At 34.4% G+C, this 230,686-nt stretch carries 200 protein-coding genes, 5 tRNA genes and 3 pseudogenes (2 of these 208 only partly in view); 69 read left to right on the top strand and 139 right to left on the bottom strand.

Features of this window, described 5'->3' with window-relative positions:
* On the bottom strand, window positions 1-268 hold the beginning of the coding sequence (locus A9G13_RS05565) for an iron ABC transporter permease (RefSeq protein ID WP_141670897.1). It extends 686 nt beyond the left edge of the window; only the first 268 of its 954 coding nucleotides appear in the window; it begins with the start codon at window positions 266-268; its stop codon lies beyond the left edge, outside the window.
* Window positions 269-297: 29 nt separating this feature from the next.
* A complete protein-coding gene (locus A9G13_RS05560) occupies window positions 298-1,353 on the bottom strand; it encodes an ABC transporter substrate-binding protein (protein WP_176701951.1) in 1,056 nt (351 codons plus the stop codon).
* Between the two features lie 201 nt (window positions 1,354-1,554).
* Here A9G13_RS05560 and A9G13_RS05555 point away from each other — a divergent pair, with 201 nt between their 5' ends.
* Window positions 1,555-2,205: an MOSC domain-containing protein gene (locus tag A9G13_RS05555; RefSeq protein ID WP_065556610.1), complete on the top strand. Its 651-nt coding sequence runs from the start codon at window positions 1,555-1,557 to the stop codon at window positions 2,203-2,205.
* 58 nt (window positions 2,206-2,263) lie between these two features.
* Here the strand turns inward: A9G13_RS05555 and A9G13_RS11210 are convergent, their stop codons facing one another.
* Entirely contained in the window at window positions 2,264-3,022 is a 759-nt protein-coding gene (locus tag A9G13_RS11210; RefSeq protein WP_081301174.1) for a DapH/DapD/GlmU-related protein, read from the bottom strand.
* 214 nt (window positions 3,023-3,236) lie between these two features.
* Complete coding sequence (locus tag A9G13_RS05545) at window positions 3,237-3,752, bottom strand: DUF2867 domain-containing protein (RefSeq protein WP_065556609.1); 516 nt, start codon at window positions 3,750-3,752, stop codon at window positions 3,237-3,239.
* 239 nt (window positions 3,753-3,991) lie between these two features.
* On the opposite strand from A9G13_RS05545, the gene A9G13_RS05540 reads away from it, so the two are divergent.
* The gene (locus A9G13_RS05540; protein ID WP_081301173.1) at window positions 3,992-4,600 is read left to right on the top strand and encodes a sugar O-acetyltransferase; all 609 of its coding nucleotides are present in this window, start codon (window positions 3,992-3,994) and stop codon (window positions 4,598-4,600) included.
* 362 nt (window positions 4,601-4,962) lie between these two features.
* On the opposite strand, the gene A9G13_RS05535 is transcribed toward A9G13_RS05540, so the two are convergent.
* From A9G13_RS05535 to A9G13_RS05520, 4 genes are all read right to left on the bottom strand, one after another.
* On the bottom strand, window positions 4,963-6,150 hold the full coding sequence (locus A9G13_RS05535) for an MFS transporter (RefSeq protein ID WP_065556608.1): 1,188 nt from the start codon (window positions 6,148-6,150) through the stop codon (window positions 4,963-4,965).
* A gap of 186 nt (window positions 6,151-6,336) precedes the next feature.
* Entirely contained in the window at window positions 6,337-7,719 is a 1,383-nt protein-coding gene (locus tag A9G13_RS05530; RefSeq protein WP_065556607.1) for a hypothetical protein, read from the bottom strand.
* 266 nt (window positions 7,720-7,985) lie between these two features.
* Window positions 7,986-9,143, bottom strand: coding sequence for a glycerate kinase family protein (locus tag A9G13_RS05525; protein WP_218059165.1), 1,158 nt, complete (start codon window positions 9,141-9,143; stop codon window positions 7,986-7,988).
* 72 nt (window positions 9,144-9,215) lie between these two features.
* On the bottom strand, window positions 9,216-10,184 hold the full coding sequence (locus A9G13_RS05520; protein ID WP_081301172.1) for a DUF4424 family protein: 969 nt from the start codon (window positions 10,182-10,184) through the stop codon (window positions 9,216-9,218).
* 326 nt (window positions 10,185-10,510) lie between these two features.
* Between A9G13_RS05520 and A9G13_RS05515 the strand changes: the two are divergent.
* A pseudogene (locus A9G13_RS05515) lies at window positions 10,511-10,702 on the top strand (alpha/beta hydrolase); the annotation flags it as partial.
* Between the two features lie 165 nt (window positions 10,703-10,867).
* On the opposite strand, the gene A9G13_RS05505 reads toward A9G13_RS05515, so the two are convergent.
* The 5 genes from A9G13_RS05505 to sohB form a co-directional block, all read right to left on the bottom strand.
* On the bottom strand, window positions 10,868-11,293 hold the full coding sequence (locus tag A9G13_RS05505; protein ID WP_065556604.1) for a DUF2628 domain-containing protein: 426 nt from the start codon (window positions 11,291-11,293) through the stop codon (window positions 10,868-10,870).
* 140 nt (window positions 11,294-11,433) lie between these two features.
* Window positions 11,434-12,609 (bottom strand): serine hydrolase domain-containing protein, encoded by a 1,176-nt coding sequence (locus A9G13_RS05500; protein ID WP_065556603.1) that lies wholly within the window; start codon window positions 12,607-12,609, stop codon window positions 11,434-11,436.
* Window positions 12,610-12,884: 275 nt separating this feature from the next.
* Window positions 12,885-14,480 carry a bifunctional aspartate transaminase/aspartate 4-decarboxylase gene (locus A9G13_RS05495; RefSeq protein WP_065556602.1) on the bottom strand — a complete coding sequence of 532 codons (1,596 nt, stop codon included), beginning with the start codon at window positions 14,478-14,480 and terminating at the stop codon, window positions 12,885-12,887.
* Between the two features lie 28 nt (window positions 14,481-14,508).
* Entirely contained in the window at window positions 14,509-16,209 is a 1,701-nt protein-coding gene (gene aspT, locus A9G13_RS05490) for an aspartate-alanine antiporter (RefSeq protein WP_065556601.1), read from the bottom strand.
* 279 nt (window positions 16,210-16,488) lie between these two features.
* Complete coding sequence (gene sohB / locus A9G13_RS05485; RefSeq protein ID WP_065556600.1) at window positions 16,489-17,598, bottom strand: protease SohB; 1,110 nt, start codon at window positions 17,596-17,598, stop codon at window positions 16,489-16,491.
* A gap of 151 nt (window positions 17,599-17,749) precedes the next feature.
* Between sohB and A9G13_RS05480 the strand changes: the two genes are divergently transcribed.
* Window positions 17,750-19,450: a formate--tetrahydrofolate ligase gene (locus tag A9G13_RS05480; protein ID WP_065556599.1), complete on the top strand. Its 1,701-nt coding sequence runs from the start codon at window positions 17,750-17,752 to the stop codon at window positions 19,448-19,450.
* On the top strand, window positions 19,450-19,980 hold the full coding sequence (locus A9G13_RS05475; RefSeq protein ID WP_065556598.1) for an RnfABCDGE type electron transport complex subunit B: 531 nt from the start codon (window positions 19,450-19,452) through the stop codon (window positions 19,978-19,980). The genes A9G13_RS05480 and A9G13_RS05475 overlap by 1 nt, the downstream gene beginning before the upstream one ends.
* 50 nt (window positions 19,981-20,030) lie before the next feature.
* Here A9G13_RS05475 and typA read toward each other — a convergent pair whose 3' ends face one another.
* Both typA and hemG read right to left on the bottom strand, forming a co-directional pair.
* A complete protein-coding gene (gene typA, locus A9G13_RS05470; protein ID WP_065556597.1) occupies window positions 20,031-21,857 on the bottom strand; it encodes a translational GTPase TypA in 1,827 nt (608 codons plus the stop codon).
* Between the two features lie 124 nt (window positions 21,858-21,981).
* Window positions 21,982-22,545: a menaquinone-dependent protoporphyrinogen IX dehydrogenase gene (hemG, locus tag A9G13_RS05465; protein WP_065557093.1), complete on the bottom strand. Its 564-nt coding sequence runs from the start codon at window positions 22,543-22,545 to the stop codon at window positions 21,982-21,984.
* 158 nt (window positions 22,546-22,703) lie between these two features.
* Between hemG and glmU the strand changes: the two genes are divergently transcribed.
* Together glmU and glmS are read left to right on the top strand one after the other, a co-directional pair.
* A complete protein-coding gene (glmU, locus tag A9G13_RS05460) occupies window positions 22,704-24,074 on the top strand; it encodes a bifunctional UDP-N-acetylglucosamine diphosphorylase/glucosamine-1-phosphate N-acetyltransferase GlmU (RefSeq protein WP_065557092.1) in 1,371 nt (456 codons plus the stop codon).
* Between the two features lie 13 nt (window positions 24,075-24,087).
* Window positions 24,088-25,920: a glutamine--fructose-6-phosphate transaminase (isomerizing) gene (gene glmS, locus A9G13_RS05455; RefSeq protein ID WP_065556596.1), complete on the top strand. Its 1,833-nt coding sequence runs from the start codon at window positions 24,088-24,090 to the stop codon at window positions 25,918-25,920.
* Between the two features lie 135 nt (window positions 25,921-26,055).
* Here glmS and A9G13_RS05450 read toward each other — a convergent pair whose 3' ends face one another.
* Window positions 26,056-26,769 carry a hypothetical protein gene (locus A9G13_RS05450; RefSeq protein ID WP_065556595.1) on the bottom strand — a complete coding sequence of 238 codons (714 nt, stop codon included), beginning with the start codon at window positions 26,767-26,769 and terminating at the stop codon, window positions 26,056-26,058.
* 536 nt (window positions 26,770-27,305) lie between these two features.
* On the opposite strand from A9G13_RS05450, the gene rlmKL reads away from it, so the two are divergent.
* On the top strand, window positions 27,306-29,429 hold the full coding sequence (rlmKL, locus tag A9G13_RS05445) for a bifunctional 23S rRNA (guanine(2069)-N(7))-methyltransferase RlmK/23S rRNA (guanine(2445)-N(2))-methyltransferase RlmL (RefSeq protein ID WP_065556594.1): 2,124 nt from the start codon (window positions 27,306-27,308) through the stop codon (window positions 29,427-29,429).
* A 328-nt stretch (window positions 29,430-29,757) separates the two neighbouring features.
* Here the strand turns inward: rlmKL and A9G13_RS05440 are convergent, their stop codons facing one another.
* Window positions 29,758-30,186 (bottom strand): universal stress protein, encoded by a 429-nt coding sequence (locus A9G13_RS05440; protein WP_065556593.1) that lies wholly within the window; start codon window positions 30,184-30,186, stop codon window positions 29,758-29,760.
* Between the two features lie 246 nt (window positions 30,187-30,432).
* Between A9G13_RS05440 and A9G13_RS05435 the strand changes: the two genes are divergently transcribed.
* Window positions 30,433-30,843 carry a GNAT family N-acetyltransferase gene (locus tag A9G13_RS05435; protein WP_065556592.1) on the top strand — a complete coding sequence of 137 codons (411 nt, stop codon included), beginning with the start codon at window positions 30,433-30,435 and terminating at the stop codon, window positions 30,841-30,843.
* Complete coding sequence (locus A9G13_RS05430; protein WP_065556591.1) at window positions 30,840-31,421, top strand: Maf family protein; 582 nt, start codon at window positions 30,840-30,842, stop codon at window positions 31,419-31,421. Before A9G13_RS05435 ends, A9G13_RS05430 begins: the two co-directional genes overlap by 4 nt.
* A gap of 16 nt (window positions 31,422-31,437) precedes the next feature.
* Here A9G13_RS05430 and A9G13_RS05425 read toward each other — a convergent pair whose 3' ends face one another.
* The 10 genes from A9G13_RS05425 to A9G13_RS05380 all read right to left on the bottom strand — a co-directional run bounded on the left by A9G13_RS05425 (window position 31,438) and on the right by A9G13_RS05380 (window position 40,853).
* On the bottom strand, window positions 31,438-32,103 hold the full coding sequence (locus A9G13_RS05425) for an ABC transporter ATP-binding protein (protein WP_065556590.1): 666 nt from the start codon (window positions 32,101-32,103) through the stop codon (window positions 31,438-31,440).
* Entirely contained in the window at window positions 32,103-33,314 is a 1,212-nt protein-coding gene (locus A9G13_RS05420) for an ABC transporter permease (RefSeq protein WP_065556589.1), read from the bottom strand. Before A9G13_RS05420 ends, A9G13_RS05425 begins: the two co-directional genes overlap by 1 nt.
* A 16-nt stretch (window positions 33,315-33,330) precedes the next feature.
* Entirely contained in the window at window positions 33,331-33,813 is a 483-nt protein-coding gene (locus tag A9G13_RS05415; protein WP_065556588.1) for a DUF4418 family protein, read from the bottom strand.
* A gap of 22 nt (window positions 33,814-33,835) precedes the next feature.
* Window positions 33,836-34,495, bottom strand: a complete 660-nt coding sequence (locus A9G13_RS05410; RefSeq protein ID WP_065556587.1) for an ABC transporter ATP-binding protein — start codon at window positions 34,493-34,495, stop codon at window positions 33,836-33,838.
* A gap of 10 nt (window positions 34,496-34,505) precedes the next feature.
* A complete protein-coding gene (locus tag A9G13_RS05405) occupies window positions 34,506-35,651 on the bottom strand; it encodes an ABC transporter permease (RefSeq protein ID WP_065556586.1) in 1,146 nt (381 codons plus the stop codon).
* Window positions 35,652-35,665: 14 nt separating this feature from the next.
* Window positions 35,666-36,952, bottom strand: a complete 1,287-nt coding sequence (locus A9G13_RS05400) for an ABC transporter permease (protein WP_065556585.1) — start codon at window positions 36,950-36,952, stop codon at window positions 35,666-35,668.
* A gap of 23 nt (window positions 36,953-36,975) precedes the next feature.
* Window positions 36,976-38,226, bottom strand: coding sequence for a Fe-S-containing protein (locus A9G13_RS05395; RefSeq protein ID WP_065556584.1), 1,251 nt, complete (start codon window positions 38,224-38,226; stop codon window positions 36,976-36,978).
* A gap of 81 nt (window positions 38,227-38,307) precedes the next feature.
* Entirely contained in the window at window positions 38,308-38,874 is a 567-nt protein-coding gene (locus tag A9G13_RS05390) for an iron transporter (protein ID WP_065556583.1), read from the bottom strand.
* A gap of 132 nt (window positions 38,875-39,006) precedes the next feature.
* Window positions 39,007-40,203 carry an FTR1 family iron permease gene (locus A9G13_RS05385; RefSeq protein ID WP_218059163.1) on the bottom strand — a complete coding sequence of 399 codons (1,197 nt, stop codon included), beginning with the start codon at window positions 40,201-40,203 and terminating at the stop codon, window positions 39,007-39,009.
* Window positions 40,204-40,214: 11 nt separating this feature from the next.
* Window positions 40,215-40,853: a nitroreductase family protein gene (locus A9G13_RS05380; RefSeq protein WP_065556581.1), complete on the bottom strand. Its 639-nt coding sequence runs from the start codon at window positions 40,851-40,853 to the stop codon at window positions 40,215-40,217.
* A gap of 249 nt (window positions 40,854-41,102) precedes the next feature.
* Here A9G13_RS05380 and A9G13_RS05375 point away from each other — a divergent pair, with 249 nt between their 5' ends.
* The 7 genes from A9G13_RS05375 to A9G13_RS05345 all read left to right on the top strand — a co-directional run bounded on the left by A9G13_RS05375 (window position 41,103) and on the right by A9G13_RS05345 (window position 47,485).
* Window positions 41,103-41,510, top strand: a complete 408-nt coding sequence (locus tag A9G13_RS05375; protein WP_065556580.1) for a hypothetical protein — start codon at window positions 41,103-41,105, stop codon at window positions 41,508-41,510.
* A gap of 77 nt (window positions 41,511-41,587) precedes the next feature.
* On the top strand, window positions 41,588-42,514 hold the full coding sequence (locus A9G13_RS05370; protein ID WP_065557091.1) for a TIGR01212 family radical SAM protein: 927 nt from the start codon (window positions 41,588-41,590) through the stop codon (window positions 42,512-42,514).
* Window positions 42,515-42,523: 9 nt separating this feature from the next.
* Entirely contained in the window at window positions 42,524-42,913 is a 390-nt protein-coding gene (locus tag A9G13_RS05365) for a nuclear transport factor 2 family protein (RefSeq protein WP_065556579.1), read from the top strand.
* Between the two features lie 247 nt (window positions 42,914-43,160).
* A complete protein-coding gene (locus A9G13_RS05360; RefSeq protein ID WP_065556578.1) occupies window positions 43,161-44,285 on the top strand; it encodes a glycosyltransferase family 4 protein in 1,125 nt (374 codons plus the stop codon).
* A complete protein-coding gene (gene rfaP / locus A9G13_RS05355) occupies window positions 44,278-45,081 on the top strand; it encodes a lipopolysaccharide core heptose(I) kinase RfaP (protein WP_065556577.1) in 804 nt (267 codons plus the stop codon). The genes A9G13_RS05360 and rfaP overlap by 8 nt, the downstream gene beginning before the upstream one ends.
* A gap of 15 nt (window positions 45,082-45,096) precedes the next feature.
* Entirely contained in the window at window positions 45,097-46,725 is a 1,629-nt protein-coding gene (locus A9G13_RS05350) for a DUF2813 domain-containing protein (protein WP_065556576.1), read from the top strand.
* A gap of 274 nt (window positions 46,726-46,999) precedes the next feature.
* A complete protein-coding gene (locus A9G13_RS05345; RefSeq protein ID WP_065556575.1) occupies window positions 47,000-47,485 on the top strand; it encodes a hypothetical protein in 486 nt (161 codons plus the stop codon).
* A 59-nt stretch (window positions 47,486-47,544) separates the two neighbouring features.
* Here A9G13_RS05345 and ettA read toward each other — a convergent pair whose 3' ends face one another.
* Window positions 47,545-49,212: an energy-dependent translational throttle protein EttA gene (gene ettA, locus A9G13_RS05340; RefSeq protein ID WP_065556574.1), complete on the bottom strand. Its 1,668-nt coding sequence runs from the start codon at window positions 49,210-49,212 to the stop codon at window positions 47,545-47,547.
* Between the two features lie 337 nt (window positions 49,213-49,549).
* Complete coding sequence (gene nfsB / locus A9G13_RS05335) at window positions 49,550-50,194, bottom strand: oxygen-insensitive NAD(P)H nitroreductase (RefSeq protein ID WP_065556573.1); 645 nt, start codon at window positions 50,192-50,194, stop codon at window positions 49,550-49,552.
* Between the two features lie 455 nt (window positions 50,195-50,649).
* Here nfsB and leuA point away from each other — a divergent pair, with 455 nt between their 5' ends.
* The 5 genes from leuA to A9G13_RS05310 all read left to right on the top strand — a co-directional run bounded on the left by leuA (window position 50,650) and on the right by A9G13_RS05310 (window position 56,213).
* A complete protein-coding gene (gene leuA, locus A9G13_RS05330) occupies window positions 50,650-52,197 on the top strand; it encodes a 2-isopropylmalate synthase (RefSeq protein ID WP_065556572.1) in 1,548 nt (515 codons plus the stop codon).
* Window positions 52,198-52,258: 61 nt separating this feature from the next.
* Window positions 52,259-53,338: a 3-isopropylmalate dehydrogenase gene (gene leuB, locus A9G13_RS05325; RefSeq protein ID WP_065556571.1), complete on the top strand. Its 1,080-nt coding sequence runs from the start codon at window positions 52,259-52,261 to the stop codon at window positions 53,336-53,338.
* Between the two features lie 50 nt (window positions 53,339-53,388).
* A complete protein-coding gene (gene leuC, locus A9G13_RS05320; RefSeq protein WP_065556570.1) occupies window positions 53,389-54,789 on the top strand; it encodes a 3-isopropylmalate dehydratase large subunit in 1,401 nt (466 codons plus the stop codon).
* 11 nt (window positions 54,790-54,800) lie between these two features.
* Window positions 54,801-55,403, top strand: coding sequence for a 3-isopropylmalate dehydratase small subunit (gene leuD / locus A9G13_RS05315; RefSeq protein WP_065556569.1), 603 nt, complete (start codon window positions 54,801-54,803; stop codon window positions 55,401-55,403).
* A 45-nt stretch (window positions 55,404-55,448) separates the two neighbouring features.
* Window positions 55,449-56,213: a class I SAM-dependent methyltransferase gene (locus A9G13_RS05310; RefSeq protein ID WP_065556568.1), complete on the top strand. Its 765-nt coding sequence runs from the start codon at window positions 55,449-55,451 to the stop codon at window positions 56,211-56,213.
* 36 nt (window positions 56,214-56,249) lie between these two features.
* Here the strand turns inward: A9G13_RS05310 and A9G13_RS05305 are convergent, their stop codons facing one another.
* The 5 genes from A9G13_RS05305 to yccX all read right to left on the bottom strand — a co-directional run bounded on the left by A9G13_RS05305 (window position 56,250) and on the right by yccX (window position 59,883).
* On the bottom strand, window positions 56,250-57,665 hold the full coding sequence (locus A9G13_RS05305) for an RNA polymerase factor sigma-54 (RefSeq protein ID WP_065557090.1): 1,416 nt from the start codon (window positions 57,663-57,665) through the stop codon (window positions 56,250-56,252).
* On the bottom strand, window positions 57,665-58,390 hold the full coding sequence (gene lptB / locus A9G13_RS05300) for an LPS export ABC transporter ATP-binding protein (RefSeq protein ID WP_065556567.1): 726 nt from the start codon (window positions 58,388-58,390) through the stop codon (window positions 57,665-57,667). The genes A9G13_RS05305 and lptB overlap by 1 nt, the downstream gene beginning before the upstream one ends.
* A 1-nt stretch (window position 58,391) precedes the next feature.
* Window positions 58,392-58,949 (bottom strand): lipopolysaccharide transport periplasmic protein LptA, encoded by a 558-nt coding sequence (gene lptA, locus A9G13_RS05295; protein WP_065556566.1) that lies wholly within the window; start codon window positions 58,947-58,949, stop codon window positions 58,392-58,394.
* Between the two features lie 3 nt (window positions 58,950-58,952).
* Window positions 58,953-59,519, bottom strand: a complete 567-nt coding sequence (gene lptC, locus A9G13_RS05290; RefSeq protein WP_065556565.1) for an LPS export ABC transporter periplasmic protein LptC — start codon at window positions 59,517-59,519, stop codon at window positions 58,953-58,955.
* Between the two features lie 85 nt (window positions 59,520-59,604).
* Complete coding sequence (gene yccX, locus A9G13_RS05285; RefSeq protein WP_065556564.1) at window positions 59,605-59,883, bottom strand: acylphosphatase; 279 nt, start codon at window positions 59,881-59,883, stop codon at window positions 59,605-59,607.
* Between the two features lie 142 nt (window positions 59,884-60,025).
* On the opposite strand from yccX, the gene A9G13_RS05280 reads away from it, so the two are divergent.
* The gene (locus tag A9G13_RS05280; protein WP_065556563.1) at window positions 60,026-60,619 is read left to right on the top strand and encodes a CHAP domain-containing protein; all 594 of its coding nucleotides are present in this window, start codon (window positions 60,026-60,028) and stop codon (window positions 60,617-60,619) included.
* Between the two features lie 32 nt (window positions 60,620-60,651).
* On the opposite strand, the gene A9G13_RS05275 is transcribed toward A9G13_RS05280, so the two are convergent.
* The 7 genes from A9G13_RS05275 to A9G13_RS05245 all read right to left on the bottom strand — a co-directional run bounded on the left by A9G13_RS05275 (window position 60,652) and on the right by A9G13_RS05245 (window position 69,592).
* Entirely contained in the window at window positions 60,652-61,335 is a 684-nt protein-coding gene (locus A9G13_RS05275) for a GntR family transcriptional regulator (RefSeq protein ID WP_065556562.1), read from the bottom strand.
* A gap of 186 nt (window positions 61,336-61,521) precedes the next feature.
* Entirely contained in the window at window positions 61,522-63,003 is a 1,482-nt protein-coding gene (locus tag A9G13_RS05270; RefSeq protein WP_065556561.1) for a mannitol dehydrogenase family protein, read from the bottom strand.
* A 48-nt stretch (window positions 63,004-63,051) separates the two neighbouring features.
* The gene (locus A9G13_RS05265) at window positions 63,052-64,386 is read right to left on the bottom strand and encodes an MFS transporter (protein WP_065556560.1); all 1,335 of its coding nucleotides are present in this window, start codon (window positions 64,384-64,386) and stop codon (window positions 63,052-63,054) included.
* Window positions 64,387-64,422: 36 nt separating this feature from the next.
* Window positions 64,423-65,637 (bottom strand): D-mannonate dehydratase ManD, encoded by a 1,215-nt coding sequence (gene manD, locus A9G13_RS05260; protein WP_065556559.1) that lies wholly within the window; start codon window positions 65,635-65,637, stop codon window positions 64,423-64,425.
* Window positions 65,638-66,103: 466 nt separating this feature from the next.
* Window positions 66,104-66,655, bottom strand: coding sequence for a PqiC family protein (locus A9G13_RS05255; protein WP_176701950.1), 552 nt, complete (start codon window positions 66,653-66,655; stop codon window positions 66,104-66,106).
* Between the two features lie 42 nt (window positions 66,656-66,697).
* Window positions 66,698-68,332 carry an intermembrane transport protein PqiB gene (gene pqiB / locus A9G13_RS05250; RefSeq protein ID WP_065556557.1) on the bottom strand — a complete coding sequence of 545 codons (1,635 nt, stop codon included), beginning with the start codon at window positions 68,330-68,332 and terminating at the stop codon, window positions 66,698-66,700.
* A 15-nt stretch (window positions 68,333-68,347) separates the two neighbouring features.
* Entirely contained in the window at window positions 68,348-69,592 is a 1,245-nt protein-coding gene (locus tag A9G13_RS05245) for a PqiA/YebS family transporter subunit (protein WP_065556556.1), read from the bottom strand.
* 497 nt (window positions 69,593-70,089) lie between these two features.
* Between A9G13_RS05245 and recA the strand changes: the two genes are divergently transcribed.
* From recA to rarD, 10 genes are all read left to right on the top strand, one after another.
* Window positions 70,090-71,142, top strand: a complete 1,053-nt coding sequence (recA, locus tag A9G13_RS05240) for a recombinase RecA (RefSeq protein WP_065556555.1) — start codon at window positions 70,090-70,092, stop codon at window positions 71,140-71,142.
* Between the two features lie 2 nt (window positions 71,143-71,144).
* The gene (locus tag A9G13_RS05235) at window positions 71,145-71,645 is read left to right on the top strand and encodes a regulatory protein RecX (protein WP_065556554.1); all 501 of its coding nucleotides are present in this window, start codon (window positions 71,145-71,147) and stop codon (window positions 71,643-71,645) included.
* Window positions 71,646-71,855: 210 nt separating this feature from the next.
* Window positions 71,856-74,489, top strand: coding sequence for an alanine--tRNA ligase (gene alaS, locus A9G13_RS05230; protein WP_065556553.1), 2,634 nt, complete (start codon window positions 71,856-71,858; stop codon window positions 74,487-74,489).
* 129 nt (window positions 74,490-74,618) lie between these two features.
* Complete coding sequence (gene csrA / locus A9G13_RS05225; protein ID WP_065556552.1) at window positions 74,619-74,819, top strand: carbon storage regulator CsrA; 201 nt, start codon at window positions 74,619-74,621, stop codon at window positions 74,817-74,819.
* 124 nt (window positions 74,820-74,943) lie between these two features.
* Window positions 74,944-75,036 (top strand) — tRNA-Ser (locus A9G13_RS05220).
* A gap of 16 nt (window positions 75,037-75,052) precedes the next feature.
* Window positions 75,053-75,129: transfer RNA gene (locus tag A9G13_RS05215), tRNA-Arg, on the top strand.
* Window positions 75,130-75,149: 20 nt separating this feature from the next.
* Window positions 75,150-75,226, top strand: a tRNA-Arg gene (locus tag A9G13_RS05210).
* 21 nt (window positions 75,227-75,247) lie between these two features.
* A tRNA-Arg gene (locus tag A9G13_RS05205) sits at window positions 75,248-75,324 on the top strand.
* 145 nt (window positions 75,325-75,469) lie between these two features.
* Window positions 75,470-76,762, top strand: a complete 1,293-nt coding sequence (serS, locus tag A9G13_RS05200) for a serine--tRNA ligase (RefSeq protein ID WP_065556551.1) — start codon at window positions 75,470-75,472, stop codon at window positions 76,760-76,762.
* Window positions 76,763-76,834: 72 nt separating this feature from the next.
* Window positions 76,835-77,731, top strand: a complete 897-nt coding sequence (gene rarD, locus A9G13_RS05195) for an EamA family transporter RarD (RefSeq protein ID WP_065556550.1) — start codon at window positions 76,835-76,837, stop codon at window positions 77,729-77,731.
* Between the two features lie 49 nt (window positions 77,732-77,780).
* On the opposite strand, the gene pflA is transcribed toward rarD, so the two are convergent.
* The 5 genes from pflA to A9G13_RS05170 form a co-directional block, all read right to left on the bottom strand.
* Entirely contained in the window at window positions 77,781-78,575 is a 795-nt protein-coding gene (gene pflA / locus A9G13_RS05190) for a pyruvate formate lyase 1-activating protein (protein ID WP_081301207.1), read from the bottom strand.
* Window positions 78,576-78,850: 275 nt separating this feature from the next.
* The gene (gene pflB, locus A9G13_RS05185; RefSeq protein ID WP_065556549.1) at window positions 78,851-81,133 is read right to left on the bottom strand and encodes a formate C-acetyltransferase; all 2,283 of its coding nucleotides are present in this window, start codon (window positions 81,131-81,133) and stop codon (window positions 78,851-78,853) included.
* A gap of 67 nt (window positions 81,134-81,200) precedes the next feature.
* Complete coding sequence (focA, locus tag A9G13_RS05180) at window positions 81,201-82,049, bottom strand: formate transporter FocA (protein ID WP_065556548.1); 849 nt, start codon at window positions 82,047-82,049, stop codon at window positions 81,201-81,203.
* Window positions 82,050-82,253: 204 nt separating this feature from the next.
* A complete protein-coding gene (gene mltC / locus A9G13_RS05175; protein ID WP_065556547.1) occupies window positions 82,254-83,324 on the bottom strand; it encodes a membrane-bound lytic murein transglycosylase MltC in 1,071 nt (356 codons plus the stop codon).
* Window positions 83,325-83,333: 9 nt separating this feature from the next.
* Complete coding sequence (locus A9G13_RS05170; RefSeq protein WP_065556546.1) at window positions 83,334-83,603, bottom strand: oxidative damage protection protein; 270 nt, start codon at window positions 83,601-83,603, stop codon at window positions 83,334-83,336.
* 186 nt (window positions 83,604-83,789) lie between these two features.
* On the opposite strand from A9G13_RS05170, the gene argD reads away from it, so the two are divergent.
* The 3 genes from argD (at window position 83,790) to A9G13_RS05155 (ending at window position 86,783) form a co-directional block, all read left to right on the top strand.
* Window positions 83,790-85,001, top strand: coding sequence for a bifunctional acetylornithine/succinyldiaminopimelate transaminase (argD, locus tag A9G13_RS05165; RefSeq protein WP_065556545.1), 1,212 nt, complete (start codon window positions 83,790-83,792; stop codon window positions 84,999-85,001).
* A 68-nt stretch (window positions 85,002-85,069) separates the two neighbouring features.
* Complete coding sequence (yihA, locus tag A9G13_RS05160; RefSeq protein ID WP_065556544.1) at window positions 85,070-85,681, top strand: ribosome biogenesis GTP-binding protein YihA/YsxC; 612 nt, start codon at window positions 85,070-85,072, stop codon at window positions 85,679-85,681.
* 115 nt (window positions 85,682-85,796) lie between these two features.
* Window positions 85,797-86,783 (top strand): serine/threonine protein kinase, encoded by a 987-nt coding sequence (locus A9G13_RS05155; protein ID WP_065556543.1) that lies wholly within the window; start codon window positions 85,797-85,799, stop codon window positions 86,781-86,783.
* Window positions 86,784-86,849: 66 nt separating this feature from the next.
* Here the strand turns inward: A9G13_RS05155 and A9G13_RS05150 are convergent, their stop codons facing one another.
* Window positions 86,850-87,143, bottom strand: a complete 294-nt coding sequence (locus tag A9G13_RS05150) for a GIY-YIG nuclease family protein (RefSeq protein WP_065556542.1) — start codon at window positions 87,141-87,143, stop codon at window positions 86,850-86,852.
* A gap of 195 nt (window positions 87,144-87,338) precedes the next feature.
* Between A9G13_RS05150 and A9G13_RS05145 the strand changes: the two genes are divergently transcribed.
* Both A9G13_RS05145 and A9G13_RS05140 read left to right on the top strand, forming a co-directional pair.
* On the top strand, window positions 87,339-88,043 hold the full coding sequence (locus A9G13_RS05145) for a lipopolysaccharide core heptose(II) kinase RfaY (RefSeq protein ID WP_065556541.1): 705 nt from the start codon (window positions 87,339-87,341) through the stop codon (window positions 88,041-88,043).
* 192 nt (window positions 88,044-88,235) lie between these two features.
* Window positions 88,236-88,820, top strand: a complete 585-nt coding sequence (locus A9G13_RS05140; protein WP_065556540.1) for a hypothetical protein — start codon at window positions 88,236-88,238, stop codon at window positions 88,818-88,820.
* 181 nt (window positions 88,821-89,001) lie between these two features.
* Here the strand turns inward: A9G13_RS05140 and A9G13_RS05135 are convergent, their stop codons facing one another.
* Complete coding sequence (locus A9G13_RS05135) at window positions 89,002-89,661, bottom strand: alpha/beta fold hydrolase (protein WP_065556539.1); 660 nt, start codon at window positions 89,659-89,661, stop codon at window positions 89,002-89,004.
* A 226-nt stretch (window positions 89,662-89,887) separates the two neighbouring features.
* Between A9G13_RS05135 and A9G13_RS05130 the strand changes: the two genes are divergently transcribed.
* From A9G13_RS05130 to A9G13_RS05090, 9 genes are all read left to right on the top strand, one after another.
* Complete coding sequence (locus A9G13_RS05130) at window positions 89,888-90,940, top strand: ABC transporter substrate-binding protein (RefSeq protein ID WP_065556538.1); 1,053 nt, start codon at window positions 89,888-89,890, stop codon at window positions 90,938-90,940.
* Window positions 90,941-90,950: 10 nt separating this feature from the next.
* The gene (locus A9G13_RS05125) at window positions 90,951-91,964 is read left to right on the top strand and encodes a FecCD family ABC transporter permease (protein ID WP_065557088.1); all 1,014 of its coding nucleotides are present in this window, start codon (window positions 90,951-90,953) and stop codon (window positions 91,962-91,964) included.
* 1 nt (window position 91,965) lies between these two features.
* The gene (locus A9G13_RS05120; RefSeq protein ID WP_065556537.1) at window positions 91,966-92,706 is read left to right on the top strand and encodes a metal ABC transporter ATP-binding protein; all 741 of its coding nucleotides are present in this window, start codon (window positions 91,966-91,968) and stop codon (window positions 92,704-92,706) included.
* 13 nt (window positions 92,707-92,719) lie between these two features.
* Complete coding sequence (locus tag A9G13_RS05115; protein WP_065556536.1) at window positions 92,720-93,460, top strand: substrate-binding domain-containing protein; 741 nt, start codon at window positions 92,720-92,722, stop codon at window positions 93,458-93,460.
* A 212-nt stretch (window positions 93,461-93,672) separates the two neighbouring features.
* Window positions 93,673-94,968: a 2-hydroxycarboxylate transporter family protein gene (locus A9G13_RS05110; protein ID WP_218059160.1), complete on the top strand. Its 1,296-nt coding sequence runs from the start codon at window positions 93,673-93,675 to the stop codon at window positions 94,966-94,968.
* A gap of 133 nt (window positions 94,969-95,101) precedes the next feature.
* On the top strand, window positions 95,102-96,259 hold the full coding sequence (locus A9G13_RS05105; RefSeq protein ID WP_065556535.1) for an NAD(P)-dependent malic enzyme: 1,158 nt from the start codon (window positions 95,102-95,104) through the stop codon (window positions 96,257-96,259).
* Window positions 96,260-96,373: 114 nt separating this feature from the next.
* The gene (dcuS, locus tag A9G13_RS05100; protein ID WP_065556534.1) at window positions 96,374-98,002 is read left to right on the top strand and encodes a DcuS/MalK family sensor histidine kinase; all 1,629 of its coding nucleotides are present in this window, start codon (window positions 96,374-96,376) and stop codon (window positions 98,000-98,002) included.
* Window positions 97,995-98,678: a response regulator gene (locus A9G13_RS05095; RefSeq protein ID WP_065556533.1), complete on the top strand. Its 684-nt coding sequence runs from the start codon at window positions 97,995-97,997 to the stop codon at window positions 98,676-98,678. Before dcuS ends, A9G13_RS05095 begins: the two co-directional genes overlap by 8 nt.
* Window positions 98,679-98,869: 191 nt before the next feature.
* Window positions 98,870-101,323, top strand: a complete 2,454-nt coding sequence (locus tag A9G13_RS05090) for an autotransporter family protein (protein ID WP_065556532.1) — start codon at window positions 98,870-98,872, stop codon at window positions 101,321-101,323.
* Window positions 101,324-101,424: 101 nt separating this feature from the next.
* Here A9G13_RS05090 and yfbR read toward each other — a convergent pair whose 3' ends face one another.
* From yfbR to A9G13_RS04985, 21 genes are all read right to left on the bottom strand, one after another.
* Complete coding sequence (yfbR, locus tag A9G13_RS05085) at window positions 101,425-102,018, bottom strand: 5'-deoxynucleotidase (protein ID WP_065556531.1); 594 nt, start codon at window positions 102,016-102,018, stop codon at window positions 101,425-101,427.
* An 84-nt stretch (window positions 102,019-102,102) separates the two neighbouring features.
* A complete protein-coding gene (lpxC, locus tag A9G13_RS05080) occupies window positions 102,103-103,017 on the bottom strand; it encodes a UDP-3-O-acyl-N-acetylglucosamine deacetylase (RefSeq protein WP_065556530.1) in 915 nt (304 codons plus the stop codon).
* 65 nt (window positions 103,018-103,082) lie between these two features.
* On the bottom strand, window positions 103,083-104,222 hold the full coding sequence (gene ftsZ, locus A9G13_RS05075; RefSeq protein ID WP_065556529.1) for a cell division protein FtsZ: 1,140 nt from the start codon (window positions 104,220-104,222) through the stop codon (window positions 103,083-103,085).
* 81 nt (window positions 104,223-104,303) lie between these two features.
* Window positions 104,304-105,557, bottom strand: a complete 1,254-nt coding sequence (gene ftsA, locus A9G13_RS05070; RefSeq protein ID WP_065556528.1) for a cell division protein FtsA — start codon at window positions 105,555-105,557, stop codon at window positions 104,304-104,306.
* Between the two features lie 21 nt (window positions 105,558-105,578).
* Window positions 105,579-106,412, bottom strand: a complete 834-nt coding sequence (locus A9G13_RS05065; protein ID WP_081301168.1) for an FtsQ-type POTRA domain-containing protein — start codon at window positions 106,410-106,412, stop codon at window positions 105,579-105,581.
* Between the two features lie 14 nt (window positions 106,413-106,426).
* Window positions 106,427-107,335, bottom strand: a complete 909-nt coding sequence (locus A9G13_RS05060; protein ID WP_065556527.1) for a D-alanine--D-alanine ligase — start codon at window positions 107,333-107,335, stop codon at window positions 106,427-106,429.
* A complete protein-coding gene (murC, locus tag A9G13_RS05055; protein WP_065556526.1) occupies window positions 107,335-108,783 on the bottom strand; it encodes a UDP-N-acetylmuramate--L-alanine ligase in 1,449 nt (482 codons plus the stop codon). Before murC ends, A9G13_RS05060 begins: the two co-directional genes overlap by 1 nt.
* A 164-nt stretch (window positions 108,784-108,947) precedes the next feature.
* Window positions 108,948-110,000: an undecaprenyldiphospho-muramoylpentapeptide beta-N-acetylglucosaminyltransferase gene (gene murG / locus A9G13_RS05050; RefSeq protein ID WP_065556525.1), complete on the bottom strand. Its 1,053-nt coding sequence runs from the start codon at window positions 109,998-110,000 to the stop codon at window positions 108,948-108,950.
* Window positions 110,000-111,151: a cell division protein FtsW gene (gene ftsW, locus A9G13_RS05045; RefSeq protein ID WP_065556524.1), complete on the bottom strand. Its 1,152-nt coding sequence runs from the start codon at window positions 111,149-111,151 to the stop codon at window positions 110,000-110,002. The genes murG and ftsW overlap by 1 nt, the downstream gene beginning before the upstream one ends.
* The gene (gene murD / locus A9G13_RS05040; protein WP_065556523.1) at window positions 111,148-112,482 is read right to left on the bottom strand and encodes a UDP-N-acetylmuramoyl-L-alanine--D-glutamate ligase; all 1,335 of its coding nucleotides are present in this window, start codon (window positions 112,480-112,482) and stop codon (window positions 111,148-111,150) included. Before murD ends, ftsW begins: the two co-directional genes overlap by 4 nt.
* A gap of 24 nt (window positions 112,483-112,506) precedes the next feature.
* A complete protein-coding gene (mraY, locus tag A9G13_RS05035; protein ID WP_065556522.1) occupies window positions 112,507-113,589 on the bottom strand; it encodes a phospho-N-acetylmuramoyl-pentapeptide-transferase in 1,083 nt (360 codons plus the stop codon).
* A gap of 4 nt (window positions 113,590-113,593) precedes the next feature.
* Window positions 113,594-114,967, bottom strand: coding sequence for a UDP-N-acetylmuramoyl-tripeptide--D-alanyl-D-alanine ligase (murF, locus tag A9G13_RS05030; protein WP_065556521.1), 1,374 nt, complete (start codon window positions 114,965-114,967; stop codon window positions 113,594-113,596).
* Window positions 114,964-116,514 carry a UDP-N-acetylmuramoyl-L-alanyl-D-glutamate--2,6-diaminopimelate ligase gene (gene murE, locus A9G13_RS05025; RefSeq protein WP_218059159.1) on the bottom strand — a complete coding sequence of 517 codons (1,551 nt, stop codon included), beginning with the start codon at window positions 116,512-116,514 and terminating at the stop codon, window positions 114,964-114,966. The genes murF and murE overlap by 4 nt, the downstream gene beginning before the upstream one ends.
* A 10-nt stretch (window positions 116,515-116,524) precedes the next feature.
* Complete coding sequence (gene ftsI, locus A9G13_RS05020; protein WP_065556520.1) at window positions 116,525-118,297, bottom strand: peptidoglycan glycosyltransferase FtsI; 1,773 nt, start codon at window positions 118,295-118,297, stop codon at window positions 116,525-116,527.
* Window positions 118,297-118,668: a cell division protein FtsL gene (ftsL, locus tag A9G13_RS05015; RefSeq protein WP_065556519.1), complete on the bottom strand. Its 372-nt coding sequence runs from the start codon at window positions 118,666-118,668 to the stop codon at window positions 118,297-118,299. Before ftsL ends, ftsI begins: the two co-directional genes overlap by 1 nt.
* The gene (rsmH, locus tag A9G13_RS05010; RefSeq protein ID WP_065556518.1) at window positions 118,658-119,599 is read right to left on the bottom strand and encodes a 16S rRNA (cytosine(1402)-N(4))-methyltransferase RsmH; all 942 of its coding nucleotides are present in this window, start codon (window positions 119,597-119,599) and stop codon (window positions 118,658-118,660) included. Before rsmH ends, ftsL begins: the two co-directional genes overlap by 11 nt.
* A 13-nt stretch (window positions 119,600-119,612) precedes the next feature.
* Window positions 119,613-120,059, bottom strand: a complete 447-nt coding sequence (mraZ, locus tag A9G13_RS05005) for a division/cell wall cluster transcriptional repressor MraZ (RefSeq protein WP_065556517.1) — start codon at window positions 120,057-120,059, stop codon at window positions 119,613-119,615.
* A 375-nt stretch (window positions 120,060-120,434) separates the two neighbouring features.
* Window positions 120,435-121,136 carry a 6-phosphogluconolactonase gene (gene pgl / locus A9G13_RS05000; RefSeq protein WP_065556516.1) on the bottom strand — a complete coding sequence of 234 codons (702 nt, stop codon included), beginning with the start codon at window positions 121,134-121,136 and terminating at the stop codon, window positions 120,435-120,437.
* 14 nt (window positions 121,137-121,150) lie between these two features.
* Window positions 121,151-122,611: a glucose-6-phosphate dehydrogenase gene (zwf, locus tag A9G13_RS04995; RefSeq protein ID WP_065556515.1), complete on the bottom strand. Its 1,461-nt coding sequence runs from the start codon at window positions 122,609-122,611 to the stop codon at window positions 121,151-121,153.
* A 197-nt stretch (window positions 122,612-122,808) separates the two neighbouring features.
* Window positions 122,809-123,093 (bottom strand): 50S ribosomal protein L25, encoded by a 285-nt coding sequence (gene rplY, locus A9G13_RS04990; RefSeq protein WP_065556514.1) that lies wholly within the window; start codon window positions 123,091-123,093, stop codon window positions 122,809-122,811.
* 184 nt (window positions 123,094-123,277) lie between these two features.
* Window positions 123,278-124,150: a D-hexose-6-phosphate mutarotase gene (locus A9G13_RS04985; RefSeq protein WP_065556513.1), complete on the bottom strand. Its 873-nt coding sequence runs from the start codon at window positions 124,148-124,150 to the stop codon at window positions 123,278-123,280.
* Between the two features lie 191 nt (window positions 124,151-124,341).
* On the opposite strand from A9G13_RS04985, the gene hemW reads away from it, so the two are divergent.
* Window positions 124,342-125,475 (top strand): radical SAM family heme chaperone HemW, encoded by a 1,134-nt coding sequence (gene hemW, locus A9G13_RS04980; protein WP_065556512.1) that lies wholly within the window; start codon window positions 124,342-124,344, stop codon window positions 125,473-125,475.
* Window positions 125,476-125,696: 221 nt separating this feature from the next.
* Here the strand turns inward: hemW and A9G13_RS04975 are convergent, their stop codons facing one another.
* Together A9G13_RS04975 and A9G13_RS04970 are read right to left on the bottom strand one after the other, a co-directional pair.
* A complete protein-coding gene (locus A9G13_RS04975) occupies window positions 125,697-126,668 on the bottom strand; it encodes a sugar kinase (protein ID WP_065556511.1) in 972 nt (323 codons plus the stop codon).
* A 1-nt stretch (window position 126,669) separates the two neighbouring features.
* Entirely contained in the window at window positions 126,670-127,500 is an 831-nt protein-coding gene (locus A9G13_RS04970) for a DeoR/GlpR family DNA-binding transcription regulator (protein WP_065556510.1), read from the bottom strand.
* A gap of 596 nt (window positions 127,501-128,096) precedes the next feature.
* Between A9G13_RS04970 and A9G13_RS04965 the strand changes: the two genes are divergently transcribed.
* Window positions 128,097-128,636, top strand: a complete 540-nt coding sequence (locus A9G13_RS04965; protein ID WP_065556509.1) for a hypothetical protein — start codon at window positions 128,097-128,099, stop codon at window positions 128,634-128,636.
* Between the two features lie 21 nt (window positions 128,637-128,657).
* Complete coding sequence (locus tag A9G13_RS04960; RefSeq protein ID WP_065556508.1) at window positions 128,658-129,398, top strand: tetratricopeptide repeat protein; 741 nt, start codon at window positions 128,658-128,660, stop codon at window positions 129,396-129,398.
* A gap of 297 nt (window positions 129,399-129,695) precedes the next feature.
* On the opposite strand, the gene ribD is transcribed toward A9G13_RS04960, so the two are convergent.
* Window positions 129,696-130,802 carry a bifunctional diaminohydroxyphosphoribosylaminopyrimidine deaminase/5-amino-6-(5-phosphoribosylamino)uracil reductase RibD gene (ribD, locus tag A9G13_RS04955; RefSeq protein ID WP_065556507.1) on the bottom strand — a complete coding sequence of 369 codons (1,107 nt, stop codon included), beginning with the start codon at window positions 130,800-130,802 and terminating at the stop codon, window positions 129,696-129,698.
* Window positions 130,803-130,816: 14 nt separating this feature from the next.
* The gene (gene nrdR / locus A9G13_RS04950) at window positions 130,817-131,269 is read right to left on the bottom strand and encodes a transcriptional regulator NrdR (protein WP_065556506.1); all 453 of its coding nucleotides are present in this window, start codon (window positions 131,267-131,269) and stop codon (window positions 130,817-130,819) included.
* Between the two features lie 52 nt (window positions 131,270-131,321).
* On the opposite strand from nrdR, the gene A9G13_RS11085 reads away from it, so the two are divergent.
* Window positions 131,322-131,591, top strand: coding sequence for a hypothetical protein (locus A9G13_RS11085; protein WP_141670868.1), 270 nt, complete (start codon window positions 131,322-131,324; stop codon window positions 131,589-131,591).
* 42 nt (window positions 131,592-131,633) lie between these two features.
* Here A9G13_RS11085 and thrC read toward each other — a convergent pair whose 3' ends face one another.
* The 11 genes from thrC to rpsU all read right to left on the bottom strand — a co-directional run bounded on the left by thrC (window position 131,634) and on the right by rpsU (window position 145,334).
* A complete protein-coding gene (gene thrC / locus A9G13_RS04945; RefSeq protein WP_065556505.1) occupies window positions 131,634-132,923 on the bottom strand; it encodes a threonine synthase in 1,290 nt (429 codons plus the stop codon).
* A 118-nt stretch (window positions 132,924-133,041) separates the two neighbouring features.
* On the bottom strand, window positions 133,042-133,980 hold the full coding sequence (gene thrB, locus A9G13_RS04940) for a homoserine kinase (RefSeq protein ID WP_065556504.1): 939 nt from the start codon (window positions 133,978-133,980) through the stop codon (window positions 133,042-133,044).
* Entirely contained in the window at window positions 133,981-136,437 is a 2,457-nt protein-coding gene (thrA, locus tag A9G13_RS04935) for a bifunctional aspartate kinase/homoserine dehydrogenase I (protein ID WP_065556503.1), read from the bottom strand. It lies immediately after the preceding gene.
* A gap of 349 nt (window positions 136,438-136,786) precedes the next feature.
* Window positions 136,787-137,116, bottom strand: a complete 330-nt coding sequence (locus A9G13_RS04930; RefSeq protein ID WP_065556502.1) for a hypothetical protein — start codon at window positions 137,114-137,116, stop codon at window positions 136,787-136,789.
* Window positions 137,117-137,267: 151 nt separating this feature from the next.
* The gene (locus tag A9G13_RS04925) at window positions 137,268-138,026 is read right to left on the bottom strand and encodes an SDR family oxidoreductase (RefSeq protein ID WP_141670867.1); all 759 of its coding nucleotides are present in this window, start codon (window positions 138,024-138,026) and stop codon (window positions 137,268-137,270) included.
* Between the two features lie 100 nt (window positions 138,027-138,126).
* Entirely contained in the window at window positions 138,127-138,579 is a 453-nt protein-coding gene (uspA, locus tag A9G13_RS04920) for a universal stress protein UspA (protein ID WP_065556500.1), read from the bottom strand.
* A 65-nt stretch (window positions 138,580-138,644) separates the two neighbouring features.
* Window positions 138,645-140,159 (bottom strand): inorganic phosphate transporter PitA, encoded by a 1,515-nt coding sequence (pitA, locus tag A9G13_RS04915; protein ID WP_065557084.1) that lies wholly within the window; start codon window positions 140,157-140,159, stop codon window positions 138,645-138,647.
* A gap of 69 nt (window positions 140,160-140,228) precedes the next feature.
* Window positions 140,229-141,200 carry a bile acid:sodium symporter family protein gene (locus tag A9G13_RS04910; RefSeq protein WP_065556499.1) on the bottom strand — a complete coding sequence of 324 codons (972 nt, stop codon included), beginning with the start codon at window positions 141,198-141,200 and terminating at the stop codon, window positions 140,229-140,231.
* A 66-nt stretch (window positions 141,201-141,266) separates the two neighbouring features.
* Complete coding sequence (gene rpoD, locus A9G13_RS04905; RefSeq protein WP_065556498.1) at window positions 141,267-143,108, bottom strand: RNA polymerase sigma factor RpoD; 1,842 nt, start codon at window positions 143,106-143,108, stop codon at window positions 141,267-141,269.
* Window positions 143,109-143,192: 84 nt separating this feature from the next.
* Window positions 143,193-144,974 carry a DNA primase gene (gene dnaG, locus A9G13_RS04900; RefSeq protein WP_065556497.1) on the bottom strand — a complete coding sequence of 594 codons (1,782 nt, stop codon included), beginning with the start codon at window positions 144,972-144,974 and terminating at the stop codon, window positions 143,193-143,195.
* 144 nt (window positions 144,975-145,118) lie between these two features.
* On the bottom strand, window positions 145,119-145,334 hold the full coding sequence (gene rpsU, locus A9G13_RS04895) for a 30S ribosomal protein S21 (protein WP_034882800.1): 216 nt from the start codon (window positions 145,332-145,334) through the stop codon (window positions 145,119-145,121).
* A 183-nt stretch (window positions 145,335-145,517) separates the two neighbouring features.
* Between rpsU and hemB the strand changes: the two genes are divergently transcribed.
* The 3 genes from hemB to A9G13_RS04880 all read left to right on the top strand — a co-directional run bounded on the left by hemB (window position 145,518) and on the right by A9G13_RS04880 (window position 148,602).
* The gene (gene hemB, locus A9G13_RS04890) at window positions 145,518-146,528 is read left to right on the top strand and encodes a porphobilinogen synthase (RefSeq protein ID WP_065556496.1); all 1,011 of its coding nucleotides are present in this window, start codon (window positions 145,518-145,520) and stop codon (window positions 146,526-146,528) included.
* Window positions 146,529-146,865: 337 nt separating this feature from the next.
* On the top strand, window positions 146,866-147,639 hold the full coding sequence (locus A9G13_RS04885) for a hypothetical protein (RefSeq protein ID WP_065556495.1): 774 nt from the start codon (window positions 146,866-146,868) through the stop codon (window positions 147,637-147,639).
* Window positions 147,640-147,723: 84 nt separating this feature from the next.
* On the top strand, window positions 147,724-148,602 hold the full coding sequence (locus A9G13_RS04880; protein WP_065556494.1) for a hypothetical protein: 879 nt from the start codon (window positions 147,724-147,726) through the stop codon (window positions 148,600-148,602).
* A gap of 35 nt (window positions 148,603-148,637) precedes the next feature.
* Here the strand turns inward: A9G13_RS04880 and nudC are convergent, their stop codons facing one another.
* The 6 genes from nudC to epmB form a co-directional block, all read right to left on the bottom strand.
* The gene (gene nudC / locus A9G13_RS04875; protein ID WP_065556493.1) at window positions 148,638-149,441 is read right to left on the bottom strand and encodes an NAD(+) diphosphatase; all 804 of its coding nucleotides are present in this window, start codon (window positions 149,439-149,441) and stop codon (window positions 148,638-148,640) included.
* 53 nt (window positions 149,442-149,494) lie between these two features.
* The gene (gene yidC / locus A9G13_RS04870) at window positions 149,495-151,123 is read right to left on the bottom strand and encodes a membrane protein insertase YidC (RefSeq protein WP_065556492.1); all 1,629 of its coding nucleotides are present in this window, start codon (window positions 151,121-151,123) and stop codon (window positions 149,495-149,497) included.
* Window positions 151,123-151,446 (bottom strand): membrane protein insertion efficiency factor YidD, encoded by a 324-nt coding sequence (gene yidD, locus A9G13_RS04865; RefSeq protein WP_081301166.1) that lies wholly within the window; start codon window positions 151,444-151,446, stop codon window positions 151,123-151,125. Before yidD ends, yidC begins: the two co-directional genes overlap by 1 nt.
* Window positions 151,413-151,769, bottom strand: a complete 357-nt coding sequence (rnpA, locus tag A9G13_RS04860; RefSeq protein WP_065556491.1) for a ribonuclease P protein component — start codon at window positions 151,767-151,769, stop codon at window positions 151,413-151,415. Before rnpA ends, yidD begins: the two co-directional genes overlap by 34 nt.
* A gap of 11 nt (window positions 151,770-151,780) precedes the next feature.
* Window positions 151,781-151,921 (bottom strand): 50S ribosomal protein L34, encoded by a 141-nt coding sequence (rpmH, locus tag A9G13_RS04855; RefSeq protein ID WP_034944344.1) that lies wholly within the window; start codon window positions 151,919-151,921, stop codon window positions 151,781-151,783.
* A 175-nt stretch (window positions 151,922-152,096) separates the two neighbouring features.
* Window positions 152,097-153,125, bottom strand: a complete 1,029-nt coding sequence (gene epmB, locus A9G13_RS04850; RefSeq protein ID WP_065556490.1) for an EF-P beta-lysylation protein EpmB — start codon at window positions 153,123-153,125, stop codon at window positions 152,097-152,099.
* 34 nt (window positions 153,126-153,159) lie between these two features.
* On the opposite strand from epmB, the gene efp reads away from it, so the two are divergent.
* Window positions 153,160-153,726, top strand: coding sequence for an elongation factor P (efp, locus tag A9G13_RS04845; protein WP_065556489.1), 567 nt, complete (start codon window positions 153,160-153,162; stop codon window positions 153,724-153,726).
* A 149-nt stretch (window positions 153,727-153,875) separates the two neighbouring features.
* Here the strand turns inward: efp and trmL are convergent, their stop codons facing one another.
* The 4 genes from trmL to thiI all read right to left on the bottom strand — a co-directional run bounded on the left by trmL (window position 153,876) and on the right by thiI (window position 158,089).
* The gene (gene trmL / locus A9G13_RS04840; RefSeq protein ID WP_065556488.1) at window positions 153,876-154,361 is read right to left on the bottom strand and encodes a tRNA (uridine(34)/cytosine(34)/5-carboxymethylaminomethyluridine(34)-2'-O)-methyltransferase TrmL; all 486 of its coding nucleotides are present in this window, start codon (window positions 154,359-154,361) and stop codon (window positions 153,876-153,878) included.
* A 20-nt stretch (window positions 154,362-154,381) separates the two neighbouring features.
* Window positions 154,382-155,755: an envelope stress sensor histidine kinase CpxA gene (gene cpxA / locus A9G13_RS04835; RefSeq protein ID WP_141670895.1), complete on the bottom strand. Its 1,374-nt coding sequence runs from the start codon at window positions 155,753-155,755 to the stop codon at window positions 154,382-154,384.
* A 34-nt stretch (window positions 155,756-155,789) separates the two neighbouring features.
* Window positions 155,790-156,509 (bottom strand): response regulator, encoded by a 720-nt coding sequence (locus tag A9G13_RS04830; RefSeq protein WP_065556486.1) that lies wholly within the window; start codon window positions 156,507-156,509, stop codon window positions 155,790-155,792.
* A 131-nt stretch (window positions 156,510-156,640) separates the two neighbouring features.
* On the bottom strand, window positions 156,641-158,089 hold the full coding sequence (gene thiI, locus A9G13_RS04825) for a tRNA uracil 4-sulfurtransferase ThiI (protein ID WP_065556485.1): 1,449 nt from the start codon (window positions 158,087-158,089) through the stop codon (window positions 156,641-156,643).
* A 178-nt stretch (window positions 158,090-158,267) separates the two neighbouring features.
* Between thiI and secG the strand changes: the two genes are divergently transcribed.
* From secG to A9G13_RS04810, 3 genes are all read left to right on the top strand, one after another.
* The gene (gene secG / locus A9G13_RS04820; RefSeq protein ID WP_065556484.1) at window positions 158,268-158,642 is read left to right on the top strand and encodes a preprotein translocase subunit SecG; all 375 of its coding nucleotides are present in this window, start codon (window positions 158,268-158,270) and stop codon (window positions 158,640-158,642) included.
* 7 nt (window positions 158,643-158,649) lie between these two features.
* Window positions 158,650-158,734: transfer RNA gene (locus A9G13_RS04815), tRNA-Leu, on the top strand.
* Window positions 158,735-158,921: 187 nt separating this feature from the next.
* A complete protein-coding gene (locus A9G13_RS04810) occupies window positions 158,922-159,704 on the top strand; it encodes an integrase arm-type DNA-binding domain-containing protein (RefSeq protein ID WP_065556483.1) in 783 nt (260 codons plus the stop codon).
* A gap of 13 nt (window positions 159,705-159,717) precedes the next feature.
* Here A9G13_RS04810 and A9G13_RS04805 read toward each other — a convergent pair whose 3' ends face one another.
* From A9G13_RS04805 to mukF, 7 genes are all read right to left on the bottom strand, one after another.
* Window positions 159,718-161,640, bottom strand: a complete 1,923-nt coding sequence (locus A9G13_RS04805; protein ID WP_065556482.1) for a sigma 54-interacting transcriptional regulator — start codon at window positions 161,638-161,640, stop codon at window positions 159,718-159,720.
* Between the two features lie 567 nt (window positions 161,641-162,207).
* The gene (otnI, locus tag A9G13_RS04800; protein ID WP_065556481.1) at window positions 162,208-162,990 is read right to left on the bottom strand and encodes a 2-oxo-tetronate isomerase; all 783 of its coding nucleotides are present in this window, start codon (window positions 162,988-162,990) and stop codon (window positions 162,208-162,210) included.
* Between the two features lie 43 nt (window positions 162,991-163,033).
* Window positions 163,034-165,031, bottom strand: coding sequence for a transketolase (gene tkt, locus A9G13_RS04795; protein WP_065556480.1), 1,998 nt, complete (start codon window positions 165,029-165,031; stop codon window positions 163,034-163,036).
* Window positions 165,032-165,054: 23 nt separating this feature from the next.
* Window positions 165,055-166,341, bottom strand: a complete 1,287-nt coding sequence (locus A9G13_RS04790) for an MFS transporter (RefSeq protein ID WP_065556479.1) — start codon at window positions 166,339-166,341, stop codon at window positions 165,055-165,057.
* A gap of 347 nt (window positions 166,342-166,688) precedes the next feature.
* The gene (gene mukB / locus A9G13_RS04785) at window positions 166,689-171,107 is read right to left on the bottom strand and encodes a chromosome partition protein MukB (RefSeq protein WP_065556478.1); all 4,419 of its coding nucleotides are present in this window, start codon (window positions 171,105-171,107) and stop codon (window positions 166,689-166,691) included.
* 2 nt (window positions 171,108-171,109) lie between these two features.
* Window positions 171,110-171,847 carry a chromosome partition protein MukE gene (mukE, locus tag A9G13_RS04780; protein ID WP_065557082.1) on the bottom strand — a complete coding sequence of 246 codons (738 nt, stop codon included), beginning with the start codon at window positions 171,845-171,847 and terminating at the stop codon, window positions 171,110-171,112.
* A 43-nt stretch (window positions 171,848-171,890) separates the two neighbouring features.
* The gene (gene mukF / locus A9G13_RS04775; protein WP_065556477.1) at window positions 171,891-173,213 is read right to left on the bottom strand and encodes a chromosome partition protein MukF; all 1,323 of its coding nucleotides are present in this window, start codon (window positions 173,211-173,213) and stop codon (window positions 171,891-171,893) included.
* A 317-nt stretch (window positions 173,214-173,530) separates the two neighbouring features.
* On the opposite strand from mukF, the gene A9G13_RS04770 reads away from it, so the two are divergent.
* Window positions 173,531-174,256, top strand: a complete 726-nt coding sequence (locus A9G13_RS04770) for a DUF4198 domain-containing protein (RefSeq protein WP_065556476.1) — start codon at window positions 173,531-173,533, stop codon at window positions 174,254-174,256.
* Between the two features lie 126 nt (window positions 174,257-174,382).
* Here A9G13_RS04770 and uriH read toward each other — a convergent pair whose 3' ends face one another.
* Entirely contained in the window at window positions 174,383-175,339 is a 957-nt protein-coding gene (uriH, locus tag A9G13_RS04765) for a uridine-preferring nucleoside hydrolase UriH (protein ID WP_065556475.1), read from the bottom strand.
* A gap of 275 nt (window positions 175,340-175,614) precedes the next feature.
* Between uriH and pntA the strand changes: the two genes are divergently transcribed.
* Both pntA and pntB read left to right on the top strand, forming a co-directional pair.
* Window positions 175,615-177,147, top strand: coding sequence for a Re/Si-specific NAD(P)(+) transhydrogenase subunit alpha (gene pntA, locus A9G13_RS04760; RefSeq protein WP_065556474.1), 1,533 nt, complete (start codon window positions 175,615-175,617; stop codon window positions 177,145-177,147).
* 17 nt (window positions 177,148-177,164) lie between these two features.
* On the top strand, window positions 177,165-178,559 hold the full coding sequence (pntB, locus tag A9G13_RS04755; RefSeq protein WP_065556473.1) for a Re/Si-specific NAD(P)(+) transhydrogenase subunit beta: 1,395 nt from the start codon (window positions 177,165-177,167) through the stop codon (window positions 178,557-178,559).
* Window positions 178,560-178,624: 65 nt separating this feature from the next.
* Here pntB and A9G13_RS04750 read toward each other — a convergent pair whose 3' ends face one another.
* The 3 genes from A9G13_RS04750 to oxyR all read right to left on the bottom strand — a co-directional run bounded on the left by A9G13_RS04750 (window position 178,625) and on the right by oxyR (window position 181,446).
* Complete coding sequence (locus A9G13_RS04750) at window positions 178,625-179,662, bottom strand: alpha/beta hydrolase family protein (RefSeq protein ID WP_081301165.1); 1,038 nt, start codon at window positions 179,660-179,662, stop codon at window positions 178,625-178,627.
* A gap of 194 nt (window positions 179,663-179,856) precedes the next feature.
* A complete protein-coding gene (gene fabR, locus A9G13_RS04745; protein WP_065556472.1) occupies window positions 179,857-180,501 on the bottom strand; it encodes an HTH-type transcriptional repressor FabR in 645 nt (214 codons plus the stop codon).
* 18 nt (window positions 180,502-180,519) lie between these two features.
* The gene (gene oxyR / locus A9G13_RS04740) at window positions 180,520-181,446 is read right to left on the bottom strand and encodes a DNA-binding transcriptional regulator OxyR (protein ID WP_065556471.1); all 927 of its coding nucleotides are present in this window, start codon (window positions 181,444-181,446) and stop codon (window positions 180,520-180,522) included.
* 456 nt (window positions 181,447-181,902) lie between these two features.
* On the opposite strand from oxyR, the gene pcnB reads away from it, so the two are divergent.
* The 6 genes from pcnB (at window position 181,903) to sppA (ending at window position 190,523) form a co-directional block, all read left to right on the top strand.
* Window positions 181,903-183,237 (top strand): polynucleotide adenylyltransferase PcnB, encoded by a 1,335-nt coding sequence (gene pcnB / locus A9G13_RS04735; protein WP_081301164.1) that lies wholly within the window; start codon window positions 181,903-181,905, stop codon window positions 183,235-183,237.
* A gap of 75 nt (window positions 183,238-183,312) precedes the next feature.
* Window positions 183,313-185,685, top strand: a complete 2,373-nt coding sequence (gene lptD / locus A9G13_RS04730; protein WP_065556469.1) for an LPS assembly protein LptD — start codon at window positions 183,313-183,315, stop codon at window positions 185,683-185,685.
* 57 nt (window positions 185,686-185,742) lie between these two features.
* Window positions 185,743-187,053, top strand: coding sequence for a peptidylprolyl isomerase SurA (gene surA / locus A9G13_RS04725; RefSeq protein WP_065556468.1), 1,311 nt, complete (start codon window positions 185,743-185,745; stop codon window positions 187,051-187,053).
* Window positions 187,050-187,847, top strand: coding sequence for a 16S rRNA (adenine(1518)-N(6)/adenine(1519)-N(6))-dimethyltransferase RsmA (rsmA, locus tag A9G13_RS04720; RefSeq protein WP_065556467.1), 798 nt, complete (start codon window positions 187,050-187,052; stop codon window positions 187,845-187,847). The genes surA and rsmA overlap by 4 nt, the downstream gene beginning before the upstream one ends.
* Window positions 187,848-187,851: 4 nt before the next feature.
* Entirely contained in the window at window positions 187,852-188,685 is an 834-nt protein-coding gene (gene apaH, locus A9G13_RS04715; protein WP_065556466.1) for a bis(5'-nucleosyl)-tetraphosphatase (symmetrical) ApaH, read from the top strand.
* Between the two features lie 14 nt (window positions 188,686-188,699).
* On the top strand, window positions 188,700-190,523 hold the full coding sequence (gene sppA, locus A9G13_RS04710) for a signal peptide peptidase SppA (protein ID WP_065556465.1): 1,824 nt from the start codon (window positions 188,700-188,702) through the stop codon (window positions 190,521-190,523).
* Window positions 190,524-190,559: 36 nt separating this feature from the next.
* Here the strand turns inward: sppA and A9G13_RS04705 are convergent, their stop codons facing one another.
* The 5 genes from A9G13_RS04705 to moaC all read right to left on the bottom strand — a co-directional run bounded on the left by A9G13_RS04705 (window position 190,560) and on the right by moaC (window position 194,558).
* A complete protein-coding gene (locus tag A9G13_RS04705) occupies window positions 190,560-192,389 on the bottom strand; it encodes a sulfatase-like hydrolase/transferase (RefSeq protein WP_065556464.1) in 1,830 nt (609 codons plus the stop codon).
* A 185-nt stretch (window positions 192,390-192,574) separates the two neighbouring features.
* The gene (locus A9G13_RS04700; RefSeq protein ID WP_065556463.1) at window positions 192,575-193,306 is read right to left on the bottom strand and encodes a Bax inhibitor-1/YccA family protein; all 732 of its coding nucleotides are present in this window, start codon (window positions 193,304-193,306) and stop codon (window positions 192,575-192,577) included.
* Between the two features lie 60 nt (window positions 193,307-193,366).
* Window positions 193,367-193,810 (bottom strand): molybdopterin synthase catalytic subunit MoaE, encoded by a 444-nt coding sequence (gene moaE, locus A9G13_RS04695; protein ID WP_065556462.1) that lies wholly within the window; start codon window positions 193,808-193,810, stop codon window positions 193,367-193,369.
* A 6-nt stretch (window positions 193,811-193,816) separates the two neighbouring features.
* A complete protein-coding gene (gene moaD / locus A9G13_RS04690; RefSeq protein ID WP_065556461.1) occupies window positions 193,817-194,062 on the bottom strand; it encodes a molybdopterin synthase sulfur carrier subunit in 246 nt (81 codons plus the stop codon).
* A gap of 16 nt (window positions 194,063-194,078) precedes the next feature.
* Complete coding sequence (gene moaC, locus A9G13_RS04685) at window positions 194,079-194,558, bottom strand: cyclic pyranopterin monophosphate synthase MoaC (protein WP_065556460.1); 480 nt, start codon at window positions 194,556-194,558, stop codon at window positions 194,079-194,081.
* 257 nt (window positions 194,559-194,815) lie between these two features.
* Here moaC and priA point away from each other — a divergent pair, with 257 nt between their 5' ends.
* Window positions 194,816-196,984 (top strand): primosomal protein N', encoded by a 2,169-nt coding sequence (priA, locus tag A9G13_RS04680; RefSeq protein ID WP_065556459.1) that lies wholly within the window; start codon window positions 194,816-194,818, stop codon window positions 196,982-196,984.
* A gap of 43 nt (window positions 196,985-197,027) precedes the next feature.
* Here the strand turns inward: priA and A9G13_RS04675 are convergent, their stop codons facing one another.
* The 21 genes and pseudogenes from A9G13_RS04675 to accD form a co-directional block, all read right to left on the bottom strand.
* Complete coding sequence (locus A9G13_RS04675) at window positions 197,028-197,339, bottom strand: ComEA family DNA-binding protein (protein ID WP_065556458.1); 312 nt, start codon at window positions 197,337-197,339, stop codon at window positions 197,028-197,030.
* A 154-nt stretch (window positions 197,340-197,493) separates the two neighbouring features.
* Complete coding sequence (locus tag A9G13_RS04670; RefSeq protein ID WP_065556457.1) at window positions 197,494-199,353, bottom strand: SurA N-terminal domain-containing protein; 1,860 nt, start codon at window positions 199,351-199,353, stop codon at window positions 197,494-197,496.
* A gap of 213 nt (window positions 199,354-199,566) precedes the next feature.
* Window positions 199,567-201,924 (bottom strand): annotated as a pseudogene (gene lon, locus A9G13_RS04665) (endopeptidase La); the annotation flags it as partial.
* A 194-nt stretch (window positions 201,925-202,118) separates the two neighbouring features.
* On the bottom strand, window positions 202,119-203,393 hold the full coding sequence (gene clpX / locus A9G13_RS04660) for an ATP-dependent protease ATP-binding subunit ClpX (protein WP_065556456.1): 1,275 nt from the start codon (window positions 203,391-203,393) through the stop codon (window positions 202,119-202,121).
* A gap of 12 nt (window positions 203,394-203,405) precedes the next feature.
* Window positions 203,406-204,008 (bottom strand): ATP-dependent Clp endopeptidase proteolytic subunit ClpP, encoded by a 603-nt coding sequence (gene clpP / locus A9G13_RS04655; protein ID WP_065556455.1) that lies wholly within the window; start codon window positions 204,006-204,008, stop codon window positions 203,406-203,408.
* A gap of 90 nt (window positions 204,009-204,098) precedes the next feature.
* On the bottom strand, window positions 204,099-205,400 hold the full coding sequence (gene tig, locus A9G13_RS04650; RefSeq protein WP_065556454.1) for a trigger factor: 1,302 nt from the start codon (window positions 205,398-205,400) through the stop codon (window positions 204,099-204,101).
* A gap of 122 nt (window positions 205,401-205,522) precedes the next feature.
* Window positions 205,523-206,536: a UDP-3-O-(3-hydroxymyristoyl)glucosamine N-acyltransferase gene (lpxD, locus tag A9G13_RS04645; RefSeq protein ID WP_065556453.1), complete on the bottom strand. Its 1,014-nt coding sequence runs from the start codon at window positions 206,534-206,536 to the stop codon at window positions 205,523-205,525.
* Window positions 206,536-207,024: an OmpH family outer membrane protein gene (locus A9G13_RS04640; protein ID WP_065556452.1), complete on the bottom strand. Its 489-nt coding sequence runs from the start codon at window positions 207,022-207,024 to the stop codon at window positions 206,536-206,538. Before A9G13_RS04640 ends, lpxD begins: the two co-directional genes overlap by 1 nt.
* A gap of 40 nt (window positions 207,025-207,064) precedes the next feature.
* Window positions 207,065-209,488 (bottom strand): outer membrane protein assembly factor BamA, encoded by a 2,424-nt coding sequence (gene bamA, locus A9G13_RS04635; RefSeq protein ID WP_065556451.1) that lies wholly within the window; start codon window positions 209,486-209,488, stop codon window positions 207,065-207,067.
* A 25-nt stretch (window positions 209,489-209,513) separates the two neighbouring features.
* The gene (gene rseP / locus A9G13_RS04630; RefSeq protein ID WP_176701948.1) at window positions 209,514-210,833 is read right to left on the bottom strand and encodes an RIP metalloprotease RseP; all 1,320 of its coding nucleotides are present in this window, start codon (window positions 210,831-210,833) and stop codon (window positions 209,514-209,516) included.
* Between the two features lie 13 nt (window positions 210,834-210,846).
* Window positions 210,847-211,689, bottom strand: a complete 843-nt coding sequence (locus A9G13_RS04625) for a phosphatidate cytidylyltransferase (RefSeq protein ID WP_065556449.1) — start codon at window positions 211,687-211,689, stop codon at window positions 210,847-210,849.
* Window positions 211,683-212,414, bottom strand: a complete 732-nt coding sequence (locus tag A9G13_RS04620; protein WP_065556448.1) for an isoprenyl transferase — start codon at window positions 212,412-212,414, stop codon at window positions 211,683-211,685. The genes A9G13_RS04625 and A9G13_RS04620 overlap by 7 nt, the downstream gene beginning before the upstream one ends.
* 68 nt (window positions 212,415-212,482) lie before the next feature.
* Entirely contained in the window at window positions 212,483-213,115 is a 633-nt protein-coding gene (gene crp, locus A9G13_RS04615) for a cAMP-activated global transcriptional regulator CRP (RefSeq protein WP_065557080.1), read from the bottom strand.
* Window positions 213,116-213,201: 86 nt separating this feature from the next.
* Window positions 213,202-213,408: a YheU family protein gene (locus tag A9G13_RS04610; RefSeq protein ID WP_065556447.1), complete on the bottom strand. Its 207-nt coding sequence runs from the start codon at window positions 213,406-213,408 to the stop codon at window positions 213,202-213,204.
* Between the two features lie 306 nt (window positions 213,409-213,714).
* On the bottom strand, window positions 213,715-214,794 hold the full coding sequence (locus A9G13_RS04605) for a hypothetical protein (protein ID WP_065556446.1): 1,080 nt from the start codon (window positions 214,792-214,794) through the stop codon (window positions 213,715-213,717).
* 133 nt (window positions 214,795-214,927) lie between these two features.
* Window positions 214,928-217,630 carry an inverse autotransporter beta domain-containing protein gene (locus tag A9G13_RS04600; protein ID WP_065556445.1) on the bottom strand — a complete coding sequence of 901 codons (2,703 nt, stop codon included), beginning with the start codon at window positions 217,628-217,630 and terminating at the stop codon, window positions 214,928-214,930.
* 572 nt (window positions 217,631-218,202) lie between these two features.
* Window positions 218,203-219,610: pseudogene (gene purF, locus A9G13_RS04595) on the bottom strand (amidophosphoribosyltransferase); the annotation flags it as partial.
* A gap of 18 nt (window positions 219,611-219,628) precedes the next feature.
* The gene (locus tag A9G13_RS04590) at window positions 219,629-220,114 is read right to left on the bottom strand and encodes a CvpA family protein (protein WP_065557079.1); all 486 of its coding nucleotides are present in this window, start codon (window positions 220,112-220,114) and stop codon (window positions 219,629-219,631) included.
* 125 nt (window positions 220,115-220,239) lie between these two features.
* Entirely contained in the window at window positions 220,240-220,836 is a 597-nt protein-coding gene (locus tag A9G13_RS04585) for an SPOR domain-containing protein (RefSeq protein WP_065556443.1), read from the bottom strand.
* Window positions 220,837-220,844: 8 nt separating this feature from the next.
* Window positions 220,845-222,122: a bifunctional tetrahydrofolate synthase/dihydrofolate synthase gene (gene folC / locus A9G13_RS04580; protein WP_141670894.1), complete on the bottom strand. Its 1,278-nt coding sequence runs from the start codon at window positions 222,120-222,122 to the stop codon at window positions 220,845-220,847.
* Window positions 222,123-222,125: 3 nt separating this feature from the next.
* Window positions 222,126-223,016 carry an acetyl-CoA carboxylase, carboxyltransferase subunit beta gene (accD, locus tag A9G13_RS04575; protein ID WP_065556441.1) on the bottom strand — a complete coding sequence of 297 codons (891 nt, stop codon included), beginning with the start codon at window positions 223,014-223,016 and terminating at the stop codon, window positions 222,126-222,128.
* A gap of 292 nt (window positions 223,017-223,308) precedes the next feature.
* On the opposite strand from accD, the gene tmaR reads away from it, so the two are divergent.
* Entirely contained in the window at window positions 223,309-223,629 is a 321-nt protein-coding gene (gene tmaR, locus A9G13_RS04570; protein ID WP_065556440.1) for a PTS system regulator TmaR, read from the top strand.
* Window positions 223,630-223,681: 52 nt separating this feature from the next.
* Here tmaR and yciH read toward each other — a convergent pair whose 3' ends face one another.
* The 8 genes from yciH to A9G13_RS04530 form a co-directional block, all read right to left on the bottom strand.
* Window positions 223,682-224,002, bottom strand: coding sequence for a stress response translation initiation inhibitor YciH (yciH, locus tag A9G13_RS04565; protein WP_065556439.1), 321 nt, complete (start codon window positions 224,000-224,002; stop codon window positions 223,682-223,684).
* A gap of 5 nt (window positions 224,003-224,007) precedes the next feature.
* Window positions 224,008-224,712, bottom strand: coding sequence for an orotidine-5'-phosphate decarboxylase (pyrF, locus tag A9G13_RS04560; protein ID WP_065556438.1), 705 nt, complete (start codon window positions 224,710-224,712; stop codon window positions 224,008-224,010).
* Between the two features lie 31 nt (window positions 224,713-224,743).
* Entirely contained in the window at window positions 224,744-225,922 is a 1,179-nt protein-coding gene (locus A9G13_RS04555) for a GDSL-type esterase/lipase family protein (RefSeq protein WP_176701947.1), read from the bottom strand.
* A 13-nt stretch (window positions 225,923-225,935) separates the two neighbouring features.
* Entirely contained in the window at window positions 225,936-227,225 is a 1,290-nt protein-coding gene (locus tag A9G13_RS04550; RefSeq protein ID WP_065556437.1) for an SGNH/GDSL hydrolase family protein, read from the bottom strand.
* Between the two features lie 12 nt (window positions 227,226-227,237).
* Entirely contained in the window at window positions 227,238-228,638 is a 1,401-nt protein-coding gene (locus tag A9G13_RS04545) for an MBOAT family O-acyltransferase (protein ID WP_065556436.1), read from the bottom strand.
* A gap of 71 nt (window positions 228,639-228,709) precedes the next feature.
* Entirely contained in the window at window positions 228,710-229,693 is a 984-nt protein-coding gene (gene holB / locus A9G13_RS04540) for a DNA polymerase III subunit delta' (protein WP_065556435.1), read from the bottom strand.
* Complete coding sequence (gene tmk / locus A9G13_RS04535; protein WP_065556434.1) at window positions 229,690-230,331, bottom strand: dTMP kinase; 642 nt, start codon at window positions 230,329-230,331, stop codon at window positions 229,690-229,692. Before tmk ends, holB begins: the two co-directional genes overlap by 4 nt.
* Before the next feature lie 110 nt (window positions 230,332-230,441).
* Window positions 230,442-230,686, bottom strand: the 3' portion of a protein-coding gene (locus A9G13_RS04530) for a KUP/HAK/KT family potassium transporter (protein WP_065556433.1). 1,774 nt of this gene lie beyond the right edge of the window; the window shows 245 of its 2,019 coding nt (coding positions 1,775-2,019); the start codon falls outside the window, past its right edge; the stop codon is at window positions 230,442-230,444.

Here is a 230,686-nt window from a genome sequence, read left to right as displayed (position 1 = left end):
CCGCACCAAGGCTAGCCCCCACCGACACACCTAAAATATCCGGAGATACTAACGGGTTTTTAAACATCCCTTGATAAGTACTGCCTGCTACAGATAAAGAAGCACCAACTAATAATGCAGTTAAAATTCTAGGCAACCGTATTTGCCAGAGAATAATATCTAGATCGGTATATTTTTGACCAGTTATCACTCGTTGGATTGATGAACAAAACTCACTAACCGAGAACAACTGCTTGCCACTAAAGAAGGCTATAATCAATAAAATCATTAAGATTAAAAATGGGGTTATTTTTTTGATCACAATGGTTCCGGTGTTAAAATTTGTTTTAATTCATCTGTCGATAGTTGATAGTTATAAAATAACTTGAAATACTCAACAATATTAGCTGTAAATTGCTCTTTTGACATATTTTGTGGATAAAGAATGTGACTTAACCAGCTTAATCCCATCAAACGATTAATACTTGGTGGCCCATCAATCCAACCAAACGGCAGAGAAGGCGCTAAATAAACGCGCCCTTCTTTTACAGCGTTAATACGCTGCCATAATGGATCTTTCGAAACTTTAGCATAAAAATTACGATCTGAAATAATGATTACATCTGGTTGCCAAAGCATTAGCTGTTCAATGGATACCCGAGTTATGATATTTTGGCCTGCTTGTTCGGCAACATTTTTAGCACCAATCCAATCTAAGACTTCCGTGTGAATCGATCCGCGTAATCCCGTTTCTAATCCATCTGGTCCTCTTGCTGAGTACACTTTAATTGCTTGATTATTGCTAGTTAGATTACCGATATCTTTTGTCTGTTTTAATACTTTTTCTGCATATTGAGCTAACGCACTGCCTTGTTCATCGTTATTTAGAATATGGCTTAATTGTCTTATTTGCTGAGGTGAACTAGATAACTTCCCATTAATCAATAAATAAGGAATACGCGTTTGCTTTTCAACTTGCTTAGCAAGATCGACATAAGTTGGAGTAATATTTCCAATATCAACAATTAAATTAGGGGTTAATTGGATAATTTTCTCGTAAGAGGCTGTCGTGCCCCTACCGGCTAAACGGCCTGTCATTGTAAGATTTTGAATTGCTGGCGAAAAAAACTTCTTTTGTTGGGGAGACAATGAAAGAGAAGATAATCCCACTAATTTATTGGGTGCTACCGACAATAAGAGAACATCAGCTACAGGCCCCGAACTCAATACGCGGTTTATTTCATTAGGCGGCGGAATATCACCAAATTTTTGCACAATTTCAGATTGATCATTTGGGTTTGCTGTAACTGAAAAAATACTAAAAAAAAGAATAGCAACAATAATTATTACTTTTGAATAATAGCGATTTACCACAATAATGCCTCACTAGATCGTCGTTTGTTTAATATTATTATAAAAACGAGACTGTATTGCCGAATCAAGATATTTTCCAGTCATCAATAATATATCGTTTCTCATCAAAATTAACAATTTTATTACTATGAAAAAGGAATAAAATGATAAAATAATCCAGTTAATGTATTGTCTGGCATCTAACGAAAAGGAAGCAATAAAATGAATTTCGAAAATAGATTATCGTCAAATATAAATACTATTTTTTGTTATTGTTCACATGCTGATAACACTAGAACAAAAGATCCTGTATTAAATGCTCAAATTGTTTATAACGGTTTAATTACCGATAATGGAGGCGAAGAACGCTATCCAGATGCTGACAAAGCTCTGCTTCATTATGCACTTGAACATTATAGCTTCTGGCAACATCTTCACCCTGAATACAAGCCACAACTCGATCAAATTGGTATTTTTGGTGAAAACATTTCATCAATTGGTTTAACTGAGGACAACCTATGCATTGGTGATATTTTGGCTTTAGGAACCAGTAAAGTGCAAGTTACACATGGACGAGATGCGTGCCAAACGATGGACAATTTATTTAATTCTAGTTCGATGAGTAAAGAAATGCATGATAATCATAAAACGGGCTGGTTTTATCGTGTCTTAGAAGAGGGTTACATTAAACAAGGTGATCCAATCGTTTTACTTGAACGCCCCAACCCTAAATGGACGATTGCTTTGGTTCAATCTTATCGTTATCAACAACGAGAAAATACCAAGGCGATATTGACACAATTAATTGCACTACCTTACTTATCTGATGATTGGAAATCGATTTTCATTGAGCGTTTAAATCAAATGGAATGACACCAACATGATCACAGGCTCATTAGATTACTAATAAGTCTGTGAGTTAGAGCTAATGTTAATTACTCCTTTTATTAGCTTTTATTAATTTAATTTGTTTAATTGCAGAATCGATATCATCAAAATCAACATTTTCAAGTTCTTCAATAGATAAATCCCACCATTTTAAAGCTAGTAATTCCTTAATAATTAAATCATTAAATCTATAACGTATTATTTTTGCAGGCACACCAACAGCAATTGCATAAGGTGGTATATCCCTGGTAACCACTGCACCTGAACCAATAATCGCCCCATCACCAATATTTACACCTGGTTGTATAATAACGTTTAATCCAATCCAAACATCGTTGCCTATAACAACATCTACCTGTTTATTGGTTGAAAAGTTTTTCTTTTTATTGGGGTCAAAAAATCCTAATTCAGGATAATTATATTGAAAAGTATTAATAGATAACCAATCTGTTGGATGTTGAGAAGGAGCAATCCAAGTTCTAGCGGCAATTGCGCAATATTTACCTATATGAGTGTTTTGCCTTATAAAGGCGTGTTCTTGAATATAGGAATTATCACCAATAGTAACGTTTGTTTGTACATCTGTAGTTGGGTGAATCCTAACATTTTTACCTACAGTAATATTCCTACTCTTAACGTATTCTTCAAAATTATCAAAGTAGTTTATATTAGCCCTGTATCGCTCTAAATAAGATATTTTGTCGTGCAAAATATCAAGTTGTTTTTGTAATTCATTGTTTTTTTCATTTAGTTTGTTCAGCTTGTTTAGAGTTCCCTTACATAACCAACTTCGCAATCCCATTTATCACTCCGAATATTTATTTATAACTTTTTATCTAAAATATTATTAATTAAAATTAATAATATAATAATAGTGTTAGTTTTTATCAATCAAATTTGTTTAATTACAGAATCATCATCCACAACAATTCTGACAAAAATTATAACATTTACACTAGTTCAACCCGCTAACCTGTGCGAATCGGCTAGCTATTTTCTATTATTTATTATTTCCTTCATCTAACCTTCAGATTTTTGAATAAATTCCTCACGATAAACGGATGCATAATAGAAACAGGCAGCATATATAACTTGCCAATAACATTATGATTTTTGACTGAGGTTATTAAATATAATTTATTTTGATAATCGTTAGCACGAAGCAGACGAATATGTACACAAACATCAAGGTGTGAATCCCTGACAACCAATGTCAGTGTTTGTTTGTCTTTCTCGGTTATGGTAAAAAAATGGACTGTGCTGCCTATACTTGGTTCATCTTCACCCAATTTATCGAAGCCTTTAATCGGCTCAATAGCAACTATTTTACCTAAAAAATCCCTAATGCTAAATAATAGCCCCAACCATTTAGGTTGATGGTTAGTCATCATCTTATAAGCCTCATATGGTGAAATGTTGTTGGCAATATTCATACTTTGATAGCTTAAATAATCAACGTCATCCGCTACCAGAGTTATGTGGTTTAATAAAACTCTGAGTGTGTTAAGCGTATCCTTTTGTTTGCTATTCATAGGCTAATTTGATTAATTTTTCATATTGCATATTGTATTGGTCAACAAACATGCGGAATAATAAGTGGATAGATTATCCATAATAACACTATTATCTCCAAACTTAGATGAGTTGTTGTTTGCATTCATGGTACTAGGATTACTTCTGATATTTAATATCTTTTTATAATCCATAATGCAATACAAATAATTAGAAAGTTGACCGAAATTAATGTTATTTTATAAAAATCGAGGTGTTAATGACTTTTGATGAGATGCTAAATATTATGCGCTCAGGACAAATGTATAATGACCTTTCCCCAACATTAATTGAGGCAAGAAGGCAGGCGGTTTTACTGACTAACCAATATAACTCACTTTATGCGCAAGACGATAATAAACGCTATGCAATCTTAGAAAAACTATTTAAATCTGTTGGTGAAAATGTACTGTTAGAGCCTAATTTTCGTTGTGAATTTGGTTTTAATATTGCAATCGGGGATAATTTTTACGCCAACTTTGATTGTATTATTTTAGATGCTGCAAATGTTGAAATTGGTAATAATGTTCTGTTTGCCCCAAAGGTAGGAATATACACCGCTAACCATGCGATTAATGCTGAGGAGCGTGCAGCTGGTGGTTGCTATGCAAAACCAGTCAAAATTGGGGATAGGGTTTGGGTTGGAGCTGGGGTACATATCAATCAAGGTGTGAGCATTGGTGATAACACCATTATCGGTTCAGGGAGCGTGGTGACTAAAGATATTCCTGCTAATGTGATTGCCGCAGGGGTTCCTTGTAAAGTGTTACGGCAAATTACGGATGCTGATAAAACGGCCTACCTTGCTGATATAAAAAATACCTATTAGTTAATTATTGATGTTTTCAACAAAGGGAAAGATAGAATAAGCGCCGAGATACTTTCCTTAACTATACTGCCGGTATTAATAGTTACTGCCAGTTTCATCGGCAAATGATTATGGGGTAACTCATGGTCCCATGAAAATGGCATATATATGATTAAAAGAGAATAATCAACCAGTAATAAGTTATTTCATCATTAAAAATCCATTAATAATAGAAACACATAATAACTTAAATACTATTTTACAGATTAGATGAATTAATAACGAATTGAGGACTATTTAATTAAGTAAATTGCTTTATGTTGTTGGTTAGTAGTTATATTTTACTCACCCTAATACCTATAGGATTATTCATTGCATTATTTTTAGTTTAACACATCGTGTTTTACTATAGGTTGAACAAAATACCATAAGATTAATGCCATTAATGCAATACCACTCAAAGCAAGAAAGGAAGTTTCATAAGAAAAATAACGTGCCACCACTCCACCAATGCTTGTACTAAACGATGCTCCTATACCTTGTATAGTAATAAGAGCGGCTAACCCCGCATTAAAATGTCCTGTACCACGCAGAATCTTTTCAACTAAGCCAGGAATAGCAACACCAAGCAGACCGGCTCCAACACCATCAAGAATCTGAACGGGGAATACAACCCATGGAGAATGAAAACTTGCCGCAACAATTCCCCTTACTGGTAAAGCCACTAATGCTAATATTAAGATTAAATTATAACTATGCGTTTGTGACCATTTTGCAGCAAATAATGCCATCGGAATCATAGCAATTTGAGCAACGATAATTGTCATGGCAGTATAAGCCCCCGCACTATCAATCATATCTTCTGCCACCATTGATTGCCCTAGTAACGGTAACATTGCAGCGTTAGCCATATGAAATAAGGCTACAGTAATAGCTAGCAACAAAAGTGTTTTGTTACCTAGCACCTGAGTGAAACGAACTTTTTGCGTACTTTCACTATTATTACCACGAGCCTTTTTATAATCAATATGATTAGGGTTAATACCAATAACACACACCACAGAACAGATCGCTAATATACCCATTAATAAAAAAACTGCACTTAATCCATAAAAATAGCTGAAGATACCAGCAAGCAATGCCGATGAAGCATTACCTGCATGATTAAAAGCTTCATTTTGACCTAACTGATGAGCAAATCCGGAAGAGCCTACTATTCCAAGAGTAATGCCCCATATTGCAGGTGGTACAGCAGCACCGGCAATAGCTATTAACATTTGGGCAATAGCAGTAGTAACAAAATAGGGGTAAAAATAATTCACCGAACATGCAGCAATAATCAAAATTGAAGCTATTAGAATTAATGCGCGCTTGGCATGTATGGCATCAGCCAAGATCCCCATTGGAGTTGTTGCAATCATTCCCGCAAGACCACCAAGAGTCATCACATAACCAATATGATCGGGTGCCCAATTGTGTTGTTGCAAGAAAACCCCAAGAAAAGGTCCTAAGCCATCACGGACATCTGCTATGAAAAAATTCAACCAGTTCAACATAATAGTCGGATTCATTGTTAGCCCCAGTGCTTAAAATAAACCAGAAATCATATATGCTTATTATTTATGTATTAATTATATAAAATCATATTTATTTATCATAATGCAATATGTTCGTTAACGCATAGCATAAACATTTAGCTTCAGGTAATTTTTAATATATTAGTCATAACTCTAAGTGACTTGTTTTTAAAAATGACATTACGGCGTAATAAGCATGTTCATTAATTTTTGTAACGTGTCATAATCGTCGGCCTTAAGGCCTTGAGGTGAAACGTTATCCAACACTTGTGGAGTTTTCTTTATCGAAGGATTGACGTAAGCGTATACCTTATTACCATCGGTAAAAAAGTAATAGTAATCCACAACTACGGAAGATCCCATGCGACTATCACAGGGTTTGATAACATCGACAATTGATCCTAAAAAAATGGGCGTATCTTGGAATATATCACTACTAAGTTCGTCGGCACCAATAAAAATCCTATTTTTTTGAATTTCAATATAATCTTTAGTAGCTTTAAGATTAATCTTTTTTTCTTGAGGTTGCAGCTGATGTTCATGAAAAAGGTATTCCAATACATTATCAGAAAATACCACCGTGATAGGTCGATGCAGCTCCTCAGGATTTTTAACCACCGCTAAATCAAGTGGCTGGCGTTCTTGAATAAGATCCCAATTATCAGCATAAACTTTATCGTGATAGACATACACATCTTTGTACTTATTCAGGTAGGTTGCTTGTACGGGCGTGAAAAAAGCATCCTCCCCTTGTGGCAAAGTACGGTGTGCATAAAGCCAGAGCAGTCCATCTTTGGTATCAATGGAATCCCCTGAGTAACTAAGGTGAATTTCAGCTTTAGTAAAGCCATCATGCTTGCCTTGCAGATTAAACTGTTTGGTAATGTCTTGGTATATAAATCGTATATTAATCAGGTAAAAGGTATCATCATCATATAAGTAGTGATGTTGCTTATAAAAATCCAGTGACTGAACGAAATGTGTTTGTGAAGGTGACAGATGCGGTATTTCTTTAAGTCTATTTTCCCCTTCATAATAAATATACACTGCATGATCATCTTTTAATAATATTTCACCACGGTTAAAGTTGGCGATGATTGCCAGATTGCCTTTAAGTTCAGGTATTTTGTGTTTAATGCTTTGCCCATTATTTGCTAAAACAACATAATACCAGTCACCGGAAACCAGATAAAACTGGTTAGAAACAATTTTGCTAACTTCGTCCTCACGAAACAATGGGTTAACACCATTCTCTTTAACTGTATATAAAGATTTAGGTACAAGATAGTACATAGCATCTGTCAGGAAAAGTATATATTTACCATCATCAGAAATAACCCGAAAATCTTGACCTTTCACACCCTTTAAGAGCTCTTTATTCTGAGATACATAACTGACTTTATTGCTATCTTTAATCTTTTCTTGCAAAAACATGCTGCCATTTTCAACCAATAAGTTGTAATAACCTTCGACGGTATAGCTATAGCAGTGGCTTGCTTGTACAAGGCCAGCGAATACCAAACAGGTGATAGCTAATAGGATCGGTTGTACAAGATGTTTCATTATTGATGAACTTTTGAAAATGTTAACACTTGGCTAGTTTAACAAAGTAATTTACAAAAATTTAGGATTTTTTATCGCTTTTTCAAACAGGACTAAAGTATCTTGCGACTTGTTTAGCAAATTGCTTTGAATAAACTTATCCAAGTAGTTTAAACTCAAGCGCATTGAAAACTATGATTATAGTTATTTGCACTAACCGATTTTATACTGAAACATACCCTTCTCAGGAAACATCTTGACAAGCATTTTAATTGCTTTGCTTGTAATTAAATCTGTTTACCTATATTTATTGTTCTGATTAATGATTCGGCGGTGGCGGTTAGATATTGTTTGGCGTTTTTCATGGCATCGTCTAAATCTATCGGACCCGGGCAAATTGACCACATTGCTTGAATATTGTGCTGATATAACTCATGTGCCCCATTGCCTATTGATCCGGCTATGGCAACGGTTGGTTTGCCATATTGAGCGGCTAAATTGGCGACACCGACTGGTGCTTTACCAAAACTACTTTGGCGATCTAAACGCCCTTCGCCGGTGATCACTAAATCTGAATCACTGATATATTTACTGGCTTCTACTAATGTTAACACTAATTTAATTCCAGGTTTTAGTTTGGCTTGTGCATACCATAATAGCGCGGCACCCATGCCACCGGCAGCGCCGGTGCCCGGGAGTAAAGGAGTAGTGTCCCCTAATTTATTACTTACTACAGTGCTATATTGTGCCATGCCTTGTTCTAGTTGTTCTAATGTTGCTGCGGTTGCACCTTTTTGCGGACCATAAACATAAGTTGCCCCATTCTCCCCTAACAGGGGATTACTCACATCACATGAGGCTTCGAAATGGGTTTGACTGATAGCCGGATGAATACCGGTTATATCCATAGCGGCTACTCGGGCTAAATCTTTGCCAGTTGCTGGCGATGAGATGATTTGTTGATTATTATCGTAAAATTTGACGCCAAGCGCCTGAGCAAACCCCATGCCACCATCGTTAGTGGCACTGCCACCTAAACCAATGATTATATGGCGATAACCTTTATCTAATACTGCATTAACTAACTCACCTAAACCGTACGATGTGGCATGCAATACATTGCGATCTGACTTGGGCGTGAGTTCTAAACCACAGGCTTGTGCCATTTCGATGATGACGGTTTGTTGGTTTAACACTAAATACCCGGCTTGCACCGGTTTATTATAAGGGCCACAAACGGTTAACTGGTGATAGCAACTATTGTTACTTAATTCGGGATTGTCTAATAGAATGTCAATCAAGCCTTCCCCACCATCGGCAATTGGGAGTTTAGTTACATTAAAAGTCGAATCATAATTTAAGATACCCGCTGCAATCGCATCACAAGCTTCTTTGGCACTACAGCTCCCTTTAAACGAATCAATTGCTATCACTATTTTCATCATTGTTATTCCTTATTGTGGTATAGAATTGGTGTTCGCAAAAAATAATATAATTTTTAATAACCTAATTTCACCTTAAAGAAACAAAAGATGAATATCGTGTTGTGGTATAAAATCGGTTTTAATTGCTCTAAATTGGGTGGCGTTGATTTTTTGTAATGAGTCATCCCAACACAGTGATACTATTTCGTCAGGAGCCCTTTCAATGGTTAAGGTAAATGTCCCGATCGGTTTGGCCCAATTGGCGCCAGTGGTTAAGATGTAACTAAGTTCTTGTGACGACATAGTTGGTCGTTCAGGTTCTAATTTTGATTGTTTGAGTTTACGGATAAAATTATTATCTACACAAAAATTTTTATATTCATCTGTAGTTAAATCACTAAAGACGATAATACCACCCCCGACTAATGGGCTGTAATGATGTTCAACCTTAGTAATGGCATTAGCTTTGAACGTCTGTTGCCAGCTATAAATTACTTGCACCCCCCAACTATGGGTATCGGTAAGTTGCTGCAGTTTTGGGTTTGCGCAAGCCTCTATTATGTTATCAATTTCTTCTGAGGATTCGTTTCGAGTCCAAGTATTTAAGAGCATTGATTCGGTAACCCCACATTGCATGATTTCAGTTGTTACATCAATAGCATCACTGTGGTTAAAATCAAGGCTCAGCACTCCGTATTCATCTTTAATATCAGGATAAAAAGCGATTCTAACATGACGGTTAGGAGTGATCGCTTCACCATCAACCAAAACTTGGAAACTATTGAGCATGCGTTCAGTATCGGCATAATCACCTTCACCTAAGCCACTCATTACCGGCAATGGAAATACAATCGTTTCGGTAATATCATGATCGGTTAAATTTTTAAATTGATAAGCGACATCTATTTTATCCTTACTGATAAACAGATCCTCCGTTGCCATAGCAATATTGTTATTTTTAATATAATTGATCCCACCAGTACCCACATAACCGGTGCTGTCGTTGGCTAAGGTAGCAAACGATACTACTGCCAACCCCAATAAAAGCAATTTGTTAATCATGTTTTCACCACTAAAACTGTTATTAAATATTATGTTAACTTAAAATAATCAATATTAATAATAAAATAATTTATTTTAGATCATTGAGTTAATATTTGTTATTGGTGTTGCCAGCTAAATAGTTAATCTCTAACCTCCAACAGTCATAAATAAGCCCATTACGATTTACCTAATATCGATATAGCAAGAATTAGGCACACATTTGCACGGATCGCATATTTAAGCAATTAAATTGACGACTATAATTTTATGAGTATTGCAATTAATGCGGTTGAGTTTAGTCGAGTTAACAGTTTATTTTCTACTTACTTTGAGGGATTGAAAAAATGATAAAAAAAATGGTTGTAGCCGCAGTGGTAACTGCATCATTAGCTGGTTCTGCCGTCGCCGATGATTATCGCAAAAATCCGTTTACATTAACTTATGGTAATGCTATTACCGAAAATGTAGCCGGTAAAGTTAATATTCACCCTGTTACTTACCAACTTCATGGTATCCAAATTGCCGCCAATGTTTACAACTGATGCCAGCTCTTTTGCTTCAACACCTAAACAACAAAGTATAGTTTTGATTGCAGCTCTAACTGCACAAGGTGATCTTGAATCATTAGCACCAGCATTAGATATATTGTTTAAATTAACCAGCAAATATGATTTATTTAAATCAATTCAGAATTGTTATAACTATATATTGATACTTGCATCACTTTTATGAGTAGTTTTAGCTTCAGCAATCGCCTTATCAGGATTTTCTGCATCAACAGTATGAATAAGTTGATAACCCTTTTTGGTTAGATTGAGTTCTCTTAGCTTATTCCCTTGTCGACCCAAGACAATAGAAACAACTATGGCGAGTATATTCAAAAATGAGTCTAAAGCTGCGGCTGATTGGAGTTGGCTTTGTGAGTAATAGCCTGAGCTTGAAATAGGATCAAATGCCAAAGAAATAAAAAATAGCAGCACCGCGAGTCCGCAAAGGATACCAACAAGACCCCACAATCTTTTTATAATTGCCCATATAATACCAAAAAAGAAAGCCGGCCAAGACCAACCTTGTTTAACTGCTTCGATTCTACCATCCGGATGTTGGAAAACTTTATAACTTTTCATATCATTTAATAATTATATCGAAAAAAATTTATCGGTATTATATATGAATATTTTAACGATTTGTATCTTATTATAAAATTTTTTATCAAAATTTAGTTATTTAAGTTTAAATCCATATTCTTGAATCAAATTTAGCATATTCAAATTAAAGACAATGAACGGTAAACGGCATCTTTAATTTGCGTTGGGTAAAGGCCTGACATGCCTTCTATCGCTGTGTTAGTAAAAATGACAACCGCTAAATCTTGCTGGGGATCGTAAAACCAATTATGACCATATATTCCACCCCACTCTATTGTGCCTTTACCTTGTGGAGTTTGAGCTAGAGTTGGATTATCAAGTACCGCACCACCATAACCGAATCCCCAACCTGGGCCTTGAGTTGCATAATTACTACTTACATAGCATTGAGCCATTTTATCCATAAATTTTTGTTGGCTTATTGGATTATTTGTTGCGGTTAATGCTAATAAAAATTGCATAAATTCAGGCGCATTGCCAACCATTCCGGCACCACCAGATTGGTAAGCATGTTTATTGAATATGCGTTTAGGATCATAAGATAAAATGCCATTATTCCATGAGTCACCTAAATGCATAAAATATGGGCTTGGCATTGGCAACGGTTCAGGAGAGGCATCATAATAATGGGTCACTAACTGACTACTTTCAGAAACAGCAAAACCTGTTTGTGACATGTTTAATGGTTCAGTGATTAGTGTTTTAATGACCGTTGCTAATAATTGTTTGGTGGCAGCTGCCAATACCGCACCTAACACATCGAGGGCTAATGAATAGCACCAATTAGTACCCGGTGGGTAAATAAGTGTGGCTTGGGATAAGCGCTTAAGATTCTCGTCGATGCTTATAGCAATTTGGTCAAAGCCATCAGAAATCTGCAAAGAATTATAATTACCTTTACCATTAGGTTCGTCACACCGATACTTCAATCCTGCACTATGCGTCAGTAAATGATGTAAAGTTATAACCGGTTGCTCGCCACTAGCAAGTTTTGGTGTAAAATTAGGAAGATAATCGGTAACTGGCGATTGTAGATCCAGTACCCCTTGTTCAACTAACCGTAAAGCCGCCGCTGTCACTATTGGTTTAGTTACCGATGATAATAAAAATAGCAAGTCAGTATGCATGGGTATTTGCTGTTCGCGATTCGCATAACCACTCGCTTGTTGATAAATGATTTCACCATTTTTAGCCACTATAACGACAGAACCAACAATGCGTTTATTTTCTACAGCATCATGATTAACTTGATTAATAGTTGTCGCCATCGCAGTAGCTAAATGGTGAGAATTCATAATATATCCTTATATTGTATTGTTGCTTAAAAATTGTTATTACTTTTTATAAATAATATTACTCAATAATAACCTAATTTGATTAATCAATAAAATTAGCCTTTATCTAAAAATAATTAAGGAGAAATTCTTTAAGGCTTTATCACTTTACGGGCATAACACATTATTAAAAAATAAATTTTTAATAACATAATAAACACAAAAAAACCCTAGCTGAACTAGGGTTTGGTTTTAAATACCTTTTCAAAGATATTAGTTTTTATATTTAAGCTAGGTTATTTATTTTTAGCTTTATACTCATCATAGTATTCTTGAGCAAGTTTACGTAATGATAAACCGATAGCTGCATATTGGTATTCATTTAAATTAGCTAATGATGCCCGTGCAGAAGGATGTTGCACAGCAAAGCCTTTACCTGGTAATAATACCACACCAGTTTCATCGGCAATTCTAAATAGCAATTCAGTTGGATTTTTATTTTTTAAGATCCATTTAGCAAATTTATCGTCATACAATTCACGGCAAATGCTTTCAAGGTCGATCAAGGTGTAATAATCAACACTATTTTCATCCGATTTATGTTGTAAACCTAAATGTTGATAGAGTGATGCCGCTCGGCGACGGATTAGATTCTTCAATGTTGCTTTATAGCTTTGATCGCTATCCATCATTTCGCATAAGGCAAATAACACCATTTGTACTTGTTGTGGAGTAGAAAGACCAGAAGTATGATTTAATGCCACAGCTCGGCTATCAGCTACCAAACGATCAATAAATTTCAAATTTTGAGGATCGGTAACAATCGAACTATAACGTTTGTTTAAAACATCTTTGGCTTTCTTCGGTAAGGCTTTAATGGTTTTATCCACAATGTTATCGCGGGTCATGGCAATTACACCTAAACGCCAGCCTGTTGCGCCAAAATATTTAGAGAATGAGTACACTAAAATTGTATTTTTTGGACAGATGGCAAATAGTGATTGGAAATCATCAGCGAAAGTACCATATACATCATCTGTTAAAATGATTAAATCTGGGCGTTTTTTAACGATATCGGCAATAATTTGTAAACTTTTATTATCTATTTTTACTGAAGGTGGATTAGATGGATTGACCAAATAAAACGCTTTTATTGATGGATCTTCTAATTTACGTAATTCTGATTCCGGATATTGCCAATTAAGTTTAGGATCGGAATTAACTAATACTTCCACCAATTGATAATCATTTAATTCAGGGATTTCAAGATAAGGAGTAAAAATTGGCGCACCAATGGCAATTTTGTCGCCTTTTTCGATTAAACCATTTTCTTTCATGGAATTAAATATATAAGCCATTGCCGCAGTACCGCCTTCAACGGCGAAAAGATCAATTTCGTCGCGATGAAGATATTGAGCACCCATTTGTTCTAGAACATAGGCTTTAACGACTTCTTCACTAAAACGTAACATTCTATCCGGCACTGGATAATTACAACCTAAAATACCTTCTACCATTTCTTGTAGAAAAGCGTTTTCGTCTAATCCCAGTTGATCGCGAATATAAGAGAAGGCTTTACCCAAAAAGGCAACCCCTGGAGTTTCATAATTAAGACGAACAAAATGTTCAAAGCGACCAGTTAAACCAGCCTTAATCGGCATGCCACCTACACCTTCATTTAAGTAAGAATAAGACATTTCTGATTCTTGAAGTGCAAATACCCCAAGTTGGAAAAAGGCTTGACGCGGCCAAGTTGCTAGAAAATTAGGGTTACCACGACCAGCATTTAGCATAACCCGATCTGTGTGGCTTTGTGCTAGTTTAATTAAGTTATCTTTTAATTCAAAAGGACTTAAATTAGCATATTGAGCATAATCTGTTTTATTTTTCATAATCTGGATCCTTAATTTGACATATCAATTAAACAAAAGCCACAACCAATGGACCTAATAAAGTTAGGAATACATTAGCTAGAGCATAAGTAATAGCAAAAGAGTTGGTAGGAGTAGAATTACCCGCTTTATTAAGTACTTCACCAAATGCCGGATTGGCACTGCGTGCACCTGAAAGCGCACCCGCAAACACCGCCGCATTTTTATAACCAAGGACATATTTACCAAAATAGATAGCTAAAATCATTGGTAATAGAGTTACTACAATCCCAATAAGGAAAAGGGATAAACCTTGTTCACGAATAGTATTAATCGCCTGTAATCCAGAACTTAGACCAACAACCGCAACAAAACCTGCCAGACCAAAATCTTTTAATAATTGCAGTGCACCTGTTGGAATATTACCCATAGTTTGATGTAGGGAACGGTACCAACCAAATATTAAACCGGAAAGCAATGCACCACCACCAGCACCAAGAGTGATTGGAATACCACTAACCCGAATGACAATCAAACCAATAATCAGTCCAACAACTAATCCTAAACCATGGAAGATCCAATCAGTTTTTTCACTCTTAGTAATTGGTGCACCAATCCTATCAATGACACGTTTTAAATCACTATCAGCGCCATAAACAGTAATAATATCGCCCAATTGTAAATGAATATCGTCATTGAGATTAAGTGGTTGACCATCGCGATGAATAGCAATGAGATAAATACCATGTTTTAATTTCATTACCTCATCAGATGCCAATACTTGTTTTAAACTCTCACCGACATAACGAGTATTACGCATCTCTACATCTTGAGTATTCATAATAATATCCATGCCAGAAGCCGAGTTAACTTCAGAACCAAATAACTCATGCGCTTTAATCATGGCATTACGATGCCCTACCACTAAAATAATATCTTTGGCTTTTAAGGCAGTATCCGGAGCTGCTTCAATGATTTTATTACCACGTTTAATACGTTCAACACTGATACCATTTAATTTTTGTTCAATCTGAGCAACAGTTTGCGCAATATTATTTGTTATACGATAAAGGCGCCCACTAATATCAGACAAGGCTAAATTTTGATTGTTACCTAATAATAGCGATCCATTAAGTTGTTCGGCTTCAGCTTTCATAGCATCATCGCGAATATCCCGACCCATTATTTTTGGTAGAATATTCACACACACAATAATCGCACCTAAAGAACCGAATATATAAGTAACCGCATAGCCTATAGTAACATTACTTTGTAATTTACTAAGCTCATCCGCACTTAAACCAAGTTGTGATAAAGCATCGGATGCTGTCCCCATAATAGCTGATTGCGTTAAACCACCGGCGGCTAAACCTGCTGCTAACCCTTTATCTAAATTAAATATTTTAGCTAATACAACTACTGTAATTAACCCGGCAACAGCAATAAACAATGCTAAAAAGATTTCCCGCAAAGTTTTAACACCAAGGGAACGGAAAAACTGCGGGCCACTTTCAAAACCAACAGCATAAATGAATAATGCGAATAACACGGCTTTAACACCGGCATCAACGGTGACGCCAAACACACTTAATGCTACCGCGACTAACAATGAACCAGCAACGCCACCAAGTTGGAATTTACCGATTCGAATACCACCAATTAAATACCCTAAACTTAACGATAAAAACAAAAGAATTTCAGGTGAATGTTTAAGTCCATCTAAAATCCAATTCAAAAGCCATTGAAGCATGATAATTGTCCTCAAGCATAAAAAAAAGAAGTAAGAAAGAAATGTAGGGAATTGGAGCCGTATTCAGCAAATTTTGAATACAGTTATATATTAAACTGCTTATTAAATAATAGATAGTTAGTTTTAACGATTAATTATATCGTTAGAAGATCTTTTATTACTACTTTTTTATTGTAAGGAAAGATGATATGCAATGATTTGGTTAACGGCTAAACATTATAGAATAAAAATTATTGTTTCCATTAATATACTCATAAAATGAAGGTTATAAAAGGGCTTTTACAGCCCTTTTTCATGTCTAAGAAAAAGTCGTTCCAGACCTTTAACTACGTTTTTAGATAGCTTTTCTGATAGTTTTTGTTTGCGCTGGTATTTTACCGATATGATTTTATGTGACTCTAAATGAGATAGAATAAAATCATCACTGGTGCTAATTTCGTCGACTAAACCTTTGTCTTTAGCTTGGCTAGCAAACCAATGTTCACCGGTTGCCACTTGTTCTATATCCACATTTGGTCGGTATTCTTTAACAAAGTCTTTAAATAATAAATGGGTTTCTTCAAGTTCTTGTTTGAATTTCTGCCGACCTTCATCAGTGTTTTCACCAAACATAGTCAGTGTACGTTTGTAGGCACCGGCAGTTTGTAACTCAATATCCACATCATGTTTTTTAAGTAACCGATTAAAGTTAGGAATTTGCGCTACTACCCCAATAGAACCCACAATGGCAAAGGGGGCAGCCACAATTTTATTTGCAGTACAAGCCATCATATAGCCACCACTGGCAGCCACTTTATCCACCACTGCCGTAAAAGGAATTTCGCGAGTTCGAAAACGTAATAATTGTGAAGCGGCCAACCCATAACCATGAACCACACCACCCGGGCTTTCTAATTTAACCACTACTTCATCTTCGGGTTTAATAATAGCCAGCACCGCAGTAATTTCTTGACGTAATTCTTCAACTTCATGCGCATCCATACTGCCGTTAAAAGACAATACAAATAATTTAGCTTTTGCTTTATCAGATGTATCCTTTGTTGTTGGTGTTACAGGATCTGTTACAGTTGATTGGTTAGCAGATTGCTCATTATTTTTCGCGGCTTTCTTTTTCTGCTTAGCCGCAATTTTTGCTTGTTTCTTTTCCAGTTTTTTTTGTTTTTTAAGATCTTTAGTAAACAACTTTGCTTCAAGCTCATCCATACTTGACATCAGCATATCATCTTTGATTTGCTCATATTCTTTACTCACATCTTTGACGGATAAATGCCCGGCAGCAGTAGCTAGTTTCCGTCGTTGACTTAAAATAAAAACAAGTACAGCCAAAATAGCAATTACTACGGTGGCGGTTTCTGCTAAAAACAGCGAATATTCTGAAAACCAATGCATTTAATTATGATCCTTTTGATTGAATGATGGTTCTATTATAGCAATATAATCAATGATTGTGCCTAAATTTAATAAACACGCATTTGCTGCTTTATTCGGCTATTTAAATTATTTATACTGAGAGCCTGATTATTATTAGACGAGAACTAAAATGCCTTTACGCCCAATTACCGAAATTGCTGCCCAATGTAATATTCCTGAAGCCTATGTTTTACCTTATGGTAAACATGTTGCCAAAATTGATTTAGCCATTATCCAAGCAAATAAAAACCAACCTCAAGGTAAGCTGGTATTAGTTACTGCAATCACACCTACCCCGCTAGGCGAAGGCAAAACAGTTAATACTATCGGACTTAGTGAAGGATTAAATTACCTTGGTAAAAAGGCAATTGCCTGTATTCGGCAACCAAGTTTAGGGCCTGTTTTTGGGGTGAAAGGTGGTGCCGCAGGCGGTGGTCAAGCCGAAGTAATCCCAATGGAGACTTTAAATTTACATTTAACTGGTGATATTCATGCCATTACCGCCGCCCATGATTTAGCTTCAGCAGCATTAGATGCCAGGCTTTATCATGAAGATCGCCTAGGTGATGAATTTACCGCACAAACTGGTCTACCGCGTTTAAATATCGACCAAAATCGCATTGTTTGGAAGCGAGTTATCGATCATAACGATCGGGCTTTACGCCATATTACTGTTGGAGTGGGTGGTGGTGTTAATGGTATTGAGCGCCGTGATGGCTTTGAAATTACTGCGGCCTCTGAATTAATGGCAATTTTAGCTTTAGCTTCCGATTTACACGATATGCGGGCACGTATTGGTCGCATTATTTTAGCGTATAATACCCAAGGTGAAGCTATTACTGCCGAACAACTTGAAGTTGCTGGCGCGATGACGGTACTATTGAAAAATGCCATTAATCCCAACTTGATGCAAACTGTTGAAAATACCCCAGTATTAATTCATGCCGGACCATTTGCCAATATAGCGCATGGTAATTCGTCAGTGATTGCCGATCGCATTGCTTTGCAAGTTGCCGATTATGTGATCACAGAAGCTGGTTTTGGTTCGGACATGGGCATGGAAAAATTCTTTAATATCAAATATCGTCAAGCTGGTATTAAAGCTGCGTGTATAGTATTAGTCGCGACGGTACGTAGTTTAAAATCCAATAGTGGCAAATACAACATCAAACCAGGACAAGCTATACCTAAAGAAGTTTCAGAGTCTAATGTGGAACTACTGGAACTGGGTGCCGCTAACTTAGCTTGGCACATCAATAATGCCAAAAGTTATGGCCTACAAGTGATTGTTGCTATTAACCGCTTTCCACATGATAGTGAAGAAGAGTTGGCCTTTTTACAACAATATGCCATTGAACATGGTGCCTTTGCTTGTGAAGTGAGTGAAGCCTTTACTCAAGGTGGCAAAGGTACTGCAAAATTGGCTCAACATGTGATTAAAGCATGCGACATGCCAAGTGAGATTAAATTACCTTATCCGGATAATATGCCTTTAATTGATAAAATCCAAACTATGGTAAAAAAATATGGTGCCAATAAAGCCAATCTATCCGATCAAGCTTTAAAGAATATTCAGGAGATTGAAGCACTGAAGCTCGATCACTTACCACTTTGTATTGCCAAAACACCGATGTCGATTAGTGCTGATGCCAATTTAAAAAATGTACCTACTGACTTTGATGTTGATATTAGTCACCTAGCTATTTCGGCTGGTGCTGGTTTTATTCGGGTTTATGCCGGTAATGTTATGACCATGCCTGGGCTAGGTACTAACCCAGCTTATCGCCACATCGATATTGACAAAGATGGTAATATTGTAGGTTTAAGTTAATGCAAGAAGTTATCATGCAAAACCAACAAGTCTATAAAGCTTTTATTGATGAAGAAAATTGTATTGGCTGCGGCAAATGCATTCGCGTTTGCCCCACTGATGCGATCGTTGGGAGCAAACAAGTATTACACACTATTTTGCCCCAATTTTGTACCTCATGTAGTAACTGTATTAATACCTGCCCAACCGATTGTATTACTTTAAGTACACTAGGTACCGCATTAACAGTACAAGAAGAATTACAATTAACTGAGCAAAAACAGCTACGCTTAACTCAAAATCAACTAGTGCCGCCAACTATCTTATTCCAGCGGACAATGCCGGTTAACACCAATACTAACAAGCCAAAAGATCGTAAACAGTCAGTTGCTGATGCTATTGCCAGAGTAAGAGCTAAGAAAAACCTTACTGTTGCTTCACTAGCACCCAATGATATGGTAAATAGCCATGCTAACACCCCAACAGATCGCAAACAATTTGTTGCCGATGCTATTGCTAGAGTAAAAGCCCAAAAAAACCTCGCTAATTAGCGAGGCTTTTCATTTTAAAGTAGCTGTTATCGTTAATAAACCACCATAAACTAGTCTTTATTATTACTTCTAAAGGCACGCTTACGATCATTCTCAGTTAAATGACGTTTACGTAAACGGATAGACAATGGTGTTACTTCTACTAATTCATCATCATCAATAAACTCTAATGCTTGTTCTAATGACATCTTAACTGGTGGTGACAACGTAGTTGCTTCATCTGTACCTGACGCTCGCATGTTAGTTAATTTTTTACCAGTTAAACAGTTAACGGTTAAATCATTGGAACGCGTATGAATACCAATAATTTGACCTTCATAAACCTCTGCACCATGACCAATGAACAACTTACCACGATCTTGCAAGCTATATAAAGCATACGCCAGTGCTTTACCGGTACCGTTTGAAATCATTACCCCATTATTACGTTGGCCAATTTCACCCGGACGCACATCATCATAATGACTAAAGGTTGAATAAAGTAAACCAGTACCCGAAGTCATAGTCATAAACTCAGTTCTAAAACCAATCAGTCCTCGGCTTGGAATAACATAATCTAAACGCACTCGGCCTTTGCCATCAGGTAACATATTGGTTAAATCACCTTTACGTAAACCTAGTGCTTCCATCACCGAACCTTGATGTTGTTCTTCAATATCGAGGGTGACTTGTTCGAATGGTTCTTGTTTTTTACCATCAATTTCACGATAAATAACTTTAGGACGGGAAACACCTAACTCATAGCCTTCACGGCGCATGTTTTCGATTAACACTGATAAATGTAGTTCACCACGACCAGACACTTTAAAGGCATCAGGATCCGGAGTTTCTTCAACTCGCAGCGCCACGTTATGCACTAACTCTTTATTTAAACGTTCCAAAATTTGGCGCGAAGTCACAAATTTACCTTCTTTACCAGCAAAAGGCGAGTTGTTAACATTAAAGAACATAGTCACTGTTGGTTCGTCCACACTTAATGCCGGTAAGGCTTCCACCGCATTATTATCACAAATAGTGTCCGAAATACCGAGTTCACCAAGACCAGTTAAAGCAATAATGTCACCCGCTTCAGCAACTTCGGCTTCATAGCGCTGTAAACCTAAATGACCTAATACTTGCCCTACTTTACCGGTACGTTTGTTACCTTCACTATCGACAATCGTGACTTGCTGATTTGGTTTAACACGACCACGTTTAATGCGACCAATACCAATTACGCCAACATAATTATTATAATCAAGTTGTGATATTTGCATTTGGAATGGACCATCTAAATCCACTTTTGGTGGCTCAACGTATTTGACAATCGCTTCGAATAATGGGGTCATGTCTGGAGCCATAACTTCATGATCCAGCCCCGCAATACCCATTAGCGCAGAAGCATAAACTATTGGAAAGTCTAATTGTTCATCGGTAGCACCTAAATTAACAAATAGATCGAATACCTGATCAACTACCCAATCCGGACGTGCACCCGGGCGGTCAACTTTATTAATAACTACAATTGGTTTTAAGCCATAAGCAAAAGCTTTTTGAGTCACAAAGCGCGTTTGAGGCATTGGTCCATCCATGGCATCTACCAGCAATAACACTGAATCAACCATTGACATTACACGTTCAACTTCACCACCAAAGTCAGCATGCCCCGGAGTATCCACAATATTAATTCGATAACCATTCCAGTTTATAGCTGTATTTTTAGCTAAAATAGTAATACCGCGTTCTTTTTCAAGCGCGTTTGAGTCCATTATTCGTTCATTTTCCTCACCACGCAAATTATCAAGCGTGCCGGATTGTTTCAATAACTTATCAACCAAGGTGGTTTTACCATGGTCAACGTGTGCAATAATGGCTATATTTCTTAAATTTTCAATCACAATTAAAATCCCAATTAGGAGACAGATTCTTTAGGCGCGATATTGTACACCTTTTTAGTTGAAATGTTGATCTATATCACAAAGTTTCTTTAAAAGAACTTTAATGCCTTGCTAAAGGCAAAAATTATAGATCTTTTTGTGAAGATGTTTCCTGAGAAGTATACGTTTCAGTATAAAATTTAGCGGCAAATTCATCAACTTTAGACCAATCAGTATACTCAATCACAGGTTTAGTCACATCAGTATCACCTTTGCCTAGCCACATAATAAAGCGAATCATATTACGATCAAACCAATTATATTGTGGGTAATAAAGTGCACCAGCAAAAACCGCTTTTAATTTAGGGTGCCAAGCTATTTTCGCCAGGAATTTCTTAGTATATAAGTTGGTTTCAGGAGTATTTTTATTTGGCTTCCTTGCCACCACATTCACGCCAAAAAAGGCAGATGGCATACTATTTAATTTTTGATAATTATTATCAATAAATTTTTTCATCACTTTACTATAAAAGCCATAACGAATCGAACAACCAAGCAATGCGGCGTGATATTTTGACAAATCAATATGGGAATTTGGCAGCAATTCAATTAAATCACAATCTAATTTACCAGCTAAATGTTGTTTTATACGTTGCATGATCTTAAGCGTCTGCTTTTCATGTGTGGTATACAGTAATAAAATTTTCATATCAGTACTCATGGTATTGATTCCTTATTAGTAATAATACTCAGTCTTGACCAAGATTACTTTTTTTATGAGAAAAATTAATAAATTGGGGGTGATTTAACCAGTAACTTTTATTATAGTAGTAGACTAATTAAATTAGCATGGAACTGATTATGGCAATTTCACCCCCAAAACTTAGTGCAATTATTTTGGCGGCAGGAAAAGGCACCCGGATGTATTCCAACCTCCCTAAAGTTTTACACAAAATCGGCGCTAAACCGATGTTACAACATGTTATTGATACAGTTCAACAAATTAATACCAATCACATCAATATAATTTACGGACATGGTAAACAACAATTAGAACAAGCTTTAAAAGATCAACCTGTACAACTGGTTTATCAGGCTGAGCAACTCGGTACCGGGCATGCGGTGCAGCAAGCAATTCCTTATATTGAAGATGATGAGGATATCTTGATCTTATATGCTGACACCCCACTTATTTCGGTGCAAACCTTACAAAATCTGATTGCCAATAAACCCAAACAAGGCATTGCTTTATTGACGGTATTACTTGACGATCCGGCTGGATACGGTCGCATAGAGCGTAAAAATGGCAAAGTTGTGGCTATTGTTGAACAAAAAGATGCTACACCTGAGCAACAAAAAATTAAAGAAATCAACACCGGTATTATGTTGGTCACTGGCAAATTACTTAAAAATTGGTTAGAACGGTTAACCAATAATAATGCTCAACAAGAATTCTATTTAACCGATATTATCGCTTTCGCCCATCAAGATGGTTACGAGATTTTAACTTCGCACCCTGTGCAATCCTTTGAAGTGGAAGGCGTGAATAATCGCGTGCAATTAGCAACTGTAGAACGCCAATATCAACAACAGCAAGCGCATAAATTGTTGTTAGCCGGCGTTACTCTGCTCGATCCGAATCGTTTTGATTTACGCGGTACCCTCACCCATGGTCAAGATGTAACTATAGATTGCAATGTGATTATCGAAGGGGATGTCAAACTCGGGAATAACGTGTTTATTGGTGCCGGGTGCATGCTTAAAAATTGTCGTATTGATGATAACTCAGTAATTAGTCCTTATAGCATTATTGAAGATTCAATATTAGCTAACCATTGTACCGTCGGTCCTTTTGCTAGATTACGTCCAGGTAACCAACTTGATGAACAAGCTCATGTAGGTAACTTTGTTGAACTCAAAAAGGCGCATTTAGGTAAAGGCACCAAAGCTGGGCATTTAACTTATCTTGGTGATAGTGAAATTGGTAGTAATGTTAATATTGGTGCCGGCACGATTACCTGTAATTATGATGGTGCCAATAAATTTAAAACTATTATTGAAGATGATGTATTTGTCGGTTCAGATACGCAGTTAATTGCACCTGTCACCATTGGTAAAGGTGCCACTATTGCTGCCGGTACCACAGTAACAAGTAATGTTAATGACAATGAATTAGTCTTAAGTCGAGTTAGACAACAACAGCTACCCGGTTGGAAACGCCCAACAAAAACTAAATAACGAGGAATAAACTATGTGTGGAATTGTTGGCGCTATCGCCAAACGTGACGTTGCAGAAATTCTTTTAGAAGGGTTAAAACGTTTAGAATACCGAGGTTACGATTCTGCCGGATTAGCTATTATTTCACCGCAAGGCGAACTACAACGCATCCGCCGAGTAGGTAAAGTACAGGCTCTCAAAGATGCGGTAGAACAGCACCCGCTCAAAGGATCAACAGGGATCGCTCACACCCGCTGGGCAACCCACGGTGAACCATCCGAACATAATGCCCACCCACATGTTTCCGATTTTATAGCCGTTGTGCATAATGGTATTATTGAAAATTTTGAACCATTACGTGAAAGCCTGATTGCCAAAGGTTATCAATTCCGATCAGAAACCGATACCGAAGTGATTGCCCATTTAGTGCATGACATCATAGCCACCGACGACTGTAATTTATTTGAGGCGGTACAAAAAGCCGTTCCGCAATTACGCGGTGCTTACGGTACGGTGATTATGGATACGCGCAACCCCGATATTTTGGTTGCCGCTCGCTCAGGTAGCCCATTAGTTATTGGTTGTGGCGTTGGCGAAAATTTTATTGCCTCCGATCAACTAGCCTTATTACCCGTAACCCGCCAGTTTATCTTTTTGGAGGAAGGTGATATTGCATTAATCAGTCATCGCACCATCTCTATCATTGATAAGAACTTTACTGAAGTGACACGCCCACGCGTAGAATCCGACGCCAAATATGATGCCGGCAGTAAAGGGGGCTATAGCCATTACATGCAAAAAGAAATTTATGAACAACCCAATGCAATAAAAAATACCCTTGAAGGCCGAATGGCACATGGTAAAGTTGATTTAACGGAACTTGGCGATCAAGCGGAAGCTATTCTTAAACAAGTTGAACATGTACAAATTGTTGCTTGTGGCACTGCTTATAATGCCGGGATGGTAGCACGCTATTGGTTTGAAGCATTAGCCGGAATCCCGTGCGATGTCGAAATTGCCTCCGAATTCCGTTACCGCAAACCCGCTCGCCGTAAAAATAGCTTATTTATTACCTTATCGCAATCGGGGGAAACAGCTGACACACTTGCAGCTTTACGTTTAGCCAAAGAAAACCATTACTTAAGCACTTTGGCAGTTTGTAATGTAGCAGCCTCAACCTTGGTGCGCGAAGCGGATTTAGTATTATTAACCAAAGCTGGTGTTGAAATTGGTGTGGCCTCAACCAAAGCCTTTACCACTCAATTAACCGTATTATTATTGTTAGTCGCCAAATTAGGTCGCTTAAATAATATGGCTGAAAGTACCGAACAAGCGATTGTCCACGCCTTGCAAACTCTGCCTAATCGTATTGAACAAGTGTTAATGGCTGACCCTCAAATTAAACAACTAGCAGGTCAATTCGTTGATAAACATCATGCTTTATTCTTAGGCCGTGGCGACGAATACCCAATTGCTATGGAAGCGTCATTAAAGTTGAAAGAAATTTCTTATATTCATGCCGAAGCTTATGCTGCAGGGGAATTAAAACATGGACCATTAGCTTTAATTGATGCCGATATGCCAGTAATTATCATGGCGCCAACCAACGATTTGTTAGAAAAATTAAAATCTAATATCGAAGAAGTGCGTGCGCGTGGTGGTCAACTGTATGTATTTGCGCAGCAAGATGCCGGTTTTGTTAGTGACGACACCATGCAGGTGATTAACTTGCCGCATATTGAAGAACTGACTGCACCTATTTATTACACTGTCCCAACTCAGTTATTAGCCTACCATGTAGCGTTAATTAAAGGTACCGACGTCGATCAGCCACGCAACTTGGCAAAATCTGTTACAGTGGAGTAAATTTCGCTGTATTAAATTTGAAGATTTGATGTTGGTTTGATTAAACCAATCTAACCAACATCTCTGGAAAAAATCAGAATAGTTTACTTAGCCATAAGTCTGACTTTTAACAAATAACCTATTGGCTGAATGCTATTAATACTCTAACTGCCGATAAAATTTCAATTTAGTTATGCCCTCGCCTGAAACACAATAACCACTTGTCCAATCACCATATTGGTTATGTTCTGAATAGAAGCATTTAACACCAATGGGGCAAGCATCTGCCGCGTTATAAGGAGATGTCATGTCACTTTCGAACAACCAACCAGATTCATTATAAAAAAACTGTGCTAACCACAAACAGGGACCTTCATTTGCTGCACTACGGGAACTTAACTTATTATTAACATAATTAAACGACGTGATTGTTGATTCTAAAGTGGTATTATCAGTTTTATTAATCAGTTGACCAAATTTGTCATAATCAAATTCTACAATATTTTGTTTATTGTTATCGATCATTGCCATGATGTTGTTATGCTTATCCAAATTTAAAGAGAAATGTTGATTTTGGTAATCTATTGATTTAGATGAATAATCTACATTCACATTATCTATTTCATCTGCAGCAATAACTTTTGTAATTAAACCTTGTTGATTAGCCTCAATGACAGTTTTTATTGATTCATTACTAGTTAAAATATCAGATATGATAACTTGTTTTACAATCACTTTATCATTTGGACTAAATTCATGATAAGACAATGCATTATAACTATTGCAAACTGGTGTATGATTATTTGCTTGGGTATCACAACCCAAAAGTAGCCAGATACAGTTGCAACAAATGAATACCAGTTTTTTCATCTTTATTCCATTTCCTTGTAACTAACACCTAATTGTAGGTATTTAATCATACAATTTATTCTCTTTTTAGTATCCATTAATCATTTCAATTTTAATTTATTATATTGAATTAAATAACTCATTTATTTAGCAAATAATCCAAAAATTTCACTAAATTAGTTTTTTTAATTTCGGCTGTTTTAGATTACGATTTTTCATTTGATTTATCACTCCATCCTACTAAAGAAATTTATAGAAATTCCTTTGGAAATTCGTTGCAACCTCAAAGTCATAGTACTCCAATGGTGATTCGTTATCGACATAGTTTCAGCTCATTAAATGTTCTTTAAATATGAGTTAAATTATCTTAATCATTAACACCTTTATTTTTGCTATAAAAACAATATTTTTACTTTATTTTTATACTTAAACGTATACCTCTCAGGAAACATCTTTACAATTATTTAAGCAATATAGCTTATAAAGTTTGCCTTAATTTCCCACTATTGGATTTAGTCGCTATAATGCAGGCAATTTTATTGTAAAGTGGATTATTCATGAAAACGTTATTTGCCAGTACCTCGCGAGGGCTTGAGGAATTACTTAAGAAAGAGTTAGAGGAGATAGGCTCAACCAATAGTAAAATTGTTCAAGGCGGTGTCTATTTTGATGCTGATGAAACCACATTATATCAATCACTATTATGGTCTCGTTTAGCATCACGCATTTTATTACCAATAGTTGAATTTGACATCTATAGTGATTTGGATCTTTATTCATGTGCTTTTAACGTCAAATGGTCTGATATTTTTGCTGTCGATAATTCCTTTGTGATTAACTTTGTTGGCGTCAATGACTTTATTCGCAATAGCCAATATGGCGCACTTAAAATTAAAGATGCCATTGTCGATCACTTTTCACGTACAGTTAATCAACGCCCGAATGTAGCTAAACAAGATCCTGATATCCGTATTCATGCTTATTTGCATAAAAATCATGTAACACTTTCATTAGATTTAAGTGGTGATAGTCTGCACCAACGTGGTTATCGTCAACAAACTGGGCTAGCGCCATTAAAAGAGAATCTAGCGTCGGCAATTATTATGCGTTCTGGTTGGCAAGTTACTGAGCCTCTGCTTGATCCTATGTGTGGTTCTGGTACCTTGCTGATTGAAGCCGCGATGATTGCTTGCAAAATCCCACCCGGATTACAGCGCAAACAATGGGGATTTTTTGCTTGGAAAGGCTTTAACCCTTCCCTATGGAACGAATTATTGTTTGCAGCCAAACATAATGTAGTTAAAGCTGATACGCCATTTATCGGTTATGATAATAATGCACAAGTGCTTGAGCGCGCCAAACAAAACGCTACTCAAGCAGGCGTAGGTGATTTAATCACTTTTAAATTGCAAGATGTGAGCCAATTAACTAATCCATTACCCACTGAAACGTCAGGAATGATTATCAGTAATCCACCCTATGGTGAACGATTAGAAAGTGAACCGGCACTTATTGCACTACATACAGCACTTGGTCAACAAATCAAACACAACTTTGCCGGTTGGCGCTTATCGCTGTTTAGCGGTGCGCCACAATTGTTAGATTGTTTACAAATGCGTGCCGAGCGGCAATTTAAGGCCAAAAATGGACCTTTAGATTGTGTGCAAAAAAATTATGTGATTGCCAAGCGTGAGACTAATCAGCAAACAATAACGCCAAGCCTACCGGCGGCTGATTTTGCTAACCGACTACGCAAAAATATGCAAAAATATGAAAAATGGGCCAACCAAGAACAGTTAGAATGTTACCGGCTTTATGATGCTGATCTACCCGAATACAATGTAGCAATCGATCGTTATAAAGATAAAGTGGTGGTGCAAGAGTACGCAGCACCTAAAAATATCGATCCCCAAAAAACCCGTCAACGATTATTCGATATAATCAATGCCACTATGTCAGTGTTAGCGCTCACAGCCGATCAGTTAATTCTAAAAACCCGAGAGAAGCAGAAAGGTAGACAGCAATATCAAAAACTGGCACAAAAACAGGATTACTTTTTAGTCCATGAATACGCCATTAACCAACGTAAAACCCAGTTTTGGGTTAATGTGACTGACTACCTCGATACTGGCTTATTTTTAGATCATCGTCTGGCGCGTAAAATGATTGGTGAAATGAGTGCCGGAAAAGACTTTTTAAATCTGTTTGCCTATACTGGTAGTGCGACTGTTTATGCTGGCCTTGGCGGAGCAAAATCAACCACGACCGTCGATATGTCACGAACATACTTAGAATGGGCCGATCGCAATTTAAAACAAAATGGTTTAACTGGCAACAAACACCGTTTGATTCAAGCTGATTGCTTACTCTATCTGGCTCAAAGTGATGCACAATTCGATTTAATCTTTATCGATCCACCGACATTTTCCAATTCCAAACGGATGCAAGACACCTTTGACGTACAGCGCGATCATTTAAAATTAATGGCGGATTTAAAACGGTTATTAAGACCGAATGGCGTTATTGTGTTTTCCAACAATAAACGTGGTTTTAAAATGGATGACACTGGCATGCACAATCTTGGGTTGTCATATCAAGATATCACCAGCAAAACCCTGTCCCTTGATTTTAAACGTAACAAGCAAATTCACTGCTGTTTTATTGTCAAACATTTAAAATAGAAATACCGCCTATACGGCGGTGAACCTTTATCCATTTTAGAGGATGAACTTTTAAATTTTCTAAACCGCCTATACGGCGGTGAACAATTCGACAATAAATTTATTGGGTTTGCAACTTTTCTAAACCGCCTATACGGCGGTGAACTAGATTCGTATATACTATAAACGTTGTTTAACAAAAGGCAAACAAGGATTTTTGATTAGCAAACCCTTTTTTTATCTATATTGGAAATTAATTGATTTTATACTTAATTTTAAAATTAAGTATAAAAAAGGGTTACGGTGACCGTGTTTGGTTTACAACAAATCACGGTCTTGGTAATGGAACCTAGCGTACGACTAAAACTGAGGTTTTAGCGCCACGCACTACTCCGGCAGCGTTTGAGCCTAAAAGATGGGTTGAAATATTGGGGCGGCGCGAACCGATAATAATGAGGTCTGGTTCAATCTCGTTGGCTATAGCAAGAATTTCATCGCGTGGGTTGCCGAAGGCGATGGAAAAAGATAGTTTTTCACGCGGTAAGTTAACTGAATCAATCAGTTTATGCAGCCATTGTTCAGTTTGTACCGTAGCTTGATCTTTAAATTCATCAAATCCAAATGAATAAGCATTAACAATGGCAGAAGCAACTGGTAAAGTATGGAAAAAAATCACTTCTGCATTCGACAATTTGGCCAGACATTCTAAGTGGGGAATAACTTTTTTAGTTAACTCTTCTTCTAAAATATCGACAGGAACTAAAATCTTCTTATACATAATGACCCCCTAGTTAAATTGAAACCCTACCTTTTGGATAAACCAAAAGCAATAACTATTACTATCATACGGATTTTTGTGCAATTATCTAATGCTTTTTCTATATAAATAAATTAAACCACTGCTTTTGCTGATAACAGTTACAATATAGGAATTATTGCAACATAAGATCCTTTTGATTATCATTGGATTATCAATCCTTATCGTTTTCTGAGCTAGAATTGCAAGTTAGCATGGAGCCAAAAGATGCAAAAAATCGTTTATCGTAGTGATCATAAACCTAGTTTAAGCCAAGCCATCAGTTTGTATAGCAACTGTAGTTTAGGCGCACGCCGTCCGATTACTGACGGCAAACGTTTTCAAGCTATGTTAGATAATGCTAACTTAATGATTACCGCTTGGGATGATCAGCAACTTATTGGCATCGCCCGTTGTTTGACTGACTTTGTGTATATCACTTATTTAGCTGATTTGGCTGTGGATGAGCGTTACCAACATCAAGGTATTGGTAAACAGTTAATTAGAGAGGTGCAAAAACACACCGCAAGCAATTGTAAAATAACCTTATTAGCTGCACCGCAAGCGGTCGATTATTATCCACATCTTGGTTTTCAAGCACATCCTTCTGCTTGGACTTTAAATGAGTTATTACAATGAAAATTATTTTAGCTTCAACATCACTATCACGTAAAAAAATACTGCACAAATTAGCCATTCCATTCGAATGCGTTGCTCCCGTTTGTGATGAAACCCCATTAGCGGGTGAAAGTGCCGAACAATTGGTGCTACGTCTATCTAAAATAAAAGCACAATCATTAGTTGAATGTTACCCAAATAGTTTGATTATTGGCTCAGATCAAGTGGGCGTGTTAGACGATAAAATTGTAGGTAAACCGCATACTGTTGCCAATGCTCGCAAACAGTTACAAAACAGCAGTGGTAAGGCCTTTTATTTCTATACCGGCATGACGGTAATTAATACCAATACATCACAATCCGTTACTCTGTGTGAACCATTTAAAGTTACTTTTCGGCAGTTAACTGATGCTGAAATTGACGCTTATATCGCGAAAGAACAGCCCTTTCAATGTGCAGGTAGTTTTAAATGTGATGAGTTAGGCATCACTTTATTTGACAAACTGGAAGGCGATGATATTAACTCGCTGGTCGGTTTGCCACTGTTAAAACTAAATAAGATTATGATACAAATGGGTTGTAATCCTTTACTGATGTAGATGTGGCACTTTCTGCTTAAGTTAATAGTTTGCCTGCTGACATTTTCAGCACTTTTTGGCTATAACTGGCAACATCGTTATCATGAGTGACAATTAGTAAGGCCGTGCCTTGCTGGTTGATCTCGGTTAATAGTTGCATAATTTCTGCTGAACTTTCATCATCGAGATCGCTAGTTGGCTCATCGGCAATAATGAGTTGCGGTTTACAAATAAGTGCACGTAAAATGGCGATACGGCGCATTTCACCACCTGACATATTAGCAGGGAAAGCCTCTTGCAAATAACTTATATTCGCTTTTTCTAGCAAGCTTTGAGCATAACTCAAGCAAGTTTGCGGTTCGCGTTTGGTTAAATAAAAAGGTAAGCGAATATTATCAATAGCATTTAAGTTAGGTAATAAACTGCTGCCTTGCGGAATATAACCAATATGCTGATTCCGAAATGCCGAAACTTGCTGATCATTAAGTTCAAATAGATTGGTATCATTAATAATAATTTTACCTTGAGTTGGTGTTAGCAAGCCGGCAATCATATTTAGTAAGGTAGTTTTACCACTGCCTGACTTACCCATTATGCAGACAAAATCATCACTTGCCATGGAAAAACTAACATTATTGACCGCAGCAAAAGTTTGTTGGCCTCGGGTATAGTCTTTGCGTAAATTTTTGATGTCCAGTAACATTATTCACCCTCTCTAAGTGTGCTATAAGTATCAAATTTGGTCATCGATAGCGCCGAATAGATACTTGAAAGTGGGCCAATAATTAGAGTAAGTATAAAGACCACAACCGCATAAAATATAGCATCAAATAATGAAATATTGACACACGGCAGACCAATTGATTGGCAAATTAGCAAACTAAAGGCATACAGCAAGATTGCCGCAACTAAAATCCCGGCTATGCCGCCTAAGGCACTAATAATCAGTGATTCACGCAATAGCATTTTAACTAATGTTAGTCGAGAGGCACCAAGTATGCGTAATAAGCTAATTTCGCGTTTGCGTTCATTAAGCATGGAAGAGAAAATGATAAAGATCACAATAATGGCCAGCACCCAAAAAATGGCTGATAAACTATAAACAATGGTAGAAAAACTATTTAACCATTTGGAGATATTGCTTATCATGCCTTTGGTCATAACAAAATCTATATTATAGTCTATGGCATATTTGGGCATTATTTGATTGACGATATCTTTAGGCTGATAGTCAGGATTCACTTTAATAAACACCGAGGAAACATAATTAGCAAAATGATCAACATCACCTTCAACTAATTTAGCCTCTTGCATTAACGTTCTTGCTGCTTGTAAGGTCATGAAAACAGAGGTATCAAAACCCATTCCGGTACTATCCATTTTAGCGGCAATTTTAAATGGATGATTAAAGAACTTAATTTCATCACCTACTTGCGATGAGATTTTAGAACCGACTACTACTTCATTATCAGTTAGTGGCGTTGACAGTTGCGATTGTAACCATGGCTTAATCACAAAATCGCTGTGCTGATCAAAGCCAATTAGTTGAACTTTACTGCTACAACAGCCGGCATTTAGTGACGCAATAAATAGTTGCGGAGAAATAGCATCGATGCCTTGAATATCTTTGATTTTATCGATTAAATCAACTTTAAGGTAAAAACTACTTGGCTCACCACGCAATAATGCAACTTCTAGATTTTTTTCATAGCCGTGGGGAACAATAAGGATATCAGCACCTAAACGATCGGCCATGCCGGAAATTCCTAAACTCAAGTTCTTCATCAATACGCTGCCACCAAATAATGTGGCCGAAAACAGCATAATGATAATAATCAAACAACAGCTACGAAATGGACGGCGTTGCACATTTCGCCAAGCTAAGTTTGCGATGGTGATAGTTTTTTCCTGCATGTTTAAACCTTGCTGTCTATAATCTAAAATTAAGTTTTCTAGACACTTTATTCAAATAAAGGGCATTGATAATCGCCACTACTAATAATAGTATCGATAACAAAATTAGAGCGGGCTTGGTGCCCATATTACATAGCATCATAGCGCCCGGGCAAACACCGATTAAAATAGTCGGAATGGCTGCGGTAAAAAATGAAATACAAGCAAGCGCCATGCTTAAACCCATGCGTACAAACACCGTACGCGAAAATAACATCAATAGTCCAATAGCTATCACCACAATACCAATACCAACTTCGGCTCTGGCAGTCCAAAAACATTTCATTATGGTACCCGTGGTACTATGTGCCATTTCATGATTCATCATATTGTTGGTCATGTCAGTCGGCATCGTGGCGACTTCTGGCGGTGGGCAGACTGGCACGATATACAAAGGCACTAAAATTAGTAAAGCCCCTATAATAATAAAAATTAATGATGAAATTAGACGATTTTTCATAAAATTAAAGCCCTTGTATTGGTTAATTGGTTATAAATCGAGCCACTTTACCATGCTCTAAAACAACGGTATTTTGGGCATGTCTAGAAACTTCAGGTGAGTGAGTCACGACAATAATAGTACTGCCCTCTTCATGAAGTTGATGCAATAAATTCATGACCATTTCTTCATTAGTTTCATCTAAATTACCGGTTGGCTCATCGGCTAAAATGAGTTTTGGGTAATTAATGAGTGCTCTGGCAATACACACACGTTGTTGCTCACCACCGGAAAGCTGGCGCGGTAAATGCTTAGCTCGCGCAGCTAAACCGACTCGTTCCAATGCTTGCATCGCTTCTTTTTCGTCCACCATGCTATGATAATATTGCGCGACCATTACGTTTTCTAAAGCCGTTAAGTAAGAAATCAGATGGAACTGTTGGAAGATCAAACCAATTTTATCACGACGGATTTCGGTTAGTTCTGATAACGATAACTGGGTAATGTCCTGCCCATCAAGAATAACTGACCCTAACGTTGGTTTATCCATACAACCAATGATATTCATTAAGGTACTTTTACCACTCCCCGATGGCCCCATAATGGATAACCATTTACCTTCTTCAACGGTTAAATTCACCTCAGAAAGCGCATGCAGAGAACCATAAATTTTAGAGACATTTTTTACTTCAAGTATATTCATTTGTCATATCCTATTCGCCACGCAAGACTAACGCTGGTTCTACTTCAACCGCCCGTTTGACTGGAATTAAACAAGCAATAACTGTTACTATAGCTGACACAGCAATCGTAATTGGGATTAAATAAAATTCAATGCTAATTGAACGGCCAAAAACATTGGTACTGATCACTTGCGCAAACACTATTCCACAAAAAGCACCAATAGTCCCACCAATCACACCTAATACCAAGCCTTCAGCTAAAAACTCTTTAGCAATACTCTTATTATGTGCACCTATGGCTTTTTTAAGGCCGATCTCTTTACGGCGCTCCATAACCACCGTCATCATGGTAGTCGCGACACAAATCATAGTTAGTACTAACACCACTAGTGTAACTAAGTAGAGCAGCGATGACAGCTTACCAAGTACTGAGGTTTCAGATTGGGTAACCCATTTAATCAAATGCGGCTCGATAGTAGTAGATTGACTAGTGATAGTGTCAATATATTGTTTTAATTCTGCTTCGGATGCGGTGATGCTTACTTCCACCACTTCAGCTTGATCCTTTTCTTCCAGCAATTGTTCTAAATCATGCAGATTAATAAAAATAAAGTTATCTTCTGCACGACCAGTTTTGACAATTCCGGTGATGGTCATCTCTTCTTCAAAGCGTGAATCTTGTTTAGATTTACCTGAAATAGTCACTTTGCTACCAATAGTTAACATCGCAAAACTTGCAATATCAGTACCGACCATAATTTCATGGGGATTTTGTGGTAATGCACCATCAATTTGCCAGAATGGACTGGTTTTAGTCACCTGATTAAAATCAGTACCCACAATGGTATATGGGTGTTGATTACTACGAATAGTATCATAACGAAATGGCGTTACCCCTAACACTTTATCGCGCGGTAATAAACTAACCGCTTTTTGTACTTCTGCCATATCCATAGTCGGTTGATTATTAGTTGGCATTAATAACAGATTAGCACCATAAGAACGGAATTCCTGCCCCATCTGCCTAGGGATGTCATAACAAAGTGTTACCATGCCAAGTAGTACTGTGGCACCAATTGCCACACCCAGTAAAGCCACTGCAATACGTGAACGCCGTCTGATCAGTGAACTAAGCACTGTTTTAATAATAAATCTTTGATTTTTATTTATGATCATATTAGCCTTCCCTGTTAGCGACCATGCAACACTTCAGTAGGGCGTAAAAACATCATCATACGCAATGCTGGTAAACTACCTAACAGCGTAATTGTAAATACCATAATAATTACCAATGGAATAATTACCATTTTTGGCTGGATAAACGAACCAAAAACTGTATGCCCAATAATCTGGGCAAAACCTAAACCAAGGAAGTAACCAAAAATCCCTCCGACAAAAGCTACTACTAATATTTCAGTTAATATTAATAATGCCACTGAGGTATTGGTTGCCCCTAACGCTTTTAATAAACCAATTTCGGTGCTACGTTCAATAACATTAGCGGTAACTAAATTAGAAATTGCCAACGCTGAACAGATTAGTGAAAGAATTGTTAATAGTAGCATTAATAATTGGGTTTTTTGTAAGATCGAACCCTCAGACTCGGCCACTTGCATAATTGCTTTTACATGTACATCTGGCATGAGTTCTTCTAACTGATAAGCAATCGAACTAATGTAAGCAGTACAATACCATGTGTCCCACTCGGTTCTGGATAAACTATTTGGATCTTGAGCAGCTTTACGCGCTAAATCATTTTCAGGCGTAGTCAAGGCACTGACTTCAACCCTTTCCACCAACCCTGGTTTATCCGCCAGTTGTTGGGCTACAGGTAAAGCCACAAATAATTGTGAGTCTTCAGCGCCACCACTATGGAAAATATTATTAACCTTTAAGGTGATGGGACTTTGAGTTTGTGGTGAAGTTAAAGTAATGCTATCGCCCAACTGTAAATGCCACTGTTTAGCAACTGTCTCACCGACCATTACACCTTGTAAATTGTCATCGGTCATGGTGTTGCCCTCAATGGTCCACCAAGACTTCATCGCCAACATGCCGGTATCCACTTCATCACCAGTTGGAATATTTAAATGTTTATTAAACCAAGTACCCACCACTGTGATTGGTTTATCATTAAAGGTGGCTTGAGTAGTTAGATAAGGCGCAAAATCCACAATATTGTATGCCCAGAAGATCATCTTAATTTTGACCAGATCATCTTCTTTAATAAACTGCATCGCTTGTTGTTTATCATTATTATCCAGCTGATACATTTCGTTTACCAAAGCGGTACCTTTGGGCACAATGTTTAAATTAGCCCCATAGGCTTTTAACTCTTGGTTAACCTTGTCACCCACATCAAACATGACATTTAACATGGCTGTAGCTAATGACACCCCTAATGCGACCGTAACAGCAATTAAAAATAGCTTCTTTTTTTGCCGCATTAACACGCTTAGTAACATTCTACGAAACATAATATCTCACTTTGTTTACATTATTATTTGAAACGATTTTTTTCAGCTTCAAGATGAGCAGGCCTAATCACCATGTTGCCGTCAATAATTTCAAATTTAAGCGGTACCGGATTGCAACCACCAGGGAAGCCGATAGTAGCAATATTCATCACGACATCACACAAAATACAAACGACTTGATTACCTCGTTGATAATAACCTGTGGCTCCACAGATATCACAAGCATCAAGACCAACACCGTAAGCATTTTCGCTCTTTTTAATAATAATAAACCTAACTACCGTGCCATCCGATGCTTCAAAGCCATAACGGTGTAAATTACCATCATTAATCTTTTCAAGCGGGATCACAATTAAGCCATCGGCATTAGGAGTAATAGGTTCTGCTGGAGTAAGTTCCACTCCTTTTTCAAAAATATAGCGCGCCCGCGTAACCGTATAAGCAGTGATGGCAACACCCGCTATAACTAATAAGGATGTTCTTCTATCACTACGTAATTGGGCTTTCATTTTACGAATTTTGGCAGGATTACTACCGACTAATGAGGTGGTTTTAGATTTAACATATAAGACTATTGCTAAAAACAGAACAATCACCATAAAAATAAAGATGAAGAAGTTAACATGCCCAAGCACAAAAATAACTAAATCCATCATCCACGCTTGTGGTGAAATAAACCGCCTAACAATTAAAATCTGCAGAATATTAATGGCATTTTCAATAGTGAAAATAGCCAATGCAAGCGCAGCAATACAACAAACAAACTTATCGGATAAGCGCGCACAGATCCAATAAATAAACAGACCGATCAATAAAATGACCACTAATGCAAATAAATAACCCACCCATTTAAACAGGAAGTCATTATTAAAAATTGAGTCCATACCCACCGCAAATTCGAATGGATACAACATTAAATTTGGTAAACACTGAGCAACTACCAAGCCAAAACTGACGGTAGCCAATAAAATAAACACTGCCTTCCAAAAAGTATTCGGGAAAGTTTTTAGCATCCAAATGCTAATCAATAAAGGAATGGCAATAATTGTCCACGGGATAATCACCCCAAGATCATAAAATTCACGCACCGCAAAACCGGTATTGCGTTTTAAAATTGCATAAACTAGTGCTGCTATAAAGCCTAATATCAAACCCGTTAGCGCGATTTTCTTGCTATTCGATGCATTTAACTTGCTAATTACTGCACCTAATAACGCAACAATGATAATAGGTATAAAAGTATTGTCAGTAATCTTGATAAGATATTGAAGCATAATGATTGACCAGTTGTTGCAATATATTATTGGCGAGTTGATCCTCGCCAATATTTATAATTTAAGATTTAAAACTTACGATTACCACGCACGTGGAACATAGTTAAAGTCCCAAGAAACAGTAATTGGTTTAGTCCAGAAACGACCTTCTACACCAGTTTCTTTATCTACATGCAATAAATAACCTTGTTTTTCTGGGTTTTCAATCGTAAAGGTAACTTTGTATTTACCTGCGCCATCAAGCTTAATATTATTACCATAGTGAGGGCCATCAGATGCATTCATTGGCATGAAGTTACCTTCAATTGGTTTTTTGCTACCTTCTTTTAAGATTTGATATTTAACAGTTAAATAAGGTACAAATTCACCAACACCATAACCTAAATTATTGCCGTCAGCCGCAGAAATATCTGCTTCAATATGCATATCAGCTTTTGATGCTGCTAGACCTCCCATGCCAGCAGGTTCCATGTCAACTGGTTGGAAGTACACCGCACCAATGTGTAATGGACCTACAGTGATTTCATCCCCAATTGGGAATTCTTCAAAACCTTTTTGTTCCCCTGGTGCCGGTGCAGGAGCAGCATAAGCAAATGAAGATAATGCTAATATTGATGAAATCCCTGCTGTTAATACTAATTTTTTCATTGAAAACTCCTCTACTTTTTAGTTAACTACTTAAGACTTTTTTTATAATTACTACTTTTTTACTAGTAAATTAGTTTTTAGATGTTAACTGCAAAAAATCAGGCAACATCTTAACTAAATTTAAACTATTTTTTAACTGCTTTTTTTACCATGTTTTACTTTTAAATACACCACAGAAATGACCACAACTAACACCATAAACAATTGTGGAAGTAAGGTTTCAACTGTTGGGTAAATACCTAAAATATCAATTGAATGTACAAAATCTACTGGAGTAACTGGAATAATATCTGCTTCTTGTAGCTCTTTAACACCACCACCAGCAAAGGCAATCGCCATTATATACATTAATACACTAGTACCAATAAAGAATGGTTTGATTGGTAATTTCATAGTACCAAAACGGATCAAGATGAAGATTATCGCTAGCACCACAGAGCCTATACCTAAACCATACCACACCATATCCATATGCTCTTTAGCTTCAGCCAGCATCGCCTGATAGAATAAGATAGTTTCAGCACCTTCACGGAACACGGCTAAAAAGGCAGCAAAACCTAAAGCAAAGCCACTACCTGATGACACTGCACTTTGCACTTTGCCTTCAACATAGTTTTTCCATGCCTCGGCCTCGGCTTTGGAAAACATCCAGTTACTAACAAAAAACAATACCACAGTGGCAAGCAACATTGCCCCACCTTCCAGCATCTCTTGATTGGCACCACTGATATCGAAAAGAGTATGCAGTGCGATCGCCATTAAAATACTGGCAAATACCGCTACTAAGGAACTCAAATAAACCATTTTCACCATCGGCATATTACCAGAACGCACTAAGTAAGCCGAAATTGCCGCAATAACTAAAATAGCTTCTAAACCTTCTCGGAAAATAATAATGAAGGAAGCTAATAACACACTCCAACCACTTTCCTTTTTACCATCTAATTCGTTAGCGTCTTCATGCAGCATTTTTATAATAGTATCAATCTCAGCACGCACTACTTTGTTAGGTGCCCCTTCTGTCATTAAGCGTTTAATTTTGGCAAACTGGTATTCAGTATCCGTACCACGTTTACCCGAAATATAAGACATTACCGCTCGTTCAACACCATGTTTTTCATAAAAACCAAAATAAGCATAATTTACTTTTTCTTTAGCTTTATCAGTATCTTTCATGAAATAGATATCATAGGATTCATTCAAGATCGCATCCATTTCATCAATTACTGAATTCCAGCTGTCGTATTTTTTGGTTTCTGCATAGCTAGATGAGGTAAATGCCATTAAACTGGCTATTAACAAAAATGCTATAGTTAAAAATCGTTTCACAATTTTACCTCTCATTTACCTAGTAAAATTAAGCCAATCGGCTGACTGTTTTCTGGTAATTTCAGCTCTTGGGCAATTATGTCTGGTTTAATCGAATGGATATACCTAGCACTTAATTTTGAAGCTGCGGCAACCAGATAAATATTTTGACTCATAGCACCGACTGCTATTTGGCTAAAATTATTCGCTTGATCTGGAGGAAGATCGGCTAATGCTTTAGTGTCGGGAACAAAGATTAATGAATAAGCAGCGCGTTTAGTAAACGCCTGCATGGCAATATCCCCACGAATATCTTTATCGCTGATTTCACGTAAATAATGGCCTTCCCATTCATAAATATAGACACCCTTTTCACCAGCCACATAAATACGGACATAAGGTGACCTGCCATTAGCCATTGGAATAGTCCAACCCGTTTTACCGCGGTTTAGCCCACTAGCAGCCCATAGTACATTGGAAAGCTCATCATCAGAAATTTTACCCACAGGAAAGCCACCACCAGGTGTGGATGCGCGTTTTTTCAAACTTTCGAATAAACTCATACCATCTTTAGTTTGTGGTGTCGGTAACGAAATATCGGCATAACAAAAGGACATTGCAAAAAGTGAAGTGAAGCAAATAACAACTAATTTCCGCATAATGTACGGCATAGTTTACCTCTGACAATTTTGTAACAATAACCCTATCTTATTGCTAATGATCACAATTATCAATATCAAATAATAATAATTATCATTTGTTGCATAATTTGAAAGCAGAACTATGCCTGATTCTTAGCAATTTAGTTAATATAAAGAGTTTGTTAGCTAATAAATCGACGTCAACTTTTTTTGATAATGGACATAATTAATTTTTAATGGTTATAATCTATCCAATTTTACCCGAAACAATATTTTCACATGATGAATATTATTCAACTGGCTGTTTTATTAATTATTTTTCCTTTTTCACTCTTTGCTTCTGCATCTTATGTGGATAGTTGTCTATTAACAGGAACGTTATTAGAGGATCCAGTTATCATGATTAAATCAATGAATCGTGTCGATAATAATGGGGAGATTATGGCTAATTCAGCATATGAAGTGAGTGATTTTGAATTGAAGCTTTGGATTACTGACACCAAAATAGCAGGACGAGCAGACAGTGGTTGTCAATTGCCCGACAATAAACCATATGAGCTATTAATTACCTTAGCCAACGCTTATGACTTAACTGCAGCGAAAAAAGGTGACCAGATTAAATTATTACATATTATTAAAAATACTAGCCATACGCCAACCACTGAAAAATATATTTTACAAAAATAGGCTTCCTGTAAAATGCGTTGCTTGAAGCAAATCAACACCCTGGCGTACAATACCCTAAATTCATTTACTGGTTTATTATGCAACTTCATTTAGTCGTCAATACTTTTGGTGCAGATCTACAACGCCGTTATGGCGAAAAAATTTATAAACTGACCTTACATGGTGGCTTTAGTTGCCCCAATCGTGACGGCACCATTGGTGTGGGTGGTTGCACATTTTGTAATGTTGCGTCTATTATTGATGAGTCCATACAAGTTAAATCGATTGCAGATCAGCTGACTTCGCAAGCCCAGCAAATGAAAAAATCTAAACGTTATCTGGCCTACTTTCAAGCTTATACCAGTACCTATGCCGAAGTTGAAATCCTTAAAAATATGTATGAAGAGGCATTAAACAGTGCCGATATAGTGGGACTATGTGTTGGCACGCGTCCGGATTGTGTACCCAATGAAGCCCTTGATCTATTAGCGTCTTATCAAGAAAAAGGGTATGAAGTGTGGCTAGAACTCGGTTTACAAACTGCACTTGATAAAACGTTGCATGCGATTAACCGCGGACACACCTTTATTGATTATCAGCAAACGGTACAAAAAGCTCGTCAGCTAGGGATTAAAGTTTGCACACATTTAATTATTGGTCTGCCGAAAGAATCCAAGCAAGATAATTTGTTTACATTAGAACAAGTATTAAATTGTGGTGTGGATGGTTTAAAACTGCATCCGTTGCATATTGTCGAAGGTAGCATTATGGCCAAAGCGTGGCGTGCTGGGCGTCTTAATGTATTGTCATTAGATGAGTATGTGGATATTGCGGGTGATATTATTCGCCAAACCCCAGCGCATATTTTATATCATCGCATTTCGGCCAATGCCAGAAAGCCTACCCTATTAGCACCGGATTGGTGTGAAAACCATTGGCAATCCATGAATGCAGTCGATCACAACTTACGCCAATTTGGTGTACAAGGTAGCGCCATCGGCGATAATTATTGTTTTAAAGCATAGGAGAATTTAATGGACAATATTCAAATAGTTAAACACGCATTAAGTGATTTGCTGACATCAGATCTTGATATTCATGAATTAATCGTAAAATATTTTTCCACTGATTATCAACAAACCGTAGATGGTAAAACCCTAGGCTTTAATGAGTTTGTGGCTCATATGCAATTATTACGTAGTGTGGTCAAACAATTTGCTGTCACCATAGATGCGATAAGTCAATCAGGGGATAAAGTTCACAGCCATCATTTTGTTAAAGTCACGAAAACAGACAATAGTGTCAGCGAGTTTGAAGTTTTTGCTTTATTTAAAATCGCTAATCAAAAAATCGTCACTTGCAATGAGTTAACGCGCCAATTACAGGGTAATAGTGAAGACAAAGATCTTGGCGCCAGACATTGATTATGGCCAAATATAATTAAGGTTATAAACAATTATCTTAATAATTATAGACAATTTATTAATTACCAATAATTAAAACAGCATTATAACGGCATAGACTCCGCAACAGTTTTTACACCATTGCTGTTATCTGATCTACAAACATTTATTGATGATGAGCGTTCACTTGGTTCACCCCTAAAATCAAACTTTGCGCAACAATAACGACTAAGTATATAATATCCCTTTATTACTTGAGGCAATCTGCATGCAACTGGCTTTTTGTATTTATAAATATTTTCCTTTTGGTGGTTTGCAACGCGATTTTTTGCAAATTGCTAATGCTTGCCATGCTCATGGTCATAAGATTCGCGTTTATGTGATGAATTGGCAAGGCACCAAGCCTTCGCAAATGGATATTATTTTAGTGCCGAAAAAAGGACTATCTAATCATAGTCGTAATGAATTCTATTACCATTGGGTTAAAGCTCACTTACAAGCTAATCCGGTTGACTGCGTAGTGGGTTTTAACAAAATGCCAGAATTGGATGTGTATTTTGCTGGTGATACTTGTTTTGCCGAAAAAGTCTCACATAAGAGTTTTTTATATAAATTAACCAAACGTTGCAAGCACTATTTAGCCTTTGAAGATGCGGTATTTAATCCACAACATCACACGCAAATTATGGTATTAACTAAGCAACAAATTTCTGATTTTGAACACTTTTATCACACTCCAAAAAATCGATTTAATCTATTGCCACCAGGTATTGCAATGGATCGCAAATTTAATCCGGAATCATTAATTAAACGCCAACAATTCAGGCAAGCGAATCAAATCAAAGCGGACGCTTTTGTTATGCTGCAAATCGGTTCCGACTTTAAACGTAAAGGGGTTGATCGCTCATTAACTGCCATTGCCGCTTTACCAAGCGAATTAAAGCAGAAAGTCATTTATCTGGTCGTGGGGCAAGATAAACCCGAAGCTTATCAAAAACTAGCTAAACAGCTCGGCATTGCTCATCAAGTGCGTTTTTATTCTGGTCGCAATGATATCCCTGATTTTTTATTTGCTGCCGATTTATTATTGCACCCAGCTCGGCAAGAAGCTGCCGGCATGGTATTAATTGAAGGATTAGCGGCGGGAGTACCGGTGATTGTGTCTGGGATTTCCGGCTATGCCTATCATATTAATGACGCCAAAGCGGGGGTGGTATTAACCGAACCTTATTCACAATTAGAGCTAAATCAAGTGCTACAACATGCTATGACCAATAACGAGCAGTATCAAATTTGGCATGAAAACGCCATTCACTATGGCAACAATGCCGATTTATACCATTTGGCTGATCGCGCCGCTGACATTATTTTAGGTTGTCGCCCTTATGAATGAAATAGAACTTAAATCACCTTTTGACCAACTATGGCAAAATAAAGATCCTTTTTCTGAGGTTGAACTAATATCCGGTGACGTCTATCGTGAGGTAAAACAGCGCAAAACCTTAAATTTTCACCTTGAAGGTGAATCTTATTTTATTAAGATCCATCGCGGTACTACCATTAAAGAGATCGTTAAGAACCTGATTTCATTGCGCCTACCGGTGTTAGATGCTAAACAAGAGTGGCAAGCAATTCATCGCCTAGAACAAGCTGGTGTGAATACTATGGATGGGCGCGCATTTGGTCGTAAAGGGTTAAATCCACTGACTCGGCATTCCTTTATCATTACCAAAGATCTTAATCCGACGATTAGTTTAGAGGATTTTACTAAGCCGTGGTTAACTAATCCCCCTAGTTATCACCTGAAACGTTCACTGATTGTCTATCTAGCTAAAATGACCGCTAACATGCACGCCGCTGGGGTAAACCATCGTGATTGTTATTTGTGTCATTTTTTATTAGATATTCCTCTGTTTGAAAACAAGCAGCAGATAAAATTATCGGTCATTGATTTACATCGCGCGCAAACGCGTGCTAAAGTGCCAACACGTTGGCGTGATAAGGATCTAATTGGTCTGTATTTTTCATCAACTAAAATAGGATTAACTAATCGCGATATTTGGTTATTCTTAAAAAACTATTTCAATAAGCCATTAAAAGATATTGTGCGTGACGAACATAAATTAATCAGCAGCACGCAGCAAAAAGCGGAGCGAATTGCGCAACGGACTCAAAAGTATCAGCTTTAACCATAAGGAAATGCCATGTTTATTGAACGAATAGAGATTATAGGCTTTAGAGGTATCAACCAATTATCATTACAACTTAATGCTAAAGCTAGTGTACTTATTGGTGAAAATCGTTGGGGGCGTTCAAGTTTAATCAGTGCCTTAAAACTGTTATCGCTGGATAATAAATTTTATCAATTTGTTGAAACCGATTTTTATCATGACCAGTTCCAAAATTATGGCAATAAAATCAGCATTAAAATCACTTATTGTGAAGCTAACCCCAATGAGCTCAGTAACCAAGCGTATCAACCATTATTAGCCGTAGCGTATCCGCTTGGGGCTGATAAATTACGCCGAATTAGTTATCAAATTACAGCTGCAAACCAGAACGGGAAGATTATTACTGAACATCAGTTAGTCGATGATATTGGTAACGCTTGTGCCATTGAAAATCATAAATTGTTAATTGCCAATTTAATCAACCTTAATCCGGTAATGACGCTTAAAAATTCGATAAATCCTGAAAATATACCCAATACCAATCAACCCTTATCCGAATACTATATTGAACAACTTTCCAATCAATTAAAAGAAGGTTCGGCTCAGTTAAGCCAAGATGAATTACATCGGGGTTTACAAGCCGCGCGTGCATTATTGGAATACTATTTTGTTGATCATGAACATCGCTTTCACTACAAACAAATTGCCAAAAAAAATAGTCCTCGCAGTGAGGACTGGGATTCCTTAGAAAGGATTAATAATGTCCTCGATAAACTCGATAATGATTATTTACGCACAGCTTTGTTAGGCATTTTTGGCTCGATTGTTAGTGCCAAAGGTGATAATCCATTATCACATAGTTCAGTACCAATTTTAATTTTAGAAGAACCTGAAAGCCAGTTGCACCCGATTATCTTATCGGTCGGTTTTCGTTTGCTTAAGCATTTCCCAACCCAAAAAATTATTACTTCCAATTCGAGTGATCTCGTCTCCCTATTCCCATTAGACAGTATTTATCGTTTAATTCGATTGCAGGATCAAATCGTGGCCAAATATATTGCCCCACACTCACTCAGTACTGGTGATAGCCGACGTATTTTGTTCCATGTACTTTATCGTCGACCACTAGCGCTGTTTGCTCGTTGTTGGCTATTGGTTGAAGGCGAAACAGAAGTATGGCTACTGCGCGAGCTGGCCGAGCAAAGTGGTTACCACTTAAGTTCTGAAGGTGTGCAACTACTCGAGTTTGCCCAATGTGGTTTAAAACCGCTGATAAAATACGCTAATAAGATGGGTATTCATTGGTATGTGATCACCGATGGTGATATGGCTGGCAAAAAATATGCCGAAACCGTGCAAGCACTTTGCCCAGAAAATGATAATCCTGATAATTACTTAACCGTATTACCTGCTCGTGACATTGAAAACTTTTTATTTAAACATGGATTTAGTCATGTATATAAATTAGTGGCCTATAATACTGTGCAGCATATTGATATGTCAGTACCTAAAATTATTCAAAAAGCTATTCACAAAAGTTCAAAACCAGATTTGGCGATTGCGGTATGTGACGATGCTAAATCACGAGGCATAAACGCGATTCCGCGTTTACTGACCGACACTTTTGCTAAAATTGTTAAAATCTCCAAAGATTTGTATTAATGAAAGCGTGTCTATGAGTGATAGTAAAGCAATTAAATTAATAAAAAATTCAACAATGCTAATAAACTTATCATTACAATCGGATCTGAATCGAAAAGAGATAGTAACTTTCCTATAACAGGACACAAAAAAGCTTACGCAAGGTTAGAAAAAGAATGCTCCAATTAAAGAATAATTGACTTAAATTTATTACGCAATTTGTCTTGGTGGTTTTTTTATTGTTCTGTTTTAATAAATTTTATACCATTAATCTAAATTACTTATAAGGGAATGTATGAGGAAGATTATTTTAATTTGCTTATTTAGCCTTGCTTTATATGGTTGCGGCGAGAAAAAAAATACAGAAGAAATGCTGGTTGGGAATTGGAAATGTGATTTGACTCAACAAGTTGCTAACTGGAAAAACGGCGCTTTTCAGGATTACGGTGAACCTGAAAGCAAGAAACTAATTGTCGTTTACAAAATATATGATGGCGTAATTATTAAAAGTAGATTAAATAATACTCCGAGGCCATCAGCAGTTATAGAACTGTGGGAATCAGAACCAACATACCGAGCAATTCATAATCTTAAAAATATTGTTGTAGATAATAACTTCGTAACTTCAATCGAAAGTAAACTAGATTATATTTCCGAAAATGAATACAAGTTAACAGAAGTTATTTCAAAAATCTACGGTGATTTTACAGAATTAGAGCAAGAAAGAAGTAATAATAAAGTTAAATTTGAGGAATATTGTACAAAGATTAAAACTGATTAAAAAATAAAAGCACAAAATGGTATCCGCCGAATGATATCGGCGGTAATTGTTCAATAGAACTATTTGGTAATTCTTTTATATTTAGCGCGTTTTGGCTCTAAGGCTTCGGCACCAAGCGTACGTTTTTTCCATTCTTCATATTCGGTGAAATTACCTTCAAAGAATTCAACATGCCCTTCATCTTGGTAATCTAAAATATGAGTCGCTATACGGTCAAGGAACCAGCGGTCATGTGAAATCACTAACGCACAGCCCGGGAACTCTAACAAGGCGTTTTCCAGTGCCCGTAGGGTTTCAACATCTAAATCATTGGTCGGTTCGTCGAGTAACAATACGTTGCCACCAACTTGTAATAATTTAGCTAAATGCACCCGCCCACGTTCACCGCCAGACAGTTCACCCACACGTTTTTGTTGATCGACACCTTTAAAGTTAAAGCGTCCAACATAAGCTCGGCTAGGGATTTCAAAATTACCGATACGCATAATATCTTGACCATTGGAGATTTCGTCCCAAACAGTCTTGCTATCATCCATACTGTCACGGAACTGGTCAACTGACGCTAATTGAACGGTGTCACCTAATGTAATCGTGCCTGAATCGGGTTGCTCTTTACCGGATAACATTCTAAATAAGGTCGATTTACCGGCACCATTGGGACCAATAATCCCAACAATCGCGCCTTTGGGAATACTAAACGAAAGATCGTCAATTAGTACCCGATCACCATAGGATTTAGTGAGGTTACTCACTTCAATCACTTTATCACCCAAACGTTGCCCAGGTGGAATAAACAATTCGTTAGTTTCATTACGTTTTTGGTAATCGTTGCTATTTAACTCTTCAAAACGCGCTAAACGAGCTTTGCTTTTTGCTTGGCGACCTTTTGGATTTTGACGTACCCATTCGAGTTCTTTCTCGATCGATTTACGCCGAGCAGATTCGGTTGCTGCTTCTTGTGCTAAACGCTGATCTTTTTGCTCTAACCAAGATGAATAGTTACCTTCCCAAGGAATACCTTCACCACGATCGAGTTCTAAAATCCAACCCGCAACATTATCTAAAAAGTAGCGGTCATGGGTTACGGCGACAACGGTACCTTCATAATCATGTAAAAAACGTTCCAACCATGCTACCGATTCGGCATCTAAATGGTTGGTCGGTTCGTCGATTAATAACATATCCGGTTTTTCAAGCAATAATTGACAAATTGCCACACGGCGGCGTTCACCACCAGAGAGTGTTTCAATTTTGGCATCCCAATCTGGTAACCGTAATGCATCCGCGGCCCGTTCCAGTTGATTGTCTAAGTTATGAGCATCTTGCGCTTGAATAATGGCTTCAAGTTCAGCTTGCTCTTTGGCTAACTTATCAAAATCAGCATCAGGATCGGCATAAGCAGCATAAACCTCATCTAAACGCGCAAGTGCTTGTTTGGCATCACCTACCGCTTGTTCAACCGCTTCCCGCACAGTCTGTTTAGGATCAAGTTTTGGTTCTTGAGGTAAATAACCAATTTTAATATCAGGCTGAGGTCGAGCTTCACCCTCAATCTCAGTATCTACGCCAGCCATTATGCGTAGTAATGTGGATTTACCTGCACCATTTAAACCCAGCACCCCAATTTTGGCACCGGGGAAAAAACTCAAAGAAATATCTTTTAAAATATAGCGTTTAGGAGGAACAATCTTCCCAACTCTATTCATGGTATAAACATATTGCGCCATAAAAACCTTACTCGTTTTTTTGTTAACCAATAGCAAAGCAGTAATGATTTGCTATATTTATTGATGGGCTATATTGTAACGATTCTGAGAGATGGGTCTAGGGTTATTTGTAAGAATATTACCGTAAAAAATAAGTAAGCATTGTGCTATAAAATAAATAAGCTAATCATTTTAATGGCATACAATAAAATTATTTATACATAAAACAATTAACTTATTTATTTACAACAATATGACATGTAAAACTAAATAAAACAGTTAGCAATTAGATATTTATGGGTAACCTATATTGTTATTTCCAGTTACATAGTTAATTGCTAACCAAAGTTAAGTCATATTATAAAAAGGTAAAAATCTGTTCTTTAGGAAGACGTGATTTTGGTCGGTGAGCATTACCATCATTTTCAGCTCGATAACCTAATGTCGCTACCACAATACTTTTTAGCCCTTTTTGTTTAAGGCCTAAAATCTCATCCATTTTAGCTGAGTCATATCCTTCAACCGCAGTAGAATCAACACCGATTGCCTCGGCGGCAAACAATAATTGCCCTAATGCAATGTAGGCTTGCTTACTTTCCCAACAAAGTTGCGCTTCAGGCGTTGAACTATTGAGCTTGACAAAATGACGTCTACCTTCATCTTGGGCTTTTTTAAGATCTGCCGAAGGTAAGCGACCATCTTTATCTTCCTGATTAAGGAGATTAACTAAATGGGCATCATCTAAAGGGGTTTTAACACAAAAGACGATTGTATGCGATGAATCTGTAACACGAGGGTGATTAAAATCAAGAATAGCAGGTAAAATTTTATTTTTGGCGGTATCATTATCAATCACATAAAAATGCCAAGGCTGTGAATTAACAGATGAGGGACTATTTCTTAATACCGTTAACAGTTGTTCGATTTTATCGGCTGGAATTTTTTTGGTTTTATCATAATGCTTGGTGGTATAACGTTTTTGTGAAATTTCAACAATATTCATGATTATGCCTCCGTTAATAGTGGAACTTTATTATAATTCGAAAAATGCATGACTCAACTTATTATTGCAATATATATTCCTTGAATAATAAACCACAATCAAATTAAGTTTATTGTAAATAAAACATACAATAAATTACATTTCCTTTTATAGTGTTATAATTTTCAATATATTATTACTATTAATAAATAATCATTGACACAACTAATATCATTTGGTAAAAATATCATCAAATTGTTTTAAAATTATTCGAATCCGAGAATTTCATGTTGATTAAATTATTTACTCTCCGCCTCAGCCTCCTCCTCGCATCGTTTTGCGCGGATAGCTTGTATGTGGAGTAAAGTGATAGTTTATAAAACAACTCGACAAATTAACAAGAACCCGCGCTAAAGTGCGGGTTTTTTGTTTTTATAGCATGAAATACCGCGGCGCCAATATAAAAAGGAATAACAATGAGCGATCAAGTCATAATTTTTGATACCACATTACGTGATGGTGAACAGGCATTACAGGCAAGTTTGAGTGTCAAAGAAAAGTTACAAATAGCTTTAGCGTTAGAAAGAATGCGCGTTGATGTTATGGAAGTCGGTTTTCCAATTTCTTCTCCCGGTGATTTTGAGTCAGTGCAAACCATTGCCAAAACTATAAAAGCTAGTCGTGTGTGTGCACTATCCCGTTGCATCGATAAAGATATCGATGTTGCCGCTGAAGCATTAAAGGTTGCCGATCAATTCCGTATCCATACTTTTATGGCCACGTCTAACTTACATGTTAAAGATAAATTAAAAATGACATTTGAGGATGTAGTTGAAAGAGCGATTCATTGTGTTAAACGGGCGCGTAATTATACGGATGATGTTGAATTCTCTTGCGAGGATGCCGGTCGAACCCCAATCGATCATTTATGCCAAATAGTAGAAGCCGCAATCAAAGCAGGTGCTACCACAATCAATATTCCTGATACTGTCGGCTATACCGTTCCTTATCAATTTGGTGGCATTATCCGTACTTTATTTGAACGAGTGCCAAATATTGATAAAGCCATTATTTCGGTACATTGCCATGATGATTTAGGGATGTCGGTAGCAAATTCAATTAGTGCCATCCAAGAAGGCGCAAGGCAAGTTGAAGGCGCAATGAACGGATTAGGTGAACGCGCAGGTAATACCGCTTTAGAAGAAGTGATCATGGCCATCAAAGTCCGCCAAAATATTTTAAATGTCCACACCAATATTAATCATCAAGAAATTTATCGTACCAGCCAAATTGTTAGCCAAATTACCAATATGCCCATTCCAGCTAATAAAGCGGTTATTGGTAGTAATGCCTTTGCTCACTCATCGGGTATTCACCAAGATGGAGTATTAAAAAACCGCGAAACATACGAAATCATGACGCCAGAATCAATTGGCTTAAATCAAATTCAATTAAATTTAACTTCACGTTCCGGGCGAGCGGCGGTTAAACACCGTTTAGAAGAGTTAGGTTATCACGACAATGATTATAATTTAGATCAATTGTATGAAGCTTTTCTAGAATTAGCTGATAAAAAAGGACAAATCTTTGATTATGATTTAGAAGCGTTAATTTTTATCAATCAATTAAAAGATGAAAAAGATCACTATGTTTTAGATTATTTCAATGTGCAATCAGGATCAACTGTGGTATCAACCGCCTCAGTGAGCTTGTTAATTGGCGATAAAAAATTTTCCGATGCCGCAACCGGCAACGGACCAGTTGATGCCGTTTATCAAGCTATAAATCGCATTACTGGAGAACCGATCGCCATTATAAAATATCAATTAGCGGCTAAAGGGCAAGGTGAAAATGCTTTAGGGCAAGTGGATATTGTTGCTGAATATAAAGGCCGGAAATTCCATGGCGTTGGCTTAGCCACGGATATTGTCCACTCATCGGCTCTGGCTTTGATTAATGTCTTAAATAATGTGTATAGAGCGAATTTGGTCTCTCAAGAAAAGCAAAAATTACATCATGAATAATAGCATTGCATTAATTTAATAATACAATACTCAAAATAGTTTAAATTGTTAAGGAATGAATATGTCACAAAATTACCATATTGCAGTACTTCCCGGTGATGGCATCGGTCCTGAGGTGATGAAACAAGCCTATAAAGTACTGGAAGTTATCCGCCAAAAATATAATCTTGCTATCACCACCAGTGAATATGATGTTGGCGGCGCGGCTATTGATATTCATGGTTGCCCGTTACCAAAAGAAACATTGGAAGGTTGCGAGAAAGCCGATGCTATTTTATTTGGCTCGGTCGGTGGTCCTAAATGGACCAATTTACCGCCCGATCAACAACCCGAACGTGGCGCATTGTTACCATTACGCAAACACTTTAAATTGTTTGCTAATCTGCGCCCTGCTCGCTTATATCAAGGTTTAGAAGAGCTGTGCCCATTACGGGCCGATATTGCCATACGCGGGTTTGACATTTTGTGTATGCGAGAATTAACCGGTGGCATTTATTTTGGTTTACCTAAAGGCCGTGAAGGTAGTGGAGCTCAAGAACGTGCTTTTGATACTGAAGTGTATTACCGTTTTGAAATCGAACGTATTGCTAAAATGGGATTTGAAGCCGCGCGGTTGCGTCGCAAAAAAGTCACTTCAGTTGATAAGGCTAACGTGTTACAAACTTCAATATTATGGCGCGAAGTAGTCACTGAAATCGCTAAAAGCTATCCAGATGTTACTCTTGAGCACATGTATATCGATAACGCCACCATGCAACTCGTGAAAGATCCTTCGCAATTCGATGTCGTTTTATGTTCCAACTTATTTGGTGATATTCTATCTGATGAATGTGCCATGATTACTGGTTCAATGGGTATGCTGCCATCGGCTAGTTTAAATGAACAAGGATTTGGTTTATATGAGCCTGCTGGTGGTAGTGCACCTGATATTGCCGGTAAAAATATAGCTAACCCTGCCGCACAGATTTTGTCATTAGCTTTATTAGTACGTTATAGTCTAAAACGCGATGATATTGCCTCTTCAATTGAAACAGCTGTAAATAAAGCGTTAGAAAAAGGTTATCGTACTATCGATCTTGCCCAAAATGGGAAATCAATTTCCACTAATGAAATGGGCGATATTATTTGTAAATTAATTTAGTAATGTTGATAGTCTTGGTCATTTAGTAAAAAAATAGAAAGGAACCTGCAATGTCAAAAACACTGTATCAAAAATTATATGATGCGCATGTCGTTTATGAAGCACCTAACGAAACGCCCATTTTATATATTGATCGCCATTTAGTTCATGAAGTCACTTCGCCACAAGCGTTTGATGGCTTGCGGGCGATGAACCGCAAAGTGCGTCAACCGCATAAAACATTTGCAACGATGGATCATAATACGTCAACTAAAAGTAATGAATTGAGCGCTTGTAGCGAAATGGCACGTATTCAATTAACCGAACTTGCTAAAAATGCGAAAGAATTTGGAGTGTCATTATATGGTTTACAAAGCCCTTTACGGGGGATTGTCCATGTAGTTGGTCCGGAACAAGGTATGACTTTACCCGGTATGACTATTGTCTGCGGTGATTCACATACCGCCACCCATGGTGCTTTTGGTGCTTTAGCGTTCGGTATTGGTACTTCTGAAGTTGAACATGTACTTGCAACCCAAACTTTGAAACAAGGCCGAGCCAAAACCATGAAAATTGAAGTCATAGGACAAGTAGCTGACGGCATTACTGCTAAAGATATTATTTTGGCCATTATCGGCAAAACGACCAGTGCTGGTGGTACTGGATATGTGGTTGAATTTTGTGGTGAGGCAATTCGTTCATTATCAATGGAAGGTCGAATGACCCTATGCAATATGGCAATCGAAATGGGAGCTAAAGCGGGTATCATTGCACCTGACGAAGTCACCTTCGAATATTTAAAAGATCGTCAATTTTCACCAAAAGGTAAAGATTTTGAAGATGCAGTAGCCTACTGGAAGACTTTGAAAACTGATGAAGGAGCGCATTTTGATGCAGTAGTTACTTTGCAAGGTAAAGATATTGCCCCACAAGTAACTTGGGGTACCAATCCAGGGCAAGTAACTGCAATTGATTCTGCTGTACCAAATCCTAATGATTTTACTGATATAATTCAACAACATTCTGCCGAACGTGCATTAACTTATATGGGGTTGAGTGCTGGTACCAAAATGACTGATATTAAAATCAATAAGGTATTTATAGGTTCTTGTACTAACTCAAGGATTGAAGATTTACGCGCTGCGGCTAGAGTAGCTAAAGGGCGTAAAGTAGCCGAAGGTGTACAAGCATTAGTGGTTCCGGGTTCAGGACCCGTAAGATTACAAGCTGAAGCGGAAGGTTTAGATAAAATTTTTACTGATGCAGGTTTTGAATGGCGATTGCCGGGCTGCTCTATGTGTTTGGCTATGAATGATGATAAATTGGCACCAGGCGATCGCTGTGCATCAACCAGTAACCGAAATTTTGAAGGCCGACAAGGTCGTGATGCCAGAACCCATTTAGTAAGTCCAGCCATGGCTGCCGCGGCTGCTATTACTGGTCATTTTACTGATATTCGCAAACCATTTTAAGGAGGCAAGTCATGGCTAAATTTACAAAACACACCGGATTAGTTGTTCCTTTAGATGCGGCTAATGTTGATACCGATGCCATTATTCCTAAGCAATTTTTGCAAAAAGTCACACGTACTGGTTTTGGTAAGCATGCGTTTCATGAATGGCGTTTTCTGGATGATGCAGGTGAAAAACCGAATCCTGAATTTGTTTTAAATAAACCACGCTATAAAGGTGCCAGCATTTTATTAGCGCGTGAAAATTTTGGTTGTGGTTCATCACGTGAACATGCACCTTGGGCTTTAACTGATTATGGTTTTAAAACCATTATTGGTTCCAGCTTCGCCGATATTTTTTATAATAATTCTTTCAATAATCAATTGCTATTAGTTAACTTATCTGAAGAAGATGTGGATGAACTTTTTAAAATTGTTGAAGCGAATGAAGGTATCGAATTTACTATCGATCTAGAGAATGAAGTCGTTATTGCTGGAGATAAGCAATATTCATTTAAAATTGATTCGTTCAAACGTCATTGTTTATTGAATGGTTTAGATAATATTGGGTTAACCTTACAGCATGAAGATGCCATTAGTGCTTTTGAACAGAAAATTCCCAAGTTTTTAGCCTAATCTTAACTTAGGGTGCTTAACTGCACCCAACCACAGGATATATTAATGACCACACATCACGATAATGTTAAACAGCAATTTGGTGAACAAGCTAATGCTTATTTAACCAGTAAAGTCCACGCACAAGGCCCCGATCTGGAATACTTATCCAAATTACTCACGCATTATCCTAATGCTGAGTTATTGGATATGGGGTGTGGTGCTGGACACGTTAGTTTTATTGCTGCTAACCATGTTAAAAGTGTCACCGCCTATGATCTTGCTGATGAAATGTTGTCAGTCGTTGCCAAAACAGCCCAAGAACGCGGGTTACTAAATATTAACACTCGGCAGGGTTATGCTGAACAGCAGCCTTTTGCTGATAATCAATTTGATATTATTGCTAGCCGTTATTCTGCTCATCATTGGCATGATGTTGGCAAAAGTCTACGGGAACTGCATCGAGTCTGCAAAACAAACGGTAAATTGATTATTATGGATGTGGTTTCGCCAGGGTATCCCGTTTTAGATATTTGGTTACAAACTGTTGAAGCATTAAGAGATACTTCACATGTGTGTGATTATACTCCAGGAGAATGGTTGACATTTTTAAGCGAAGCAGGTTTTACTATCGATAATCTTGAACGTCATCGGTTAACCCTCTCTTTTGATACTTGGGTTAAACGCATGCGAACACCTGATGTTTTAATCGAAGCGATTAAGGCGTATCAACTAACAGCCGCAAAAGATACTAAAACCTATTTTGAATTACAGCCAGATGGTTCTTTTACTACTGATATGATGATTATTGAAACCCGAAAAGTCGTTTGATCATATTTATTACAACTTAACAATTACATTAGCCAATTATAACTGTTTGCGTTGATTAGACGGTGGTATGGCTAATGCTTCCCGATATTTAGCAACGGTTCGACGGGCAATTATAATGCCTTGATCTTCAAGCATCGATACAAGTTTACTATCGCTTAATGGTTTTTTGCTATCTTCGGCTGCAATGTATTTTTTAATTAAAGCCCGAATAGCAGTAGATGAGGCTTCGCCACCAGAATCAGTATTAACATGGCTAGAAAAGAAGAATTTTAGTTCAAATATGCCACTAGGGCATTGTAAATATTTTTGCGTAGTTACTCTGGAAATGGTTGATTCATGCATTTCAATTGCACTAGCCACATCAGACAGGATCATGGGTTTCATCTGTTCAGTGCCATATTCAAAAAAGTCTTGCTGATGTTCAACAATAAATTGGCTCACCTTAAGTAAGGTTTCATTGCGATTTTCAATACTCTTAATAAACCAATTCGCATCCTGTAAATGTGAACGAATATATTGACCATCACTTTCATTGGCTAACTTTTCCATAGCAGCATATTGCTGATTAATACGTAAATTGGGCACGGTATCACTATTTAATTCAACCACCCATTTACCCTCTTTCTTTTTCACTAATACATCGGGAATAACATAATCAGGAGGCGTGGTATTGACTGAATCACCCGGATAAGGTTGCAAATTTTGGATAAAATCAATCGATTCCTTAAGCTGTTCGTCATTGGTATTTAATAATTTTTTTAATGTTCTGTAATCACGATTAGCTAATAAATCTAAGTAGTTATCAATAATTTGTTTAACTAATGCGGGGGGATTTAAATGCTGAATCTGAATAGATAAACACTCTTGTAAGGTTCTGGCACCAACACCAATTGGATCAAAATGCCAAATCCGTTTTAAAACGGTTTCAACTTCCTCTAATTCAATTTCGTCATTACCCTGTTCTTCAAGTATTTCTTCAGTAGAAACCGTTAAATAACCCCGCTCATCAATTGCTTGGATAATCGAAATTGCAATAGCTCTATCCGTATCACTAAATGGCGTTAAATCAAGTTGCCATTTTAAATAATCAAATAAAGTTTCATGAGTTTCGCCTTGATAAATAGGTAATTCATCATTGCGATAATCCGAATTAGTTCCGGATGGTGTGCCGGCGGTATAAATATCATCTAAAGAGGCATCTAATGGGATATCATCCGGGATTTCTTGACTATCTAAGGCTTCACGCGTATCCACAGTTTCATTAACTTCATTTTGCTCAACATTAATTTCATCATATTGTTCAGCAACTTCAAGTAATGGGTTATCTTCGAGCGCAGTTTGAATTTCTTGTTGCAATTCCATCGTTGACAACTGTAACAATCGAATCGCCTGCTGTAATTGTGGCGTCATCGATAGTTGTTGAGAAACATTCAGTTGTAAACTTGGTTTTATCATAGTCTGAATTCATTTCCTAGGTATACGCGTTTTACATACTCGTTACTTAAGATACTATTTGGTGTGCCTTCTGCAATCAAGTGACCTTTATTAACAATATAAGCTCGTTCACAAACATCTAATGTTTCCCGCACATTATGGTCAGTAATTAATACACCTAATCCACGATCTCGCAGATGTTTAATAATATTTTTAATATCAATAACTGAAATCGGGTCAACACCTGCAAACGGTTCATCCAGTAAAATAAATTTAGGGTTAGCCGCTAATGCGCGAGCAATTTCAACTCTACGCCTTTCACCACCAGATAAAGATTGACCAATATTGTCACGGATGTGGGTAATGTGGAACTCTTCAAGTAACTCTTCAGCCCGATCGAGCTTTTCATTTTTATCAATATCATTGCGTGTTTCAAGGATGGCCATAATATTATCAATGACTGAGAGTTTCCTGAAAATAGAGGCTTCTTGGGGTAAATACCCAATACCTTTTTTAGCCCGCTCATGTAATGGTAAAATACTAATATCATGATCATCCAGATATATTTTCCCGGCATTTAGGGTAACAATACCCACCACCATATAAAAAGTTGTAGTTTTACCGGCACCATTAGGACCTAATAAACCAACAATTTCACCGGAATTGACAGTCAAACTAACATCTTCAACCACTCGGCGTTTTTTATATACTTTGGCTAAATTTTCCGCTTTTAATATTGACATATTATTTGTTCATCTCTTTAACTTGACTTGGGATGATAGTACTTTTTACACGTCCATTTTTGCCTGGTTGTGCCACAATTTGTTGTTTATTTACATCATAGGTTATTTGTTCACTACTAATGTGGTTATCTTGCTGAAATAACTCTGCTTTCCCAAGTAAAATAACATTATTTTGTTTCACATTATAAATAACTTGTAATGAATGACCGGTAACCACTTTGTTTTTTTCTGGTAATATTTGCTTAAAATTAACTGGTTGCCCATAGGCGGTGATTTTTTGCTTAGCCGAATCTTGAATTTCGGTAATCACTACTTTATCCGCATTAATGGTTAAGCCTTCTTGTACAATATGCACATTGCCAGTAAAAGTAATAATATTTTTATCAATATCAATTTGTTGATTATCTGCATCGACTGTAATAGGTTTATCATTAACTAATGTATTTGACGATTTTATTTGTTGGGTTACTGGTTCAGCGATGGTTTCATCTGCAGCACAAGCAAACGATATAGATAATAATAAAATTAATGGGGGAAAAACCTGCTTTAGTAAATTCATGTTTTATTTAGCCTCTGTATTATAATATGTTTTGATATTTTCAAGTATATTCGCAGTTTTTGCCCGCATATCACTCGCTAAACCCACTCCGGTTGAATAAAATCCGGTACCTTTAATTATAACTGGATCTTTCGATGTGACATATTGGGTAGTTAAGTCAACCACCGCATTATCTGTTTTAACTTGTTGTAATTGGGCATTAGGTGTCAAATTATCTAATTGCACATCTTGGTAAAGGTAGATAATTTTATTATCAGTTAATGTTGCTCTTTTTGCTTGAATATGCCATGTTGCTGAATTTTCTTTATCATAAAAGGTAAAGTTAGGTAAATCAAACTCTGTATTATTAGAGTCATCAAAATGTCTAACATTATTGGATTCAATCTTGTATAAAATTTCACCTGACAAATCATAGACATTAGTTATCATATCATCGCTTTGATAAACTGGACTATCAGATAAATTTGCAGTGGGTTGCATTGTAAGATCATTATCAGCTTGTCGATAGCTATAATAAACTCCAATAGCAACAACAAGCAGCAAGATACAGATTAAATTTTTTTTATTCATAGCATAAGTTAATCACACCAGTATGGTAAAACCTTAATATAGACAGACCAGTAGCACATAATATTTTACTGTATTTTTTATAAAATTAATATCTGACATTGAAAGAAGTTAAATCCATTTGTACAGATGACTGATCAATATTGATATTGCTTATACGTGCCGAAACAGGTCCTCCTTGCTCAAGCCATTGGATCAACTTGGATATTTGTACACTATCACCTTGAGCAACAATTTCGACATCACCATTATCTAAATTCTTAACATAGCCTACTAAATTCAATTTTTGGGCTTGTTGATGAGTAAAAAAACGAAATCCTACACCTTGAACTCGTCCACTAACACGAATTTTAATTTGTTTTATCATATTATACCAACCTAACATTTATACATTTTTAATTAGCTTTTATAACGTTATATTGCTATTTACTTTTAAACTATTAATAATACTATTTAATCTATGTTAGCTTAATTTATTTAAATGAGTACATTTAAATCATGGGGAAAAAATGTTATTTAAATATAAAAAGAGTTTATTATTATTTTTAGTGCTGTCTCTTTGTGGTTGTTATGCCTTTTATCAATATATCTACCCTGATTGGCTAGTTGATAAAGATAAAATTGGTAAAGTTATTGATCAATTCAATGGCGTTAATGTGTACTATAATGGCAGTACGGGTAATGTCAGTGGTCGCAATGTCACCCCAGAAGGCTATAATTTAGGTCAAAAATATCAATGTGTTGAATTTATTAAACGTTATTATTATGAGCGTTTTAATCATAAAATGCCTGATAGTTACGGTCATGCCAAAGATTATTTTGATTCATCAATTGCCGATGGGCAAATCAATCCTAAACGAAATTTGCTGCAATTTACCAATGGTTCGCCAACTAAACCTCAAGTAGAAGATATTATTGTGCTTGGTTGGTCTAGATATGGTCATGTAGCCATTATCAGCAAGGTGAGTGACAACGAAATTGAAATTGTGCAACAAAATCCTGGTCCTAATGTAAGTAGTCGTGCCACCTACACGCTGAGTTTCAACAACGGCTTATGGAAGATTGACAGTTTTCGTATTTTAGGTTACTTACGCAAAAGTTGATTCTATAGAATCTTACGTAAGATATAAACCATCTAATCAACAAACCATTCGGTTTTTTGTTGTGCAACAATCTTTATCGTGTCCAATATCGTCGATAAATGTTCATGTTGTGCTTGTACTGCTTGTTCCGGATCATGATTTTGAAGTGCTATAAAAATATTTTCATGTTGTTTTACCAGATCTTCTGGCGGGGAAATTTCTTCTAGAGAAAGAAATCTTACCCTATCCATCATCGCTTTAATATTTTCAACTGTTTCCCATGCCATTTGACAATCTATCACATTCATTAAAATTTGGTGGAATTCGTCATCTTTTTCAAGAAAATAACGAATATCTTTTCTTTCATTTGCTTCTTTCTGTTCGGCAAGGTTTTTCTGTAATAAAAGAATATCTGAATCATTGATTTCAACCGCAACACGTTTAATAATCGCACATTCTACAGCTTCACGAATAAATTGCCCATCTATAACTTTTTTTACCGAGATTTTAGTTATAAATGTACCTCGTTGCGGCAGAATTTGCACCAATCCAGCTTCTGCTAGCTTAATAAATGCCTCTCGCACTGGTTGTCTGGATACGCTAAATTGTTCTGAAATTTCTTTTTCAGACAACACTATACCAGGCAATATTTGACAAGTGATAATTGCTTTTCTTAGTGTTCGATAGATTTGTTGATTAACGGGTTCGGAAATATTTAAGTCAATAGATTTAAACATAGAACATTCTTTTGTAACAAATTAAATTTATGAGAATAGTAGGTGATTTTTAAAGATAAGAAAAGGTATTTTAGTAAATAATCATAAATTTAAAAATAACCTTTATACTAAATAAAATAACTTTAATAAAAGTGTAATAGCGGGTTATGCTATTACACTTTATTTTTATTAATTATGTTAGTTGTGTTAGAAATTTTTTGCTAATTGTTGCACTGTTTGTTTTGCACCTAAATCCCTCAAAGAGAGGTAGGCTTTGGTAACTTTATCAATAAAAAATTGATTCTTAGGTAAGTCTTCACCAAAAACATGCGTTAATGACAGTAAAGCTGTAACCCGATCTTCATTATCTTTACTCGTTGCAACTAATTGTTTTATCTTATCAGCTGATGGATCACTTACCTCAATGGCTTTGCATGCATCATCAGTTCCACTGACATATCGCATCCAACCGGCCACACCTAATGCTAAACAATCAAATGGAGTGTTATTAGCTAGATGAAAACGAATAGAATCTAACATCCGTTGCGGTAATTTTAAGGTACCATCCATAGCAATTTGCCAAGTTCGGTGTTTTAAACCAGTATTACGATAGCGCTCTATTAATGAATCTGCATATGCTTGTAAGTCAACACCTTGTACTCGTAAAGTTGTTGCTTGTTCTTGTAGCATTAAATGTCTTGCAGCTTTAACATAATTAGGATCTTGCATACATTCATCAATATGCAAATAACCAGCCAAATAGCCTAGATAAGCCAAAAATGAATGACTACCATTAAGCATGCGTAGTTTCATTTCTTCATAAGGTAATACATCGTCAACCAGTTCAGCTCCAGCTTTTTGCCATTCTGGGCGACCATTAACAAATTTATCTTCTATTACCCATTGTTTAAATGGTTCTCCAGCCACACCTGCTGGGTCTTCTATTCCACCCAACTGTTTTTGAATCTTGTCCATGGTTTCTGGGGTTACCGCTGGTACAATTCTATCTACCATGGTTGATGGGAAAGTTACATTTTGATCTATCCAATTTGCTAAATTAGCATCACGCAGTTTAGCTAATGCTAACACAACGTTGCGAGTAACATGACCATTTTCTGGCATATTATCACATGACATAACAGTAAATGGTTTTAAACCTTTTTCCTTTCGTAGTCGCAATGCTTCAACAATCACGCCTGGTAATGTTTTTGGTTTTGTGGGGTTTTCAATATCATGTTTGATTAATTTATTATCTGTGTCTATTGATGCAGTTGCAGGTAAATAACAATAGCCTTTTTCTGTTACTGTCATAGAAACAATCGCAATTTCTGGGCGAGTCATTACGGCTAATATTTTATCAATACCATCAATATCCGCATGCAAAGCTTCTTTAGCAACTCCAACAACTCGAGTACTCCAATCATCATAAGACATTTCACAAACACTAAATAAAAAATCTTGCTGTTTCAGATCCTCAATTTGCTTTTCACCACCGATTAAGTTAACCTCACAGTAGCCCCAATCACTCTTATGTTCACTAGCTAAAATATCAGCAAATACAGCTTGATGAGCCCGATGAAAAGCCCCAAAACCAAGATGGACAATTTTGATTTTAAGATGGCTTCTATCATAGGTGGGTACAACTACCCCTTTAGGTAGTTGTGATAAGGTTTTATTTGATAATTTCATTTTAAATCTCAATTTAATATACTTTAAAAGTAATAATTTACAGTATTTTTACTTACTAATCCACTGTTGATATTCTTTCTTAATTTTATTTGGTGCTGTTTCAGGTAACAATGCAATACCAATAACAGACAAAATACCTAGAACTCCAACATAAAGGGCTAAACCAGTATAGTGTCCATTATACATTTGTAATATTTTTACCGCACAGAGTCCTAAAATACCACTACCTATCAAAGACCCAACCTGCCAAATTAATGCAATACCACTACAACGAATTGCTGTTGGGAATAACTCAGGGAAAAATGAAGCTTGGGGTGCATAACACATTGCATGTCCAAAAGGCAACACCACAATCATGGCAATTTGAATTAATAGATAATTTTGGGTATTTATCATAAGGAAGAACGGAACAATAAAAATCACTTGAATAAGCGCTCCGATAATATAAACCTTTTTTCTTCCCCATTTATCTGATAATGCCCCCATAAGAGGAATTGCAAAAATCTCAAGGACTACTGCAACGATTATTGCATCGAGAACATAGTTTTTATTTAAATTATTAACATTGACATAAGCTAGCACTATAACGGTGAACATTGCAAATGAGCAAGCTTCAATAAGTTTTGCCCCAACGCCTTTGAGCACAATACCTGGATAATTTTTCATGACATCTTTCAAAGGCATTGAAGATTCAACCGCTTTGGTCTGTCTAATTTCTTCAAATACTGGTGATTCATCAATGCGCAAACGAATAAAAAGACCTATTATGACTAAAAGCAAACTTAATAAAAATGGTATTCTCCAACCAAAACTCAGCATTTGTTCGCTAGAAAGTATTGAAGATAATAAAGCAAATAGAGCCGAAGGTAACAAGAAGCCTAATGGTGCGCCAATTTGAACCCAACTTGAAAAAAATCCACGTTTTTTAGGTGGTGAATATTCGGCTGTCATAAGTACAGCTCCAGCTTGCTCTCCACCGACACCAAAACCTTGTAATACACGAATTAAAATAAGAATAAATGGTGCCCACCATCCAATAGAATCATACGTCGGTAATAAACCTATTGCGAATGTGCCTAATCCAACAATTAAAATTGTAATGACCAGTGCTTTTTTACGTCCTACTTTATCCCCCATATGACCAAAGACAATACCACCAATTGGTCTTGCAAAAAATCCAACTGCGTAAGTGGCAAAAGCGGCAAGGGTACTAATAAATGGATCATCACTAGGAAAGAACAATTGACCAAAAAATAATACTGCTGCAGTACCATACGCAAAAAAATCATAATATTCTGCGGCAGTACCAATTGATGAAGCAACAGCTACGCGTTTTATTACCTGACGCTTTTCTTTTTCTTGAATAACTTCTGACGTTAACATATACATTCCTTTAATTAATCTAATTTATACAAAAAGTTACCAATTCCATAAAGTACCATCTTCTAAACGGGCTATAGGTAAGTAAGCTGGATTGTATGGATATTTTTCGGCTAGTTTTTCGTCGAAATCAATGCCTAATCCTGGTTTATCACTTGGATGCATATAACCATCTTCAAATGTCCAATTTGGCGAAAAGACCTCAAGCATTTGCTCTGAATAACCCATAAATTCCTGAACACCAAAGTTTGGTACCCACATGTCAAAATGTAGAGCTGCCGCATGACATATTGGCGATAAATCGGACGGTCCATGTGAACCTGTTCTTACTTGATAAAGTGCCGCAAAATCGGCAATACGGCGCATATGTGTAATACCACCCGCATGTGTAATAGTAGTTCTGATGTAGTCAATAAGTTGTTCTTCGATGAGTTGTTTACAGTCCCAAATGCTATTGAACACTTCACCAACAGCTATTGGAGTAACCGTATGTTGACGAATCAAGCGAAAACACTCTTGATTTTCAGCTGGAGTTGGATCTTCCATCCAGAATAGTCGATAATCTTCAATACTTTTTCCAAACCGAGCTGCTTCTATTGGGGTTAAACGGTGATGCATGTCATGGAGTAGATGTTCATTAAAACCAAATTTATTCCGTACTGCTTCAAACAATTTCGGTGTGAAATCGAGATATTTATCCGTAGCCCAAAATTGTTCTTCAGGATAATTACCTCGCGTTGCTGGTTCATAAGCCAAATTTTTCCCTTTACTTTGACCATAAGTTGTCTTCATTCCCGGGACACCACATTGCACGCGAATAGCTTTAAACCCCATTTCCTTATGTTTGGCGTAATCGTCTAAAGCTTCATCAATGCTTGCACCTGTGGTATGACAATACACCATAACACCAGTTCGTGATGCACCACCTAGTAATTGATATAGTGGCATATTGGCAAGTTTGCCTTTAATATCCCAAAGAGCCATATCAATTGCTGAAATTGCCGACATGGTAACCGGACCTCGACGCCAATAAGCACCTTTATAAAAATATTGAAAAATATCTTCGATTTGATGAGGATCGCGCCCAACGAGTTGTGGACACAGATGATCTTTAAGATAAGATGCCACGGATAATTCGCGACCATTAAGAGTAGCATCCCCCACTCCATAAACACCTTCATCAGTGGTAATTTTTAATGTAACAAAGTTCCTCCCCGGACTACATACAAAAACTTCTGCTTTTACAATTTTCATTTAATACCTCTTGTCAATATTGCATTGTATACTAAACATAAGATATAAAATACTACCATACAAGTAGAGCTGTATGTTTTTGTGACAATTATCACAAAACTATTTTGTGATAATGTTTCAGTTGTACATTGCTTTTAGGTAGAAGATAGTCTAGGCATCACATTGATTGAATCAAATTTCTTTTTTTAACCAACTAATTCGTATAATTAAGAATAAGGCTCTTTTTGTGATTGAAATTGAAGTTGCGGTTAATTACTTACCAAAAAACAAGTGAGGATAATGGGTTAATATTAGCAACTAAATAATAAAATAATTTTACTTTTAAAATTGACTACTATTTATAGTGAAGAGGAAAAGCAAAACGATTATCTTTGTAAAAAATAACAGTTAACAAAGTAAAAATAAATAACTCTAGTTTTTTAAAATTATTCCGCCTATAGCATTATAGACGGAATACTTATAATAATTAATATCTGATTGAATTGGCAAAATCTTGTTCTTCGTCTTGCCAACCTTTTGATAAGGCTTTAACTAATGCATCGTATCCATTATTGTTTAGTGGGACCTGCCGTGCAAAGGTTTTAGTTTTAATATTGTTTTTACTATCAGTTACTACCCAACGCCCAATTATAATAGCATCACCAGTATAACTGCCATGGAAGCCATCAATAAATAGTTTGACTGTCAAATTTGGGGTTGTAATTTGATTACTTGATACTAAATAATTAGGTAACAGTGCGGTTAAATCTTGTTCCACTCGATCCCTAAGTTGCTGAGAAAGCGATGCAACCCATAGATTATTAGTTGCCGTCGCATATTTAATATTATCAGTTTGTAAAACAATACCTGGTTTATTTAAAAAACTCGCCACATCAATCGACTCTATCCACATAAACTGATTTGTGCTTTTCATGGTTTGCAATACTTGATTCTGATTTGTTAGATTATTGGCTAACTGATAATAACTTTTATTTACTTTATTTGACGAACAACCTATTAATAAAGTAATTAATGTCATATATAACACTATTTGAAATTTTGGTATTATCTTAATCATTATTTATTTACCTTTTACTTTAGGTTCAAGATCTTTTGTTGCCGGAGCGGAGAATATCAGAGCATTACTTTTATCATTTAGAGTATTAAGTAATGGTGTCAGTTCATCCATCATTTGTTGAACTTTCTGTAAACTTTCTTTCATTTGATTATTTAATTCAGAGCCTGGTTGGAACCCCTTCATGGTTTCATTTAAAGAACGCAGTGCTTTTTGTAAATCTACTGGCAGATTCTGCATTTCTTTACTTGCCATAATTTGATTCAATGAATTCATTAATTTTTCACTCGATGCTAGCGATTTATTAAATTGCGACATAGTGTTATTTAGCGGTAAATTATTAAAATTATCAAGTAATTGAAGGATTTTAGCCTGAATTTGTGCAAATCCTGTCGATGCTGTTTCTATAGTGTTGTAACCATATTGTTTAGCGTGTGACTGATCATATTTACCTTTAAGCTCTGGATAAAAATCTAAATCAACATAAAGTGCTCCGGTAAACATATTAGAGGTTTTTAATGAAGCTCTTAAACCATTCTTTTGTTCTTGCATAATCAAAGTTGCGATATCAACTTTTTCATCAACAAGTTCAGATAACCGGTCAGGTTCAATCCTAATTAAAACTGGAACTTTTTGATTCAAAATAGAAGTTTTTTCTAACATTTCCGCAGTATAAAATGGCACTTTACTTACGGTTCCAAGCCTTATGCCATGGTATTCAACGGGAGTCCCTTCCGCCAATCCGGATATAGAATCAGATAAAAAAATCAAAAATTCTTTATAATCGGTATATTGTGAATCTTGAATAGACTTTTTATCTTCATACAGTTTATATACTGCATATTGCTCAGCTGGGGCACCTAATTTCGAGCCTTCGGGTAAATCAAAACTAATACCTCCGGATAGTAATACATCTAAAGAAGGTACATCTAGGCTCGCTCCACGTGAAGATAAAGTTAAATTAATACCGCCTTCTTTCCAAAAACGAACATTTTGAGTTACTAAAGCGTCAAATGGTTGAGTAATAAAAATTTGGTATTTCATTTTGCGTGAATCAACATCAAATTCAGATGTTTCGACATTACCTACTCGATAACCATGATACATGACGGTTGCCCCCCTTGGAACAACGCCACTTTGATCACTTTCTAAATTTAAACGGATACCTTTAATACTTGGATCAGATATGGGTGGCGTATCTGACAATATAAAGGGATTATTTTTGAAACTATGGCTATCACTTCCAGCGGCTAATTCAATGTAAACACCTGATAAAATAGTACCTAATCCAGTCACACCATCACGACCTATTTCTGGCTTTACCACCCAAAAAATTGAATCGTTACGAAGTAATGGCTCCATATCATTATAAATGCGACCCTTGATTACAACTTGTTTGTAATCACTAGATAGAGTAACTTCATCTACAATACCAACATCAACACTACGATTTTTTATTACTGTTTTACCAGCAACAATACCGTTAGCATCCTTAGCCAATAATGTAAATGGCATTCCTCTGTCAGCAAAATGTGAATAAATAATCCAAAGTCCAACTATTGCCGTTACGATTGGAATAATCCAAATTGCTGAAATAGCCCTTATTTTAATCATTTTTGCGATTTTACTTGATGTTACCATACTATCCCTATTAGCCTATTTTCTAATTCTAGGTCTATCCCAAATTAAGCGCGGATCAAATTTTTGTGATGCGATCATAGTAACAATGACAACAGTGGCGAAAAATCCTACCCCAATATCAGGGTAAACGCCCATCATTTGTTGATTTCTTACTAAAGAACAAACAACCGAAACCACAAAAATATCAATCATTGACCATTTTCCAATGAATTCAACTATAATATATAATTTTTTCATTTTTAGACAATTATGTATATTTTTTCGTTTTACTGCTAGCGCAAAGTAACAAAGCCAACTTAAGGAAATTATTTTTAATATTGGAATAACAACACTTGCCGAAAAAATTACCAAAGCAACGGGTATATCCCCAGATTGCCACATATAAATAACACCATCCATAATTGTTGAAGTTGATGGCGAACCAAATACAACGGTTATCATTATGCCAAATACATTAGCAGGGATATAGATAATTAACGATGTTACTAGTAAAGCAATAGTCCATTGTATTTTACTTCTCCGCCTAATTTCACTTTTTTGTTTACACCTAGGACACTTTACATAATCAACTGGTAAAATTGCATGACAACATTCACATAGTTTCAAATTTTGATATATACCGGTTCTACCTGCCAGTAAGCTATTTTCAGAAAAATTATTTCTATGGATTTCATTCCAAATAGCTTCAGGCGAAAAAACAATTATGGCTTTAATATAAAAAAATACAAATAAGCAAAATGCCCAAAAGGTACTGGTAATACCAATATTGCCATAGCTCATTAATTTCACAAAACTAACCAAGATACCAGTCAAAAATATTTCTGGCATACACCAGTGTTGAAATCTTTCATAAACAATTAGCAGATCGCGTTTACGATACTTAGATAAAGATAATTTAGAACAAAGAATAACTATTATTGATAAATTAAATATTGGGAAAAGTAATACAAATAAAATAAATAAGGCAGAAATGTAACTATATTTATCGTAGAACAAAATTTCTGGAATATCTAATATACTTACTCCATTAAAATTACCGACTAACCTAATATCAATAAAAATAAATTTACAAGCTACAATAATCATTATTAGGGAACAAATTGCATAAATAACTGCTTTGGGTTTCATATTGATGTTATTTTTTGCAAGTGTGGTATTACAACGTGGACAAACAGCTTTATGCCCTAAGTCAATATTAGTTAACTCTACGACTAAATCACATTGCGGGCATAATACATAATGGGATTTATCAATACTCATTATTTTCCTTAATACAAAAACTAATTTAAATTATAAAAATATTTTTGGTTAATCTAAAGTTTCAATATACTATTTTGATTAAAATAATGCTGTTGCTCATCATAGCAAATGGTATTTTTTTAGGAAAGCATTACCTAATTATCAACATGGTATTTTATTGTTTCATAACAAAATGAAACTTTACCATCATAGCTATGCTAATATAGGTAAGCTAACCATATATACTTATAAATACAGTCGCAATTAATCAATTATTTAATATTAATTAAGACATTATAAAAATTATACTAGTTTAACCTTGAATTTTAATTTTGAATCAATATTTAACAGTTCGATGTATTATGCTAATCAATGAAATAGATGATATAAATAAAGAAAAATTGCGTATCATCTTCCATAATTCTCAGAATTATCAACCAATATAAAAAAAACTTGATACTGTATAACAATACAGTATAATGTATAGCTATTATCCTAACACATTGGAATTTTATTATATGAATGAAAACAAACAACGTGCACTTTCAGCCGCATTAAGCCAGATCGAAAAACAATTTGGTAAAGGTTCAATTATGCGATTAGGTGATACCCAAACTCTTGATGTTGATGCCGTTTCTACAGGTTCTTTGGGGTTAGATATTGCATTGGGTATCGGTGGCTTACCAATGGGTCGAATTGTTGAAATTTTCGGGCCGGAATCATCCGGTAAAACAACACTAACACTATCAGTTATTGCCCAAGCACAAAAAGAAGGGAAAACTTGTGCATTTATTGATGCTGAACATGCTTTAGATCCAATTTATGCGGCTAAGTTAGGTGTAAAAGTTGATGACTTATTGGTTTCGCAACCAGATACAGGCGAACAAGCACTTGAAATTTGTGATGCTTTAGTTCGCTCTGGGGCTGTTGATGTCATTATTGTGGACTCGGTAGCAGCATTGACACCAAAAGCTGAGATTGAAGGCGAAATGGGTGATTCTCATATGGGACTGCAAGCCCGACTAATGTCACAAGCTTTACGTAAACTTACTGCTAATATTAAAAATGCTAACTGTTTAGTTGTCTTTATCAATCAAATTCGTATGAAGATAGGGGTAATGTTTGGTAATCCGGAAACTACAACTGGTGGTAATGCTCTTAAATTCTATGCCTCAGTACGTTTAGATATTCGTCGAACCGGTGCAGTAAAAGAAGGTGAAGATGTTATTGGTAGTGATACCCGAGTTAAAGTAGTTAAAAATAAAGTTGCAGCACCATTCAGACAAGCTGAATTCCAAATTCTTTATGGTTGTGGTATTTCTAAAGAAGGTGAATTGATTGATTTAGGTGTTAAACACAAATTAGTCGATAAAGCTGGAGCTTGGTATAGCTATAATGGCGAAAAAGTTGGTCAAGGCAAAGCCAACGCGATTAAATATTTGCAAGAACACCCTGAAGTCGCTAAAGAACTTGAAACAAAATTACGTGATTTACTATTAAATAGTCCAACTGTTTTTACTGCTGATGATGAAGATACATCATCAGAATCAGATGAGAATGATAGCTTCTAAGCATGGACCAAAAACTTAACCAAGTTATTCTAAATAAAGCTGTGCAACTACTTGCACAGCGTGATCATTCATCGTACGAATTAACCCAAAAAATAACTTTATTTTTCAATAAAAAAATAAAATGTTCCGAAGATGAATATGATGATCAATTAAATCAGCTTAAACTTAAAATACATCAAGTCATTGAGTATTGTATAAGTAAAAATTGGGTAAATGATGCCGAATTTATTGAAAAATATATTATTATGCGTGCCAATAAAGGCTACGGAAAATATAAAATCTCGGCAGAATTAAGTCAGCGCGGTTTACCAACCAATTTGATTCATGAACTATTACGCGGTGCGAAAATAAATTGGTCAAATATGGCTGCTAAGCAATTAACAAAAAAATTTAAACAATTAAACCCTAAAAATAAACAACAACAGTTAAAAGGAATGCAATTTTTGATTAACAGAGGTTATACACAAGATGATATAAAAACTGTCTACGATTTATTGACTTAACTTTATATACTATATTAAAATATAAGCAATCAAAATTAAAACAATATCCTTTTACAATTAAAAACTCACTAGGTCATTTTATTTTTCCTTTTATTTACTTGTAATACTAGCTTGATTCACTGTCGTATAAGATAATATTTACTTTTCAACTTAAGTTGTAACGGGTATATTACTATGTTTAAAAATTTATCATTTTATTTGGAAGCATAAATGAAAAGCACTGCCGAAATTCGTCAAAACTTTCTTGACTTTTTCCATAGCAAAGGACACGAAATTGTAGCAAGTAGTTCCCTTGTTCCACATAATGATCCAACATTATTATTTACTAATGCGGGAATGAACCAATTTAAAGATGTATTTCTTGGTATTGATAAACGCTCATATACCAGAGCTACAACTTCGCAACGTTGTGTCCGCGCAGGCGGTAAACATAATGACCTAGATAATGTAGGCTATACAGCTCGCCATCATACTTTTTTTGAAATGCTAGGTAATTTTAGTTTTGGCGACTACTTTAAACATGACGCAATTCATTTTGCTTGGGAATTACTTACAAGTAAGCAATGGTTTAATCTCCCAAAAGAAAAACTTACTGTAACAGTATATGAATCTGATGATGAGGCATATGCCATTTGGGAAAAAGAAATTGGTATTCCTAAAGAACGTATTGTACGTATTGGCGATAATAAAGGAGCACCATACGCATCGGATAATTTCTGGCAAATGGGTGATACCGGACCGTGTGGGCCTTGTACAGAAATTTTCTATGATCATGGTGATCATATTTGGGGTGGACCTCCTGGTAGTGCTGAGGAAGATGGCGATCGCTTTATCGAAATCTGGAACATCGTTTTTATGCAATTTAATCGCCACCCTGATGGCACAATGGAACCATTACCTAAACCATCAGTTGATACTGGCATGGGATTAGAACGTATTGCAGCTGTATTACAGCATGTTAATTCTAATTATGAAATTGATCTATTCAAAAAATTAATAAAAGATGCAGCACAAATTATTAATACTAACGATTTAGAAAGTAAATCTTTGCGAGTGATTGCTGATCATATTCGTTCTTGTGCATTTTTAATTTCTGATGGTGTATTACCTTCCAATGAAGGGCGGGGTTACGTATTACGTCGTATCATCAGAAGAGCCGTACGTCACGGTCATATGCTTGGCGCTAAAGGTATCTTTTTTTACAAACTGGTTAAACCATTAATTGACGTAATGGATAGCGCAGCGATTGAATTAAATAATAATCGTAAGTTAGTTGAAGATACTCTTAAAATTGAAGAAGAACAATTTTTAAAAACGTTAGAACGTGGACTATCTTTATTAGATCAAGAACTGACTAAACTTACCGGGAGAATTTTGCCAGGTGATGTAGCATTTAAACTATATGATACTTATGGTTTTCCATTAGATTTAACTGCTGATGTATGCCGTGAAAAAAACATTATTATTGACGAGGCGGGTTTTGACAAATGTATGGAAGAGCAACGCAAACGTGCGCGTGAATCCAGCTCATTTAACGTCGATTATAGTAGTGTTATCAAATTAGATGATAAAACTGAATTCTTAGGTTATCAAACAACAGAATCATCAGGTAAGGTAATAGCAATATTCAAAAATGGTCAAAAAGTTGACACTATTCATGCCGGTGATGAAGCTATTATTATTTTAGATAAAACCCCATTTTATGGTGAATCTGGAGGACAAGTCGGAGATAAAGGTTTATTAACAACAGCGAATATCGAATTTAATGTGGTTGATAGCCAAAAATATGGTAAAAGCATTGGCCATTTAGGTCAAATAATTAAAGGGTCTTTAAAAGTTGGTGATAATGTAACCGCTGCAATTAATGTAGAGTTACGCGAACGCATTCGCCGTAATCATTCGGCAACGCACTTATTACAAGCTGCTTTACAGCAAATTTTGGGTAATCATGTTCATCAAAAGGGGTCATTGGTAAATGAAAGTTATCTTCGTTTTGACTTTTCACATACTCAAGCCATTACACCAGAGCAGATTGTAGAAATTGAAGATCTTGTTAATCAACAAATACGTCGTAATTTACCTGTTCACATTGAGCTTATGCCAATTGAACAAGCCAAAAATAAAGGTGCCATGGCACTATTTGGCGAAAAATATGAAGATATTGTACGTGTACTAACCATGGGAGATTTTTCAATTGAACTTTGTGGTGGTACTCATGTAGATAGAACCGGTGATATCGGTTTATTTAAAATCACTTCCGAATCAAGTATTGCTTCAGGAATACGTCGTATTGAGGCTACATCCGGGCAAAATGCCATGGAATATATACATAATGAGTCCAGTTTATTAAATCAGGTTGAATTATTAGTTAAAAGTGATAAAACAACTCTATTAGCTCGTATTGAGCAACTACTTGAACAAACTAAATTGTTAGAAAAAACAATCGAGCAATTAAAGGCACAAAAAGCTAGCCAACAAAGTGCACAATTGCTTAACCAATGCGAAAAAATTAATAATAATAATATCCTAATTGCTAAACTTGATAATGTCGAGGCTAAACTATTACGAACCATGATCGATGACCTTAAAAATCAATTAAAATCAGGAGTAATAATTTTAGCTGCCGTCAACGATAATAAAATCAATTTAGCAGCTGGCGTAACCAATGATTTAATTCATCTTGTTAAAGCTGGCGAATTAGTTTCTCAATTAGCATTAAAAATAGGTGGTAAAGGCGGTGGGCGGCCTGACTTTGCTCAAGCAGGTGGAATGGATCTTTCGGCGTTACCAGAAGCGTTATCTTCTGTGAAAAAGGAAATCAGTAATAAATTACAAGCAAGTTAGCCAGATATGCTTATTTATCTTATAAGCGTACTCTGTAAAATTCCGTCTTTCTGTCTTGTTGATGGGGGGCTGACGAAGCTATATCTTAAAATTGTTTGGATATATAAATAACTGAGAGTAGGAGATCTAATGTTAATTTTAACTAGGAGAGTAGGTGAAACACTTATTATTGGTGACGATGTTGTTATTACCATTTTAGGCGTGAAAGGTAATCAAGTCAGAATTGGTATTAATGCACCTAAGGAAGTTTCTATTCATAGGGAAGAGATTTACAACAGAATTCATCAAACACAAGATAAAATTGATGATATGTCTGAGCCTAAAGAGTGATATTGGGCATGAAATAAACAACTAGCACACGTAAGCAAAAAAATGTTTGACTTATTTTTTGTAAAACGTAATATGTGCGCCACACATTATGATTTTGTTGTTCCAATAGGGTCATAATGGTTTTGGTGAGATGGCCGAGAGGCTGAAGGCGCTCCCCTGCTAAGGGAGTATGCGGTCAAAAGCTGCATCGAGGGTTCGAATCCCTCTCTCACCGCCATTTTATTAATTATCTTGCATCCGTAGCTCAGCTGGATAGAGTACCCGGCTACGAACCGGGCGGTCAGGGGTTCGAATCCCTTCGGATGCACCACTTTTTAATAATATCAGTACGCATCCGTAGCTCAGCTGGATAGAGTACCCGGCTACGAACCGGGCGGTCAGGGGTTCGAATCCCTTCGGATGCACCATTTTTGATAATATCAATACTCGCATCCGTAGCTCAGCTGGATAGAGCACTCGGCTTCGAACCGAGCGGTCAGGGGTTCGAATCCCTTCGGGTGCGCCATTTTGGTTGAATCCCCATATAATTCTAGTATACTAAGACAACTCATTTATATATTATCGTTCTATTTTCATTTGTGCACTTTGTTGCTAGTGGTAACAAGTCAAAATAAAGTAGATAGATATTTCTTTAATTAATGGACTTTTTTATGTTAGACCCTAATTTACTTAGAAATGAACTAGATCTTGTTGCTAAAAAATTGGCTCGCCGCGGATTTAAATTAGATGTTGACACTATTCGTCAATTGGAAGAAAAACGTAAAGTATTACAAGTTGAGACTGAAAATTTACAAGCTGAACGTAATGCTCGTTCTAAAGCTATTGGTGAAGCCAAAGCTCGTGGTGAAGATATTTCCATTGTTCGTGATGAAGTTAATAAACTTGGTGAAAAACTTAATAATGCTAAAACAGAACTTGATACCTTATTAAATCAAATTAAAGACATTGTATCTAACATCCCAAATATTCCAGATGATTCTGTACCCGATGGTAAAGATGAACATGATAATGTTGAAATATCACGCTTCGGTACACCAAGAACTTTTGATTTTCCAATTCAAGATCATGTAGCATTGGGTGAGCATCTTGATGGCCTTGATTTTGCTGCTGGAGTAAAATTAGCTGGCGCCAGATTTGTAGTAATGAAATCTCAAATAGCTCGCTTACATCGTGCCATTACCCAATTTATGTTAGATTTACACACCGAACAACATGGTTATGCTGAAATATATGTCCCTTATTTAGTTAACCATGCCACTCTTTTTGGGACTGGTCAATTACCAAAATTTGCAGGTGACCTATTTCATACAAAACCACTAGATGAAGAAGCTGAAACCAGTAATTATGCACTTATCCCAACAGCTGAAGTACCTGTTACTAATTTAGTAAGAGATGAAATTCTTGATGAAAGTGTATTACCTTTAAAAATGACAGCTCATACCCCATGTTTCCGTTCTGAGGCTGGTGCTTATGGCAAGGATACTCGTGGCTTAATTCGTATGCATCAGTTTGATAAAGTTGAGCTAGTGCAAATTGTTAAACCTGAAGAATCTATGCAAGCATTAGAAGAGTTAACTGCTCATGCCGAAAAAGTATTACAATTATTAGAATTACCGTACCGTAAAATCGTTTTATGTACTGGTGATATGGGCTTCGGTTCTCGCAAAACTTATGATCTTGAAGTTTGGGTACCGGCACAAAATACCTATCGAGAAATTTCGTCTTGCTCAAATATGTGGGACTTTCAAGCGCGTAGAATGCAAGCACGTTACCGAAGCAAAGCAGATAATAAAACTTATTTAGTACATACATTAAATGGCTCTGGCTTAGCTGTTGGGCGTACCTTAGTTGCAATAATGGAAAATTACCAACAAGCAGATGGAAGAATCAAAGTACCATCAGTTTTAATACCTTATATGAATGGTCTTGAATTTATTGGATAAGAATAAAATATCAGCCAAATGATAGCGCTATATATTAGCGCTATTTTTTTATTATTGAGCAAGGTGGAACTTATGATTAAAGGGGTGATACTTTCGATATTAGCATCATGCCTTTTTGGCCTATTATATTATTACCCTGTTTTATTGCAGCCACTATCAGTGGTAGACATCTTTTGTTGGCGATTATTAACTTCTTTTCCTGCCATAGTAATACTAATTTTAATTGAAAAACAATGGTCTGCTATCCACTCATTATTCATTCGTATTAAACTACAACCTTTATTATTACTGGGCCTTTTATTTTCTTCAGTATTACTAACAATTCAAATGATGATTTTTATTTGGGCACCATTAAATGGTCATGGTTTATCAGCCTCACTAGGGTATTTTTTGTTACCCTTATCTATGGTGATTTTTGGGCAGTTATTCTATAAGGAAAAATTGAGCTTTTTACAAAAAATTGCTGTCGGGATTGCGGTTCTAGGTGTATCAATAGAAATCTACACCACAGGCGCATTTTCATGGGAAACAGCTGTTATAGCTCTAGGTTATCCTATTTATTTTATAACACGACGTAAATTACAAATAGAAGGCATAGCCGGTACATTTTCAGATTTCTTTTTTATTTTTTTAGGCTGTTTTATTTATTTCACATTTCATTATGATTTGCATAAAACAATCAATGATCTTAATCTTTACCATATTTATATCCCGATGCTTGGTGTAATCACCGCTATTGCTTTTGCAATGTATTTTGTAGCTAGACGATTACTACCAATGGGATTATTTGGTTTGTTAGGATATGTGGAGCCCGTATTACTGACCATTGTTTCGGTATTATTCCTACACGAATCGGTTTCATCAGAACATATCATTTCTTATAGTCTTATTTGGTTAGCTGTATGTGTGCTTACTTTAGAAGGTGGTATTTTTATTTTACGTGCACTAAAACGTAAAAGGATAAGATAAATACAAAATAAAAAAGCACGGATAAACGTGCCTTTTTTATGAATTTATTCTATTTACTGAAGGTCACATATTGACCATAACTTTCAATAATAGCTTGTATTCTATCTAATGTTTCTCTAGGTGGAGCTTCTACTCCTTCTAACTTATATTTATCACCTAAAGTTTCCCATTTATAGGCACCTAATTTATGGTAAGGTAATAACTCTACTCTTTCTATATTATTCATCCCTTGAATAAACTTACCAAGTAGATGAGCTGAGTTATCATCGTCTGTCCAACCCGGAACTACTACATAACGTATCCAAGTTCTTTTATTAATTCTTTGTAAATATTTCGCAAATTCAAGTACTCGCTTATTAGGAACACCAACTAGTTTTTGATGAATCTCATCATTAACTTGTTTCAAATCCAACATGACTAGATCCGTTACCTCCATGAGATCATCAACAGTATGATCAAGCTGCCTAGCATAACCATTAGTATCTAAACACGTGCTAATACCTTCTTGGTGACAAGCTTTAAACCACTCTGTAACAAACTCTGTTTGCAAAGTTGCTTCCCCTCCTGAGGCTGTTACCCCTCCGCCATTAGGCATAATAAAACTTTTATATGAAACAATTTCTTGCATAAGTTCATCAACGGTTACTTCTTTCCCTGCTTTTAAGTCCCAAGTATCACGATTATGACAATATAAACAACGCATTAAGCAACCTTGAAAAAAAACAATAAAGCGAATTCCTGGACCATCTACAGTACCAAATGATTCAAAAGAATGAATACGCCCTTTAATCGGTTGCTTTGTATTTGCTGCTGTTGCAGCTCCTTGAACTTGAGCAGTAGTCATAATAATATTCTGTTGATCCATACACATTCTCTAATAATTACTCACAACATTTATGTGAGTATTTTAACTCAGATGATATTTAGCTTACACCAATTGCTTTAATAAGAAATGAGCTTGATTTTAGTTTAATTATACCGAATAAATACCAACAATATTAGATGAATATCATAAAAAATATTTAAATCATAGCTAATATTAATCAAATTTTACTTGTTAAAAAAATAGCGCCCTTTAAGGACGCTATTTTATATTTTTCAATAAACTAAATTTTCAATTTACATTGATTGAGTGAAAGTACGTGTAATTACGTCTTTTTGTTGCTCTTTAGTTAATGAGTTAAAACGTACTGCATATCCAGAAACACGAATTGTTAATTGTGGATATTTTTCAGGATGATCCATTGCATCTAATAATGTTTCACGGTTTAACACGTTAACATTTAAATGTTGACCACCTTCTACAGTTGCTTCATGGTGGAAGTAGCCATCCATTAAACCAGCAAGATTACGTTTACGAGCACCATCATCTTTACCTAACGCATTTGGTACGATTGAGAAAGTATATGAAATACCGTCTTTAGCATAAGCAAATGGTAGTTTAGCAACAGATGTTAATGAAGCAACGGCACCTTTTTGGTCACGACCATGCATTGGGTTAGCACCTGGTCCGAATGGTGCACCAGCACGACGGCCATCAGGAGTATTACCAGTTTTCTTACCATATACAACATTTGAAGTAATAGTTAATACTGACTGAGTAGGAATTGCATTACGATAAGTTTTAAGTTTTTGAATTTTCTTCATGAAACGTTCAACTAAATCAACAGCAATGTCATCTACACGAGGATCATTATTACCAAATTGTGGATATTCACCTTCAATAGCAAAGTCAACAGCTAAACCATTTTCATCACGAATTGTTTTTACTTTTGCATATTTAATAGCAGATAGTGAGTCAGCTGCAACAGATAAACCTGCAATACCACATGCCATAGTACGAATAATATCACGGTCATGTAGAGCCATTAATGAAGCTTCATAACTATATTTGTCATGCATATAGTGAATAGCATTTAATGCAGTCACATATTGTTTTGCTAACCAATCCATAAAGTGATCAAGACGAGCAAATACTTTATCAAATTCTAAATATTCGTCTGTAATTGGATCTTCTTTAGGACCTACCTGCATTTTTAGTTTTTCGTCCACACCACCATTGATTGCGTATAGAAGAGTTTTTGCAAGGTTAGCACGAGCACCAAAGAATTGCATTTGTTTACCTACAATCATTGGGCTTACACAACAAGCGATTGCGTAGTCATCACTGTTGAAGTCAGGACGCATTAAATCATCATTTTCATATTGTAATGATGAAGTATCAATAGACACTTTTGATGCAAACTCTTTAAAGCCACTTGGTAATTGTTCAGACCAAAGAATTGTCATATTTGGTTCTGGTGATGGTCCCATAGTGTATAAAGTATTTAAGAAACGGAATGAAGTCTTAGTTACTAATGTACGACCATCAAGCCCCATACCTGCAAGTGATTCAGTTGCCCAAATTGGATCACCAGAGAATAATTCATCATATTCAGGTGTACGTAAGAAACGAACCATACGTAATTTCATTACGAAGTGGTCAATAATTTCTTGTGCATCTTTTTCAGTGATTAATCCAGCAGCAAGATCGCGTTGGAAATAAATATCAAAGAATGTTGAAGTACGACCTAAAGACATTGCCGCACCATTTTGTGATTTAACCGCAGCTAAATAACCAAAATATGTCCATTGTACCGCTTCTTGAGCTGTTTTAGCTGGACCAGAAATATCAAAGCCATATTTCGCAGCCATTTCTTTAATTTGACCAAGTGCACGGTGTTGTTCTGCAATTTCTTCACGACGTTGCATTGTCATGGTTAAATCTACACCATTTTCAAAATCAGCTTGTAATGAATTAAATTGTGCAAATTTATCTTTCATCAAAAAGTCAATACCATAAAGAGCAACACGACGATAGTCACCAATGATACGACCACGACCATAAGCATCAGGAAGACCTGTGATTACACCTGATTTACGGCAACGAAGAATGTCTGGAGTGTAAATATCAAAAACACCTTGGTTATGAGTTTTACGATATTCAGTAAAGATTTTTTCAACTAATGGATCAAGAGTTCTATTATAGGCTTTACAAGAACTTTCGATCATTCTGATGCCACCAAACGGGATAATTGCTCGTTTTAATGGTTTTTCAGTTTGTAAACCAACAATTTTTTCTAAATCTTTTTCAATATAACCAGCATCATGAGCAGTGATAGTCGAAATAACACTGGTATCAAAATCTACAGGAGCATGGGTAGCATTTTCGATCTTAATGCCTTCCATCACTTTTGCCCATAACTTAGTTGTAGCCTCTGTTGCACCAGCTAAAAAAGACTCATCACCCTCATAAGGGGTATAGTTTTTTTGAATAAATTCGCGTACATTGACATTATTTTGCCAATCACCATCTTTAAATCCTTTCCAAGCTACTGCTTGTACTTCGTTTAAATTACTCATAGTTTTTTTACCTCAGGTTTTCAAAAATATATCCACCTTTACTTATATAAGGGCAAATATGATAAAATCAATGGGGCTTACGTAAATATAAAACCCAATAAGGAAGTGCTACTGCTAAACCACCCAAAATATTACCGATTGTTACTGGAATTAAATTATCAAATATAAAATTTTCTACTGTTAGGGCCTGAAATTGATCTGGTGATACACCAACAGAAAGCCAAAATTCCGGTGACGCAAAATTATTAATCACTATACCCATAGGAATCATAAACATATTAGCTATGCTATGTTCAAAACCGCTCGCAACAAACATTCCAATTGGCAGAACCATGACTAACATTTTATCCAATAGGCTTCTTCCAGCATAAGTCATCCAAACAGCTAAACAAACCATTAAATTAGCCAGTAAACCCAGAAATACTGCTTCAATAAAAGTATGATGTAGTTTATGATCGGCTGTTTGTAACACATTCAAGCCCCATAAACCGTTAGCTACCATATATTGACCAGAAAACCATATTACTGCTACAAACAGTATAGCACCAATAAAATTACCAATATACACTAAAATCCAATTACGGATCATTTTTAGCCAACTAGCTTTGTGAGTCATACGTGGTAAAATCGTTAAAATCGTTGAAGTGAACAAATCAGTTCCACAGCAAACTACTAACATAAGCCCCAAAGAGAAGCAAGCTCCTCCAACAAACTTAGCTAATCCATAAGCTACTGTTGCTGTGCCTGTCGTCACAGTAATATAAAAAACAAATGCTATTGATATAAATACTCCCGCCAAAATGGCAGAAAGGATTGTACTACTTGGATGTTTATTTAATTTATAATTGCCTGCGTCTTCAGCGATTTGAGTCATTTGAGCGGGAGAAAAAGAATCCACTATTTTGTCGGTATTCATAATTAACGTCCTCATAAAATCTAAGGTCTTATGAGATAAATAGTATACTCAAAATTTGAAGTAGATCACCTTTTTTTTATTAAAAACTACTAAAAATACCAAAAGTGATTACTTATTAACTAAATAACTTTTCAATGGCATTAATAGCTGTCATCTATTAGATTATTATATTAGACGACAGCTAATTAACATTTGGTCAAATTGTTACTTGTTATCTAGTATTTTACTGACTTTAACCAAATAGTTGCGCGATTCTTGTGATACATGCGACGTTACTAATTTACGATAGACTTGCTGTGGTGTCATGGAATTAATGATATTAATTGCTTCATTACGGTCATTCGAGAATGTCCTCAGCACACTACCTGCCCCACCATTATATGAAGTGATCATGGCATACCTTAACGAAATTGGATTATTAATTCCGGCTAAATATTTAGTTTTTAATAAAGACAAATAAGCGGTCCCCATATCCACATTATTACGCGGATCGAGTAAGAATTGTCTGCTTGGTTCACCTGATTTACCACGCAGTTTAAAAATATCACGTCCAGCTGTATGTTGTTGAACTTGCATCAGTCCAAGGGCATCAGTACGACTCACAGCATACGGGTTAAAAGCTGATTCAACTTCCATAATTGCCAAAATTAAGCGTTCATCAATAAAATAACGATTGGAAGCTGCAGTAACTAGTGGTAAAAATTTTCGAGCTCGTTGATTAATATGATTTGGAACAAGTTTGATTTCAACATAAGTAATTCGATGAGAACCTGATGAACGAGTTTTAATATTATTAGCAAGAACATAATCAGCAAAACTATTGGCTCTACCACTCCAGCGGATAGGTTGCCTTTCTTGGTCTAGCACCTGATTATATAAAAAAGGTTCTTCGGATAAATTCTGACTAATTTTATCATGTCGTCGAATGATATCTACAGGTTCAGGCATTAATAAAGTAGCCACTATAGCATCTTTTAAATTTTCTATTGGTGTATCAGACAAAGTTTCAACAGTAATTATTCCCGATACAAAATTGATATGTACTCGTGTTTGTAAATTATCTTCATATTGAACATAATCTTTTGGTCCAGCAATAAGTACTTCCTTTGGTCCCCAAATTTTTTCAATGTTATTAGCATATTGGCCAATTAAAATATTAAATGCATTGGTATCTTTTACATACCAATCATCGTTATCAGGAGATTTTTTACTAGAACAACCAGCTAATATACTAACTGCAATCAATAGTGTAATAATTTTATTATTATTCTTCATGTTGGATCTCTAACTTTCTGGCTTATATCCACCAATAACAATATCTTCACCCTCAAAGAGAAATTTTACCATTTCAGTTTCAATTTTTTTGCGATGTTCCGGATTCATCATATTGAATTTATTTTCGTTAATTAGCATAGTTTGTTTTTTCATCCATTCTTGCCAAGCAGGTTTGGAAATTTCATTAAAAATACGTTTGCCAAGCTCACCAGGATAAAGCTGAAAGTCTAGTCCTTCTGCCTCTTTTTTTAAATAATGACAATAAATAATTCGACTCATATTTATCCTTTAATAGATTCAATAAACGATTAACTGCTTATTATACATGAAAATAATTAAAGAAAATAAAAAATTATTGATTATTTTACATGAATATTAATTCAATAATATTGAATAATTATTTACTTTACTCTACCAATAATTGGCATAAAATAGAGTAGAAATAATTACTATAAGGATCTTCAAATGAAATCACAAATTACGCGTGCGCTATTTGATAAAGTCATTTTACCTATTTATGCACCTGCCAATTTTATTCCTGTTAAAGGGAAAGGTAGCCGTGTTTGGGATCAAAATGGTGAAGAATATATCGACTTTGCTGGGGGCATTGCTGTAAATGCATTAGGGCATTGTCATCCTAAATTAGTTCAAGCATTGCAACAACAAAGTGAAAAGCTATGGCATGTAAGTAATGTTTTTACTAATGAACCGGCATTACAATTGGCACAAAAATTAATTGATAATACTTTTGCCAACCGTGTCTTTTTTGCCAATTCAGGAGCCGAGGCCAACGAGGCAGCATTGAAGCTAGCTCGTCACTATGCCATTGAAAAATATAGTCCTTATAAAACCAAAATTATCGCTTTTTATCAGGCTTTCCATGGACGTACTTTTTTTACGGTATCAGTCGGTGGTCAAGCCAAATATTCTGATGGCTTTGGTCCCAAACCTGCCGACATTATTCACATTCCATTTAATGATCTAAATGCAGTTAAAGCAGTTATGGATGACCATACTTGTGCCGTTATACTTGAACCAGTACAAGGTGAAGGAGGATTAACCTCAGCAACACCTGAATTTTTGCAAGGGGTACGCAAACTTTGTAATGACTACAATGCACTACTTATTTTTGACGAAGTCCAATGTGGTATGGGTCGAACAGGCAGTTTATTTACCTATCAACAATATAATGTAATTCCGGATATTTTAACATCAGCCAAAGCTCTCGGGGGCGGATTTCCAATCAGTGCAATGTTAACTACAGAAGAAATTGCTTCGATTATGCATCCTGGTGTTCATGGTACGACTTATGGAGGCAATCCACTTGCCTGTGCGGTAGGTTGTGCAGCTTTTGATATTATTAATACTCCTGAGGTACTAGCAGGTATACAACAACGCCGTGCTATATTTATTGAACAACTTGAAAATATTAATGACAAATTCAAAGTGTTCCGAGAATATCGCGGTAAGGGGTTATTACTTGGTGCAGAATTACAACCACAATTCCATAATAAAGCCCGTGATTTTTTAAATGTTGCTGCTGATTTTAAAGTGATGATTTTAAATGCCGGACCTAATGTACTGCGTTTTACACCTTCGCTAATTATAACTGAAGATGAAATTAATGAAGGAATGGTAAGATTTACTAAAGCGGTCGAAAAAGTTGTCAATTCCTAAGTTTTTCTATACAGTAACGGCATTTTAATCGATTAAGTGCTGTTACTGCACTTAAAGGATAGTTATTTATGACCGATATTCGTCCTTTAAATTATGCCAAAACTCATTTTATTTTAAGTGCTCCTGATATTTCTCATCTTCCTGTCGATACTGGTGTTGAGGTTGCCTTTGCTGGCCGTTCTAACGCAGGTAAATCTAGTGCTCTTAATACCTTAACTAATCAAAAAAGTTTAGCCAGAACCAGTAAAACCCCTGGGCGGACCCAATTGATTAATCTTTTTGAAATCGAAGACAATTGCCGTTTAGTCGATTTACCAGGCTATGGTTATGCTCAAGTTCCAGAAACTATCAAACTTAAATGGCAAAAATCATTAGGTGAATACTTACAAAAACGCGAAAGTCTTAAAGGATTGATTGTATTAATGGATATTAGACATCCCTTAAAAGATTTGGATCAACAAATGATTGAATGGGCAGTTTCTGTCAACATCCCAGTAATGTTATTACTTACTAAAGCCGACAAACTAGCATCGGGTGCACAAAAAAAACAAGTTAACATGGTAAAAGAGGCTATTTTACCTTTTCAAGGTGATATTACTGTGGCTCCATTTTCTTCACCAAAGCGAATCGGCCTTGAGCCATTGAAACAAAAATTAAATGAATGGTTTAGTCTCCAATAATTATTATTTTATTTTTGCTGACTATGCTTGTATGCGTTAAATTGATATTTATTAGCGAACAGTTAATGATGACTTCATCATAATTTAATATGTAAACAAATCAGGTAAACATCTTATGCATAGTTCAGCATTTGCATTCCATACTTTATCACCAGATCTTATTATTGATAGTTTAACCTCAATCGGTCTTGGTGTAGATTCAGGCTTAACCGCACTGAATAGCTATGAAAATCGTGTTTATCAATTTCTAGATGAAGAACGTAAACGTTATGTTGTTAAATTTTACCGACCTCATCGTTGGAGTCGGGAACAAATCCTTGAAGAACATCAATTTACTACGCAACTATTAGAGTCCGAAATTCCTGTTATAGCACCACTAAGCTTCAATAATAGTACTCTACATGAATACCAAGGATATCTATTTACAATTTTCCCGAGCACTGGTGGCCGGCAATATGAAGTAGATAACCTTGAACAAATGGAATCGGTGGCGATGCAACTTGGCCGTATTCACCAAATTGGTGCTCAACAATCCTTCACCTACCGACCAACTATTGGGCTTGATGAATATCTTTACCAACCGCAAGAAACTTTATTGACTTGTAAATTTATTCCTAAAAAGGTTCAACCTGAACTTAAAACAACATTGAGTGCATTAATAACCACAGTGCAGCAACATTGGCATAATGACTGGCAAGCAATTCGTTTACATGGTGATTTTCATGCCGGTAATATTTTATGGCGAGATGAGGCTATGATTGTCGACTTTGATGATGCTCGCAATGGCCCAGCAATTCAGGACTTATGGCTACTTTTATATGGTGAACGCCAAGAACAACAATTACAATTAAATATATTAATTGAAATATATCAAGAATTTTATAAATTCGATGTTAACCAACTAAAACTCATTGAACCTCTAAGAGCAATGAGGATGGTTCATCATCTAGCATGGATTATTCAACGCTGGCAAGACCCAGCCTTTCCTATTGCATTCCCTTGGTTAACTGATTTGGATTTTTGGTATCAACAATTAGCAACATTTAAACAACAAATTCAAGCTATAAAAGCCCCACCCGTGCAGTTAATGTCTGGATTGTGAAATAGAAATACCTAAGTAATTGCTATTGCTAATAACTATCGCTTTTAATAAAAAAGTTATATTAATTTAATCTAATAATTTTAATAAAATAGGCAATTCAGGGTTTTGTGCAATCAGTTTTTGTTTTTGTTGTTTGCTAAGTCGTTTGATTTTGTATTCAAGTTTAAGTGCGGTCGAGCGATCGCCCACCATAATTTGATAAACAACAGTCAGATCACTATGACCTTTTAAATGTTTAGCCCCTTTATTATTCTGATGTTGTTGCAAACGCCTCGCTACATCAGTTGTAATACCAGTATACAGCGACTGTTTAGCTGTTCTAATAATATATAAAAACCAAATTGATGTTTTAACTACCATAAACTTAACATATCAAAAAGTTAATAATAACATCATTTGGATTTATTGCCGATAAACCTTCTTTTAATTCTACTAATTGCTACCACTATATTAATTGATATTTAGTTTTCAGCTAACATTACTGTTCCGTTTACTTTGCGAGAGATAATGTTTAAGATAGGTCAAATTTTTTAAGGTATTTTGAGGTTAATAATTTTGAATAATTTTGCAAAAATTATTGAGATACAACGTGGTGATATTAAATTTGCTTACGTTCAAAATGATGAAATAAATTATCTCGATCTGTTTGATCAATTTTTGGCTGAAGAAGGACATCATGAAATACTCGATCCAAGTGATAGGATTGAACGCTATACTTATTTAATCAATCATAATAACACCAAATTTATTTTTAAAATTGATGGTGGCGTTGAACACCGTTTAGAAAGGAAAATTATTGCTAAAATCACTGGGGATTTTTATTTTAATTTAATTTATAAATTAGCCAAAATGTCACTGGACAAATGTGATGTTGCTTATGAACTTTATTTAGTTGCCTTCGATCAGAAAACCAAACGCCACTACATGATTTTTAACTTTATTGAAGGTCGTTCATTAAAATGGGAAGAAATGAAAACTTATGGCAACCAAATAAAAGATTGTGTTGAAAAACTTCATAGTTACAATTTAGTATCTAACGATATTCATGGTGGTAATTTTATTTTAACTCCAGATGGCAAAATTAAAGCAATTGATTTGACTAATTCTGGCTTTATTTGGCTCACTAAAGCTAATGATGCAATCGAATTACGCGACCGTTTTAATATCAAAATTAAAGTTCCTTTTTTAGCTATGGCATTTAAAGAATTTGCCCATGGTTTTAAACGATTTTCGCGAAAACTACGTGGCAAAGAAGACTAGAATCTACCATAAAAGGTGAGGATTAATCCCTCACCCTAATAATCCACCTAATTAATACTAGCAATTTCATGCCTTCTTTAGGAAATAATAACTTATCTAAATTAATTAAATTTTGAGTTATCCCTTCCAAATACTAGTAAATCATTTAGTAAACAGATAAAATTAATTATATAAACCTAAAAAGGATGTGGTATGAGAAAGTTTATTGGGCTTGCTTTAGTATTTACAGTGCTAACTGGTTGTGTATCGCAAAAAATGGCGTCAATTTACCAGATGGAAGGGGTTGAAATAACTCAAAACTCATCAGGTACTGATATTCTAAATAAATATAGTACTTCTCGAGCAATCACTACCCTTCACTCCTCGTTATCACTTTGTATTGCCCAAGAACTTGACAATAGCCCGGTTGTACTTACTAGCGAAAACTATTTTGGGTCACGTTGGTGGTCTTATTATAATATGCCTAGCCAACAAGCGATTACCGTAAGTGGTGGTGAAACAATTAAATTAGTAGAAGGTAATAATGTAGTTGCTAATGCAGTTACTGACTATCAAAATTATTCGAAATATTTTATTAGTTATACTTTAACTGCAACGCGTAATCAAAATGATATTCGTTACTTATTCAGTAATATCAAACAAGCACAGCAGTACACCGGTTCAGTGGTCAATGATGGTTTTGAAAACGTAAAAACCCTTCAAAGTGCTCATCCAAACTTAGTTATTGATGCATTAAACAAAGAGGTGGATAAAATTCAAGCTTGTTTGTTGCGATAATCTAAAATTAGAGCATATACATCTTGTAAAGATGTTTCCTGAGAGGTATACGTTTCAGTATATTTTTTGAGAGAATTAACTAGTCATTATTTAATATTGATTAGTTTTATTCTTATGAAAATGAGATAAAACAACTGTAACTAAAAAATAGCTTTGTCAGCAATATCCTTATAGTTAAATCTTAATTTTGCCCGAAAAATACATCCAAATCAGGATATAACATATCGTTATTAACTATATAACTACCATGATCATGGCCTGCAATAATTTTCAATTGTGAATTGGGTATATTTTCAGCTATTTGACTGAACATTTCCTGATGATAAATATCATTTTCAGCACCAATAATTAAAGTTGGTATAGTAACTTTAGTTAACGAACTTATTTCTATATTAGGTTGTTCTAACATCATTTTAAATAAAGGATCTTTTGTTCGTGCATAGTGTTGTTGTAAATATTCATAGCTTTTTTGAGTAAAATCTGAAGGTTTCAAATTCACTCCTAATAATGCCATTTTTTTAATCATTTCCTGACAACGTAAAGCTAATAATAACGCAATAATAGCACCATCACTAAAACCAATAATGTTAACTGACTTAAGGTGCAATTTTTTGATTAAGGCCTCAACATCATCAGCCATAACGCTATAATCATAAACACCTGTTTTATCACTACGACCATGATTACGACTATCAACCGCATAAATAGTATAATTTGATTGTAATTTGGAGATTAGTGGTGAAAAGATCTGATGATCTTCACCATTACCATGCAATAAAATTAAAGGCTCACCTACACCCGTTTTTTGATAGTGAAGATTCACTCCATTAACATAAATCATATTTTTCCTTAGTTATAGTTGTTCGATTTAAAAATAGTATAACTTTGAATTTATTTTTTTACATATTCCAATATAAATTATTTCCATAAAGCTATTATTTCTAGGCTGCAATGAATATTATTTGTTATTAGACTAAAATTTCGTTATATTAAAAATTATATAACGAATGTAATTTTAGATTAATTGATTATTAATTAACGTATAATATGTTTTATTAGGATGAGCAATGAAAAAATATAAAAAGTTCTTACTACACTTGGGTTTGTTTTTATCTCTGTGCTTCACTTTTACTTGTGAAGCTAAACAAGTAACTGATCAGCTTAATCGTACCGTTGAAATCCCAGATAAAGTTGAAAGAGTAGTGGTGCTGCAACATCAAACATTAAATCTAATTGTACAACTTAATCGTCAAGATACTATTGTAGGTGTACTGTCGTCATGGCAAAAACAGTTAGGAAAAGATTATGTTAAGTTAGCACCTAATCTAGCTACAATGCCAACTCCTGGAGACTTAACTTCAGTAAATATAGAAAGCTTAATAGCACTTAATCCACAAGTGGTATTTGTCACTAACTATGTCCCAAAAGATGTTATTGAGCAAATTGAAAAAATTAATATCCCAGTTGTTGCCATTTCTTTGCGAAAGGATTCAGCCTCAGAAGCAAACAAGATGAATCCAACTATGGTAGATGAAGAAACTACTTATAATGAAGGCTTGAAAGAAGGCATTTTACTAATTGGGGAAGTCTTAAATGCCCAAAGTGAAGCTAAATCATTAATTGATTATGTTTTTAAAAATCGACAAATTGTTACTGAACACTTAAAAAATATCCCCCCTGAAAAACGCATCCGTGTGTATATGGCCAATCCTGATTTAACCACTTATGGTTCAGGAAAATATACAGGTCTAATGATGGAACATGCAGGTGCAATCAATGTGGCAGCAACAACAATTCAGGGTTTTAAACAAGTTACTATTGAAAATGTAATGCAATGGAACCCACAAGTTATTTTCGTTCAAAATAGATACCCGCAAGTCGTTGATAGCATTTTAGCTGATAGCTTATGGCAAAATATTGATGCGGTAAAACAAAAACGTATTTACTTGATGCCGGAATATGCCAAAGCTTGGGGTTACCCAATGCCAGAAGCATTAGCTATTGGTGAATTGTGGATGGCAAAAAAATTATATCCTGAATTATTTGCTGATATCGACATGCAAAAGCAGGCTGATGATTACTATTTACGTTTTTATCGAACTCATTATCAAGGGTTATAATAGATTTGATATGACATTATTATCACATCAACGTATTGTTATTGGGCTGATTGTTATCACTATTGGATTAGCCCTATTTTCATTGTTTTTAGGCCATTATTCGATATCCATTAACCATATTTTCAATATTCTTTTTTCACCTTTTAAAACTAGCAAAGATCAATTATTAATATTTCAACAGCAAATAATTTGGCAGGTTCGAATACCGAGGATATTGTTAGCTTTTTTAGCTGGTTCTGGTTTAGCATTATGTGGAGCTGTATTGCAGGGTTTATTTTATAATCCTCTAGTGGATCCACACGTCATTGGTGTAACATCAAGTGCAGCTTTTGGCGGTACATTGGCAATTTTATTGAACTTTTCAACTTTCGGATTAATCGTTTTAGCTTTTTTATTCGGTATTTCGACGTTATTGTTAATTTTTATTGTGATTAAAAGTTTAAAACAAAACAATATATTAATACTAGTATTAATTGGGCTAGTATTAAGTGGTTTTTTTAGTGCTTTAGTTAGCCTGATGCAATATCTAGCTGATACTGAAGAAAAACTACCAAGTATTGTCTTTTGGCTACTTGGTAGTTTTGCTACTGCAAATTGGAATAAATTAATAATTTTAGCCATCCCGACTATTGTAGCTAGCTATTTATTAATTCGGTTAAGTTGGCGAATAAATATATTATCTTTAGGTGATAATGAAGCAAAAAGTTTAGGAATATCTGTATTATTTTCTCGTTGGTTAATATTAGTGTTATGCACTTTAATCATCTCAATTCAAGTGGCGGTGAGTGGTTGCATTGGTTGGATAGGTTTAATTATTCCTCATGCAGCCCGTTTATTAGTTGGTGGTAATCATCAACGTTTACTGCCTGTTGCCTTTTGGTTCGGAGGTGGTTTTATGATGATAATTGATGATATTGCACGTTTAATGAGTACTGCTGAAATACCACTTGGCATTATTACTGCCTTAATTGGTGCACCTTGTTTTGTAATTTTATTACGCCGACAAATTTTACCGAGATCTTAATATGCCATTATCAATACTAACAACTCATGATCTAGTTTGTGGCTATCAAGTTGAAAATCCTTTGACCTCATCAATTAATATCACGGTAAATAAAAACGACATCGTCGCAATTTTAGGTATTAACGGTCGAGGAAAAACAACTTTTTTAAATACTTTAATGAACATTAATCAACCATTATCAGGACAATTTGAATGTAACTATTCATGTTGTTATGTACCACAAAAATTTTCATGCAATCTTGATTATTCAGTATGGGAAATTGTGGTTATGGGCAGTGTAAAACAATGGGGACTATTTGGTAAACCCAGTAAAAAAACGCTGCAGCTAGTGCAAGAAATTTTAAATCAGTTAGGATTAGAGAATTATTATTCTCAGCCTTTTTCTCAACTTTCTGGTGGACAAAAACAGCTTGTATTAATTGCTCGTGCTTTACTAACAAAAAATAAAATACTTTTGTTAGATGAACCTACTAATGCTTTAGATTTGTTTAACCAAAAAAAAGTATTACATATTTTAGCTTCATTAGTTAAACAACGTGATTTGACGATTATTTTTACTACTCACGATCCCGCTCATGCAATGACCATCGCCAATAAAGTTTTATTGCTTGAGAATAACAGTTATCAATATGGTTTAACCCACTGTTTGTTAACTGAAAGTAATTTAAGTCGATTATATCATATTACTATGAAAAAAATAATGTTAGACAATATACAAACCATTATTCCTATTTATGACTAAGAGGTAAGTATTTATGAAAAATCAACTCAATATTTATGCCGCTGGTAGTTTACGAATTGTTTTTCCTGAAATAACAAAACTATTTACCCTAATTTATTCAACAGAAATCAACATTCAATTTGCTCCAGCTGGATTATTATGCGAAAAGATCATACAAGAAACAGCACATCCATTTGCCCACTTATTTGCTTCGGCAAATACTGCTCATCCACAAAATTTAGTGGCTAAAGGATTAGCTAGATCACACCATGTTTTTGCACATAATCGCTTGTGTTTAACGGTACGTAATCAACCTCAATGGACAGCAAGCGATGCTTTAACACTATTGCTAAACCCAGATACTCGTATTGGAATGTCTACGCCTAAAAAAGATCCATCTGGTGATTATACATTTGCCTTGTTTGATAAGATTGATACCCATCATAAAGGTATGGGGAAACAATTAAAAAATAGAGCTAAACAACTAGTTGGTGGTTCATTAACTTCTTCAACACCAATAGGAACCCTTCCTGCAGAATATTATTTATTAAATAATACGGTAGATGTTTATATTGGTTATGCAAATTATGCATCTAAAATTTTGCAAAATTCACAATTAGCAATTATTGAATTACCTACCGATCTTAACCCTGCAATTGACTACAGTATTGCATTACTTAATCATCCGCATCCTCAATCAAAATTATTTATTGACTTTCTACTTAGTCGTCAGGGACAAGAGTGTTTAAAAAAAAATGATTATATAACAATTTAATTTATAATAAGAATTATACATTAAATAGATTGATAGCTTACTTAGTGTACGTTATCAAAGTTTTTATGTCACCTTAAAATAAAATTACTATTCTCTTCACTTACATTAATTACATAACTAGTTAGTTTACTTTCCTATTCTTTTGCTTTTTTGATTGCTATTTATACTAAATATAGTTGTAACTAATAATTTAACTATCTTGAGGTTTATTTATGAGCATAATGCAAAGTTTAAAAGAAAATAAAATGTATATAGGATCTTTACCTCTACCTATTTTTATTGTTTGTTCTATTGTTATTATCATTGCTGCTCAACTCGATATGCTACCAAAAACATTAATTGGTGGTTTTGCAGTTATTTTACCTTTGGGTTGGTTGTTAGGTACTATTGGTCAAAATATTCCTTTTTTCAAAAAATTTGGTGCACCAGCTATTTTGTCGTTAATTATTCCATCTTTGCTAGTTTATTATGGTGTATTTGATGCAAACACATTAGCTGCAGCTAAAATGTTAATGAAAGATTCAAATTTTTTACTGTTTTATATTGCTAGTTTAGTCTGTGGTAGCATTCTTGGAATGCATCGTATTATTTTAGTACAAGGTTTTATTCGGATGATGATCCCTATGTTATTAGGAATGTGCTTAGCAGCTTTAGTTGGTGTTGGGGTAGCTGTAGCATTTGGTGATACTTGGGAACATGCATTTTTTTACACTGTTTCTCCGGTAATGGCAGGTGGTATTGGTGAAGGAGTACTACAACTATCAAATGCTTATAGTAATATCCTTAATCAAAATTATGATACCTTTGTTAGTGCCTTAATCCCCGCTACCGTAGTGGGTAACTTTTTTGCTATTACCTTTACTGCAATTATGAGTCGTATAGGTGAGGTTAAACCTTCTTTAAGTGGTCATGGTCAATTAGTAAAAATAGAGTTTGAAGGATTAGCTGAAGCAATCAAAGAAGATAAAACTCCGCTTGATGCTAAAGCTATGAGTGGAGCAGTTTTGATATTAGCGACACTATTTATTTTCGGTATGATATTAGAAAAATTCACTCATTTTCCTGGACCTGTGTTAATGATTATCGCTACAGCCGTCGTTAAATATTTTAGAGTGTTACCTGAAAGTGTTGAACGAGGTAGTCAGCAATGGTATAAATTTATTTCGGGTAATTTCACTTTCCCATTAATGGCTGGATTAGGTTTGTTGTATATTGACTTAGGTAGTGTTGTTAATGTATTAACTTTATCCTATTTTGTTACCATAATATCTGTAGTTTTAACTGTTTCAATGACTGGTTTTGTCTGTAGCTTCTTCCTTAAAATGTATCCGGTTGAGGCATCAATTATTTCATCATGCCAAAGTGGAATGGGCGGAACAGGTGACGTTGCCATTCTATCTACAGCAAACAGAATGAATTTAATGCCTTTTGCTCAAGTAGCAACTAGATTAGGAGGAGCTTTAATGGTTATCTGTACCACTGCCCTATTACGTTATTTACATATGTAATAACAGATAAATTACCAATAATAAATAAAGTAAGTTCAATGTATTAATTTGAGAAGTGTAATGTTATTTAGCTATAAATAGTTAACAGCATAAAATACCAATATCTATTAATCGTAATTAAAAGGTAATAATTATGACAACTGTCCAAGAAAAAGCTTTAGCAATTAGTAAACAAATGCATGGTAAATTTGAAATACAATCAAAAGTTCCAGTTAAATCAATGGCAGATCTCAGCGTTGCTTATACTCCTGGTGTTGCCGCAGTTTGTACAGAAATTGCTAAACACCCAGAATCAGTATATGAGTATACCAGTAAACATAATTTAGTAGCTGTTATTACAGATGGTTCAGCAGTATTAGGACTTGGTAATATTGGACCGGAAGCCGCAATACCTGTAATGGAAGGCAAAGCAATTTTATTTAAACAGTTTGCTAATGTTGATGCCATTCCGCTATCACTCAATACTCAAGATCCCGATGAATTAGTTAAACATATTGCAGCATTAGCACCCTCTTTTGGAGGAATTAATTTAGAAGATATTAGCGCACCTCGCTGCTTTGAAATAGAAAAACGATTACAAGAAATATTAGATATTCCAGTATTTCATGATGATCAACATGGTACTGCTATTGTAGTATTAGCTGCCTTATACAATGCTTTAAAAGTAGCTGGTAAAAGCAAAGAGTCTGCAAAAATTGTTATTAATGGTGGCGGAGCTGCTGGCCTAGCAATTGCCGATATGTTGCTTGCTGCTGGTGTTACTCATTTAAAGATTGTTGATAAAATAGGTATTTTATCTGAAGATGATCATTCATTACCCGCTCATCATTTAGCAATGGCTAAGCGAACTAATCGCGAAAAACAAAAAGGAACATTACAAGATGCGATAAAAGGTGCCGATGTGTTTATTGGTGTATCAGCACCTGGGGTTTTAAAACCTGAATGGGTTAAAACCATGGCTGAAAAATCTATCATTTTTGCCATGGCAAATCCTACACCTGAAATCTTTCCCGATGAGGCTAAAGCTGCTGGTGCTTATATTGTTGGTACTGGCCGTAGTGATTATCCAAATCAAATCAATAATGTATTAGCCTTTCCTGGAATTTTTAGAGGTGCTTTAGATGCTAGGGCCAAAAATATCAATTTAGCCATGCAGTTAGCTGCAGCTAAAGGTTTAGCCAACATTATTACTAAAGACAAACTTTCAGTTGATTGTATTTTACCTAATGCTTTTGAATCCAATGTTGCTAAAGTTGTAGCCGAAAGCGTAAAAAATGCAGCTCACAAATAATTAGCTTAACTAAATTATGTTAACAACCTACTAATAAAATTGATTATTAGTAGGTTTTTGTATTTATACGTTAAGATAATGGTATCTACCAGAGTTATAACAGTAGTGACGAAGATGAAATATTTTTTTAATCGACTAACCCTAAAAACTAAATTAATTAGTTTAATTTGCTTAGTGTTTATATTGTCAGTTATTGCTCAAAATATTTATATCATTCATATTGTTAATAATGAGTTTTTTAATCAATCTCGTCAACGTGTTGAAAATGTTGCTAATATTATTTCAACATCTAGTAGCATTATCGATAAAATCCAAAATCCCACTCCCCAAAATATAGAATTAATTCAGAATAATACAGAACAAGTAAGAGTACTCTCGCAAGTAGACTTTATTGTAATTTTTAATATGCAAGGAGTAAGATATTCTCATCCTGATAAACAAAAAATTGGACACTTGATAGTTGGTGGTGATGAACAACGAGCATTAAAAGGAGAGTCTTATATCTCTATCGCAAAAGGGACTTTAGGTGATGCTATCCGAGCATTTACTCCCATTTTTAATAGCGAACATCAACAAATAGGTGCCGTATTAGTCGGTCAAACATTACAAAAAATTGATCATATTGCTTCAAGAACAAGTAAACCAATATGGTTATCATTATTTGCATCCTTAGCAGTAGCAATTATTTTAGCCTATCTATTATCACGTAATATAAAGAAAATATTATATGGATTAGAACCCATTGAAATAGCACAATTATTTGCAGAAAGAGATGCAATAATAAAAACTGTAAAAGAAGGTATTGTTGTAATTAATCGTGATGGTTCTGTTACCCAAATTAATGATGAAGCAATGCGAATTTTGCGGATTGATAATAGTAAAAAAAATATAATTGGTAAATTAATTGATGATATTATTCCAAACACACGTTTATATGAAGTAATGGTGACAGGCATTGCCGAACATGATTGTGAACAAAATATTAATGGCGTTGTCATCTTAACTAATCGAATTCCTTTATTTGTCAATGAGTCATTAGTTGGCGCTATTGCTTCATTTAGAGATATGACAGAAATCCGACAATTGGCAGAAAATCTTACAGGTGTTAATCGTTATGCCGATGCATTGCGTTCTCAATCACATGAATTTAATAATAAACTTCATGTGATTTATGGTTTAGCTTTTAACGATAATAAACAAGAGCTAATAAATTATCTTGAAGAAATAATTGGTAATAAGCAAGCGGAATCAGGTCAAATTAGCCAATCCATCAAAGATCCTATTATTGCCGGTTTTTTAAATAGTAAATTTAGTCGTGCAAGAGAATTAGGGGTTTCTTTATCATTTAAAATTGATGGAGTATTAGCACAAATTTCTGATACTTCGGTTATACATGGTTTAATCACAATCCTTGGAAACTTAATTGATAATGGCTTAGATGCGGTACAATTTTTAGATGATAAACAGATCGATGTTCGTTTAACAGTTAATAAAGATATTTTTCAAATTGAAATTAATGATAATGGAGAAGGAATTTCAGCATCAGATATACAACTTATTTTCCAAAAAGGTTATTCGACTAAAGGGGATAATCGTGGAATTGGATTATATTTAGTTTTAGCTAGTATTGATGAACTTGATGGCCATATTCAATTGTGTGATCTGAATAATAAAAAAGGTACCTGTTTTAAAGTATCATTACCACTTAAAGAACTTTATCGAGAGAAAGTATGTCATGATTGATGTATTGATTGTTGAAGATGATCCAATGGTAGCTGAATTAAATAAAAAATACTTGCAGATGATATCTGGATTTAATTTAATTGCTAATGTTGGTGAAGGAGAACAAGCATTACATTTTATACATGATAATCATGTTGATTTAATATTACTTGATGTTTTTATGCCAAAATTAAATGGTCTTGAATTATTACAGCATATTCGTATTAGTTATCCAAAAATTGATATTATTATGGTTACTGCTGCTTGTAACACTAATGAAATTCAAACAGCTTTACGTTTAGGAGTGATTGATTATATTGTAAAGCCATTTACTTTCGATAGATTACGTACTGCATTAATTACCTACCAAGAACGCATACGTTTATTGTCATCATCAAAAATCTTGAATCAACATCAACTAGATGATCGAATCTTTGCCAAACCAGTAAGTAATAATAAAGGTTTACCAAAAGGTATTGATATACAAACCTTACAAACTGTTCGTGACGCTATAATTAAGTGTCAAAGTGATTTTTCAATGAGTGATATTGTTGAATTAATTCCACTATCACGTATTTCATTAAAAAAATATTTGGATTACTTAGAAGATCTTGGGGAACTTGAAAGCTATTTAACTTATTTAGCAGTAGGTAGACCTGTAAAGCGTTATATTTATCCAAATAAAGCTAACGATTAATCTCATTTATTAAATGTTAGTATTTATTAATAGATCTTTATTACTAATCTAACCTATAGGCTAATTCATTATAATTTATTATAAGAAACATATAGTTAAAAAAACTATATTAACATTCTTTAAAATAGTATTGATTATCATTATTAATTAGATATTATCTTATTACCTAAAACCACATAAAAGATAATAAAATGAAATTAAAATCCGTTACTTTATTAATAATAAGTGCTTTATGTACTAATTATGTACACGCGAAAAACTATGATGCTACTTCAAATGTCACCTTACCTTTTAATCAATTTAGTGAACGCTACTTTTTAACCAATAGTAATTCAACTCCTGTTAATATTAACGTTTCTGACGGTCTGACCGTTAATAGTGAAGGATCTTTCCACTTGGGCTTTAGTGGTAAAACCGACACTGAAACGCCGTCAGTTGCCGCAGGAGATATTAACATGAATATTAATGGCAATTTTCAAATTTATAATGATACTTGGATAGGTAAATTTGATACAAAATTCTTTACTCAATATCTTGGTTTGCATAAAGACTATCCATATGATCCTATTAATCATGACATTAATGTCCATGTTACGGGTGATATTAATGTCGAATTAGGCGCAGATAAAAAAAGAGGTGGACTCATGATTTTAGCAGGTAATGTCATGGGTACCGGAGCAAATACTAGTGGTAAAACTACTGTTAAGGTAGACGGCGATACCAATATCCGTAGTGGTGATAACCATTTAGCAGGAACTACATTAGCACCAGCTAAACTAATTACCCGTAGTTTTAACTTAACAGGTGGTGATATTGAGATTATTGGAGCAAAAACCATATTAGAAACAACGAATAATGACATCAACAGGTCATCTGTGTTGGTAGGTAAAACAGGAAAAATGATAATCATGCGTGGTGGTACCGTTGATGTTAGCAACGGTGGTAATTTTAATGTGATACAACAAGGTATATTAAGTGCCAGCCGAGGTAATGGCTTTGTTAAACTCGCGTCAGATGGACAGTTGAATGTTGGCAAAAATGCCACTATTGAATCCACTAAGGGCTCACTGAATATTGGAGATCAAGCGAACAAGACATCGCAATTAAATATCGAAGGAATTATTAGTTTTGGTATCTCTGACTCACAACAGATAAATAATATTAATGGTGATAATATCAATGTCAAATCTTCTGCCAAATTTACAGGTACTGATGACTTTATCAAAAAAGGGCTTAAATATACAGAAACCGAAGCTAATACCTCTGTATTATCAGCAAATAATTCATTAAAAATTGCTAATATTAAAAATGGTGAAACTAAATCGCTTATTCAAAATATATATGGCGATCTGAATTTTAAACTAACTGGTAATGAGCTAAAATTTGTTAATGCTAGTAATATTACTGATTTTACCAATGCGTCACAAACAAAAGCAGCTGCTGATCGTCAAATTTCTCGTTATTATCAACAAGTAGGAACCGGTTCTAAAAATGTAGCAAAACGATTTGCCCAAAATTTAGCAAAAGTTTCGTATGAATCATTTTATAACCCTACAAACAATGGTAACGTGGTTTCTGATAAATCTTTAGCAGGAGATTTAAACTGGGATGTATTAAGTGCAATGGGACGTGGTAATTTAGCTGTGGAGAATCGAGGGACCACACTACAATTTAATCGCGCATTAGCCGGAATATATAATAACAATCACGGGTTACATTTAACTGAAATAGCACTTAATTCATTTAACTATACTAAATCAACTTTAGATAACCGTATGCAACAATTTTACCAAACCGAAAAATTAGCAGAGAATGATGATAATTTATGGATAAACCTTACTCACCATTATGAAAATACAGACAATCATCAGGGTATTTCTGGCTATAAATATACTTCTAACGGTTTTATCATGGGTTATGATAAAGAAGTTATTGATAATTTATTAATCGGCTCTGCAATAGGTTATGAATCTGGTGACTATAAAAATAAAGCAACATCATCCAACGATTCCGATATTAAAAATTACCAAATCCAACTTTATTCTAACTATAAATGGCCAACCAACATTGTTACTTCTGCCTATGCGGGTTTTTCTTATGGAAAAAATCATCTGAAAGCAAACGATCGGTACAATCCAATTAAAGAAAAGTTCCATAGCAATACTTGGGATATTGGGGCAACAGTTGGTTACCAGTGGAAAGATATAAAACAATTAACATTGACACCAACTATTGGCTTAACTTATGTTAATACTGAAAATAGTGCACATAATGTAAGTTACAATAATATTGATTTAGTTAAATACGGAAAAGCTTCAAATGAGGCATTATTAATTCCAATCGATTTAATGGCTAACTATTCGATTTGGCAAGATAAGGATAATCAATTAATATTTCGAGCCAAGACAGGCTATTTATTTATTTTAAGTGATGATGAATTTGATAGTGATATTACTTTTAATGGTATTAATGGCTTATCTAAAATGAGCGCAAACACGTCTAATCGTAGCAAAAATCAATACAATATTGGTGGCGGTATAACCTATAAATACAATTTGGTTGATGTTAATATTGATTATCAATACTTTGGTGAAAGTAAGAGAAACTCAAATTATATAACCGCACTTGCCAAAATTAGTTTTTAATTATTGTTATTAATTAACTGGATATAGATGATACTTTATCTTTTTTTAGAGGATCATCTATATTAAGTTTTGTTTTTTTCTTATAGAAATAAACTAGTAAACTATTTATCCATTGTAATTTCATCTAATGACAAACTAAAACTTGGCACAAATACATCTAAAAAATAATCCATTTCGGAACTAGATCTTTCTGATAATGTCTTTTTTAACCGTTGTTCCGCTAATTTGAATTCTTTATTACCAGCACTTAATTCTTCAATAGTTTTTAGGTAAGCACATAATGCATCAGCTTGTTTAACAATATTTTTTTCATCTTCAGTGTAAAAATCATCATCAATTAATGTTCTAAAATCTTCCTGTAATTCTTTAGGTAACATATTGATAAGTTTATTTTGAGCAATCTTTTCTATCTTTTTATATTCAGAGGTTATTTGCGGATTATAATATTTGGTCGGCGTCGGTAAATCCCCTGTCAATACTTCTGATGCATCATGATACATAGCCAATAGAGCTATCCTTTCAGGATTTACTTTCCCATTAAAACGTTTATTTTTTATAATTGCTAAGGCATGTGCTACAAAAGCGACTTGTAAACTATGTTCTGACACATTTTCAATTATAATGTTACGCATTAAAGGCCAACGGTTAATTAACTTCAGGCGTGATAAATGAGCAAAAAAATGACTTTTATCCATATATTACTCTCTGTGATTATAAAATAAAAAACGCTCCCATTATTAATGGAAGCGTTTATAAAAAAATTTTCTTTAATAAAAAATTTACGCTAATACAAGCTGCTGAGTACTTAAAGCAACAGGAACTGTTTGTTCTTCTGTAAATGTTACAAATTCCCAAGCATCTTGTTTCGCTAATAATGCCTGTAATAACTGATTATTAAGTGCATGACCTGATTTATAGCAAACCACTTCACCAATCATATTATGGCCACTCATATATAAATCACCAATAGTATCAAGCATTTTATGACGTACAAATTCATCTTCAAAACGCAAACCATCTTCGTTCAATACTTTATAATCGTCTACTACGATAGCACAATCCAAACTACCGCCTAAACATAATCCTTTTGACTGTAAAGCTTCAATGTCACGCATAAAGCCAAAAGTCCTTGCTCGGCTAATCTGACGAATAAAAGATTCAGACGAAAAATCGAGTTGGTAACGTTGCGAACTATTATCAATAGCGGGATGATGAAAATCTATAGTAAAATCCAATCTAAAACCGCTATATGGTCTAATTTCCGCCCATTTATCACCATTTTCAACACGCACAGTTTCTTTAATCCGAATGAATTTTTTTAGTGCATTTTGTTCGGTAATACCTGCATCAAGTAGTAAATAAACAAATGGACTTGCACTACCATCCATAATCGGGATTTCTGGGGCGTTAACTTCAATAATAATATTATCAATACCTAATCCAGCTAATGCAGAATTAATATGTTCAACAGTCGAAATTCGAACATTATCTTCATTAACTAAACAAGTACAAAGCATAGTATCCCGTACAGATTTAGCATCGACAGGAAAATCAATACATGGATTTAAATCGGTACGACGATATATAACACCTGTATTTTCAGGTGCAGGACGCAACGTTAAAGTAACTTTTTTGCCGGTATGCAAACCAACTCCAGTTGCTTGTATTGTCTTTTTCAATGTTCTTTGTTTCACTTTGCACCTACTTTATTATTTGTTTCTATTGTTATATGACAATAAAAATTCAAATAAGTTCAATCTTAATTTGCCTGCTTACGGATAAAAGCAGGAATATCTAAAATCTTATTATCCTCAAGAGGAGATATAACTTGTTCGTTCACAACTTTAGCCAATTTTTCTTCTTGCTGTCCTATCGGATTACTTTGGCTAAATAATGAATTTTGAGGAACAGATTTAGTAATTTTGGCCTCAGGGCGTTTATCCATTCCAATACCTGTTGCAACAACTGTAACTCGAATTTCATCTGACATGTCTGGATCAAAAGTTGTACCAACAACAACAGTTGCATTATCAGAAGCAAATGCTCGTACAGTACTACCTACAGTTTCAAACTCTTCTAAACCAAGATCTAAACCAGCGGTAACATTAACTAAAACACCACGAGCACCAGATAAATCAATATCTTCAAGCAATGGACTTGAAATTGCCATTTCAGCAGCTTCTTCGGCTCGATTATCTCCACTGGCACGACCTGAACCCATCATTGCATATCCCATTTCTGACATCACTGTTCTTACATCAGCAAAGTCCACATTAATATGCCCTGGCTTGGTAATTAATTCTGCAATACCTTGTACTGCACCTTTTAAAACTCCATTGGCTGCAGCAAAAGCATCTAATAATTTAACACCGCGACCTAACACTTTTAATAATTTATCATTTGGGATTGTGATAAGTGAGTCAACATGCTTGGCTAATTCAGCAATACCTTGCTCAGCAAAAGCCATACGTTTCTTACCTTCGAAACCAAACGGTTTAGTCACCACTGCCACAGTCAAAATTCCTAATTCTTTGGCTATTTCTGCAACAACTGGGGCGGCTCCGGTACCTGTACCTCCTCCCATGCCTGCCGCAATAAATACCATGTCAGCCCCTTCAATCGCGCTGCGAATAACTTCACGATCTTCTTCAGCTGAATTCCTACCCACTTCTGGATTAGCACCAGCACCAAGTCCTTTTGTAACATTAGTACCGATTTGGATAGTTTGACCAACCTTAATTCTTTTTAATGCTTGTGCATCTGTATTTGCCGCAAAAAACTCTACACCTTCAATATGCTCAGCAATCATATGCTCAACCGCATTACCACCGCCGCCACCGACACCAATAACTTTAATGACTGCTGCTGGTTCATCATCTGCAACCATAGGCTCAAACATAACTTATCTCCAAATTTACGATCTTAGAACATTGTACAGATAACCGTCCACAATGTCCACGAAGTTCTTGAAATATATTAGCTAAAATTCTTTTTTAAACCATCCTGTCAAACGTTTAGCTATCCCTTTAAATGATGATTTACTACTATCTTTAGCATCATCATTCAATAAACTTTGTTTTCCGTAATGCAATAAACCTACAGCAGTTGAACAATAAGGCTTCTGCACATAATCAGTTAATCCTGAAATATTCAATGGCTGCCCCACGCGCACTTGATTTTGAAAAACTTTTTCTGCACACTCTACCATACCTTTAATTTGTGCGGCACCACCTGTTAACACAATACCTGCTGCTAATTGATATTTTACATTTTGTTTTTTTAGTTCGTCTTGCAAAGTTAACAATTCTTTTTGTACTAATGACAATAATTCTGAATAACGGGGTTCAATTACATCAGCAAGTGTTTGCCGTTGTAAAGATCGTGATGGCCGACCACCAACACTTGGTACATCAATTACCTCATCTTTACCAATTAGTGAACCAACTGCACAGCCATAACGAATTTTAATATTTTCAGCATCCATTGGTGGCGCACCAAATGCATAAGCAATATCACTGGTTACTACATTACCGGCATATGGGATCACCACTGAATGTCGTAAAGCACCACCGGTATAAACGGTAACATCCATTGTTCCCCCGCCCATATCGATCACACACACACCAAGTTCTTTTTCATCATCAGTTAATACTGCATCACTAGAAGCTAGTCCAGAAAAAATAAGTTGATCTACTTTTAAACCACAACGTTCAACTGCTTTCACAATATTTCTAGCCATATCATTGTGGCAGGTAACTAAATGAACTTTAGCTTTCATTCGCACACCAGAAAGACCGATTGGATTTTTTATGCCTTCTTGTAAATCAATTGAATATTCTTGAGCAATAACATGTAAGATACGATGTTCATCTAAAATCCGCACTGATTTTGCTGTATGCACTACATTCTCAACATCTTCTACAGTAACTTCTTCTTCTGAAATTGGTACCATCCCTATTTCATTTTGACAACGAATATGCTTCCCAGAAAGGCTTAAATAAACAGAAGAAATTTGACAATCAGCCATTAATTCAGCTTGATCAATCGCTCGTTGGATAGATTTAACGACTGATTCAAGGTCATTAACACCACCTTTATCAACACCTTTGGATGGACAATGACCTACCCCAATGATATTAACAATACCATCCGGCAAAACCTCACCAACTAGTGCTAGTACTTTAGATGTACCGACCTCTAAACCAACAACCAATTTTTTCTCTGTTGCTTTCATACTTCAGCCTTTATTCATTCCTTACTGCATTATTTTTTCTCTTTGTACTGAAATACCATTTTCATAACGTAAATCAGCTACCGCTATTCTTTCATTCGCTGGCATTCTTGATTGAATTTCAGGAAATAATTTAATAAATTGTTGATAACGTTGTTCAATATCTTCTGTTCCCAACATTAACTTTATTTCTTGATTTTCAATACAAAAACCAGCAATACATTGTTTTACCATCAGTTGCCAAGCATTACGCTCATCAGTCTGCGCAGCTTCAATCTGCAACGCTAATTGACTATTAGCTAATTTTTTAGAAAGCTCATTTAATTTATAATACGTTTCTAATACAGTTTTTGCTTTACCTTCAGGTCCATAAAGCCTTGGCAATTGTAATTCAGCAATACGATCTAGTGGGACACTGAACACATTGCCATTTATATCAAGCAAAAATAGATCATTCCAATAAAAAGCAGGTTTATACTCTTCAACATAAACAATCAATCTATCAGGCCATTGTTTACGGACACTCGCTTGTTTTACCCATGGAAATCTCAAAACTTCTTGCTGTATGTCGTCAACATCTTGTCCTATATAAGTATTAGGTAATCCCAATCCTAAAATTGCATTACGTATATCATCTTCAGTTGTGAATGTGTGTTCACCATTTAAAATTAATTGTGATAATACCATTTGTTCAGGATTATCCATCCAATTTTTTACACTCTTAACAATCCAAATACTAATTAAAGTTATTGCAATAAAGAACAAAAATCCCATTAATTGTTCTTTACTACGAAAGAAAAGCAGCCGTCTTCTGTTTCTATCTTCTCGTCTTTGTGCTGCTTGTCTAACTTGTCTCATATAAATAGAGCCATTTATACTGTTGCCAGATTTAAAATGCGACTAACCAGCTCACTGAATGACCACCCATATTGTTTTGCCGCCATTGGAACCAAACTATGATCTGTCATACCCGGTGCTGTATTAACTTCAAGTAAATATGGTTCTTGATTAGCATCAAACATAATATCTACTCGCCCCCAACCTCTACAACCGACAGCTTTATAAGCATCTAAGGCTAATTTACGAATTTGTTGTTCTTTATCATCAGGTAAACCACTTGGACAAAAATACTGAGTTGAATCCGACAAATATTTAGCATCATAATCATAAAAATTAGCAGCTGGTTTAATAAAAATCGACGGTAACACTTGTTCACCAACAATAGCTACAGTAAATTCTGGACCAGCTAGAAATGATTCAATCATTACATTATTATCATATTTAAAAGCCAGCTCAATAGCAGCATGCAGCTCATCGGCTTTATTAACTCGCGTCATACCAACACTTGATCCTTCATGACTAGGTTTAACAAATAATGGTAACCCTAATTGGTTAATAATTGAATCAACATTGTAATGTTGATTTTTATCTACCATAATAAAATCAGCAATAGGTAACCCAAGAGCTTTCCAAATTAGCTTCGTTTTTAATTTGTCCATAGTAAGTGCTGATGATAAAACATCACTGCCAGTATAAGGAATATTTTGATAAGTTAAGATTGCTTGTACAATACCATCTTCACCACCTCTACCATGTAAAATTACAAAAACTTTTGTAAAACCTTCTTCTTTTAAATTTGTTATCGGGTGATCTTTAGTATCTATAAGATGTGCATCTACATCATTTGCCAATAATCCTGTCAATACCGCTTTACCAGATTTAAGCGATACTTCACGCTCAGCAGATGTACCACCATACAAAATAGCAACTTTATCCTTCATTATAGTTCCTCTTTTGAAAACAAATGAGCATTAGCTAATTGACGAGCTATACGGCTGACACTTCCCGCTCCTTGCGTCAACAATAAATCATTACCTTGCAAAATCTCTTTCATGATTTCAGGTAGTTGTTCCAAATCAGAAATATAAATTGGATCAACTTTACCTCGATTACGAATAGAACGGCATAAAGAGCGACTATCAGCGCCAGTAATTGCTTGTTCACCAGCGGAATAAACATCTAACATTACTAATGCATCAACTTGGGACAGTACTTGAGCAAAATCATCAAATAAATCTCGTGTCCTAGTATATCTATGTGGTTGAAAAAGCATAACTAAACGCCGTTCAGGCCAACCATTTCTTGCAGCTTGAATAGTAGCATTAACTTCACTAGGATGATGACCATAATCATCAACCATCATAATATCACCACCATTAAAATGAGGGAAAAATCCTAATAAGTCAAAGCGGCGACTCGTACCCGCAAATTTAGCCAAAGCATTAATAATTGACTCATCATCAATTCCATCTTCAGTAGCAGCAATAATTGCTGCCGCAGAATTTAAAGCATTATGTTTACCTGGAGCATTTAATTCTATATTTAAATCCTTATAGTTTGGACGTGAAACAGTGTAATAGCTAATACCTCGTTCTTGGCGATAATTTTTAATAATGACATCCGCTTCTTCACTAAAACCATAAGTAATTACTTTTCGCCCCACAATTGGTAATAACTCACGATTAATTGGATCGTCATAGCACATAACAGCTAAACCATAAAAAGGTAAATTACGTAAAAAGGAAATAAATGTTTGTTTAAGGTTTTCTACATTACCTTGATATGTATCCATATGGTCAGGTTCTATATTTGTGACAATAGAAACCATTGGTTGTAAGTGAAGAAATGATGCATCACTTTCATCCGCTTCTGCAATAAAATAACGACTAGTGCCTAATTGAGCATGAGTACCTGCTGCCTTAACTAAACCGCCATTAACAAAAGTTGGATCAAGCTTAGCTTCAGCATAAATAGCCGTGACCATAGCTGTTGTTGTGGTTTTACCGTGTGTCCCTGCAATAGCAATACCATAGCGAAAACGCATCAATTCAGCTAACATTTCCGCGCGCTGAATTACCGGGATACGTGCCTCTCGAGCGGCAATTACTTCTATATTATCTTGGGAAATAGCAGAAGAAATAACAACGACACTTGAATTCTGTATATTTTCAGCCGAGTGACCAATTACAATTTTTGCTCCTAAGGTTTCTAAATGCTGAGTCACCGCATTTTCAGCAATATCTGAACCACTAATTTCATAACCTTCATTAGCTAGAACTTCGGCAATACCACCCATTCCGGCCCCACCAATACCGACAAAATGGATATGTCTAACACGTTTCATTTCGGGAATAATTGCTCTTATCTTAGCTAATTCCTTTGTATTCACTATCTAACCTCTACTTTAATTTCTGTTCTTGTTTAAAATTATCTTTTTTATTAGTTATTTAATAAAATTAATTTTACTTTACAATGTTTTATAATTTACCAAAACATATAGATAACCTTAAACATCTTGACAAGATTATTACACAAAGTTATGTCAAAAACTAATTATTTTATCACTGAATCCAGTATTTCTGCTACCCTTTCAGTTGAATTATTAATCGATAAACTTTTAGCTTTGATTGCCATCAATGCTAATTGTTTTCTATCTAAGTTTACTAATAGATTTTCCAATGATTCAACATTAAAATCAGGTTGTTCTATAATTTTAGCTGCACCAATATCGGCTAATGATTTTGCATTCCAAAATTGTTGCCGATCTTTATGCATAAATGGAACAAAAATAGCTGCTATGCCAACTATTTCTATCTCACTAACTGTTAATGCCCCACTGCGACAAATTACTATATCAGCCCAACTATATGCTTCAGCTACATCGGAGATGAATTCGGTTACCTTATTATTACTCATATCGCAATTTTTATAAGAGTCCAGCACCGAAGTTAACATTCCTTTACCGGTTTGATGCCATACAACATATTGATTGCCTAACTTAGTTATTACTTGAGGTACAATATCATTAATAACCTTTGCGCCTTGGCTTCCACCCATGATTAAAATTCTTATTGGGCCTTGTCGATCTTTAAACCTTTGCTCTGGTTCAGTAACAGTTAAAAGATCTTCTCGGACTGGATTACCTACCACTTCAGCACTAGGAAATGCTGTTGGAAATGCTTGTAATACTTTTGTAGCAATCTTTGCTATATATTTATTAGTTAAACCCGCAACTCCATTTTGTTCATGTAAAACGATTGGAATTCCAAGCGTTTTTGCGGCAATCCCTCCTGGACCCGAAACATAACCCCCCATACCTAAAACAACATCTGGGCGATAAGATTTTAATATTTTCCTTGCTTGTAAAACTGCTTTTAAGATTTTATACGGTGCTTTTAACAAAGCAATTTTACCTTTACCACGTAAACCCGATATTTCAATAAAATCAATATCAATACCATTATCAGGAACCAAATGAGCTTCCATTCTATCGGCTGTACCAAGCCATCTAACTTGCCAACCTTGTTTCATCAAATAATGTGCAACAGCAATACCTGGAAAAACATGGCCGCCTGTACCACCCGCCATTACTAATAATTTTTTCATTATTTTATTAACCTTATTCTTGCTTGTGCTTGCTTTTGTCTAAATTCAAAATCTATTCTAAGTAAAATGGCAACTGCAACACTCATTACAATTAAACTTGAACCACCATAACTAATGAATGGTAATGTTAATCCTTTGGTTGGTAACATTCCTGAAGTTACACCAACATTAACAAAGGTTTGAAATCCAAACCAAATACCAATTTGACATGCCAAATAACCGGAAAATTGTAAACCTTCATTTAAAGCCCGATAACCGATTGCTAACGCTTTAAAAGTTAGGAAAAATAGCAAAGCTAATAAGGCAAGAATTCCAATATATCCATATTCTTCAGAAATAATCGAAAAAATAAAGTCGGTATGGCATTCTGGTAGATAACCTAACTTCAGGATCGAATTTCCCATACCTTGACCGGATAACCCACCACTACCTATAGCCATCAATGAAGCAACTAACTGATATCCGGAACCTGTAGCATCTTGCCATGGGTCAAGAAATGTTAATAATCTAGTCAAACGATAAGACTCATATAAAATTAGTGTGATTACGGCCGCAAAACCAGCTAACAATATAGCTATAAACTGCCATAATTTAGCACCAGCAATAAATAAAATACCAATGGTGACCATAAACAGAACAATAACTGTACCTAAATCTGGTTGCAGGAGTAATAAAATAGAAAGAATAGCCATAACTACCATAGGCTTAAAAAACCCCCAAAAACCATTTTTGACTTCATCTGATTTCCGAGCCAAATAACCTGCTAAAAATAAAAATAACGCTAACTTTGATAATTCTGCAGGTTGGAAATTAAAAACTCCTAATGGGATCCAACGTGCGGCTCCATTAATTGAGGAACCTATACCTAATACGGCAACTAACATAATAATAGCAATTATTAACAGTAAGGTTGCAAACTGTTGCCAACGTTGTATTGGAATATATAAGGTAATAAACATTAGAAAAAGTGAAATACCAATTTGTATTAATTCACGTTGAGTATAGAAAAAAGGATTATTTTCACTAAATGACATTGACGCTGAGGTCACCATTATTAAGCCAAATATCATTAATCCCAATACTGTCCAAAGCAATTGATTATCAAACGGGATATGAGGATTAACTTGTTTTTTTAGCCAAAAGAGTGTCATTGTTCACTCCTTAAAGTAAGTTGTTTAGCAAGTAAAGCAAATTGATTCCCTCGCTCAACATAATTTTTAAACTGATCCAAACTGGCACAGGCAGGCGAAAGTAACACTACATCGTTAGTTACGACTTTTTTAGCAATAATTTGCATAGCTTCAGTAAGTGTTTCTGTAATAGTTGTAATGCAAGGTGCTAATTTTGCAAGTAGTAGACGATCTCTGCCAAAACAAAAAATTTCGAGTTTTCTATTTTGAAAATAAGGGATTAAAGGGGAAAAATCTGCTGACTTACCATTACCACCGAGTAATAGAAATAACTTACCTTTACAAATTATGCTTTTCAAAGCAGCTTCTGTACTACCAACATTAGTTGCTTTAGAATCATTTATCCATTTTATACCATTTTTTTCTAATACTAATTCAAAACGATGCGGTAATCCTTGAAATGTAGCAATAGTTGCTAAACTTGACTCTCTAGAAATCATTAATTTATCTGCAATAGCTAAAGCCGCTAATGCATTAAGGTAATTATGACAACCAATTAGTTTTAATGTTTTAGTAGCTAATACGGGTTGTTCTTGAGCGATCAAATAATCATAATGAGGATCTAAATGATAATCACCTTTCTGTAAACCAAATGAAGTTATATTTTTATAGTTATCTGTAGGAATAGTCAATTTATCATCATGATTAATGATACAATATTTGGCATTTACATAGATTCGTTGTTTTGCTTTTGCATATTGCATTAAACCTAGTGGATATCGATCCATATGATCTTCTGAAATGTTCAAAATTGTCGCTACTGTTGCATTTAAACTATAAGTTGTTTCTAACTGAAAACTAGATAATTCCAATACATAAACATCATAGTCTTGAGTTAATAACTTTAAGGCTGGCTGACCAATATTACCTCCTACAGCAACTTTAATACCTGCAGATTTAATTACTTCACCAACTAAAGAAGTAACAGTAGTTTTACCATTTGCACCAGTGATAGCAATAATCTTTTTATTACCTTTTTGATTAACTTCGCGACAAAAAAGTTCTACATCACCAATAATTTCTATACCTTTTACAGCAGCTTCTTGTAACTCTGGTGTAGATAATGCAATACCTGGACTAACCACAATTAAATCTGCTTCGAGTAACCAATCAATATTTAGTCCACCTAAATGATAAACAATCCGTTTATCTAATTGTTCTAATCCTGATGGTGATGAACGAGTATCTATTACTTTAGGAATAACTCCTTGAGCAAGAAAATAGTCGATACAAGACAGTCCGGTAATACCTAATCCAATAATAACGACATTTTTGCCCTGATAATTAATCATGATTTAACCCTGATCTATTTTTAATCAACGTAATTTTAATGTTAACAAACCAATTAGTACCAACATTAGAGATATAATCCAAAAGCGGACAATAACACGTGGTTCTGGCCAACCTTTTAATTCATAATGATGGTGAATTGGGGCCATACGAAAGATTCGTTTACCCCTCAATTTAAACGATCCTACTTGCAAAATAACCGACATGGTTTCGATTACAAATATGCCACCCATTATTAGTAGTAAAAATTCTTGCCTTAATAAAACTGAAATAATCCCTAATACACCACCTAAAGCAAGAGAACCAACATCCCCCATAAACACCATAGCTGGATAGGTGTTAAACCAAAGAAAACCTAACCCAGCACCGATGATCGCTGTACAGACGATCATTAGTTCACCGCTAAACTTAATATAAGGAATATGTAAATAAGCAGCAAAATTGACATTCCCTGTTGCCCAAGAAACTAAAGCAAAACCAGCTGCTACAAAAACAGTAGGCATAATAGCTAGACCGTCAAGCCCATCGGTTAGATTTACGGCATTACCTGCGCCAACAATGACAAAATAAGTTAATAAAATAAATCCTATACCTAATTGGGGCATAATATCTTTAAAAAATGGTACAACTAATACTGTTACTGAACTGTCTTTACCATAAATGTAAAGACCAAATGCTACTATTAATGCAATAACTGATTGCCAGAAATACTTCCACCTTGCAATAAGACCTGCGGTGTTTTTACGTATTACTTTCAAATAATCATCGGCAAACCCAACAATACCATATCCAATTAGTACAAATAATGTTACCCAGACATAGGGATTACGCAGGTCAGCCCATAAAAATACTGATAACGAAATTGATACCAATATCAAAGTACCACCCATAGTAGGTGTTCCTTTTTTACTCAGATGAGATTCTGGCCCATCATTACGTACAACTTGACCTATTTGTAATTTTTGTAACCAATCAATAACTTTTTGTCCCATTAGTAATGAAATAGTTAACGAGGTTAATAAACCTAAAATTGCTCTTACTGTTAAATAGGAGATAACATTAAAAATGCTAAAATATTTAACTAAATATTCTGAAATCAACACCAACATGATTTTAATCCTGACTAATTTTAAGTTGTTTAATTTTAATTTTTTCTATGATATCTTCCATTTTTGCACTCCGTGAACCTTTAACCAGCATAGTCAAGACTGGATACTGACGTAAGAGAGTTAATAGATAAGTTACAGCTTCTTGTTTATTATCAAAATGATGGCCTACGCCACTAGATTGACTGATAAATTGACTTAACTTACCTACACTTACTACACAATCAAGTTCTTGTTGCCGAGCTAGTTCACCTATTTGCCGGTGATACATTTCTGCTTCATACCCCAATTCAGCCATATCACCCACAACTAGAACTCTATAACCTGATTGTTGAGCTAAAACTTTTATTGCTGCAGACATTGAACCAACATTAGCATTATATGAATCATCCCAAATTAATTGAGTTGCATTTAATTTAATTGGATAAAGCCGTCCTTTTACAGATTTCAAGGTTGCTAACCCATGCTTAACTTGATTTAAGTTCGCACCAACAGACATAGCTAATGCTGATGCAGCTATCGCATTAGCAACGTTATGTTGACCAACTAAAGGTAATATAATTTCACATTCACCTTGGAGTGTATGTAATATAAAATTACTAGAATCGCCTATCTGAATATTAGAAGCATAAAAATCTGCCGTTTTTTTATCTAATGAAAAAGTCCAAACTTTTTTGTCGGTTACACTTGTAAACCATTTTTCAGAGTAACTATCTAAATTAATAATGGCGATACCATCTTTTGGTAAACCCTGAAAAATTTCACCTTTTGCTGTTGCTACTCCAGCTAGCGAACCAAAACCTTCAATATGAGCTTCCGCAATATTATTAATTAATGCACTTTGAGGTTTAACAATATTAGTTGTATAGGCAATTTCACCAATATGATTAGCACCTAATTCAATGACTGCAAACTGATCCCGCGGTGTTAAACGCAATAATGTGAGAGGCACACCAATATCATTATTAAAATTACCTTGTGTGTATAATGTTGGCCCACAATTCTGTAAAATTGCTGCCGTCATTTCTTTGACCGAAGTTTTACCTGAAGACCCTGTAAGAGCAACAACTTTAGCTAAATTTTGCTGACGAATATAAGCAGCAATTTGCCCTAATGCTTGACGAGTATCTGCCACCACAATTTGTGGAATTAAACTGTCTAATTTGTGGTTAACAATAACTGCTATTGCACCACTCTGAATAGCTTGCGAAGCAAATTCATGTCCATCAAAATTATCACCCACAATCGCAATAAACACTGATTGTTTAGTAATTTTACGTGAATCAATATCAATTGAATTAACCTTTAAAACTTCATCGTTAATATGATAAGGTTCACCATTTACTAATTTTATAATGTCTTTAATAACTAATGGAATCATAATAGATTTTCTTCTCCTAAAAGCTGTTTAACAGTTTCTTGATCAGAATAATGATGTTTAGTTTTACCAATAATTTGATAATCTTCATGACCTTTACCTGCAATAAGAATTACATCATTTGGTTTTGCTTGTGTAAGTGTTTGGGTAATGGCTTGAATTCGATCCGTAATAACTTGTACTTTTTTACTATTTAATAAACCTTGTTCAATATCATGAATAATTGTCATTTCATTTTCAGTGCGTGGATTATCATTAGTAAGTATAATTTTATCGGCAAATTGATCTGCTATTTCACCCATTAATGGCCTTTTACCTGAATCTCTATCACCCCCACAACCAAAAATTACCCATAAAGTACCTTTACAGTGAATGCGACTTGCCTGTATTGCTTTTTGCAAAGCATCGGGTGTATGTGCATAATCAACAATAACGGTTGGGGAATCTTTGGCATGTAATACTTCCATTCGTCCGCAGATAGGTTTTAGGAAAGATGCCATATTGACTACTGAAAAAAAAGGAAAATTAAGAGCTAACAATGTAGCAATTGATAGTAATAAGTTTGAAACATTAAATTCACCTAGCAGTCGACTATTAATAACTGCTTTTCCCCAACTGGACTCCATATGAATTTTGGCTCCTTTATCATGATATTCAATCATTGATACACCAACATACGGTCTATTTAATGCTTTTAAATGACGCAACGATTTTGGTTGGCATGATACAACTGTCACATGGTCAAGTTTTTCAATCCAACGTTTACCATAACTATCATCATAATTAATTATACTTTTACCTGAATCTTCAACTTGCTTCTCTTTTTTATCTTGACTAAATAATGCCCATTTTGCCTTAGCATATTTACTCATGGTTTTGTGGTAATCTAGGTGATCTCGACTCAAATTAGTAAATACTGTTGCTACACAACTCAATCCTTTAACGCGATTCATTGTTAATCCATGCGATGAAATTTCCATGGCAACAACTTTGACTTGTTCTTTTACAAAATCAGCTAATAAGGTTTGAATATCTATTGGTGAAGCTGTGGTATTTATTGATGGTTGTATGTGATTATAAATGCCATTGCCTATCGTGCCTAAAATGGCACTTTTTTCACACAATAACGTAGTACATTGCGCTATGAGTTGTGTCACCGTGGTTTTACCATTCGTACCAGTTACACCAATAACTGATAATTTCTTTGAAGGAAAATCATAAAACTCACTAGCAATAACAGATAATCTTTTAGATAAATTAAAGACTTTCACTTGAGGTATAAGTTTTTCATCTTGCTTAATATAATTAATTTTTAAATTATCTGATTTTCTAGGAGTTTCGATTAAGATCACTGCAGCACCAGATATAATGGCTTGGGGAATAAAAGTTTGACCATCGACTGTAGCGCCTTTAATAGCAACAAATACATCGTTTTTAGTTACCATACGGCTATCCATGCACAAGTGATTAATAGGAAAATCTATTATATCTAAATTATCGCTTCCACCTAATAAACGAAATAATGTTTTAAATGTCGATGTTGCCATCATTTTCCACCTATTAATAAATAATCATTTGTCCATCAACTTGACGATCTGGTTTAATATTCATGGTTCTAAGTACGCCACCCATGATACGACTAAACACTGGTGCAGAAACCGAACCACCATAATATTGACCTGCTTTAGGATTATCAATAACAACTACCAACGAATATTTGGGTGCTGTTGCTGGCGCTATACCAGCGGTATATGCCAAATATTGATTAACATATCGACCACCAGCTAATTTTTTTGCAGTACCTGTCTTAACACCCACACTATAACCAGGAACCGATGCTTTAGTACCACCACCAGTAACTGCGACGGCTTCCATTAATTGGACTACCGTTTTAGCTATTTTCTCTTGCACCACTCTTTCGCCTTTAACTGGTTCAGTAACTTTTACAATTGAAACTGGTCGATAAATACCATAACTACCTATAGTTGCATATGCCCTTGCAAGTTGTAGAGGAGTTACACTTAATCCATAACCAAAAGCAAAAGTTGCTCTTTCAATATCAGCCCATTTTCTTGTTCTATCTGCGGCAATTGAACCACTTACTTCTCCACCTAATCCAAGGCCTGTTGGTTGGCCTAACCCAAATCGGCTATAAAACTCAACCACATCACTTGATTCCATTTGTAAAGCTAATTTACTTACCCCAACATTACTAGATTTTTCAAGAATTCCAGCTAAATTCAGGGATTTTTGATATGAGACATCTTTAATTTCATAACGATTTACATAGAATGGTCTGGTATCTATAATTGTATTTAAATCAGCGATCTTCTTTTCCAACGCAGCCATTACCACTAAAGGTTTAACTGTGGATCCTGGTTCAAAAGCGTCAGTTACAGCGCGATTCCTCAATAAATTATAATCAAGTGTTGAACGATTATTTGGATTATAAGAAGGACTAGTTGCCATTGCTAAAATCTCACCGGTATGTACATCAATTAATACTGCTGTGCCACTATCAGCTTTATTAAATTCAACCGCTTGACTTAATTCACTGTATACAAGTGATTGTAATCGTTCATCAATACTCAAAGCTAAATCCGATGCTGTCTCACTTTCCGTTCGTTTTAATTCTTCAATGACACGACCGACTCGATCTCGTCTTACTACTCTTTGTCCTGATTCACCGATTAACCATTTATTAAAACTTTTTTCGATCCCTTCGGAACCCTTTTCAATTCCATTTTCATCAATATCTGTTAATCCAATTAATTGAGCAATATTTTCTGCTGCAGGGTAATAACGTTTTGAAGTTTTAGCAAATGATATTCCTGGTAGCTTTAACTTTTTTAAGTAATCCGATATTGTTGGTGTAATCTGTCTAGATAAATAAACAAAACGCATTGCTGGGTTACTTAATTTTTGTTCAAGCGTTGACATAGGTATATTTAGTGTATTTGCTAATCCTTGCCATCTAATATCATTTACGTTCACACCTCCCTTTTGCACCACAATTTTGGGATCAGCCCAAACATCATACATTGGCACGCTAACCGCTAACGCCCGACCATTACGATCAGTTATCATAGCTCTTGGTGCATCCATATCTTGATAACGAAGAGAGCGTTTATTGCCCTCAGCAATTAATTTATCTGGTTCAATTATTTGTAAAATTGCCATTTTGACTATTAAACAAATAATAGCGAAAATAATAAAACCATATACCACATAAAATCTATTGGGCGTAAAAAACTGTTTTTTATTATTCGCTTTATTAATTTTAATTGCCTTGGTAACTTTTTTATCTTTCTTATTGTTAGTAACTGACTTCATTATTTACTCTTTATTACAATAACGGTTTCATTCTGCGGAGTAACAGAAGTCATACCTAATTGATTTTTTGCCTTGTCTTCAACTCGTTTAGGATCGGCAAGTACGTTCTCTTCAATTACTAAATTACGCCATTCACTTTCTAATACATCTTGCTCTAATAATAATTGTTCTCGCTCAAACAATTGTTTACGAACTTGTTGAGTTGTTATTAATACAGCTCCTGCTGAAATAATAATGAGTATTAGCAACAATAAAGAAAATTTTTGACGCCCTAATAAATCACCAATAATTAATCCAAATAAACTTTTACATGGTTTTTTGGGATTATCGATATCATTAAGGTAATTATCATCGTTTTGGTTACTGGTCATTTTTCCTTTCAGCTAATCTTAATATTGCACTCCGAGATCTCGGATTATCATTAATTTCAACATTACTTGGCTTAATTTTTCCAAGTGATTTTAATTTAGCTCCACCAAACTGTTTAATTTGTTCTTCTGTGAGCGGTAAACCAGCAGGAAGTTGAGGCCCTTTACTTTGTTTATTAATAAACTGTTTTACTATTCTATCTTCTATAGAATGAAAACTAATTATCGCAAGACGCCCATTATTAGCGAGTATTGATAAACTACTTTTTAATGCTTGTTCAACTTCCTCTAATTCACTATTAATATAAATACGAATTGCCTGAAAACTCCTAGTTGCTGGATGTTTATTTTTGTCCTTCTTAGGAATTACTTTTTCTATCAGTTTAGCTAATTCTAATGTTCGCGTTATTGGTTCAATTTGGTTTTGTTCAACTATTGCATGAGCGATACGTTTTGCAAATTTTTCTTCGCCAAATGTTTTGAGTACCCATGCGATATCTTCAACTCCACTATCTAATAACCACTCGCTTGCTGATATACCTTTAAGATTATTCATTCGCATATCAAGTGGACCATCGCGCATAAATGAAAATCCTCTTTCTGGATCGTCTAATTGTGGCGATGACACCCCTAGGTCTAACAGAAAACCATCGATTTTGCCTAATAATTTTAAATTATCAATATATTGATATATATTTGAAAATTCACCTAAAATAAAAGAAAAACGAGGATCTTTAATCAACAAAGCGGATTGTTGAGCTCGCTCATCCCGATCAATTGCAATTAATCGTCCTTTATCCCCTAATTGTTCAAGAATTAACTTAGAGTGCCCGCCTCGGCCAAAAGTACCATCAACATAAATACCATTTTTTTTTATATTTAATGATGTAACAGCTTCATTTAATAAAACTGTCTTATGCTGATAATCCATCATTCTTTGACTTATCCTAAATAGTTAAACTTTTTAAATTGTCTGATAATTTTTCAATATCTGTTGGAAGCGCCGCAATATCATCATTAATTTGTTGATACCAAACAGCCTCATCCCAAATTTCAAATTTATTAGATTGACCAACAAACATGATATATTTTTCTAATCTTGCATAGGTTCTTAATGTTGATGGTAATAATATTCGTCCAGAATTATCCATTGGACACTCAGTTGCATAACCTAATAGTAATCGTTTAATCCTACGTTCAGCTTCAACAATTGTTGATAATGTTGAGAGTTGTTGTTCGATGTTTTCCCATTCAGACATAGAATACAGCGTTAGACATTCATGATATAAACCTATCGTACAAACCATACCTTCAGACAAAAATTCTCGGTAACGAGTTGGAATAGCCATTCGTCCTTTACTATCTAAATTGACTGCGATTGCACCACTAAACATAAAAACACCGTTATGTATAAATTTTATTATTTTTTAATTAATAAAAATCAATAAATTAAAAAAAGCAGATAATTTCACCACTTATTCCCACTTTTTACCACAAAAGTGAAAAAAATAATAGTTTTTTGATTAATTAATTTATGAAATATTAAAGATATTTTTTAGGCATTTATAAAAGGTATAAATTGTAATGAGTAATAATTTGTTTAATTAGGGAAAAAAGTGTAAAGATGAATTAATGGTTATAATTTGAAATGATTATCAAATATTATTAAAAAATACTCATTTTTCTGTTTATGAATAAAATATTTAAAAAAGTTAGAATTTTTATCAATATAGTTTTGCTGGCTTATGCCAGCAAAATCAATGTAAATATTAAATAGCTGACCAAAATCCAGTCACATTAACTTTATCTTGAAGTATAATGGCACGAATTGGCATTTCACTGACATCATCATTTTTTTCTGCTTTCTCTAATACATCCATTTTGCTTTGACCAATCAAATGTAAGTAAATATTTTTACTTTCTAATATAGTTGGTAATGTTAATGTAATGCGATCAAATGGTGCCGTTATGGGTGTCATTCCAATAACTTTTCTACCTGAATTCATATCTAAACCTGCCATTAAATTAGCTGCACCAGGAAAAAGTGATGCGGTATGTCCATCATCACCCATACCTAAAATGAGAACATCAAATGGTAGCGGCATTTTGGTGGTTAATACTTTATCTGTTATTTCAGCTCCATCAAATGGATTATTACAACTATTTTTTAAACCAATAAAATTTGCAAATTGTGCCTTATTTTGTAATAAATAAGTCATTACTAATTTTTCATTACTAGCTTCATTAGTATCATCAACCCATCTGTCATCAACTAGTGTCACATAAATATTACTCCAGTTTAAATCTTGTCGACTAAGTAGAGTAAATAAAGGGATTGGTGTTTTACCTCCTGAAACAGCTATCGAGGCACGTCCTGTTTGGCTAATTGCAAGTTTTAACTCTCTTACAATATTTGCAACTAAATCTTCTATTAATAATTGACTATTTGTAAATTTGTTTAATGTAAACATGTTAGAATTCCCCATTATTCAAATTCGTGCCACGAATATCCATCTTTTGTGATTAAAGCTACAGAGGCAACTGGCCCCCAAGTACCTGCTTGATATGTTTTTGGGGATTCATTATCTGCATTCCATGCATTAATGATTGAGTCAACCCACTTCCATGCAGCTTCCACTTCGTCACGATGCACAAATAATGCTTGGCGTCCACGCATTACTTCAAGTAATAAACGTTCATATGCATCTGCACTATGTTGATGAAAAGTTTCACTATAGCTTAAATCTAGCTTAGTTGTTTGTAAGTTATGAGTACTATCTAATCCTGGTACTTTATTTAAAATTTCGATATCCATACCATCTTCTGGTTGCAAACGAATAGTTAATTTATTTTGTGGTAATTGCGGATAAGAGTCATTAAATAAATTAAGTGGTAATGATTTAAAATAAACAACCACTTCCGAACATTTAGTAGGTAATCGCTTTCCAGTACGTAAGTAAAATGGTACACCTGCCCAACGCCAATTATCAATATCAACTCTAATTGCAACAAAGGTTTCAGTGTTACTTTCTTTATTTGAACCATCTTCTTCTAAATAACCGGGAACATTAATACCATTAACAAAGCCAGCTGTATATTGACCACGAACAACTTTCTCTCGAACATTATTTTTATCAATTGGTCTAAGAGCATTAAGCACGGCTATCTTTTCACTACGTAGACTATCATCTCCTAGATTAGCGGGGGGAGACATAGCAATCATAGTCAAAATTTGTAACAAGTGATTTTGTACCATATCTCGCATTTGCCCAGCTTTATCAAAATATCCCCAACGACCTTCAATACCTACTTGTTCTGCCACCGTAATTTCAACATGATCAATAAAATTACGATCCCAAAATGATGCAAAAAATGTGTTGGCAAAACGTAATGCTAATAAGTTTAAAACTGATTCTTTGCCTAAATAATGGTCAATTCGGTAAACCTGTGACTCATCAAAAAATTTAGCAACTGAATCATTAATTTCACGTGACGATTGTAAATCAGTACCAAGTGGTTTTTCCATAACTATACGATTTTGTGCTTGGTTTAATCCTGCTTCAGCTAACCCTTGACAAATGGTACCAAAAGCCCCTGGATGCATAGCAAAGTAGAAAATTGCAGGATAATTTTGATCAAGTTTCTGCTTTAACCCCTCAAAAGCAGATGTTTCATTTACATCTAATTTATGAAAATTAAGTCGTTGACTAAATTTCTCCCAAATTTCTTCATCTAATGGTTCCGACATAAATGTAATAAGTGCATCTTTTGCTATTTCAGCATAAGCTGCATGATCCCAATCGGCACGACCTACACCTAAAATTTTTGTTTTATTAGGTAATTTTCCACATTTTTCCAGTTGATATAAAGATGGTAATAATTTACGTCTAGTCAAATCCCCTTTAGCCCCAAATATTACTAAATCACAAGCTAGGATATCAGGCATGTTTTTCTCCTAAAATGGTATAAAGAATAATTATTATGTAAGATCGTAGGTGTAGATCCAGTTAATTATATAAATCATAATAATAGGCATTAGCCTTAACTTATAATTACTCTCAAATAGAAAAAACAAAAGGTCACCTAAACGGGTGACCTTTTAGCTAGTATTGTCATTGGAAATGACACCAACGAATAAATAAATTAAACGCGAACAAAGTCCATATGAACTAATTTTGGTTTAAATGGGTGTCGTTGTACTGCTTGTACTTTAACTTTAACTGCTTTACCGTCAACTTCAATAGTTAAAACTTCAGAGTAAAACTCTGGTTTTTCTTGCATATTAAAAATCTGATTATGATCAAGGATCACTGAGATTGCGGGTTCTGTTCCACCATAAATAATGGCTGGAAATTGACCAGCGTTGCGCAGGCGGCGGCTCGCACCCTTACCATGCTCTTTTCTAACTTCTGCTTTTAATGTAAACATGCTTATTTCTCTTAGTTTCTTTAATAAAACCAATTACAGGCGACCCAGTAATTGGTTGTCAAATTAGTGCTTTAAAAAGCGTGAGCGATTATAAAGCCTTATCTTTGTAAACGCAATTAAATAATCAGTTTCTAAGTGATAAAATAATATAAAAACTTAATATAGATTTATATTGAGTTATATATTAGATAACTTCTATTTTGAAACCATAAGTTGTTTTTTTAGTTGGTGACAATTTTAACACATTATTAATACAACCCGTTTCAACACAAACCATAGTTTTATATTCTTCATCTGCAAAATCTACCATCGATTTAGCTTTCTCAATCCATGGATTCCAAGTGACTACATCACTTGCATTAGTATTTGTTAATTGGATTGTTCGGTGGCTATCGGTTATAGTTATTATATGATTGGCATTAGTGTATATACGGTCAACCTCTTGATTAAAAGTTAATTCTCCAACAACCGAAGGCTTATTCTCTATAGCCAGTCGTTCCTGATACGTTTCACCAAGGCCTTTGACAACAACATTAGTAATATCATCAATTCCAAAATAAGTATGTAATGCACTAGTTGCCTCAAAATCACCTTCACAACTTAATGTTATCTGACAAATTTTACCTATATGAATTGTAAGGGAAATATTGAAAGGTTTTGAAAAAAATGGTTCAGTTTGTTGATTATTTGTTAATGTTAAAAGCAAATCAACTCCATTTTCATCTTCTGTGCATGACTCTAACGTCCATTCGACAAGTCGAGCAAAGCCATGCATTGGGTCTCCTGATTTTCCAAACCAAGGCCAACAAATAGGTACACCCCCACGAATTGCAGTGCCTTTTTGTAAAAAAGTTTTATTACTCAACCATATTACAGGGGTCGATTCTGCAACAGGTTGCCAAAATAATAAATGTGCGCCTTGTAGACAAACTGCTGCTGAACAAATTTTGTGTTTTATAACTAAAATAGGTAATTCACCAAATTTTGATTGTTTAACCGACGAACTTAATGATTTTCCCGATTCAAAACAGTCTAATATTTCCTTAATAATACTCATACTTCCTCCTCACTAACAAAAATTTAAATAAAATTACAATTTATTATAATCGTTTTGCATTTGATTGTACTCTCATTCCATTAATTATAACAATGGTTAATATGCACAAAAGAGATTTTTTATTAGAATCAGGTTAAAATAATAAGCTAATTATTAATTAGTTATCTAGGTATAATTCTCCGGGAAAGCATATGTTTCAACATAAAAAAACAATAAGTTTGTATATTCATATGCCTTGGTGTATACAAAAATGCCCTTATTGTGATTTTAATTCTCACACTCTAAAAAAAACACCTGATTATAACGCTTATATACACCATTTAATTAAAGACTTACAACAAGATATAAAATTTTGTAACGACCGAGTAATACATTCTATTTTTATAGGTGGTGGTACTCCAAGTCTTTTTACTGCTGAACTTATTTATCAATTATTATTAAATATCAATCATATTATGCCGATTGAAAAAAAGGCCGAAATTACTATTGAGGCAAATCCAAATTCTGTTGATATAGAGAGATTTAAAGGATATCAACAAGCAGGTATCAATCGAATTTCAATTGGTGTGCAGAGTTTTCAAAATGATAAACTTTTAAAATTAGGCCGAGTACATAATTCGAAAGAAGCGATTACAGCTGCTAAATTCGCTCATAATGTAAATTTGCATTGTTTTAATCTAGATTTAATGCATGGTTTACCAAATCAAAATATTGATGATGCTTTGTTTGATTTAAAACAAGCAATTGAAATTAATCCTCCACATTTATCTTGGTACCAACTAACCATTGAACCAAATACATTATTTGGTTCAAAACCACCCATTTTACCTAATGATGATTTACTTTGGGAAATTTATCAACAAGGACATCAACTATTGGTAAATAATGGTTATCTACAGTATGAAACCTCAGCTTATGCCAAACCCAACTATCAATGCCAACATAACTTAAACTATTGGCGATTTGGCGACTATCTAGGCATTGGTTGTGGAGCACATGGAAAAATTACTCAAAAAGATGGACAAATTATTCGTACAATTAAAACCCGCCATCCTAAAGGATATTTAGAAGGACATTATTTAGAAAAATCATATTGTGTATCTCAAGAAGATTTGCCATTTGAATTTTTTATGAATCGGTTCAGATTATTTGAACCAACACCTAAAGAGGAATTTGAACTGCGAACCTTTTTGCCTTTACAAACTATTAATAAACAGATAACCAACGCTATTGAAAAAAATTATATAACTGAGGATAAACAAAATTGGCAAATAACTGAACATGGTAAATTATTTCTAAATTCGTTATTAGAAATTTTTCTGTAAAATAGTTATTTAATTAGGAATGATTTTGATTCGCAAGTTCTTTACGATTGTTTAACGTATTAGATACAAAGTATTTAAGTAATTATTGACATCCCCTTACATACACAAATCCAAAAATGGAGCATACTATATATCACAATGTATTTATTTCATTGTTTTCCTATTCCTTATGCTTTCCCAATAACATTGTTATTGGGATTTTTTATCTTCATATACAATTTTTAAATGTTATTGGTAGAGCGAGAGAGCACTTTTTCTAACTCAATTAATGTTGAAGTTCCTTCCATTGCTCCTTTTTTTGATACTGCCAATGCACCACTAGCATTTGCATATTTCAATGCGATCCTAACTGGATAACCGGCTAACATTAAGCTTACAAATGTTGCGTCAAAGCAATCTCCGGCTCCTGTGGGATCTACAGAATGTATTCTCAATCCATCGATATTCATCATTGTAAATTTATTTTGTTCATCACGCCCGTAATAGTTAGCACCATTGACACCTTTTTTTACTACAATATGTTTGATACCTTTTTTTAATAGTGCTTGCATTGTTTGCTGTTCACTTTCGCCAGTATTATGAGCAAAATAACTCACTTCATTCGTACTTAGTAAAAATATATCCGTATATTCCATGATATAATCAAACGATTGTTCCATCTCTTGAATTTCAAACATTTCTTTACGCAAATTGGGATCGAATGATATTGTTCCACCTTTATTTTTAATAATATCTATGGCTTTACGCATTGCGTCAATAGCGCGAAATGAATAAAGTGACGACCCCATGACATGCAAATGATTACAATCTTTCAATAAATTTTCATCAATATGGTTGAACGACAATAAACCGCAGGCACTATTAGGGATATTAAAAATAAAATCGCTTTCTGTATTACTTTTATAAGAAACAAAAGCGCTACCAGTGTTAGCTTTACGATGAAAAGTTATACCATCAATAATAACCCCATCTTTTTTAAGTCGATTCACACACATTTTTCCAAATTGATCTTTACCAACACAACTAAAAAAAATGACAGAAAAACCCAATTTTGCCACTTGATCTGCAAATACTGCTGGAGCTCCACTTGGGAATGGACCAATAAATTCCCCTGTTTGATCAAACCGTTGATTTTGTCCTTTAGCTAAAAAATCAACAATTAACTCACCTATAGTGCAAATTTTGAAAGTCATATTATATATCCAATCCATTGTGATAAGTGACACAGTATTTATTTATATCTGACTGGTTAAAATTAGAGTCTAATAATTGTTGATGATATTCGGTAACAGCTGGCCTGGATAATATCACTACATCAATATTTTTTAATTTCCCAATACTATGGTTATCATTAAATATAATTCTTTGCGGCAAAATGCCAATAATATGTTTGGCATTCTTTAAAACATGTTGATAAGTTTTTTGCTGTTCAATATTGTCAATAGTTAATTGGTTATCAGTATTAATTGCAGCTAATTCAACAATAAAACGTGTAACAGGGAATTGATTTAAAATAAAGTTAATAACTTTATGATTTTGTAAAATATTACCATCAAGTAATACTCCACCGATAAGAATAACTTCAGCATCGGAAAATTCTTTAACTAATTGAGCATTATGAATATCATTCATAATTAGCCTTAAAGACTTTTTATTGTGTAAAAAAGGAATGAGTTTACGGATCAAATTTCCATGACTTAAAAAGATAGTATCACCATCATTAATATAACTTAAGCAAGTTATTACTAAACCAATATCACGATTATCATTATTATTTGTGAAATTTGGAGAGATTATAGCTGGAGCACTACTATTGATTGTGCCTTCAGGAGAGATATAAATTGCTCCTCCAAAGGATCGTTTTAAATAACCTTGTTGTTCTAAATATGTTAAATCTTGTCGAATAGTTACATTAGAAACTTGGAGCTTTTCAGATAAATCATCTACTTTCACTTCTCCATGTTTGCGTACTATTTCTGCAATGTCCAATCTACGTTTTAACAGGGCTGACGATACTCTAGCCAATTTTTATTTCCTATATAATTAGATAAATATTAACAATGGTAAAAATTAGCATCCATGCATTACCATAATATAACTACTATTAATAGTAGTTAATACTTATCAGACATCCTAATATACTAGGTACACAGGTTAACTGGTTAAATATAACTTTAGCAACGAAATTTATTTTAATTTTAAAGAAAAGTTAATTTTTGTGATCTATATCACGATATTGATAGTAACCTATCTTTTGTTTTGAAAGAATAATTTATCAAAATTACTTCCAATTAAAAAATAGTTCATTAAATATATACTATTTACGTTAATCATGCATTAATAAATATTAATCTAACTATAAGTTTAATTAGGTATATTCGCAAAAGCCAAAACTAGAAAATACAATTATTTATTTTAAATCGAAAGTTTAAAATGAGATTAAAATTAAGACGCTAGAAATAATCATATTTTTTAAAGCCCATCTTTTTTAAGTTTTAAAATATTTATTCAATATTAATACAATCTTTAAATAAAAGTTAATATTTTTTCTGGATTTGTTATGTTATGTCTTTTATTATGAATAAATCAATTTTGTAATTACATTTAAAATGGGAATCAAAATGAACATTTTCAATAGGTTAAAAATAAAAATTTTAATATCCATATTAATTTTCACTTGTTTATCTGGTTGCACAATATTAGGATATAAAAAGGTACAACAATATCCCGAACCTGATGAAGGCACATCTAGAGCAAAAGTTATGTTAGTTGGCGATTTTGGAAGCGGTTTATTTGACGTAATGGATTTCTATATTAAAGATTCTGTAAAAGGAAATTTATATTTATATGCTGATGGTAATAAAATTAACGCACCAAAGGTTAAAAATCTAGGTATAAATATGGAAATAGATGATAAAAAGAAAGTTAATGAGGTTTATTTACCAGCTAATATTAATTTGGATATTAATACTTATGGCATAAGAAAATCATGGGTAAATACAAAAATTTGTTATGCACAAAAAAATATTAACTTATTAAGTAATAAAGAATATGTTTTATCTTTTGATAAAATTGAAGCTGACAAAACATATTGTATACTAAATTTATATGAGATTATCATTAATAATAATTACAAAAAATCTTTAAAAGCATTAAATTGATATAAAAACAAGGTAAAAACAATGAAATTAAAAAATAAAATAATGTTTTTAGGTTCAGTAATTGCTATATTTTTTTTGTTTGGATGTACACCGGAACAAAATACTGTTATGAGTAATAATCAAGCTTATAAAACTGGACTAATTTATGTTAAAAAAAATGATATTCCAAAAGCAAAAGAGTATTTGCAAATTGCAATTCAAGATAAAAGTAATAGTAAAGCATTTGCTTTATTAGCCATGCTGTCACTGGATGAGAAAAGTAATAGTTCTGAGCAAGAAAATGAACAGGCGTATCAATTATTACAAACTGCATTACAGAATGATGAACCTTTAGCATACTTAGGTATGCACTATTATTATAAAAAGAAGAATGATAGCAAACAAAGCGAATTATGGTTAAATAAATCAGTAGATAAAAACATCAGTATTGCTAATTATCTTAAAGCTAAACAATTATTAGAAAAAAATAATAATGATATAAAAGGGATGGCATTATTAAAAAAAGCTGCTATCCAAAATTATAGTCCGGCATTAGGTTACTTAGTGCTAAGGTCAATTAAGGCCCAAAATAAAGTTGAAACTTATATATGGACTACAGTAATTAGCTTAAAAATTCCAAACTCCGAACAATTATATTCAATTAATACAAAATTAAAAGATCGTGTTACTCAAGAATTAGATTCACTACAAAAAATTAATGCTGATAATCAAGTTTCGATAATTGTAAAGGAGATGGATGCTAATAGGCAAAATTTATTTTAGATATAAACATAGAAAATAATAAGCTTGTTGATTCCAGATCCCACACTCCATTACCAATAAGTAAAAGTGTATCAATACCTGATACTAAAATTGAGATATATAATAATAAACACATTCGAAAAATCAGAAAAAATATATAGTTAAACCTTAAGACGAATTATATTATTAATATTGATAAATATAATTCGTTTTTTTTATTAAAATTTATAAAATCGAAAAAACAGCAAACGGTTTAGTTCACTATTTAGTTTAAAATTATTTAATATTAAGAAATAGTTTATTACTTAGTATATAATATTACCTTTTCAAAATAACTCGCAGATCTTCATCAATCATTTTAGTCGATTCAAATCTAAAATGTGGTGCTAATGAGAGTGCATGTAAGTTAGGAAGTACACACATATCTAAGGCATTATGCCCAAGTAATTTTGGTGCATAATAAATAATTAATTCATCGATTAAATCTTGTGCAATTAATGCCCCAGCAAAATGAGAACCAGCTTCAACCCAAACAGAATTTATTTGTTTTTTAGCTAATGTTTTTAACAAGTTAACTAAGTCTATATTATCTTTAATAGACGGTTCAACTATTAAGCTAGTATTAGGTTTATGAATTGGAATATTTTGTTTTCTTACAACCCATGTTTCACCTGACTGTTTAAAAATATTCTCTTCACCATTAAGTCTATTTTGACTATCAATAATAACTCGAATGGGTTGTCTAATTTTATCACAATTATATATTTTTTTTACTGCTTCAGGCAATTCTGCATGCCTAACCGTAAAATTTGCATTATCTATTTGAACAGTAGATCGGGTACTTAAAATACAACTGGCTTGCGCTCTAAATTGTTGCACATCTTGTCTAGCACTCGTTGAGGTGATCCATTTACTTTCACCAGATGCCATCGCAATTTTACCATCTAGCGAAGTTGCCAATTTAAGTTGCACATACGGTAAACCAGTACGCATTCGTTTCAAAAAACCTTTATTGAGTGATTCTGCTTGATCAACTAAAACACCGACACAGACTTTTACGCCAGCATCATTTAATCGCTTTATTCCTTTACCTGCCACATTAGGATTGGGATCCTGCATAGCAATAACAACACGTTTAATACCTGACTTAATAAGAGCATCTGCACAAGGTGGTGTTTTGCCAAAATGACTACAAGGTTCTAGAGTTACATAAGCAGTACCACCTATAGCATTATTACCAGCCATTTTCAATGCATAAACTTCTGCATGTGGTTCCCCTGCTTTTTGATGATAACCTTCACCAATAATTCTATTATCTTTAATAATTACACAACCAACATTAGGATTTGGTGTTGTTGTAAAACGACCCAGCTTAGCGAGCTCAATAGCTCGCTGCATATAAAATTGGTCTTTATCACTTATCATAGATATATACTTGATTATTTTTGTTGTAACTTAGCAATTTCATTACTAAATTGTTTAATATCGTCAAAACTAAAATACACTGAAGCAAAACGAATATAAGCAACTTTATCAAGACTTTTAAGTTCTTCAATTACATAATCACCAATCAATTTAGCTGGAACTTCACGCTCTCCTGTTGCCCTAAGTTTTGATTTAATACGGGTAATAGCATCTTCAATAGCATCATAACTGACAGGACGTTTTTCTAAAGCACGTTGCATACCACTACGTAGTTTATCTTCATTAAATGGCTCTCGCACTTTATTACTTTTAATAACGTTCGGCATGATTAGTTCAGCAACTTCAAAAGTGGTGAAACGTTCATTACACTCAACGCATTGACGTCTACGACGAACTTGAAATCCTTCACCAACAAGACGAGAATCAATGACTTTAGTATCATCAGCATTACAAAATGGACAGTGCATAAAAATATCCTTATAATGATATAATTTACATTACAATATCCGAAAATATTGTTTGAAACAATATTTTACTTCAAGCAATATTGATTTTTATGTCAAACGCGCTTTTGGTGAGACGGAAGCAAGAAAATTTATTGAGCCGACATTCTTTTCTATACAAAATAATAATGACATATATGGCTTTTCAATTTTTTATTTAAACTATCGTAGTAAAGTAGTTAGTTTTGTTATAGACAATGTAAAAATCGATGACTCAGAAAATTCTATCGATATAGGAAAATTAACGGATAAATTAGATAATTTAAATCTATTTAGTTCTCACTAATTTCAATATTTCGTCGTCAAATTTGACGACGAAAAAATACTTCTACCAATCTAAATTAATTAAAAAATCCCTCAATTTGGCGAAATTATCTGGCATATAATGGGAAAGTAGTGTCATATCTTTTCTCTCTGCAAGTGCTGTTGGTAGCGCAATTGATTTGCCTAAGATATCTTCAACAACTTCTTTAAATTTTGCTGGATGAGCAGTTCCTAAAAATATACCGTATTCACCTTCTTGTAGCTGATCTCGTAAAGCGCGATATGCAATCGCCCCATGAGGTTCAGATAAATAACCTTTTCTATCAAGTTCTCGCACAGATTGTTTAGATACCTCATCCGATACTGCTGCATGTCCTAATGATTTCAATGCCCAACCTTCTCTTTTATAGATTTCTTCAATACGAGGCCAGTTATTAGGCTGGCTTACATCCATTGCATTAGATAGAGTAGATACAGTGGCATGAGGCTCCCACTTACCTGTTTCTAAATATCGAGGTACAGTATCATTTGCATTAGTTGCAGCAATAAAGCGTTTAATAGGTAAACCCATAGTTTCAGCCAATAAACCAGCTGTAAGATCACCGAAATTACCACTAGGAACTGAAATAACTAATTGTTCACGTTGTTTAGGTGTTAACTGTGCAAAAGCTTCAAAGTAATAACATATTTGCGCAAGCAAACGGCTAATATTAATCGAATTTGCTGAATTTAAACCAATTGTTGTTTTTAACTCCTCATCATCAAAAGCTTTTTTAACTAATGCTTGGCAGGCATCAAAATCACTTTGAATAGCAATAGTGTGAATATTGTCGCCAAGTGTACAAAACAGCTTTTCTTGTAAAGGACTAATTTTTCCTTCAGGATATAAAATGACTACACGAATATTAGGTAAATGATAAAATGCATGCGCAACGGCAGCACCGGTATCACCCGATGTGGCCGTAAGAATGGTGATTTTTTTATCCGCTGCTACTTGCACTAAAGCTTGTGCCATAAATCGTCCACCAAAATCTTTAAATGCAAGTGTAGGACCATGAAACAACTCTAGTGAACCAATATCAGCTTCTACTGATTTAACTGGTGCTGGAAATTGAAAAGCATTTTGAACCAACCTGTGCATATCTTCTGCACTTATTTCATCACCAACAAAAGCCGATAAAATTTTGGCACTTCTGGTTATAAAATCTAGTTTTAATAGTGATTGTATTTCATCTGCAGTAAATTTAGGTAAATCTTGTGGAAAAAATAAACCCTGCCCTTTACCAAGTCCTTGCTGTACAGCTTGTGCGAAACTAACTTGCTGCGAATGCTCTTTCAAATTGTACAATTTCATAATATTTCCCAATAATCTTTATGTCTAAAATTGTTTACTATTTTCTATAACACGTATAACTTATAAATAAAGTGCAACGAATTAATATAGCTTAACCAATATTTATACAAACATATATTTAAATAACTCTTGCCCCTTGACAATCTATTTTACAAATATGAGTAAAGCCATCTTCATTTTGTAAATAATAACTTTTAAGTAGTAATTCGATTTGCTGTGCTGTTTCTAGTTTGTCTGCAATTACAAACATGGTCGGTCCAGAACCTGAAATACCCGAAGCTAACGCACCGAGTTGTTTAACGCGTTTTTGAGTCTCATCAAAATTAGGTAATAACTGTTTACGATAAGGCTCAGCAATATTATCACATAGCATTGCTGCTGCAAGTTTTGGTTGTTGGGTATAACAAGCATGAAGAAAACCACCAACATATCGACCATGTGCAACACAATCTGCTTTTTGGTATTGGGCTGGTAAAATAGCTCGTGCTTCTGCAGTTGAAACTTTAATTCCTGGATAAGCCATTACCCAATACCAATCTTCGAAATGAGGTATTGATTGACTAATTACACCCATTTCATCAAGTATTAATTGCATCCCCCCTAAATAACAAGGCGCAACATTATCATAATGAACACTACCAGAAATACGACCTTCCAGTTCTCCCATCATGGTCAGCATTTCAAATTGATTGAATGGTTTATCAAAAAACTCATTCAAAGCTACAAATGCTCCAACCACAGAACAAGCGCTTGACCCTAATCCTGAACCAATTGGCATATTTTTTTCAAGTGTCATATTAACTGGTAGTGTTTTACCAATTGCCTGACAAAAACGCTGCCAACATTGATAAACAATATTATATTTAGGATCGCGAGGTAATTTTTTTACAAATTGTCCTTTACTAATAAGATTAAATTTTGCAGATGATTCCACAGTTATGCAATCACCCAACATTGCACCGCTAATTGGATTAATGGCTGCACCTAAAATATCAAAGCCAACACTTATATTAGCCATTGAAGCTGGAGCATAAACGGTTAAAGATTTTTGATTCATTTAACCCCCAATCTTACCAGATGTAGTACGTAAAATGTCAGCAAAAACACCAGCTGCTGTCACTTCATTTCCAGCACCATAGCCTCGTAAAACCAAAGGAATCGGTTGATAATAACGTGTATAAAAAGCTAAAGCATTTTCACCATTCTTAACTTTATAAAGAGGATTTTCACTGTCAACCATTTCAATTCTTACACTACATTGGTTATTTTCAATACTGCCTACATAACGTAACACTTTTCCTGATTTTGCAGCTTGTTCCGATTTTTCTTTAAAAACACTATCTAATTCTGGCAATTTAGCCATAAATTCCTCAACACTACCTTGTGAATATTGTGTTGGTAAAACTGACTCTACTTTTATTTGATCAAGTTCTAATTGTAATCCAGCTTCACGAGCTAAAATTAAAAGTTTTCTAGCAACATCAGTTCCCGATAAATCATCCCGGGGATCTGGTTCAGTAAAACCTTTTTCTTTTGCGAGTTTTGTGGCTTCTGATAATGACATACCTTCATCGAGTTTACCAAAAATAAAAGACAGTGATCCTGATAAAATTCCAGAAAACTTAATAAGTTCATCGCCAGCATTAAGTAAATTTTGCAGATTTTCGATAACGGGTAAACCAGCTCCAACATTGGTATCGTACTGGAATTTACGCTTACTTTTTGCTGCTTCTTGACGCAAACGTACATAATATGCCATAGAACTGGTATTAGCTTTCTTATTCGGTGTAACTACATGAAATCCATTAGCTAAAAAATCAGCATACTTAGCAGAAACTTCACCACTTGATGTACAATCGACTAGGATTGGATTAAGCAGACGATTATTTTTAGCAAACTCAATAATAGCATCTAATGAGTAGGGCGTTTCACTTTGTTTAATTTGTTCACGCCAATGAGATAAATTAATACCATCTCGATTGATAACACTGTGTTTAGAGTTAAATAAACCACAAACATGTAAATCAATCTGTTTGTTCTTAAGCCATTTTTGTTGACGTTCTATTTGGTCAATAAGTGCACCACCCACACCACCGACACCAATAACAAAAACATCTAACATTTTATCTGTTCCAAATAGCATTTGGTGAGCGACACGAACTCCCATTACCGCAACATCATTATCAACTACTACAGAGATGGAACGTTCTGACGAACCTTGGGCAATAGCAACAATATTAATATTTGCTCTGGCAAGCGCGGTAAAAAAATTAGCCGACAAACCACGTAAAGTTCGCATGCCATCACCAACCACAGAAATAATTGCTAGTTTTTCAATAACTTCAATTGGTTCAAGTAATCCATCTTTTAATTCTAAATAAAATTCATCACTTAATGCCTCTTCCGCACTATAAAGCTCTGTTTGTGGTACACAGAAACTTATACTGTATTCAGATGATGATTGAGTGATAAGTACTACAGAAATACCAGCATAAGACATGGCAGAAAAAACGCGTGCCGACATCCCCACCATGCCTTTCAAACCAGGTCCCGACACATTAATCATGGCCATATTATTCAAATTAGTTATCCCTTTTACTGGAGTGGTTGAATCAATAACATTGGCTCCAATTAATGTTCCCGGCGCATCTGGGTTATTAGTATTTTTGATTAAGCAAGGGATTTGGAATTGTGCAATAGGTAAAATAGTGCGTGGGTGAAGAACTTTGGCGCCAAAATAAGAAAGTTCCATAGCTTCTTGATATGACATAGTTTTAAGCAATTTAGCATCCGGTACAATACGTGGATCACATGTATATACTCCATCAACATCAGTCCATATTTCACAACAATTAGCACGAAGACAAGCAGCTAAAACTGAAGCGGAATAGTCAGACCCATTCCGACCTAACACTACAAGTTCACCTTTTTCATTACCTGCCGTAAAACCAGGCATTAATATAATATCTTCTGATGGAATATGCATTTCATCAATACGATTCGTTGATTCAGCAATATCTACTGTCGATTCTAAATAATCACCTTGAGCTAGTAACATTGCTACAGGGTTTATTACAGTAACAGTATGTTTTCTAGCTATTAGTAATTCATTCATAATAGCGATATTTAATTTTTCTCCACGACAAATAATCGATGCATTAATACCATCAGGGCATTGTCCTAACAATCGAATTCCTTCAAGTAATTTTTTGACATGATTTAATTCTTTTAAAGCAAAACGCTTCATCTGATCGTAAGCAAAATTTGGTTGTGCTTTGTAAATGCCTTCTAACAAATCTGCAAATATTTTTTCAGCATCATAAATATTGCTCTGAATATCTTGCCCAGCAACAGTTTTTTCGACCATGGCAACTAAATGGTTGGTAATTTTTGCTGGAGCAGATAAAACAGCAGCCGTTTGCTCTTGTTTAGCATTATTTTCAATAATCTCTGCAACACGCAAAAAACGTTCTGCGTTGGCAACAGATGTTCCTCCAAATTTTAAAACTTTCATATCACACCTTTTGTTATTATCTTAATTTATGCCATTAGTCTTTTAGTGACTTTCACCCAAACATTATCAATAATTATCAAATTAGAAATTATATGCTTTTAATCTTTATAAGATATTAATCTCTGTTACTAATTGTTATTTTTTAAACATATATATTTCAAATAAAAAACCCGCCTTTGGTGGCGGGTTTTTTATATTTTAGGAAAATATCAACCCGCCCTACATTGAATAATAGTGCCAGTGGTAATAATAATGCCCATAATAAACATAATTAATTTCATCATTGTTCCTAAATTTACTTATACACTTCTAAACAAAACAGCCCAACATTTTCATGTTAGGCTGCAATTTAAAAAACTTTTTTACTATTTTCGTATTCATTGACTACTTTATTCAATGCTTGATAGATACTTTCCGCATCTTGTTTTTTTAATGCTTCATCAAGAACATTGAGATAAGATAACATTAATTTTTGGTTATCTTCGGCAAACTGAGGTGATATTTCCTGATCTTCATATAACATGACATAGGTACGAGCGAAGCCAAAGATCAAAAAATACACTGCTGCATTTTTCGGATCATTTTGTATCAATGTACGCATCGCTTTGCGCAATTTCACATAACTATCGGTACCCGGCAAACTGGCCCCAAAGGTTTTGGTTACCTCAGAAAATGTCATTGCAATAAACCTCAATTGAAATCACAAAAGAGAAGGATAACAATCCATCAGTATAAGTGCAAGTGTATTTTTAATTAACTTTCCTAATTTTTTAAACTCAACAAATTTATCTCAATATAACTAATCAATATATGTATAATTGTTTAATTTCTTAATCAATTTCTTTATAAACTGCTAATCCTGCTGAAGCTTGAGCTACGGGCATAATTTCCAATGAGTTAACATTGAAATGAGTAGGTGTATTTACCAACCATGAAATAGTATTAGCAATATCTTCAGGAGTTATATACTCTACCCCTTTATATACATCTGCAGCTTTTTCATCATTACCATGAAAGCGAATATTCGAAAATTCAGTACCACCACATAAACCTGGTTCAATATTAGTTACTCTTATTTTTTTTCCAAGTAAATCAGTACGCAAATTAGCACTAAACTGTTTAACAAATGCTTTAGAGGCGCCATAAACATTACCACCTTTATAAGCATACGTTCCAGCAGTAGAACCTAGGTTGATAATATAACCAAAATTTCGTTCTACCATTCCTGGTAAAATTTGACGAGTTAAATGTACTAGGCCAATAATATTCGTGTCTATCATAGTTAACCAATCATTATAATCCGCCTGATAAGCTGGCTCTAAACCAAGAGCTAATCCTGCATTATTCACTAAAATATCAATTGGTTGAAAATCTTTAGGCAACTGTAATAAGATAGATTCGACCGCATCTTTTTTGGTTACATCTAATTGCATTGAGAAAAAGTTATTACCAAGTTCTTCAGCTAATTTTTGTAATTTATCTACACGTCGAGCCACACCCACAACTTTATAACCATCTGCAATGAGTTTACGACAGATAGCCTGACCAAACCCAGATGAAGCGCCTGTTACAAAAGCGATATTCATAATAAACCCCTTATATTATAAATTGTCATTTGGAAAAAATTTTTAAAATTATTTTGAATAATATAAAAAAACCCGCTAATTAAGCGGGTTGATTATTAAAATTTCACTTCGCAGCTTCTTCAACCGGTTCTTCATCTTTGAGTGGAACAATTAACGTATCAATATGTGTATTATTAATCAGTTGACGAGCTGAAGACATTAACTTACTCCAAAAATCCTGATGATGACCACAAACAACTAAATCGGCACCATATTCGTGAATAGCTTCAATTAAAACTTGACCAAATTCACCATTCCCAGAAAGAGTATGAGCAATAGGATAACCAGCATCATCAGCAAGTTTGTTTAATGCTATATGCGCATCTTCGGTAATCCTATCTTTCATATCATTCATATTAATATCTACCAAACCAGTATACAGATCAGAATAATTAATACCGACGTGAATTAATGATATTTGAGCATTATAAGGTCTTGCCATAGAAACAGCTTTTTCGACAAGAACTCCACTTTCAGGTGATAAATCAACTGCGACTAATATATGTTTATAAGCCATGATACTTTACTCCTTCCTCTTTTGACGCCCTGGTTAAGTTTAAAATTAATATCCTATTTTTACTACTAAATTAGTTTTTGAGCAAGCCAAAAAAGTGATGCTGATAACAAAATTGAAATTGGTAGGGTTAAAATCCATGTCAACGCAATATTTTTTATGGTCTTACTTTGCACACCTCCACCATCGACAATCATTGTTCCGGCAACCGATGAGGAAAGTACTTGAGTGGTTGATACAGGCATTCCAGTAAAACTTGCAATACCAATTGATAAAGCAGTGGTAATTTGAGCAGAAACACCTTGCGCATAAGTCATGCCTTTCTTACCAATTTTTTCACCAATAGTAATGGCTACACGGCGCCATCCTATCATTGTGCCAACAGCTAAGGCTGAAGCTACAGCAATAATAATCCAAATTGGAGCATACTCAACTGTTTTAAGAAGATCGTTGTTAAGTGATTTTAAATATTGTCTATCTTGTGATGTTACATTTGGTTGTTTAGCTACATGAGTAACAGTATCAGATAGACAAAGCAAAATACGCCTTGTTTGTGAACGCTGTTCTACAGTTAATGTTTCATAATCGCTGATTTTATTAAATAAGGCATTAGCTATACCTAACGTAATAAAAGAACGCGAATAATCACAATGATATTTATTTAAATCACCAATAGGGGTTGTAGTATCAATAGCTGATTGTTTACCAATAACGGTATTAAGTTCATCATTATGGTTAATAAAATACTCTTCAATGTTATGAATAGCATTACGAGTATTAGTAATTTCATAAGTTGATGCACTCATATTCACAATAAAACCAGCAGGTGCAATACCCATTAAGACTAGCATTAACAAGCCGATGCCTTTTTGTCCATCATTAGCTCCATGTGAAAAACTAACACCTGCCGCGGAAATAATTAACATTATACGTATCCAAAAAGGAGGCTTTTTCTTACCGTATAATTTTTCTCGCTGCTCTGGAGTCATAAAAATACGTTCTCGTTTCTTACTACTTTTTTTACTTTGACCTTTGCGGGTCCAATATTTTCGTAACAAAAAAATCATCAGACCAGCTATTACCAATCCCACAATAGGAGAAATAATTAATGACAAAAAAATCTGCAACATTTTAGAGATATTAAGAGCATCAATGATTGATGTATCCATAATAAAAGCATTAGCTAAAGCGACACCAATAATTGAGCCGATCAAGGTATGGGAACTAGACGCAGGGATTCCTAGATACCAAGTTCCTAAATTCCAAATAATAGCTGCTAGTAAGATTGAAAAAACCATTGCTAATCCATGCATTGAACTAACATTAAGCAAAAGATCGGTTGGTAAAAGATGAACAATCGCATAAGCAACACTAAGCCCACCAAGCAATACCCCTAAAAAATTAAACACCCCTGCCATGAAAACGGCAAGCTGTTCCTTTAATGCTCTAGTATAAATAACTGTTGCCACTGCATTAGCGGTATCATGAAAACCATTAATCGCTTCATAAAACAGCACAAAAAGCAGAGCAAGAATTAATAATACAATAGTCGAAAATTCTAAATCAGCAAATAGATGAAACATAATATATCTTTCTGTTGTTAATAGCGCCATTATTATCCTTGAGAATAGAATAATGAGCAAAACAATTTTTTACATTTTTCGTTTGGCATAATGAGATGCTAATACAGCACAAATCATTAATTGAATTTGATGGAAAATCATCAAAGGTAAAATCATGATTCCCATAATAGACATGGGAAAGATCACACTTGCCATAGGAATACCACTAGCTAGGCTTTTTTTAGAGCCACAAAAAACTATTGTGATTTCATCTTCTTTATTAAAGCCAAGTATTCTTGAACCATATGTTGTGATAACTAATACCACAGTTAATAACAAAATTGAAAACAAAATAATTTCTAAAAGAGAGAGAAAGCTAATTTGTGTCCAAATACCATTGGCTACTGCATCACTAAAGGCTACATATACTACTAATAAAATTGACATACGGTCAGTTTTTGAAATTATACTTTTATATTTATCTACCCATTTACCAATAAAACGTCTTGATAGATGACCAATAATAAAAGGTAACATCAACTTCAGCATAATAGAAGTGATTGCATCAAGCATATTCATAGAACTTTCAGCTTGTGTATGCATTAAGAGTCCAACCAAAAGTGGGGTTATAAAAACACCTAATAAAGTTGATGCTGATGCGCTACAAATAGCAGCCGCAACATTCCCTTTAGCAATCGACGTAAATGCTATTGCTGATTGCACTGTTGCTGGTAAAACACATAGATAGATAAACCCTAAGTATAGATTTTGGGATAAAAAAGTTGGCACTAAAACTCGCATAGCCATTCCTAAAATTGGGAATATAACAAAAGTAGTGATAAGTATTACTAAATGTAGTCGCCAATTTTTTATACCAATTATAATAGCCTGTAATGAAAGTTTAGCTCCATGCATGAAAAATAATAAACCAATGGCAAAAGTAGTTAAGTACTCAAAAACTACTTTAGTTTGCCCTTTACAAGGGAAGAAACTTGCTGTAATGACAACACTAATTAAAATTAACAGAAATGGATCAATTTTAAAACGTTGCAATATATTCATGATGGTGAGTGTAGTTAGTTAAGGAAATCGCCACTTAAGTGGCGATGTAATTGACAGAAAAAAATATTATTCTAAAAAACTTCGTAACACATCAGAACGGCTAGGGTGGCGTAGTTTACGCAATGCTTTAGCTTCAATCTGACGAATTCGCTCGCGAGTTACATCGAACTGTTTTCCAACTTCTTCAAGAGTATGATCAGTATTCATATCTATACCAAAGCGCATCCGTAATACTTTCGCTTCTCTTGGGGTTAAACCAGATAAAATATCACGAGTTGCACTACGCAAGCTTTCAGAGGTAGCTGCATCTAACGGCTGTTCTAATGCAGTATCTTCGATAAAATCACCTAAATGAGAATCTTCATCATCTCCCACAGGGGTTTCCATAGATATTGGCTCTTTGGCTATTTTCAACACTTTACGAATTTTATCTTCAGGCATTTGCATGCGCTCTGATAATTCTTCAGGTGTTGGTTCTCGTCCAATCTCTTGTAGCATTTGACGTGAAATACGATTTAATTTATTAATGGTTTCAATCATATGCACCGGGATACGAATAGTTCTTGCTTGGTCAGCAATTGATCGAGTAATCGCTTGTCTAATCCACCAAGTAGCATAGGTTGAAAATTTATAACCCCGGCGGTATTCAAATTTATCCACAGCTTTCATTAAACCAATATTACCTTCTTGAATAAGATCTAAGAACTGTAATCCACGATTAGTATATTTTTTGGCAATAGAGATCACTAGACGTAAGTTAGCTTCAACCATCTCTTTTTTGGCTCGACGTGCTTTAGCTTCACCAATTGACATCCGCCTATTAATATCTTTAATTTGCTCAATGGAAAGACTAGTTTCAGTTTCAATTTGCTGTAACAGATTAATTTGCGCCATTATTGGTTCTTCAAATTCTTTCAAATTAGCAGCAAATGCACCTTTAGCCGTTAACGCTTTCTTAAACCAATTCATATTGGTTTCATTACCAGTAAAATAGGTCATAAACTGTTTTTTTGGCATTTTGCATCGTTCAACACTAATCTTCATAATTACACGTTCATGTGCTCTTACTCGATCCATCATACTTCTCATATTATTAACAAGAATATCGAACTGTTTGCCAACTAAACGGAACTGTTTAAAAATTTCAGACAAATTCTCTATTTCACGTTGCGCTTTTTTATGTGCACGCCCATATTTTTTAATTGCCGCTGAGGTTTTGTCATGTTGATCTTTTAATTCAGCAAATTTAGCTTTTGCTACTTCAGGATCTATAGATACATCATCGTCAGCAGAAGAATCACCTTCTTCATCTTCATTTTCATCATCACTATCATCAAGATCAATATCTTCTTCATCGTCTGCTAAATCTTCAGGTAGTTCTTCAGTATCTTCTTCGACATTTGGGTCAACAAATCCGGTAATCAAATCAGATAAGCGAACTTCACCCGTTTCAATTAAATTATACTGTTCTAACAGATAAGTAATCGCTTCAGGATATTCTGATACAGAGGTCTGTACCTGATTAATACCATCTTCTATCCGTTTAGCAATATCAATTTCGCCTTCACGTGTCAGTAATTCCACCGCACCCATTTCACGCATATACATACGCACTGGATCGGTTGTTCTACCTATTTCTGATTCAACATTGGATAGCACTAATGCAGTTGCCGCTTCAACGGCTTCTTCATCTGGGACATTATCTGAAAGTAATAACTCATCAGAGTCAGGGGCTTCTTCAAGTACTTGAATCCCCATATCATTAATCATTTGGATAATATCTTCAATCTGATCTGAATCAATAATCTCTTCAGGCAAATGATCATTGACATCAGCATAAGTCAAGTATCCTAACTCCTTACCTCGAATGATTAGGAGTTTTAGCTGTGATTGAGAATTTTGCTCCATAAAAGGTATCCACACTTAGTTATTAGGTCATGTATATTATATGTAGCATAAATCATTTTTATACACGCTACATTCTCTGTATATTTAGTCTTTTTTTGATAAAACAAGTATTAACGTCGCTAATTCTTTTTTCTCTTCAGTACTTAAACCCGAAACTCTTTCTTTGGCGATTAACTCATCTTGTCTTTGGGCGAGTATATTATCATATAACTCTTTTAAAGTATGACAAAAAATTGAAGTTATTTCATCTTCTTGGTAATGAAACTCCCAAGTTGCTAAACGGTTCAATTGTTTATAAAACGGACTGTCAATACATTCCGTTAGTAATTGTGCAGTATTTATATTTGGATAACGTTGGCATAATTCAAGTAGTTCAATAAAAATTTCAATGCCAGCAAGTTTAACTTGACGAATAGTATTAAGATCCGAAACTTGTTTAGCCAGTTCGGGAAATTGAATCAATAAACCGATTAGAATACGCATCGTAGTCAACTTCATCTGTGAAACAGGTACTTGTTCCGAAGAGTTTTTATCATCATTTTGATAATTTGAATACATCAATTGTTCTAATTGAGATACATCAAGTAACCCTAAATAACTACCTAGCTGTTGCAATAGATTCAATTTAAACGCTTTAGCTTTAACCTGTTCAAGTAATGGTAAAGCTAGAGAACTTAATTTAGCTTTACCTTCAGATGTTTTTAAATCTACTTGTTTCAGTAATTCATCAAATAAAAACTTAGATAAAGTAGGGGCTGATTTTAAATAATCTTCAAAACCTTTCTTACCAATTTTACGTACCAAACTATCAGGATCTTCATCTTGTGGTAAAAAAGCAAAGGTAATTCCTTTACCATCAATCAAACAAGGCAACAATACATTAAGGGCTCGCCATGCTGCATTACGCCCAGCATTATCGCCATCGTAACAAAAAACTACTGAATCTGTTGCTCTGAATAAAAGTTTAATATGTTCTTCCGATGTTGCTGTACCTAAAGCAGCAACCGCATAATTAATATCATATTGGGCAAGAGAAACAACATCCATATAACCTTCTACGATCATTAATTGTTTTGGATTACGATTAACTTCTAGAGCTTCATAAAGTCCATATAACTGAAACCCTTTATGAAAAATAGATGTTTCCGGTGAGTTTAGATATTTAGCTGAATCATTAATGATAGTTCTTCCGCCAAAAGCAATCACATTACCTTGTCGGTCACGAATTGGAAACATAATTCGTCCACGAAAGCGGTCATATTGAATACCACTACCATTATTAACTAACATCCCTGCTTTATCATAGAGTAAAGCTTCATCTTTTGTTGTTACTACATTTTGAAAAGTTAACTGCCTCGAGTTAGGTGCAAACCCAATTTTATAACGATCTATAATTTCAGAATTAAGTCCTCGATGTTCCAAATATTGCCGTGCATCTTTAGACGTTTGTAAAGATAACTGCTGTTGATAATATTCAGTCACTTTTGCCATTAGTTGATAAAGATCACGACGAACATTTCGCGACTCAATTTGCTTTGTTTTATCGTATTGATTATTACCATCTGCAATATGAGGAACGCGAATCCCCTGCATACTAGCTAATTCTTCAATGGCCTCAGGATAAGTCAATCTTTCATATTGCATCAAAAAATTAACAACAGAACCAGAGGCACCACATCCAAAACAATAATAAATCTGTTTTTTTTCATTAAGTGAAAAAGAAGCTGTTTTTTCATCATGGAAAGGGCAACAACCAAAATAGTTATTTCCTTTTTTCTTCATTTTAACGCGTTTACTGATGACATCTAAAATACTAGTGCGAGCCATCAAATCTAAAATAAAATCTTGAGGAATAAGACCTTTCATGATAAATAATCAACCAATTTAGGCATTGCCAGAAAGACAACAAGCCGTATCAACATGTACGGCTTGTTCAAACTGTTCATATCAAAAATAACAAATTGATTTTTAAATCAATTTATATTTTAGGTATAAATGAGTATATAAATATTAGTATAGACGTGTACGACGAGCGTTTTCTCTTTCTAACTTTTTAGCATGACGTTTTACTGCTGCAGCTTTTGCACGTTTACGAATAGTTGTCGGTTTTTCGTAAAATTCACGATTACGGACTTCTGCTAAAACTCCTGCTTTTTCGCAAGAACGTTTAAAACGACGTAATGCTACATCAAAAGGTTCATTTTCACGTACTTTAATTACTGGCATGTGCCTCTCACCTCAAATTTGTTTAATATCACAATGATTTAAAATAGTGCCGAATTTTACCTCTAATTAACCTAAGTTGTAAAGTAAAATATCGAATTATTACCTAAGAACAAATTAATTTGCTAATTGCCTATTGGAGTCAGATAATAATACTATTCTTAGCTAGTTAGTTTGGAGTTTTTAATGCCCCCGTTTATTACTGGTCAATACCCACAGCGTCGATTGCGTCGTAATCGAGCAAACAACTTTAGTCGTCGTTTAATTGCCGAAAATAACTTCACTGTCAATGATCTCATTTATCCTGTTTTTATTGTTGAAGGTAAAAACATTGTTCAACCAGTTGCATCAATGCCAAAAGTTAATCGGATGAGTATTGATGTATTATTAAAAGAAGCAGAGCAAGTAGCTAAATTAAAGATTCCTGTTTTATCATTATTTCCAGCCATTGAAACATCAAATAAGTCATTACTAGCTGAAGAGGCTTATAACGAAAATGGGCTAATCCCCAGAGCTGTACGTGCGTTAAAAAAGGAGTTCCCGGAACTTGGTGTATTAACTGATGTAGCCCTCGATCCTTATACAACGCATGGACAAGATGGCATTATTGATAATCTAGGATATGTGCAAAATGATATAACAGTTGAAGTCCTAGTCAAACAAGCATTGGTACATGCACAAGCTGGTGCTGATATTGTTGCCCCTAGTGATATGATGGATGGTCGTATTGGTGCAATCCGTAATGAACTTGAAGAACAGGGTTTTGTTAATACTCAAATCATGGCCTATTCGGCAAAATACGCGTCATGTTTTTATGGTCCATTCCGTGATGCTGTTGGTTCAGCCCAAAATATCAAAGGTGGTAACAAAAAAACTTATCAACTAGACCCAGCTAACAGTAATGAGGCATTACAAGAAATTTATCAAGATCTCAGCGAAGGAGCTGATATGGTGATGGTAAAACCAGGTATGCCTTATCTTGATATTGTCCACCGCGTAAAAGAAACTTTTGCTGTTCCAACTTTTGTTTATCAAGTTTCTGGTGAATATGCTATGTTAAGCGCTGCCATTCAAAATGGGTGGTTAGATGAAAAAAATGCGATTATGGAATCGTTACTTTGCTTTAAGCGTGCAGGGGCTGATGGCATATTAACCTATTTTGCGAAACAAGTAGCTGAATGGTTAAACAATCAATAAATAATCAGAATAATTATTAAAATCGGCTTAATTTAATAAACAAAAAAGTCGATTTTATTAGTTTGGTCATAAATTTGTATGGAACTAATTGTCTAGTTTTCACCACATTGATTTAGCTTATTTTATATCAATACAACTTTAACTATATAATTAATCGAATCATATATTATACGTAATCATTCTAAAAATTAGGTACTTTTTTACTTATTCAAATTAAACTTGTCACCAACAAAAGTAGTTTTGATACATTAAGAAATGTAAAAATGTTTCAGGAGCACTATATGTTTACGTAAAGATCTGTTACTATTTATAAGTAATAGTAATAAGGGAGTAAAAAATGATTTACGAACTCGTACCTACGGAGTTACATGATAAACTTAGATCTTTTCTTCACAATTTAGAAAATATTACCTTACAACATATTGAAACTTGCCCATTTTGCGGTGAAAATGGCTTTTATTTGATCCGAACTAAGCCAACAAATACTTATCGTTGTAAAGCATGTAATAAATATTTCACCGCTGCAACTAATACACCGTTTAATCGTTTAACTCCCTTTAATTGGTTAGAAATCATTTTTACTAATCGTATCAAGAATAAAAGTTATCAACTTATTGCTGAAAAAAAACTAGGTACTTCGCTCGAAAAAGTAATGCGCAGAGACCATGCTATGATTGATTTTTTACAACAACATTACCCGTCTTTACATAAGTGGTATACCAACCAAAAACATACTACGTTAACCCCAACCTTGTCAGAACAACATAAAACTATTAATGCTAAAATAAACGCATTATTAAATGAACAAACACCGATGTGTTTGTATTGTTCATCAACTGAGACTACAAAAGTTGGGACCAGAACTTGTTATCGTTGTAAACGATGTCGTCGAAGTTTTAACCTTTTAAGTAATACCCCACTAAATAGACTACCACGCCCAGAATTATGGATAGATTTTATTAATTTACTCATAGCAGGGAAAAATAATATACAAATCCAGAAAAAACTTCATCTTAATAGTAATACTATAAGCCACTGGCGTTCAGCTTGGTGTGAAATGATGAAAAAATGGGATTGTGAAGCTCTAGCTATCTGGTGCAGTCATCATTGATAAATTATTTAATAATTATTTTAACAATTCATTAATTGATAATATAACTTTATAAACCATATAAAATTGATAGAAGCTAAAATTATGAAAAAATACATTCCATTATTATCTATAGGTTTAGTTAGTATCACCATATTGTTGACTGGTTGTGATAATAAAAAGGCTAATACTCCTGAGGACACTTCTCATAATAGTACTACTACTAATAATAATACTAACCAAGATTCTAAACCGGAAGCATCGCAATCTTCAACAAACTTATCAGTTGGAGTTATCAATAGCTATCTTTTCCATACAGAACCTGAATTATTACCTATTAGTAAATTAATTAAGCAGCAACAAATCCAAGGTTCTTCAAAAAAAGTTATCAATTATAACGAGCAAGGTTATGTTGTTAATTACGATCTTGAAGGTTTATACGCTGAAGTTAATTATGATACCGCTAAGTATATTTATGGTATGAAAGATACCCGAAATGATTATGATATTACTTTTGATGCTACTAAAAATATTCTTGGTATGAAAAATAGTAATGGTGATATTGTAGCTAGCTCGGAATTTGATGAACAAGGCCGCTTAGTTGAAATGACATTATCTCATTTCGCCGATAATAATGTTATTTTTCATAACCAAATTATTTACGAACAAGATCATATTGATCAGATCTTATCAAATGCTTATGTACCTGTAGATGAAAAAACTAAATTTCCAATATTAGTTCAAGAAAAAGATATCGTTTACAACAATAACAAACAAATAGAGAAAACAATTACTACAACTTTTAAACTGACTTCAAATGGTGAAATTATCATCAACAATAAAAATGAAAAAGAAGTGGAATCAACCGAAACTTGTACATATTCAAATTATAATGAGAATAAAGATTGGACTAAAGCTGTTTGTGCAACTACTGGTGATGAATCTAAAACAGTAAATCTAACTAGGACCATTCAATATGAATAGGCTATAAGCCTATTCATTTTAGGAAAGGAACTTATTTAATCTTCGCCATATTCATCATATTCTCGGCAAAGTACAATGGTATCTTCAATTAGGCGCCTAGCAACTGTTCCATACTCAGGGATTTTAGGTAATTCGGTATAATGATACCAATTTGCTTCAACTAATTCGCTTTTATCAATAACAATATCGCCACTTGCATAATCAGCTAAATAAGCCATCATTAATGAATTAGGGAAAGGCCAAGGTTGAGAAGCAATATAACGGATATTTTTTATTTTGATTTTTGATTCTTCAAAAACTTCTCGTTCAACAGCCATTTCCATGGTTTCACCAATCTCAGTAAATCCAGCCAAAACTGTATATAAATTATCTTGATTATGTCTAACATGTTTTGCCAGTAGAATTTTATTCTTATGCCTAATGGCTACAATAATTGATGGCGATATTTGCGGATAGTAGCGTTGATGACAGCTATCACACATACAACACCATTCAGTTTTGCTGATATACATTTCATGACCACAATAACCACAATACTTATGGGATCGATAAAATTCTGCCAACTGTACTGCCCGACCGGCCATATTAAACAATGATAAATCATCTCCATTCAATAATGGGCGGATTGAGCTCATCGAGTTAGTCATTTCTTTGCAAATCAACCAGCTCGTTTGCCCATTCCATTCACCAATGGATTGTGCTAATTGATTACTAAAACCGAACTCATCAGCAGAGCCTAGGGGAACCTGACCATTAGGCAACCATAAACGTCCATTTTTACTGACAAACCAATAACCTCGTTCGTTACCAGTTAAATAAAATTGTTGTTGTATATTCATAAAGGTATACCAAAATCAAAAAAGAGGATTTTACTCCTCTTTTTTAAGATAAATTATTTCTTTTTCTTCTCATGAAGTCCTTTCTTCTCGAGTTCCCAATAAATAATACGTTGCTGAGCAATTGTAAACAAATTACTTACGATATAATATAAAACTAAACCTGATGGGAACCATAAGAAGAACACTGTAAAAATCAATGGCATATAAGTCATTAATTTTTGTTGTAATGGATCAGTAACGGGTGTTGGTGACATCTTCTGAATTAAGAACATGGTACCACCCATCAATAAAGGTAAAATATAGTATGGATCTTGTGCCGATAAGTCATATATCCATAGCGCGAATGGCGCATGACGCAGTTCAACTGTATTACCTAACATATAAAATAAGGATAGGAAGATTGGCATCTGGATAATCAAAGGGAAACAACCACCAAGTGGATTTACTTTCTCTTGTTTATAAAGAGCCATTGTCTCCATGCTCATTTTTTGCCTATCATCACCATAACGCTCTTTAAGTGCTTGTAAACGAGGTTGTAGTAATTTCATTTTGGCCATCGAACGGTACTGTGCCCGCGTTAATGGGAATAAAATTCCTCGAACAATAAAGGTAATAACAATAATAGAAAAACCCCAGTTACCAATAAAACTATGAATAAATTTCAGTAAGTAAAACAACGGTTGAGACAAAAACCATAACCAACCATAGTCAACAATTAAATCAAGATGATTAGCGGTTTCTTTTAATTGATTTTGAATTTCTGGTCCAAGCCATAATTTTGCACTAACTAATTGTTCACTACCTGCTTGCACAACAATTGGTTCACCTTTAAAACCAATAGTAGCTTGCGAATTCTTAGCAGTTGCGCGTGAATAAAGTATATTATTTTGATCTTGTGTTGGTACCCATGCTGAAGCAAAATAATGTTGTAGCATAGCAATCCAACCTGTTTGGGTTTCTACTGCTAAAGTTTTATCTTTTACATCATCAAAACTATATTTGCTATAGTTTGTACTAGAACTAGAATAAGCAGTACCACGGAAAGCGCTGAGCCCTAAACCACCACCACCTTCAGTTACGGCATCATGAGGTAATTCAATAGTTTGTTTTAATTGACCATACATTGACACTTCAACAGGAGCTTGGCTTTGGTTATTAATATCATATTGCACATCAATAGCGTATTTACCGCGATGTAATACGTAATATTTAGTATAAGTCACCCCATTAACTTGATAAGTTAGTGGTACACGCAATTCATCTTCACCATCAGCTAAAACATATTCAGTTTGTGCTACTTGATACACAGGGCGTTTCGCCCCTTGAGTAGCATTATCTGGCCCATCTTTACCAGTCAAACCGCTTTCGGCAATATATACAAAATCTGGCCGTGAAGTTAGTAGCTGAAACGGGGTTCCTGAATGTAATGTTTGCTCATATTTTAATAATTGAGCCGACAGTACATCACCACCATAAGTATTTATTGAAAGCGATAGTACATCTGATTTAACAGAAATGGTTTTACCGAGATTTAAACCATCGGCTGAGTCATCTTCACTTACTTGTTGTGTTAATTGATTGGTTGGAGCAGGCTTAGGTTCATGGTCTTTTTGCCACGTTGTCCAAATAATAAAAGATACAAAAAGTAAAGCAATAACTAAAATATTACGTTGGGATGCCATTAGTGTTTTTCTCTATTGTTTTTAGTTCTTGGAGGAACAAAATCTTCTCCTCCTTCATGTAAAGGGTGACATTTTAATACACGTTTGACCGTTAGCCAACCTCCTTTTATTAATCCAAAGCGTCTTAATGCAATTATGGCATATTGTGAACATGTTGGTGTAAAACGACACTTTGGACCAAGCAATGGGCTAATAATACGCTGATAAATGCGAATTAACAAGATAAAAAAGTTAACTATCAATAACTTGCATGCAACAATATGCTGTTTAATTATTAAGATAATCTTATTTAAACCACTTGCTTGGTGATGATTCGTTGACATAATTGGTCTAGTGTTGAAACTAACTGTTGATTATTTAATTCAATAACAGGTTGTTTAGCCATTAAAATAAAATCAAGATTAGGTAATTGATGTTGACGATTACGAAAGTATTCTTTAGCAAGACGTTTAATACGATTGCGTTCATGCGCTCGTTTAACTTGCTTTTTTGCAATTGCAAAGCCTAGACGAGGATGAGTTCGATTATTCTTTCGCGCGACTAATGTAAGGAAAGGAGAACCTGCGCGAATAGATTCTTGAAAAACATAACTAAAATCAAAGGGAGTTAACAAACGCAACTCCCGAGGAAAAGTGAGTTTAACCACTCAACTTTAAATCAGCTAGCGACAGTTAAACGAGCACGGCCTTTAGCACGACGGCGAGCAAGAACCTGGCGACCATTTTTAGTAGCCATACGAGCGCGAAAACCGTGAGTTCTATTACGTTTTAATACTGATGGTTGAAATGTGCGTTTCATGACGATTTATATCCAAATCTAATTTATCAACAGGTTGTAGAGTGTAAACTCCACAGCATTAATTAAAGAGGTCGGAATTATAGAAGTTATTTTATTTTTCGTCAATGAGATTTTCACAGATAAATTGTAGGGATATATCTTCAAGCTTAATAACATTACTGAATAATAAACGATCTCATTCCTCACTAAATGTAAGTACACGTTTACTTTTTTCTCCCCCTATTTCTCGCGCCAATTTAGGAACTAAATAACCGGATACTTGTTCGGCAAGCTCTTTCATCACTTGTTTAGCAATTTCATCTTCCACAAAAAAATGTGCAGCTCCTTGAACTTTATCTAATAAATGAATGTAATATGGTAAGATGCCTGTGTCGAACAGCTTATTACTTAATTCTGCTAGAACCTTAGCATTATCATTTACTTTTTTTAATAATACACTTTGATTAAGCACCATTACTCTATGTTGTTTTAATTGTTCAATAGCACTAAAAACACTAGCATCAATTTCATTTGGATGATTAATGTGAGTAACTACTATAATTTGTAAACGACTTTGATAGAATAACTGACAAAGTGCTGCCGTTATTCTCGTTGGGATAACGACAGCTAAACGAGTATGAATGCGTAACCGTTTAATATGGGGGATCTTTTCTAATTCATTCACTAAAAAAGCTATTTCATGATCTTTGGCCATTAAAGGATCACCACCAGAAAGAATAATTTCATCTAATTCAGGATGATTAGTAATATACTCAATCGCAATTCTTAGATTTTTTTTATTACCTTGATTATCTTGATAAGGAAAATGTCGCCGAAAACAATAACGACAATTAACCGCACACGCGGTTTTAGTTATTAACAAAGCTCGATTATGATATTTATGAAGTAATCCAGGAATAGTATTTTCCTGTTCTTGTAAAGGATCATCACTATATTCAGCAACATTTATCATTTCATTAGCATCACAAAGCACTTGCAACAATAGCGGGTCACAATTATCACCTTTTTTCATCCGTTTAATAAAAGAAACCGGCACGCGTAACGGAAATTGTTTCTTTGCTTGTTGCATGGGCAAGGAAATAGTTTCATTATCAAGGTTTAACCAACGATAAAGTTCTTTAATATCAGTAACAACATTAGCTAGATCAAAAACCCACTCATCTTTATTTGGTAGTTCAATTTTTTGCTGTATAATATGGCTCATTTTTTTGAAATTCAGAATAATTGTTGGAGCTTTTATGGCATCTTATAGTACGAATGAGTTTAAAGCCGGTCTTAAAATAATGCAAGATGGCGAACCATGTGTAATTGTTGAAAACGAGTTTTATAAACCAGGCAAAGGGCAAGCAATTAACCGTGTAAAAATTAAAAAATTACTTTCTGGTAAAACTGTTGATAAAACATTTAAATCTGGAGAATCTGTTGAAGGAGCTGATGTTGTAGATATGAATTTAGCTTATCTATACACTGATGGTGAATTTTGGCACTTCATGAATAATGAAACTTTTGAGCAATTATCTGCTGATGCTAAAGCGGTAGGTGATAATGCCAAATGGTTAGTGGAGCAGGCTGAATGTATTTTAACTTTATGGAATGGTCAACCCATTGCAGTAACGCCACCAAACTTTGTTGAACTTGAAGTTATTGAAACTGATCCAGGTTTAAAAGGTGATACAGCAGGTACTGGTGGCAAACCAGCAACGTTATCTACTGGAGCAGTTGTACGAGTACCATTATTTGTGCAAATTGGTGAAATACTTAAAGTTGATACTCGTTCTGGTGAATATGTTTCTCGAGTAAAATAAAAGCATATTTCTATTTTTTTACAGTAAATTTATAGATATATTAAGTAAAAAGCAGAAAGCTAATATTAAAAACTTTCTGCTTTTTATATATAAATACTTCACTAAGTTGATTGTTCAAGTAATTTTATTATAAATCAAACTTACAATATTTAATTAGCGCCCTGATAACTAAGTTGTCGCCAAGATTCATAAATAACTACAGCTACAGAATTAGATAAATTCATACTTCGGCTATTAGCCCGCATCGGGATACGAATCTTTTTTTCCATAGGTAACTTATCTAATATTGTTGCCGGCAATCCCCGTGTTTCCGGGCCAAACATTAAAAAATCATTGGCTTGATAATGAACTTCACTATGAGGTTTTTGTCCTTTTGTAGTTAAAGCATAAACTTGGCTTACTAAATCGATTTGGTTGTAATCTAAAAACTGATTAAGATTTTTATAACGCTTTACATCAACAAATTCTTGATAATCGAGTCCAGCTCGTCTTAACTTTTTATCATCCCAAAAAAAGCCCATTGGTTCAATAATATGTAAATTGAAACCGGTATTGGCACATAAACGAATAATATTACCAGTATTAGCGGGTATTTCTGGTTCAAATAAAACAATATTTAATGCTACATCTAACACATTCTTTTCTCTTGTTATTATTAGTATTTATAAATAGGTAATACTATCACAATTCTAAGCCCCCCTAAGTGGCTTTTTTCTGCTTTAACCGTGCCATTATCTCGAGTGACGGAATTAGACACAATAGCAAGCCCTAAACCAGTTCCACCTGATTCACGATCACGGGCCTCGCTAGTACGATAAAAAGGTCTAAAAATTTGTTCTAATTCATCATGTTGCACACCAAGTCCATCATCATCTATAGTAATGGTTAAGCTATGTTGATTAACAGCAAAATTGACTTCAATTTCACTCCTAGAATAGCGAAAAGCATTGCGAATTACATTTTCAAGAGCACTACATAAAGCATCTGGATAACATAAAATTGTAATATTTGTTGGAATATGTTCAATTGTAAATTTTTTGCCAATTTGTTCTGCTTCAAAAACAGCATTATCAAGGACTGATTTAAATAAAACATCAATTTGTTTTAGTTCACGTACTTCATTATTGTCATATTGTTGTCTGGCTAAAGACAATAAATCACCTATCATTGAATCAAGTTTTAAAGCTTCACTATTAATCCGTACAACTTCTTTACTTTCACCTTGTTTACGCCGCAATAATGAAGTGGCTAACTGTAAACGAGTTAATGGAGTCCTAAGTTCATGAGAAATATCGGAAAGTAACTGTTGCTGCAATTCTTGCATCCTTTTTAACTCACGTAACATATGATTAAAGCTACTTCCGGTTGCTTTGTATTCTGATGAACCAATTTGTTCAAGCTCCGGCCATTCTTGTAAATTGCCTTTAGCCACTCGATCTGCAGCCTTTTTCAAACGCCGAGCTGGTTTTGCAATACTCCATGACAACCATAAAAGAAAAGGAGAACTAGCCAACATGGTTAAACTTAACAATAAAAAGGGATGATCAAAAACCAAATTAGCAAATTGTGATTGAATATCAGACGCTGATTGTAAAATGTATAGTTGATAATCTTGGTCAGTATAATGAATTAAAAATGGTCCAATAATCTCTTGAGAATCATAGATTTTTTTGGCAGGATCATTAACATTATGTGATTTTTCATTAAAATTCTTAACAAGATCTATATGATTACTATCGGCAGTAATTATTTGTTCATTGGGAGTGACAATAAATAAAAACTGTCCTGGTTTTTGGTAATTATCCATTACCACAATAAAGCGCATCCACCAACGAAAACTATTTTTGGGCACATTAACTAATTCTTTTTCAATTTGTTTAGCAAGAAGATTACCTGAATCTTTCTCTTTATTAGCTAAATAAGTTAGATTACGAGAATCAAAATTAGGTAATAACATAACAAGCATTAAGAAAAAAGCTATCGTTAGAAAAAATATTGTGAATATTCTGATTGTTAACCGATCGAAAATCCACATATTAGTTTACCTTATTTAACAAAATAACTTAATCCTGCTGAATGTCATCATTTTGGTCCATAATGAACAAATAACCTTTAGAACGTAACGTCTTAATCCAAGGCAGACCATCACTTCGCGGAGGCAATTTTTTGCGCAAGTTTGATACATGAACATCAATTGAACGGGCAAGAGGTGAAAACTCTTTACCTAAAACGTTTTCACTTAATGTATCTCGAGAAATAATTTTGCCTGCATTTTCAAGTAAAATAAGTAATACCTGAAACTCTGTGCCAGTTAAATCAATATAATTATCATCAAAATAAGCAGATCGCTGATTGCGATTGACAGTTAATTTATCAATAGTATATTGAGCAGGTTTATCTGCACTGTCATTAGCTTGATTATCCCAATTCTTTCTACGTAACAATGCATTAATTCGTGCTATAAGTTCACGATCATTAAATGGTTTTAAGATGTAATCATCAGCACCAAGCTCAAAGCCAATGATTTTATCAGATGCATTATCCTTAGCTGTTAGGAAAATAACGGGAACAGTATATTTAGATCTTAGTTCAGATAACATGGTAAGTCCATTCATCTTAGGCATCATTATATCCAATAAAATAAGATCAACAGTTTTATCAAATTTCTTTAAAGCTTGAATTCCACTATTGGCCGTCACAACTTTAAATCCTTCTAATTCTAATAACTCACTCAATAAAGAGGTAATTTCTGGATCATCATCAACTACAAGTAATTTGTTCATTACAATCCTCTTCGACTTATTAATTTATAATAATTTATCGTTATCCGATTACAAAAAAATCATATTGTTTTAAATTATTCTAATAATATATGAAAAAGTGTTAGCTACATAATAAATTTATGCATAGAAAGCTAATCTTTAAAAATCTTAACATTTTGAAATCCTTGTTCAATTAAATAAAGTGCATGTAATTTACTCATTACTCCTCGATGACAATAAAGCAAATATTGTTTGGATTGATCTAAATCACCAAATTGAGTCGCTAATTTATAAAATGGGATTAGTTTAACCTGCACATCATTTAATTTAAGAGGTTGATCTTCTTGTTCTTCTGGAGAACGAATATCTATGATTATTTGTTCTGGTTTAAGTGTGGTTACAGTTTCAACCTCAGCAATAGTTGTATCCGCCTGTTTAGCTATTTCCCGAATATCAATATTTTCCGCTTCTTCAACGGCTTTATTTAAAATAGAAAAGTCAAAATTAAGTTCTTCGGCCTCTATTTTTTCTTTAACTGCTTTTACTGTTGGATTCTTTGAGATTACGCCACAAAATTCAGGCATGGTTTTGGCTATATCCTCAGTACCAATTTGACGTGCAAGGTTAATAATAGTTTCTTTATCATGTGTGATAAGCGGTCGTAAAATTAATGTATCACTAACATTATCAATCAAACGTAAATTAGTTAACGTTTGGCTTGATACTTGTCCCAAGGCTTCACCAGTAACCAATGCTTGAACTTTATAACGCTCGGCTATTTTTGACGCAGCACGAATCATCATTCTTTTCAAAATGACCCCCATTTGGCCATCATCAATTTTTTCAAGAATTTCCCCAACAACATCGGAAAAATCAATTGCGATAAAACGCACTTTATGCGAACTACCAAAACGTTCCCATAAATAATGGGCCATTTGTTTCACACCTATTTCGTGAGTTTTGCCGCCAAGATTAAAAAAACAATAATGTACTCGCGATCCACGCCTAATTAACATATAACTCGAAACGCCTGAATCAAAGCCGCCAGATATCAACGAGATAACATCTTCTTGTGTACCAGTTGGGAAACCACCAATTCCAGCATAACGCCCTTTTACCAGTAGCAACTTATCTTTATCAATTTCTAAGTTAACTGTAAAATCAGGATGAGTTAATTTAACCGTAGCAGAAGCCACTTGTTGATTAAGACCGCCACCAACATAACGTTCAACATCAATTGAAGTAAAATCATGTTTTCCTCGACGTTTAACGCGGACACAAAAAGTTTTATTTTCAATTAATGGGGCATAATAACTCAAAGCTTTTTCATAAATATCATGCAAATCAATAAAAGTTAACTCATCAACAACTAAAATATGATGAATACCAGGAATGCGGGTTAATAGTTCTAAAATTTGCGATTCGCTGTTTGCAATTTTGGGACGCACTTCAATAAAATCCCAATGGCGTATAACTGCAACTTCCTCAATATGTTGCTTTAAGATATTACGAATATTACTAGCTAATATTTTGATAAAACGTAAACGTACAGAATCGCTTTTGATGGTAATTTCGGGAAAAAGTTTGACAATAAATTTCATAGTTCTAAATATGTTACACTAAAAATGGCAATATTATACTGATTTTTCGGTAAAAACGCACAATTGATTAGGATAAATACAGAAAATCCGAAAATCTACTTGCTTGTTGAGCACTCTTTCGCTAATATTTCGCAACAATAAATTCTGTTGTATAACATATAAAATTTGACAGGTTGAAATGTACGAACTTTTAATTGTAGGTTATTTAGTTATCGCTCTTGTGATAATCGTTTTAGTATTAATTCAGCGCGGCAAAGGTGCTGATATGGGTTCATCTTTTGGTGCTGGAGCATCAGCAACTTTATTTGGTTCATCAGGCAGTGGCAACTTTTTAACTCGCACTACGACCATCTTAGGTATATTATTTTTTGTATTAAGTATTGTCTTATCAAATTTAGGCAGTCATAGCCATACAACATCAAGTGGTGAATTTAACAATATTGAAGAAGGTGCACCAGTAACTACGCAGCCAAATACCAATGAGTCTGAACCTACAACTGCACCAGTTACACAACCAAATACCACAAATCCAACATCTGATATCCCAGAATAATCACGGCGCCGTGGTGGTGAAATTGGTAGACACGCTATCTTGAGGGGGTAGTGCTTCAGGGCATGCGGGTTCAAGTCCCGCCCACGGCACCAATTCAATATTCAGTAACATTCTTTAAAACTCTTTAAAGCACATCAAAACTAGTATAAATAAGGCTTAAAGCCTATTTTGCTATTTCGTAAGCATCAGTAAGATACATTTACATTCATATTTTTTGGGACTATATTAAGGACTACGCGGACATAGTCCTATAATTTCATAGCCCCAAAAGGTGAAAGTATGCCTAAAAAAATAGCTCCAATGACTGATACACAAATTAAGAACGCCAAGCCACAAAGTAAGGATTATCCTATTTATGATGGAAATGGTTTGCTTTTGCTTATCAAGTCAACAGGGACAAAAATATGGCAATTTAGATATTATCGCCCTATAACGAATAATAGGACTACGGTCAGTTTTGGTAGTTATCCCGAAGTTTCACTACAGCAAGCGCGAAAACAACGCGACGAAGCACGCGAATTAATTAAGCAAGGCATAGATCTCCAAGAACATAAAACGGAACAAGAACAACTTAAGCAAGAAGCAATCAGCAATACATTCTATTCCATGGCTGAACGGTGGCTTAAATTCAAAACAGAACAAGGATTAGAAGAACAAACTTTAAAAAAGGCTTGGCGTTCATTAGAGAATCATGTATTCCCTTACATCAAAGACATTCCCATAAACCAAGTAACCGTAATTAAAGCCATCAATGCTTTACAACCATTAAATAACAATAATAAATATGAGACAGTAAAGAGAGTTTGCCGGCGAATCAATGAAATAATGTATTACGCTGTCAATATGGGAATTATCGATAATAATCCTCTTGCTAAAATTACCGACGTATTTAACAGCCCGAAAGTAAGAAACCAACCTACCATATCCCCTACTAAGTTACCGCAGTTTATGCAAGCCTTATCTATGGCTAATATTGAGTTACAAACAAGATGCGTGATTGAATGGCAATTGCTCACATTAACACGACCTAGCGAAGAAGTTTGGGGAAAATTGATGGTATAAATTTTAATCTTAACTAGCTATTATATTGATGTTGGACTTTGTCTATATTTCTTAATTTACGCCAAAGTGTTGTACGGTTTATCCCTAGAGCATTTGCCGTTTCAGTTATATTATTATAATGTTCATGAACCAGCTGAATATAATGGGATTCAATTTGCTCTAATGTTAATAATTTTGACATACTATTTATATTTATAATTTCATTAGTTTTTTTGGATTCATCAGATATCAATGCTTTAATAGGAATGAAATCAAAAGAAAGTTTTTTAAAATCTAAAATAACATAACGTTCTATAATATTAGATAATTCTCTAACATTTCCTATATAATAATGATTTACCAAATCAATACATTGTTTTTTTGTAAATAAAACTAATTTTTTATGATATTTTAATGAAAATATCTTAAGAAAATGGTTTGCTAAAATTAAAATACAATCTTCACCACGATCGTTTAAATTAGGAATTTGCAAATTTAACGTATTAATTCTGAAGAATAAATCTTTTCTAAAATGACCTGATACGACCATTTCATCCAATTTCCGGTTAGTAGCACATATTACACGTATATCGACTGGTATAACTTTTGAATCTCCTATTCGCATAATTTCTTTTTCTTGAAGAACCCGCAATAATCTTCCTTGCATATTTAATGGAAGCTCTCCAATTTCATCTAAAAAAACAGTACCATTATTAGCCAGTTCTATAATTCCAGGTCTACCATTCTTTATTGCACCAGTAAATGCTCCTTCCGCATAACCAAAAAGTTCTGATTCTATAAGAGATTCTGGTATTGCTGCACAATTAATTGCAACAAAAGGATGTTCTTTTCTATCACTTTTATTATGAATACTTTGGCATATCATCTCTTTTCCTACACCTGATTCTCCTATTATCAATAAATTAGCATCATATTTCGAAAATTCATTCGCCATATTCAAACATTTTTCCATCGATTTACTTGAATAAATAATATCTTCAAAATGATATTTAGCAACAAAACCTCTCTTTTTATTCAACCATCTAGCATTATCGCCAATTTTTTGTATCTCCGTAATTTCTTGTAAAAGAGCTACCGAACCTACAATTTTATTATGTGAAACTATATGTTCTAGTTTAACAACTAATTTTTTTCCATCAAAATTGAGAACTGTTTCCTTCAAATCATTTTGGTAAGTAAGCAGTTTAACTAAAGGGTTATAATCACTGAGGGGTTTGTTGATTACATTATCTCTATTTAATCCCAACAACTTTTCAGCTTTTTCATTTATAACAGTTATTTCCTTTTTTTTATTAATTGCAATAATCCCTTCTCTGACAAAATTTACAATATTTTGGAAATAGAAAATATTTTGTTTTAAATTAATTGTATATTGTAGGATTCTTAATGCTTCTTCAATGACAAGATTTAACGATAATTTCTGAGCCGTTATATTAAATACTGAACAACCGGTAATATTAGCAATTTTATTAGCTAATCCATCTCCAAATAATATATCAACTTTACTGTCTATACAATATTTTATAATTTGATCGATATTTTTTTCTCTTTCATCTACAATCATCAAATCAAAATTAATATCTAAAAAATGAATCAACGTTTTAACTTTTTCTATTATTCTATCTACACCTACAAAACTTACTTTTTTATGTAAACTAATATCAGCTATTTTTATTAATTGCGGTAGGATATCATTAATAGAAATAGAAATATCAATTAAGATAACACTAAGATGCTTTTTGATTAAATCATAAATTCCACCTCGAGTAATAATAATTGAAGTCCCATTATTAACCCATTTAGTAGCAACACTTAATCCATCATACATATTACTTACATAAATAGCATTAACATTAGTTAAATGTTGCTCTTCAATTATTTCACGTGATTTATCATAAATATCTTCTAAAGGGCAAATAATTAATATATCAATCATATAAATATCCTTCTATATATAATAATATTAATTACTTAATATCACTTTTTTATCTATAAAACATAACACCCTAAATTTTAAATACTAATTAATTTCCTTTACACATTGATTAATACTTTAGTTTCTTCTCTGGTATCAATTTACAGTATACATAATAATGTTAATAGATTATTCACTTAACCATTATTCTAAAAAGAATATATGCTTAAAATCCAACCTATTAATAATATTTACTTATCTTCTGATAATTCTATATAATTATGCCTAATAATTATTTTCTATACTAACAGTAAAATTAAATTATTATTAATTTATAGAATAATTTAATTAAAAATGTGATCATCATCTATAAATTTTTTCAATATCTAAAATAAATCGAATAGTTATTTTAATAAGCAAAATAAAATATATAAAAAACCATACTAAATATACTCTGGCAGGCAACAGATAAAAAACAATTAACTGCCAGATCAAGTTTACACCGACATTATAACAATTTGAAAAATAACTATTTTTTTCTTTTAGTTAGGCATTTTTTATTATAAAACATGTAAAACTAAATATTTATTAATTCATATTTAGATTTTTAATCCAACCTAAACCATCTGTTGTTCCTTTAGCTGGACGGTATTCACAACCAATCCATCCTTGATAATTTAAACTAGTTAATTTTGAAAAAATGTAAGAATAATTTAATTCTCCACTATCTGGTTCATTTCTATTTGGTACACTAGCGACTTGAATATGACCTATATGAGGTAAGTCATTTTCTAGTTTTTTAGATATATCACCTTCTGAAACTTGACAGTGATAAATATCAAATAAAACTTTTAAATTTGGATATCCAAGCTCTAAGCAGATTGACTGAGTTTCATCTTGTTTATTCATAAAAAACATTGGCATATCACGACGATTAATTGCTTCAATAACAATTGTAATATCTAAACTTCTAGCTTTTTCTGCTGCTAAAGATAAATTATTCTTTAAAACAGCAAGTTGCCTAGCATATGATACTTCAGGGTTACGATTACCAATCATTATATGTAACAACTTATTTCCTAATACTTGAGAGTATTCAAGAGCTTTCATTAATGAGGAATAAAAGTCTTCCTGCCGATTAGGAAGACATGCTAATCCTCTATCACCTTTTTCCCAATCACCAGCTGGTGCATTAATTAATACTTGAGTTAAATTATTGTCCACTAATCGATCTTTGATATGATTTACATTAAAATCATATGGGAACATATATTCAATTCCCGTAAAGCCATCTTTTGCTGAAGCTGAAAATCGATCTAAAAAATTATATTCTCCATACATCATAGTAAGATTTGCAGCAAATTTAAGCATAATTCATTCTCCTCTTTAAATTCAAAATAAATATTTAACCTTATTATCTACCATTCATTTTTGTAAGTACTGAATCTACTATATTTTGTGGAGTTATACCAAAATATTGCATTAACTCATCTGGTAATCCTGAATCACCAAAACTATTCATACCAATCATAATTCCATCTGGTCCTATATAACGGTCCCACCCCATAGTAGTAGCCGCTTCTATAGAAACAAGCAATGTATTTTTATCAAGAATTGATTGTTTATAATCAATATCTTGTCTATTAAATAATTCCAAACATGGAGCAGAAACAACTTTTGTTCCAATTGATTTAGATTCTAGAATTTTTTGAGCTTCAAGTGCCACACTAACTTCTGAACCCGTAGCGATGAGGGTTACTTTTGGATCTTTTGATGGTTCAGATATAACATAAGCTCCTTTAAAACATTTATTTTCTATACTTGCATCTTTTCTTACTGCAGGAACAGCTTCGCGAGTTAATATTAACGCAACTGGATTATCAACTGTTTTTAAGATGATTTCCCAACATTCAGCAGTCTCAACTCCATCAGCAGGGCGTATAAATAACGAATTTGGTGTTGCTCTCATCGTTACAAAATGTTCTATTGGTTGATGAGTTGGTCCATCTGGTCCTTGAGTTATACTGTCATGTGTGAAGATATATGTTACTCTCGTTTTCATCAAAGCAGATAATCTAACCGCAGGGCGGCAATAATCAGAAAAACAAAGGAATGTTGCACAATAAGGTAAAAAACCTTTGTGAAGAGCAATACCATTAGTAATAGCTGCCATAGCATGTTCACGAATACCATAATGCATATATCGCCCACTATAATTACCTTTAGATACTCCTTGAAAATCATCAGGTTTAGACAAGTTACTTGGAGTTAAATCAGCTGAACCACCAATTATTTCTGGTATAAATGATGAAAGCGATTCTAATATTGTTTTAGACGATTTTCTTGTTGGCTCATTAGGAGTTTCTGATGCAAAAAATTCTTTATTTTTTTGAATAAGATTTTGCCATCCTTCAGGTAATTTACCCATCATAGCATCATTAAAACTTTTTTGAATTTTATGGTCTACTTTAGCAAAACGATTAGACCAATTTACAAATTCTTGATGTCCTTTTTGACTTATACTACGCCATAATGTTAGTACATCATCAGGAATCTCAAAACTTCCTTCTTGCCAATTATAAAATTGACGTGCTTTAATTAATTCTTCATTTGTAGGTGGTTGACCATGTGCTGCAGATTTTCCTTGTTTTGATTGTAAACCAAGACCTATTACTGTTTTACAAGAGATAATACTTGGTTTATTTGTAGATTTTGCAAATAATATTGCTTTTTCTATAGCTTCTGGATCATGTCCATCTACTGATTGCCAATCCCATCCGCAAGCTTCAAATCTTGCTTGTTGATTTTCTGAAGTAGTAATACTGACTGGCCCATCAATAGAGATTCCATTATCATCAAATAAAACAATCAAACGATTTAATCCTAAATGTCCAGCAAGTGATGCCGCTTCATAAGAAATACCCTCCATCAAACAACCATCACCGACTAAAGCATATGTATAATGATCAACAATATCATCACCATATCGATCATTCATCATTCTCTCGGCTAATGCCATACCGACAGCCATTCCGAAACCTTGTCCTAACGGTCCTGTTGTAGCTTCAACCCCTGTATCAAGACTAAGTTCAGGATGACCTGGAGCTTTACTACCTAGTCTTCTAAATCTTTTAATATCATCAAGTTTCATAGCCTTATATCCAGTCAGATAAGATAAGGCATAAAGCAACATTGAACCATGACCAGCAGAAAGAACAAATCTATCTCGATCTGACCAAGATGGATTATTTGGATCAAACTTCATAAATTTTGAAAAAAGAACTGTCACAATATCAGCGGCTCCAAGAGGTAAACCTGGATGCCCAGAATTAACTTTATTAATAGCATCTATTGATAATATTCTTATTGCATTAGCCATAACTTTCAAAGTTTCTTTTGTAAGTGTTTTCATAATGTTATTCTCCTAATTATTTATTACTTTGATTGTGGCATAGGTAATGGTTCAATTTTACCTAATAAAAAGAGATAAGAAGCAGAACCAATTAAACATAAAACACCAGCAAGAACTAAAGGTCCTACAAAAGACCCCCCACTAATTGAAAGCATTACACCTGTTACTGTAGAAACAAGAATACCGGCTAAATTAGAAGCGAAATTTTGAATTCCAGCTATTGACGCCACATGAGAAGGTGATGGAGCAACATCACTAGGCAATGACCAAATATTAGCTCCAGCAAAACCTAAACTTGCATAAGAAATTGAGAAAAAGATTAAAGTTAAATAGATATTATCCGTAAATGCGCTCAAGGTAATAACAGAAGAAGCTAACATAGCTGAAACTAAACACGTTTTACGAGCTTTTGTTAACCCCCAACCACGTCTATATAACCAGTCTGATGTTAATCCTCCAACCCAACTCCCAGGGCTAGCTAATAATATTGGTAACATACCAATTGTTCCAAGTTGAGTAAGTGAAAAGCCTTTAGCTTGAACTAAATAACTAGGAAACCATGTTACAAAAAAATAAAACGCAAAATTGAGACAAAAGAAACCGATCATCATTGCCCAAATTGTTCGATATTTAAAAAGAGAAATCCAAGGTAATTTTTGCGTTGATTGGTTCAAAGAATTTTTTGAAGTTGTAGGAGTATTTCTTTCTTTTTGTAAATATTTTAATTCTTCAGGCGTAACTTTAGGATGTTCTTCTGGTTCATGATAAAATTTTAACCAGAAAACAATCCAAATAAATCCAAGCAATCCGGTTACAACAAAAGATATTCTCCATCCAAAAGTTAAAATTAACCAAGATACTATAGGTAAAGTAACAACAGGACCAATTCTTACACCACTATCAAAAATACTTGCAGCAAATCCCCTTTCTTTAACTGAAAACCAAGCAGAGATTACTTTTACAGATGACGGATTTGCACCCGCTTCCCCAATACCTAATAATAATCTACATCCCATTAAGCTAAAAGGTCCCTTAGCTAAAGCGGTGAATGCTGTAAAAACAGACCACCAACCTACAGCAATTGTGAATGATTTTCTGGGTCCAACTTTATCAGCAAACCATCCACAAGGTAATTGCATTACAGCATATGTCCAGAAAAAACCACTCATAATAAATCCCATCCATATAGGATCAATATGGAATTCATCAGAAATATATGGTGCAGCAACAGCAAGATTTGCTCTATCAATGTAACTTATAACTAGAGCGAAAAAACACATTATAATCATTAACCAACGAATCTTAGGCATATAAATCTCCCTATTTTTAATATGACTCTCTATGAAATAAAAACCGCTTTTGTAATAGAAAGCAAAATATATGCCAAAAATAAATATTAAAAAAATCAATTTATTAAAATAACATCTGAATACTATGATTAAAAATACAACATAGATTAAATAAAATTTGCATTTATGTTGCATAATTAAATAAGTATTAAAAGCACTGAATCTAATAATTGAGGATTAAAACAAAATAATTGGTCACTTCAAGTTGATTACTTGGTATTTAACAAATACTGGTAATTATTCGCTAACAATAAATAGATTTAAATAGGGCAATTCGCCGACAAAAGCCGGCGAGAGTGAATAAATATCTAGGCAAAGCCTTTTAAACCAACCACATGTACATGTTCATGGTTATTAATTACTTTACGTACCAGTTTGTAGGTGGTACCTTTTTCTGGGCTGATATTTTCTGGTGCGGCAATAATTAATTGCATTTCTAACCTTTCACAAAGCTCAAATAATGTTGCAATGGATTTGGCATCCAGACGCGCAGCTTCATCCAAAAATAGTAAACGGCATGGTGAAATATCTTTATTACGTAAACGTTTGGATTCATCTTCCCAACTTTGAATAACCATTAATAATATAGACATACCAGTACCAATTGCTTCCCCAGTGGATAACGCCCCACTTTCAGCTCGTAACCAACCATCAGCACCACGATTAACTTCAACATCCATTTCCAAATAATTGCGGTAATCAAGTAACTCCTCACCAACCGTTTGAGCTGTGCGTTGCCCCATATCAATATGTGGATTTAAGCGTTGATAAAGTTTAGCTAAAGCTTCGGAGAAAGTAATTTGATTGCTACTAAATAGATCCTGATGTTCATTTTGTTCATCAGCAAGAGCAGTCAATAGTGCGGCATGAGCTTCACGAACATTAACATTTAAACGCACTCCATTCACTTGACCAAATGCCACGGCTTGAAGACCTTGATTTAGCATGCGAATACGGTTTTGTTCACGTTGAATTGTTTTACGAATAATATTTGCCACACTTTTGGAACTAATTGCCAATTGTTGCTCTCGGGAAGTGAGTTCTTCGGTTAAGCGCGACAATTCAATTTCCATTTGTTCAATAGCTTCGATTGGATCATCAGTTTTAACAATATCTTGGCGAATTATTTCCCGCAAATGTTTATAAACGGCAATATAAAATTGTATTTTACGCTCAGGTCGTTTCGGATCTTCGGATAATCTCAATATATCGCGTAGATGTTCATTATCATTCACCGCCAAACGTAATGAACCTAATGCCTTATCTGACATAGAACGCAGCTCATCCGCACTTAAATAGGCTAGTTCACGACGATGCAAACGCCGCTCTACGCTATTTTCTTTAACCAACCGTAGAACCAGACACCATCCTGCCTTAGCTTGTACTACTTGTTCACGTAATTGTTTGTAATCACGTAATATTTGTGCTAACCGTTTTTGCATCTGTGTCATTTCGGTTTCACACATAATGAGTTGTTTTTCTAATGATGAACAATTTTGACGGTTAGTATTCAGTTTTTGGTGGATCTCATCACGACGGTTACGTGCTCTTTCTTCGGTAATTGCATCAGCTTTTACACCAATTTGTTCAATCTCTTTATGCAGTTCGTTTAACATATCCCGCTTGGTTTCAAAGGCACTTTTAAGCGAAGCTAGAGTTTGATTATATTGATTATATTTATCCTGATACTGCTGCATTTGACTACGAGCTTCGGTTCGTTGAGCTTCAACAATTTCTAGGCGAGTACGTAGCTTTTCATTTAAGTCAGTATTTTCACCCAACATTCCTGCTGAATCTTCATAACCAAAGTGCGCTCGCCTTTGCATCACTTCGGTCAAAGCAAACACTTGCTGGCGAATAGTTTGTTGTTGCGCTTTAACCGTGTTGTAATGTTCACGCAACGCTTCATTTTGTTCAGGATCACTTTGTAATACCGCAACCATTGGTTCTAGTTCGGACACAGTATTGCGGTTACGACTTACATATTGTACCGCGTCTTGCGCTTCGGCAAGTTGTTCACGCAAATCATCGACTCGGTCAGCCAAATCATCATCCGCAAGGAGGTGCATTTGAGCAACTAACCTATTAACTGTGTTTAATTGCTCTTTACAATTAGCTACTTGCTGTTGATTTTTTTGATCAATACTTTCTTGAGATGATAACTGACGTTCGATTTCATTACGTCTAGTTGATAATTTTTGTGCTTCCGCTTCAGGATCAATATCGAAAGCAATCGCTAAATACTGACCAATGAATTGGCCAACATTTTGTTCAATACGTTGTAATTTTTGTAAATCAAAAGAAATAGTTGCATAACGTTCATGTAACTCATCACGTTCACTTGATAACTTTTCAAGATGGACTTCTCTTGCGGCACGACCAAAAAGTGGTACTGCAGGGAAACTAGAAAAGCGCCATTGCCTATCACCTGTTTTGACCAGCACAGCTTTGTTCATTTCTTCGCATTCAAAAACGCTATCATCAAATGACGATGGATCGCCTTCAATAAAATAGATATCTTCAGGATAATCTTCATCACTAGCAGTAAGATTTTCAAGTTGGGTTTTAACTAAAGATAAATCAGGAACCACAATGGCTTGCCTTGCCGGACCATATAATGCTGAAAAATAAGGCGCATCGTCGATGGTAACATCTTCATAGATTTCAGACAGTAAGACCCCATTAAAACGCTCAGCAAGTACCGATAAACGCCCATCATCAACACCGCTTGGCTGATTTAATTGTTCAATCTGTGTATCTAACTGACTTCGTCTGAAATTAATTTGATCCCGATCTGTCACTAACACGCGTTCTTGTTCAAGCAGTTGTTGCATATATTGTGTAACCGCTTGGCTATGACTAAACGTTTGTCCGGTTTGTTCTTGTAGTGCAATTAGGGCATCTTGCGCTTGTAACCATTGTGGCGCTTTTTGATGATAATCAGTAATTTTAGTTTGAATTTGTTCCAGTTCTTGCCTAAATTCAATACGTTTTTCACTTGATTCATTAGCCAACTGCGCATTATCATCAAGTTGTACTTCCAGTTCTTGTTTTAACTCATCTAACTCATCATAATTGACTTGACGCCCAATACGTTTACAAAACTGAGTTAATAGAGATTCGGCTTCTTTTTGTTCAAAAAATCTTTGTTCTAATTCATCAAGTTGCAGTTGTAAATGTTCGGCTTGTTCAGCTTGATAACATTGAGAAGGCCATTGCCTTAATGCTTCTTTAGCTGCAGCGAAGGCATCACTACGCATGACTTCACCAACTAGCTTAATTACTAACTGATAAGCACGATCAAACTGGTTAAAAGCGGCATCAGAGACACTAAGCTTTTGTTCTAGATCTAAAACTTGTTCGGTTATTTCTTGTTGTTTTTCATTAAAAACAGCATAGTGATCTTCAATATTACGAATGTTTAATTTTGGTAATTGACATAAAGACTGAGCATTTTTCAGTGCTTGTAGTGCCTGCTGGTACTGAATAGCTCGAGTTTGTTGCACATCTAATGCTTGTTGATAATCGGCTAATTGTGTTTTGATTTCATCAACTTCTTGTTCAGTATGTTCAACCTGATCACGATAGTTTTGATATTGTTCATTCGCTTCTATCACCACTTCGTTTTGTTCTTCAAGTTTTCCATTTAAATCATCTAAATCAGCTTGATAACGATCAATCTTTTCTTGTTGGCGAAGTGCTGTTTGCGCTAGATTAAGGTGATCATTGGCTGCTTGTAAATCAGTTTCTAGATCAGTTTGCGCATCTTGATATTCTTTAAGTTCCTTCGCCATTTCAACTTGACGAAATTCATTACTAATGAGCAACTCTTGGGTTTTAAACACTTCACGGCGTAACCCTAACACTGATTCAATATGTACGCGGCGTTCATTCGAGTGCCGCATATAATCAGCAGCAACGTAATTAGTCGATTCAGTAATAAGATGTTTAAACAAATCACGATCTGACTGCGTAACACGAATAGCTTCTAAGGTCATGCGGTTTTCACGTAATGCCGCTTCCATATCTTGGAACGCTTTACGAACGCCGCTATTTTCTGGTAATAAATAATCGCGCAATGAACGCGTAATTGCACTAGAAATACCACCATAAAGTGAGGCTTCAATCAATCGGTAATATTTACTACGATCTGATGATGAACGTAATCGTTTTGGTAAAATCCCAAAATCAAACATAACTGAATGGTAATCAGTTATCGAATTGAATTGCTTAAAGATTACACCATCCATTGCTTCGACTTTATCTTTTAATTCTGACAAAGATAAAATTCGTGCTTGTTTGTCATGTAAACGTTCAGTAACTAACTCAGTTGGGCTAATGCCAACCGGGAGGCCTTGCAGCAAAAATGGTTTTATATCAACTTTTTTATCTCGTCCGGCTACTTGCTGTAAACGAACACCACAAATGATGCGTTGATTACGTGAGTTAATCACATCTAACATTGAGTAACAAACACCTGGTCTTAACTTACCATGCAAACCTTTGTCACGAGAGCCAGATGTAGCCCCTGCTTCAGTGGTGTTTCTAAAATGTAATAAAGTTAAATCTGGAATCAATGCCGTAACAAATGCCGCCATGGTAGTTGATTTACCGGCACCATTACCACCAGATAAGGTAGTGACTAATTGGTCTAGCTCAAAAGTGCGAGCAAAAAAACCATTCCAGTTAATTAAGGTTAATGAGTGAAATTTACCGTGTCCAATCATGATTATTCAATCTCCTCATTAACGTCATCATCTTCTTGTTCTTCATTACCATTTTCATCATCTAAACTAAGCGATGACTCAATTTTAATGGCTTCACCATCACGAATTAAACGCAATTGCGCTTCTTGAGCATCATCACTACTACGAACATCGGCACCAAAACGAAATATCGATTCATTAATACGAAAACGGCTACTGTCATTGCCTACAATAAAAAAGATCATACCAAGCCGACGTAAACGGTTTAGTGCCGTTTTGACTTTGTCGAATAATTTTTGACGATCAAGATCAGAACCTGTTGAACGTTGATTAACTAATTTAAGTAATTTGCTTTCGTCAGCCAGTGAAACCAGTTCATCAAATAATTCTTGTAAGGTAAAAATACCTTCATGTGCTAATCGTTCCGGGCTTAAATATAAATAACACAGCACCTTACCTACCAACATATCCAATTCTGACAAAACTGAACGAGCAATTAATGTAGTTGAACGCGGACGTAAATAGAAAAAACCTTCAGGAGCACGAATTAATTCGACGTTATAACGTTGATAAAATTGTTCGAGTTCAGCTTGGAAATCCATTAAAAAAGCATGATGATCTAGTTCATCAATACCAATATGACGCCCTGCACGAAGTAAACTATCAAGTTCAGGGAAAATTGGATTAGCAATGGCTTGTGCCAACTTAATTGGCATATATTTATCAATAGACGCTTGCGAGCTAGCAGCTATGCGCCCCATGACTTCATCAAGATGATGAGCCGTTTCTTCTGTTTCAAAATCTTTAGTATCTGTCGATGACATGTGCTTGCACCTTAGCCCCATAATCGTTAATAAGTTTCCATTCGGCAGGAATACCAAGCAAATCATCTTCGGAAATACCTAAACGAATAGCTTGATCAATAAATAACCTTGCAATATCAAAGTGTTGTTCCCGTGGGAACTGATTCAAATAGTTACGAATGGCAATGCTCATATCCAATGGTTTATTTTCCTGTTTGAAGATTAATAAATTTTGTTCAATATGAGCAATAATATGTTCTTGAATCTCTTCAATCATTTCAAATTCAAGTTCTGAAGGTAATTCACCGGTAACCTCCGCTTCATGCAAAGCAAGTTCCTCATCACGCATATCCAGTAAGCGATCAGCATTAGCAAAAGAAAGCGACCATGGTAAATCAAAATAACCCTGAATTGATTTACGCAGTCGTTGCGAAAAAACGCGATTCTTATCTAAATCAATTGCAGTACGTATGAATTTGTGAACATGGCGATCATAACCTATCCATAGGTCAATGGCTTTTTGGCCCCAGCCAATAATTCGGTCGAGTTTTGCTTGTAAATCAATGACTACATTGTTGATTTTATCAAGATCAGGAACATCTAAAGTAGCATCTTGAATCAAGAGTAAACTTGCTTGTAGTTTATCACCTGCAGCATCTAATGTGTCTTGTAGTTCTCGTAACGTTTGTGATGTTTCGGTAAGTAATCCTTCACAACTACTAATGGCTGCTTGCCAATCTTGGCTTAACAATGCTGAGATATTTTCTTTTACATCAGTTTGTTGTTCATCCATTACTCGCTGGGTAATATCAATACTGTCAAAAATTTCTGCAACTGAATATTTCAAAGGCGCAAACACATTGCGGTGCCAATGTAGATCATCACCACCTTCAAGTGCTGCATCGGCTGCCCGTTTTAATTCTTGAGCAACAATAGAAAGTTGAATGGATAACCGTAAAGTTGAAAATTCACGCTGACGAATATAATAATCGGTAATGCCAATACCTAGTGGAGTTAATCGGTAGATTGAAAATCCATCTGTCATTTCACTTGCAAAGCGAGTAATTAGGCGTTGGCGGACTAAATCATTAATTGCATTATTAGCTCGCACCGTAATGGTATCTTCACTTTGCGCAAAAACCTGTGACACATGCCTAAAACCATCAACTAATTCAGACTCGGTCATTTCACCATCAAATCGTTCGCTATTTAAAACAGCAATCGCCAACAAAAAGGCGAGCCTTTCGACCGGTAAAGTAATCGAAAAATCATTCTTTTTTGCCCAAGAGACCAGTTCTGGCACTGATTGGGAAAAATCCATCATAGCGGTTCCTTAGTTAAAGGCACTTAACAACAGTACCTTATAAACAATACGCGCAACACAATATATTGTGCTAAAGACAAAATATCGTCGATTATATAACAAATTGTAGTAGTTAAAAATAGCTAAGTTTAAGATTTATTATCAACTATAAGCATATAAGTTTTACATTAACTTATGTTGAAAGTAGCTTTACTTTATTGATGATAAATATCTCATTTACAAGTATAAATAATGGTTGGTTTTTGTGCATATATATCTTGACATTTACTAACACATAATAATAATGATTATCATTATCACAAAAAAGAGGTAAAGATATGCGTAAAATATTCGTATTTATATTAACAGGCAGTTTGGTTGGAATGGTTTCGCAAACGGTTTCTGCACATGGTATCTGGATTGCTAACCGTGTAGATCAAAAACAAATTGTGTTAGGAGAAGGCCCTTTAGATAATGGCTATAAAGCTGAAAATATTAAGCAAATCAATGCTTATACGAGTGATTGGTCAGCAATTTCAATTCAACACAAAGCACATAGCAATTATGTGACAGTTGAACCAACAGACAAAACAGCAGTTGTTACCATAGCGTTTGATTATGGTTATTGGAGCAAAAATGCGCAAGGTAAATATGTAAATTTACCGATGGATAAAGTTGCTGGTGCTACCAATGGTACGCATGCGATCAAATACAGTGTCAATTACTTAGCCTCAGTTAATCAACCTAAGATGATCGAGAATATTCCACTACAAATAGTACCAAAGGTTGATCCAACGAAATTAAAACGCGGTGATAATTTACCAATCACAGTTTATAAAGATGGCAAACCACTAGCAGATACGCCGGTTATTATTGATGTAGTAAGTAATTTAGATAAAACCATTAAAACTGATGCTAAAGGTGAAGCTTCGATCACAGTACCAAATCAAGGACTGAATATTATTGGTGTTGAAATTGGCTTTCCAATTAAAGACAGTAAGTTAGCAACTCAAGACAAATTCTTCACTACTTTAACCTTTACGTTAATGCCAGAAGAAGATTAAACAATTTTTTTGTTAACATGATAATTTAAAAAGTTATAATAAAAACGAGATACTAAAGTGATCTCGTTTTTTTAATAAAATATCACTCTATAAGCTCTAATATGTATTCTGCGTGACTTCTTGAAATTATATATTTACTTCTCCAATACGTTGTAAAGCATCAACGATTAAGTTCCAAAAACCAGCATGATCTAATTTGGTCGCCACTTGTGTATGGCAGTTTTCATCTGCTGGGAAACGAAAATCAGCCACAGTCATGCCTAAAGTAAGAGTACCGGTTAATTCAATATCAACAGGAACTCGTTGAGTTTGAATTAAATCAGGATTAATCACATAAGCTACTGCACAAGGATCGTGAACCGGAGGATAAGTGAAGCCTTGGGCTTGTTTATACATCTTGCCAAAAAAGGCCAATAATTCAAGGACAAACTTAGCTGGTTTGGTTTTTATCGCCGCTATCTTCTCAATCACTTCTGGGGTAGCTAATGCCTGATGAGTAAGATCTAGTCCAACCATAGTAACTGGCCATTTCTCATTAAAAACAATATGCGCTGCTTCTGGATCAATCTTTATATTAAATTCAGCCACTGCACTCCAATTACCAACATGATAACCGCCCCCCATTAACACCACTTCCTTTACTCGTTCAACAATCTTCGGTTCTTTCCGCGCGGCCATAGCGATATTAGTCAAACCTCCAGTTGGAACAATAGTTATTGTTTTGGGTGGATGAGACATTATTGTATCAATAATCAAATCAATAGCATGCCTTGGATCTAATTGTAAAGTTGGTTGCGGCAATGTCGGCCCATCTAAGCCAGTATCACCATGAATATCCGGCGCAGTTTCAACATTCCTAACTAACGGCCTTACAGCACCAGCAGCAAAAGGAACATTGGTAATGTTGGCAATACGAGCAACCGATAAAGCATTACGGGTTACTTTTTCTAATGTTTGATTTCCTACTACTGTGGTTACGGCTAATAATTCAATATTAGGATTACCATATGCTAATAAAATTGCAATCGCATCATCATGACCGGGGTCACAATCTAAAATAATTTTTTTAGGTTGATTAGTCATTTTTATTTCCTTTTATCTATTATTTCGATTGGTTAACCATTTTAAATTAAGACATTAGTAAAATGGCATACTTAAAGCATATTAACGCTCTATAACATAAGATGCAAAGAATGACAGAAATTCTTAAACTCATTAGAAAAGTAAAAATTGACTTATTATTAAAAATAATAATAAAACTGCAATCATAAAAAAATAATTACCTACTCGCACTGACAGTAATTTATGCTAGAATCATTACCATATATAAATTCACTTTAACATAAGGATGTAACGCAATGCGTATAGGTATACCTAAAGAACGGTTAACCAATGAAGCTAGAGTTGCGGCAACCCCACAAACCGTTGGTCAACTATTAAAACTTGGTTTTACAGTTTCAGTAGAACAAGGTGCTGGACATGCTGCTCATTTTGAAGATCAAGCTTTCATTGATGCTGGAGCCACAATTCAAAACACCCATGATATTTGGCAAAATGATTTAATATTGAAGTTTCATGCTCCGATGGATGATGAAATAGCTATAATGAAAGAAGGTTCAACTCTTATTAGCTATATTTATCCTGCCCAACATAAAGAATTGTTAGAAAAGCTTGCAGCTAAAAATATAACTGTAATGGCGATGGATTGTGTGCCACGTATTTCACGTGCTCAATCACTTGATGCATTAAGTTCAATGTCTAATATTGCCGGTTATCGCTCGGTAATTGAAGCTGCTAACCAATTTGGTCGTTTTTTTACTGGCCAAGTCACTGCTGCCGGTAAAGTACCACCAGCTAAAGTACTCGTTATTGGTGCTGGTGTTGCCGGCCTTGCGGCAATTGGGGCGGCAGTTAGCCTTGGCGCTATTGTTCGTGCTTTTGATACCCGTCCTGAGGTTGCCGAACAAATCAACAGTATGGGTGCTGACTTTTTAGAATTAGATTTTAAAGAAGACGCCAGTTCTGGTGATGGTTATGCCAAACAGATGTCAGCAGCATTTATTGAAGCTGAAATGGCACTATTTGCAGCGCAAGCCAAAGATGTAGATATCATCATTACCACTGCATTAATCCCAGGTAAACCAGCGCCAAAACTTATTTCCAAAGAAATGGTTGCATCAATGAAACCTGGCAGTGTGATTGTCGATTTGGCAGCCTTAACTGGTGGTAACTGTGAGTTAACTAAACCAGGTGAAGTTTTCGAAACCGACAACAATGTAAAAATTGTAGGTTATACTGATTTAGCTAATCGTATGCCAGCGCAAGCTTCACAGCTTTATGGTACCAATATTGTTAACTTATTAAAACTTCTTACTAAAGAAAAAGATGGCAATATTAATATTAACTTTGAAGATGTTGTAATTCGCGGCGTAACCGTAGTTAAAGATAAAGAAATTACTTGGCCTGCTCCACCAATTCAAGTTTCAGCACAACCACAAAAGAAAGCTGCTGCTCCAATTGTTAAAGCTGAGCCAAAACCGATGGATCCGCGTAAGAAGTTTGGTATTTTAGCGCTAATTATCATTGCCTATTTCTGGTTAGCTAATTCTGTTCCGGAAAGCTTTTTAGGGCATTTCACTGTATTTGCTTTATCATGTGTAGTTGGTTATTACGTAGTATGGAATGTTACACATTCACTGCATACTCCTTTAATGTCTGTTACCAATGCTATTTCCGGTATTATATTAGTCGGGGCAATATTACAGATTGGTGATGATAGTGGCTTAACCACAGCAATTGCTTTTATCGCTATTTTAATTGCTAGTATTAATATTTTTGGTGGATTCTTTGTTACCCAAAGAATGTTGAAAATGTTCCAACGTGGCAAATAAAAAGGAGAATATAAATAATGTTAAGTCATGGAATTATTCAAGCAGCCTATGTAATTGCTGCATTACTTTTTATTTTTAGCTTACGTGGACTTTCAAACCAAGAGTCAGCAAAATCAGGTAATATTTACGGTATGATTGGTATGGCAATTGCTCTTATCGCGGCAATTGCTAGTATCCATGGCGGATTACACTGGATCATTATTGCGATGATTATTGGCGCTGCAATTGGTTTATACCTAGCTAAAAAAGTAGAGATGACCCAAATGCCAGAATTAGTGGCATTACTTCACAGTTTTGTAGGGATGGCTGCCGTTCTGGTTGGCTTTAATAGCTTTTTAGATCCACATATATCCTCTTTCCCACCTAGTGAACTTACTGTGCATTTAGTGGAAATTTTTGTGGGTATATTTATTGGTGCCGTAACCTTCTCTGGTTCTGTGGTAGCCTTTGGTAAGTTAAATGGTCGTATTAGTTCAAAACCTTTATCTATCCCCCATAAACATTACTGGAACTTAGCGGCTATCGTAGTTTCAATCCTACTAATGTTTACCTTTATCAATGTACAATCTGGCGCTGGTGCACTTATTAGTTTATTGGTCATGACCATAATTGCATTAGTATTTGGTCTACACTTAGTAGCATCAATTGGTGGTGCCGATATGCCGGTGGTTATTTCAATGCTTAACTCTTATTCTGGTTGGGCTGCTGCTGCCGCAGGTTTCATGCTAGGAAACGATTTGTTAATTGTTACCGGTGCCTTAGTCGGTTCTTCAGGGGCGATTCTTTCTTATATTATGTGTAAAGCAATGAATCGTTCATTTATTAGTGTTATTGCCGGTGGTTTTGGTAGTGATGGTAGCTCAGCCAGTTCATCTGATGAAGAACAAGGTGAATATCGTGAAATCCAACCAGCTGATGTAGCACAAACCTTGAAAGAAGCACGTTCAGTAATTATTGTTCCAGGTTACGGAATGGCTGTGGCACAAGCTCAAGGTGCAGTTAGCAATATTACTGAAAAACTTCGCTCTATGGGTATTGAAGTAAGATTTGGTATTCACCCTGTTGCTGGGCGTTTACCTGGTCATATGAATGTATTACTAGCTGAAGCCAAAGTACCTTATGATATCGTGTTAGAAATGGATGAAATCAATGATGACTTCCCTGATACTGATGTTGTTTGGGTTATTGGTGCCAATGATACGGTAAATCCAGCCGCTGAAGAAGATCCTAATAGTCCAATCGCGGGGATGCCTGTTCTTGAAGTTTGGAAAGCTAAAACCGTTATTATTTCTAAACGTTCAATGAATACTGGTTATGCTGGTGTACAAAATCCACTATTCTTTAAAGAAAATAGTTATATGCTATTTGGTGATGCCAAAGATAGTGTTGAAAAAGTATTACAAAATTTATAATAGTGAAAACGCTATATCAAAACTACAAATTACTGCGGCTTTTGCCGCAGTAATTATATACTTCGCTAATTTATAATACTCATCATTGTAGTAGCCAAAAAACCAATAATAAGGTAACTAAGTTCGCGATGAATTTCCGCTCTTTCCCGAGTACCACCATCTTGACAAATAATCCCATCACCCTCGCTTTCTTTATTCAATAAAGCTACTGCGCCAGGTTTACACTCTTGTATAAAGCTGAAATGCATAGCATTAGGGATCACAACATAAGTCGACAATGGTTTGGTAAGAAATTGTTGTAAATAGCCAGATTCTAGTTCAACAGCCATATCGCCAACATCAATCCCTGCGCCAATAACTAAAGAAGGAATATCAATTTTTTGCAAACTTTCAGCTGTAAATCCTCTAACTAACCCGGCATCTAGAGTAATAATAGCTTTTATACGTGGGTCTATCATACTCATATTTAATTCAGGGTTATCCAATCCGAGTTCGGTCACCACCTGGCATGCCTTTAACTTCGAATGAGTCATGCAGTCTTGTTTAAATTGTGCAGTATTAAATCTACCTCCTGCAAGCGCAATGACTGTCCATCCTCCCAGAGAATGTCCTACTGCCGCAATTTTATTCATATCTATATAACTAGCTAAATCCTGATCCAAGCTTATAGCATCAATAGTTCTACTTAAATCTCGCGGACGTTGCCATAATTGAGTAGCTTGTTTTAGATCTCGATTTAAAAAGGTGGTACCAGGATGATTAGGGGCTGCCACAATATATCCTTGACTAGTTAATTCATAAGCTAACCAACTTAAATTACGCCAACTACCGCCATAACCATGTGAAAAAACAATTAATGGATATTTATTACCACTTAATAACGGTTTACTATTGGCTATTACCTCTTGACCATAAAAAACGGCATTCTCTTCTAAAACTATTGTTTTTCCAACATGTTCGGCTGGATACCATACCGCAATGTTTAAAGGTCGACCACCTTCGTCATCTAAATTAATTTCCTTAAAACCAACATAGAAGGATGCATAAGTAACAAGTGGAAAACAAAAAATTAAGGTATTAAACAGCAAAAGTAATTTAATCATAAGATTAATTCCATTTTAAACAAAAGGTTAATCCGAACTAGACAATTCAGGAATATTCATAAAAAATGAGAATAGCAGGTATTTTGGACAAATAATACTAGATAAATTAATAAGTAGAAGTATATAAGGACTAATGTTTGTAAAGATGTTTCCTGAGAAGTATACGTTTGAGTATAAAAATGGGGGGGGGAAAATTAATGATTTTCTTGTTTAATCTTTTCTTTATGATAAAGATAATAAGCCCCTCTGGACACCATTCGCAGTTGGAAAATAAGATCTTCAATTAATTTTTGGCGTTTTATTTCATCAAAATCAATCGCTTCGGCTCCAGCATTAAAAGCGATAGTTACCATTGCTTCGGCTTGGGCTTCATTGTAACGATGCGGCATTTCATTAGCATTATCTAAGTAATCCACTAACTCAACAATAAAGTGTTGAATTTCACGGGCAATAGCTGAACGAAAGGCGGAGGAAGTTCCTGCTTTTTCACGCAATAATAGCAAAAATACTTTAGGATTTTTATCAATAAATTCAATAAATGTCGTCACTGAAGTCTGTAAAACACTACCACCTTTTTCTATGCGTTTACGTGCTTGGCGTAATAATTGACGAAGTGTTAAACCACTTTCATCCACCATAGCCAAACCTAATTCATCCATATCACGAAAATGACGATAAAATGAAGTGGCAGCAATCCCTGCTTCACGCGCAACTTCACGCAAACTTAGACTAGCAAAACCTTGCTCAGCATTGAGCTGATTAAAGGCCGCCTCAATCAAAGTCCTTCGGGTTTTTTCCTTTTGCTGTGCTCGGACACCATTAGTTTTATTATTTTTCATTTACGTTCTTGAATTTGCTTAACTACCGCTTTTTAATAATTTTTCTTTTTCAGCAAATACCTTAGGCATATGATCGCGAATAGTTTTAGCTATGGTCTCATAACGTGAACGCAATGGAGAACCCGGACGATAAATAAGGGCTATGCTACGTGTCGGCACTGGGTCAGTACATGGAATGTAGCAAATATTATCACGAGTCCGTTCATTTGGCGCTGCTAGCTCAGGAAATAGAGTTATGCCTCTGCCCGCAGAAATCATACTACGTAAAGTCTCTAGGCTAGTGGCTTTAAACTGTTTATCTTCATCAATGCCGACTTGGAAACAATACCCCATAGCATGTTCACGCAAACAATGACCATCTTCTAACATTAAAAACTTTTGTCCTTTTAAGCTAGATAATTTAACTGTTTTCTTATGAGCTAATTCATCACTAGCCGGAACAGCCAAAAACATTGGTTCATTAAACAAAGGTAATTCAATAAATTGTGCAGTTTCTTTAACTTGAGCAATAATAGCACAATCAAGTTTGCCACTTTCGAGCTGCGCCACAATATTGGCGGTTTGGGCCTCGTGTAAATAAAGTTCAAGTTGCGGAAAAGATTCATGTAATACAGTAATAACATGTGGTAATAGATAAGGAGCGATGGTCGGAATTAACCCGATATGCATTGGCCCTGACATCTCTTCACCTTGGCGACTAGCCATTTCTTTAAGGATTTGAATATTACGCAAAATTTCCTTTGCTTGCTCTACTAGCATCATTCCTGTTTGAGTAAATAGTACTTTCCTGCTAGTCCGTTCGAGTAGCATAACACCTAATTCATCTTCTAATTTTCTTATTTGACCACTTAATGTTGGTTGGCTTACGTTGCAAGCATCAGCTGCTTTACGAAAATGACGGAATTCAGCTAACGAAACAAAATATTCTAAATCGCGAATATTCATAATGTCCCCAGATAGTTATTAGTTAATGGTATTTACCAATTACTATGATAGATAATTCAATCAAGTCTATCAATTAAACTTAAATAAAACTTTGCTAAATTAATATAATTTATTGTTTTATAAATTATTTTTATCCTATCAATGATTAATTAAAAATCCGTTTTAAGTATAAGTTTAATTAATTTTAAACAGCTTGTAAAACGGCACCAACATGAACAAGATAACGTAATGTTATTAAAATGGATATTACAAATTGTATAATACATTATTTTAACTGCTATTGTTGATAATTATAGAGCAAAAATCAAATAGAATATTGTAATAACAATATAAAGTTTTTAATGTTATAGCGCATAAAATTATCAGTTAGAAGATACTTGGAAAGTTAGTAATAATTACGTTATAATCGCGCGCTATATTTTGCCATTTAGTCCATAACACTTACTGAGGTGCGCTATTTTTAAACAAGTTTCACGTTTTTATCGAAAGATATTTCGTCAAGAACAACATAACTCCATTGATTATGTATCTATTCCACGGAATGAACATAATATTTCACGCAAAGATATCAGTGAAAATGCGTTAAAAGTTCTTCACCGTTTAAATAAGCAGGGCTACGAAGCCTATCTAGTTGGTGGTTGCATCAGAGATCTGTTATTAGGCAAAAAACCAAAGGATTTTGATGTTACGACTAACGCCACACCGGAACAAGTACAAAAAGTTTTCCGTAATTGTCGCTTAGTAGGAAGGCGCTTTCGGCTTGCACATATTATGTTTGGTAGAGAAATTATTGAAGTAGCCACTTTTCGCGGTACTCATGATAACCTAGCAGCTCAAACCAACATTGCTAAGCGCTCACAAGCAGGCATGCTATTGCGCGATAATGTTTATGGCACCATTGAACAAGATGCTATACGTCGTGATTTCACCATAAACGCACTTTATTATAATATTAAAGATTTTTCTTTACGTGATTATTGTGGTGGTTTAAATGATCTACGGCAAGGACTTATTCGTCTAATTGGTGAACCTACAATACGCTATCAGGAAGACCCAGTTAGAATGTTAAGAACTGTTCGCTTTGCAGCCAAGCTAAATATGAAGATTGAACCGGCAACGGCAAAACCTATCCAAGAATTAGCTCCATTATTAAAAAGTATTCCAGCAGCTCGATTATTTGATGAGGTGCTTAAGTTATTACAAACTGGCAATGGCTATACAACTTACGTTTTACTAAAACAATATCATCTTTTTGAACAGCTTTTCCCTGGCATTAACCGCTTATTTACACCGAGTGGTAATAGTAATTTAGAAAAAATTATTGAACAAGTTTTAAAAAATACTGATTATCGTATTGCCAATAATCAACGTATAAATCCTGCATTTTTATTTGCAGCCTTTTTTTGGTATCCAATCCTTGAACAAACACAACTTACCTGTGTTGAAAGTGGTTTGCAATTTCATGATTCATTTTCAATGGCAATTAACGAAATATTAAATGAACAGTGCCGAATTATTGCTATTCCGAGGCGATTAACCACCATAATGGGAGATATCTGGCGTTTACAATTACGGATGAAAAAACGAGAAGGTAAACGAGCCTTTGCTATTCTAGAACATCCGAAGTTTCGAGCCGCTTATGATCTTCTTGAGATGCGTGCATCAATTGAAAAAGGTGAACTCTTAGAGTTAGCAAAATGGTGGCAGGTATTTCAATCCGAAACCGTTGAAAACCGTGTAGCCATGGTTAAACAACTTAATAAAACCAGTAGGCGCAGAGTTAAACGTTAATTTTTCATTCGCACTTTTACAAATAACCGCTATAATGCTTCAATCAAAATAATCACGATTACCTTTTGAACATTGATGAAAAAATTAACGCCATCATTTATTGCTATAGCCATTACTTGTACCTTGTATAACAGTACCTGTTATGCTATAAATCTACCTAAAGCTGAAAGCAGTAATCCTCAATGCCTTATTGATGTTCCTAGATTTGATCGTCCTTTAGTCAATGGTGATATCAACACTTTACCTGTTGAAGCCGAATCCAATCAATTTGAAGCTTTTTACCCTAATACCGCTATTTATCAAGGTGATGTGTTAATTGAGCAAGGAAACCGCACTGTCAAAGCGGATAAAGTAACTATTGATACTCAAGATAAAAGTCATCGTACCGCCAAACTTGAAGGGAATATTACTTATCAGGACAACTTGATTAAGATGAAAGGCAATAATGCTTTAATAAATCTTAACAATAATGATACCAATATGATTCCAGGTGAATATCATTTAGTCGATAGACTTGGCCGTGGTGATGCTGATGAGATGAAACTTGAAAATAATCGATATGTTATTTTAAAAAATGGTAGTTATACGTCCTGCCCAGTGAATGACAGTACTTGGAACATAAAAGGAACTACTGTTATTCATGATAGAGAAGAACAGTTACTTGAAGTATGGAATGCCGTTTTCCGTATAGGTAAAGTTCCGGTTTTATATTCACCTTATTTACAATTACCTACAGGCGATAAGCGTCGTACCGGGCTATTAATTCCTAATTTTAGTTATGATAGTGTTGATGGTATTGATTTTTCACTACCTTTTTACTGGAATATCGCACCTAATTATGATGCTACATTCACCCCAAGAGTTTTACAACAACGTGGTGTACAGTTACAAACTGAATTTCGTTATTTAAACGAAATTGGTTTGGGTACATTAGCATTTGATTGGTTACAACATGATGCTCAGTATAGTGAGGATAGAGATCGAAAATTAAATGGTAATAATTATGATGATAATGAACATCGTTGGTTATTCCATTGGGAAGAATTCCAATTAATTAATTACAACTGGCGCTTTTATGCTAATACCACTAGGGTGAGCGATAATCAATATTTAAATGACTTAGATTCTCAGTATGCGTCAGAAACAGATGGTTACTTAACCCAGTTTTACCAAGCTGGCTATAATAATGAAAATTGGGATATTACTTTAGGTTATCGCCACTTTCAACCTTTATATGCGGGTGGGAAAGATTACCTGTACCAAACCCAACCTCAATTAGATATCCATTATTATAATTACGATATGGGGCCATTAAAATTTAAAACTTTTTCGCAAATATCTCATTTTATTACTTCCGGAAATAAAAAACCAAGAGCATGGCGTTCCCATATTGAACCGACTCTTGATTACACTCTAAGTAACTCTTGGGCTTCAGTAACGACTGAAGCTGGTTTAATGGCAACCCATTATAATCAAGACAATATAAAAAAACATAATGAATCAATTACAGATGATGATAAAAATAAATTAGATAGTAATGTAAATCGATTTATGCCAAAGTTTAGTATTGATGGCAAAGTTATTTTTGAACGTGATATGCCGTTTATTGAAGGTTATACCCAAACATTAGAACCACGAGTAAAATACACTTATATCCCTTATCGCAATCAATCCAATATTGGTAGCTATGATTCAACTTTACTACAATTTGATTATACTGGCCTATTTAGAGATCAACCTTATAGTGGTTTAGATCGTATTGCTTCGACAAACAATTTAGCTACAGGTGTTACAACTCGCTTATATGATGAGAATAAACTTGAAAAATTTAATTTTTCACTTGGACAAATCACCTATTTTACTAAATCAAAAACTAGCGAACATAATAATGAACTTGATAAAAACTCTGATACCGGTAGTATCACTTGGGCTACAGATAGTTTTTGGCGAGTAAGCGATGATTTTATCTTCCGTAGTGGCATACAATATGATACTCGTATTAATACCATTTCTTTAGCCAACACAATTTTTGAATATCGCCCATCAAGTGAAAAATTGATACAATTGTCTTATCGTTATGCAAATCATAATTATATTGATACGGTTTCAAATAGTAATACATATTACAAACAGGATATATCGCAAGCCGGGATTATGACTACTTGGCCACTTTCGCAAACAGTTAGCGCCGTTGGTTCATATTATTATGATGTTAAATTGGGTCAAACCGCTGATGGTTTTGTAGGGTTGCATTATAGTGACTGTTGTTGGGGAATGACAGTCCAATATGGACGAAAATTAAATGACTGGGATTACAATTCTCATCAAAGCAAATATGAAAATAAATTTTCAGTAAATTTTGAATTACAAGGATTAGGGCGTACAAGTGATGCCAAAGCTAAAATGTTAAGTTTTGGCAAATTACCTTATACAACCGCATTTGAATAAAAACATAACTAATGTATTACAGCATACTTCTGTAATCACAAAATGAGTTGAATTAACATGAAATTATTAAAACTAATTATTGCATTAAATTTAAGTATTGGCATTGGATTTATGGCTCCTTTATCTGTCAATGCTGCACCTAAAGTCATTGAGCAAGTTGCGGCAGTGGTTAATAACAATGTTATTTTAGAAAGTGATGTCAATGATATGTTGAAGACAATCAAAGCCAGTACTGACCCTAAAAATTTGCCTGATGAAAAAACTCTACGTAAGCAAATTATTGATCGTTTAATAGTCGAAAATTTAATTTTACAACGTGCAGCTAAAGCCAAAATCACTATAAGTGATGATGACGTAACTAATGCCATTTCTAAAATAGCAGCAGAAAATGGTATGTCGATTGATGAATTAAGAAATAAATTATCAACAATGGGCATTAGTTATAGCGCTTATCGAGATCGTATTCATAACGATATGTTGATGGATCAAGCCCGTCTCGATGCCGTACGGTCACGTATTAAAATTTCAGATAAAGAAGTTGAAAATTTAGCAAAAACTATCGCTCAACAACCAACTAATAATATTGATGTCAACATTAGTCATATTCTGATTGCAATTCCCGAAAAAGCTTCTAAACAACAAATTGATACCGCTACCAATAAAGCCAATGAAATTATTAATCGCGCTAAAAAAGGCGAAAGCTTTACTAAATTAGCCACTTCCTATTCCAATGATGATCTTGCTTTAAAAGGTGGTAGTATGGGCTGGCATAAATTAAATGAATTACCAACGATTTTTGAAGAACGTTTAATCCGCGCCCCTAAAGGAAGTATTATTGGTCCTATCCGTTCTGGTGTTGGTTTTCATATTATTAAAGTTGATGACACTCGCTCTGAAGCTCCAAAAACCATAACGGCTCAAGAAGTTAATGCGCGCCATATTCTCATCAAAACTAATGTATTAGTGACAGACCAAATAGCTAAACAAAAATTAAATGATATTCGCAAATTAATCGTTAGTGGTGCCACAACTTTTGAAGCCGCGGCTAAAGCTAACTCTGAAGATCCTGGTTCTAAGGATAATGGGGGCAATCTTGGTTGGAACTTACCAGATCGTTATGATAATGCATTCAAAAATGCCCTACTCCAGCTAAAAAAAGGTGAAATTAGTCAACCAATTAAGTCATCATTTGGTTGGCATCTTATCCAATTAATAGATAGTAAACAAACTGATCGTACTCAATCAGCTACGAAAGAACAGGCTTATCGGCTTATTTTTAATCGCAAATTTACTGAAGAAGCCCAAGTCTGGGTTCAAGAAATAAAAGGTGACGCTTATATTAAAATTGTAGGTGAAGAAAATAAATGAGTAATCGTGTTCACCAAGGGCACTTTGCTCGCAAACGCTTTGGACAAAATTTTTTACATGATGAGTTTATTATTGAAAGTATTGTAGCTGCCATACAACCCAGAGAAGGACAAGCTTTGGTCGAAATAGGGCCAGGGCTGGCAGCATTAACTATACCGGTTAGTAAACAAGTCGATCATTTAACAGTAATAGAAATCGATCGGGATTTAGCCCATAGACTACTTGAGAATCCAATATTAAATAATAAAATTTCTGTTATTGAACAAGATGCCCTAACCTTTGATTTTAATCAACTGTCTGAGCAACTTGGTAAATCTTTAAGAGTTTTTGGCAATTTACCTTATAATATATCGACCCCACTAATGTTCCATCTATTTCAGTATGCAGATATTATTGATGATATGCATTTTATGCTACAAAAAGAGGTAGTGACACGCTTAGTTGCTGGACCTAATTGTAAAGATTATGGCAGACTTAGTGTTATGGCCCAATATTATTGCCATATTATTCCCGTATTAGAAGTTCCCCCAACTTCTTTTAAACCCGCGCCAAAAGTTGATTCAGCAGTTGTTAAACTAGTACCATATAAAAACAAACCTTATCTTGTAAATGATATTAAAACGCTTTCTCGGGTAACAACAGAAGCATTTAACCAACGCCGTAAAACTATTCGTAATAGTTTAAGTAATATGTTCACGGACGAACAATTAACTGAGTTAGATATTAATCCAAATTTACGTGCTGAAAATTTAACTGTAGAACAATACTGTTTACTTGCAAACGCATGGAAATAACTATATGGCAAACTTACTAATTGGTGATATCCATGGTTGTTATGATGAACTTATGAGATTACTTGAAAAAGTAAAATTTTCATCATCAGACACATTATGGTTAACTGGAGATCTTGTTGCAAGAGGACCAAATTCACTTGATGTTTTGCGGTTTGTTAAAAAGCATAATGAGCAAATTCGCTTAGTATTAGGTAATCATGATCTTCATTTATTATCAATTTATGCTAAGGTCACACCATCAAAGAAGAAAGATAACCTTGATGAAGTATTAGCCGCCTCTGATTGTGATGAATTAATGAATTGGTTACGCAAACAACCATTGATTCAAATAGATGAACAATTAAAACTCATTATGACTCATGCCGGTATTTCACCACAGTGGGATCTTGAAACACTAAAAAAATGTGCTCATGATCTTAATATAGTGTTATCTAGTGATTCTTATCCCCTTTTCCTTGACAAAATGTATGGTAACTTTCCTGATGAGTGGTCGACCGAATTACAAGGGTTCGAACGATTACGTTATATTGCTAATGCCTTAACTCGAATGCGTTTTTGTTATGATGATGGCAGACTTGACTTCTATTATAAAAAATCACCAGATCAAGCACCAAGCAAACTTAAACCTTGGTATTTATTGCCAAGTAAAATTCCTTCTGAATATAGTATTGCATTTGGTCACTGGGCAGCTTTAAATGGTAAAGGAACTCCTGAACATATTTATGCACTTGATACAGGATGTTGTTGGGGTGGTAAATTAACATGCTTACGTTTTGAAGATAAAAAGTATTTCAAAAAAAGAAATATTGAAGCTAAAAAATTAGCTAAGTTACTATAAAAAGGTCATTTGTTATGTCTATTCTGTCTGTAATTAAATCAATTTGGAAAGTGATTAACTTAATTAGAGAAGTCTTTCTTAATCTTATTTTTTTAATCATCATCATTCTTGTTGTCAGTGGTATCGCATTAGTGAAAGAAGCTCAAAAAAAAGAGACCGTTCCACAAAAAGGCGCATTAGTGTTAGATATTGAAGGTAGAATAGTTGATAACACACTTTATACCGATGATATTTATGAATTACAAAATAAGCTATATGGTAAAAGTGTGAATATTGCCCGCGAAAATAGTTTATTTGTATTAACACAAAAAATAGATCAAGCCGCCAAAGATCCTAACATTAACAGTTTAATCCTAAAATTAGATAATTTTGTTGGTACCGATATAACTTCACTACAATATATTGGTAAATATTTATCTAAATTTAGCGATGCCAAAAAACCGATATATGCAATTGGTTCTAATTTTAATCAAAGCCAATATTACTTAGCAAGTTACGCTGATAAAATTTATTTAAATCCCCAAGGGGCGATTAATGTATATGGTCTATCAGCTAATAATTTATACTATAAAACATTACTTGATAATTTAAAAATTAATACTCATATCTTCAGGGTTGGAACCTATAAATCGGCGGTAGAACCTTTTATGCGTGACAATATGTCACCGGAAGCCCAAAATAACACTACACGCTGGCTAACATTAATGTGGAATAACTATCTTAATGACATCGCTACTCAAAGAAAACGCGCCCCAACACAGCTAGTCCCATCACCTAGTATCATGTTATCGGAATTGAAGGCTGCAAATGGAAGTATGAGCCAGTATGCTTTATCAAATGGTTTGATTGATGCTATATCCTCAAATTATCAATTTGAACTCGAATTAACTCATAAAAATGAAGTCAGCATTTATGATTACCAATTAAAACCATCAGAAAATAACCAATCATATCAAGAAAAAAATGCTAAACCACTTATAGCGGTTGTATTTGTAAATGGTACTATAGCCGAAGGTGAAAATAGCAACAATGTAGCTGGAAGCCAAGATATTGTCGACCAACTAAGAAAAATTCGTAAAAATTTAAATATTGAAGCTGTTGTATTACGAGTTAATAGCCCTGGAGGAAGTGTTGAAGCTTCAGAAGCTATTCGAAATGAATTAGAAGCATTACGCGAAAATCAAATCCCTATAGTTATTTCAATGGGCGGTATGGCCGCTTCTGGTGGTTATTGGATCTCAACTGCATCGGATTATATTGTAGCTAATCCTAACTCTATTACCGGTTCTATTGGTATTTTTGGTATTATCCCAACATTTGAAAAGTCATTATCTCATATTGGTGTTTATAATGATGGAGTAGCTACTTCACCTTTAGCAAACAAGAGCATCGCCCAAGATTTACCTGATGAAATGAATCAATTAATCCAAATCAATATTGAAAATGGATATAATACCTTTATTTCGCTCGTTGCCAAAGCTCGTAATATGACAACAGAACAAGTTGATAAGATTGGACAAGGGCAAGTGTGGTTGGGTGCTGAAGCCAATAAACTAGGATTAGTTGATAAGCTTGGTGACTTTGATGACGCCATCGAAATGGCAGCTACATTAGCAGGCTTAACTGATTATAAAATTGATTGGCAAAAACCTGATGCAAATTGGTTTAACGCATTTTATTCAGATGTAGTTACTATGTTGCCTAGATCAACAGCTGAAATTCTATTTGAACAACTCCCAGAAGTAAAACAGTTACAACATCAAGTTTCCTTATGGGAAAAATTTAATGATACACAAAACCGTTATGTTTACTGTTTAAATTGTGCTGATGTTCGATAAAAAACTAATTACCCGCCACTATTGGCGGAATAATGGTTATTTTTTACTTTTAATGAAATATCTCATATTATTCATTGCTTGTTGAATATATTCATAATTAGGTATGTCATTAACCTCATGGTTATGTGAATCCATATAATGACTAATTCCAATTCGATTAACAAAATAAATGTTATTAGTGGTACGAATTGCATAAGAACTATAATTTGACATTAACAACCAATTACGATCGGTTATTGGATTAAATAGATCATATCCTGTTGAATAATCATTTATATCATTCTTTACATTTAAACAATGTTTCATTAGTGAAGGAACAACGTCCTCGTGACTTGTTAATTGATTAACATTATTTTTAAGCTTTTCTAATTCTTTGACTCCAATAATAATAAAAGGCACCTTGGTTTGAGCATCCGTGTAATTACCATTATGCCCCCAAAAACCAAGCTTATTATCATTCATTTCCTGACCATGATCACCAGTAATTATTATTATTGTATTATCTAAAGTCCCTGAAGTTTTAAGTTCATCGTAAATATTTTGTAATAGATAATCATCATAATAAACACTTTGCTTATAACGATTAAAAATTGGCTCAGGATCCGAATCATTATTAAGCGTCATATAATTAATATCACTAATAGGCTTGAATTTTACCGCAAAGTCTTCTGGAAAATCATATGCATGAGGGGAATCATAAAATAAAAAAGAAAAGGTCGGTTGATCCGTATTACGTTTCTTATACCATTGTAACCAATCGGTAGTTATTTGTTTATCTCTACTTGCAGCGGGTCCATCATCACTACTAATTCTTAAATTTTTAATGGTAACAAACGCAGTACGATCAAATTCAGGAGCCGAGACTTTTGCTGAAGTAAATATACCAATATTATAATTTTCTTGTTGTAAAGTGGTAATGAATAACGATGGAATACTATTACGCAAAAAAGCATCCCAATAAGTACCAGGGATCCCATAAAACAAGCCAAAAATGCCAGTTCGTGTTGCATTGCCCGTTGAGTAATGATTATTAAAAATTACCCCATTATTTTGTTGTACAAAATGGTAAGTATTAGGAGATATTTGTTCATTAAAAGTATCATAACGCCAAGAATCTAACACAATGAACATAATATTTGGTAGCGTTTTATGATCAGGATTAATAATTAACTTATTATGTGGGTAAAAAATACTAGCATATTGATTATCCTTTTGATAAAGAATTTTATGTTGTCCTTGTTTATCAAAAAAACCCATTATTTCTTTAGAAGTAAATGGACGATAAAGAGGAATATATTCTTTTACAACCATAATTGGGGAATAAGCATAATAAAATGCCACCATATGCACTAAATGACTTATTAGGAATGAACTTACAAAAAATATTACAGATACAATAACGAGACAAGATCGTCTATGACATGACTTTTTCCTAGCAATTTGCTTATCAAGAAAACATAAAATTGCATATTCAATTCCGCATACTATTACTAAAAGCCCAAACATTAAAAAATAAGTTATTAATGCAAAATCGACTACTTGACCAGATAGTATAAGCGATATGACAGATTGATTAATGTGAAAACGATACTGCTCAAACACAATTGTATCAATATATAATACAATTTGTAATAATCCAAAAATAACTGCTACGACTAGATGCCTAATACTTTTTCTAAAGTGAAGCAAAGGAATACATATTAGAAAAACTAATAAATATAATAAAAAAAAGTGACCCAATACAGAAAAGATTGAAAATAAGCCACCAATCCAAGTAAATGAAGCACCCGGAACAATAAAATAACGTATGGTAATAAATGATGAAATAAAGATATTGATGAGAACAAAATAATATAGTTTCTTCATAGTAATTCACTAATAAATAAGTCCTAGATTCTGTATCTTTTCAAATAATACAGCATTTTATACTCAAAAATAGTGTTTTTCTTAAAGTTTTTAACAAAATAACACTATACAAATAAATTACTAATAAAATTTTAACAAAAAAGGACTCATTAACGAGCCCTTCTTTTATTATTTGAAAAATCTACTTATCGGCGATCAGCAAAAACTCTTAATAACATTATAAATAAATTAATAAAATCAAGGTAAAGAGTCAAAGAACCTAGAATAACAAAACGTCTAAACACATTTTGATCATCTTGCGGTAACCGCTCACCCAATTCTTTTAGTTTTTGAGTATCATAAGCAGTTAACCCTGCAAATACAAACACACCAATATAAGTAATCGCCCACATCAATGGTGCACTTTGCATAAAGATATTAACTAAAGAAGCAATAACAATACCAATTAATCCCATAAACAAAAATCGTCCAAACGCTGATAAATCACGTTTAGTGGTATAACCATAAAATGCTAGCGCTGCAAACATCCCTGCAGTAATAAAAAATACGCTAACAATGGATGAACTTGTATATGCAATAAAAATAGAACTTAATGTCAAACCGCTTAAAACGGAATATAACATAAACATGGTTGTTGCTGCGCTTCCAGATAAGCGGTTAATCATTCCTGATAGAGCAAAAACTAAACCAAGTTCAGCTATTATTAAAATCCATGAAAGAATAGAAAGCGAATAATAACCTCTATAATCCACAACAAATAACAATTGTTGCATTGATTCACTAGATGAAGCATACCATGCAACTAATGCAGTTAAAAGCAAACCAACTGTCATCCAACCATAAACATGACTCATATATGTTTGAATACGACTACCAGATTGTTCGATTATCGAACCATTAGGTGAGTAATTAGCCATTCATTACCTCTCACAAAAATAAATTATAAAATAGTTTTATATTATAAGCTTAATTGGGGATCAATACCATTTTTTCAAGGCGTCTGCATCAGATTTTTTCGCTTTGATCCAACATTCACCATCTTCAGTTCGTTCTTTCTTCCATAATGGAGCTTCACTTTTTAACAAATCCATAATAAATTCAGTCGCGGCGAAAGAATCAGCTCTATGTGCACTACTAACTCCTACAAAAACAATCTTTTCACCAGTATTAATTTCACCCACTCGATGAACAACTGCAACTCGATTTATTTGCCATTTTGATCTAGCCTGATTAATTATTTTAACTAAGACTTTTTCAGTCATACCTGCATAATGTTCTAGGTAAAGACTAGTAGTTAGACTCTCAAGTGAACGGACTTTGCCAATAAAAGTAACCACTGCTCCATCTTGAGGAGTTTCCGATAACCAATCAATCAACTTATCAATATCAATTGGTTGTTCAGCAACCTGTATAATATTCATATTACCTCAACCACCAGTTACTGGAGGGAAAAAAGCGATTTCATCACCATCTTGAATAAGATAGTCACCATCAACTAATATTTGATTAACGGCACATAAAACCACATTTTCTTTTAATGCTAATGCCCACTTTTCACCTCGCTGACTTAATTGGTCTAAAAGACTGCATACTGTTTCTTGATTAGCATTTAGTGTAATACTTTCAGTATCAATTAATTCTCTAATTTGAGCAAAAAAAATAATTTTATTCATTTTATTATCTATATTATTATTTAGCGGTGAAACTACCGGATTTGCCACCCGTTTTACTCAATAATCTAACTTGGGTAATTACCATATTTTTTTGGACAGCTTTACACATATCATAAATAGTTAACGCTGCAACTGACACAGCAACTAAAGCTTCCATTTCAACACCTGTTTGACCATTGACTCTGCATATAGATTCAATTCTAACACGATGATTGTCAGTATCAGCTTCAATATTTATTTCAATTTTAGTAAGCAATAAAGGATGGCATAATGGGATAAGCTCCCATGTTTTTTTAGCTGCTTGAATACCTGCAATCCGTGCGGTAGCAAAAACATCTCCTTTATGATGTTTACCTGCAATAATCATATTAAGTGTTTCTACATTCATTAACACAAAAGCTTCCGCTTTTGCTTCTCTTGTGGTTATTAGTTTTTCAGAAACATCAACCATATGGGCATCACCATGTTGATTAATATGAGAAAACGATTGTGGCATAAATCATGGCCTCTACGTATATCTTATTGTTATTTATTACAAGATAGCAAAATTTGAAAATGGTTACCACCATTCCATTACATGGATTATAACTGATATAATATGAAATAATATTATTTAAAAAATAAAATTGAGTCTTAATTAAAATAATCACTCAAACAGTATAAAAAATAACAATTCAGTTAGCTTAGATTTTGCGACTTATAAAAAAACTGAGTACAATAAATAAATAATATAATTGTTATTGTGACTTTTTAATGCTTGTTGCTCACGTAGCCTTACCTATACCTATTTATCGACTTTTTGATTATCAATTAGTAACACCTGCTGAAGTTGGTATGCGAGTTAAAGTTGCTTTTGGGAAAAGAAAATTAATAGGTATCATTGTAAGAATAGATCAACATAGCGAATTAGATATACAAGATTTAAAACCTATCATTGAAATCATTGATAAAAACCCCATTTTTACAACTCAAATTTGGAATTTATTAAAGTGGGCAGTAAATTACTATCATTATCCAATAGGCGAAATATTATTTCATGCGTTGCCTATTTTATTAAGGCAAGGACGAACAGCCAATTATGATGAAGTTAAACAATGGCAATTGACTGAATTAGGACGAAAAATCGATATACAAACATTATCTCGATCACCTAAACAAAAATTATTATTATCATCCTTTAGATCTAACTCAACTATAGAAACTAATTTTAAATTAGCTACCTATCATGAATTGCAGAAAAAACAATTGATAGAACAGGTTATTACACAAAAAAAACTAAACGAATGGCGTAACAATTTTTCCATCAACCCTGATTCCATTAAGTTAAACAATGAACAAGCTTGTGCAATCTCAGCTATCAATAAACAAAATCACCATTTTCGGGTATTTTTATTAGAAGGGGTAACTGGTTCCGGTAAAACAGAAGTTTATTTAAATGTGCTTTCTAATATTTTAACCTCAGGCAAACAGGCATTAGTTTTGGTTCCTGAAATTAGTTTAACTCCACAAACAATTAAACGCTTCCAACAACGTTTTAATGCACCTGTTGATATTTTACATTCAGCATTAACGGAAAAACAGCGACTAAATGTTTGGTTGAGAAGTAAACTTGGGGAAAACGCCATTCTAGTTGGTACACGTTCTTCTTTATTTACACCTTTTAAAAATTTAGGAATAATTATTATTGATGAAGAACATGATAGTTCCTATAAACAACAAGAAGGTTGGCGTTATAATGCTAGAGATATGGCTATTATTCGAGCTAAAATTGAAAATATACCAATCATCTTAGGCTCGGCAACGCCTTCCCTTGAAACATTAAATAATGCCCAAAAACATAAATATCAGCTATTACAATTAACCGAAAGAGCCGGCAATGCCTCCTTAGCTAAACAATCAATTTTAGATATCCGAGGGCTTGTACTTACAGCCGGTTTATCTCAGCCATTAATAGAAAAAATAAAACAACATTTATTCCTAAACAACCAAGTAATTTTATTCTTAAATCGTCGAGGTTTTGCTCCATTATTAATTTGCCATGATTGTGGTTGGATAGCTGAATGCCCGCGTTGTGATAGACCTTATACTTATCATCAAAATCAACATAAACTCATTTGTCATTATTGTGATACTGCAAGACTAGTTCCAGAACAATGTCCTAAATGTGGTTCAACCCATTTAATGCCAATAGGCTTTGGAACTGAACAACTGGAAAAACAACTAGAAATATTATTTCCTAATACCAAAATCAGTCGTATTGATCGAGATACTGTTAGTAAAAAAGGTGCATTGGACAGCTATTTACAAAATATTCAACAAGGTGGAGCACATATTTTAGTTGGTACACAAATTTTAGCCAAAGGCCATCATTTTCCTGATGTGACATTAGTTGGTATCGTTGATGTTGACGGTGCATTATTTTCCAGTGATTTTCGAGCAACTGAAAGATTTGCACAAATTTATACCCAAGTTTCAGGACGTGCCGGACGAGAAGCTAAAGCTGGCGAAGTTATTTTGCAAACTTATCATCCAGAGCACCCATTATTAAATGTTTTACTTAGCAAGGGTTATCAAGAATTTGCTAAACTGACACTACAAGAAAGACAACAAACGCAATTACCTCCTTTCAGCTATCAAGTACTCATTCGTGCTGCTGATCGTAATAATTATCATGCTCCATCTTTTTTACAAAAAATTCATAATTGGTTGAAAACCAACTATGACAATACCTTATGGCTGCTTGGTCCAATGCCAGCTAATCAGCCCAAAAAAGCAAGTTATTATCGTTGGCAGTTATTATTACAACACTTTAATCGACAGAGATTGCAACAAATATTAGAACAACTTATTATTGAGATGGGGACATGGAATGAAACATCAAAAGTTAAATGGAGTATTGATATTGATCCAATTGATAATTGATATGCATTAATTTCCACCGATATAAACCGGTGGACGAATACTATTACAAAACAATCTTTCCTGCATTTTTATCCAAAGTTGCTTGCCCAATACCCGATACTTCTTTCAATTGTTCTACTGAAACAAAAGGCCCAAACTTTTCACGATACTCAATGATCTTTTGAGCTTTACTAGCACCGATACCATTTAGAACTTTTGTTAATTCTTCAGCGGATGCTGTATTAATATTAACTTGATCAATCTGCTTTTGTTTCTGTTCCTGTTTAACAGGTTTTGTTGTTACTGAATCAGCAAAACTTATATTGGAAAAAGTAAGGCTACATAATAAAAAACATAATATTGAAAATACTTTCATGTGATCAACCTCTAAAAATAGTTATGCAATTAATTTTGCTTTATAACTATCTCACTGAGGCAAATAAAAACATTTTTTTTCATTATAAAAATGGGAAAAGTCACCTAAGTGACTTTTCTTTTTTTCAAATCATTATGTATTTATTAGATATAAATCACAAATTAGAATTTGGCATAAACTCAATTTTAGCTTTAGAACGAATATCTGCCGCAAAACAATAATAAGTATTTTTATTAAGTATAGAACGTAAGTCAGAGGTTATATCTTGATATTCCTGCGGTGTATTTACCCTTGTTAATGCTACAATATAAGCACTAGTATCATTTATAAAATGAGTCCCAAAAACACTTTTACCTGTTACAGAAGGAATCAAATCAAACACCATATCAACGACTTTAGGATCCAACTCTTTCGAGTCTCTTGTCAAGGTATATTGTTTTACTAATTTCACATTATCAGAATTTCCTTTCTCTTTTAATTCACCTAAAAAACCATCAACCGTAGATTTAAACTGGCTTTTAGCTATATCAGAATAAATCTTTTTATTAATTTCATCCTTAACTTCATCAAATGGGGCTATTCCCTCGGGACGATAATCAACAACCTGAAAAACAAAATCATATTCACCTAGCCCTTGACCAACAGGGATCAATTCTGAGATCTTATTAGTTAAATTTCCATCTACTATCATCTCTGGGCTAAATACTATATCTCTTACTTCGGGGTAGCGAAGAATTGAAAATATATCATTATAATATGCCCAGTCTGAATCATATACTTTAAGTCCAGTTTTGTTTGCTAGATCTTCAATAGATTGTGGTGATTCTTTTAAAGCATTTTTAATTTTATTTTCTTCTTCTAAGAAAGCCTCTTGTATTTTTTGATCCCTTAATTTAATATAAATTATTGATTCTGCATAACCAAAGTCCATCGGTGTTGATTTTTGAATATCATCCAGTTTAACCACCAAATAGCCATTATCAGTAGCAATTGGTGCCGAAATTTGACCAATACTATTTAAATTAGCTTCTTTAAAAACTTGTGGTAATGAATCATCATCAGTAAACCAACCTAATGAACCATTTTTACCATAGGGTGATATTTCGTTATTTTGGTTAACTGTTTTTACAACACTATCAAAATCAACACCAGATAAAAGTTCTTTATTAATATCATCTGCTTGCTCTTTATTGGTAACATAAATTACGCTAAAAGATTTTTTGGTTGGATAACTATAAATATTATTATTTTTCTCAAATTCTTGCTTAATTTCACTGTCAGTAACTTTTGTAGCCTTTTCTAATTCTGGTTTAGAATTTACGATATACTTAACCTTTACTCTTTCTTTTTTATAAAATTCTTTTTGATGTTCTTCATAATATTTTTGTTCATCTTCAGTAGTTATATTAACATCATCCATATTAACTACTGATGGATCGATTAAGGCTGCATATATCTTTCTGGTTTGATTCTTCAAAGATGATATTTCAGAATCTAATGGTAAAACAAAATCACTATCAACAATTGACTTAATAACTTGTTGTTGTTGCAATACTGTTCTTATAATTTCAGCATAACTATCTGGAGTAAAACCATTTAGTTGTAACAGATTAAGATATTTACTATTACTGAATTGACCTTTTTCAAAAAATTCTTTTTGTTTTCTTATACTATCTTTGACTTGTTCATCACTGATATTAATATTTAATTCTTTAGCAAATTTATACGCTAAATAATTATCAATCTGATGATATAAAACATTACGTCGTAATTGTCTAATAAAAGAACTATCACCGTTGGAATTTGCGGTTACAATTTCGGCTTGTTTTTCAAATCCAGCACGACTAATACCTTCACCATCTACCTTAGCAATAAATTCTTGTTGATCTCGATTATTATTACTACCACCAAAGCCAAAAAAACCGATGCCAGTAAAAATGAAACATAAAATTATTATTGCAAAAATAATTTTAACGACAATATGGTTTGCAGCTGTTCGGATTGTCTCCATCATTTTTTGCGATTCTCCATAGACCTAATATTATTGAATAATGGCAAGTATAGCATATTTACTTTAATTGGCTATTCTCAGCTTGTTATAGCATAAAAAAAAGATCAACTTCGAGTTGATCTTTTTAAGATTAAAAAATTAATTTAACCGACTTGGAACTTCAATATTACTTTTTATTTTTTTTATTGACTTCTTAGTAATAGATTTAACAGTAGACTTTTTGGTTACTGGTGTCATACCAAATGGATTATTTTGTAAAGCAATAGTTATTACTTCGTCAATCCATTTAACCGGATGTATATCCAGTTCAGCTTTAACATTATCGGGGATTTCTTCCAGATCTTTCACATTTTCAATTGGTATGAGTACTGTTTTAATACCACCTCTATGAGCGGCTAATAATTTTTCCTTTAAGCCACCAATAGGTAAAACTTCACCACGTAATGTTATTTCTCCGGTCATTGCAACATCAGAACGCACAGGATTACCTGTTAACGTTGAAATCAGCGAGGTACACATAGCAATACCAGCACTAGGTCCATCTTTAGGTGTGGCACCATCAGGAACATGCACATGGATATCTCGTTTTTCGTAAAAATCAGGATTAATACCTAATTTTTCAGCGCGAGAACGCACAACAGTTAAAGCTGTTTGGATAGACTCTTGCATAACATCACCTAAGGAACCAGTATAAGTTAATTTTCCTTTACCAGGTACACTTACCGATTCAATAGTCAATAAATCTCCACCAACTTCTGTCCATGCAAGACCAATGACCTGCCCAATTCGATTTTCGTTATCAGTTTTGCCATAATCAAAACGTTGTACACCAAGAAATTCTTTTAGATTATCTTGAGTTATAGTAACTTTTTTCAATTTACTATTTAGTGCTAATTGTTTGACTACTTTTCGACAAATTTTAGCAATTTCTCGCTCTAAGCTACGTACCCCAGCTTCACGCGTATAATAACGTATAATGCCTATAATTGCAGAGTCATCAATGTTAATTTCTTTGTCCTTTAAACCATTATTCTCTATTTGTTTAGTAATCAAATGTTGTTTAGCAATATTTAATTTTTCATCTTCTGTATAACCGGATAAACGAATAACCTCCATACGATCTAGCAAAGGAGCAGGGATATTCATTGAATTTGCTGTAGCAACAAACATCACATCAGATAAATCATAATCCACTTCTAAATAATGATCACTAAATGCATTATTTTGTTCTGGATCAAGTACTTCTAATAATGCAGAAGCAGGATCACCGCGCATATCAGAAGCCATTTTATCAATTTCATCTAATAGAAATAATGGATTTTTAACTCCCACTTTAACCATACGTTGGATCAATTTACCTGGCATAGACCCAATATAAGTACGTCGATGACCACGAATTTCAGCCTCGTCACGTACTCCACCTAAAGCCATTCTCACATATTGACGACCAGTAGCTTTAGCAATAGATTGACCAAGAGAAGTTTTACCTACTCCTGGAGGACCAACTAAACATAAAATAGGCCCTTTAACTTTGTTAACTCGCCCCTGTACCGCTAAATATTCCAAGATACGATCTTTTACTCTTTCAAGCCCATAATGATCTTTATCTAGAATTTTTTGAGCGCCCTCTATATCTTTTTTAACTTTACTACGTTTGCACCAAGGGACTTGGATCATCCAATCTATATAACCACGAACGACGGTTGCTTCAGCAGACATTGCTGGCATCATTTTCAGTTTATTTAATTCAGCCAATGCCTTATCTGTAGCCTCTTGCGGCATTTTTGCTTTAATGATCTTAGTTCTTAACTCTTCATATTCATCAGGTTTATTATCAATATCACCTAATTCTTTATGAATCGCTTTAATTTGTTCATTAAGGTAATACTCTTTTTGCGCTTTTTCCATTTGTTGCTTAACACGCTGACGGATATTTTTCTCGACTTGTAGCAAATCAATCTCAGCTTCCATCATAGAAATAAGCAATTCAAAACGCTTCTCTAGATCAGACGTTACTAATATTTCCTGTTTCTGCTCAACTTTTAAAAATAGTGTTGCCGCAATGGAATCAGCTAGCTGTGAAGGGTCCTTAATCAAACGAATCGAATCAACTACCTCTTGAGTTACTTTTTTATTAAGCCTGGCATATTCATCAAAATTAGATAAAACGACGCGAATAAGTGCTTCATTTAAATCATCTGACTTTTTTTTCTCTTTTAAAGGTGTAATGTTAGCGATTAAAAAGTCATCATCTTTTCGTTCTACAATATCTACAATTTCAGCCCTCTCAACCCCTTCAACTAACACTTTTACTGTACCATCTGGTAGTTGAAGTAACTGTAAAATATTTGCAACTGTTCCGATTTCATATAAATCATCAACATCCGGTTCATCTTGCGATGGATTTTTTTGTGTTACGAGGAAAACTTGTTTATCCATTTCCATTGCGCTTTCAAGGCAACGTATTGATTTATTTCGGCCAACAAAGAGAGGTATTACCATATGTGGAAAAACTACCACATCCCGCAATGGTAATATAGGCATAATCATCTGTTTTACTTGTTTAGTTTTCATTTCATTCTCTCTATTAGTACCGACCTTTCTACTCATTATTGGGATTATTTTTAGATATTCAATCCTACTTTTCAATATTAAACGTCATACTTTTACGAAAGGACTTAAATTAATTTACTGCAAATACAATAATATTATTATAAGTTAATTTACATATATCATAACGCTTAAAAGTCATGATATATGTATTAATTTTATGCCGAAAGTTCGGTACTTGAATCATAAATAAGTTTAGGAGCTTGTGATTTTTCTACAGTTTCTTGTTCAACAATAACTTTTTTAACATTTCTAGTAGATGGTAAGTCATACATAGTATCTAACAAAATATTTTCTACAATTGAACGCAAACCTCTAGCACCCGTTTTACATTGCATCGCCTTAACAGCTATAGCATCTAATGCTTCTTTGGAAAATTCAAGTTCAGCTCCATCTAAGTTAAACAATGCTTGAAATTGTTTAGTTAACGCATTTTTCGGTTCAGTTAAAATACTAATCAAAGCTGCTTTATCCAATTCCGACAACGTACCTATAACTGGTAGTCTACCAATAAACTCAGGAATTAATCCAAATTTAACTAAATCTTCTGGCTCTATTTGCGCTAATAATTCAGATTCAGTCGCTTTTTGTTTACTACTTTTCACTTCAGCACTAAAACCAATTCCAGTATTAGTTGAAACTCTATTTTCAATAACTTTGTCTAGGCCACTAAAAGCCCCACCACAAATGAAAAGAATCTTTGATGTATCGACTTGCAAAAACTCCTGCTGAGGATGTTTACGACCACCTTTTGGAGGTACTGATGCAACCGTGCCTTCAATAATTTTTAATAAGGCTTGCTGAACACCTTCTCCTGAAACATCACGGGTAATAGAAGGATTATCGGATTTACGTGATATTTTATCTATTTCGTCAACATAGATAATACCTCGCTGAGCCTTTTCTACATCATAATCACAATTTTGTAATAATTTCTGGATAATATTTTCTACATCTTCGCCAACATATCCAGCTTCGGTTAATGTAGTTGCATCAGCCATTGCAAAAGGAACATCAAGGAAACGTGCTAAAGTTTCAGCTAATAAAGTTTTACCACAACCAGTTGGACCAATTAATAAAATATTACTTTTGCCTAATTCAACATCATCACGGCTATTATAATTACGTAAACGTTTATAATGATTATAAACAGCAACCGATAGTACTTTTTTAGCGCGCTCTTGCCCAATTACGTATTCATCCAGATGATCTCTAATTTCATGTGGTGTTGGAAGTGGTTTACTAATGAATTCCTCGTGAGAGAGAAAACCTTTAGTCTCTTCTTTTAAAATATCATTACACAATCCAATGCATTCATTACAAATATAAATAGATGATGGACCAGCAATCAGTTTACGTACTTCATGCTGACTTTTTCCACAAAAAGTACAATAGAGTAATTTATCTGAATTTTCATTATTCACTTTTAACACCTACCTATTATTTTAAGATCGTTTACTATATATGGCATCAACTAAACCATATTCAACTGCCTTTTCAGCTGACATAAAGTTGTCTCGATCAGTGTCTTTTTCAATTACCGTAATATCTTGTCCAGTATGCAGAGCTAAAATATTATTTAATCTATTCTTAACTTGTAATATTTCTTGAGCATGGATCTGAATATCTGAGGCTTGTCCTTGAAAACCACCTAATGGTTGATGAATCATTACGCGAGCGTTAGGTAAACAATAACGTTTACCTTTTGTACCAGCAGTCAGAAGTAATGATCCCATTGAACATGCTTGCCCCAAACAAATAGTACTTACATCTGGTTTTATAAATTGCATTGTATCATAAATAGCCATACCTGCTGTTACTACACCACCAGGTGAATTAATATATAAATAGATATCTTTTTCAGGGTTTTCCGCTTCAAGAAATAACATTTGTGCAATAACAAGATTGGCCATATTATCTTCAACTTGGCCTGTCAAAAATATAATCCGTTCTTTTAATAATCGTGAGTATATATCATAAGCTCTTTCACCACGCGAACTTTGCTCAACAACCATTGGAATAACACTCATAGATGGTTCCAAAGACATTTATATCTCCTATTAAACAAAATAGCCCAAACAGATATTCCTTATTTGGGCTTATAATGATCTTATTGAATAGATAAAATAACTAATAAATTAAGCTGTTTGCTGATTCATTAATTCTGAAAATGAATAATGTTTCTCAGTTACCTTTGCACTAGCTAACAATAAATCTACTACTTGATCTTCTAATGCTACAGAGCGAATATTATCCATCGCTTTTTTATCTTTACTATAATATTCTAAAACCTCTTTAGGATCTTCATAAGCAGTAGCTATTTCATCAATCATTGATTTTACTCGTGCATCATCAGCCTTGAGCTTATTACTTTCAATAAACTCAGCAAACAATAACCCTACTGTAACACGCTGTTTTGCTTCTGCTTCAAATAATTCTTTAGGAAGATCCATAGATTGTTTAGAATTACCACCAAATCGAGATACCGCTTGTTGACGTAATATGTCAATTTCACGTTCAATTAATGCTACAGGCACTTCAATTTCATTATTTTTTACTAATCCATCAATAAGTTGCGTCTTTATTTTATTACGAATAGTTGCCTTAAGCTCTCGTGACATATTCTTTTTAACTTCTGCTCGGAGGCTCTCAATAGTTCCATCAGCAATACCAAACCGTTTTATAACATCTTCTGTCAGTTCAGGCAGCTCAAGTTCCTCAACTTTTTTAAGTGTGGTCGCAAACACCGCAGGTTTACCTTTTAAATTTTCAGCATGATAATTTTCTGGGAAAGTTATATTAATATCAAACTTATCACCTGCTTTATGACCAACGATAACATCTTCAAAGCCAGGAATCATTCGCCCTTGACCTAATACTAATGCAAAATCATTAGCTTTACCACCGTCAAATTCAGCACCATCAACTTGACCAACAAAATCTAAAATAACCCGATTTTGCTCTTTAGCTTCTTGATTAATCTCTTTCCATGTACCTTGTTGCTTACGTAAAGTTTCGATCATAGTCTCAATGTCGGTATCACTAATTTCTGCAACTGGTTTTTCAACTTCAATTTTATCTAAATTCTTAATTTCGACTTGGGGATAAACTTCAAACTCTACGGTAAATGTATAATCAACACCATTTTTATATTCAGTTGGAGTATAAGTAGGAGCACCTGCTGGATTCAGTTTTTCTTGAATAATTGCTTCTACAAAATTTCGTTGCATTAGATCACTTAATGTGTCTTGTAGAATAGAAGCACCATAACGTTGCTCAACAATTTTTAAAGGCACTTTACCCTTACGAAAACCATCAATACGTACTTTTTTGGCTGTATTAATTAACTCTTTTTCCATAGCCTTTGTAATATCATCAGCCTTAATAGTAATAGATAAACGTCGACCTAAACCTTGTGTTGTTTCTACCGAAACTTGCATCTTTATACCTCGAAATTATTAAATATAATCTACTCATAATTATATTAAAAATATAATTGAGTTAAAAAACTTTTAAAATAGGCAGGCATTATACCGAGCGTAGTCACTCTCGTCGAGACATTTCATTGTTTCTTTTCAAGTGCTTTCAAACGCTTATTCATTTCATCAATATGTAAGACTAATGAAGCGGTTTTTCGCCATACTTTATTTTCTTGTAATGGAATACCTGATGAATAAATACCTGGTTTACTAATTGGGCGCATTACCATACCCATTCCAGTTACGGTAACTTGATCACAAATTTCCATATGTCCATTAATAACACTAGCACCACCAATTAAACAATGACGACCAATGGTTAAGCTTCCCGCCATAATTACACCACCAGCTACCGCCGTATGATCACCAATGATATCGTTATGCGCAATTTGACATTGATTATCGATAATAACTCCATCACCAATGATAGTATCATCAAGGGCACCACGATCTATTGTTGTTGAAGCACCAATTTCTACATTATTACCAATTACAACACGACCAAGCTGAGGAATTTTTATCCATTTCCCTTTATCATTAGCATAACCAAACCCATCTGCACCAATCACTGTTCCTGATTGAATCAAACAATTGTCACCAATTACACAATTATGATAAATGGATACATTTGCCCATAACTTACTACCAGTGCCAATTGTAGTATTCTTACCTACAAAACAACCTGCACCTATTACACAATTATCACCCAAAACTACTCCACTTTCTATAACGGCATTAGCACCAATAGCAATATTAGAACCCAATTTAGCTGTAGAGTCTATTACAGCAAATGGGGCTATATTATGTGCAGGTAAAGGAGTAGTATCAAGACACTGGGCTAATTTTGCATAAGTTAGGTAAGGATCTTTGACAATCAACGCAGCCCCATGCCAATGTTCTATGCTGTCTTGCGTCATTACTACAGCAGAAGCTTTACATTCACTTAGTTGATTCTGTAATTTTTTATCAGACAAAAAAGTAATTTGCCCTGCTATTGCGTTTTTCATTGATGCCACACCGGTAATAATTAAATCGCCATTACCTTGTAATTTGGCATCAAGTTTTTTTGCTAATTGCTCTAAACGAAAAGCAAACATTATTTTTTAACCTTATCCAAAACTTTATCTGAAATATCGACGGCATCAGATGCAAATAATGTTGCTTCAGCCTTCAAAATAATATCGTATTTTTCTGTTGTCTCAATATCTTTAACTGCTTCTTGAATTTTCATCAGTAATTTTCCGGCTTCTTCAGATTCACGTTTACGATAATCCGCAGAAAACGCTTTAGCTTTATTTTCAAAATCAGAAATGGTTTTATTTAATTTTGCTTTTTCAGAAGAAGATAATGTTAAACCATCTTTCTTTAAACGAGCTGAAGCATCCCCGGCTTTCTTTTCTTCTTCTTGTAAAGATTTAGCTCTAGCTTCAAATTCTTTATCTAAAGCTTTTCCAACTGTTTCTCGTTGCGGCATACGCTGTAATACTGACATCACATCTACAACCCCAATTTTCACTTCTGCATTGGCCATACCAGTAAATAATAATGCAGCACTAACACCAAGAATGGATATAATTTTTTTCACTTTTTCACCTATGTATATTTTATTTATTTACAACACCAAACTACCATGTTGAGCCTATATTAAATTGAAATTGTTGAGACGAATCGCCATTATATTTCTTAAATGGTTGTGCATAAGAAAATACCAATGGCCCTAAAGGTGACATCCATTGTACTGCTAACCCAGCAGACATTCGGACATCAGATGGAGAACTATAATCAGGTATATTATTATTACTTTTTAAGTCCCATTCGGTATCCCATACAGTACCTGCATCAAAAAAGAATGAAGTTCGTATACTATTTGCATATTTTTCACTAGCAAATGGGGTTGGTACAATCAATTCTGCACTACCAAAGGCTAAAGCATTACCCCCGACCGCATCTTTTGTTTTAGTACATTTCCTCGTATCATTCAAATCACAACCATCCTTATTAAAATATACTGCTTTTGGACCTACTGTGTTAGATTTAAAACCACGTAGAACTGATGAACCGCCGGCAAAGAAATTTTCATAAAACGGTAACTCTTTACCACCAAGCCCATTACCATAACCTAAACGCCCTCGAGTTAAAAAGACCCAGTTATGATCAGTATCAATTGGATAATAGTAAGAAGCATCAGTGATTAATTTATAGAACCGATTATCAAATAACGGAGCAGTAATTTTTGCATTGGCGGTAACTTTTAGTCCATCAGTTGGGAAGAACCCCCGATCCAAAGAGTTATATGTCCAATAGGCATTTAATAACACATCATTGGTATTATAAGTAAATGATGAACCTTTATTTTCCATTTTTTCGCCCATCGAATCGAAGTAACGCCACATACCATATTGAGCATTCATATCAGATAGTTTATGGTTGGCAAATTCAGTACCAAAACGAAGGAAATTATTCTCACTAATTGGGAAGCCTAAATTTGCTTCCGCACCCCATGTTTTACTTGAGTATTCAGATTCATCATCGTCATCATCTGTTTTATAAGTATTATAATAAATACTACCACCTAAACTTACTCCATCAACGGTAAAATACGGATCGACAATTGAAATTGATGCGGTTTTATCAGTGTCAGTGGTATTAACATCAAACGAAACACTATTCCCTGTTCCTAACCAGTTATCTTGCGAAATACCTGCATTAAAACTAAGCCCACTATCCGAACCTATACCAATACCAAATTTAATACTACCAGTATTACGTTCGGCAACTTTATAAACAATGTCTACCTGATCATCTACGCCTGGAACTCGTTCAGTAGTTGCTTCAACGGTATCGAAAAAACCTAAACGATTTAAACGATCTTTACCTAATTCTACTAAACCGTTACTTAACCAAGCCCCTTCCATTTGACGAAGTTCACGCCGGACAACACTATCACTAGTTATAGTATTACCAACTATCTTTATATTACGTACATAGTAACGTTGACCGACATCAACAAGCACAGTTAATTTAACAGTATGCTCTGCATCATCCATTTCAGGTTGGATAACAACTTGAGGATAGGCATAACCAAAATTAGCCAATAAACGCTTAACATTATCTTCTATTTCAGTAATTTTTTTACCGTTATACAGTTCACCAACTGTGACACGTTCTTTAGCTATTTTAGCGACGGCATCTTCATGCCCGGCAAAATTACCTTTAAAGTCAAGATCAGATAATTTATATTGTTCACCTTCATGAATATTAATGGTAACGTAAATACCTTTTTTATCTGGTGTTAAACTTACCTGAGTAGACTCAATATTAAAACGAGCATAACCTCGATTAAGATAAAAACTTTGTAATTCATCTAAATCAGCTGCTAATTTTTGTTTTTGGTACTTACGGTCACCAAGCATATTCCACCAAGGAACCTCATCTCGTAATGAAAAACGCGAAATAAGTTCTTCCGAAGAATATGCTTTAGCTCCAACAATATTAATCTGATCGATTAACGCTGATTTACCTTCAGCTATTACTAATTTTAAGTCAACGCGATTACGAGATAATGGTATTACTTCTGCTTTAATTTGAGCGTTATACTTACCAACACTATAATAAAAATCTTCAAGCCCTTTTTCGATACCAGATATCATCGTACGATCTAATGCTTCACCTTCACGAACACCAGAACTATCTAGATTCTTTTTAAGCATCTCATCCTTAACTGACTTATTACCTGAAAAAGTAATACTAGCAATGGTTGGTCGTTCTTGAACATGAACAATTAACCGATCACCATCTCGGGAAACACTGATATTATCAAAGTTGCCACTAGAATAAAGTGATTTGATAATCTTACCTAAATCGTCCTCATTAACATAATCACCCACTTGGACAGGCATTTCAAGTAATGCAGCTCCAACAGTTACTCTTTGTAAACCTTCAAATTTAATATCTTTGACCACAAAATCTTCAACACAAAATGCGTTGGAACTATATACTGCTGTGGTGCTAAACAGCAAAGATGCTATAAGTAATTTATTTATTTTCATTGTAAATGTTTATAACCTCATTCCATCACAATCGTAAAACATCATTAAATAGTGCAATTCCCATTATTACCATTAATAAAACAAACCCAATTCGATATAATCGTTCTTGGGTTTTATCTGATAAGGCATTCCCTTTTATCTTTTCTAAAAATAAAAAAATTAAGTGCCCACCATCTAACATTGGTAATGGAACAAGATTGATCACACCCAAACTTATACTAATAAATGCTAAAAAATATAAATAAGGCGTAAAACCATAACTTGCTGTTTGCCCTGCGCTTTTTGCTATAGTTATTGGACCAGATAAATGTTTAATCCCAATAACACCTGTTAACAACTGGTAAAGCGAATGAACAGTTAACGTTGTAGTTAATCCTGTTTGCCTCAATCCTTTACCAAATCCCTCTAAAAAACCATACTCCTTGACTACTGCATTTGATGTAGGGTATATTCCTGCAACACCTTCACCACTGGCATTAATTGTTGGTTTTAAGTTAATATAAATATCCTTATTTCCTCTATTAACCTTTAAGATCATAGGGTTAGACTTTCTAATTTCCGCTGCAAAATCATCCCAATTAAGGTAAGGATGATCATTATAACTAATAATTTTATCACCTATTTGTAAACCTGCTTTTTCAGCAGCAGAACCGCTTATAATTTTACTCACAATTGGATAAATTTCCAAGGTCTTAGGAATAAAACCAAATGCAGTGATAGCAGATTCTTTTTCTATATCAAAATGCCAATGGCTGATATCTATATTCTGTTTATATAATTCTGATTGATTTTTATCAAAATTTTCCAAATATGACAAAGATACACTATCTTGCCCTAAAATGGAAATTAATGTTAAATTCACATCATTCCAACTGTCTATTTGTATATTGTTAATAGTTTTTAACTCTACTCCTGATGGAATATCTGCACTTGCGGCTGGCGAACCGGGCACTGTTGCTTGTACCTGCACCGGATAAGTTACTACACCCATTAAAAAAATTAGCCAATAAATAATAAAAGCTAATAGAAAATTAGCCGCTGGTCCAGCAACAATAATTACAGCTCTTTGCCAAATTTTCTTATTATCAAAAGCACATTTTGAGGCCTTAACTGGCAAAGTTATAGTTTTGCTGTTGAGCATTCTAACATAACCACCAAGTGGAATCATAGCAATTACCAATTCTGTTCCACTTGCAAATTTATGCGACCACAACTTCTTACCAAAACCAATTGAAAAACACTCAACTTTAACACCACATAAACGAGCAACGATAAAATGCCCAAATTCATGAATGGTGACTAATATACTTATAGTTATAACAAATAACAACAATGACCAAAGCAAAATTTGTCACCTTTTATAATAAATATAAGGATAATACTGCAAAAATTGGCACCGCAGCAGTTAAACTATCAATGCGATCTAAAATACCACCATGCCCTGGAATCAAGTGTCCACTATCTTTTATTTCAGCTTCACGCTTAAACATACTTTCAGTTAAATCACCCAATACTGAAACTAAAATAGCTAATAAAGAACTAATAGCAAAAGTGTCAAAATCAATTAGGAAAATTCCTAAAACATAAGTAACTAAAATTACTATAACTGCTAAAGTTACTCCACCTATAAAGCCTTCTATAGTTTTGCCGGGTGATACCTTAGGCGCTAATTTATGTCGACCAAAACTACGTCCAGCAAAATAAGCACCAGTATCGGTTGCCCAAACAAGAACAAATACATACATTAACCAACAAGCACCAGTATAAGTATTAGATGTATAATTAATAGATCTTAATTCAATCATACCGATAAAAAATGGTACCAAGGTGAAAAAAGCAAAAGATAATTTCACAATAATTGAATTACACCAATACTTAGTTGTTTGTGGATAACTAATCACTAACCCTAAGGCGACTAGCCACCAACCAACAGATAAAGTTAATAATATACTAAATAGTTGGGATTTTGCTGCAATTGATATAGGGAAGTAATAGAGTAAAGTTAACAAAATAATAACTATTAGCGAAAAAATTAATCTTGATTTTTTATTGGTAAAATGTAGAAATTGCGCCCATTCCCAAGCAGCCAAACCACCAACCGCGATCATGATAAACACAAATATTGAAAAAGGAACTATAAAAAGAGCAATAAGTACTAATGGAATAAGTATAATTGCCGCAAGTATACGTTGAATTAACATGATTGTTCCTTATTATCAATACCACCAAAGCGCCTATGCCTAGTATTAAATGCTTTAATTGCCTCATCAAATAATGAAGGATTAAAATCTGGCCACAAAACATCGGTAAAATAAAGTTCAGAATAAGCAATTTGCCATAACAAAAAATTACTAATTCGATAATCACCACCAGTACGGATGACTAAATCAACTTCTGGTAAATTATGCAAACACATGCCAAGGCTAAATTGTTCTTCAGTAATATCATCTAATGCTAAATCACTATTTAAAACTTGTGCAGCAATTTTTTTTGCTGACTGCAAAATATCCCAGCGCCCACCATAATTAGCAGCAATATTTAAAACTAAACCTGAATTATTTTGAGTTAACTGCTGGGCATTAATAATCATATTTTGTAAGTGGTAACTAAACCGAGAAATATCACCAATAATATTTAAACGTACATTATTTTTATTTAAACTTTTCATTTCTCGATTCAATGCGTAAATAAATAAAGAAATTAAAGCTGAAACCTCAGTTGAAGGACGTTTCCAGTTTTCACTACTAAATGCATACAAGGTAAGAACTTTTACACCCATACTGGCAGCATAAGTTACGATTTTTCGCACTGCCTTCAAGCCAGCTCGATGTCCAACCGCTCGGAGTTGGTTTCGTTGTTGTGCCCAGCGCCCATTACCGTCCATAATAATAGCCACATGACTAGGAACACATCTCTCTTGTGTCATGCCATAATACCCTGTACTGTATCAATCATTCTTCGCACTTATATTATATATTATATTTGTTTGAGCAATTAACGCGTACCATAAACTACGATGGTCTTACCATGCGCAGAAATTAAATGTTGATCTTCAAGCATTTTTAATATTCTCCCAACAGTTTCCCGCGAACATCCAACTATTTGGCCAATTTCTTGGCGGGTAATTTTAATTTGCATCCCGTCAGGATGAGTCATTGCATCAGGTTGTTTAGCAAGATTCAATAAAGTTTGTGCTATCCGCCCGGCAACATCTAAAAAGGCTAAATTACTCACTTTTTCCGAGGTTACTTGTAAACGACTAGCCATTTGGCTCGCAAGTCGCATTAAAATATCAGGGTTAACTTGAACTAACTGTTTAAATTTTTTATATGAGATTTCAGCTACTTCACAACTGGTTTTTGCTTTAACCCAAGCACTTCGCTCTGTTCCTTCATCAAACAATCCTAGTTCACCCAGAAATTGTCCTTGGTTTAAATAAGACAAAATCATTTCATTACCTTCATCATCTTTTATTAAAACCGCAACAGATCCTTTCACAATGTAATAGAGAGTTTCAGCTTTTTCCCCTTGATGAATAAGGGTGCTTTTGGCTGGATATTTATGAATATGACAATGAGATAAAAACCACTCCAATGTTGTATCCGTTTGCTGTTTACCTAGCATAATTCCTTCCTCTCCATTTAATTTACAACTCACACACTATAACAAAGTTACACCATAATTTATATACTCATGATCAATGAATTTATCCATTATTTTAAACGCTTAATATCAACTGTTTCATGTAACTCTGACCAATAAATAACTGCCAATCCATTGACTAATTGAAGTTTTACATCATTAACTTTATCAGCTAATGATTTTTCTTGACAACCATAGTCAGTCCCTTCTCGCAATACAAAGGATTCAATTAAATTATTTAATGTTGCGGGGTCTAAATCTTGCCAAGGAATAATCATATTTTGATTATGATGAATTAAAAATATTACTATATTAAAGTATCAATTGTAGAATAAGAAGAGTGATTTTAATATTAGTTACTTAACTAAAATAATTAATTATATTTTTTATAAAAATTTTTATTAATTGAAGGAGTTATTTTAAGAGTTAATTAATAAATAAAGGCATTACTAGATATTTTTTAACTTATTTAAAACATCCAAAAAATTTTTTAATATTAAAATATAAAAATGATTAGTAACATATTATATTGTTCAAAAAAAACCACTCTAATGAGTGGTTTTTTAGTATAAATAAACTAATAATTAGTTTGCGGTTACTGAAAGTTTATACCCTTGTGCACCAGCTAAATAAGCTGAATGAACAGAACTATATGTAGTATTGTGTTTACCAGTTGCAGCACCTAATAAAATTTTATCATTTGTAGCTACTCGATTACTTATACCTTGAGAAGCAGCTACTAGATCTGCAGTATCAGCAGGCACTGCTGCTGGAGCTGTAGAACTACCTGCAGGAGTAGGTGGAGTATAACTACCAGTTAATTTCCATGTGAAGGAATAGGAAGCCGTTGTTTCCACTTCAGTAGCATCTATAATACCATTTGGAGTACTACCGTCACTATCATCCCAAACTATAGCTGCATAACTTTCACCATATATTGGATTAGTAGCTCCTGATTTTGCATAATTAACTCCTTTTATTGGAGCACCAGCGGAATCAAGTTTAAAGATACCCAATGCTATATGATCAGTTTCGACAGGCCCTATAGTTGGATTGGTACCTCCGGTATCACCTGGACCGCCTCCTGCACCTGGGTTAGTAGGATCAGTAGTACCAGTCCCTGGGTTACCTACTCCCCAAAGGTTGGATACAGTTAACCACTGATTTACATTAGGGTCACCATACTGAGTTCGTTCTTGAATTTTAAGACCGATTGCTGTTGCACCTGCAAATCCGGCAGGAATAGTGAATGTTATTTCCCCTTTTTCAGGATCTGCACTATTAAAAGGAGTTACTGTTTTAGCTAAAGAAGTCTGAGCATTCCAGTTACCAGCTCCATCCTTAGTATATATGACTAGGGAATTAGGTACGTCTAAATTAGCATCAGTATCACCATCAGCATCGAATAATTTATAACTAATAACAACTTTATCGCCAACTCTAACAGCTCGGCCATTTACTACGGTTGGAGTCGCCGCTGTAGCATCATAGACTTTAATTGTCATTTGGTGATCATCAGTACCTGTGTCACTTCTCATCGCTGGAGCAGTACCTAGGATAGTTGCAGCGGTTTCTGCTGTTGAAGTTAACGCAAAGGAACTACTTGCAGCATAACCTGCCAAAAATAGCCCTAATGCGATTTTTTTTACGGTTAAATTTTTCATGTTTTAATTTCCTATTTTTATTTCTCAAATTAACATGTTGTATTTATATAAATACACCATTTTATGGTGTCCTATTTTGGATAACTGATATAAATCAATTATCTAAAATTCTTTAAAATTTAGTACACATCAATTAATACACCGCTACTTGTAATTTAAATCCTTGATCACCAGCACATGCAGTAGGTGATGCAGTTACTGAACTTAAATCAACATTTAAACCAGCTGGAACATCAGAAGATGCTGGAATACTTGTTCCACTAGTTGCATAACTAAGAGTTCTAGCACTTCTTATTATATAATGAGCATCCCTACCCATACTTACATTAAACCACGGACCTTGAGGTTTTTGTAATGCACTTGGTAAAGTAGTGGCAACTACACCTGGACATGCAGAGGAATTACTATCAACTAATGACCAAATAACAAATGGATTTTGTATTTCTACTCCACCAGCATCATACGCTTTTACATAATATTCACTATCAACTTTCCATTGGCGTAACTGATTAGGTAAATTAGTATCAAACTCAAGTAAACTTGAACCTTTAGCACTAGCTACTAATACACCACTATTAGCATTCCAAACTTGAATAGTTCCAACCCCACCACCAGTAAAATTAACAGAAGCTTTATTAATGGACGTGCCATATTGATCTAATGTCATATTAAAATCAACTAGTCCATTAATATTAGAAGCAACATCTAATGTATATGTATCACCAATAACTGTAGTACCAGAGGCTGTAGCAGAATTTGAGGAAACATGTTGCCCCATTTTAACTTTTTCAAATGATTTAACAATTACACAAGGCTCTGATGTTGGGCATGCACGTACATTCCCTGAAGTGCCATCAACTAATGTAATTTTTCTACCATTACTTATAGCTGTCCAATTTTTTTGTATCGCTTCAAAAGTATCTGGTATTTGCGACATAGCTGCTTCATCACTAAAACCAATTACATCATTAACTGAACTGATTACACCATCTATATTTTTCGATTTAACCAAGCTTGCCATTAAAGTTACGGCACTTAGCCCATCGGCATTATTATTGGCTAAAACAGTTTTGCTCCCTGATTGATCTACTGCATAAACCGCAAGTTTACGCACAGTTAAATTTGGCAAAACTTCAAAAGTAACCGGATTAGATGTTGCTGATTTACCATGAGAATTAGTTACAGTAACCATTAAAGTATATTTGCCATTTGTAGCTACTGGATGGCGTAGACCATTTTGATCAACATAAGCTGGTGCAACAATCTTCCAATTATTTGTTTCTGTTGTTGGTGCTTGCCATGTGGAAGACGTACATAAACCTACTGCAGAGCAGAAGAAACCACCCCCAGCATCAATTTCGGCCATATCACCAGACCAAGATAATTTACTTACTACTTTGGCATTATGGACATTAATACTAACACCATAAGTTTCACCTTCGATGAATTGAAGCGCTTCAAGCCCCAAGTCAACACTCATTTTCTTTTCTTTATATTCTAAAACAATATAATTATTACGATCTACAAGATCATAACGACTACCTTTTAACGAGCGAGCAACTTGAACCATATCTGGATCTAACTGATCTTTTAACGGGGTACCAATACGAAAATTCATGGTCAATTCCGCTTTGGTATCATGCTTACTGTTTTGACCTTGTTTATGTTCAGCTTTAATAGTAAAAAGTGGAACTGGAGTATAATCTAAACCTACAGTAACAGCCTTTGGATTTTTTTGAAGATTATCTTTACCAAACAAAGCCACTTTATCACCAAAATATTGTTCATACATCAATGAACCACCAAATTGAGGATATTGTGGTAAATAACCTTGGAAACGGACATCAAATCCCTTTGCTGCTCGTTCTAAATAATCATCAAAGTCACGGGAATCTTTCCAATCAGATAATGGGTGATAATAGTTAACCGCAAATTTCATAAAATCAGTCCACGCTTCCGTACCAATACCTAAACGATTATGCGATCTTTGAAAGTCGTGATCAAAAAAGATATTATAACCAAGTAACCATTTTTTATCGGCTACATCCCAGCGTTGACCAATACCAAAGTTACCAATTCTGCGATTATGTTCATATTCTTGGAATGACATTTGAGAAAATATTAAGGTACTATCACTATCATACCAAGGGCTAAATAATTTCATATTAAGATTATTGAATTCACCTTTATCACCAACATCAAACTGTAATTGAGCGGTACCAAAGCGACCTAAAAGATCTTGAGCGGCACTACGTAAAGGATCGACTACTTGACTTTTAACACCATTACGCACGTAACCTTCAGCATAATCTTTACCTTTATCTTTAAGGTGTCCAGACACCCCCCCATTATCTGAAGACGATATTTGTTTCCAATCTTGCGATGATAATGTTTGCAATGTTGATGCAACTTGGGTGGCAACCGCATCTTTATCGTTTTTTGGGTTGTAATTATCATCAGAACTTAATTGAGGTAAATTTGAGTGTTTGTCTTTAGTATTTGAATCAGCTTTTTTTATTGCAGGTAATATAGGGGAATTCACGGGAAGAACTAGACGGTCTCCAACTTCAACCGTATCTTTATTATTAAAACGACCGGCATTCATCTCACGCAATTCGGCAATAGAAATATTACTTAAAAGCGCTATTTGATAAAGGCTTCGTTGCTGATTGTTAATCATCTCACGAACTTTAGAACCGTCTTTTAACTCAATCACTTTATTGCTATCAACGGCAACTGACGAAGATGAATCAGTTTTATCCGCAAAAGCTGAATGGCAACTAAATGCTGCAATCATAAATGCTGAAATTACTGTTAAACTAAGATTCATTTTCATCTTAATTATTCCTTATATTTCAAATATAATTATAATCTTAACCAAGATACTAGCTAATATTATTTATCATTATTTTTTAACATTATGCTTACTATCTTTTTATTTGTACTCTAATTGATTAAGAATCTTTAAACTTCTTTACAAAACTAAATTTGTTATGAAGAATTTTATTACAAAAAAGTCATTTAGAAAACTATTTTTATATTTTTTTGTGATTTTTTTTAATTAATTATTTTTAATATTATTTTTCAAATAGTTAATACATTATTAAATGATAATAATTACCATCCATTTAGATTAATATATTGAATAATATTAATATTTACTTAAATCACTTATTTGTTATATTAATTAGTTTAATGAGTTTTTATTACTTGATTAAAGATAGAAATAGATAAAAAATATATTTTTATATCTATTTCTAATTTTTTTGTCATATTTTGATTGTTTACAGATAGTCTATTGTTAACCTTCATTATAAATTTCTAGGTTTTCAGACTCTTTCAGGGGAGTTTTTTGGGTGTGATCGCTACGACGTTGTTCTAATAATGAGAAATAATTATCATTAATACCTTCGGTAACATATTTACCATCAAATACTGAACATTCAAAATTTTTAATATGCGGATTTTCTGTTCTTACAGCCTCAACCAAATCATTTAAATCTTGAAAAATAAGGAGATCAGCTCCAATATCTTTAGCTATTTCATCTACAGTGCGATTATATGCAATGAGCTCGCTAGCAACCGGCATATCAATACCATATACATTTGGATATCGAATTTCTGGAGCCGCCGATGCTAAATAAACTTTTTTAGCACCTACTGAACGTACCATTTCCAATATTTGTTGTGATGTTGTTCCACGGACTATTGAATCATCAACTAATAAAACATTCTTACCTTCAAATTCAATACGATTAGCGTTAAGTTTACGCCTTACCGAAAGTTTACGAGCAGTTTGACCAGGCATAATAAAAGTTCTACCTATATAACGATTCTTGACAAATCCTTGTCGATAGGGCTTATTCAATATACGGGCAATTTCTAAGGCGGCATCACAAGAGGTTTCCGGTATTGGAATGACGACATCAATATCAATATCTTGCCATTCTCTAGCTATTTTTTGCCCCAACTTTTGCCCCATTAATATACGTGATTGATAAACTGATACACCATTCATTAACGAATCTGGTCTGGCAAAATAAACATATTCAAAAATACATGGATAATATTGTGGGTTATTAGCACATTGCTGAGAATAAAACTTTCCATCTTGGGTTATGTAGATTGCTTCACCAGGTTGTACATCGCGGATAAGTTCAAAATCTAAAATATCTAATGCCACACTTTCTGAAGCTACCATATATTCAACTTGTTGATTCTCAGTGACTCGCTTACCAATAACCAAAGGTCGAATACCATAGGGATCTCTAAATGCGATAAGACCATGCCCAATAATCATTGCCACACAAGCATAAGCACCTTTAATTATTTCATGAACATTATGTATTGCTGTAAAAATGTTATCGGCACTAAGTGGATAAGTTGGGAATTTATCAAGTTCATGGGCCAAAATATTAAGTAATACCTCTGAATCAGAATTGGTATTAATATGGCGTTTTGCCAGTTCAAATACTTTATCTCGTAATTCATCGGTATTAGTTAAATTACCATTATGAGCAAGAGTAATACCATATGGTGAATTAACATAAAACGGTTGAGCTTCAGAAGGGCTTGAACTACCGGCAGTTGGGTAACGAACATGCCCAATACCTAGTTTACCTTGTAAACGTTGCATGTGATGTTCTTGGAACACATCTTTTACTAAACCATTTGCTTTACGTAATCGGAAGCGATTTTCCTCATCAATGGTAACAATACCCGCAGCATCTTGACCACGATGTTGCAAAACATTTAATGCATCGTAAATAGATTGATTAACTGAATTACATCCAACAATACCAACAACTCCACACATACAATAATTACCTCAAAGTTAATGTACTAAAAATGAAGACGAATTTTGTATATAGTCAAAAAACCACCGAATAATAAAATGAAAATGAGGGATAAGCTGCGATTGACTCCAATAAGGTGATTGAGATAGCGGTGTAAAAGTGTCAACAAAAAACAATACAGCCGCCACAATTAAAATTCCGCGTAACACACCAAAGCAGATACCTAATACACGATCGGTACCTGATAACCCGGTTCTTTGAACTAATTCACCAATAATATAAGAAACCACCGCACACACAAGTAAAGTAACAATAAAAAGAATGGCTATTGCTACTGCATTACGCACTAAATCACTATCGAAATAAGTCAAATATTCCGTAATATAAATATAAAATCGGCTAGCAATAACAAAGGCTAATACCCAACTAATAAGAGATAAGGCCTCACGAACAAACCCCCTTACAATACTAATTAATGCAGAAAAAACAATCACACCAATAATAGTAAAATCAACCCAATTCATCATAATAATTCGCCAAATATGTTAATAAAATATTTTTATTTTAATTACTATTTATAACTTTAAATAGAACTGTTTTAATGAAATTTAAAGACAATTTACTTTTTCATTTTATATAACTATAACAACTAGTTAGCAACAATAATGCCCTTTAATTTTGTTAAATTATTCAAACTGATAATAACTTGTTCAGCTTGTTCTTTTTTAGCATAAGGGCCTACTTGTAATTTGATTAACTGATTAGGTTCCGGATTTTTAGGTATCACCCTTACGTTATAATTATTCAATCTTAAAAGCGCAACCAGTTCTTCTATTTTTTGTTTATTTTTTAATGCGGTAAGTTGAATCATATATAACTTAGAGTCTGGCTCTGATTGGGTAGTACCAGAACTTTGAACCGATGTATCAACTCCATCGGTAATGTTAGGAGATATTGTTGAATCAGAATTTTGTTCTTCATTAGGAATATAAGGGATATCAGGTAAATTATTAGTATTATTATTGGCAAAATTATTATTAGAATCATCCGTTGAAGATGTGACTTGATTTTGCTGACTAACTACATCTGGTTTTAAAATAGGAGTTGTTGATGTTCGAGTACTTGATTTATCGGTTAAAATCCATGGCGCTATAGCGGCTAAAATTAATAATAATGTTGCAAAACCGACTAGCCGATTGCGTACTCGATTCTGATTATTAGTTATGCTTTTTTGATTTTTTGACATGATTGATTTCACTTAATACTTAAAATTGCTAACACATTAGATACTGTATGAAATGAACCACATACCACGATAATATCATCTTCCTTAGCATCTTGCATCGCCTTATGATAGGCATCAGAAACAGTCTCAAAACAAGTAACATCATTTACACCATTATCCTGTAGGTATTGTTTTAAAACCTCGCCACTACATCCCCTTTCTCCATATAGTGATGCACAATACCAAACATCTCCTGGTAATACTTCTAAGGTACTTTTAATATCCTTATCCTTAAGCATACCAATAACAAGCCTCACTTTACCTACTGAAGGTTGTTCGGCTTTTAGCTGTTCAAGCTGTTTAGATAAATAATCGGCTGCATGGGGGTTATGGGCTACATCTAAAATAACTATTGGTGAAGCTTGGATTTTTTGAAACCGCCCAATTAAACTTGCTTGTGTTAATCCTTCACTAATTGCTTGTTGGCTAACTTTTAAAGTCGAATAAGTTAAGGCAGCTATGGCTGTTGCAGCATTAGCTAAAGGAACCATAGGCATAGGCAAACATTGGTACTGCTTTAATGGTGAATCAAACTGCCACTGATGTTTATCAATTTGGTGATAAGACCAATCACGATTGACCAAACAAAGTGGACAACCAATTAAATTTGCCGCCTCAAGTATTGTATTTGGTACATCTGGTTCACCAACAACTGCAATACTTTTGGGCTTAAAAATACCCGCCTTCTCACGCCCTATACTTTCCCGAGTATTACCCAAATATTCAACATGATCAATACCAATAGTCGTTATTACGGATATATCAGCATCAACAATATTAGTCGCATCCAACCGACCACCAAGCCCTACTTCTAAAATAACTACATCCAATTTTGCCTGTTTGAATTGATACAGAGCTGCTAATGTTGCATATTCAAAATAAGTTAGCGATATATCTCCACGTGATTTTTCAATTTCAGCGAACGCGTTAACTGTATCTTGCTCTGTAGATTCTTGATTATTTATTCGGACTCGTTCAGTAAATCTTAATAAGTGTGGAGAACTATAAACACCAACTCGCATTTTATCAGCAAGTAAAATCATTTCGAGCGTACGGCAAGTCGTCCCTTTACCGTTGGTACCAGCAACAGTAAATACCACGTCTGCCGGTTGTAATAAATCAAGTCGCTGAGCAACTGTCTTTACTCGATCTAACCCCAGTTCAATGGTTGTAGGATGCAGTTGCTCTAAATAACAAAGCCATGTCTGTATATCAGACATGGCATTAGGAACTTTCACTCGCATAATCAATTAAACTATCTCATTAATGGTGACATCATTAAAAGGATTTGGACGTTTCATTAACTTCGCTAATAAACTAGCAATTTTAGGGCGCATATCTTTACGATGAACAATTAAATCGATTGCACCTTTTTCTAATAAAAATTCACTACGTTGAAAACCTTCTGGCAATGTTTCCCGAACAGTTTGTTGAATAACTCGCGGCCCGGCAAAACCAATTAAGGCTTTGGGTTCAGCAATATTTATATCGCCAAGCATCGCCAAGCTAGCCGATACTCCACCCATAGTAGGATCGGTCATCACGGAAATATAAGGTAAACCTTCATCTTGCATTTTGGCAAGAATAGCACTGGTCTTTGCCATTTGCATCAAAGAAAAAAGTGCCTCTTGCATTCTGGCTCCACCACTTGTTGAAAAACAAATTAATGGGCACTTATCTGCTATAGCCTGCTCGGCAGCTCGAACAAATAATGCGCCGACTACAGAAGACATTGAGCCGCCAATGAAAGCAAACTCAAAACAAGCAACTACAACCGGAATACCAAGTAATTTACCTTTCATTACTACTAATGCTTCATTTTCATGAGTTTCTTTTTGTGCTGCAGCTAACCGATCTTTATATTTTTTTGTATCTTTAAATTTTAAAATATCTTTAGGTTTTAAATCAGATCCAATTTCAACATCCGAATCTTCATCTAAAAAACGATATAATCTAACGCGTGCAGGAATATGCATATGGTGATCACACTTAGGGCAAACTTCCAAATTACGATCAAGTTCAGCTTGGTAAATTACTTGTTCACAATTACTACACTTTGTCCAAACACCACCAGGTATATTTGCTTTTTTGTGGTCAGCCGATATATTATTTTTACTTAGAATTTTTTCGATCCAGCTCATTATAACTCTCTCAATCTGGTACTCTTTTCAAATATCAGGCTATTGTATAATACTTTGCATGAATTCTTAATAGTTGTTTTTATTTTTATCAAATTTTATTCAAGATATTTCAACATAAAGCTATGTTTTCAATTTAAAAATATTCAATATATCATAAGGGTAAACTTTCTAAATAAAAAATGATATGCCTAGTCCCTTAATCCAATCCTCATAATTAATATGACCTTAAAAAATTAATAGTATATAATTATTCAGAATTCAATTTTCCATTTTTAGAAATAAGGGGTTATAGATGGACAAGGAAAAATCAGCCGCACCATCATTTCAAGATGTATTAGAATACATTCGTTTATCACGCCGTTTAAACAAGTTAAAACGTGAAATTTCCGATAATGAGAAAAAAATCCGTGATAACCAAAAACGAGTTCTATTGCTAGAAAACTTAAGTGAATATATAAAACCGGATATGAGTTACGATGAACTGCAAGCCATTATTGCTAATATGAAAAGTGACTATGATGATCGTGTTGACGACTATATTATTAAAAATGCTGAAATCTCGAAAGAACGTCGTGAAATTAGCAAAAAAATGCGTACTTATAGATCAAATTAATTTATAAATTAATAACTCCCACTTTACCATCATGGGAGTTATACCTTCAAAATTACCCACCTGCTAATTTAACTTTAAAGCCTTTATTTTCAATTAATGACTTTAATAAATCACGTTTATCACCTTGAATTTCAATCACTCCATCTTTAACTGAGCCACCACAACCACAACGTTTTTTAAGTTCAGCCGCTAATTGTAATAATTGCTCATTATCACAATCAAATCCGGATATAACACAAACCCCTTTACCTTTCCGACCAGCAATTTGTCGTTGAATACGGATAATTCCATCCCCTTTAGCTCGCGTTATGATCGGTTCTATGGGTTTAATACGCCCCTTTTCAGTACTATAAACCAGTGGATTGTCAGACATAGTTATCAATTCTTAGTTAAATCCAAAGTAGATAAAATTAATTGCAACGCTTTAGCAGGATCCTTTGCTTGAGTAATTGGTCGCCCAATTACCAAATAATCAGAACCTGCAGCTTGCGCCCGTTGTGGTGTCATAATACGACGTTGATCATCAGGATTTGTCCCAACTGGACGAATACCTGGAGTAACGAGTTTGAAGTCGCTACCTAAACGAGTTCTAAAACTTTGCACTTCTTTAGCTGAACATACTACACCATCAAGGCCACAATTTTTTGCTAAAATAGCTAATTTAGTGGTTTGTTCAAGCGGCGAAGCATTGATACCAATTTCTTTTAAATCTGCCGATTCCATACTGGTTAATACTGTCACAGCAATTAATAATGGGGCATCCTTACCATAAGCATATAAAGCATCTTTAGCGGCTTCCATCATTCTAGAACCACCACTTGCATGTACATTAGTCATCCATACACCTAAATCAGCTGTGGCAGCTACAGCTTTTGCCACTGTATTAGGAATATCATGAAATTTAAGATCTAAAAAAATATCAAACCCTTTTTGCATAACCTTCTTAATAAATTCTGGCCCAGCATGAGTAAACAGTTCTTTACCTATTTTCAGGCGACAATCCTTAGGATCGACTCGATCAATAAAATCCCAAGCCGATTTAACATCAGCAAAATCAACAGCAACAATGATTGGTGATGACATAATTTGTATTTTCCTTTTTAATATTTAATTATCATTTATTTTTTTTAACAAATTCATTTAAATCGGCATAAAAAATTCGCGCACTTTCTTTATAACCTTGCAAGGTTTGGTGCACCAAATCTGGACGAGCAAGTCCTCTTTGCCGCCAATTCTTAATAGAATATTTGCCACCCATGGCCGCTTGCCAATCCCAAAACAATGTTTTTTCATTTTTCGCTACTTGCTTTTGGATATTTTTTATTTGCGCAAACGACTTCGGCGCATCTTTTTCATTAGCCATAGTATCTGGCGGGGATATCAACAAAATTGCTGCCTTAGGCAATGACTTGCGAATTTGACGAATATTACTGACTAAATTTTTTCGATACTCATTAAAATCTAAAGTTTCGTCAAAGCTTTCATTAGTTCCATACTCAAGTATCACCAGATCACTCTTCGATGAAGCTAATTCTTTGAACCAACTTGGGTTCCATTTTTGCCAGATGGTCTGTTTAGCTCCATTGGTAGCAATAGCAGAAACCACCACCCCGGATTGATGATTTTTAGTTAACCAAATACCACTTAACTCAACATCATTTTTACTTATAATTACTAACGGCATTTTAGAAATAACCGAAGATGTTTGCCAAACATTAGTTTTAGGAATATAACTAAAACTGATTGGATTATTGTTTACATCATAAAGCTTAAGTGAATCAGTTGAGTTTTTAAGTGTCTTAAACGTTAATTTAACCTGCCAATCCTTATTATTTAAATTGTTGGGTATGATTTGAATTGTTGCTCGATCTTTAGTTGGTTTTGCAATAAACCCACCCATAGGGAAATCTTGATTAGTTAAAGTTCTACTACTTAACACATCCCAGTTTTTAAATTTCCAATTAACAGCGGTATGGTTTTGTCCTTTTATTGAAACCGGTGTTACCCAACCAATTCCAGCATTACCATATTTTTCTTGCATCAATGTCCTAAATTCACCTGTAAAAAAATCTGCTGCCGTATGCGAATCCCCAAACTGGGTTATATTGACAACTTGATCTTTACTTTTATTACTCGTTAACGATTTTAATCTGGTAACAAATTGCTTGGCATTGGGATCACCAAAATCGATAACACCAGATACATTCGTGGTTGTTTTACTTTCTGCCACACTGCACCCGACAGTAATTGTCACTGCAAAAGCGGCAATAATATATTTTAAAAACTTAAGCACTATAGGTATCCTCTTATTCTTTAAAAGTGATTTTTTCCATAATGGCCTTTGCCAAAATTTTTTGGCCTGTTGGTGTAAAATGAATGCCATCATCAACCCTCACTTTAATTTTTTCTTTATCTGTCTCGATAAAGTTATTGAATTTTTCATAAGTACAACCTAATAAATTATTAGTTGTTAAAAAATGTTGCTTATTTTTTTCTAATTCAGATTTATATAATATATTTAAGTAAATCATACCTTCATTCAATTTCGGTTTACGCATACAAGGCGCTGCTAACCAAAGTACCTGCACATTATGCGCTCTAGCACTATTTAAAATTGTTTCTATCCGTAAACGATATTGTTCTTCCCAAAGATCAGACTTAAACTTTGCATATTTAACGTATCCTTTAACTGGAAAGTCCCAAGGATCATTAGGTCCTAAAAAAATCACCAGTAGTTTAATTGTGGGATCGGTAACCAAATTATCTTCAATGGTTTTAGGCCAATCAAAGGCACTAGGGTAAGCAAGCCCTGTACTTTGTTTACTCAAATCTAAGCTTTCAATTTTATACTGCTTGAATAACATTTTTTTGACATATGGTGCAACACCTTGCATCAATGAATCACCAGCGAAGAAAACTTTATCATGTTCCGTTAACACAATAGGAACGGGATGATCAATTAATGGCACATCTGACACTTCAGTCAAAGTAACAGCATGTTGTTCTGTGGTTAGATTTTGACTATCTATTGGTGTAGCGGTTAGCGGTTGGATACTTTTGTCTGCTATTGGTTGTTGACTATTTTCAACTTTATTTACTTCATTTACCTCAAGTTGGTTTTTACTATCCTCTTTTATAACATCCGTTTTTTCGACTGTTAATTTAGGTTTTTGTTCTTCATTAGCCGCTAATGCAACATCATTTGATTGAATTGGGGTATTATTTTCAAGCGCAGCAATATTTTGTTGATTAGTTTCATCTTCACTAATTACTTCTTCTTGTTGTTCAGTTGTTGACTCTGTGGCCGTTAAGGAATCACTATGTAAAAGATCCGAATGATAAGTCTGTTGCCAATAAATGAGTATTGATTTGTAATAGATACCCATTAATACAATAGCTGTAAATGACAATACAAATAGAATATACCTAACAGTCAAAGGTTTTTGGGTATTTACAGATAAATTGTTATGAATATTTTTTGATTTATTAGTTGGTTTAATAGCACTTTTATTCAGCGAGTTATGACGTTGCCGTTTCAAATTCGATTTAGGTCTTTTTTTATTTTTTGAAAACGATTTTCTATATATCATCATCATTAAACATCATAATTAAAAATTAGCATAAATAAAATTTGGCACCCCTGATGGTGCAATATAAATAACCAACCACAATATCAAAATAAAAACAAAAGGCAAATAACTTTGATTTAGCTTGCTAAGTTGTGTTGTGAACCAATCCGGTAAATTTTTACATATTGGATAAGCAAGATAAATAAAGCATATTATTAAAAATGCCCCAGCATAATGTGGTTCGACTGAAAAATTATGCGTTAATGCAACTAAATAATCTAACGCATCAGCAAGACTTTCACTATTAAAAAATAACCAAGTAAAACAAATATAATGCCAAGTTAATAAACGTGCAGCAAATGAGGATCGTTTAGTTAACCAATCGCGGCCAAGGTACTTATCTCCAATATTTAAGGCGACAATACCAATGCCATGACAAGCACCCCAAATTATAAAATTAATTCCCGCACCATGCCATAATCCGGAAAGAAGCATCGCAACCATGACATTAATTTGTGTTCGCGTAAAACTACGACGGTTACCACCAAGAGGAATATAAATATAATCGCGGATCCAATAAGACAAACTAATATGCCAACGCCCCCAAAACTCGCGTAAATTTAACGATAAGTAAGGGCAATTAAAGTTAATAGGTAAACGAAAACCTAATAACAAAGCAATACCTGTTACTAAATCTGTATAGCCAGAAAAGTTTAAATAAATCTGCATTGCATAAGCATAAAGCCCGACAACTAAATCAATAACATTAAACTCTAATGGATTAGCAAAGATCGGTTTAACCCAATTATCACTAATTAAGCCACCTAAACAATATACTTTAATTATCGCGAGAATAATCAAAGTAAAGGCTCGTAATGGTTCTAATATTTCCCGTGGTTCACTAATAGCAATTTGAGGTAAAAAGTCTTTAGCTCGGTTGATTGGCCCGGCAATAATACTTGGGAAGAAAGATAAAAATAACGCAAAATTCCAAAATTTAGTTACTGGTATTTCTTTCTTTTTTATCGAGACCAAATAACTGACCGAGTGAAAGGTATAAAATGAAATACCAATTGGAATTAATACCGAAACTACCGGTAATAGCAACGATATATTTAAAAAATTGAGCAGATTTTGTAGTTCATAGCGGAAAAAATCAAAATACTTAAATATAGCTAAATTAGTAATGGCCACACATATACTTAAAATTAACCATCGTCTTGCATGGTATTCTGATTTATATATCTTAATGGAAAGAAAATAAATCACACAGGTATAAATAAAAAGGATAAGTGCAAATTGCCAGCTATAACTACAAACAACTAAGTAACTGACTATTAACAATAATTTATTTTGTAATTTAGGTAATAAACGGCATCCCCAATACAAGGCGAAGAAGGCAATAAATAGCAAACCAAATTCGATAGATAAATAACTCACTACATTCCTTTTTTACTTAAACGTATACCTTTCAGGAAACATCTTTACAAATTAATTCGGAGTTTAACCGACTAATTAATCAATTCTGATTGTGCAAGTACATTATAAACAATTAATTCTTTATTTAATCCAGTCACAGAAAGTAACTGGGTTCTTGCTTGCAACCATAAATCATAAAGCGCCGTAATTTTTTCATTATTCTGCGTAGCGAGTAACCTAACTAACGGTACTTGATCACGATTAATGATAAAACGGCCAACTTTTTGTTTAGCTTTTAGCGCATCACTTAATAAAGTGCTGAACCAAATAATTCTTTCTAAAAATTGCTCATGATCAAATGTTTTTGCCAATTGCCAATAATTATTTTGTGGCAATACATGAGATAAATTATCGCAAAATTGTTTGCGTTGTTGCCATTTTTCTGGTTCTAATAATGCTAAAGCGGTTAATGGCGCATTTTCGCTCAATAATAATGCGGTGGCAAGTTCATTATCATTATACTGTTGATTATGTTGTTTTTTTAACCACTCGACAGATTGTTCTAAATTAGGGACTGCCAAAAAATAGCTGAAACAACGACTATGAATTGTAGGTAATAAGTGACTATTATGCTCATCACTTAAAATAAAATACGTTTTTTCAGGTGGTTCTTCTAACGTTTTTAGTAATGCATTGGCTGCCGCTTCCGTCATTAAAGACGCGTGTTTAATCCAAATAACCTTATTACCACCCTGCTGCGATTTTTCATAAACCTTGCTGGATATATTCCGTATCTGATCAATACCAATTGATTGTTTCCCTTGTTCATTAGTAATCACATAATAATCTGGGTGATTATTAACCCCAAATAACTGACAACTATGGCAACTTAGGCAAGGATCTAATTGGTTTGTAGATTCACACAATAATCGGTTAGCTAGTAGTTTAATTAGTTCATCTTCACCACTACCTTGAACATAATTAATTAATAAAGCATGATGAGTTCGTTGGTGTAAAATACCACTAGCCAATTGTTGATAAGGTAACTTAAGCCAAGGATAATCACTAAAATTCATACATTGCTAACCTGCTTTGATAACCATGTTGCTAAAACTTGTTCTATTTGCCTAACCACATCTTCTATCGTTTGAGCCGCATCTATAGTAATAATGGTATTATCATTTTGTGCAATTTCTTGATAACGTTGACGAATACGATTAAAAAATAATAAAGATTGCTGTTCAATCCGATCCAATTCTCCTCGAGATTTTGCTCGCATTAAACCGACTTCCGGATCAATATCCAAATATAAAGTGAGATCGGGTTTGAAATCACCTAATACTTGTTGTTTTAACATCTCAATAAACGTTTTATCAAGTTGGCGGCCGCCACCTTGATAAGCTTGGGTTGATAAGTCATGGCGATCACCAATAACCCATTTACCTAATTTTAAGGCCGGTTTAATAACATTATCAATGAGTTGTATCCGTGCAGCATATAGCATTAACAACTCGGCTTTATCGGTCAAAGGTTCGTCATCGATACCATTTTTGATAATATCTCGTAATGCCTCGGCAATGGGTGTGCCACCAGGTTCACGCGTAAATTGCAAGTCATTAATATTATGTTGCTTTAAAATACGAGCTACAGTATTTATCGCCGTGGTTTTACCCGCCCCTTCAAGCCCTTCTATGACAATAAATTTGCCGGTCATACTTATCCCTTTTGTTATTGTTAGAATAATAGACTGTAAATAATTTATGAAAGCCCCAATCTACTATTACAAACCTACTATTCTACGCTATTTTTTAATTTTTTTTAAAGTTAATCATGATCGACATCTGATTCTGTGCCAGGAATATCCAACGTCCCCGTAATTGCCATTTGTGATTGCTCAATAAGTTGTTTTAAGGTTTCACCGTCTGATTCATATTCACTGGCGATCATGGGCACAAATTCAACTAAAGTTAAAGTTGGATCAATATCAAACATTTCCGCATCCGAAGTAAATTTCTTTTTAATAAAAGCATAAATAGCCAACATTGGGCGATTAATAAAATTAACATCAA

This window comes from Gilliamella sp. wkB178 (assembly GCF_001690705.1).
Lineage (GTDB): Bacteria > Pseudomonadota > Gammaproteobacteria > Enterobacterales > Orbaceae > Gilliamella > Gilliamella apicola_K.
Note: the sequence above shows the minus strand (reverse complement) of the source record. Positions and strands in the feature narration are given on the sequence as shown.

Coding starts and splice junctions, on each gene's coding strand:
- A9G13_RS05555 (WP_065556610.1), top strand. CDS start 1,555: ATGAATTTCGAAAATAGATTATCGTCAAATATAAATACTATTTTTTGT.
- A9G13_RS11210 (WP_081301174.1), bottom strand. CDS start 3,022: ATGGGATTGCGAAGTTGGTTATGTAAGGGAACTCTAAACAAGCTGAAC.
- A9G13_RS05545 (WP_065556609.1), bottom strand. CDS start 3,752: ATGAATAGCAAACAAAAGGATACGCTTAACACACTCAGAGTTTTATTA.
- A9G13_RS05540 (WP_081301173.1), top strand. CDS start 3,992: ATGACTTTTGATGAGATGCTAAATATTATGCGCTCAGGACAAATGTAT.
- A9G13_RS05535 (WP_065556608.1), bottom strand. CDS start 6,150: ATGAATCCGACTATTATGTTGAACTGGTTGAATTTTTTCATAGCAGAT.
- A9G13_RS05530 (WP_065556607.1), bottom strand. CDS start 7,719: ATGAAACATCTTGTACAACCGATCCTATTAGCTATCACCTGTTTGGTA.
- A9G13_RS05525 (WP_218059165.1), bottom strand. CDS start 9,143: ATGATGAAAATAGTGATAGCAATTGATTCGTTTAAAGGGAGCTGTAGT.
- A9G13_RS05520 (WP_081301172.1), bottom strand. CDS start 10,184: ATGATTAACAAATTGCTTTTATTGGGGTTGGCAGTAGTATCGTTTGCT.
- A9G13_RS05505 (WP_065556604.1), bottom strand. CDS start 11,293: ATGAAAAGTTATAAAGTTTTCCAACATCCGGATGGTAGAATCGAAGCA.
- A9G13_RS05500 (WP_065556603.1), bottom strand. CDS start 12,609: ATGAATTCTCACCATTTAGCTACTGCGATGGCGACAACTATTAATCAA.
- A9G13_RS05495 (WP_065556602.1), bottom strand. CDS start 14,480: ATGAAAAATAAAACAGATTATGCTCAATATGCTAATTTAAGTCCTTTT.
- aspT (WP_065556601.1), bottom strand. CDS start 16,209: ATGCTTCAATGGCTTTTGAATTGGATTTTAGATGGACTTAAACATTCA.
- sohB (WP_065556600.1), bottom strand. CDS start 17,598: ATGCATTGGTTTTCAGAATATTCGCTGTTTTTAGCAGAAACCGCCACC.
- A9G13_RS05480 (WP_065556599.1), top strand. CDS start 17,750: ATGCCTTTACGCCCAATTACCGAAATTGCTGCCCAATGTAATATTCCT.
- A9G13_RS05475 (WP_065556598.1), top strand. CDS start 19,450: ATGCAAGAAGTTATCATGCAAAACCAACAAGTCTATAAAGCTTTTATT.
- hemG (WP_065557093.1), bottom strand. CDS start 22,545: ATGAAAATTTTATTACTGTATACCACACATGAAAAGCAGACGCTTAAG.
- glmS (WP_065556596.1), top strand. CDS start 24,088: ATGTGTGGAATTGTTGGCGCTATCGCCAAACGTGACGTTGCAGAAATT.
- A9G13_RS05450 (WP_065556595.1), bottom strand. CDS start 26,769: ATGAAAAAACTGGTATTCATTTGTTGCAACTGTATCTGGCTACTTTTG.
- rlmKL (WP_065556594.1), top strand. CDS start 27,306: ATGAAAACGTTATTTGCCAGTACCTCGCGAGGGCTTGAGGAATTACTT.
- A9G13_RS05440 (WP_065556593.1), bottom strand. CDS start 30,186: ATGTATAAGAAGATTTTAGTTCCTGTCGATATTTTAGAAGAAGAGTTA.
- A9G13_RS05435 (WP_065556592.1), top strand. CDS start 30,433: ATGCAAAAAATCGTTTATCGTAGTGATCATAAACCTAGTTTAAGCCAA.
- A9G13_RS05430 (WP_065556591.1), top strand. CDS start 30,840: ATGAAAATTATTTTAGCTTCAACATCACTATCACGTAAAAAAATACTG.
- A9G13_RS05425 (WP_065556590.1), bottom strand. CDS start 32,103: ATGTTACTGGACATCAAAAATTTACGCAAAGACTATACCCGAGGCCAA.
- A9G13_RS05420 (WP_065556589.1), bottom strand. CDS start 33,314: ATGCAGGAAAAAACTATCACCATCGCAAACTTAGCTTGGCGAAATGTG.
- A9G13_RS05415 (WP_065556588.1), bottom strand. CDS start 33,813: ATGAAAAATCGTCTAATTTCATCATTAATTTTTATTATTATAGGGGCT.
- A9G13_RS05410 (WP_065556587.1), bottom strand. CDS start 34,495: ATGAATATACTTGAAGTAAAAAATGTCTCTAAAATTTATGGTTCTCTG.
- A9G13_RS05405 (WP_065556586.1), bottom strand. CDS start 35,651: ATGATCATAAATAAAAATCAAAGATTTATTATTAAAACAGTGCTTAGT.
- A9G13_RS05400 (WP_065556585.1), bottom strand. CDS start 36,952: ATGTTTCGTAGAATGTTACTAAGCGTGTTAATGCGGCAAAAAAAGAAG.
- A9G13_RS05395 (WP_065556584.1), bottom strand. CDS start 38,226: ATGCTTCAATATCTTATCAAGATTACTGACAATACTTTTATACCTATT.
- A9G13_RS05390 (WP_065556583.1), bottom strand. CDS start 38,874: ATGAAAAAATTAGTATTAACAGCAGGGATTTCATCAATATTAGCATTA.
- A9G13_RS05380 (WP_065556581.1), bottom strand. CDS start 40,853: ATGCCGTACATTATGCGGAAATTAGTTGTTATTTGCTTCACTTCACTT.
- A9G13_RS05375 (WP_065556580.1), top strand. CDS start 41,103: ATGATGAATATTATTCAACTGGCTGTTTTATTAATTATTTTTCCTTTT.
- A9G13_RS05370 (WP_065557091.1), top strand. CDS start 41,588: ATGCAACTTCATTTAGTCGTCAATACTTTTGGTGCAGATCTACAACGC.
- A9G13_RS05365 (WP_065556579.1), top strand. CDS start 42,524: ATGGACAATATTCAAATAGTTAAACACGCATTAAGTGATTTGCTGACA.
- A9G13_RS05360 (WP_065556578.1), top strand. CDS start 43,161: ATGCAACTGGCTTTTTGTATTTATAAATATTTTCCTTTTGGTGGTTTG.
- rfaP (WP_065556577.1), top strand. CDS start 44,278: ATGAATGAAATAGAACTTAAATCACCTTTTGACCAACTATGGCAAAAT.
- A9G13_RS05350 (WP_065556576.1), top strand. CDS start 45,097: ATGTTTATTGAACGAATAGAGATTATAGGCTTTAGAGGTATCAACCAA.
- A9G13_RS05345 (WP_065556575.1), top strand. CDS start 47,000: ATGAGGAAGATTATTTTAATTTGCTTATTTAGCCTTGCTTTATATGGT.
- ettA (WP_065556574.1), bottom strand. CDS start 49,212: ATGGCGCAATATGTTTATACCATGAATAGAGTTGGGAAGATTGTTCCT.
- nfsB (WP_065556573.1), bottom strand. CDS start 50,194: ATGAATATTGTTGAAATTTCACAAAAACGTTATACCACCAAGCATTAT.
- leuA (WP_065556572.1), top strand. CDS start 50,650: ATGAGCGATCAAGTCATAATTTTTGATACCACATTACGTGATGGTGAA.
- leuB (WP_065556571.1), top strand. CDS start 52,259: ATGTCACAAAATTACCATATTGCAGTACTTCCCGGTGATGGCATCGGT.
- leuC (WP_065556570.1), top strand. CDS start 53,389: ATGTCAAAAACACTGTATCAAAAATTATATGATGCGCATGTCGTTTAT.
- leuD (WP_065556569.1), top strand. CDS start 54,801: ATGGCTAAATTTACAAAACACACCGGATTAGTTGTTCCTTTAGATGCG.
- A9G13_RS05310 (WP_065556568.1), top strand. CDS start 55,449: ATGACCACACATCACGATAATGTTAAACAGCAATTTGGTGAACAAGCT.
- lptB (WP_065556567.1), bottom strand. CDS start 58,390: ATGTCAATATTAAAAGCGGAAAATTTAGCCAAAGTATATAAAAAACGC.
- lptA (WP_065556566.1), bottom strand. CDS start 58,949: ATGAATTTACTAAAGCAGGTTTTTCCCCCATTAATTTTATTATTATCT.
- lptC (WP_065556565.1), bottom strand. CDS start 59,519: ATGAATAAAAAAAATTTAATCTGTATCTTGCTGCTTGTTGTTGCTATT.
- yccX (WP_065556564.1), bottom strand. CDS start 59,883: ATGATAAAACAAATTAAAATTCGTGTTAGTGGACGAGTTCAAGGTGTA.
- A9G13_RS05280 (WP_065556563.1), top strand. CDS start 60,026: ATGTTATTTAAATATAAAAAGAGTTTATTATTATTTTTAGTGCTGTCT.
- A9G13_RS05275 (WP_065556562.1), bottom strand. CDS start 61,335: ATGTTTAAATCTATTGACTTAAATATTTCCGAACCCGTTAATCAACAA.
- A9G13_RS05270 (WP_065556561.1), bottom strand. CDS start 63,003: ATGAAATTATCAAATAAAACCTTATCACAACTACCTAAAGGGGTAGTT.
- A9G13_RS05265 (WP_065556560.1), bottom strand. CDS start 64,386: ATGTTAACGTCAGAAGTTATTCAAGAAAAAGAAAAGCGTCAGGTAATA.
- manD (WP_065556559.1), bottom strand. CDS start 65,637: ATGAAAATTGTAAAAGCAGAAGTTTTTGTATGTAGTCCGGGGAGGAAC.
- A9G13_RS05255 (WP_176701950.1), bottom strand. CDS start 66,655: ATGACATTAATTACTTTATTAATAGGTTGTTCGTCAAATAAAGTAAAT.
- pqiB (WP_065556557.1), bottom strand. CDS start 68,332: ATGGTAACATCAAGTAAAATCGCAAAAATGATTAAAATAAGGGCTATT.
- A9G13_RS05245 (WP_065556556.1), bottom strand. CDS start 69,592: ATGAGTATTGATAAATCCCATTATGTATTATGCCCGCAATGTGATTTA.
- recA (WP_065556555.1), top strand. CDS start 70,090: ATGAATGAAAACAAACAACGTGCACTTTCAGCCGCATTAAGCCAGATC.
- A9G13_RS05235 (WP_065556554.1), top strand. CDS start 71,145: ATGGACCAAAAACTTAACCAAGTTATTCTAAATAAAGCTGTGCAACTA.
- alaS (WP_065556553.1), top strand. CDS start 71,856: ATGAAAAGCACTGCCGAAATTCGTCAAAACTTTCTTGACTTTTTCCAT.
- csrA (WP_065556552.1), top strand. CDS start 74,619: ATGTTAATTTTAACTAGGAGAGTAGGTGAAACACTTATTATTGGTGAC.
- serS (WP_065556551.1), top strand. CDS start 75,470: ATGTTAGACCCTAATTTACTTAGAAATGAACTAGATCTTGTTGCTAAA.
- rarD (WP_065556550.1), top strand. CDS start 76,835: ATGATTAAAGGGGTGATACTTTCGATATTAGCATCATGCCTTTTTGGC.
- pflA (WP_081301207.1), bottom strand. CDS start 78,575: ATGACTACTGCTCAAGTTCAAGGAGCTGCAACAGCAGCAAATACAAAG.
- pflB (WP_065556549.1), bottom strand. CDS start 81,133: ATGAGTAATTTAAACGAAGTACAAGCAGTAGCTTGGAAAGGATTTAAA.
- focA (WP_065556548.1), bottom strand. CDS start 82,049: ATGAATACCGACAAAATAGTGGATTCTTTTTCTCCCGCTCAAATGACT.
- mltC (WP_065556547.1), bottom strand. CDS start 83,324: ATGAAGAATAATAATAAAATTATTACACTATTGATTGCAGTTAGTATA.
- A9G13_RS05170 (WP_065556546.1), bottom strand. CDS start 83,603: ATGAGTCGAATTATTTATTGTCATTATTTAAAAAAAGAGGCAGAAGGA.
- argD (WP_065556545.1), top strand. CDS start 83,790: ATGAAATCACAAATTACGCGTGCGCTATTTGATAAAGTCATTTTACCT.
- yihA (WP_065556544.1), top strand. CDS start 85,070: ATGACCGATATTCGTCCTTTAAATTATGCCAAAACTCATTTTATTTTA.
- A9G13_RS05155 (WP_065556543.1), top strand. CDS start 85,797: ATGCATAGTTCAGCATTTGCATTCCATACTTTATCACCAGATCTTATT.
- A9G13_RS05150 (WP_065556542.1), bottom strand. CDS start 87,143: ATGGTAGTTAAAACATCAATTTGGTTTTTATATATTATTAGAACAGCT.
- A9G13_RS05140 (WP_065556540.1), top strand. CDS start 88,236: ATGAGAAAGTTTATTGGGCTTGCTTTAGTATTTACAGTGCTAACTGGT.
- A9G13_RS05135 (WP_065556539.1), bottom strand. CDS start 89,661: ATGATTTATGTTAATGGAGTGAATCTTCACTATCAAAAAACGGGTGTA.
- A9G13_RS05130 (WP_065556538.1), top strand. CDS start 89,888: ATGAAAAAATATAAAAAGTTCTTACTACACTTGGGTTTGTTTTTATCT.
- A9G13_RS05125 (WP_065557088.1), top strand. CDS start 90,951: ATGACATTATTATCACATCAACGTATTGTTATTGGGCTGATTGTTATC.
- A9G13_RS05120 (WP_065556537.1), top strand. CDS start 91,966: ATGCCATTATCAATACTAACAACTCATGATCTAGTTTGTGGCTATCAA.
- A9G13_RS05115 (WP_065556536.1), top strand. CDS start 92,720: ATGAAAAATCAACTCAATATTTATGCCGCTGGTAGTTTACGAATTGTT.
- A9G13_RS05110 (WP_218059160.1), top strand. CDS start 93,673: ATGAGCATAATGCAAAGTTTAAAAGAAAATAAAATGTATATAGGATCT.
- A9G13_RS05105 (WP_065556535.1), top strand. CDS start 95,102: ATGACAACTGTCCAAGAAAAAGCTTTAGCAATTAGTAAACAAATGCAT.
- dcuS (WP_065556534.1), top strand. CDS start 96,374: ATGAAATATTTTTTTAATCGACTAACCCTAAAAACTAAATTAATTAGT.
- A9G13_RS05095 (WP_065556533.1), top strand. CDS start 97,995: ATGATTGATGTATTGATTGTTGAAGATGATCCAATGGTAGCTGAATTA.
- A9G13_RS05090 (WP_065556532.1), top strand. CDS start 98,870: ATGAAATTAAAATCCGTTACTTTATTAATAATAAGTGCTTTATGTACT.
- yfbR (WP_065556531.1), bottom strand. CDS start 102,018: ATGGATAAAAGTCATTTTTTTGCTCATTTATCACGCCTGAAGTTAATT.
- ftsZ (WP_065556529.1), bottom strand. CDS start 104,222: ATGTTTGAGCCTATGGTTGCAGATGATGAACCAGCAGCAGTCATTAAA.
- ftsA (WP_065556528.1), bottom strand. CDS start 105,557: ATGAAAGCAACAGAGAAAAAATTGGTTGTTGGTTTAGAGGTCGGTACA.
- A9G13_RS05065 (WP_081301168.1), bottom strand. CDS start 106,412: ATGAGACAAGTTAGACAAGCAGCACAAAGACGAGAAGATAGAAACAGA.
- A9G13_RS05060 (WP_065556527.1), bottom strand. CDS start 107,335: ATGAAGGATAAAGTTGCTATTTTGTATGGTGGTACATCTGCTGAGCGT.
- murG (WP_065556525.1), bottom strand. CDS start 110,000: ATGAAAAAATTATTAGTAATGGCGGGTGGTACAGGCGGCCATGTTTTT.
- ftsW (WP_065556524.1), bottom strand. CDS start 111,151: ATGACACTCTTTTGGCTAAAAAAACAAGTTAATCCTCATATCCCGTTT.
- murD (WP_065556523.1), bottom strand. CDS start 112,482: ATGATTAATTATCAGGGCAAAAATGTCGTTATTATTGGATTAGGTATT.
- mraY (WP_065556522.1), bottom strand. CDS start 113,589: ATGTTGGTGTTGATTTCAGAATATTTAGTTAAATATTTTAGCATTTTT.
- murF (WP_065556521.1), bottom strand. CDS start 114,967: ATGATTCCATTAGTTATTAAAGACATTATAAAATTAGTAAATGGTGAA.
- murE (WP_218059159.1), bottom strand. CDS start 116,514: ATGATGGCAACATCGACATTTAAAACATTATTTCGTTTATTAGGTGGA.
- ftsI (WP_065556520.1), bottom strand. CDS start 118,297: ATGAAGTCAGTTACTAACAATAAGAAAGATAAAAAAGTTACCAAGGCA.
- ftsL (WP_065556519.1), bottom strand. CDS start 118,668: ATGACCAGTAACCAAAACGATGATAATTACCTTAATGATATCGATAAT.
- rsmH (WP_065556518.1), bottom strand. CDS start 119,599: ATGATGGATTATCAGCATAAGACAGTTTTATTAAATGAAGCTGTTACA.
- mraZ (WP_065556517.1), bottom strand. CDS start 120,059: ATGTTTAGTGGTGCAATCGCAGTCAATTTAGATAGTAAAGGACGAATG.
- pgl (WP_065556516.1), bottom strand. CDS start 121,136: ATGTTTACATTAAACAAATTTACAAATAGTCAATTATTAATAGAAGAT.
- zwf (WP_065556515.1), bottom strand. CDS start 122,611: ATGCCTGATATCCTAGCTTGTGATTTAGTAATATTTGGGGCTAAAGGG.
- rplY (WP_065556514.1), bottom strand. CDS start 123,093: ATGTTTACATTAAAAGCAGAAGTTAGAAAAGAGCATGGTAAGGGTGCG.
- A9G13_RS04985 (WP_065556513.1), bottom strand. CDS start 124,150: ATGAGTATTATTAAGGAAATATTAGACTGTTTTGAATCGGGAAAATCA.
- hemW (WP_065556512.1), top strand. CDS start 124,342: ATGTTTCAACATAAAAAAACAATAAGTTTGTATATTCATATGCCTTGG.
- A9G13_RS04975 (WP_065556511.1), bottom strand. CDS start 126,668: ATGACTTTCAAAATTTGCACTATAGGTGAGTTAATTGTTGATTTTTTA.
- A9G13_RS04965 (WP_065556509.1), top strand. CDS start 128,097: ATGAACATTTTCAATAGGTTAAAAATAAAAATTTTAATATCCATATTA.
- A9G13_RS04960 (WP_065556508.1), top strand. CDS start 128,658: ATGAAATTAAAAAATAAAATAATGTTTTTAGGTTCAGTAATTGCTATA.
- ribD (WP_065556507.1), bottom strand. CDS start 130,802: ATGATAAGTGATAAAGACCAATTTTATATGCAGCGAGCTATTGAGCTC.
- nrdR (WP_065556506.1), bottom strand. CDS start 131,269: ATGCACTGTCCATTTTGTAATGCTGATGATACTAAAGTCATTGATTCT.
- thrC (WP_065556505.1), bottom strand. CDS start 132,923: ATGAAATTGTACAATTTGAAAGAGCATTCGCAGCAAGTTAGTTTCGCA.
- thrB (WP_065556504.1), bottom strand. CDS start 133,980: ATGAATCAAAAATCTTTAACCGTTTATGCTCCAGCTTCAATGGCTAAT.
- thrA (WP_065556503.1), bottom strand. CDS start 136,437: ATGAAAGTTTTAAAATTTGGAGGAACATCTGTTGCCAACGCAGAACGT.
- A9G13_RS04930 (WP_065556502.1), bottom strand. CDS start 137,116: ATGACATTTTCTGAGGTAACCAAAACCTTTGGGGCCAGTTTGCCGGGT.
- uspA (WP_065556500.1), bottom strand. CDS start 138,579: ATGGCTTATAAACATATATTAGTCGCAGTTGATTTATCACCTGAAAGT.
- pitA (WP_065557084.1), bottom strand. CDS start 140,159: ATGTTTCATCTATTTGCTGATTTAGAATTTTCGACTATTGTATTATTA.
- A9G13_RS04910 (WP_065556499.1), bottom strand. CDS start 141,200: ATGAATATATTGCAACGTTTTAAAATTGATCCATTTCTGTTAATTTTA.
- rpoD (WP_065556498.1), bottom strand. CDS start 143,108: ATGGAGCAAAATTCTCAATCACAGCTAAAACTCCTAATCATTCGAGGT.
- dnaG (WP_065556497.1), bottom strand. CDS start 144,974: ATGAAAGGTCTTATTCCTCAAGATTTTATTTTAGATTTGATGGCTCGC.
- rpsU (WP_034882800.1), bottom strand. CDS start 145,334: ATGCCAGTAATTAAAGTACGTGAAAATGAACCTTTTGATGTAGCATTA.
- hemB (WP_065556496.1), top strand. CDS start 145,518: ATGCCCCCGTTTATTACTGGTCAATACCCACAGCGTCGATTGCGTCGT.
- A9G13_RS04885 (WP_065556495.1), top strand. CDS start 146,866: ATGATTTACGAACTCGTACCTACGGAGTTACATGATAAACTTAGATCT.
- A9G13_RS04880 (WP_065556494.1), top strand. CDS start 147,724: ATGAAAAAATACATTCCATTATTATCTATAGGTTTAGTTAGTATCACC.
- nudC (WP_065556493.1), bottom strand. CDS start 149,441: ATGAATATACAACAACAATTTTATTTAACTGGTAACGAACGAGGTTAT.
- yidC (WP_065556492.1), bottom strand. CDS start 151,123: ATGGCATCCCAACGTAATATTTTAGTTATTGCTTTACTTTTTGTATCT.
- yidD (WP_081301166.1), bottom strand. CDS start 151,446: ATGTCAACGAATCATCACCAAGCAAGTGGTTTAAATAAGATTATCTTA.
- rpmH (WP_034944344.1), bottom strand. CDS start 151,921: ATGAAACGCACATTTCAACCATCAGTATTAAAACGTAATAGAACTCAC.
- epmB (WP_065556490.1), bottom strand. CDS start 153,125: ATGAGCCATATTATACAGCAAAAAATTGAACTACCAAATAAAGATGAG.
- efp (WP_065556489.1), top strand. CDS start 153,160: ATGGCATCTTATAGTACGAATGAGTTTAAAGCCGGTCTTAAAATAATG.
- A9G13_RS04830 (WP_065556486.1), bottom strand. CDS start 156,509: ATGAACAAATTACTTGTAGTTGATGATGATCCAGAAATTACCTCTTTA.
- thiI (WP_065556485.1), bottom strand. CDS start 158,089: ATGAAATTTATTGTCAAACTTTTTCCCGAAATTACCATCAAAAGCGAT.
- secG (WP_065556484.1), top strand. CDS start 158,268: ATGTACGAACTTTTAATTGTAGGTTATTTAGTTATCGCTCTTGTGATA.
- A9G13_RS04810 (WP_065556483.1), top strand. CDS start 158,922: ATGCCTAAAAAAATAGCTCCAATGACTGATACACAAATTAAGAACGCC.
- A9G13_RS04805 (WP_065556482.1), bottom strand. CDS start 161,640: ATGATTGATATATTAATTATTTGCCCTTTAGAAGATATTTATGATAAA.
- otnI (WP_065556481.1), bottom strand. CDS start 162,990: ATGCTTAAATTTGCTGCAAATCTTACTATGATGTATGGAGAATATAAT.
- tkt (WP_065556480.1), bottom strand. CDS start 165,031: ATGAAAACACTTACAAAAGAAACTTTGAAAGTTATGGCTAATGCAATA.
- A9G13_RS04790 (WP_065556479.1), bottom strand. CDS start 166,341: ATGCCTAAGATTCGTTGGTTAATGATTATAATGTGTTTTTTCGCTCTA.
- mukB (WP_065556478.1), bottom strand. CDS start 171,107: ATGATTGGACACGGTAAATTTCACTCATTAACCTTAATTAACTGGAAT.
- mukE (WP_065557082.1), bottom strand. CDS start 171,847: ATGGGGCGCATAGCTGCTAGCTCGCAAGCGTCTATTGATAAATATATG.
- mukF (WP_065556477.1), bottom strand. CDS start 173,213: ATGATGGATTTTTCCCAATCAGTGCCAGAACTGGTCTCTTGGGCAAAA.
- A9G13_RS04770 (WP_065556476.1), top strand. CDS start 173,531: ATGCGTAAAATATTCGTATTTATATTAACAGGCAGTTTGGTTGGAATG.
- uriH (WP_065556475.1), bottom strand. CDS start 175,339: ATGACTAATCAACCTAAAAAAATTATTTTAGATTGTGACCCCGGTCAT.
- pntA (WP_065556474.1), top strand. CDS start 175,615: ATGCGTATAGGTATACCTAAAGAACGGTTAACCAATGAAGCTAGAGTT.
- pntB (WP_065556473.1), top strand. CDS start 177,165: ATGTTAAGTCATGGAATTATTCAAGCAGCCTATGTAATTGCTGCATTA.
- A9G13_RS04750 (WP_081301165.1), bottom strand. CDS start 179,662: ATGATTAAATTACTTTTGCTGTTTAATACCTTAATTTTTTGTTTTCCA.
- fabR (WP_065556472.1), bottom strand. CDS start 180,501: ATGAAAAATAATAAAACTAATGGTGTCCGAGCACAGCAAAAGGAAAAA.
- oxyR (WP_065556471.1), bottom strand. CDS start 181,446: ATGAATATTCGCGATTTAGAATATTTTGTTTCGTTAGCTGAATTCCGT.
- lptD (WP_065556469.1), top strand. CDS start 183,313: ATGAAAAAATTAACGCCATCATTTATTGCTATAGCCATTACTTGTACC.
- surA (WP_065556468.1), top strand. CDS start 185,743: ATGAAATTATTAAAACTAATTATTGCATTAAATTTAAGTATTGGCATT.
- rsmA (WP_065556467.1), top strand. CDS start 187,050: ATGAGTAATCGTGTTCACCAAGGGCACTTTGCTCGCAAACGCTTTGGA.
- apaH (WP_065556466.1), top strand. CDS start 187,852: ATGGCAAACTTACTAATTGGTGATATCCATGGTTGTTATGATGAACTT.
- sppA (WP_065556465.1), top strand. CDS start 188,700: ATGTCTATTCTGTCTGTAATTAAATCAATTTGGAAAGTGATTAACTTA.
- A9G13_RS04705 (WP_065556464.1), bottom strand. CDS start 192,389: ATGAAGAAACTATATTATTTTGTTCTCATCAATATCTTTATTTCATCA.
- A9G13_RS04700 (WP_065556463.1), bottom strand. CDS start 193,306: ATGGCTAATTACTCACCTAATGGTTCGATAATCGAACAATCTGGTAGT.
- moaE (WP_065556462.1), bottom strand. CDS start 193,810: ATGAATATTATACAGGTTGCTGAACAACCAATTGATATTGATAAGTTG.
- moaD (WP_065556461.1), bottom strand. CDS start 194,062: ATGAATAAAATTATTTTTTTTGCTCAAATTAGAGAATTAATTGATACT.
- moaC (WP_065556460.1), bottom strand. CDS start 194,558: ATGCCACAATCGTTTTCTCATATTAATCAACATGGTGATGCCCATATG.
- priA (WP_065556459.1), top strand. CDS start 194,816: ATGCTTGTTGCTCACGTAGCCTTACCTATACCTATTTATCGACTTTTT.
- A9G13_RS04675 (WP_065556458.1), bottom strand. CDS start 197,339: ATGAAAGTATTTTCAATATTATGTTTTTTATTATGTAGCCTTACTTTT.
- A9G13_RS04670 (WP_065556457.1), bottom strand. CDS start 199,353: ATGATGGAGACAATCCGAACAGCTGCAAACCATATTGTCGTTAAAATT.
- clpP (WP_065556455.1), bottom strand. CDS start 204,008: ATGTCTTTGGAACCATCTATGAGTGTTATTCCAATGGTTGTTGAGCAA.
- tig (WP_065556454.1), bottom strand. CDS start 205,400: ATGCAAGTTTCGGTAGAAACAACACAAGGTTTAGGTCGACGTTTATCT.
- lpxD (WP_065556453.1), bottom strand. CDS start 206,536: ATGTTTGCTTTTCGTTTAGAGCAATTAGCAAAAAAACTTGATGCCAAA.
- bamA (WP_065556451.1), bottom strand. CDS start 209,488: ATGAAAATAAATAAATTACTTATAGCATCTTTGCTGTTTAGCACCACA.
- A9G13_RS04625 (WP_065556449.1), bottom strand. CDS start 211,689: ATGTTAATTCAACGTATACTTGCGGCAATTATACTTATTCCATTAGTA.
- A9G13_RS04620 (WP_065556448.1), bottom strand. CDS start 212,414: ATGACACAAGAGAGATGTGTTCCTAGTCATGTGGCTATTATTATGGAC.
- A9G13_RS04610 (WP_065556447.1), bottom strand. CDS start 213,408: ATGATTATTCCTTGGCAAGATTTAGACCCCGCAACATTAAATAATTTA.
- A9G13_RS04605 (WP_065556446.1), bottom strand. CDS start 214,794: ATGAAAAATTTAACCGTAAAAAAAATCGCATTAGGGCTATTTTTGGCA.
- A9G13_RS04600 (WP_065556445.1), bottom strand. CDS start 217,630: ATGAAAATGAATCTTAGTTTAACAGTAATTTCAGCATTTATGATTGCA.
- A9G13_RS04590 (WP_065557079.1), bottom strand. CDS start 220,114: ATGAATTGGGTTGATTTTACTATTATTGGTGTGATTGTTTTTTCTGCA.
- A9G13_RS04585 (WP_065556443.1), bottom strand. CDS start 220,836: ATGTCAAAAAATCAAAAAAGCATAACTAATAATCAGAATCGAGTACGC.
- accD (WP_065556441.1), bottom strand. CDS start 223,016: ATGAGCTGGATCGAAAAAATTCTAAGTAAAAATAATATATCGGCTGAC.
- tmaR (WP_065556440.1), top strand. CDS start 223,309: ATGGACAAGGAAAAATCAGCCGCACCATCATTTCAAGATGTATTAGAA.
- yciH (WP_065556439.1), bottom strand. CDS start 224,002: ATGTCTGACAATCCACTGGTTTATAGTACTGAAAAGGGGCGTATTAAA.
- pyrF (WP_065556438.1), bottom strand. CDS start 224,712: ATGTCATCACCAATCATTGTTGCTGTTGATTTTGCTGATGTTAAATCG.
- A9G13_RS04550 (WP_065556437.1), bottom strand. CDS start 227,225: ATGATGATGATATATAGAAAATCGTTTTCAAAAAATAAAAAAAGACCT.
- holB (WP_065556435.1), bottom strand. CDS start 229,693: ATGAATTTTAGTGATTATCCTTGGCTTAAGTTACCTTATCAACAATTG.
- tmk (WP_065556434.1), bottom strand. CDS start 230,331: ATGACCGGCAAATTTATTGTCATAGAAGGGCTTGAAGGGGCGGGTAAA.